Here is a 230,686-nt window from a genome sequence, read left to right on the forward strand (position 1 = left end):
CTGAGGTGGAAGCGTGGTGACACGTGGAGCTGACAGATACTAATAGATCGAGGACTTAACCAAGTTAGAACAGAACAAGCTTTATTCAATGAATGTCTATTATCTAGTTTTGAAGGAATATCAACTTATTCCTATATATTATGTCTGGTGGCGATGGCGAAGAGGTCACACCCGTTCCCATACCGAACACGGAAGTTAAGCTCTTCAGCGCCGATGGTAGTTGGGGGTTTCCCCCTGTGAGAGTAGGACGTTGCCAGGCAATTAAAAAACACAGAGTACTTATACTCTGTGTTTTTTTATGTCTATGCAAACAGCCAAAAGACTTAAATAGTCATTTAGCTGTTTTTGTATAGTATAGTTTTTATCAATGCTTTTCTTTCTTACGCCTCCAAGACCTTTTCTTATTATTCTAAAGGGTGTAATCAGCTCGTTTCTTCTTCTTGTCCAGCTCCACCTCCTTGCCTCTCGAGGTCGTTTCACTATTTCACCCGAAGGCAAAAAGCGCCTTCAAGTGAAGTAGCTCCAACGCTTGTCGAGGCAAAGCAGTCGACTAAGCTTTTCTTCTTGTCCAGCTCCAGCGCCTATCCCCTCGAGTCGTTTCACTACTTCACAAGAAGGGAAAAAGCGCCTTCATGTGAAATAGTTCCAACGCTTGTCGAGGCAAAGCAGTCGGCTCCGCTTTTCTTTCTTGTCCAGCTCGCCTCCTTGCCTCTCGAGGTCGTTTCACTACTTCACAAGAAGGCAAAAAGCGCCTTCAAGTGAAGTAGCTCCAACGCTTGTCGAGGCAAAGCAGTCGGCTAAGCTTTTCTTCTTGTCCAGCTCAAGCACCTATCCCCTCGAGTCGTTTCACTATTTCACCCGAAGGCAAAAAGCGCCTTCATGTGAAATAGTTCCAACGCTTGTCGGGGATGTACAAGGTGCTTGCGCTTTTAATTTAATCTTCTATTTTATGGACTTTTATTTTTTTCTTTACATCTTTTGAGATTAGTTTGTGTAAATGAATAATTAGAAGTCCGTTATGATAGCTTGCGTCAATTCGATCATCTATCACTGGAAACGGTAATTCAATATTTTTTTCTACAGTTCCTTCTTGGATACCTTGCTCTTGTAGATCAAAGCCTTTAAATGCTAAGTTTATGTTGCCTTTTACTTCTAATGTTTGATTATTTTTATTTACATAGAGATCAACATCGCTTTCTTTATCAAGCCCAGGCATACTGACCACGACTAATAGCTCATTATGAGATTGGTAAATATTTACTGGTGCTTGAGATTGAAAGCCATTAAAAATTGAATCAAACCCACTTAAAAAGTCCTTTCCGAAAAAATGCCCCCATTGATCTTTGAGGTTATTAAGGTTTTTAAATTGATCAAAATCTATCATGTAAGACTGGCCTCCTTTACTGCTGTAATATTATATGTTATGGTTCGTTAAACGTGCCTAATATATAGGAACTAGCATAGAAAGGAAATGTTTGATGAATAGTAATAAACCGAAGAAAAAAAAGTTTGTTGTTGATGAAAATGAGACAATAAGTGATTGTCTAAACCGCATGAAAAAGGAAGGATATTCACCAACTAGACGAACGGAAGAACCGGTCTTTAAGGAAGTCGAAAAAGGCGGTAATGTATCAGTTGTCCCTAGTGGGAGTACAATTGTCTTCGAAGGAAAGTTAATTTAGAAAACACGAACAATATAAAATAAATAAACTTAAAACGTTCGATGTTTCTGTTGACAATCTTTATCGTCCATTGTTAAGATGTCACTAGAGAAAATTATTTGCCTCATATAATAATGGGAATAAGGCCCAAAAGTTTCTACCCAATAACCGTAAATTATTGGACTATGAGGAAGAGTATTAAGCTGTAAACTAACAGCTTGGCCTGTAAAGTGGACACAAGGTGTCTTTGCCCAGGTAGAGTGCTTTTCCTTATTAGGGAGCGTTCTATGCTGGGCTTTTATTATAGGAACAAAGTGAATAATAAGGAGAGGAAAACAATGAAGCCGCTCGTTGGAGTAATCATGGGAAGTACTTCTGATTGGGAAACGATGAAACATGCTTGTGACATACTTGAAGAATTATCAATTCCATTCGAAAAGAAAGTTGTGTCAGCACACCGAACTCCAGATCTAATGTTTGACTATGCAGAATCAGCTAGAATGCGAGGCATTAAGGTTATTATTGCAGGTGCTGGAGGTGCTGCTCACTTACCTGGAATGGTTGCTTCAAAAACAACACTACCAGTTATTGGAGTGCCAGTACAATCTAAAGCTCTTAACGGCATGGATTCGTTGCTTTCAATCGTTCAAATGCCTGGGGGAGTACCAGTAGCAACTGTCGCAATTGGCAAGGCAGGTGCAACAAATGCTGGGCTGTTAGCAGGTGAAATATTAAGTACACATCTTCCTGAGGTCGCAGCCTCATTAGAACATAGACGCGAGACTATTCGAAATAATGTATTAGAAAGTAGTGATATGCTTGATTAACGATTGCATATTACCAGGAGAGACGATCGGAATCATTGGTGGTGGACAACTCGGTAGGATGATGGCGATTGCTGCTAAGCAAATGGGGTATAATATTGCTGTATTAGATCCTACGCCGAATTCACCATGTGGTCAAGTCGCTGACATCGAAATCGTTGGTAATTTTGATGATATTGATGCTATTAAGAAGCTAGCACATCATAGTGATGTAGTGACGTATGAATTTGAAAATATAGATTATGATGCTTTAATATGGCTTGAACAGAATGCCCGTTTACCACAAGGTAGTCGTTTATTGGCGACAACTCAAGACCGTTCGACAGAAAAAGCTACCATTGTGGAAGCGGGAGTTGGGGTTGCTCCATATATATTAGTAGATTCTGAAAAGAAATTAATAGATGCATTAAATCAATTAGAATATCCTTGTGTGCTGAAAACATGTCGAGGTGGATATGATGGCAAAGGGCAAGCCGTTATTCGTAAGGATGAAGATATTAGCAAAGCATTACCACTCTTAGACCATGGCCCCTGTGTTTTAGAGGCTTGGATTTCTTTTGAGAAAGAAATATCGGTCATCGTTTCAAGAAGCATGGCGGGGGAAGTAAAGGCATTCCCGGTAGCTGAGAATATTCATGTAGACAATATCTTACATCAATCAGTTGTACCTGCTAGAACTACTGATAAAATAGTTAATGAAGCGCATCAAATAGCAATAAATCTAGCAGAAACATTGCAAATGGTCGGAACATTGGCAGTTGAAATGTTTGTTACAAAAGAAGGCAAAATATTTATAAATGAACTAGCGCCAAGGCCCCATAACTCAGGGCATTATACGATGGAAGCATGTAAAACCTCACAATTTGAGCAGCATATTAGGGCAATATGCAATTTGCCATTAGGAGAAACGGACCTTTTAACACCAGTTGTGATGATGAATATTCTAGGTGAGCATGTAGAAGCTGTGATGAACAATATTACAAAATTCACTACGTGTAAGCTCCATCTATATGGAAAAAAAGAGGCGAAAGTAAAAAGAAAAATGGGTCATATTAACATTTTGGCGGATAATAATGAAGAAGCAATCAAGCAAGCGAATAAGCTAAATATTTGGCCGGAGGAGAATGATAAATGATTGAACGTTATACTCGCCCTGAAATGGGAGCAATTTGGACAGAAGAAAATCGCTTTAAAGCATGGTTAGAGGTCGAAATTTTAGCTTGTGAAGCATGGGCAGAGCTAGGAGATATTCCAAAAGAGGATGTAAAGCTCATTCGACAAAATGCTTCGTTTGATATTAATCGTATTCATGAAATAGAGGAACAAACTAGACATGATGTTGTAGCCTTCACTCGTGCTGTTTCAGAAACATTAGGTGAAGAGCGTAAATGGGTGCATTATGGCTTAACATCTACTGATGTTGTCGACACAGCACTTTCTTATTTATTGAAACAAGCAAATGACCTTCTTCTAAAAGATATTGAAAACTTTGTTGCCATTTTAAAACAAAAAGCTCAGGAGCATAAATATACGGTCATGATGGGACGTACTCACGGTGTACATGCCGAGCCAACAACATTTGGTTTAAAGCTTGCATTATGGTATGAGGAAATGAAACGTAATCTTGACCGTTTTAAAAGGGCTGCAGATGGTGTTAGAGTAGGAAAAATATCAGGAGCAGTAGGAACGTATGCTAATATCGATCCATTTGTAGAAAAGTATGTATGTGAAAAATTAGGCTTAGAGGCAGCTCCTATTTCTACGCAAACATTGCAACGTGATCGCCATGCGGAGTATATGGCAGCTCTTGCTTTAATTGCTACATCAATCGAAAAATTTGCTGTGGAAATTCGTGGTCTTCAAAAAAGTGAAACACGCGAAGTGGAAGAATTCTTTGCCAAAGGTCAAAAGGGATCGTCAGCAATGCCGCATAAACGTAATCCTATTGGGTCAGAAAATATGACTGGTATGGCAAGGGTCATTCGAGGCTATATGATGACAGCATATGAGAATGTCCCATTATGGCATGAGAGAGATATATCTCATTCTTCAGCAGAAAGAATTATTTTACCAGATGCGACAATAGCTCTAAATTATATGCTTAACCGTTTCGGTAACATTGTTAAAAACCTTACTGTTTTTCCAGAGAATATGAAGAAAAATATGGATCGTACACTAGGTTTAATCTATTCCCAACGAGTTTTATTAGCACTTATTGATACAGGGATGACCCGAGAAGAAGCATATGATATTGTTCAACCAAAAGCGATGGAAGCTTGGGAAACACAAGTACCTTTCCGTCAGCTGATTGAGTCAACTGATATGATTACTTCGCGCTTAACTAATGAGCAAATTAATGAATGCTTCGATTATAACTACCATATAAAAAATGTAGATGCAATCTTTAATCGTTTAAATCTTTAAGGCTTAATAAAGGAGGGCGAAAGCAATGGAAAAATTAGCAATGCTATATGAGGGAAAAGCAAAAAAAATATATCGTACAAATGATCCAAACGTTGTGTGGGTAGAGTACAAAGATAGTGCAACCGCTTATAACGGTGAAAAAAAAGCACAGATATTTGGTAAAGGGCGACTTAATAATGAAATTACAAGCTTGCTATTTGAAAAGTTGCATCGCTCAAATATTGAAAATCATTTTATTAAAAAGGTGTCAGAAACTGAGCAGCTTGTAAAGAAAGTTACAATTATTCCTCTTGAAGTTGTTGTGCGTAATTTAGTTGCTGGGAGCCTTGCTAAACGCCTAGGGATTGAAGAAGGTACACCTATAAAACAACCTGTTGTTGAATTTTATTACAAAGATGATGATTTAGGTGACCCACTTATTACTGAAGACCATATTGCAATATTGCAAGTGGCAACAAATGAGCAAGTCTTACACTTGAAAAAAGTAGCATTAGAAATTAATAGAATATTAGCAGAACATTTTCATGGATGTGGTGTTCGTTTAGTAGATTTTAAACTTGAATTTGGAATCACTGAAGAAGGTGCGATCATTTTAGCAGATGAAGTTTCTCCAGATACGTGCCGTTTATGGGATATGGAAACGAATGAGAGATTTGATAAAGATGTTTTTCGTAGAGATTTAGGTCAGCTTACAGATGCTTATGAAGAAATACTAAAACGCTTAGGGGGCTCACAACATGTTTAAAGTGAAAGTGTTTGTTACGTTACGAGAGAGTGTATTGGATCCACAAGGGAGTGCGGTGAAAAACTCACTTCATAGCTTGTCATATAAAGAAGTTGAAGATGTCCGTATCGGTAAATATATGGAGTTACAAATCGACAAAACTGATCGAGATATTGATGAGATCGTTCAAGAAATGTGTGAGAAATTATTAGCAAATACTGTTATAGAAGATTACCGTTATGAAGTTGAGGAGGTCATCTCACAGTGAAATTTGCCGTAATTGTATTTCCAGGATCTAACTGTGATGTAGATATGTATCATGCGATCAAAGATAGTCTAGGCGCAGAGGTAGAATATGTATGGCATGATGCTGTTGATATAGCTCATTTTGATGGAATCCTACTTCCAGGTGGATTCTCTTATGGAGATTATCTACGTAGTGGAGCAATTGCTCGCTTCTCAAAGGTCATGACAGAAATCAAAAAAGCAGCAGATATGGGGAAACCTATTTTAGGAGTTTGTAATGGCTTTCAAATTTTATTAGAGGCAAATCTACTACCTGGAGCAATGAGACATAATAACAGTTTAAAATTTATTTGCCGACCTGTGGAACTTACTGTTGAAAATAACGAAACGATGTTTACATCTAGCTATGAGCAAGGTGAAGTAATTACCATTCCTATAGCTCACGGAGAAGGAAACTATTATTGTGATGAAGAAACATTGAACAGACTGAAAGAAAACAAGCAAATTGTATTTAAATATAGCTCTGAAAATCCTAATGGTAGTTTAGAAGATATAGCTGGCATTGTGAATGAGAAGGGGAATGTACTTGGTATGATGCCACACCCTGAGCGAGCTGTTGAAGATTTATTAGGTAGTGCTGATGGCTTAAAGCTGTTTCAATCGATAGTGAAAAATTGGAGGGAAACTCATGTCGTTACTTCTTGAACCAAGTCCACAACAGATAAAAGATGAAAAAATATACAGAGAAATGGGATTAAGTGATGAAGAGTTTGCTACAATAGAAGGCATTTTAAACCGTCTTCCTAACTATACTGAAACGGGTTTATTTTCAGTTATGTGGTCAGAGCATTGTAGTTATAAAAACTCTAAGCCAGTACTTAGCAAATTTCCGACAAGCGGTGAAAAAGTGCTACAAGGTCCTGGTGAAGGGGCAGGTATTGTTGATATCGGTGACAATCAAGCTGTCGTTTTTAAAATCGAAAGTCATAATCACCCATCCGCTATTGAGCCGTACCAAGGAGCTGCAACAGGTGTAGGTGGAATTATACGGGATGTTTTTTCAATGGGAGCTCGTCCAATAGCTTTATTAAACTCTCTACGTTTTGGTGAATTGGTTACTCCACGTATGAAATATTTATTTGAAGAAGTAGTTGCAGGAATCGCTGGTTACGGAAACTGTGTCGGCATACCGACAGTAGGTGGAGAAATCCAATTTGAACCATCTTATGACGGAAACCCGCTTGTTAACGCGATGTGTGTCGGTTTAATTGATCATGGGGATATTCAAAAAGGGCAAGCAAAAGGGATCGGAAATACAGTCATGTATGTTGGTGCCAAAACAGGGCGCGATGGGATCCACGGAGCGACATTTGCGTCAGAGGAGTTATCAGAACAATCGGAAGAAAAACGTCCTGCCGTGCAAGTTGGTGACCCTTTTATGGAGAAGCTATTGCTTGAAGCATGCCTCGAACTTGTAAAATGTGATGCATTAGTAGGTATTCAGGATATGGGAGCTGCAGGTTTAACAAGCTCTTCAGCAGAGATGGCAAGTAAAGCTGGTTCAGGAATTGAAATGAATTTAGATTTAGTTCCTCAACGCGAAACAGGTATGACTGGTTATGAGATGATGCTTTCAGAGTCACAGGAACGGATGTTAATTGTTGTTGAAAAAGGTAGAGAGCAAGAGATACAGCAAATTGTAGTAAAATATGGCCTTGATGCTGTAGCAGTTGGAAAAGTAACTGATGATAAAATGCTCCGTCTTTATCACAAAGGTGATGTTATCGCAGATGTGCCAGTTGATGCTTTGGCAGAAGATGCGCCAGTTTATCATAAGCCTTCTACAGAACCTTCGTATTATCAACAATTTCAGGAGATGGCTGTAGAAATTCCTAAAGTAAATGACTATAAAGAAACGTTATTGCAATTACTATCACAGCCGACAATTGCAAGTAAAGAATGGGTATATGACCAATATGATTATATGGTACGTACGAATACAGCCGTATCCCCAGGGTCAGATGCAGCGGTCGTACGAGTTCGTGGAACTAACAAAGCGTTAGCAATGACAACAGATTGTAATTCTCGTTACCTATATCTAGATCCAGAGGTTGGCGGCAAAATTGCGGTGAGTGAAGCTGCAAGAAACATCGTCTGTTCTGGTGCGGAGCCACTTGCAATTACAGACTGCTTAAACTTCGGGAATCCAGAGAAACCTGAAATTTTCTGGCAGGTTGAAAAAGCAGTAGACGGTATGAGTGTTGCTTGTGAAACTTTGAAGACACCAGTCATTGGTGGAAATGTATCTTTATACAATGAGACAAACGGAACGGCAATTTATCCGACTCCAGTTGTAGGAATGGTGGGCTTAATCAAAGATTTAGATCATATTACGACACAGCACTTTAAAGCTGAAGGTGATTTAATTTATGTAATTGGTGAATCCAAGGAAGAATTTGGAGGAAGTGAATTACAAAAGTTAACCGAAGGTCGTATTTTTGGTAAGGCACCTGAATTGAATTTAGACGTTGAACAAACTCGTCAAAAACAGCTGCTAACTGCTATTCAAAGTGGTGTTATACAATCTGCACATGACATTGCTGAAGGCGGATTTGCTGTAGCTATTGCAGAATGCTTATTTGGTACTGAAGGTTTAGGGTGTAACGTTAAGATAAGTGGAGATGCAGTCACTTCATTATTTAGTGAAACACAATCTCGATTTATTGTGACAGTGAAAAAAGAAAATCAACAAGCGTTTGAACAGCTTGTTCAAGCCACTTTAATTGGTGAAGTAAGCGCAGAACCAATGTTAATAATCGACAACGAGCAGGGTGAAGATTTGATCCATATTTCGGTAGAAGAAGCTGAAAATGCTTGGAAAGGAGCTATTCCATGCTTGCTGAAATAAAAGGCTTGAATGAAGAGTGTGGGTTATTCGGTATTTGGGGTCATAAGGATGCGTCACAAATTACGTATTACGGCTTACACAGTCTTCAACACCGAGGACAAGAAGGAGCTGGGATCGTAGTAAGTGATGGGAAAAAATTAAAAGGTGTCAGAGGTGAAGGCCTTGTAGCAGAAGTTTTCAGTGGCGGGAAATTAACTGAAATTCAAGGCTCTGCTGCAATAGGTCACGTTCGTTATGCCACAGCAGGTGGGAGTGGGATTGAAAATGTTCAGCCCCTATTATTCCATTCGCAAAAAGGGAGCTTGGCTATGGCTCATAACGGTAACCTTGTTAATGCAATGGCTCTTAAACATCAATTGGAGAGTCAAGGTAGTATTTTTCAAACAACTTCAGATACTGAAGTATTAGCTCACCTTATTAAGAGAAGCGGCTTCTCTACCTTTAAGGAACGAGTGAAAAATGCCTTATCCATGTTAAAGGGTGCGTATGCCTTTTTAATTATGGATGAAACTCAAATGATGGTTGCACTTGATCCGAATGGTTTACGACCATTATCAATTGGGAAATTAGGAGATGCTTACGTTGTAGCTTCAGAAACATGTGCATTCGATGTAGTTGGGGCTACCTATGAACGTGATGTAGAGCCAGGGGAGCTACTCATTATTGATGAAACAGGCATTCATTCCGAAAGGTTTACAGTGACGATGAATCGAGCAATTTGTAGTATGGAATATATTTATTTTTCAAGACCTGATAGTAATATTGATGGAATTAATATTCATACTGCAAGAAAAAGCCTTGGGAAAAAATTAGCATATGAAGCACCTATTGATGCAGATGTTGTTACAGGGGTTCCGGATTCAAGTATTTCGGCAGCAATAGGCTACGCTGAAGCGTCTGGTATACCTTATGAGTTAGGTTTAATTAAAAATCGTTATGTTGGAAGGACGTTTATTCAGCCATCACAAGCTTTACGCGAACAAGGCGTAAAAATGAAGCTCTCTCCGGTACGGGGTGTTGTAGAGGGGAAAAGAGTTGTAATGGTTGATGATTCCATTGTTCGTGGCACAACGAGCCGCCGTATCGTGACAATGTTAAGGGATGCAGGTGCAAAAGAGGTTCACGTTAGAATCAGTTCACCTCCAATTAAAAACCCTTGCTTTTATGGTATTGATACATCGACACATGAGGAATTAATTGCATCCTCACATTCAGTTGAGGAAATACGGAAGATTATAGGGGCAGATTCAATTTCATTTTTAAGTGAAGAAGGACTTGTGTCAGCGATTGGAAGACCGTATGAAGGCGAATATAGAGGCCAATGTATGGCGTGTTTTACTGGAAAATACCCAACAGAAATTTATCCAGATACAGTTCTTCCTCACGAAAAAGTACTAACTTAACAATACCCAACATTTGATTTAGGAGGATAAACATATGGCGAATGCTTACAAACAAGCTGGAGTCGATATTGAAGCTGGCTATGAAGCGGTATCAAGAATGAAGAAGCATATATTAAAAACAGGCAGACCTGAGGTGCTAGGTGCAATTGGTGGCTTTGGTGGCATGTTTGATTTATCAAAAATGAATGTAAAAGAGCCAGTGCTTATTTCGGGAACAGACGGTGTAGGAACAAAGCTTATGCTCGCATTTATGATGGATAAGCACGACACGATTGGTATTGATGCTGTGGCAATGTGTGTAAATGATATCGTTGTACAAGGTGCAGAACCGATGTTTTTCCTAGATTACATCGCTTGCGGTAAATCCTCTCCTGAGAAGATAGAAGCGATTGTGAAGGGTATTGCAGATGGCTGCGAGCAAGCTGGTTGTGCTTTAATCGGTGGCGAAACTGCAGAAATGCCTGGCATGTATGACGAAGAAGAGTATGACCTGGCGGGTTTTACTGTCGGAGTTGCAGAGAAAAGTAAGCTTGTTACAGGTGAAGCTATTAAAGAGGGGGATGTCCTAATAGGTCTATCCTCAAACGGCATTCATAGTAATGGTTATTCACTTGTAAGAAAAATATTATTAGAAGAAGCTCAGCTTGATTTAACGAATACTTATGGTGAATGTACTTCAGCACTTGGAGAAGAATTATTACGTCCTACTAAAATATATGTCAAACCAATTTTATCCTTGTTAAAACAAAGTCAAGTAAATGGCATGGCACATATTACTGGCGGGGGGTTTGACGAAAATATTCCCCGCATGCTACCAAGCGGGTTAGGTGCAGAGGTAGATTTCGGATCATGGCCAATACCTCCTATATTTGATCTTATTCAAGCAAAAGGAAAGTTAGATAAAAGAGAAATGTTTTCGATTTTTAACATGGGGATTGGTATGGTGTTGACGATGAGTGAAGAAAATATGCACGAAGCCATTCAATTGTTAGAAGCAGCTGGCGAAAAAGCATTTCTAATCGGTAGGGTAAAAGCAGGTGAAGGTGTAACGTACGGTGGAGGAGCACTAAAATGAAAAATATAGCTGTATTTGCCTCAGGGAGTGGCACAAATTTTCAAGCGATTGTCGACGCCGTTTATAACGGACATCTTGAGGCTAATGTAAAACTACTTGTGTGTGACAAACCACATGCGAAAGTTATACGACGCGCACAGCAAGCTAATGTTAATGTTTTTTCTTTTTCACCAAAAGATTATGATAATAAAGAATCATTTGAGCAAGAAATCGTTGCAATGCTTAAAGAAAATGATGTGGATTTCATTGTGCTGGCAGGTTATATGCGCTTAGTTGGTAGCACGTTGCTTTCTGCGTACGGTGGGAACATTGTTAACATTCACCCTTCTTTATTACCAGCTTTCCCAGGCAAAGATGCTATTGGTCAAGCATTCAGAGCTGGGGCAGCCAAGACGGGAGTAACGGTTCATTACGTTGATGAAGGAATGGATACAGGCCCTGTTATTGCTCAAGAAGAATTTCACATACATGCAGGCGAGACGATTGAAAGTATTGAGCAACGAATTCATCAAATTGAGCATCAATTTTATCCAAGCACTTTACAAAAAATTTTTGCAGAAACGAATAACATGAGTAAATAGGAGGAAGAAACAGTGAGAAGAGCGCTAGTAAGTGTATCAGATAAGGAAGGAATAGTACCATTTGTACAAGGCTTAATTGATTGTGGTATCGAAGTAATTTCAACAGGTGGTACGAAAAAGGTTCTTGAGGACAATGGAATCCAAGTCATTGGTATTTCTGAAATTACTGGCTTTCCAGAAATACTAGATGGACGTGTGAAAACTCTTCATCCGAATATTCATGGTGGTTTATTAGCAGTAAGGGATAACGATGCTCATGTAAAACAAATAACTGAACATAATATCACACCTATTGATATAGTTGTTGTGAATTTATACCCTTTCCAACAAACAATTGAAAATCCAGATGTAACCTTAAAAGACGCAATCGAAAATATTGATATCGGTGGGCCGTCAATGCTTCGTTCAGCAGCAAAAAACTATCAAGATGTAACTGTTGTAGTAGACCCAGCAGATTATGAAAAAGTACTAGCAGAAATTAGAGAGAATAACTCCGTAACATTTGAAACAAAGCAAAACCTTGCTGCAAAAGTTTTTAGACATACAGCTAGATATGATGCACTTATAGCAGAATATTTGACAGAAGTGACAGGTGAAGAAAGTCCAGAGTCATATACGGTAACGTTTGAAAAGAAACAAGACTTACGATATGGAGAAAATCCTCACCAAAAGGCTACATTTTATAAGAAACCTTTAGGAACAAATTATTCTATCGCAAACGCTGATAAATTACATGGTAAAGAGTTATCTTATAACAATATTAATGATGCAGATGCAGCATTAGAAATCGTTAAAGAATTTAATGAGCCAGCTGCAGTTGCTGTTAAGCATATGAACCCTTGCGGCGTAGGTGTAGGCTCAAACGTACTAGAAGCATATAAAAAAGCATATGAAGCAGATGCTACATCTATCTTCGGTGGAATCGTTGTTGTGAATCGCGAAGTAGATAAGGAAACTGCACAGCTTATGCATGAAATATTTCTAGAAATCGTCATCGCTCCATCATTTAGCGAGGAAGCATTAGATATATTGACGCAGAAGAAAAATATTCGTTTATTAAAAGTTGATTTTACTAGCCAACAGCATGATGGCAAACGTCTTACTTCTGTGCAAGGGGGCTTACTTGTACAGGATGAGGATGCGAAATCGTTGGAAGATGCATCTATAACAATTCCTACAAAACGTGAACCAACTGATCAAGAATGGGCAGATCTTAAGCTAGCCTGGAAAGTTGTGAAGCATGTCAAATCAAATGCAATTGTCATTGCAAAAGATGATATGACGATTGGTGTCGGCGCGGGACAAATGAATCGGGTTGGTGCTGCTAAGATTGCAATCGAACAAGCAGGGGATAAAATTGAAGGATCAGCACTAGGATCAGATGCATTCTTTCCAATGAGTGATACTGTTGAAGCAGCTGCTAAAGCGGGAGTAACTGCAATCATACAACCAGGCGGTTCAATTCGTGATGAAGATTCAATTAAAAAAGCAGATGAATATGGAATTACAATGGTATTCACAGGCATCCGCCACTTCAAGCATTAAGGAAGAAAAGCGAAGTCGACTGCACTGCCTCGACAAGCGTTGGAACTACTTCACTTAAAGGCGCTTTTTGCCTTCGGGTGAAATAGTGAAACGACCTCGAGAGGCAAGGAGGCGGAGCTGGACAGAAATAAAAGCGAAAACGCCATGACCATCCCCGAAAAGCACTGGAGGCATTTTTTGTGAAGGCGCTCTTTGCCTTTATGAAAATAGTGAAACGACTCGAGGGGATAGGCGCTGTAGCTGGACAAAAAGAAAAGTGGAGTCGACTGATCAACCTCGACAAGCGTTGGAACCTTTTCAACTGAAGACGTTTTTTTGTCTTCTGATGAAATGGTGAAACGACTCGAGAGGTTAGGAGACGGAACTGGACAAGAAGAAAAGCAAAAGCCCTTTTAATCCCTGAGAGGATATTGGGAGATAAGACAGAAGAGCTGTAATATAAATAATGATAATTAGTAGCTGAGGTGAAACACGATGAATGTATTGGTAGTTGGTAGGGGCGGTCGTGAACATACAATTGCATGGAAAGTAGCTCAAAGTTCAAAAGTTAATAACGTGTTTGTAGCACCGGGAAATGTAGGTATGGAGGATGTTGCAACGCTTGTAAATATTGATGAGAATGATCATGAAGCACTACTCGAATTTGCAAAAAGCGAGAAGATTGATTTAACGATTGTTGGTCCAGAGGTACCTTTAATAAATGGCATCGTGAATGCATTTCAAAGCAATAATTTACCTATATTTGGTCCAACAAAGGAAGCTGCTTTAATTGAAGGAAGTAAAACCTTCGCAAAAGATATAATGAAAAAGTATGAGATTCCTACAGGTCAATATGGATCCTTTACATCATATGAGGAAGCAAAGAACTATCTTTTTAAAGTAGGAGCTCCAATTGTCATTAAAGCAGATGGTCTTGCTGCTGGAAAAGGTGTAACTGTTGCAATGACGATGGAAGAAGCACTAGAAAGCCTTAATGAAATGATGAATGAGGAGAAGTTTGGCGAAGCTAGTACCCAAGTTGTCATTGAGGAATTCTTAGCAGGTGAAGAATTTTCATTAATGGCATTTGTAAATGGAACAGAAGTTTATCCAATGGTCATTTCCCAAGATCATAAACGTGCATACGATTTTGATAAGGGGCCGAATACTGGTGGAATGGGTGCATACTCTCCTGTACCACAAATTTCTGATGTAGTAGTTGAACAAGCTATTAAAACGATCTTAAAGCCTACTGCAAAGGCAATGGTGGCTGAAGGTCGTTCCTTTACAGGTGTGTTATATGCAGGCTTAATTAATACTACAGATGGACCAAAAGTGATTGAGTTTAACGCCCGATTTGGTGATCCAGAAACACAAGTAGTTTTGCCAAGACTTGAGAGTGATCTTGTAGAGACATTATTTCAAATTTTGGAAGGGAATCAAGTGACGTTAACTTGGAATGATTCAGCAACTATCGGAGTTGTGTTAGCTTCAAAAGGATATCCAAATCAATATGATAAAGGTGCTGAAATTGCAGGTTTAAATAATGTGAGCGATAAAACATTAGTTTTTCATGCTGGCACAGCAAAGCAGCATGATAAGATTGTAACGAATGGCGGCCGTGTCTTAGCTATCGTAACAACAGGGAGCTCATTAAGAGAAGCTCAAAACAAAGTTTATCAAGAAATAAATCACATTCAAAGTGAAGGGTTATTTTACCGCAAGGATATTGGTAATAAAGCTATCGAACCCGTTTCTTACGAACATACACAAAAGTAATTGCGATAATACTTCCTATTAATATGGTGAGAACAAATGTCATGTCTGTGAAATATTCTAGTAGCATAAAATCAACTCCTTAAAGAGTAGCCTCCTGCAAAAATTGCAGGAGGTTGTTAAAGATAAGAATCATTTCGTAAGCTCTGTTTTTTACGGTCTCATTTTATGACTGCAAGGTAGTTTATAAAATTCTAGGAAAATATAGTAGCTTAATTTTTATTGCGACAAGCTAGAGAAAAAAGAACCTAGAATTTTTCTGGATTTTCACCTGGGTAAGCCTCTTTGAGTTAAAAATACTATAGCTGATGTAATTAAGATGGGTTGATTGAATCCATATCATTATTAAGATTAATTCCTTGTTCATTTTTGGATGTATATTTTTCTATACAAGCAGTTAATGGACAAAATCGAGTGATTCCTTCACCAATTTTCATACCTGCAATCATTGCAACAACTAAATATGATTCTCTCCAAGGTCTCTTCACCATCTTTGCAGTAGCCCATGAAAGTAGAGTAAAACCGCAGGTAATGCGCATTAATGCATTGATTATACTGATGTTTGGTTTCATAGATGATTACACACCTTCCTATATCGATATCATTTGTTCAAATTACTTTCGTACGGTAAAATGTAAATAAGCCCATATATTGTTCCTAGCTGATTTTTAATTGGGCAAACAACAATAATTGTGAAAAAACCAAATTAATAAAAGATTGTCAACATGTTAATGAAAACGCATACATAGCCGTATGATTTATATCTTAACAAGTGGTTGACTCCAAAGCATTTCCTAGATGATTACGGAGCCAACTGTTATTTTAATTCTGTTTGAATGGAGGAATTCCATGCCTGACCAACGATATAGGTGGAAGAATAAACACCTACGTGAACATGTAGCTGTTATTGATGGAACCATACCACCAACATTAGTTTTAACTAATGCAATATATTTAAATCAAGTTTTAAATCAGTGGGTTAAAGCAAATATTTGGATTTACTATGAAAGAATTATTTATGTTGGTAAAGAATTACCATCTCATATTGATCAATGTGAAATCGTTGATTGTAATGGGTACTATTTAGTACCAGGATATATTGAGCCGCATGCGCACCCATTTCAGTTATATAATCCCCATTCATTAGCTGAATATGCATCTCAATATGGCACAACAACTTTAATAAATGATAATATGAGCTTGGTATTACAATTGCCAACAAAGCAAGCGTTTTCTTTTATATCTCATTTGAAAAATATACCATCTACTTTATACTGGTGGTGTAGGTTTGATCCGCAAACAGAAATCCAAGATGAAGAGTTAATTTTTTCTCATACTACTGTTAAGTCCTGGCTTGAGCATGATGCAGTTTTGCAAGGTGGCGAACTTACTGGCTGGCCAAAGCTCCTTGCTGGTGATGATATGATGCTTCTTTGGATTCAAGAAGCAAAGCGCTTACGCAAACAAATTGAAGGTCATTTTCCAGGCGCATCTGAAAAGACACTTGCAAAAATGATGTTGTTAGGAGCGACAAGTGATCATGAGGCAATGACTGGTGACGAAGTATATACTCGTTTGATGCAAGGCTATACGACATCACTTAGGTATTCATCAATTCGACCAGACTTACCTAAGTTGATAGATGAAATACATGCTCTTGGAATTAATAAATATGATCATTTGTTTTATACAACAGATGGGTCTACACCATCATTTTATAAACAAGGCTTTATTGACAACATGATTAACATTGCAATAGACAAGGGTGTCCCACCAATTGACGCATACAATATGGCAACAATCAATGTTGCTAGATACTATCAAATAGAGTATTTACATGGCAATATTGCAACGGGAAGGGTAGCGAATATCAATTTCTTAACAGAAAAAGACAACGCGACTCCTGTATCAGTCCTTGCAAAAGGTATGTGGTTAAAAAAAGATGGGCGTAATACAAATAACTTTGGTCATTTTTCTTGGGAAGAGGTAGATTGGCCTCAATTAAATATGAAATGGGATTTAAAATGGGAAGACTTACAGTTCTCTATGCCTTTAGGGCTGAGGATGGAGAATGATGTAATTATGAAGCCGTATTCGGTAAATATTGATGTCTCTGTAGACGAATTATCAACAAGCCATGATGAGAGCTTTTTAATGCTCGTTGACCGAAATGGTAAGTGGCGTCTTAATACCATTATAAAAGGATTTACCTCAAATTTATTAGGTATGGCAAGTTCATTTTCAAATACAGGTGATATGATCTTAATTGGTAAGAAAAAAGCTGACATGCTAGCTGCATACACACGGATGAAAGAAATTGGTGGTGGAATAGTCATAGCTGAAAATAATTCCACCATCTTTGAAATTCCTTTAAAGCTTAATGGAGTCATGTCTTTGAAGCCAATAGCTGAACTCATTCCACAAGAGCAGCAATTTAAATTAGTGTTACGTGAACGAGGATATCAATATGAAGATCCTGTATACTCATTATTATTTTTACAATCGACGCACTTACCATATGTTCGCATCACACAGCAAGGAATTTACGATGTGATGAATAAAACTGTACTCTTTCCAACAATAATACGTTAAAATATAAAAGTATAGATATAGTATGATAATATTGATAAATAAGGTTGTGTTTTAATGAGGGTTGGGAAATTAGGTTTGGCAGTTCTATTAGGTATTGCTATTACTGGATGTAGTAATGAAGACGAACAGGTTGTTAAAGAAGTAGAAGAAAATATAGAGCAAGTAGATGCAGAAGAAGAAGTCGATGAAACTACGACAACTGTAGTTGAAGAAGAACAGTTTGAATACTATTATCCTTTAACAGGGATCGGTACGAATGATGAATCGGTTCATCAACGTGCTGTTGCGGTTATGGTTAATAATCACCCAAATGCTCGACCTCAAACGGGGCTAACTCAAGCAGACTTAGTGTATGAAATGCTAACTGAAGGAGATATTACTAGACTATTGGCTTTTTACCAGAGTGATATTCCAGCAAAGGTAGGTCCAGTAAGAAGTGCAAGGCATGATTTTATTGAACTTAGTGATGGCTATGATGCATTGTATGTTTACCATGGTACTTACACAATACTAGAGCAAAAATTACGAAACGGCCTTATCGACAATATTAGTGGAAGTTACCATGATAATGATGGTACTGTTTTTGAGCGTGCAAATTACCGTAAAGCACCTCATAATTCCTATTTATTATTTGATGGTTTAAATGGAGTAGCTACTGATCGTTATAACTACTCAGTTACAAATGAAGTTGGTATTCCACCTCTACCCTTTACGAGTGATGATGAAGAGACAAGTGGAGATGACGTTCAATCAGTGATGATTACGTACTCAAATAGTTATTATGCAACTGTCGAGTATGTATACGACCAAATGCAGGAAAAATATACACGATTTACTGGCGAAGATCAAACGAAGGATTTCGAATCTGATACACCCGTCTTAATAGATAATATTATGATTGTTGAAATGAATCATCAAATCATTGATGAAGTAGGTCGTCGAGATATAAATTTACAATCTGGCGGTAAAGGCTATCTACTTCAAAAAGGTAAACTTCAAGAAATTGATTGGCAAAACGTAGATGGGAGAATTCTTCCATTTAAAGATGGACAACATGTAAAATTCCTACCAGGGAAAACATGGATTAATATTATTCCAACATCACCAGGACTGGCTGGCGCTGTATCAACTGGAAATGAATAGATAAATAAAGTTTTATTGAGTATCTAAAATCAGATGGAAGTTATTATTTTACCTAATTAACAAATTTCATAACAAAGGATGTTGTTGCACTCCTTTTTGTGTACACAAAAACTATATTAATAAAGAGAAGAAGGATGGGATTGTCATGCAAATAGATAAATTACGTGGCAAGGAGCTAGATCAATTATTTAAAGCTGTTCTCTCTCTAAGGGATCTAGAAGAATGCTATAAATTTTTTGATGACTTATGTACAGTCAATGAAATTCAATCGCTTGCCCAACGATTAGAAGTCGCTAGAATGTTACAGGATGGCTTTACTTATCATAAAATAGAAACTGAAACTGGGGCGAGTACAGCTACTATTTCACGTGTGAAGCGTTGCTTGAACTATGGAAATGATGCATATATAATGGCATTAGATAGAGTAAATGACGAAAATAAATAAAGTACAAAAGCCGTTGCACTTAGCTCCGGCTTTTTTGTAGCAATTTTAAGGCTTGATGTTGAGAATCTAATTTAAGTAATAATCGTCGAAAAGAAAGGCTCTTTTCGTAAACTTTGTTGCTATTTGAGACTAATTTAGGACAGCAACAATTGAATTTATGTAATGAACCTTATTTAAAATGAGCAAAGAAGCTAGTTTATACCCATCTATTACTTAGAATGAAAAACAACAATTAATGTGAAAACAGACAAAAGAAAAAATACTTAATACTTATTTCCAGCGCGTATGAAATTTTCTATCCGCACATTTGAGGTCACTTAACTCATATATCGGAGTGTAGATCACCCTTAAAAAAGGAGTTGTGCTTGGTGGGAATACCTGTGCGCGAGCACTTTTCTGTTATAATAGTTTAATGGATATTTGATTGGAGGAAGCATAGGTAATGTATGATTATAGGGAATGGCGTCATGTCTTTAAGCTTGACCCAAATAAAGAGATTTCAGATGAACATTTAGAAAGAATATGTGAATCAGGTACTGATGCAGTTCTTGTTGGGGGTAGTGATGGTGTCACACTTGAAAATGTACTACATTTAATGTCAAGAATTCGACGTTATACAGTTCCTTGCGTACTTGAGATTTCTACAATTGCTTCTGTAACCCCAGGGTTTGATTTTTATTTTATTCCTACTGTATTAAACAGCCAAAATATTCAATGGACCATTGGTATGCACCATCAAGCTATTAAAGAGTATGGAGATATTATGAATTGGGAAGAAATTTTAGTTGAAGGATACTGCATATTAAATGGTGACAGTAAAGCAGCACAACTAACAGAAGCTAACACTTCCATATCAAATGAAGATGTGATTGCATATGCACGGATCGCCGAAAATTTATATCACCTACCAATTTTTTATCTTGAATATAGCGGAACATACGGTGATGTAAACATTGTTAAAGATGTCAAAAACGAGTTATCTCATACGAGGTTATTTTATGGTGGCGGAATTTCATCAAAGGAACATGCCTTGGAGATGGCTAAGTATGCAGATACGATAGTAGTTGGTAATATTATTTATTCAAATATTGATGCTGCTCTGGAAACTGTTGAAGTAATAAAAGAGTAGTTTGTCAAAATGTTAAATATACGATAAAATAGAACGTACGTTTGTATAGGCGGTGAGGACATGCAGTATATTAGTGAAAGATTGTTAACAGGATTAAATCCACAGCAACAAGAGGCAGTAAAGGCAACAGATGGGCCACTTCTGATCATGGCAGGAGCAGGTAGCGGTAAGACTAGGGTATTAACGCATCGAATCGCATATTTGATGACAGAAAAAGAAATTGCTCCGTGGAATATTTTAGCGATTACTTTTACAAACAAAGCGGCAAGAGAAATGAAGGACCGTATTCAATCACTTCTAGGCCCAGCCGCTGAAGAAATTTGGATATCTACGTTTCATTCTATGTGTGTACGAATTTTACGTAAGGATATTGACAGAATTGGTATAAATCGAAATTTCTCAATTCTAGATTCTTCAGATCAGCAATCAGTCGTAAAAAACATACTTAAAGAAAAGAATATTGACCCTAAAAAGTTTGACCCTCGAACGATTTTATCAACAATTAGTAGTGCCAAAAATGAATTGATTGACGCTGAAGAATATAGTAAGCAAACGGGTAGCTATTATGAAGAAACAGTAAGTAATGTATATAGTGAATATGAAAGCCGTCTTAGAAAGAATCAAGCGCTAGACTTCGATGATCTCATTATGTCTACTATTCACTTATTTAAACGTGTACCAGAAGTGCTTGAATATTACCAGCGCAAGTTTCAGTATATTCATGTTGATGAGTACCAAGATACGAACCGCGCCCAATATATGCTCGTAAAAATGTTAGCAGAACGACTAGAAAATTTATGTGTCGTAGGTGATTCTGACCAGTCTATTTATCGATGGCGTGGAGCGGACATTGCAAATATCTTATCTTTTGAAAAAGACTACCCAGATGCAAATGTTATATTATTAGAACAAAATTATCGATCATCTAAACGCATCTTGCAAGCAGCAAATAAGGTGATTGAACAAAATATGAACAGAAAGCCTAAAAATCTTTGGACAGATAATCCAGAAGGTAATAGGATTTCATATTACCGTGCAAATAATGAATTTAGTGAAGCTCAGTATGCTGCTGGAAAAATCAATGACCTTGTGGGTAGTGGAAGCAAGAAGCTTTCGGATTTTGCAATTTTATACAGAACAAATGCACAATCTAGGGTTGTGGAGGAAGTATTATTAAAATCAAATATCAACTATACAATCGTTGGTGGTATTAAGTTCTATGACCGTAAGGAAATAAAAGATATTCTTGCTTATTTACGTGTGATTGCCAACCCCGACGACGATATTAGTATAACGAGGGTTATTAATGTACCAAAACGTGGGGTAGGAGCTGCCTCTGTAGATAAAATTGCAAACTATGCGATCGCCAATGAGTTATCATTGTTTCAGGCCCTTGGGGAAATAGACATGATTGGTGTAAGTACGAGAGTTAAAAATGCCCTAACAGATTTTCGTAATATGATTCACCATTGGACTAGCATGCAAGAGTATTTATCTATAACGGAGTTAGTTGAAGAAGTCCTCGAAAAAAGTGGCTATCGAGAAATGTTAAAAAATGAAAAGACGCTAGAATCACAGAGCAGATTAGAAAATATAGAAGAATTTTTATCGGTTACAACAAATTTTGAAAAGCAAAATGATGATAAAAGTTTAGTCGCATTTCTAACTGATCTTGCTCTAGTTGCAGATATCGACCGTTTAGATGAAGAGGAAGAGCAGGATAAGGAAGCTGTCGTTCTTATGACTTTACATTCAGCAAAAGGACTTGAGTTCCCTGTTGTATTTCTATTAGGCATGGAAGAAGGAGTTTTTCCACATAGTCGTTCACTTGATGAAGAGGCTGAAATGGAGGAAGAACGTCGACTAGCTTATGTTGGAATTACACGTGCAGAAAAAGAACTACATTTGTCAAATGCTGAAATGAGAACCTTGTTTGGACGAACGACGATGAATAGTGAATCGAGGTTTATAGGAGAAATTCCTGAAGAATTACTCGATGTTATCGTAGATAGTCAAAAGCAAAATACCCCATTCACATCTAGAAGTTCCATGTCAAAAACTAGCTTCAAATCAGTAGCAAAATCAACTGGTGGAGATACGATTGAATGGCAAGTAGGTGACAAAGCTTCACATAAAAAGTGGGGAACTGGGACAGTGGTTAGTGTAAAAGGAGAAGGTGAAGGAAAAGAGCTGGATATAGCTTTTCCAAGTCCAACAGGTATAAAGCGCTTGTTAGCTAAATTTGCTCCTATTACTAAATCTTAAGATCCAAGTATAGAAGTAGGCTTTTTACAATTGAATGAACTAAAGAGATTTACTTTGTGTAATAGTAAGTCAGAAAAATTATTTACATCTCTTTATCCAATAACGATGTTATAAACTCTAAAAGTGTGTATTTATGAAGGAGGGTGAACAGATGGATCGACAAATAGCGATAAAACGTGTACAAGAATTGAGTACATTAATAACTAAATACAACTATGAGTATCATGTACTAGACCAACCGACAGTTTCTGATTACGAATATGATCAATTAATGCAAGAATTACTTGAGATTGAAGAACAGTTTCCAGATCTTAAATCAGCTGACTCTCCTTCACAGCGCGTTGGGGGGAAAGTACTAGATTCATTTTCGAAAGTGGAACATGATGTGCCGATGCTTAGTCTTGGAAACGCATTTAATGAAGTTGATTTATTTGATTTTGATCGACGTGTACGTCAAGAAGTAGGGGACGAAATTAGATATGTTTGTGAACTGAAGATAGATGGTTTAGCTGTATCACTCAAATACGAAGACGGGGTATTTGTTCGCGGTGCGACAAGGGGAGACGGTACCGTTGGAGAAGAGATCACAGCTAATTTAAAGACCATTCGATCAATTCCATTGCGTCTAAATAAGCCAGTTAGTTTGGAAGTTCGTGGAGAAGCTTATATGTCAAAGTCCTCATTTAAGAAATTAAATGAGGGCAGAATACAGCTAGGAGAAGAACCATTTGCAAATCCTCGAAATGCAGCAGCTGGGTCGCTTAGACAACTTGACACAAAAATAGCAGCCTCTAGAAATTTGTCTATATTTATATATAATATCGCGGAAGTGAGTGCTACAAATATCCAGTCTCATAGTGAAGGGTTAGCTTTTTTGGAGAATATAGGTTTTAAAGTGAGTAACGAGAAAAAAATTTGTGGGAATATAGAGGATGTTATCGAGTATGTTTTAAGCTGGCATGAAAAACGTCCGAACCTTGCTTATGATATAGATGGCATAGTTATTAAGGTTGATTCTTTGGAACAACAAGATCAGTTAGGCGCTACTGCTAAAAGTCCTCGTTGGGCAATTGCTTACAAATTTCCAGCTGAAGAAGTTGTTACAAAGCTATTAGAAATTGAGCTTAGTGTTGGACGCACTGGTGTGATTACACCTACAGCTATTTTAGAGCCTGTGCAAGTAGCTGGGACAACTGTACAAAGAGCATCTCTGCACAATGAAGATTTGATTCGAGAAAAAGACATTAAAATTGGCGATTACGTTACGATTAAAAAAGCCGGAGACATTATACCAGAAGTTGTCAATGTTATTGTTGAAAAGCGCTCTGGAGATGAGTTAAGCTTCCATATGCCTACACATTGCCCAGAGTGTAATAGTGAGCTTGTTAGGTTAGAGGAAGAAGTTGCGTTAAGATGTATTAACCCTAAATGTCCTGCTCAAATTCGTGAAGGGCTGATTCACTTTGTATCTCGAAATGCGATGAATATAGATGGTTTAGGTGAAAAAGTCATCACACAACTATTTGCGAATCAGTTGATTGTGGATGTTGCTGATTTATATAAGTTAACTAAGGAAGAGTTGCTAAATCTGGAACGTATGGGTGAGAAATCGGCTACAAATCTCATTCAAGCCATAAACAATTCGAAGCATAATTCATTAGAGCGTTTATTATTTGGTCTAGGGATTCGCCATGTTGGAGCAAAGGCTGCTAAGACATTGGCTATGGAATTTGAGACAATTGAAAAACTTCAAGCAGCAACATTCGAACAGTTAATTAGCATAAATGAAATTGGAGAAAAAATGGCTGAATCGATTGTTACATATTTATCAAGCTCTGAAGTTCAAGCATTGATTGAGGAACTGAACAGCTTAGGGGTAAATACAAGCTTTACTGGAGTAAAAGCCCTTTCATCAGAAAGCGGCGATTCATTTTTTGCAGGAAAAACAGTTGTATTAACTGGGAAGCTTGAACAACTTACTAGAAACGATGCAAAAGAAAAGATTGAAGCTTTAGGCGGAAAAGTAACGGGAAGTGTGAGTAAAAGTACTAATTTAGTCATTGCAGGTGAAGCAGCAGGTTCTAAATTAACTAAGGCTAAACAGCTCTCAATAGAAGTTTGGGACGAACAACGATTAATTACGGAATTTGAAAAATAAGAGGTGTATGATATTGCGGAAAATTATTGCCTTAACTTTATCAACATTATTACTACTCTCTGCGTGTGCACCGAAGTTTGAGAAGCAACAAGAAATTGTTAATGAATCAGAAGATACAACTGAACAAGCAATCATTCCTAAGTATCAAATTTCTGATCAGTTTTATCGAACAGTTTTAACTGAGGATAATCAAATCAAACCAAGTGAATCAAGAGGGCTGGTTGTTTCAGGACTCAATACACGATATGACATAGATGAAGTGGAACGAGGACTTATGCGCATTGCACAAGATACCTTTTCTCCAGATGAATATTTTTTCCAAGAAGGACAGTATTTAGATCGCCAGACGGTCCAAAGCTGGTTAAGTCGAAAATTGACACCAGAACAGCTTCAAGAAAAACTTAACGAGGATCCAAATTATGTAGATTTAGGGTTAAATCCAAGTATTGATACGACTGCTAATGCAACTCTCACAGATTTAAATCAAGAAAGTCCTATCTATCTTGCACATATTTTAGAACATAATTATTTAGTAGAGAAAGATGAACAAACTGTTGAATTAGGCGGGATTGTCATAGGTCTTGCATTAAACTCGGTTCATTATTACAAACAAGAGCAAGGATATGATAGAGAAGTTAACATTGATCGATCTGTGCTTGAGAAAGAGGGTAAGAAGATTGCCGAAGAAGTTGTAAGGCGAGTGAAATTAATAGACGGGCTTGGGAATATTCCAATTGTTGTAGCATTATTTGAGCAACAAAGCAAATCTTCGATTGTACCCGGAAATTTCTTTACACAAGGAAATGTTAAAGCAGATAGTTCATCTATTGATAAATGGTCTGATATTAATGAAAAATATTATTTATTTCCTTCCGACGACGCTGAAAACGAACATCGTGAGGATGTCGTTACATTTAATAGGCTTAAAGATAGCATTGCTCAATTTTTCCCAAACTACACAGGTATTATCGGCAAAGGGTTCTACAAAGATGATACTCTTCAACAAATGACGATAGAAATACCGATGCAATTCTATGGTAAGTCAGAAGTCATTGGCTTTACGCAATACGTAACAAATGAGGCCATGGAAATATTCCCTAACTATATATCCTTGCAGATGTATATATCATCAGTTAGAGGCCAAGAAAGTATTGTTATTCGTGAAGCTGGTGAAGAAGAACCTTTCGTTCATATTTTTCAATAATAAGTCTCAGAAACAAGTTCAAAAATACATCGAGAGTTTCGTAACATCTTATCTTCTAAAAAATGGTTACATGGACAGCTACACTGCTTTGGATTACGTCACTTAGTAACTGAGTCTAAACAAAATGATGATGATGTTACAAACTCTCTTATTTTACGTGTAATTGTACTATGACCTGAATAAAAAGAGCATAGTTAAAGTGTACTATTCTTTTTAAAATTCCGACTATTTACACCATGTTTGATGTAACTGATTTTATCAGTTAGAATGGTAAATGTAATGTGTGTAAACGCTTAAAACAGTGGGGAGGAACGAAAAATGGTATTACCATACAAGCATGAACCATTTGTTGACTTTACTGTAGAGGAAAACAAACAAGCATTTGAAGCAGGGCTTGCAACTGTTGAATCTTATTTAGGTAAAGATTATCCGCTAATTATTGGTGGGGAACGAATTACAACTGAGGATAAAATCACTTCAGTAAATCCTGCACAAAAAGATGAACTAATTGGTACTGTATCAAAAGCTAATCAAAAACTTGCTGAAAAAGCAATGCAAGTTGCTGACGAAACATTTAAAACATGGCGTAAATCAAAGCCGGAAATGCGAGCGGACATTTTATTCCGTGCTGCGGCAATCATTCGACGTCGTAAGCATGAGTTTTCAGCATTACTTGTTAAAGAAGCAGGTAAACCTTGGAGAGAGGCGGATGCTGACACTGCTGAGGCTATTGATTTCTTGGAATATTATGGACGTCAAATGCTATCGTTAAAAGATGGTGTTCCAATTGAAAGTCGCAAAATTGAATATAATCGATACAACTACATACCTCTTGGAGTAGGTGTCATCATATCACCGTGGAATTTCCCGTTTGCAATTATGGCTGGTATGACAACAGCTGCACTTGTATCTGGAAATACCGTTTTATTAAAACCAGCTAGCACAACACCAGTTGTTGCAGCGAAGTTCATGGAAGTACTAGAAGAAGCAGGGCTTCCAGCAGGCGTTGTAAACTACATTCCAGGTAGTGGTGCAGAGGTTGGTGACTACTTGGTGGATCACCCTCGTACACGTTTCATAAGTTTCACGGGTTCTCGTGATGTAGGTGTACGTATTAATGAACGTGCAGCAAAAGTTCACGATGGACAACTTTGGTTAAAACGTGTTATTGCTGAAATGGGTGGAAAAGACACGATAGTAGTAGATAAAGAAGCTGACCTAGAATTAGCAGCACAATCAATTGTTGCTTCAGCATTTGGCTTCTCCGGTCAAAAATGTTCAGCTTGCTCTCGTGCTGTTATTCTTGAAGAAGCATATGACCAAGTATTAGATAGAGTTGTAGAGCTTACGAAAGAATTATCAGTTGGGAACCCAGCTGAATATGGTATGTTTATGGGTCCTGTAAATGACCAAGCTGCTTTTGACAAAGTGATGAGCTATGTTGAAATTGCTAAATCAGAAGGTAAAATCGTTGCCGGTGGTGAAGGTGATGACTCAACTGGCTGGTTTATTAAACCTACTGTAGTAGCAGATGTTGCAGAAGATGCTCGTCTTATGAAGGAAGAAATCTTTGGACCAGTCGTTGCATTCTGTAAGGCAAAAGATTTCGATCATGCGATGGACATTGCTAATAATACAGATTATGGTTTAACTGGTGCAGTTATTACAAATAACAGAGACCATATTGAGCAAGCACGTGAAGATTTCCATGTAGGGAACCTATATTTTAACCGTGGTTGTACGGGTGCAATCGTTGGTTATCAGCCATTTGGTGGGTTTAACATGTCAGGTACAGACTCAAAAGCAGGTGGACCTGATTACTTACTACTTCACATGCAAGCAAAAACAACGTCAGAAACGCTATAATTTTTTCTGATTGACATTTTATATGACAATATACGAAGGTGACTCATTATAAATTCTGAATCTGAAGTTCTAACTGTGAGGTTTTATGAAATCAAACTGTAGAGCTACGATCAGCATTTTTGAGTCACCTTCTGTTGTTTTTTTACAGTGCATATGGTAATATTTTTTAACAACATAAGAAGAATTCAGAATTATGAATTCTTGAAGAAGCAATGAAGAAGAAGAGTAAGTGCGGCGGAAGTTTTAGAGAGCTGACGGTAGGTGCAAGTCAGTAGTGGAAGTTGTACTGAATGGGCTCCTGAGCTCCAAACCGAAAGATTTGTTCAAGTAGGCTTTGGCGACCATGCCTCTGCGTTAAAGAGGCGCATATTCGTACAATACGTTGTACTGATATGTTTGCGAAGTGAGCTTTTTCTTATGTGTGAAAAGCTAATGAAGGTGGTACCGCGGGTTTCTCGTCCTTTTATAGGACAGAGGCCCGCGGTTTTTTAGTTTGCAAGATGGGAGTATCTTCTCACAACAATTGAGAATAAGGTATTTGGCCAGAAAGCCATCGCGTTTGGCCAGAAAGCCGCTGAGTTTGGACAGTAAACGCCCGCTTTTGGATAATAAGACGCCCAAGTTAGAGAGAAAGCCGCTGAGTTTGGCCAGAAAGCCGCTCAAGCTGGGCAGTAATCCACAAATGTTTAGATAAAAAACTAAAGCAATTAGCGTAATTAAGTTCATCACTGAAAGGAGTGATTTTTTATGGAAGATGGTTGGTGGTGTAGGTTAAATGTAATGTCATATAACAACATTCATATTTATCAATGGAGGGATTTTGATGACTAAATTAGTGTCGGGAATAAGACCAACGGGAAATATCCATTTAGGGAATTATTATGGTGCAATGAAAGGGTTAATCGAACTGCAAAATATGTATGATGCCCATTATTTTATAGCTGATCTTCACTCATTAACAACTCATCGTCAAGGTGAAAGATTAAGAGAGAATGTCATAAATGCTGCTCGCGATTACTTATCGGCTGGACTTGATCCAACAAAGTGTACGTTGTATGCACAGTCTTCAATTGCTAAACATATTTGTGAATTGCACACATACTTTAGCATGGTTATGCCAATGGGAGAATTAATGCGCTGCCCCACATTTAAAGAAAAAGCAAAACGGCATCCCAGTAACGTTAATTATGGTTTAGTTGGTTATCCAGTGCTCATGACGGCAGATATAATGATTCACAAAGGTGAGGTAGTGCCAGTTGGAGAAGATCAGCTTGTCCATTTAGAAATTGCTAGAACGATCGTCCGCAAGTTCAATAATTTATATGGTGAGGTTTTTGTTGAGCCACAGTCTATTATTGACAATGCTGTAAGAATTCCATCCTTATCTGGGAAAGGAAAGATGAGTAAATCAGATTCAGATGATTCATATATTAGTATGACAGATCATCCACAAAGCATTCAAAGCAAGGTCAAGAAAGCATATACAGATCCTAATAGAATATACCGTACAGATCCAGGTAATCCAACTAAGGAAGGGTGTAATGTATTTTATTTACATTCATATTTTACAGAAAAACCAATAGTAGAGGACATTCAACAACAGTGTAAAAAAGCTGAAATCGGTTGTCTCGAGTGTAAAAACATGCTCTCTCAATCTATTATTAATATTGTGGCTCCCATTCAAGAACAAAGAGTACAATACTCAGATGATGATGTAATAGATATTTTAAAGATGGGGCAGAAGAAGGCAGAAAAATCGGCTGAAATGGTCATAACTGAAGTTCGTAAAGCAATGGGGTTTATCATGTATTAGTAATAGGGGGTTTTCAAAAGGCCATTTAGGGAAACTTTGTTGCTATTGAGACTAAATTAGGACAGAAACAAATAACTTTAAGCAATGGACATTATTATAGGTTATAAGGACTTACTTGATAATATGAAAAGCAACAATTATTGTACAAACAGGATTCGTAAACTTGTATCTCATTAGAATAGTCTGATGAGAATATGTACATCCATTCACCTTAAAAGATACTACAAACGTTAGCGGTGTGCATGTTCATTTCTTAGTACGGAAAACAAGAATCAATGTGTAAACAGTTTATTATAAAGAGAGGGAGATCAACGTTGATCCCCCTTTTTTATATAGATTGTAGTAGTAATTAAACTATCTTACATCAAACAGCTTATCTAACTTATAGCTCCATGCCTTTTTTAACATAATCATTAATTAAACCTTGATCAACAAAGGCAATAATCGGTAATATCTCTGAAATTCCTTTACTTGAAACAGCATCTAAAGCGAGTTCATTGATCAACTCTTTGTCAATAAAAGGGCATATAGAAGTTAATGAGCTTATGCCATTTTCATTATAGCTGTATTTTGCGATGTCACTTAACGTATCACTACTTAAATAAGGTGCGATTGGTGTTAAAGCTTTAATACCATTGATCTCAAACTCTTTTTTTGCACAATTATTAATAATGTCTTGAGTAATAAAAGAAGCAATAGCTGTAAGACCTTTAATACCATTGACCTCAAACTCTTTTTTTGCATAATCAACAATTACATCTTGAGTAATAAAAGGGGCAATAGCTGCAAGACCTTTAATACCATTGACCTCAAATTCTTTTTTTGCACAATCATCAATAACATTTTGAGTAATAAAAGGGGCAATAGTTGTAAGATTCTTAATACCATTGACCTCAAACTCTTTTTTTGCAAAATCATTAATAACGTCTTGGTTAATAAAAGGAGCAATAACTGCAAGACCTTTAATACCATTGACGTCAAACTCTTTTTTTGCAAAATCATTAATAACATCTTGATTAATAAAAGGCGCAATTGCCGTAAGACCTTTAATACCATTGATTTCAAACTCTTTTTTAGCACAATCATCAATAACGTCTTGACTAACAAAAGGAGCAATAGATGATAATTCTTTATTTGAAAGGTTATCTTTAATGGTATGAAAAACCTCATCAGCTTTATCTGTTTGAATTAAGGGTGCGACATTTGAAAATTCTTCTACAGAAACATCATTTTGTTCTAAATATTCAGATGTATTATCATCTATTATATTTTTTATTAATTGTGTTCCGTCTCCGTTGTTAAGGATCTCATCAATTGTCACATCAAATATTTGAGCAAGTTCAGGGAGTTTAGAAATATCAGGCATCGTTTTACCACATTCCCAATTACTAATTGCTTGAAAGCTAACTCCCAGTTTATCTGCTAACTCCATCTGTGTTATTCTTTTTGACTTTCTAAATTGTGCAATTTTTCTACCAATCTTGTTCATATCAAACAAAACTATCACCTCTTTAATTTTTGATGCTTTAATTGTATCGAGTTAATCATTTAGTGTACATCAACTGATAGTTGAATAACACCATTCTATATTTCAAGTAGTAGTTGAAGGTTGTTTTCGTACTAATGTTTAAATACATGGTTACAACAAGAGATTATGGCATCTTAAATATTGAACAACAATAACAAATAAAACGATTGCTATCTTATTTATGTAAAATAAAAACGAAGTATATGGATAGCGTTTAATTCAAGGGACTGAAATGAATAAAGGTGTTTAATAGAATTACTGAACTACTATCATTTTATTATCAATAAATGGTAAAGTAAAACCATTGAAGGAAAATGGAAGCTTATGATTTATAAAGATTAATAAGGCAACAGTAAGTTAGCTTGAAGTGTTAACGGAATTATTTAATTTGTATCGCGTTTTAGGTAAGCAAAAGTCTGATGTTGGTGGTGCAAGAAAGTTTTTACGAGAAAGGTTGATTAATAAAGAACCAGTCATATTTATTGCACTTAATGGAGGAGACCCTCTTGATTTTGTTCAGTTAATGATTTGGATTGAAAGAAGAGAAAGTGGTTAGTTAGCTCTTTTCTTTTACTTTGGCTGTTTTTACATTAATGGTTGCTTTTCGTAATAAAAGCTAACAAGATTATATTTAAGGACATCTTTTTACATTTAAAGTATATTAAAGTCATTTATTACACATTAGGATTACTAAGTTCAAATTGTTAAAGCCATATTTGAGATTCCGCCACCACCACCATCATAATCACTGGGGAAACGGTGAGCTTTATCATCTTTATTATTATCCCTTAAGGACAAGTTAACAATTACTAGTAATACTAAAATGATAAAAATAATTAATAAAATCCACCACATATTACTTACCCCCTATACAATTTACATATTAAAATGTAACGCTACAAGAATGGATTCTTTGTAGAATATTATATTCGTCGTTCAAAAACATAAGGCTGTTTTAGCAAAAGTTTGTACCCCGCTTAGTGGAAAGCAGATGAGTGTAGTGAATATAGATGGTGGGCAAAGGCTATATGTTGTTATTGAGTAATCATTTATTGGGTTTTTCCTGGTTATTTTAATTAAATTTATCACGTCTAAAGTGGGCTCTTTCAATGAGGTGGAGTAGAGTCTCCACTTCATTCACCGATGCTCAAGCTTAGGAATCGTTCCTATGCTATGGGAGACCTAAGAAGTTCATCAATGTTCAAGAACCACATATAGATGTGATTCCTATAGTTGGAAAATGTATAATTTAGGATATAAGCTTGTACGATATGAAAATAAACGTAAAGAAACAAATTTGCTCGATGCTGCCTCCTGTTTTAAAAGTTAATGGTAAACGAATATAACGTCCAAATGGATAAAAAAGCTTTACCCCAGCTGGTGTAAGCATATCACCTAAGATATGTGAAGCAGTTCCGAATATGATTCCTGTCACGAGGGAAGTAGGTAATAAGCCATATGAAAAAGTTAATATTCCTACAAAAAGTAGACTATGAAAAAATGTTCTATGAGTAAAAAACGTTGAAATAATTGATGGTAAGATCGGAACTTTGTTACTTATTTTGCTTTTTGGATGGTCGATGTCTGGTAGGAGAGCGCCTATGGCTAGCCCTATAAAATATGATGTTGGGTCAGGAACTTGAGCCCATTCCATCATTGATAATCCTATCATTCCTGAAAATGCTAGATGAGTATGATATTGCATTCGATTCCTCCATGTTGATTTATCTATGATGTTTAATGCCTGTGTATTGTTTATACACGAAATAATGTGATATTTCAATGATTCTTTCATAGGATGTCGTTTGTCACGGTAGGAACTGAAGTACTTGTATTTGAGATCTTGAAAAGTTAAAAAATATTTAAACAAACGTTTGATTAAAACTGTTTTATATAGAAATTACCAATATTGTGTTAAATATTGATATTAACTAGGAGGTGTAACGTATGACCAATCCGTGGGATGCTGAACAAGTAGTGTCACCTAAGCTTGCAAAGGATTTAATTGAAACACAGTTTCCGGATCTATATCCTGTTACGGTTTCATTAATGGGGAAAGGTTTTGATAATACTGTTTATCTCGTTAATGAAGAGTATGTCTTTCGATTTCCACGAAGGACGATGTCAGTTGATTTATTAAATACAGAAAATAGCTTACTTCCTATTTTGTCGTCAGTTCTTCCACAAGCGATATCACATCCTATTTTCTTTGGGAAAAGTGTTACTGGAAAGTATCCGTGGCCTTTTACTGGGTATTATCGTGTTGAAGGTACACCGCCAAATACATTGTCAAAGCTTGAAAGAATGAACTCTGCAATTATACTAGCAACTTTTCTCCGCTCTCTCCATGACTTTCCTGAAGAAAAAGCTAGATTGTTAGGTGTACCGTTTGATGAATTAAAACGATTAGATATTAGGAAAAGAAAACCAGTTGTAGAAAAATATATAGATCAAATAAAAACGCTACAATTATATGATCAAGTCTCATCATTAATGTCATACATAGAGCAAGTTGATCATATTGATGTAGAGCAAAAAAGCACACTTGTACATGGTGATATTCATATTCGTAATATACTAGTAAATGAGAACAACACAGTTTCAGGATTCATTGATTGGGGTGACGTTCATATCGGACACCCTGCTGTTGATTTAAGTATTGTATATAGCTTTTTACCTCCTGAAGGCAGGAGCGTATTTTTTAGCCATTATGGAAAAGTTGATGAAGAAACTTTATTGTTAGCAAAATTTAAAGCTGTATTTACGACAATCATACTTCTTATGTACGGTTATGATCATAATGATATGAAGTTAATTGAGGCAAGTAAACAAAGTCTTGATCTAATTTTTTGTGAAGAAAATACTTGAACGGTGTCTAGATCTTAAAAAAATGGAGGTTAAAAAATGAACAACACAGCCTTACTTATCATTGATGTACAAAATGGTATGTTTTCTGAAAAAGACCCAGTTTACAAAGCCTCATGTCTATTAAAAACATTGAAACAACTAATTTTAAAAGCTAGATCGAAATCTGTACCAATCATTTACATCCAACATAATGGACGTGAAGGACATCCGTTGGAATTAGGAACACAAGGTTGGGAAATCCATTCAGCAATAGAGCCGATGGCTAGTGATGAAATCATTCAAAAAACTACACCAGATTCATTCTTTCATACAAACTTAGCTGAAAAACTAGCGGAAAATAAAATAAATCATCTTGTTATTGGAGGAATACAATCCGATATTTGTGTAGACACAACTTGTCGACGAGCTTTTAGTATGGGGTTTGATATTACGTTAGTTTCTGATGGGCATAGTACTTGGGGATCGAATGGTTTAACAGCTCAACAAATTATTGATCATCACAATGGTGTATTACAAGGGTTTACAAAAATAGCAAGTGCAAAAGAGATTCATTTTTCTTAGAACTTAGAAATCATCTAAGTTCTTTTTTAATGCACTTTATAAAATTTGAAGGATTTTACAATTTTGTGTCGAATTGTATATAAATTAGGAAGGGGATAAACATGACAAAAAGAAAATTAACCAGTTTAGTACCTATTTTTATAGTTATCATTATAGTTATAGCAATAGGAGCATTTTTATATGATCGAGAAACAGCAGAGACAACAATGAATAACGATGAACCTATGAATGAAAATAACATAGAAAGCGAGATAGTAGAAGAAGTTGACACCCAAGAAGAGCAAATAGAAGAAGCTGACAATCAAAATGAGCAGGTTGAAGAAGTTGAGGAGCCAACATATAATGTGCTTGCACCTTTGCCGGGTGCTTCAGCTGATTACGACATTTCGTTAACTTTAGATGATCAAGGTGTTTTTCATATATCATCAACAATTGATGTGGAAAATCTTTCAGATGATGTTTGGCACGATGTAGCCTTTTATTTAGTTCCCAATGCCTTTATCGAAGAAAATAAACCAGAATTCATAGAGGGCAAAGCGGAAGTTTCAATCTTGTCAGTGGATCAAAATGGACAAGAGGCTACGTATGACTTACATAATAATAATTTGTTTATTCAGCTAAATGAAGAAATAAACTCGGGACTAACTTCAACTATTTCTATAGACTACACACTAGAAATACCAGAAAAGGGCCTTCGCCTCTCTCAAAAAAACGGCAATTATTATTTAGCACATTGGTATCCAATGATAGCTCACTATCAAGAAGGCTGGAATATTGAGAATTATATGGCGAGAGGAGAATCTTATCATACCCCATACGGGAATTACACGATTTCTTATAAGTTACCAAAGGAATACTTCGTTGTAAGCTCTGCACCAGATGGTGAAGCAATACCTTCTACCTCAGGAACGCTTCATGGAGAAAAAATAAAAGATTTTTATATAGGCATATTAGAGCCTAATGAATGGCTAACAACTTCAATTAAGGTAAATGATACCAATTTACGCTTATTTGTACCTGTTGATGCTGATGACCTCTTACAAGAAGGTATGAAAGAAGCTGAAAAAGGCTTTAATTATTTTGAAAAGAACATTGGTGATTATCCATTTGAAGAATTAGATTTGATTGGTAACGATGGTGGGATGGAATATCCAAATGTAGTGGAAGTGTCTGATGCGCTACGTGAACAATCATTACATACAATTATTCACGAGATTGCACATCAATGGTTTTATTATCTCGTTACAAATGATCCTTATCATGATGCATGGTTAGATGAAGGAATGACGGAATTTGCAACGACTGTATATTTTTATGAGCAAACAAAAGATGAAGACATTAGTTTTGAATTTGCAAAACGGGTATCATCATTAAATGAAACCGAAGATAAAGTTAATATAAGTTTAGATGAATTTACTAATAGTTATACGGGAACACTATATGGGAAAGTGCCCCTTGAGTTATGGGCGTTCTTCCAAACAAACGGAGGGTATGAAGAAGCTGTTAAGTTTTTATCAGCATATTATACGGAGTTCCAATACGAATATGTTACGACTACAAAATTTGTTTCATTTTTTAATGCTTATTTTCAGAAGGATTATAGTGATTTTTTAGCTAACTGGCTAGAGTTTTAAGCTTAACACGGAATCTATATGATGAGATTCCGTGTTTTTTTATGGTTGTTTTGGCATTGATTTGTTGCTTTTACTACTAAAATAAACATATAAACGAAGCGTTCGTGGCTTCTATGCTCATTTAAATGGAGATCAATTGCATAAATTTAGTCGTTGCTGTCCTAAATTAGTCTCAATAGCACAACTTTCTTATTGATTAAGGTAGAGAGAAGTGATTATTTTGACTGGAATTGTATACTTCTATTGCTTTAATGGGCTAAAATTTGATATTATCAGTATATTGTGAACGGTCGAACAACCAATGGAGGTGACTTTATATGTCAAGGATTTCAGTCGATCAAGTGAAGCACGTAGCAAACTTAGCACGATTAGCGATTACAGAAGAGGAAGCAGCGAAGTTTACGAATCAGCTTGATGCAATTATCTCTTTTGCTGAAGAGTTAAATGAACTTGATACAACAAATATTGAACCAACTTCTCACGTGTTAAACATGACGAATGTTTTACGAGAAGATGTTGCAAAAGAAGGCTTACCTATCGATGAGGTGTTAAAAAATGCGCCTGACCACAAAGGTGGACAAATACGTGTGCCATCAATTATAGAATAAGGAGGGGCGAGGCATGTCATTATTTGATCATAAAGTATCAGAATTACATAAACTTTTACACAAAAAAGATATTACTGTAACAGATCTTGTTGATGAGTCGTATAAACGAATTAACGAGGTTGAAGATAAAGTCAATTCCTTTTTAACGTTAAATGAAGAAAATGCACGTGCATATGCGAAACAATTAGATGAGGCGATTGGGAATAAAGATGAATATGGACTTTTATTCGGACTTCCAATAGGACTTAAGGATAACATCGTCACAAAAAATCTTCGTACTACATGCGCGAGTAAAATCCTAGAAAACTTTGATCCGATTTATGATGCTACTGTTGTTAAAAGGTTATATGATGCTGAAACAGTTACAATTGGTAAGTTAAATATGGATGAATTTGCGATGGGATCTTCAAATGAGAATTCTGGTTTTCATGTAACAAGAAACCCGTGGAATACTGACCATGTACCTGGAGGTTCAAGCGGTGGCTCAGCAACTGCAGTTGCAGCAGGTGAAGTACTATTTTCACTTGGTTCTGATACGGGAGGGTCAATACGTCAGCCAGCAGCATTTTGTGGAGTTGTTGGATTTAAACCTACATATGGTAGGGTGTCTCGCTTTGGCTTAGTAGCTTTCGCATCATCATTGGATCAGATCGGACCAATTACACGTAATGTAGAGGATAACGCTTATTTATTACAAGCAATTGCAGGGCATGATCAAATGGATACTACTTCCGCTAACGTTGAAGTGCCAGATTTGATATCTTCCTTAACTGGAGATGTAAAAGGGTTGAAAATTGCTGTACCAACTGAATATATTGGTGAAGGAGTATCTGAAGATGTTCGTAAGTCAGTTCTCGAAGCGCTAAAAGTTCTTGAAGGCTTAGGTGCTACATGGGAAGAAGTCTCACTTCCACATTCAAAATATGCATTAGCCACGTATTACTTACTTTCGTCTTCAGAGGCTTCGGCTAATCTTGCACGCTTTGATGGGGTACGTTATGGTTACAGAACGGATAATGCTGAAAGCTTAATCGACATGTACAAGCAAACCCGAAGCGAAGGTTTTGGCGAAGAAGTAAAGCGACGGATCATGCTCGGTACGTTTGCACTAAGCTCAGGATATTATGACGCATATTATAAAAAAGCGCAGCAAGTTCGGACATTAATTAAAAAAGATTTTGAAGATGTGTTTGAAAAATATGATGTGATTATAGGCCCAACAACGCCAACACCGGCATTTAAAATAGGCGAAAATATTGAGGATCCATTAACGATGTATGCCAATGATATTCTCACAATTCCAGTGAACCTTGCTGGAGTACCAGGTATTTCAGTTCCATGTGGACTCTCAAACGGGCTTCCGCTAGGCTTACAAATAATCGGCAAACACTTTGATGAAGCAACGATTTATCGTGTTGCACATGCATTTGAACAAGCAACTGACCATCATAAAGCAAAACCAGTATTGTAAGGGGTGAGAAGAAGATGAACTTTGAAACGGTAATAGGGCTTGAAGTCCACGTAGAACTAAAAACAAAATCAAAAATCTTTTCAAGTAGTCCGACTGATTTTGGTGCACCCCCAAATACGCAAACGAGTGTAATTGACCTTGGTTACCCGGGTGTGCTACCTGTGTTGAATAAGCAGGCAGTCGAATTTGGAATGAAGGCAGCCATGGCACTAAATTGTGAAGTAGCAACACATACTAAATTTGATCGTAAAAATTATTTTTATCCGGATAATCCAAAGGCTTACCAAATCTCTCAATTTGACAAACCAATAGGAGAAAACGGTTGGATTGAAATAGAAGTAAACGGTCAAAAGAAAAAGATTGGCATTACCCGCTTGCATTTAGAAGAAGATGCAGGAAAATTAACTCACTCTGGGGGTGGCTATTCATTAGTTGATTTTAACCGTCAAGGAACGCCACTTGTAGAGATAGTTTCAGAACCAGATATTCGTACACCTGAGGAAGCATATGCATATTTAGAAAAGCTAAAATCAATTATTCAATTTACTGGAGTGTCAGATTGTAAAATGGAAGAAGGCTCACTCCGCTGTGATGCTAATATTTCTTTGAGACCTATTGGGCAGAAAGAATTTGGTACGAAGACAGAACTGAAAAACTTAAACTCATTTGCTTTTGTTCAAAAGGGTCTTGAATTTGAAGAAAGACGCCAAGAAGCAGTTTTACGTTCCGGTGGAATTATTGAGCAAGAAACACGTAGATATGATGAAGCAAGTAAAAAGACGTTGCTCATGCGCGTCAAAGAGGGTTCTGATGACTATCGTTATTTTCCTGAACCAGATTTAGTTGCTTTACATATTGATGACGAATGGAAGGAACGCGTACGGTCTGAAATTCCAGAGCTCCCAGACCAAAGGCAACAAAGGTATGTAGAAGAACTTGGGTTACCTGCCTATGATGCACAAGTACTTACACTAACTAAGGAAATGTCTGACTTTTTCGAAGCTACCGTTAACCACGGCTCAGACGCTAAGCTTGCTTCAAACTGGGTGATGGGTGAAATCTCCGCCTATTTAAATGCTAATCAGCAAGAAATTTCGGATATAGCCATTTCACCCGAGGGGTTAGCAAGCATGATCAAACTAATAGAAAACGGTACAATTTCATCTAAAATTGCTAAAAAAGTCGTTAAAGAGCTTATCGAAAAGGGTGGAGACGCCGAGAAAATCGTTAAAGAAAAGGGCCTCGTTCAAATCTCTGATCCAGCACAGCTTACTCCTATTGTTGTTGAAGTGCTTGATGCAAATCCACAATCAGTTGAGGACTTCAAAAGCGGGAAAGAAAAAGCCATTGGCTTCTTAGTTGGACAAATTATGAAAAAAACAAAAGGTCAAGCGAATCCACCAATGGTCAACAAATTATTGATGGAAGAAATAAAAAAGAAATAAGATATTACAAACACTCTTCAACTTATGCTTGAAGAGTGTTGTTTTGTTATAGTAGAATTAATTTGGTAAAATATGTATTTTTTATAAAGTATTTTACATGATCAAGGGGGAGGATCAGTTGAAGTTTAATACGATTCCATTTCTAAAAGATGCTAAAAATGAAAATTAATTCATGAAGGCTTTTCTGAAGATGACAAATGGAATGTTGATGAGTGTTATTTATTGAGATTCTATCCTAAGAGCAATATAGAAACTTTGACTTGGCAAGCTAATTTAATCCAGCAATCTTATGAATCTGGGTGCCAAGTTTCAAATGTATATGATGTAGGTGTATGGGAAGAAATACCTTATATGATTGTTGATTATTTAGATGGTGAAAATGCAGAATTGGTGATGGATAAGTTAACAGATGATGAGCAGTATGAACTTGGTAAGGAAGTGGGAAAGTTGCTTACAAATTACATGCTGTACCTATTGCTGAGCCTTCAGTATGTTGGGATGAGCTTTGGACAAAACGTGTTGAACGACTTTCACCACAATATAAAGAGATTTTTCATGATTCATCGAGGCATCTCTACGTGTTAGATTTTATTAATGGTAATCTTGCATTAATGAATAATCGTCCTGTTGCTATTCAACATTACGATCTACACCCTGCAAATATAATCGTTAAGCACAAAAAGCTTGTTGGTATGATTGATTTGCAGAAAATCACTATTGCTGACCCTTATCATGAATTTTATAAAATGGAGTATTTCACAACACCTATTAGTCAAGCATATGCTTGTGGTATCATCGGTGGCTATCATCAGGATGGTGTGCCAACATTATTTTGGCAACTTCATCGCCTATATGCAGCAATACATATTATTTCTGCTGAAGTATGGGGACATATGGTTGCTTTAGATCAAAAGGATAAATTTATGCGCCATACACTTAGAACGCTAGATGAATGGGACGATTTCAAAAGAGAGATTCCTAGTTGGTATAATAGCGTTCGTTAAAGAGATTAATAATGATATATTAGGTAGCTTAGTTATATTTTTTGTATATTTGATAAACATGAAACCTGCTTGAAGATAATAGAATGTATTATCAAATAGTCCTTTAAAGGAGGCTACGATTAAATTGGATCAAAAAGAAGTTTTATTAGAACAAATGATAACTTGTCATGAGCAAAAGAATTGGTTTGTACCACTTACTGTTGCCCTTAAAGGGGTTTCAGCGGATCAGGCTATGTGGAAAGAATGGGACAGCAACTCCATATGGGAAATAGTTAACCATTTAACTTTTTGGAATGAGCGATATTTGAAGTTTTTTAAGGGGGCTCCACTACCTAAAGGTAAAGTCGTTAATGAAGATACATTTGATTTGTCTAAGGTGAATGATTCTAACGAAGAATGGGCAGCTGCAGTATCTCATCTTTGTAACATCATGTCTGAATGGATAGCTGTGGTGAAAGAAAGTGATCAAGATAAACTTTATAGCATTGCGCATATTGAGTCTGGTACATCATGGTCTTCGATGATTGCTAACTTCAATACTCATAATGCATATCATATTGGCCAAATTGTTCAAATACGAAAGATACAAGGGGTATGGGATTCATCAGCTGGAGTCAACTAAATTCTTAAATTTTAAGCTGTTCCCATTTGCTGACAGCATCTTTTGTTAAGGTAGCTGCGTAATAATGGAAAATAAAGAAATTTACAAGGGCGAAAAACAGCTAAGCTTTGTGATAGTAGGTCTAAAATCAGTATCTCCATAAAAATGGTAAGAGTCCCAAAATGTCGAAACTGATACATAACCACTAGCTGCATAAAGAATAGCTGTTTTCATTGGATCTAGGAATGTAAATGATTTGAAAGTTACTAATGCCATCTTCAATATATGTTTTACAAGTCAAACAAAATGCCCATGAGAGAATAGATGATTACAGTTGAAAATAAAATAGTCATATGGAAAAGAGAAAATATAAACATTGACTTTGCCCATTTTTCTGAATCCATTCTTTTATAACCATAAATACTTAAAACAAGCCATGAAATACTTAACAGAAGTGCTACGAGCATTAACCCGGTGCTTAAAGATACGAAAAGAAAACTAATTAAAATTAATACAACTAAGTAGACATTTGTTTGTATATACGTTCTTTTAACTCCTTTGATTACTGGAAGCATTGGAACATTTGCAGCTTTATATTCACTGTGTTTCCGTATAGCAATAGCATAGAAGTGAGGCATTTGCCAAATAACTGTAATGACAAAAAGGCCGAGAATGGCAGGGTGTGTAATGTCTGGATAAATAGCAGCCCAACCTATGAGTGGGGGCATTGCCCCAGAAATACTTCCAATCTCTGTATTGTAAATTGTTCTTCTTTTGCTCCACATCGTATAGGGGACAACATAAAAAAATAAGCCCAAAAACCCGAGAAGTGCTGCTAAAGGAGTCGCTAATGATAATATTATTATTCCAATGATGGACATGAAGCTACCTAGCCATAGAACGTTCTTAGGCTGTATTTCTCCTGTCACAGTGGGTCTGTTTTTTGTTCTTTCCATTATTGAATCAATATCTCTGTCATACAAATTATTAAAAGCTCCAGCCGCACCCATTACTAAAATAGAACCGATGGTAGCATAAATTATTTCTGGTATTTTCTCAATGAGACTCAATTGATACGTATATAAAGCCAATGTCAACCCCGCAAACATAGGGAACAGATTGGATTTAATGATCCCAGTCTTAACAGTTTGCGCTAAAATTTGCGATAATGTACGCTTTGACATTGTTAAGTTTTCTTCCTTATTCATGATGACCCTCTTCTCTTTGAACTAGATGATCTGAACGTTTATTACTATACTCGAGAATAACATGATTGATGTGGATCTACAAAATTAAAAGCTTACATTTTACATTTCATATTGAATTTACAAACTAATTGGTATGTTTGTCAAGAGAAGGGAGTTATAACTTATCTATTTGAAAAAATGGTTATGTTATGCAATGTTGTCATTTTGCAAGAGTGTACTCTGCTGGTGAAAAAATTACGATGATGGTAAGGTCTTTTTTTATGTCATAAAATTGATGTTTCACATTTTTCTCTACAAATACAAAAGATCCGTCCTTAACTGTAAAGTGATTCTCCCCGACGAACATTTGTGATTCACCACTTATGATAAAATAAAGCTCATCCTCTGTATGTGGTTGTTGAGTATCAATCTCACCAGCTTTTAGCTCATATATACCTACACTCATTGAAGAGGTATTAAAAAACTCATTATATGAGTGTTCTGAGCCTTTGAATTTATTAATCAACTCTTGTAGGTTAAATATATTCTTCATTACGAATCAGCTCCTTATTAATCATTTATTATTCTGAATATTCTATAATGTATTAATGTATTTTACAATTACATCTATATTTAAAATGAAAAAACGAATATTTGAAGATAACTTGTTTTTGGGAATAGCTATTATTCGGGTTATAAAATGGGGAATTCTACATTTTGGTAAAGGATGTTTTCTAAATGGTATTAATTTGATAACAATATCAACAAAGAAAAAAAGCCTTAGTAATCCTTGTTTTCGCATAAATTGTTGCTTGTCGTAATAGAGCTAAATACGATTATGATTAACGGTCATGGCATTTTTTCTATTTTTAAAATCTATATCCGCTCTTAAAACTCATCATACTGCTTATTTTTAATAACAATAGAACAAAGTTAAAAAAGCCTTAGTAATAGTTGCTTGTCGTAATAGAGCTAAATACGATTATAACTAACGTTCGTGGCATTTTTTTCATTTTTAAAATCTATGTGCCCTCATAAAAGTCATCATACTCCCCATTTTTAATATCATATCAACAAAGTTAAAATGCCTTAGTAAATGTAATACAATGTTAACGCGATCGATAAGAAATGATAATATAGTTTCTATCGTTCAACTTATAAGAATGAATGGAGGAAAATAAATGAGCGTGCCAAATTGTCCAAAATGTAATTCACCATATACGTACGAAGATGGGATTCTACTAGTGTGTCCAGAATGTGCTCATGAGTGGAGTTCTGAGGGAGACGTCGAAAATAATGAAGATCAGAAGGTAATTAAAGATTCGAATGGAAATGTCTTGAAAAATGGTGATTCTATAACAGTCATTAAAGACCTTAAAGTTAAAGGTAGCTCATTAGTCGTAAAGATGGGGACCAAAGTAAAGAACATTCGTCTAGTTGATGGAGATCATGATATTGATTGTAAAATTGATGGCCTTGGGGCTATGAAATTAAAATCTGAGTTTGTTAAAAAGGTATAGTGTCACACAGCAGCAATATTGAGCATTACATAAACATTCAGGTATATGATATGGTTGTTAAAAATGGAGACAAGTTATTAAAAAAGAGAAGGAAGCTCCAAGTGGAGTTTTCTTCTCTTTAAATGGATATTTCACTTGACGGCTTCCTGTTGTTTTTTACATGTTTAAGCTCAGCAACGATCATGAAGCTGACAATAACGAGAAGGAGCCAAGAGCTAATTTTGCCGATATGCACAATTTCCCATGTCTGCTCTTGATTCGGATACGCCCATGCACCAAAAAAGGTGGCGATATTTTCCGCAATCCAAATAAAAAATCCAATTAGGATAAATGAAAGTGCTAGCGGCATTTGATAAGTTGTTTTGTTAACCGTAAAGGACACGAATGTTTTAAGGAAAACAAAGAGAATTGTAAGCTTTAATACCCAGCGAACATCAAAGATGAAGTGATGTGTGTAAAAATTAAAATAGATTGCAGCTCCTAAAATGATTACAACCCATGAAGGAGGCCAACTGTTCAATTTTAAATCAAATCTTCTCCATGCCTGACACATATAACTAGCTACACTTGCATACATAAACCCGCTGTACAGAGGAACACCATATATTTTTGTAACTGCGTTCTCAGGGTAAGACCATGATCCCATATGAACCTTATATAACTCAAGAGCAAGTCCAATTAAATGGAAAACAAAAATAACTTTAACTTCATCTGCAGTTTCATACTTAAATATTACTAATAAAATTTGAGCTATTACGCAAATGAGCAGTATAAGGTCATATCGAGCAATAAAGGGAACTTCAATAAATTTTGTAAGTGCAAGGGAAAGAAAAATAATAACGGGAAAAACGCAGGACCGTGCCTGTTCAAAACCAAAATAGAAAAAGTTACGTAAATGTTTCATATATAAAGCACCTCATAAAACCCTAGTAATATAGTTGTAAGTATGGGTGGAAATGAAAAAAAAATCTATAGTAATAATTGGTTATATGTACTAATACTGGTTATTAATCGTAATAGTAGCATAGATGACTGCAAAGTACGATACACTAAGTAACAATTTAGTGAAGTTAAGTTAATTTCTAGTTAACTATCTATGCAAAAACGACAAGAAACAGCCCCGATTTTTTTCTTTAAAGGCTGTTTTCTCATTGATTGTTGTTTTTCGTACAACAAGAGTTCGTGACAGCTTTTCCACTGTACAACGAAGACTAACAATAAAGACGACTGTTTATGGTAATGATAACAATAACACCAAAGTTTACGAAAAGAGTCTTATATGGAGCTACGAATCGTTCTATGTAATGGTTATGTCGTAGGTGTGTGATTAATAATAACGTAAATTGATGCGCAGGGAGTAACTTGTATGTTATTTCTCTATCTCAATGAATTCTCTAAGTAACTTCCAATTGTTTTCTTCTCGTCTCCAAATAAACATGCATTTCGCATATGCAGGTGAACCATTTATTATGCTAACCTTTGTGCCTAAAATGATATGTTCATCTCCATTATTACGTTCTGTAATAGAAAGGGGTTCCAATGTCATTTCAGTATTCTCATCATATTGTTGTAAGACTGCATTAATATCATAATGGTAGTCATATTGTTCGGGATGATTAAGGTTTGAATTTCCCCAAAACCCTATAAAACTTTTTGACAAATATTTTCTAATGTCATCTCCATTTTTACTTTTAAATCCCTCATTCCAAGACTTATAATATTGGTCTAATACTTCTTGAATAGTATCCATAGCATTCCCTCCTTATAAGATGATACGTATTAAATTTCAATAAAGACACTACTAATCCTTTAATAAATGTTCGACATGATATGTCAATCTCTACTTCCTTGTGCAACTGATGCTAGCTAACAATCGTGTCCGAGGTTACTATAAAAATGAATGGTCAATAAAAAGGACTATGATCATTTTGTTAATATGCAGGTATTAAAACTTAGTGCATCGAAGCAGTAGGGTGATATGCAATTTATCTGTAGGAAAAATAGGCTTGGAAGTTGATAGACATAAACGATCGTGTAATTTCGATTTAACTATGCTAAGCAGGTGTTAAGGAGGATAAGATGTGTAAAGATTATATTATTGAAAGAAAATTAATGTTAACTGACTGGAGTCAGTCGTTAAATAATATGAGTGATGAATTATGGCTCAAGCCTATTAAAAAGGGGTCTTGGGCAACAGCTGATATTATCTCTCATTTCAAATTATGGGATATGTTTTTAATAGAGAATAGACTGTCTTATTTAGTGAGAGGAGAAGCTTTCCCAAAAATAGAAGTTGATGTTGAAGGTATGAATAAAAAAGCTTCTGACTATGCTAGGTCGGGTATTTCAAAGAATGATTTAATAGATGAATTTATTTCAGTTCGTAAAGAATTGGTTTCTATAATAAATCATTTCCCTGTAGAAAAATTTAATCAACCATGCAAAGGTAAGGAGCATTTAAGTCTATGTGATTATCTTTCAAGCATGGTAGATCATGATATACATCATAAAAAACAAATTGAAGATTTTTTAGCAATGTCGTTGTGAAAATCCTAGCTATTAGGATGGTTATATAAATCAATCAAATATACCCCGATAAAAGAGTATATTTGATTGATTTTGCTAATTTTTTTTACTTAATCGATATTCATCCTCTAACATACTCATTAAAATAGCATCATGGTATTGATGATCGTAATATAGTCTTTCACGTTGTATACCCTCTTTTTTAAACCCCAATTTCTCATAAACATGTAACGCTCGTTTGTTAAAAGAAAATACCTCCAGTTCAATACGATGAAGGTTTAATACTCCGAATCCGTATTCCAACATTAAGGAAATTGCTTCACTTCCATAACCTTTACCTTGATGTTGATCAGCATCTATAGCAATGCGTATGCTAGCACTGCGGTTAATAGTATCAATATCCTGTAAGGCGATGTCACCGATTACGTCATCTGAAGCATTTAGTACAATTAATAAAATAATTGATGAAGAATCTCCGGATTTGCTCTCAATATAGCTATTAATTTCTTTTCGTGTATAACTCCTCTGTGTACCAGTTAGTCTTCTTGTTTCTGAGTTATATAGCATGCTGAAATATATTTCACTATCCTCTACATCCAATGGGCGTAAATAAACTTTATGTCCAGTTAAAAAGCGAATTGGGAGCTGTTGATTTGATGTCATAGCCTATTCCTCCTTGTTCATTTAGCAAGAGTATATCAGTAAATTGTATATATAAAAATGTGCAGTTTATAATAATTGAAAAGGACAGATGTGGAAGAAGGATGATTAGATGATACTGCTCCCAGATGAAAACAGTAACATGCCTCTTTATGTTCAGATATATGAATATATGAAGAAAGAAATTGTCGGTCAAACTATTACAGAAAATACGCGTCTTCCATCTATTAGAAAGATGGCAGATTTACTTGCTATTAGTACGACGCCAGTAGAGCTTGCATATCATCAGCTTATAGATGAAGGTTACATAATTAGTAAACCGAAAAGTGGATATTATGTTAAAAGCCTACCGAATACAATATATGATAATCAAGTTAATCTTTTTGATACTGCAAACGTAAAAGGTTATACACCAAAACAAGTCTATAAATATGATTTTCATTTATCGAAAAATGATTTTAATGCATTTCCTTTTCAAACGTGGCGTAGACTTTTTAACCAGGTTATGCGCCATGAAAACAAGGATTTACTTTTTTATGGAGATCCACAAGGAGAAGAAGGGCTGAGAAATGAAATTGCAAAATATTTGTATCAATACAGAGGGGTTCAATGTTCTTCAGATCAGGTTGTTATAGCAGCAGACCAATATGTACTACTTAATTTTATTAGTCAAATTTTGCAAGAGTACTCTGTGAATGTTGCAGTAGAAAACCCAGGATATATTTTATTTCGATCTACTTTTAAGCAGCAAGGCTTTCAAATTTCACCAATTGAATTAGAGAAAGATGGGATTAACCTTCAGCACTTATATGATAGTAAGTCAAGAATCGTTTGTGTTTCACCTTCACATCAGTATCCACGTGGTATGATCATGCCTGTCTCGAAACGCCTCAAATTGCTAGAATGGGCAAAACAACATGATGGCTATATTATTGAAGATGACTACGATGGTGAGTTTCGTTATCATGGAAGACCGATACCTTCATTACAAGGATTAATACATGACACAAATGTAATTTACTTAGGTGGTTTTTCGCAAGTATTAGCCCCAGCCTTTTGTATTAACTATATGGTGCTGCCAAAAAAACTAGTTTCTACATTTCACTTAATACAGCAGCGGCTATTATTTGAGCAATCATCCTCGCCAATTCACCAAAAAACGCTAGAGGTTTTTATAAAGGAAGGCTATTTAGCTAGACATATTGCCAAAATGAGAAATATTTATAGAAAGAAACACGACAAGGCAATAAATGCCATTCAAACTCATTTTGGAGAAAAAGCAATTATCTTAGGTGAAGATGCAGGCTTTCATCTCTTAATAAAGGTTCATAGCGCAAAAACGGAAAGAGAGCTTATTGATTTAGCAAAACATGCAAGTATAAATATTGCCTCAGCTACATTCACATGGTTTCAATCACCAAAAGAAGAACGAAAGGAATTTATTTTAGGTTTTGCTAGCATGGACATAGATGATATTGAACCAGGTATTAAATTGCTCAGTAAAGTTTGGCTGAAGTAAAAAAATAACACTCTTTCGTAAACTTTATTGCTATTTTTACTAAAACTGGACAGCTAGATGAGGGTTCATAAATTTTAAAAGTAGAAAAGTTACCACGACCACTAGGTATTGACGTGCTTATATCTAAGTACGAAATGCAACAATCAATAAAGAAACAGCCAAAATTAAAATGGAAATGATGTTTATAATATAATTGAATTTTCATAATATATAAAATATAATAAATACATACTCATAAGTTTGTTTTTGTTACATATGTATATAGAGGTGGTCGTGTGAATTTAGTAGATAGAATTAATGAAGCTATAAAGAAAATCTCAGTTGAAAAAGCTTATGACAAGGTTACTTATGCTGACATTGCTAGAGAAGCAGATATACATTGGACTACGGTTAAAAGAAATATTGGAAGTAAAGAAAATATCCGAATAAAAATTTTAGAGTATCAAGCTGTAAGCAATGAATCATTCAAGGATACACGAACAAAAATTATAGATTCTGCTGAAGAAGTATTTACTCAACTTGGGTATGACGGAGCGACTTTGGATCAAGTTGCTGAGCATGCAAACATGACAAAAGGTGCTGTATATTGGCATTTTACAAGCAAGAGTGAACTTTTTTTAGCATTAATTGATAGAAGCCTAAAGCAGCTTTTATATCACTTACCTCAACAGTCAAAAGATGTATTTTATTCACATAATCCTCAGGAAGCATTATCAAATTTACTACAAAGTCAATTTATGTCATGTGAGCATGACCAAGGGCATAGGCCAACATTATTTTTTGAATTTATTTCTAAACGGAGAGATGAGGAAATCCATAAAAAGTTACATCAATCCTTCTCACAGCTGTTTAATGGAACTACTGAAATCATCCAACAAATGCAGCAACAAAAACGGTTGAATGATGATCTGGATCCTCACAAACTTGCTGTTACATTGCACGCAATAATGAATGGCATGATTCTTATGTGGTTAGTTTCTCCAGAGTCTGTACCGCTTAGATCAATAGGAGAGGAAGTAGCAAAAATCGTGTGGAGAGGAATTGAATACACAAAATAAGCTCATTCAATTGATATGAGCAAGTAGTAATATCAACATACTTACAAGTTTGTTGATCAACTTTATCATTAATTAACAAGGGGTGGATAAAATGGCTTTCACTATTTTACTCAGTATAGCTTTGTTATGTGTTGCTTTGTTCGTATTCAATAAATTTCGATTTAACATGGCAGATAAGTTGTTTCCGCACAGGGGGAACTTTATAACAGTTGATGGAGTGAAGTTACATTATATTTGTGAGGGTACTGGTCAGCCAATCGTTTTTTTACATGGTGGCATACTTTCGAGCCAGGATTTTGAAGAGATAGTGAAGCTAGCTGCTGAAGAGGGCTACCAAGCGATTGCCTTTGATAGACCGGGGTATGGACACAGTGATAGACCACAAGGTATTGACATGAATCCAAACGATCAAGCAAGAATGATTCATGCTGCAATTAAAGCCATGGGAATTACGAAACCTATTATACTAGTCGGACATTCATGGAGTGGTACGATGACGTTATCGTATGCATTACAGTTTCCTAAAGGTGTGGCAGCGCTTGTTACACTAGGGGCGGTCATGTACAAAGAAGGTTATCCTGCGGAAAAACCTGATCTATTATCGAGAATAGTAGTGACACCTGTGCTTGGATCAATGCTTTTACATACGTTATTAAAGTCACCAATAGGGAAAGGCTTAGCTCATACTACGGTTACTGAGACGTTTAAACCTGAACGTGTGCCTGAAGGCTATAAAGAAGAGTTTTATGCTTTAGCATTCCGCCCAGTTAATTTTAGGGCCAATCGAGAAGATGTACTTGCGTTTCCAATTACATCAAAGAAGATAAGTGAAAAATATAAAGAGATAAAAACGCCACTCCTCATAATGGTTGGGGGAAATGATCCATTTAGTACTACAAGGGAACAAGGACAGCGGTTAATGAAAGATATTCCACACGCACAATATAAGCTTATTCCAAATGCTGGTCATATGATGCCAGATATACATCCAAAGCTAGTTTTACATCATATTAGCACTTTTTTTACAGAAATAAATATAAAACGCAATAATACAATAGAATAATCCGCGCATAAAATAGCTAACATTTGGTATTTTATGTTAATCTGGTAATGATAAATTCATAAGATTGTCGGTAGTGTAAGAGAATGACGTGAAGGAGGGTGTAAATACAAGTTTACAAACACTATTAAACTTCTAATATTTTCTTTTTACACATATGTTACTATTACCAAGCAGCTCTTTTGCAACTGAGTGGGGGTATGAATTTGTCGTATGGAAAGGTTATACGTATGAAGTACTTGATGAAGTTGTGACGAATGTAGGTAGGAAAATAGGTAAAGTAACTAGTTATTCGGATATGGAATCTTACTCAGGTAATTTTTCGAATGCTTATAAGGAAGGTACGAAATATTACGCTATTCAAGGTATAAGTACAGATGAAGCCATTGCAGTGCAAGTTGAAGATGGGGTTTATAAAAAAGCTGTAAGAAGAGGGGAACATAAGGGTGTTTCATCGCCAGCTTTATTTATTATAGGAGCTTTTGTGCTCCTTATCATTGGTGCATTCTATGTTGAAAAGAAGTTGAAGAAATGAAAAATAGTTATTGAATGATATTAATAAAATGTCACCTGTTTACATTGGGTGCCGTTAATAGTATTTATGGAGGGTGAAGAAATGCCTTATATTAATCTTCAAATAACAAAAGGTGCAAGTCGAGAACAAAAAGAGCAAATCGTTAAAGATTTTACAGAAACTCTCGGTCGTGTATTAGGAAAAAAGCCAGAGCACACTCATATTGTTATACAAGAAATTGAAGATGAAAACTGGGGATTTGCTGGTGTTTTAACGGACGAATATCGCAAAAACACTTCACAGTAATCATTTCAATAGGCTGTTTTCGTATTAATTACTTTTACTTTTCCTAATTAAAAGCTATTCATGAATATTTAGGGAGATCTTTTCACCTCTAAAGTACATCAATTAATCAAATGTATGGGGAAAAGCAACAAAATTTGAAAATAGCCTTTCGATAAAATGTTATAACTTCTTGTCCTTAGATCTAGATCCAGTAATAACGAATAAAATAATTTCATTTGCAAAGCTGATCCTGTTACGTAATAGGAGTCAGCTTTTTTATTTGGTTGTCTTATTACTTGATTATTGCTGTTAGTAGGTTTCTTTGACTCGGTAGGAATCGTGTAAGCATTACTTAACAGTGATATTTTAGTGTAGTTTGTACAAGATAATATTACTATCTACACCAATATTTCCAAAAAAAGTACATTTTTTTATTTTATATACTTGAAAGAAGTATATATATGTGTTAAATTTATTTCATGAATAGAATAAGTTTAATAAAAGGTCATTTAGAAATGTGTGTATTGTCGATTTTGTCAAAGAAAAAAAGCTATGGGTATGAAATTATGAAGGAGTTAGAACAACACAATTTAAAACTGAAAGGAGTAGGCAGTATTTACCCAATATTGACGAAGTTAAAAGATCAAGAATGGGTGGATACTTATCGTGAAATGACAGATAGTGGTAAAGTTCGCGTGTATTATGAAATTAATGATCAAGGAGAATTGTATCTTCAAAAGAAAATTGATGAATGGTTAGAGTTACAGAGTGATATTAAATCTCTACTAAATAGTGGATTAAAGGGAGAGGATCTAGAATGAAAATGGAATTGAGCATTGCAGAACAAGAATATGTAAACAAAGTGCTTGATGAGTTAAAAAGGTACCAAATAAGCTCAAAAGAAAGAAGTCGTATTAAAGAGCAGCTTCTGGAACATATACAAGAAGCTCGTGAGCATGGTGATGATGCGATTAGTGAATTAGGAGATCCTGCTACATTTGTTACTGATTTCTTGGAAATAAATGGTATAGATCAAACTGCTGGGCTTAAACAAATACAGCAAAGTAAATCAAAGAAAGGTAGGGTATTTCCCATTGGAGTGTTTACCCTCATCGTAACCTATCTTTGTACACAGTTCATATTTTCTATGTCTTTAACTAGAGCATTTGATCCAACATACACGAATAATACGTTTAAATATAATATTTTTTATCAAATCTCAGATAATACATGGTGGAATGCTATGCTAATGGTTTTTAGTCTTGCAATTTCATTGTTAGTGTCATTACTAGTAGTGCTTTATTTACGTAAAGTACGATATAAGAGGTGAAGATATGAACGTAAGAAAACGTATAGGTAAAGTTATACTTGTATCCTTATTACTTCATCTATTTTTCTTCAGTCAACAAGAACCTCGAGCTTTTGCAGAAGAAGACTTGAAGAATACGATCGACAAATATGTAGAGTCATACTTAGAAGAGCAACGAATACCAGGTGCTTCAATTGCAATTGTTAAAGATAGTGAACTATTTTATTCGCAAGGTTGGGGGGTGACTGGAGAATCTGAGGAAGCGGTTACGACTCAAACTCCATTTACTGTTGGGTCAATTAGTAAATCCTTAACGGGCTTAGCGATTATGAAATTAATTGAAGAAGGTACCGTTCAACTAGACGATCCTATTCAAATGTACCTTCCATGGTTTTCCCTTAAAGATAAAGAAGCAGCATCTAAAATAACGATCGAGCAATTACTTACTCAAACGAGTGGTATAAGTACATACTCTGGCTTATTATTATCAGACCAAGGTTCTCAAGATTTCAATGCGATTAAGAACAATGTGGAAAGTCTCTCTGACACTAAGTTAACAGCTACACCGGGACAAAAACATCAATATAGTAATGCTAACTACCTAATTCTTGGTGCCCTTATAGAGGAAGTGACGAATCAAGCGTATAGTGAGTATATGGAAGAGCAAGTATTTTCACCGTTAGGTATGAATAATGCTGCAGCGGATCATGATACAGCATATGAAAGAGGGTATTTAGCTGGGTACCAGTCTTGGTTTGGAATTCCACGAAAAAGTTCAGTAACATATGATAATGGTGGAGCACCGTATGGGTACATCACGGCTAGTGCAGATGATATGGTTCAATTCATACATTTTCTTAGTCAACAAGATGGAAATTCATTGCTAAATGAAAAATATATGAACCTATATTTAACTCCTCATGTTCAAACAGGTGATAATCGATTCTATGGTTTAGGTGTTAGAATTTCAAACCCATATTCTGAGGATCAAATGGTATGGCATTCAGGTTCTACGCCTGATTCGCACTCTGAAGTATTTTATCTTCCTGAATCTAAGTGGGGTGGTGTTATTCTCACTAATAAAAATCATGCTTTAGAAGAGATGGCACTTGTAAACCTTAAACAAGGAATGATAAACATCTTACATGGTGATGAACCAGTTGAAATTTCGAAGTTCAATCCTATCGCTCAGTTAATTATATTAGGAATAGCTGTTCTATTAATACTGTTGTTTGTTTACCGATTAATTACCGTTAAATCGGTAAAAGTTCGACGAAGAAAAAGGTGGAGCATCATTGGTATGTTGTTATTAGTATTAGCATTTGCAATCAAGCCGGTATTTAGTTATAGTGTTGGATCACCTTGGCATTCAATTAAAGTATTCGGTCCGGACGTTGCGTTCCTTACTAATTTAATGATGATCCTTCTAGCATTGAACGGCATATTATCAATCTATATTTCTTTAAAATATAAAAGATCGAAGGAACATGTAATAGCAGCATAGTTTTATCATCAGTAGCTACGTCTTCCAGCCTCTCAAGTCATTTCGTAAAGGGATAATTACCTTAAAACGAAATGACTCTAAGGCATATCGGAGAAGGCAGTATCATACAGTCATTTAATTTAAAACAAACTGAATTAATTTTGTACTTAATTCTTCGTCAAGAGGCAAATTAGCGTTTGTATAAGTTGCAAGATTTCCTGCTTTATCAAGAGGGGCTTGTTTTAATATATGATTCATTCCTTCTATAATAAATAGTTCAGCTTGAGGGTTTGCTTCTTTAAGCAGATGTGCTTCTTTTTCAGTTACTTGTATATCGTTTGTCCCATTTATAATTAGTAGGGGTATGTTGAGTGAACTAATAATATCTACTGGATTATATGTAAACCAAGAAATTAAATAAGGTTGCACAGAAGGCCTAAATAAAACATTTAATTCTTGAGAAACATCTGTTACTTGTTTTCCTTGCTTAAGTTGATTCAGAATATTTTTCGTTTCGTCCATCAATTTTGGCGGTAATTGTCCTTCAAGTTGTTCGAGCAAGAGCTTATCAGCTGACTGCCCGACTCCAGCTAAAGAAATAAATTTATCAACCGCCACTTCCTGTACAGCTATCATTCCAATTAATGAACCTTCACTATGTCCAACAATATTTATTGAAGCAAAACGGCTATCTTTTTGTATATAATGAACAATTGCTGCAACATCATTTACGTATGATTCGATTGTTAAGTCTTCTTCTTTGTTAACGAGGCTTATATTATCTCCTACACCTCGCTTGTCGTAGCGAAGAGTTGCAATACCACGTTCATTAAATGCTTCAGAGAGCATTTTTAGACTATTGTTCTTACCGTTTGCTCCAACTGTATTCCCATCTTTGTCTGTTGGACCAGAGCCCGCAATAATAATAGCAATAGGTAGAGAATCTGCTCCCTCGGGTATGTCAAGAATAGCTGTTAAAGTACCTCTTTCAACCGGAATTGAAAGTGTGTTTTCCTCTGTTTTTCTGTGCTGTAGCTGTTCTTCAGATTGATCGGAACAGGCTACAATTATTAAGGATATGATTAACAAAACGCCTCTAGCTAGTATTTTCTTCATTGTAAATCACCTCTTGATGTAAGATTTTTTTGCTAAGAACATATATGTTTACAGTGCTAGCATGTGTGTCATCTATTCTTCTATATAAACAATGACAGTGGCATACAACCCAAACTTGTTGTTCTACTCTACTTTGTTGTTTTTCACTTACAATTGAATAGCTGTTGTGTATGATCGATTTTTGTAGTCTTTAGAGAAGAAGAGATGCTCTATATTCGTATTTAGTTCTTTTTACGAAAAGCAAAAATAGCCTTAAGTAATTACTTGGTTAAAATTTAGGAGAGAACATAAATGAAAATGAAAAAAGGAACGGTGCGAATTTCTAAGTTATTAATAAGCTTGGTGTAAAAGCTATGTTGACAATCATGTTGGTTTTTATTCCTTTGATAAATGTTGTAGCTCTTCTCACAGCAAAGGGTACTAAACAAGCTAGTGTGAAAATAGATTATATTTATTCTCGGTATATTTTATCTTGTGTTATGGATATATAATAGATTATGAAGTATATAACAAATTATTCCATATTAATTGGAGAATAACTAGATTGAGTAAATTGATTATCTTGTAATAGAGAGTGTCGATTATACCGAATATAAAATAACATAAGATGAAAGGAACGTTTTTTATGCAAAATATGCAGAAGGACATCAATATAGTTATATCAGAAGTCGTTAAAGATACAACGTTTTCTGGAGTCATTTTTCTGAAGGATGATAAGAATAATAGTTTTGAAGAAAGTCATGGCTACGCAAATAGGTCAGAAGAGATTGCTAACACTGTAAAAACTCGCTTTGGAATTGCATCCGGCTGTAAGTTATTCACTTCTATTGCTATTTGCCAGTTAGTAGAGAAGGGGTTATTATCATTCAATACAAGGCTCAACGAGTGTCTAGAAATTGAATTACCACACTTCGATGAAGCAGTAACGATTCATCACCTTTTAACCCATAGCTCTGGGATTCCTGATTATTATGATGAGGAAGTTATTGAAGATTATGAAGATCTTTGGAAAGATAGACCAATGTACGCGATGAATACTTTAAAAAGCTTTCTGCCAATGTTCCAAAACGAGAAAATGATGTTCACTCCTGGTGAGAGATTTCATTATAATAATACTGGATTTATTTTATTAGGACTCATTGTAGAGCAACAAACAGGTCTTAGTTTTACTAAGTATGTCGAACAGAATATTTTTCAGCCATGCGGTATGAGAGATTCGGGCTATTTTTCACTTGATAGACTACCTAAAAACACAGCCATTGGCTATATAGATAACGATGAAGAAGGTACATGGAGAACAAACACCTATGCTATTCCTATAAAAGGTGGTGCTGACGGTGGTGCATTTATTACTGCGCCTGATATGATGAGATTTTGGAAAGGGCTATTTAGTTATGAATTATTAAGTGAAAGGTGTACTAACGAGTTGTTAACTCCTCATATCCATAAAGACGGTGATGATTATTATGGGTATGGTATATGGATTAAGAAAACGAATAATAGAATTTGTAAATATCATGTAATGGGGTACGATCCAGGCTTATCATTTCACTCATCTTTTTATCCTGATAGTGGTATGACGATGGTCATCACTTCAAATAATGAAAATGGAGGCCCTTATAAAATTACTAGAACGATAGAAGAGCATGTATTGAATGTTTAATATGTTACGAAAATTGCAGGAACTGCTTTTGTTAATCTCATATGAAGTAGCAGCTAAAGTAAAGCACTGTTCTTTAGCTGCTTTAACTTTGTTAGCAATTTACTAGACATACATTTTATTTACCCCAACGAAGGGCAATACCTCCCCATCCAAGACCCGCACCGTAACCAACTAGGACGATTAAATCTCCATCTTTAATGTTTCCATGTTTTAACTCTTCATGTAGACCGATTGGTATCGTAGGAGCAGAAGAATTGCCATAGTACTGAATCGTTTTTGTGTGTACTTTTTCCATAGGGAAACCTAATGCTTTCATCCCTTGCTCCATAATTCTTAGATTGGATTGATGTGGTACGATATAGTCGACTTCTTCCAAGTTTAGCTTCGATACTTCTAACACTTTATTGATAGCTTTGGGCAGTTTATCAACTGCAAATTCAAAAACAGCCCTACCATCCATTTTGATATTCTTGTTTTCATCAAGATGTAAATATTCCCCACCGCTGCCGTCCATCTGCATGTTAATTCCTAATATACCTTTTTCTTGAGGAACTTTTCCAACAACAACAGCCGAAGCACCATCTGCAAATATGAGTGCAGTTTTTTTATCCATCGGATCAATGAAAGATGAACACTTATCCACTGCAATAACTAGTACTTTCTTATAGAGACCTGTTTGAATATATTGCGCACCTGTAGCTAGAGCTGTAATAAAGCTTGAACATCCAGAATGCAAGTCTAGCCCTGCACACTTTGTCGCTCCAATCCGATCTTGAACGAGTGCTGCCGTAATATGGGTGTCATGTGTATTTGTCCCTATAATAACCATTTCGATTTCATCAGCATCAACTCCAGCATCTTCGAGCGCTCTTCTTCCAGCTATTTCACACATATCAGCTAGCGATGCTTCAGCACATTCATATCTTCTCTCTAATATCCCTGTTTTTCTAATAATATCTTCTTCTGTAATCCCAAATCGTTGTGCAATTGCTTCATTTCCAATGATTTGTTCAGGAATATTCACTCCTATACCTAGAATCCCAGCATTATAATCCATTTACATATTCCCCCCTAATATTTGTTAATTCGACACTATTATTTTATCATGGTAATTAGTTGGAAATATAGTAAAATTTACATTTTTATAGTAGTTTTGAAGGGGAGAATGTATAAGTTAAATAGCTAAATAGTATGACTCTTATGTGCAAAGTTTAGGTAGTGTTCTAATGGCATGACATGCTGGGAAAAAGGAGGGGAAGATCTATTTTCACCGGGATTAAAGAAGGAAAAGAAAGTATTTTTCTTCCCACAATAAACATAATAGATTTGTGATATGTACTTTCTACCAAGATTCGCTATAGCATTAGTGATGAAAACGTCATAGGTGGCATCATTAATTCAGAAGGCACTTCAACTAGGAACTTAATCACGTAAAATACTATATTATAAAATAGGTATAGGTTAGTTCACATGAATTATATAAATAGTATTTTCTCCAACAACCTGATTACAAAAAATGAGTTTGCTATTACCATACAGAATTCTGAGAATACGATCTCAAGGAATATTAGTAAATCCCACAAGCTCCAAGGTGTCGATATTCTATGAGATAACAATAAGTTTATAAATCAAGAAGTAGTAAATAGCAATGTAGGATTAACAATAGCTGGTGATGACAATGAAGTATTAAATAAAGTTTTTTTAGGGAATAAATTAGCTGATATTGTTAGTTTAGGGGCCGACAACATATTAAATAGTATTAAGATTGAAAGAGATATTTAAGAACTGCTAGCATATTGCTGTTGTTCAATAGACAGATTTGTATGAGAATAACAGCAATGAAGCAGATTGAGATTCAGCTCTATTCATTATTTCCATTTATGTATATTCTTCTTTTCTTGGAGCAATAGAGTAACAAATTTTCAAGGTTGTAAATTATTATTAAAGTAATAGGTAGCATGCTATACTTCTACTAGGAGGGTTTCTACTATGAAAAAACTACTATTAACAGGATTTGTTCCGTTTTTAGATAATCCTATTAATCCAACTGAAGACATTGTAACAAAATTAGATAAAACGATTATCGGAAATTATGAAGTGTTTGGTCGCGTGCTACCAGTGGAGTTTGCTAAGTCAGGGAAAGAAATAATAAAGCTATATGAAAAAATTGAACCTGATGCTGTTATCTCGTTAGGATTAGCTGCTGGAAACAACCGTATAACACCAGAAAGAATTGCGATTAATTGTAATGATGGCGCTGTTGACAATACGGGTGCCGCTATGAAAGATCAGCCGATAAATATTGAAGGGCCTGATGGTGTTTTCTCCACATTACCAATTCGCCGTTTTGTAGATGCTTTACAAGAGGAAGGACTCCCTGCAGAAATCTCTAATTCTGCTGGAACTTATTTATGTAACAATGTGATGTATACTATGCTTACATATTTGCAACAGCAAAATAAATCAGTTCCGTCTGGGTTTGTCCATATTCCAGCTTCCCATGAGCTTGCCTTAAAAAATAGGAAGCTACCAAGTTGGTCTAGTGAAGATTTATTAAAGGCAGTTACAACGATGATCGGTGTGTTAGATGAAGCGTAATTAACCCGTGAATGTTCTATAGAGGTAGCGAGTATATAGCTGAAAATGTACTTTTACTCGCTACTATTTTAATTCGTTTTCATCTTTCGATATTACCCTTTCACAATGACAAAAGTATAAGGTGATTGATTTGAAACCATTCACATATTATCCTATTGGTGATTCAGGAATGAAGATTCAATTAAGCGATGATATCTCGTTACATACTAATAAGAAAGTTCATCAAGTATGTAAGGTGTTAGAGGAGAGAAAGATAGATGGAATTTTAGAGGTTGTACCATCCTACCATTGCTTTTACGTATATTATAACCCACTGAAACTGAAAATATCTCATATTGTCGATTCAGTAGAGCTTGTCTTTCACCAGCTTGCAGCTCAAGGTGATGAGCAGAATGAGGTCGTTTTAGTCCCAACTTTATATGGTGGGGAATATGGAATAGATCTCACTCGAGTGGCGCAAGAAAATGGTGTTTCAGAAAGTGATGTTATTCAAATACACGCTAGTATAGATTATTTTATATACATGATGGGTTTTTTACCTGGATTTCCTTATTTAGGTGGAGTTGAGGAAGCGATTGCTACGCCTCGTCTTAAAAATCCTAGAACAAAGGTCGCTGCTGGTTCTGTTGGAATTGCTGACCGTCAAACAGGAATTTATCCAGTTGACTCGCCAGGTGGCTGGAACATCGTTGGAAGGACGCCATTACCACTATTTAATGCTGACTCTGCAAAGCCATTTCTTTTTCGTGCCGGACAGTATATTCGCTTTATACCTATTTTAGAGGATGAGTTTTACCTTATTCAAGAACAGGTGAATAACGATACATACGTAGTGAAGGTAGAAAAAAAGGAAAATTAAAAGCCCCATGAATATAGGAAAAAAGAGGTGATTTCATGCTGAAAAGCATTGACTTAAACTGTGACTTAGGCGAAAGCTTTGGTGCGTATACGATCGGACAAGATGACGCTATTCTTGACTATGTCTCATCAGCGAATATTGCTTGTGGTTTCCATGCTGGTGACCATAACGTTATGGCAAAGACAGTAAAACTTGCAAAGGAAAAAAATGTAGCTATCGGTGCTCACCCAGGGCTTCCAGATTTAATTGGCTTCGGTAGAAGAGAAATGAAAGTGTCTCCTGAAGATGTGTATCATTTTGTTATCTATCAACTAGGAGCGTTACAAGCATTTTGCACAGTTCATAAAGTAGATATGCAGCATGTCAAACCACACGGAGCACTATATAATATGGCTGCAACAGATATACAAATTGCCGCTGCTATAGCTAACGCAGTTAAAGCGGTAGACTCACAACTCGTTCTTTTCGGGTTAGCAAACAGTAAGCTTATCGAGGCAGGTCAAGAGCTTGGCTTATCAACGGCATCTGAAGTATTTGCTGATCGGACATATCAACAAAATGGGACATTAACACCTCGCAGTGAACATAATGCACTTATTCATGATGACAATATAGCAGTCAATCAAATAATTCGTATCGTTCAAGAAAAAATTGTAACGGCTGTAACAGGAGAAAATATACATTTACGTGCTGACACAGTATGTGTTCATGGGGATGGTCCACAAGCGTTGATGTTCGTAAAGAAGCTGTTTAAAGCATTATCAGACAAAGGATTTTCTATTAATAAAGTAGGTGGCTAGAAAATGGGTAAGCCGATATTTTTTGTGAAAAAGAAAGGGTTATTTACAACATATCAAGATTTAGGTCGATACGGCTACCAAAAATATGGCGTACCTGTATCCGGTGCAATGGATCAATTAGCATTAAAGGTCGGGAACTTATTAGTTGGTAATTCTATTCGTGAAGCGGGAATTGAAATTACGATGCTTGGACCATTATTAGTTGCAGAAAATAGATGTCTCATAGCAATCACCGGCGCTCATTTAGGAGCAAAAATAAACGGCAATCCAGCACCATTGTGGAAAGCATTGTTGTTGAACAAAGGTGATGAACTTTCATTCTCTAGTCCGCAGGAAGGTATGCGTGCATATATCACTGTAGCTGGTGGCTTTGATGTGCGTACAGTAATGGGAAGTAAATCAACTTATGAAAAGGCTGATATAGGGCAAGCAATCGATGATGGAGATATTATAAAATGTAATAATTCATATGAAGAGCACACTGAATCAAAGTTACTTCAGAACAGTAATGTAATGCCAAGCCGTTGGCTTGCAACACATACTGTCCCTACATACGGTAAACATATTGTTGCTCGCATCATTAGTAGCCCCCATACTGAACAATTCACGAGCACAAGTTTAAAAACATTCGTTCAAACTACATATACTGTCAAACAAGCTGATCGCATGGGCTATCGCTTAACATCTCCTACACCCATTGCACATAACAACGGTGCGGACATCATTTCTGAACCAATACCAGTAGGGACAATCCAAATACCTGCAAACGGTCAACCTATTATTTTAATGTCCGATCGACAAACGATTGGTGGCTATACAACGATAGGAACGGTCATCACGGCTGACTTACCAAAAATCGCACAGCTCCCACCAGGTGGCACGATTCAATTTCAAGCTGTTACTGTAGGTGAAGCACATATGTTAATAAAAGAAGAACGCGCGATGCTTGCTCAAATCGCTTTAGGCGTAACTGGAAGTGCGGCACAGGCGTTAGCGCTTATAAATGAATGAGCGAGATGTATCGTAAGTGTACTTGGTGTAAGTTCTATTGAACTTGAGGGTATGAAGGAATTGTTGGGTCGGACAGTAAAATACAAAAGTTGGACAGTAAAGCAGCTAGTTTGGACAGTAAAACAGCGAACTCGGACAGTAAAGCAGTGAACTCGGACAGTAAAACACCAAAATTGGATAGTAAAACAGTTAATTCGGACAGTAAAGAACCAAAGTTGGACAGTAAAACAGCAAAATCGGACAGTAAGCCACAAAATGGAATTGAGATTGTCTAAATTTCAGTAAGTTGAAATAAATATTCAAGGTTTGATTGCTGCTTTCCTACTAAAATTCGCCTCCTATCATTTCAATTTTACAGATTTAACAGTTGAAGCTTGTTAAGGTCCCCTGAACAGGGGAGAATTTTACTTTTCTTATGGCGTTTTTCAACTGCTCGTCCCTACCTTCATCTCCCCATTAACATTTCTGCAAGTGGATAAAATAATAATTATCAGTCAACAAATGTATATCTAGATCAACAATTTTACGAGGGTGAATTTTTTTAGGGGTTCTAATCAATTTAGGTGAAAATATAGTAAAAAAGCAAATGTGCCAATATATTCATAAAATCTTTAGTTGCTTTTCTTATCTTAAATGTTTGCAGCGCATAGTTCTTCTTGGTAATAATCCCTGTAACTGGGTGAGAGAAAATTCAATTTAGAAAAAATATTTCAAGTGTCACCGAATGTTCAAATACAGTTGTCGTTATGTTAGGAAGACAATTATCCAATAATTTTTGTATTTGATGTAGAAAGGAATGATCTTTTTGTATGAACTGCTAAAGACAAACATACATATAAAAATATATAGAATTATATAAGATAAAATTGATCATTTTGTACAAAATGTATATAGCATAAAGATTTATAAATTCTTTGCATCAAAACAATCTTTGAGCTATGATGTTAAATGATGGAATGGAAACGCCAAGAGACATAATAACAAATAGGATGATGGGTATGAAAAGAGCGCGAATTATATATAATCCAACATCAGGACGTGAAGCATTTAAGAAGCATTTACCTGAAGTACTTCAGCGGCTTGAACAAGCTGGCTATGAAACCTCATGTCATGCTACAACGGGTGAAGGTGATGCAACGAAGGCCGCACAAATTGCTGTTAAGAGACGTTATAACCTTGTAGTAGCAGCTGGTGGAGATGGAACAATTAACGAGGTTGTGAATGGAATTGCAGAACAGCAATACCGTCCTAAATTAGGGATTATACCGGTAGGAACAACGAATGATTTTGCGAGAGCAATCGGTGTGCCTCGGTCAATTAATGCAGCTTGTGATATTCTCGTCGAAGGTGAACCGGTACCAATTGATTTAGGTAGAGTTAATAAGCAATATTTTATTAATATTGCAGGTGGTGGCCGCCTAACTGAATTAACGTATGAAGTACCTAGTAAGTTAAAAACGATTCTAGGACAGCTAGCATATTATTTAAAAGGGATTGAAATGCTACCTTCAATTCGTCCTACAGAAGTGGAAATTGAGTATGACGGGAAGTTATTTGAAGGAGAAATCATGCTTTTTTTAGTAGCAAACACAAACTCTGTAGGTGGCTTTGAAAAACTAGCTCCAAAATCAACATTGAACGACGGCATGTTTGATTTGCTCATTTTGAAAAAAACAAACCTTGCAGACTTTATTCGTATTGCTACATATGCGCTAAGAGGAGAGCATATTCGTGACCCAAAAGTGATCTATGCAAAAGCTAACCGCATTAAAGTGCAAACACATGATAAAATGCAACTGAACCTTGATGGGGAGTACGGTGGCTTAATGCCAGGTGAATTTGTAAACCTGTATCAGCATATTGAAGTATTTGTACCGAAAGATAAAGCCATGAAAATGAAAAAAAAATCATAGACTGTGTTTCGGTTGAGAAGGACTACACAATTGTTTTCAAGCAGGAACATCCACATTTGTAGCATACAGCATATATATATGTAGAAGTTGTAGTGGAAGATGTAAACAAGGTTCGTTATTGAATACAAAGTTATTGATAGACCGCCATACGCGGTCTATTTTTGATGGTTATGAATATCATTCAGGTGCTTAGCACATACAATTTATGTTACAATCGTTTCAGTATTTTATCGAAAAGGAAGTAGTCATGATGACAAAGGAAATAGCACCTATAGAAAAAAATGAGTTTGTGACTGTAACGTTTGAAGACCTTACTCATGATGGAGCAGGGGTCGCAAAAATTGATGGGTTTCCATTGTTCGTTCCACAAGCGTTACCTGGTGAAACGGCTAAAATAAAAGTAATAAAAATAAAAAAAGGCTATGGTTTTGGTCGCTTAATCGAAATACTTGAACCGAGCAAACACCGAGTAGAACCAACCTGCCCAATATATAAGCAATGTGGTGGTTGCCAATTGCAGCATATGAGCTATGAAGGGCAGCTTTTAGCAAAGCATAAGCAAGTAAAAGACGTCTTAACTCGTATCGGACATATAGAAAATGTGACAGTTCACCCTGTCATGGGTATGAACGATCCATGGCGCTATCGGAATAAAGCACAGGTTCCAGTTGGAGAACGTGAAGGAGGACTTGTCGCAGGATTTTACCAGCAAAGATCCCATGAAATTATTAATATGGAGTCTTGTGACATTCAGCACGAGCAAAATGATTTTGTCGTGCAAACAGTGAAGTCCATCTGTGAAAAATATGGCGTACGTGCGTATGATGAAAAAAAGCATCGTGGTACGCTTCGTCACGTTATGGCTAGGTACGGTCAAGTTACAAAAGAAGCTATGGTCGTACTCATCACGAAAACAGCGGACATCCCGCATAAGAAAAAGATAATAAAAGAAATAGTGGAACGCATTCCTGACGTAAAGTCTATCGTTCAAAACGTCAACACAAAACGAACAAATGTTATTTTTGGTGATGACACATCTGTTCTTTGGGGAAACGAATATATTTATGACTATATCGGCAATATCAAATTTGCCATATCAGCACGATCGTTTTTTCAAGTAAACCCAGAACAAACAAAAGTACTCTATAACAAAGCGCTAGAATATGCAGAGCTTACAGGTGATGAAACAGTCATCGATGCATACTGTGGCATCGGTACGATCTCCTTATTTTTAGCACAAAAAGCAAAACAAGTATATGGTGTAGAAATTGTGCCCGAAGCAATTGAGGATGCAAAAAGAAATGCAAAATTGAACGACATATCAAATGCCGAATTTGCAGTAGGGAAAGCCGAAAAAGTCATTCCAGCATGGTATGAACAAGGCATACACGCAGACGTCATGGTGGTAGACCCACCTCGTAAAGGCTGTGATGAAGAACTACTAAAAACAATTATCGATATGAAGCCTAAACGAGTCGTTTATGTGTCATGTAACCCGGCAACACTAGCACGAGACTTACGAGTGCTAGAAGCAGGAGGATATGAGACGAAGGAAGTACAGCCTGTTGATATGTTTCCGCATACGGGGCACATTGAGTGCGTCTCGCAGATAGTTTTAAAAGAAGCAGCAGGCCCCAAATAGGGATTCCTGCTGCATTTTATTCGATTATTGGAGCCGAAAAGCGATAGTGAATATTAAAACTACTGTCTTCATTTACTTCAATACGATTGACTAGTCGAGACAAAATTTCTGGTGACAGCTCATTAAAGTTAAGGAAGCTGAGTAGTTCTTCTTTTAACTTTTCTATACTATCTATAACTTGTTCATCCTCAATTTTTGATAATAACTCATTTTTCTTTTTAACTAATTGTTCGATTTCAATATTGCTTGCTTCAACGTTTTCACGATAATCTTCATGAGTTATTTGTTCGTCAGCCAACATATTAATATATTTCCCTTTTCGTTTTTTAAATACAAGTATTTGTTTATTGGCTTTGTCTATTCTTTTCATAAGATCATGTTTAGATTTCTTTGTCTTTAGCTCTAGTTGCTTGAGATATTCTTCTTTATTAATTTGTTTCACTAACAATTTAATGTCGGTTAAAATCGTATTTGTAAGATGCTCCTCTTTTACAAAATGACTACTGCAGGCTTTCTTACCATGCCGTGCGTAATTGCCACAAATATACCCTTTTCGATTACTTCGATACCACAATCCTTTACCACAATCAGCGCAGTAAAGAATGTTAGTAAATAGGTGTTTCTTAGGTGCAGTAATATATTTAGTTCTTACTTTCATTTGTTGCTGAACAGTATTAAACATTTCTCTTGGAATAATTGCTTCATGAATATCTTTGTGGATGATTTGATGTTCCTTTTTAACTTTTTTCCGTTTCTTGCTTGTAACACTGACTGTAGTTGTGCGCCCCTGAACTAAGTCACCAACATAATGAGGATTTGATAAAATAAGTCTAATGGTCGAATCATTCCACTTGTCATTAGCATTTTTTTTACCAGCAACTTCGGCAGGTGTAGAAATACCATCGTTATAAAGTCCCCTTGCTATACTTTCTCTTCCAGCTCCACGTAAATATTCACTAAAGATCCTCCTTACGATATCAGGTGAATCGTCATTTCTAATATGCAACTTTCCACCTCTTACTTCATAACCGAACGGAGGGCTAGACCCCTTAAAGAGCCCTTTTTGTGCTCTTGTTCGCAAAGTCTCTTTCACACGGTTACTCGTATTTTCTGATTCTTGTTCATACATCCAAGCGTAAAGTCCAAACATATTAGTATTTCCAGTTGTGGTATTAATGGCATTATCTAAAGTGATGATATGGATGCCTTGATTCTCACATAAGTTTTTTATTTTATATGAAAGTTCTCCGTTCCGTGCTAATCGAGAAAGTTCCTTAGCCAAGATTATATCGAATTTTTTCTCTTCAGCATCTTTAATCATCTTTTGAAGATTTTTTCTCTTCGCCGTAGTTCCAGACTGGACATCCACATAGAATTCGTAGATGTCCCATCCTTGTTCCTTAATATATCTATAAAATAGTTCTTGTTGATACTTCAATGATGCTTTTTGTTCCTCTTTATCGGTTGATACACGAATATAAATTGCACATCTCATAGTACATCCAACCCTTCAGGTTTATTTTGAGATGTAGCAGTGCTTACCTTGTTAGCATTATTAACAATTTCATCAATTTTATTATGAATAATTAAACTAATAAGTTCGTTAAATCCAGTTTTTGGATTGGTATAAATTCGTTTAGCAATAGTCTCTTTTGTGTTCTTCATCTTTTTTCCTCCTTCCCAAAGAAGTAAATAAATGAAGATCTATAACATGAATAGGTAACTTCCTTTTGAATTTTTGATTAGGTTTATAGTTGTGAAATAGTGACCTTGCATAATAATTAATATTTGTATTCATAAAGATGATCCTTTCTTACATTAGTTGTGGAAAATAAAATACCGCAAAGTATTAGCTTTAATGAGCTAATTAAACTTTGCGGTTTTCGCTTTTCTTGTTATTTTGTTTTTTGCTAATTTAATTTTAGGTTTTCATTCAGTATATTTCTAAATTTAATCCGATTTTTCTTACTCACAATATTTGTAAACCTTACAAATACTATATGTCTTTGGGGTTTCTTATTTCGAGAACATCACCTTCCTATTCAAATTAGTAATATGCTTTATGGTTAACATAGTATATTGTATCTTCGTTTCTTTATATTTTAAGGCTATTTTTAAAAAAATATATTTTTCTTCGGTTTTTTGACCAAGAAGAATATTTATGATTCGATTTTACAACCATCGAAGTATACTTCGATGGTTAAATAACCGAAGAATTGCCTCCAAAAACCCTTGATTACAAGGGTTTTTAATGTGTGTATATCTTAGTGTTAAAAATTCAATGGCGAATCTTCGGTTTTTTAACCAGACAAATCCTCGACCTTGTTAATTTTTTCGGTAAAGTAACTAGTTACATTTTCCAAAGACACAAACGGTGAGAGTCTGTAATTAATTTCTAATTCATTGTCTTTTTCAAAGTTGACTTTTACTTCTTTAAAATACATGAGAAAAAATACTCTCAGTTCTGTATCTGTAAATTTAAAGAAGGAGTGTTTTTTTAGTTGTGTAACAAATTCATAGTAATAATCGTCATTTGAAATTCTGCTAATTTCATCCTTTGTGCTATTCAAATACATGATATCATTCTCAAGGTTTTTCTTAGCTGAAACAAAGACATCTCCTAAATCTTTGTCTGAAGCAATTTCGTTGGCCATTATTTTTTCGTTGTATTGTATTCTGTCTAGTTGTTTTCTTAGTATTTTTTTTGATCTGTCCAACTTCACTGACCAATCTTTTAGTTGTTTGTTAGCAGTTTCAGCAAAGCTACTTAGTTGATTAGACCATTTATTCTTCAAGTCATTTAATACAACGTTATGAATTTCAATAATTGGTAGTGAATTCTTACACTGATTACATCTATAAATCATATACATGCCTTTTTTACCTTTTGGAGAGTTATCCTTGGCTATCATTATACTATTACAATTACAACATTTGATTAAATTACGAAGGTAATAAGGTGTTTCCATTTTTCCATGCTTTTCTTTTAATTTGTTCATTTGTTTAACAAGATGTGCTAGTGTTACTGAAATAATTGGCTCATGCACTTGTTTAAATAATTCAATATCTTTATCAGGTTTAGGTTTACTAATATCATATTTTGTTCTTACATACCATGCTAGGTCACCATTATATACTTTATTGTTAAGAATATAACCAATGGTGCTGCTGTTCCAAAATATAATCTGTTTCGTTGTTATAGAACAGCGATTTAAATGGTTAGCGATTTTTTGATGTGAGTAGCCCCAACTTGCAAGGTAGTAAATATATTCAATTACTTCAGCATCTTGATTAGGAAATAGACATGCGTCTATCATATCGTAACCAGCAGGTGATTTTGAGCCAGGACGCTTACCAGCAGAAAGTGAATTTTTCTGTGAATCTTTTGCTCTCGAAGATTTAATCTCTGATTCTTCTGATGCAAAAACTAATTTAGATTGAACTAATGGATTATTAGGATCCCAAATTCCAATAGATTGAGTACTGTAGAATCTTGAATCAGGGTATTGACCTATAATTGGTAAATAAAAGTCGTAATAAAAATCCGTAATACTTCTAGTCATCCGTGATTCCTCATAAAAACAAATCGCTATTACACCTTCATTAAGATATTGAAAGATCTCTTGAATACCTTTTCTTTTTGAAACATTATTGTGAAAAGCGCTTGTAGCCTCGTCTATACACCAAGCTACAATGTCAATACCCTCTTCTTCAGCAGTTAAGAGAATTTGTCTCTTTTGTATATCTAATGAATGATTTCCATGCTGTTTTGTATCCGAGTATCGTAAATATCCTATACCTCTCACTTTTTTCATGAAGTCTCAACTTCTTTCATGTATTTTGCTAGGAATAGTTCAACACTTACATGATCATCATAAATAATAGCCTTTTTGACTAGTAGTTTAATCAACTTAAATAAATCCAGTTTTTCGAGGTCATGAACAAAATCAAATATCATAGCTTTTATGTCTTTTATCTCATACTTTAGTTTTAAAAGACTTGCAAGGTCATTATTTATCAAGTTGTATTGTTTTTTTAATTTATAGATTTCTTTTAAAATTTGTTGGTAATTGAATCCTTTTGACTTTCCTCTAATGCTAATTTCTATAGATAAATCGTCACAACGTTTTGAGATTTTCTTTTGTTCTCGAACTAATTCCTTACTTCTAAGTTTAATCCCTTCTTCCATTAATCTCTTAGAAATGCTTGGGCTAATATTCTCCACATGTTCTAACACTGTTTGTGTAATTACATCATTAAATTCCTTAATGTCCATAAAATTTCTCTTATGCTTAGAACTGCAAACAAAGTAGCCAACATCAAGTACGTTTTTCTTCTTATGTTTCATAACTTGTTTACACATCCCACACTGTGGAATGAATTGGATCTCTGCATTGACATCATGAACTTTATTTTTGTATTGGGTGTAGAAGCTATTAATAATTTCATTAACTTCAGTAAACAATTTTAAACTAATGATAGGTTCCACATAAGAAAGTGGTTGATATCCACCACCATGTGATTTATGATGTCCAGAATAAAAAGGATTTCTAAGTATTTTTAATATCTTATCAACATTGTTTATTCCTTTTCTACGCTTAATGAGGACTTCAAAAAATTGATCTTCATTTTCAACTTGTTTTAAATCATTAAATAATACTTCAATAGATTTTTTTTGCTCATGATTAATAACATACTTTACATTTTCTTTTCCTTGTTCTTTTCCTTTTATGCGTTTATATCCGAATATTCTAGAGGGATACAGCATTCGAGCATCAGCTGTACGAGTCCGAATGTTTTCACCTTCAACTTGACTAAATATCCCATACAATGCTTCAACACTTAGTTTTCCACTAAAGGGTGGTTCATTACTTGCGGTGTAAACTACTTCAACACCATTGTTGAAAAATATTCTATTAATATCCACACACTCATAAAAGTTTCTAAACAAACGATCGCGTTTATAGACAATTAATTTTTTAACCTTTCCATTTTTAATTAAATCAATGACCTTCATTAAATCTGATCTTTTAGTCATAGGGAGTTGTGTAGCTGATACATCTTTATCACGGAAAAAATGAATTAAATCTTCATCACCATTCAATCCGATTGATTTCAAATACCTTATAGCAGCAGTTTCTTGGAGTTCAAGACTTTGTGTTGCAGAACTTACACGTCCATAAACTGCAATAATATTAAGTTCTTCCATAAAATGTTCCTTTCATTATAGGTTTTTACTAATTAAAAGAGTTCGAAGTTTATCATCATCACGAGTTAAGTGGTTTAAAAGTGCCTTTTCAATGAATCGCTCTAGCCATAATTCAGATTCTGAAGACAATTCTTCTGAATAGGTGACTTTTACAACTCTGTACTTTTCACTCATATTTATCCCTCCAGTAAAAATGGTTGATATCCATCTTAGCCTGAAGGGACATTATTTATACCAGTGAGAATTTACTTCCTTTATCACTCTGAATCAATCTCTAGAGATAATTGAGATCCTTCATTTTGTTTGATATTTTTACCCTTTCTAGGTTTAATAACTACCTTAGTTTCATAGCCGGGAATTTTTAGCTTTTCTATTATTTGGTTCATAATCCCAACCTCTTTGCCGGATAAACAATTTGATTATGGCTTTGGATATACCGTCAGATTCACATTGTTCTAAACAACGATAGTGCCATATAAGACTGCGCTTTCCAATATCCATCATCGAGGAAGTCCTCCTTTCTATATTTTTATACACTGAGTAGTGTGTAAATATAATAATTAGTATTAATGAATATTCTTATAGGACTTTTGGCTTATTTTTATCTTTATGTTTTGGAATCTATATTCTAATAAATAGAGGGACTAATTAAATCTGCTATATAAAGAACTCCATAAACGCTTCAATTTAACTGTAATTACCGTTTCAAAAAGTAATAGGATAAGAAAATAGATCAACCTGAAAATGATTGGTTGACCTCCTAATAGGATTTGATGAAAAGATAATGTTCTTAAAAGAATAATTAAGTTGTTAAAAGTGATAGTGATTTTATTACCTAGTAGACTAAATACTACGTAACAAATAATTTTATTTGTGGAATTATGTACTTAAAGAAATGCAATTTTATTAATTTGATTATTTCGCAAACGGGGCCATATTGTTGAATAATAAAATTAATAAATGATGTTAAAATTTAGAAAAGAGTTATTAGGTAAGATTTAAGAAATTGGGAAAAAGGGTGTTTGTATGAAGAAATGGGAAAGGGAATATCTTGTAACAGAGCGTGGTGTATTTGAAATATATAAAAAGAGTAATGGGGAACCTCTTTGTGTTACTCACCATTACTCTGAATTTAATGAGACAGGAGATTATTTTGCAGAAACCTTTACCCAATTTTATAAAGTGATCTTAGTAAATTTAAGAGAGGTAGGTAATTCAGAAAAGGCAAACGAACCCTATCAGTTATGCTTATTGGAAACTGTTTTTGACTTAGAAGCAATCCGTGAATCACTAGGTTTTGAAAGGTGGGGATTTGCAGGCCATTCAAGGGGAGGAATGTTGGGTATTATTTATGGTATTTATTTTTCCAACCATTTAAATTTCAATGTTATAGTTGGGGCAGCAGCAAAGGAATATATGACGTTCTCCATAGATTGCATTTATAATTCAGCACACCCACAATTTCACGAATGCAAGAACTAAGTGAACTATTAAAAAAGCCCAACTTATCAATAGAAGAAAGAAATGAACTAAAAGTTGCGAGAACAAAACTATCTTTATTTGAACCTGCAAGGTATGATGAATATTTTTCATTAAATATTAGTAAATAAATGTAAGAAATTAGGTTGAACTACTTTAGTAGAGAAGTGCAAGTAAATGATGTAACAAAAAAATTGAAATATATAACAACACCCACATTAATAATTTGTGGTAGATATGATGTACAATGTCCGATAAAGTACTCTCTTGAAATGAGTGAGAATATACCTAACTCAGTAACATTGAAAACATTGGCATGTTAAGATATTCTCATTCAATAAAAAAACGGGTTGATTAAGGCAACTGGTTTTTTAATGTCATATTGTTAAACCAGATTGTACTGGTTCGTGGATGAAGGAGAGCTACATACATCTGCTATTCAATATTTGATAGGAACGGAGCCTATTCCGAATATTTGGGGGAATTATTAATAGTAAACAATTTGATAAGTACAAGGCCATACATCCAGATGCAAAACCGTTGAAATATGGACCAGAGATGAAGAGTCAGTGGCGAAGGACATTAGATGAAGTGATTATACCTCTGAATGATGAGTTGAGATAAATACGTTTAAATAATTATGCAGTATGAATTTTGCATCGAATAACTATGAGTTTTACACCTTGAATTTGTGAAGATAAATATTTATAGCATGACATAATTGTCATTTTGAGAATAAAAATAATGTTGAGTCAGAAGACTATAAATTCCTCCTTTGACTTAGTAAAATTTTTTCTTTAATCCATATGTTATGTTTGAAATGAGTTTTTATGTTACAGTAGTTTCCTTTTTATGTGGGTGGAATATTGATTTCATTCTTGAAGAACTAGTGTCATAACTTAATAAAGTTTGATAATTTAAGACTTATAAGAAATTGGATTAATTGACCAATTTCTTTTTTGTCGATTAATACCTACCCAAAGTGAATAAAATAAATAGTAGTATAAAGGGGATTTGAACTCTTTAGTCAGAGGAAGAGGCCTTTCGCTCTAGTAGAAACAAGACATAAGTGCAAATCCTCCGTTTTTAAAAAGAAGCATTTTGGAAGCCTGAGTGCATCTGAATTTGAAAAATAGAAAGAAGAGGTGTACCTTAACTTTTGAAACATCTCCTAAAATTTTCAAAAATGCGTTATCCAAAACCTTATCCATCACCTCTAAAAAACATGTTAATTAATCTGAAATTAAATCTTACTTATTTTTAGCTTTTTCTATATATTGTCTTCTTTTTATCAACTTGCATCGTAAGACATATTTATTAAGCGTTTAGCTTTTTCCATATCTTCATCGTTTGAAATAACAACTTCCAAATCGCCAGTTCCGTAATGCCCTATGTTGCTAACATCACGGGTAAACCCTTGTTCTAAAGTAATTGTGTCGGACTTAACCTTTAAATAAAGTAGTACCTTTGCAGTCTGGGGATGTATTTCTACACAAGCAAAGTTTTTTATGCGTTTAAATGCTATGTAATGTTTAAGGATTTTTATTTGTACGTCATCACCGAGAGCCATCATATAAGCTTTTAATGTTTCAAACCTATCGGTTAATTCCGTATTAGCTTGCTCTAAGTAATCAGATACAGTTTTTACTCGTGTATTACGTTCAGTTGGAGTAGGTGTATCTTCAGTAATATGCACCGTTTGTGCCGTTGTAGAGTTAACTAAATCAAGTAAAACAAAACCATCGTTATAATGTTTATATTGGTAAAGTTCAATATTTCTGTTTATTTGTTGTACAGCGTGTTCATCATATTTAGTAAAACCGCCTGCAACACACAGTAAACGAGGACTATTCCAATCAATAAGATCCGCAACAGCTTCTCCGTACTTACGTAAAGTCATAAGTTCAAATTCTGCTTTATGGTCAAGTAACCAATCCAAGTAAAATAGCCCTTGATTTATTACATTTTCGTTAACTGAACGCTTGTACTCAATAATTACGGGCGAATGGTTTTCGTCTATGCCTAGAGTATCAATACGCCCTGCATGGCGTTTCCCTGTACTATATTCAGAAGCTAAAAATCGAACACCTAAAAATGTTTCTAAATGCTGTTCGAATAAATGTTGTAATGATTTTTCAACAGCAACAGATTGCCCTTCTAATTCATCTACGGTATGCCCGTTTAGCCGAAACAATTTAATATCCCCCACGTTACAATCCTCCTTACGTTTACAATTATACCATTAAAAAATAGTATATTCTTCATGTAAAGTAATACTTCTATGTAGAGAGGAGCTGCTCTTTATTATTGTAGGCATTGGAAAGGTGTGGTCCAATTCTATTTTTTTCTCCTAAATAATATTGGTGATACAAATGGCGTTTGGGTTTTGAAAATGGTTCATAAGTGGTAAAGCAATAATTCACAATGAGTTGGTTTTAAAGTTGGTGATAAATAAATCCTCCGCTTCGTTTAAGATTTTTTAGTTCTCGCATCTGGAATTCTCTATAGGGATAAAATTTGTTTGAATTAGATGAAAGAATAGATAATGGGTAAATATGAGCCAAGTAAAAAAGGAAGGAGTTTTTATTATAATAATGGAAGGTTCGAGTTAGAGTTTGAAGATAAGTTAATATTTTTCATAATTATTTCTTATGAAAATAAGTAGAATAAATATTGGAATCCGAAGATAGGGATCGATGATTTTTAAGAGAAATTGCTTCAAGTATCAAAAGGTTAATTCTATAGCCAAAGATCAAAAGTCAATACTAGAGATTCCTAATGATAGTATCAACATATCTTGATATCATAACTTAGTGTATGGAAAGTACCCGATTGATTACAAAAATAACCACCTAAAGAAAATTGTCTAGTTAGGTGTTGACAGTCCAGAAACCCCAGTAAAGTTTAGGGATTATTAAGTAAATTAATGCCTAAACTAATAATGCGACTACAGATACGATTACTAAGATGCTTATTTATGATGTTTAGAGTTTCGTAATCTGACATAAGAGGCTATTCCCATTTAACTGGGGATAGCCTCTTTAGTTTAACTTAATATGTTTAAGTTTTATAGATAACAGTTGCCTTATAAAATTTATTAAAATAACTGCTTAAATTACATTGCTTTAATTCTTCTTTCAATATGGTTAATTTCTTCATCAGAAAGCCCATACTTTTTATACAATTGGTTATCTACCTCTTGAACAGATGTAGACCAATCAATATCTGAGTTGTTTGTGAAATCTTGAAGAGGAACAAACCTATACGTATTTCTAGTCCCATGTTGACTATTTTTAGCCAAGCTATGCAAAAATCTTACAAATTTAGATTTCAAATATTTAGCTAAAGAGATTGAGCCATTTTCATTTAATTCTAATTCAGCACCAATTACTAAATATGTTTCAGTACATATTGAATTAGGACTAGCAACAATTGTGTTTAGATTATCATCGTTTAACTCAGTTCCTATATTATTAGAGTAGGGTGTTAACACTTTCCATTTATTAATCCACGTCGAATTTTTTTCAATCTCTGTAAACTCAATATATCCAACTTTACCTTTATTAGCATAGCATTTAATCGGTTCATTCAATAAATGACTTTCATTTTTAAATTTACTATTCTTAGTAAAGTTAGTAGAAAATCCAAATGGGTTACGAGCAGATACATACTCCATTAAGCTTTTCTTATCACTGCAATTAATTTTATCCAAAATAGATATAGCACCTGAGTCTCTTATTAAGATATCAGAATCTTTATATTTCAATGACCTAGAAATACCACTAATAATTGTGTTGTTTTTATATGTTACAACTCGCGTAAGATTATGTCTATTATCATAATTCCTATCCCACAAGAAGTAACATACACCACCTCTAATATTTGTATTGGGGAAAATATCTTCTGGTGTAAGCCAATCATGCAATTCTCTAAGATGGATGTCATTTAACATTTGATCTCGGAAATCATCTAACCTTTTTCCACCTACATACCATCGTGTCGGGATAATGAATGATAATATTTCTGGGTTAAGTTCTTTAGCTAAACTTACAAAATTTTGATAGATGGGACTAGCACTTGCCTGTGCTCCTCCATCTTTTTCTTGATATGGTGGATTACCAATAATTACATCAAACTTCAAATCCTCATCTCCATATAATTCTCGTAACTTTTCTTTAACAAGGCCATTCTTTGTGTATTCAGTTAAATCACATTCTATTATATTTTTAATCGAAATGTCATTAAAATCGGCAAATATATAATTTTTCACTATGTTGTAAATGATATTACTTGGTGCACATGCATAAACTTGATTTTCGAGTATCCACTTAATTCTTTCTTTTGAATTTGGGATCTGTTCTTTTAACCCTTCATTCAAGCGTTTAACAATTTCTGTTATATATAGACCACTCTTTGTATCTAAATCAACGAACTTAACATTGTAATTACTAAAGATATTAGGGTTATTTTCCTCGACCAAATCAACCATCAATTTTACAACTTTTCTAGGAGTAAAAATTTGATTGGTTTGTTGTGGTGGAATATAATCAAAAATATCTTCAGTAAGTGTTTCATCAAAGTAGTTTGATAATATTTTCCTCTTATTTAAGAACTCTTTGATACTTGCATCAAAAACAACTTCATTGAATAAACCATGCACTTTACGATTATTCCCATCTTCATCTACATAGTCAAACCCATCACGTAGTTTTTTAAACTCATCAAGGGTTATGCTTGTCAATTCCTCGAAGGTTGGTTCATCAATATTTTCTTCAAAACTAGATAAAGTCGTCTCCCCATCACCATAGGCCATAAGGAATGCAGGAATAGTTCTAGCAAAACCACGCAAGTGATCTCGAACGTCATCTTCAGTGGTTTTTTTCTTCTTCTCTTCTACTTTGACAATTTGTTTTTCAACTGCTGTTTCAACTGATTCGCTTACTTCTGTATTTAGATTTTCAGTAAAAGTTTTATTTACTTCAACTTTCTTCTGTTCGTATTCCTTTTTCAGTTGCTCTACTTTAACTTCATCATGAGCTTTTTGGGCGGTATGAATTTGTTCAGTGAAATCTTGTTCGATTTCTTGAACTTGACTGTGATACGATTCTATATTTTTCTCAACCACATCTTTAATTGTCGAAGTTACTTCATTTTTTGCTTTATTCGTTTGAGTTTTATTCAACTGAAATGTTTCTTTTAACTTGCTAAACCCTCTATCTAGAGTGTCATTAATTTCATTTGTAATAGTTGTAACTTCAGGCATATCCGGAATATCTGGGGATTCCATCACTTTATAGATTGCATCACCGAATATATCTTTTGTATTGTTAATAACAATGTCTGACGGTACATCAATGTTTCCATCATCATCAATCATCGGCTTAGTTACGTTGATTTCTCTATGGTCTGTCAAACGTTTGTTCTTTTCAGGTTTAATCTTATCAAGGATTTCCTTAAATGGTGAATTTCCTCTAAAAATACTTGAGATATTCGCAAATAATAGGTTACTCATGAAACTGCGTTTTACAACCTCTGTTGAGGTGATTTGTGTTGGTATAGTTAAGACTTCAGTTGCATCTAACTCGTGCATATTTCCTTCATTATCTTCACCAATAACTGGGAAGAAATTCAATAGCTTTTTAATCTTTTTCTTGCGTTCCTCACTCGCTTTGGAGCTACCACTTGATAAGTTATTAGCTAATTCGTCAAATAGCAATAGCGTTCGTTCTGGTGCGAAATCGAAAATATAGGCATTTTCTTTTCGATAAAGCTTACCGTCCTGAACAAACTCATAAGGGTTTTGGGCACGGAAAGCGGCTTGGAAGTATAAACTAGGCGACTTAATGTTGCTAAGCATAAGCACTGCAGACCATTCAGGAATTGTTATACCCGTTGTGAGCTGACCAACGGATAAAGTTATTGATTTATTGTTTTCATAAATTGCCTTTTTAACCTTATCAAAACTCTTCTCATTCTTCTTGAGGTCTTGTCCTTCTTCCTCAATGTTCGGTTCCTTGTCAATGCTTATTCCATCACCAGCTGCTAGTATAATCCTATATTCACCAAAAACAGGGTGAGATTTCAACAACTTTTCAAGTGCTTTCGCAGAGTTAACCCGAGGTAAAAGCCAAAAAGTATGGTTTAATTCGCCCCTGTGTTCATCTGACGCAAAAGGAAACTTTCCTGAAGATAAGTTATCAAGAAATTTTTTTACGCTTTCTTCATATTCAAACTTGCCGTCTTCTTTAACCCTGAAGAATTCATTCAAGTCAAAAGCATAATCAACATTACTGTTATCGTCTAACGTTAAGCCTTTAGATACTCGATCCTCGATCATCTTGCTCATCTGATATGTAAATAAGCTAAGCGTGGGCAGATTTTCGTATGGATTACTTCCTGTTGTGTAATCCCAATCCATTTTTGCTTCTTGTTCATCGACATAAGACCAGTTGAAAATCTGATCTTCATTAAATTTGTTGTTTGCCAATGCTTTAAAAGGAGTACCCGACAAGTGTAGAGTAAAATTCCGTTTAATTTTATCGAACGCCGTGTCCGTTTTGGCTGTATCAACTCCCTCATGAGCTTCATCAATGATTAGTAAATCCCAATTTAGTTGGCCTACCCATTCAAGTTTTTCATAGTTACCACCTGCAAACTTTGCACCTTTCAAGTCTTGGAGTGAAATAAAGGTGATTTGTGAGGGGGTATCAAGCTCAGTAGAACTTAGGAAATCGATATAATCCTTGCGAGATAATGCTTTATCTGTTAGCGAATCCGTTTCAGATACAAATTTCAACCCTGTTTCTTGCCAAGAAATGAACTTCTTAAAATCATCAAACCATGAGTTAGCTATAGCGGGTCTATTGGTAACGATCAGTACATTTCTTGAATTGATTTTTCTTACAAAATCATATGAAGTCAGTGTTTTCCCAAAGCGAGGTTTTGCATTCCAAAGAAACTCCTTTGGTTCTTTTCCACTATGGTAATAGTCAAGCGTTTGCTGAACCGCTTTGCTTTGTTCATTCCGAAGTGTGTAATCTGATTGACCACCATCAACCTGAATTTCATCATAATCACGATTGATATACTTGTCAGTTAGAACTTCCGCTTTTTCAAGTGTTCCATTAAAATAAAACCATTCGTCTGCACGGCCATTAAAATCTTTTTTCTGAATCCCATTCTGTTTAAGGAAACGGTGAAGTGACTTATCATGAAACCAAGTGCCATCAGACTTTTTGGCAATCTTTTCAAAAAGAATTTTAGGGTTAAGACCAGCAGTCCCAACCTGCTCAAAAATCCGCTTTTTAACATGTCTATTAGTATCACCGATTTTGACGTAACCTTCATGAGAAGGGACTTCAGGCAAGGTATAAGCATATATTTTCAAGTCTAATTCTTCATAAGGATTAATAATTGTTCTATCCATCGACTTCCTCCATTTCTTCCTTATAGACTTCAGTAATTTTTACAGGAACATATTTCAATCTTTTCTCTTTAGGTTCAGCTTCATCATCATAACTGTCAAATAAATCTAGTTGCTCTATTTTTACTGCATGTTTTGATGACTCTCCGCATTCCTTTTCTTCTTCATTAAGAATTTCTTCAAGAGTAAATTCGGTGCGTTGAACTTTAATTGTTTTAGCGTTCTTCCGAAGGTTTATGGGTTGCCATTCACTAAAAATAATTGGATTACCATTAGAAGATAATTTAGTTAGAAAGTTCCCTTGTGCAATATTGTTAGAGATAATCAATTTAGCACTGTCTAAGACTTTGTTTTTCACTTTTCCATCATGTTCTCTTGCTTGTTGCTGATACGCATCATAATAAACTTGATACATATTCATAACGCACCTTTGAGCATTATCTTCAAGCAACTCAACTCCATACAACGTTGATAATGCAAGAAGCGAATAATTCTCATATCGAGTTAGTTCATCACCGTAATTCTTTTCTATCATCTTCATTTTTCTATTTAAAATTTCTACTAAGAAAGCCCCTTCTCCTGCAGCTGGCTCTAAAAAAGTAGAAGTTAAGTTCTGACATGCATCACGAATATTAGGCATATCAAGCATTTTCTTAACTATCCTTCTTGGTGTAAATACTTCTCCGTGATTTTGGATCCGTTTTTTACTTTTTATTATTTTTTCAATAACCGATTCAGATGTATCTTTCATTTGCTAATCCTCCATTACAAGAAATCTGCATCATTATTTGCAAAAATTTCGTTTGGAAATTATTTAATTTCTATTATACAGGTTGATTTGTTTTAGAGGTAATTTCACAAGAGGAGGTTTTCTAAGAACCACATTATTTTATCGAAATAGATTGTGAAAGCAATGTGGAGGCAGATAAATATACCAAATAGCAAACTGTAATCTAACAATAATATGGTATAATTTAGAAAAAGTAAAGGGGTTTTTCATGGCTTTTCAAACTGCAATCACGATTAAAAAGGTCAATTGAAAACATTAAGCAGCGAGAATATTATTTTGAGCGTGAGTTTGTCTGGAAGCCTGAAAAGATTAAGAGATTATTTTCTTCTATAATGAGAGACTACCCAAGTGGTTCTTATAGGAGAGCATATTCATTACTAAGTTCTTTGACTGAGCTACCAGAACGGTAAAGTTTCAACAATCACCTTCTTGAAATCTTGAGTATATTTTTTGCCTGTATTTTTGTTTCCCATCCGGACACAACCTTTCTATGTACATTTTAAGTACGTAACGTTTTTGTGTCCATAAAACTATACTAACTTCATAGATATTGAACATGGTTCACTTCCTCTTTTTTAATATAATTTGGAATGATTCAATACAAACATTATCATAAAACACACTATTTAAATGAGTGTGTTAAACGTAAAATTTAATACGTTTAGTAAATGCTTGGCTTGTATATTGTTAATCTAGGTTAGTATGTTGAATTAACCCTAATTGAGAGTGTAAGCGTTTTTGCGAGCTTTTATTACAACTTCAGTTATTATTTATTATGAAAAGGAATGGACGACAATTTTTTGTGCATATAAATTCATCACTGAAGCTAAATAGGACATCCCTCTTTCACCGTATGTACATAAGTTACCATCCATTTTACATGGTAATAAAAGAGTCTTGTATAGGTAAAACGGAGACAGGTTTCAGGCAAGGTTTAGAATCACTCTTTAATAGTAGAGACGAGACTATACAAAAAAATTGAGGACTTTCAAAATAGGGATAGAAAGGTAATGTGTATGGATTTTAAAAGCTATTTTAATTTAACGGAATTAGGTAAACTAAAACAAAATGAACTATTATTTTCTTTTATAATATATGTATTTCCTCTGTTTATGGCTATTAATAGTCAAAAAAAATATATGATACTCCCAATTGTTAATCAAACAATATATGTGATGCTAACTTTAATTACACTTCTAATATTAAATGCATGGTTAATATATAAGAAATTGAATAATAAGAGGGAAACTCCTGAATTATATAAAGGATATTTATTAAGTATGATGATTTTTTTAATGGGATTATCCATTGGGTTATTAAATAATCTGTTAATAGGGGGAGTATTTTTACTTATTGCATTTTTTGCTTATTTATTCAGCACAGGAATAGTTCTTTACTACATATATAACTGTATATATATTTATGTCTTAAAAAAGCTGTTTCCGAAGCAGGGTAATGAAACAAAAAGTGAAGAAGTAATTAAGTTACGTTCTTTATCAGAATTTATGGATTTAAACACACAAAAGTTATATCTTTCTCTTCTTATATTAGATTTATTTCTTTATTTTGTGTTTGTTGGATTTATAATGATGATAATTTTTAAACATTTAGATATTCAAGGTACATCTATAATGTCAAATCTATCTGATTGGGCTAAAACACAGGATAATATTTTTATGGTTTTTAATGCAATAGCTTTACTATCATTAATGCTAACAGTTAATTCAAGAACAATTCCCAAAAGAAAAAGAATAATAGCAGATGCTAAAAATGAACTAAACAAAAGGTTTAATAATTATTAATATGTTAATAAATTTAGAAGTTTCTTAGAGAATACCAGGATAAAAGAGTAAGAATTAAAAAAGTAGGAGAAACAGATAAATAGAGAATATCCTTATTAAGGATGTAAAAGTATGGGATTGTGTGCTGGAGTAAAAGAGAAAGAGTGATAAAACAGGCTCAAAATCATGTTCCTATACGAAAACAATCAAGACTCTTTTAACAACCTAGAATATAACTTTATATCCCAGTGTTTGTACTTTGCAAACACTCTTTTTCATATTATTCCTTTGAAAACCATGAGAGAATTGTTTAATTATCACACCGATAAAATTATTATTCGACAAATATCAGGGTGTAACTATACCTTAACTATAAAGTTAGAATTGAAAAGTTTACATCAAGCTACAAAAAACAAAAACCACCTAACAATAGTATGATAAGTGCTATAATGGAATAAATTAGAAATGTTGATAAAGGCTTCTTAAAGATTTTTCACCTCTTATGAAACCTGGAAGTCTTACAGTTGATGAAATTGAAGTTTTAAGTGAATTAATTAATTTTGAAAAATACAAAACAACTGATGATAGAACCCTGACCCTCTTTTTTACCTCTTAACTAATAACGGTGAACCTGAATTTACATCTTGCTCGTCAAGTGAATAATATAAAAGGGATGATATGTGTGATTAAACCAAATTGGAATGTCTTTAAAGCAAAATTTAGTGATAATCCTCAGAATAATTTTGAATGGTTTTGTTACTTGCTATTCTGTAAAGAATTTAATATAAACTATGGGATATTTAGATATAAAAACCAGTCAGCTATAGAAACCAATCCGATTGAGGATAATGATGATGTAGTTGCTTGGCAAGCAAAATTCTATGAAACATCGCTTTCAAGTCATAAAAAAGATTTAGAGGATACATTAAATAAATTAAAGAGAGACTACCCTAACGTGAATAAGCTGTATATCTACTCTAATCAGGAGTGGGGACAAAATAAAGGACAGATGCCTCAAGGACTAAAAGAAGTTGAAAAGCAAGCAAAAGATCTAAATGTTAGTTTAGAGTGGAAATTAGCTAGTTTCTTTGAATCTGAATTTGTTACAGTAAAAAATGATATCATTTCGAAGCACTTTTTTACATTTGAAAAAAGCGTATTTTCTATATTAGAAGAAATGCAGAAGCATAGTGAGAATCTATTAAAACACATAAACACAGATATCTCTTTCAACAAACAGAAAATTGAAATTAAGAGAGAGAATGAATTGAAACAGCTCATTAATGATTCAAATCAAGTATGTATTATCAGTGGTGCGGGTGGTGTTGGGAAAACTGTTCTAATAAAGAATGCTTATGAACGCTTCAAAGAAAATGACCCATTCTATATATTTAAAGCAACAGAATTTGAGTTGAGAAATATCAATGATATATTTGGGGATTATAATCTATATGATTTTCTTAGTATTCATAAAGATTTTGAGAATAAAACAATAGTAGTTGACTCAGCTGAAAAACTACTAGACATACAAAATACAGACCCTTTCAAAGAATTTTTAACAGCAATAATTGAAGATAAATGGAAAGTAATTTTTACAACTAGAGATGCTTACCTTAAAGATCTAAACTATCAATTTTTTGAAATTTACAATATTTATCCATTAAATATTGGGATACGCCTTTTAGAACAAGACGAACTAAACACTATTTCTAATGAGAACGCTTTTGTATTACCTAAAGATGAAAAATTACTAAAATTGATTAGGAATCCTTTCTATCTTAATGAATATTTGAAATTCTATAAGGATATTGATGAAATTGATTATGTTGAATTCAAATCAAAGTTATGGAAGCAAAGAATAAAAAAAAGTAAACCTGAAAGAGAAAAGTGCTTTTTAGAGATTGCACTTCGAAGGGCGAAAACAGGTCAATTTTTTGTTGATGTAAAAAATGAACTAGGTAATTACTGTGATGAATTAATGAGAGATGGAATGCTGGGATATGAAGAGGTAGGTTATTTTATAACTCATGATATTTACGAAGAATGGGCATTAGAAAAAATTGTTAATAGAGAATTCACTAATAGGTCTGATGAACATGGTTTTTTTGTATCAATTGGGGAATCCTTACCCATAAGAAGGTGTTTTAGAAATTGGATATCAGAAAAATTATTACTCGAAGATCGTGAAATTATAGAATTCATTGAAGATATTTTTAAGAATAATCAGATTGAGTCTTATTGGAAAGATGAGTTATTTGTCTCAGTTTTACTTTCGGATTATTCAAGAATTTTCTTTGAAGTTTTTAAAAGTGAGTTATTGTTAAATAAATGTAGACTATTGAAAAGGTTGACATTTATTTTAAGGATTGCTTGTAAGGAAGTTGATGATGAATTTTTCAAGGAATTAGGCGAAAAAGATATCAATCTCTCTACTCTCGATTACATCTTAACAAAGCCAAAAGGAATCGGCTGGCAGGCGTTAATCGAATTTGTTTACAACAACATAGAGACAATTGAGATTGAAGATATTAATTTTGTTTTGCCTATAATACATGATTGGAACAACAAAACAAAAAGAGGAAATACTACTAGATATGCTGGTCTTATAGCTCTGAGGTTTTATCAGGAGACTATTAAAAAGGATATTTACTATTCACTGGAAGATAGACTAGAAACTATTCTTAAAACAATAATAAATGGCTCTTATGAATTGAAAAATGAATTGAAGGATATTGTAACGGAAATATTAAGCAATGAATGGAAGAATCATAGGGATCCTTATTATGATTTAGTTACGTTCATTTTGACTAAACTTGATGGTTTACCTATCTGTAGAGTATTACCGAATGAAATTTTAGAGTTAGCTGATTTCTTTTGGACTTATACACCAAAAGAAAGTCATTTATTTTTAAGCAGGAGAGATGATGTCGAACATGATTTTGGTATAGAAAAAAACCATGGAGATTTTCATCCAGCAAGTTCTTATCAAAGTCCTATTTACTGGTTACTCCAGATTAGACCAAAAGAAACTATGGACTTCGTAGTAAATTTTACAAATAAATCTATAAAGAAGTATGCTTTTTCAAATCTAGCCTCTAGACTTGATACTATAACTGAGGTTGAAGTTAAGTTAAACGACCAAAACCACAAAAAACAGTACACTAGTCAATGCTTATGGCAGATTTACAGAGGGACAAGTTCTTCAGTAACTCCTAATTTGTTGCAATGTATTCATATGGCTTTAGAAAAGTTTCTTCTAGAAATAGCAGAAAAAATGGAAGGCGAAGTGTTAGTAAGTTGGTTAAATCATCTACTTGAATCTTCTGAGAGTGCCTCAATATCATCTGTAGTGACAAGTGTTGTGTTGGCATATCCAGAAAAAACATTTGATACTGCAAAAATCTTATTTCGAACTAGAGAATTCATTATCCATGATACTCATAGACTATCTTCAGAACACAGTGCTAAAACACGATATTCAATAGGACAAAACTTGGGTAGTAGCAATAATAGTTTTTATGATAATGAGAGATTGAAAACTTGTGAAGATAAGCATCGTAAATGGAGTTTAGAAAGCCTCTTTTTAAACTATCAAGTTTTTGCAATGCAAGAAACTGGAGAGGATGTGGGGAAGAAACGTCAGGAGATTCTTTGGGGTATTCTGGATGGTTACTATAAGAAGCTACCACTAGACTCTGAGCAGAATGAAATAGATAAAGTTTGGAGATTATTTTTAGCTAGAATGGATAGACGAAAGATGAGTATTAATGCTGAAGAGACTGGTGGCCGCATATTGATACAGTTTGAACCTGAAATAGAACCAGAAATAGAAAAGTTTAGAAAGGAAAATCAAAAGACATATGACGAAGATATGAGATATGTTCCTTTGAAGTTGTGGGCTAATTTAAAATTTAAAAATGATCATAATAAATCTAAGCAATATGGAAAGTATGATAGCAATCCCCAAAATGCATTAGATGCAACTAAGGAAATAATACACCTAAAAAATGAGGGATTCTATTTATTAAATAATTCTATACCATCATGTGTATGTGCAGTGTTAATTGAGCATTATTTCGATGAGTTGAAAGATGAAGATAAAGAATTTTGCAAGGATGTGATAATTGCAAAAGTAAGGTCTTGTGTACAGTCTAACTACTTCTATCAAGTGGGGGATGGTGTTCAAGAAGCAATAGCTTCATTGTCTAATTTGATAAAGCTGTATCCTGAAGAAAAGGATACTACTAAGTTATTGCTATTGCTTACGTTGTTTAAAGATGAATCTATTGCTTTTCCTATGATGGCAATACATCAATTATGGGAAATAGAATTTGAAGATGTACATTCATTACTATTGGGTTATCTAGTATTCAAGCACAAATATAACAAGTTAATAAGTGAATTTCGAAAAGAGAGCTTTGAAAATGGAAATTATGAACCGGATTTAGGTGAATTGTTGAATAGATTTCTAACTGTAAATGAGATGAGCCTGAATAAAATGGTTAATAACAAATTATCCATCTTGGATTTAGGTAATATTCAAGACCTTGATTTATCCATATTATCGAATGCTTTAAAAATGATGCCTAGTAAGTTAAATAATAAAGAACATATCACTATTACTAATGAAATAATATCTGTGTTTGCAAGAGAGCTAACACAAAGTAGGAATGGTGATAAAGTTGATTACATGGTACGTAACGAATTTCTAAAGAAATATGCTTACCTTGTTTTGTGTTCAGAAAGTAGTGAAGTACCTCAATTGATTCAACCATTTATCGATAATTTCAATTCATCAGAATCAATAGCAGAGATGTTTCAAGAGTTTATTTATGCTGAAGATAGAATGCATAGTTATGATAATTTTTGGTTAGTTTGGAATCTGTTCAAAGATAAAGTGTTTGAAGTAACTAAAAACGGAACAAATAACTGGTACCTAGACAAAATTATTGAAAGTTACTTATTTGCGCAAACAAGATGGAACGATAATACTAAAGAATGGCATTCATTAAAACTAACAAACATGAGATTGATTAAGGAAGTATCTGAACAGATGGGTCAGCATCCTTCAGTCCTATATTCCTTATCTAAACTGTTGAATGATATTGGGAGTTCATTTGTAGCTGATGGGCTAATCTGGATATCTAATATATTATCGAAGCATTCAGAATACGAGACGTTAAAGTTTGAAAGGAATACTTATTATTATCTAGAAAACTTGGCAAGGAAGTACGTCTATGAAGAGCGAGAGAAGATTAAGAAGAATAAAAGGTTAAAGCAGAAAATTCTAGTTGTACTAAATTTTCTTATAGAAAAAGGTTCTACTGTAGGCTATATTCTTAGAGAAAATATTATTTAGATTGACAAAAAAATTAGTAGATTTAAACTCTAATGTATTTAAGGAGCAACTACTAATTGTCATATTATGCTCGGTACATGAAATGTGTGGAAAATATACTTGAATAGAAATAGAGTTTATTACTAATTAAAAAAACTGCACTTTGATGCGGCACGGTGAGCCGTATCTCAAGTGATGGTTAGCTGAGTTTTTGCATATTCTAAGCGGCACAACAATCTGTAGTTTTTTTACTCAATTTTATTCTTGATTTCTTCTGCATTTGCATGATAACAAGTTTATTATTCTATACTTTTTTGTTTTTGTGCAATAATTTCACCTGTTATGTGGTTGGTTTACATATGTTATTTGATTGTTTTTTCGATATCAAAAGTGTTGTTTTCAAATAAATAAAAAAAGTGTAGAGAAAAATACCTCATTCTCTACACTCTGACCACACGTTACCACAGTTGGTTTTAATTAAAATTTCTACTTTAATAGGAGTAATTATATCCCTATTCATTTAGAAATATTTAATAATACAGCCTCCCGTTTTCTCTTTATTTCATTTCCAAATATACGCACAAGTGAAGAAGAGACTTCTTTAGCCTTACTGTTTGACACAGCTTTGTCTACAAATTTTCCATACTTATCTTCATCTGATTCCAGTATACCTATATAGTCACTTAGGTATCTTTGTAGTACCTTTTGAATGAAAACTATACGTTCCTCTTCTTTTGATGGAGCAATGAGTTCATCTATAGCTTTAGCTTGATGAATGTCTTGAATGAGTTGTTCATACTCAGCTGTTTCTTCTTCAGTTAAATAGACATAAGGTAGTTGAAGCCTTTTTTCTAGTGCAACTTGGTTATCATATTGATCAGATGTTATGTCTGTTATCTCAACTATTTCCTCTTTAGAAAGACCATGTTGAATAAGCCTACCCACTGTCCTTTGAAGAGGGAGGATATTTTTATTCCTTTCATTAATTGTACAATTCATTTTTTCTAAGAGCTTGTCATGGCTTTTAATAAGCTGTTGCATTTCTTTTAAGTATTGATTTATTGTATTATCATTAAAATCCACTAAAGTAACCTCCTATGTATTATTTGTTATATTTCACCTTATTTGCTTAATTAAATAACCATTGATTTGATTTTCAGTATTAAGTAGAAAAATTAGGTAAACACCACTACATCATTTTATCTGCGATCACCACTCAAGCCACGTCGAATGCGTAGCATTAATAGAGTTAAAATAGCTTATTATCAATAGATTTAGTGTATTTTTAACTAAAAATCGAAGTGTGTATTATGTTCCCTCGGACAAATGGTTCGGGGGATTTTTGCTATCACTTTAACAATTTATCCTAGCAGGGGGCTGGCACCAAAAAAGAAAAAGTTCTGAGCAGAAAATCTACTCAGAACTCAAGAATTATTTCAATTCACTACCGTCAATATATACTTTAATTTTATCAATCTTACCATCGCGACTGAAAATAGATTGACTTGTTACAAGATCTAAAGCATCCACATCTTCAAAAATGCTTTCTGTACCATCTTTATAACAAACGATGATTTTCTTGTTGCCCTCTAGGTAATAAATTACCGGAACTGCACAGAATGTAAATCCTAAGGAATTCTCATCTAACTGAATTGTTTCTGTTTCCATAGCATTACTATTCCTAGGTAGGGACCAGGTTTTCATTTCTTTTAGAAACTCAGACTTTGTTAATAACTCTGGTTTAAAACGAATACATCCTTCCTCTACCTTCACTCCTAACTCACCTATTCTAGAGATAAAGTCTTCTTTAACCTGTCCGGTCATGCCTGGTTGTTGTACTCCCGCAAAGCTCGGAGTATGGGAATAAGCATCTGTTGGAAATGCGCCGTAATGTTCAGGTGATTTCTCTAATCCTATTCCAGCTTTAATAGCTTCATACTCATTCATAAGCGCCTTAGTTTCTTCATTCATACCCTGTTGACAATATATATCATTGAAGTTTTCTTGTGTCGCCAAAACTAGCTTTGATACCATGTGCCAATAGATAGATCCTAATCCCTCATACTTATAAAATGTACCGGAGCGTCCTGTAAAAGCATGATGGTCAAAAAGGTTTGAGAAGATTTCTTCAACAATCTTAATATCTTCATCTTTATACTCTTTTGTCACTTTTAGTGCTTCTCGAATCTCTTCACCGTTTCTGAACTGACCGTTAAAATGGTACTTCCCATTCACATCTTTTTCAATAAAACGTGTGTGATTTTGATTCAGTTCTGATTTTAAAACAGTTGATGACATAACTTGTTCATCAGGAATCACATTTTTCTCTAAGAACTTTGGCAACTCACGGTTTGGATAGAGCATATAGCTTTCTTGGTCTTCGCGATAAATAGAACTATTTCTAAGTGCCTCTAGTACATTAATGGTTTCTTTTCCATTTAAAGCTTTTGAACTTAGCACGGCAACCTGACCTTCTAACATCTCATAAAGATTTGATATGCTACAGCTTTCCTTATCAAATCGGATGAGATTGTATGAATGATATAGACCGTCTTCTCGTTTATTCTTTTTAATTGAATCTTTTAAATGGACCATTGAAACCTCAATAAATTCTTTAAAGGACTCTATAGAAAGTGCCGCTTTTTCTCCTACAAAACCATTGTCATATATAGAATTTCTATATGTTTCTCCAATCTTACCTAACGCTTTTACAATATTAAAACGAGTGTCGTCGGACATTTTACCGCCAAGATATTGTTTACTATCTTTAAATACCTCCAATGTATCATTGAACATCTGATGCACTTCAACTGAAACCTCAATTGAGTCCTCTTTAACTTCCTTAACTACTTGACTCATATAAGCTTGGAAACGGTGCAAATAATACAGGGTAACCATTGATAAGCCATTCCCAACAAGAGCGTTGTTAGCATCGTTCCACTCTGGACGTTGAGTATTCATCCAAATACCACCCTCAGGTACATAGTTAGAGAACTTAGCAAGCATAGTAACCAAAAGTTTTTCCATTAAATTAACTTTGTAGATACCGTCCCTGTTGCAAACTAACTTACCATCTGATCCAAGGCTTGCAACTTTGTTGTCAATAAGTTGATCACTCTCGTCACTATAAATAATACTGTTTCTTGGATCGTCGACTAATGCATCAAACCCTTTAATCTTATAGGGCACATTCGCATATACAAAAATGTCTTTTTGAAGAAGATCCAGTATCTTTTCAGGATTATAAGCCTTTGATAATTCCATTAGCTTTAATAGATAAATAATTTGATGATCTCCCCAGTATCCAATATTTGACCACGGATCTTCAGGGTCAAGCTTCTCCCAGTCAATTCCATCTTTCGTAATTCGATATGGGTTATACCCGTCTGCTGTTGATGCATTTACGAATTTAGCAATTATACTCTCCGTATATGAAGGATAGGAAATGGATAAGGCTTCCCAATTTTGAAATATATCACGCCAATTCCCTTCAAACTTTAGCTCCTTGCTTCCATCTTCTTTGGTAATCTCTATATTAAATTTATTCCATGGACGACTTGGATCTCCATGGCGCCTACTGAATGTAAGTGGTAAGTACTCTAATACTAAACGTTCAAAATCCTTGCAATTAAGCTGTGCTACCATAGCAATCAGCTCATTATAGTTAATTGTTTCAGGTAATCGGCTCATAAACTCTAGATGCTTCGTATATACTTCTTTATTCCAATTCCCTACAAATCCTTTGAAATCCTCTCTATCAATCTCATAGCCATCTGCATATATACCACCTCGCATAATATTGTAAAGGGTATTTGAAAAGTGTCTATAACCCTCCTTCTCATTTGAAGTACATTGGAATCCATCTGCATTAAACACTAGTTTTTTAAGATTGTACTCACTCTTTGAAACATCAACTTCTATCTCTTCAAGAATCGATTGATTGTTCATAACCTCTTTAATAAGTTTCTCAACTTTTGAAGCGCTTTGATTAAGCTCAGCTACTATATACCAGTTTTGTGATTCACTACCATTAAGGTGGATAGAATCTCCAACATAGTAAGAACCTCTTCTACCCTTAATATCAACTTCTGTTTGAATCTCTTCGTTTTGTAAGAACGCTCTAATCTGTTGTTCTGACAGAAGGTAGCTAGGATTCTCAAGTCCCTTTGACCAAACCGTCGTTGCTTTCAATGATTCACTTGGCTCAGCTTTATCTGTTATGATCGAACTAAGTGTGTAAATACCAAGCCCTGCTTTTTCTACTAATTCACATCGTTTATATCCATCGACAAGCGTACTTTTTGTGGTTTGCAAAAGCGTATTAACCCCATATGGTAGTATGTTACGAATTCCGTCTAGGACTCTAATATCTACTTCCTTTTCAGCCATGTTAACTATTCTAGATTCTTTAATAAATCCAAATAAATCACTACTCTTCCATGTATAGGTATAACTAACCTCTAGGTCATGGTTGATCTCTTCAAACATAACTTTATTGCCTATAGTGTTTTTATATAGGTTTCTTGTAATCTTATATACATTGTCATTATGAAAAGAGAAAGGTTTCCACAGGAAACTCCTTTCATCTTTATTGACGATTAGGACTGTATGTGATCCGGTTGTCTCAATACTGTCATGGATCTTATCATCTGTATAATATGGGAATAAAGCTGTCTCTGCATTTTTACGACCGCAAGTCAGCCCGCCAGTACTTGATATAAACATCCAAAGGTCAACATCACTTACTACTGTCATAAAGAATGGATTCATTTGATTGTAGTTTTTGATCTTAAAATAAGTGTCCTTATTCATAGTTACCGTATCAAGCGAAACCGCTTTCGTTTCAGCGTGCAAAGATGCATTTCCTAAGTATAAATTTGGTGTTTTCTTCATTATATGTTCCTTTCTAAATCAGATTTTAAAATTTATCTCGTCACTAAATATTATAAAGTGATAAGGCTAAAAGTACAATAAACTTCAGAACTGGAGAGGAATTTTAAGAATAGAAAATGGTAGTTTTTAGAGCTGAAGATTAAAAAAGAGGTACTTAAAGAAGATGTATTCATGATAGAACAGTGAATCTAGAAAGAGAGGTTTGGGGTAAAGATGATGAAGAAATGAGGATGAATCAATCATTCGCATACAGATTGAAAAGTGGCTACATACGAAACAATTTCGTAAAAAGATAATGAAAGAAAAAGAAATAAGCGTAAAGTGTAGAAAAGTAAGTAACGATAGCAAAGTAAGTGGAGCTCTTACTAGCTGGGAAAAATCAAATACTTGGTCTTGGGGGGAGAAATGGAGTAAAAACATGACGCTGTTCCTTAGCATTCTTAACTACTTATTCGAAAAAAGAGTACGACTAAAAGGAAAACAAAAGCGACATCGAACAGTCATTTAATCGATTTTGAAAAACATCTTAGATCTAGTATTCTTCATTGTAGTAGAATTAGGCTTTCAAATAATGGCTGTAACTGCTCATGCAGAAGGGAAATTCATTCGAAAGTACTTTCCTGTTATTTACAGCTGTCGTTTAATAGAATCTCCAAGCGGAGAAACACAAATAATGACTAAAAACAAAGAAAGATAACGACCCAGAAGCGATGGTAGGGTTGGAAGAACAGAGCAAATGGTCTTGTTTTAATTGGTATAGAAGGAGGGGGCAGGTGAGGATAAGAAAACTTGCCCCTAAGGAATAGTCAACAAATAAGGAGGAAGAGGGTTCTATTAGTGGCACAGTGCCCGAGTAACTTTACTATTTTTTGTGTTTGACCACATATTGACCACTTTATTGTTTTGCTTTTTGTAGAGCTTCACCAGATTTATTACTGTGGAGTAGGAAATGGTGATTATTTAGCATTTGATATGAAAGACGATACTAATGCGTCGATCATTTATCTAAGTCATGCAGATAGAGAGGACATGGGTATAAGCTAGCGAATAATTTCATTGAATTCATTGAAAATTGGTCTAGGCTAGGTTTTGTAGGGTGCGAGGATAATCAATTGTTACCTTTTACAATAAGCCCTGATAGTGGTTTAAAACGCAGATGGAAATGCAGCAGAAAGATTAGGACTCTAAATGTTAAATGCGCATAAAATGTTAGTGCATACTCACTATGAGTTTATAAGTTTAACTTATTTTTTCAGCTTTGTTAAATAGTTATGAGTGAGTTTGCATGTGAAATAAGAAAAGTCTTAATAAATTTATTTGTTGGTTGTCTTCTAATGTAATCTTTTATAATTTAAAAATATAAACAGTTTAATGAGGAATTGAGAACCTGGTTATGAAACAGTACTAGAATTGTTAATTTGGAGATTACATATCAATATATTCTACATTCATAGAATGCCCAAAAAATTTATAAAAAAACTTAGCTTGCTCAAAATAATAGTTTGTCTGATCTTTGTTTTTATTCAATTGAAAAGAACATAATGCTACTTGAAAGAAGAGGTTTCCTAAAATACACATGTCTTCAATCTTTTTAGAATAATGAATCCCTTTGTTAGCAGTGTCTTGTGCTAAATCGTATTCCTTACTTTCTATATATAATGTAGCCAAGTTATAAAAAACTTTTACTTTTAGTTTTTGATAATCATATAAATCCAGATCATATGCTAGTAATTTTAGATAGATATTCTTTGCTTCTTTCTCTTGTCTGTTTTCCGCTAACACGTTTGCTATGACATTTTTGATACGTAAGTCTTGGAATAAAGGAATTTCTTTTGTTTGATGATTGATTAAGTTGTTTAGTTCCTTCACGCATTCTTCCCATGAAACCTTTCCGAGGTATTGAGCAGAACGCCAATATTGCCAATTAATATATTGAATATATTTTTGAGAAAAGAAATTAAATTTTAAATTTATCCTCTCAGTTGATGCTAGTTCAAATATTTGTTGATAGTCCTTTTCTTTAACCAACTTTTCTAATAAAGTAACGGTGTCACTCGCATATATATTTTGTTCCTCTTCAATTAGTTGAAAAAAGTAATCAACAGTTACTCCTAGCCGTGAAGCAATATAATACATCGTGTCAATTCTTGGAAAGGCCTTGCCTTTTTCTAAATAACTAATTGTTGTTTGACAACAAAGCCCTTTAGCTAGTTCTTTTTGTGTAATATTTCTTTCTTTGCGTATTTTCTTTACGATTGCTCCTAATTCCTCATTGTTAATCAAAATAACACCCCATTAAAAAATATGAAAAGATTCTTATTTTTTATAAAAAAGATATATATTAACAGTATTTATGGATTAATTATGGGTATATAAGCGTATATCATAGGAGGTTAGATTTCATTTATTGGAGAATATTTAATATTATTATAACAAAATATAACAAATTTGGGAGTTCGTGAAGTGCGGAATAATTACTCGTCATTAGTGGTAGAGGATTCTAAAGTTATTGTAGAATCACTCGTAACATGTTGTAACTAGCCCCTTTTTATTAGAGAACTAAGGAACCGTTACATAGTTTTTGCTAGATTATTTATATGTGAATTTTTAAGTGAGGTGTAGAAGTTTTGATGTTAGAAGTAGTTGATATTAAGAAGAAATATGGAAAAAAAGAAGTATTGAAAGGTGTTACCTTTACAGTAGATAAGGGCGATTTTTTAGGTGTAATTGGTAAAAATGGCGCAGGCAAAACTACACTTACAAATATTATTTGTAAACTCGTTAATCAAGATAGTGGAAACATAACTTACGGATTTAACGAGAATGAAATATACAAAAAGATCGGTGTTCAAACACAATCAGGTGACTTTGACGATCGTCTAAAAGTTGATGATATGTGTACACTTTGGAGAAAAATTTATAAGCTAGATCAGTCTGAAGTGGAAGAATTGCTAAAGAGGTTTGACTTAATAGAAGTCAGGAAGCAATACATTAAGACACTATCAGGTGGTCAAAAACAAAAATTAAACATTCTATTATGCCTATTAAATGACCCTGAACTCTTAATATTAGACGAACTAACAACTTCACTTGATGCAATTAGTAGACATGAGATGCGGAAGTATTTGAAGCAACTGAATGAACAAGGGAGAACAATTATTATGGTTAGTCACTATATGGACGAGGTGGAAGAGCTTTGTAACAAAGTAGTTGTGTTAAAAGATGGAGAAGTTGAACAAACAACTACTCCAAAAGCTTTAGTAGGTACTAAATTTAATAGCTTACAAGATTATTTTGTAGAGTCTGTATAACAATAGGAGGAATACATGAATACAGTTAATGCTTTATTTCAATTAGAAGTGAAAAAACTGCTAAGGACATGGATTATTTTAGGGTTTGGGGTAATTGCTCCTATTTTATTTCTTGTCATGCAAACAGGGATTAGTAATAAAACTCTAGAACTATATGGATTAGAAATCGCTCCTATTGATTACACATTTCCAATGTTTGCGTTTCTAAGCGTAGTTGTACTTGCAATTGGTAATGTTGGTATTGGCTTTTCTTATATGAGAAGTATTTACTTCTTTAGAAGGTTAAGGTTGGCGTCAGTTAAAAGTACCCAATTTATTTTTGCGAACTTTCTTGTGCAGTTATTATGTGCTATTTTCACTATAATATTATTAGTAGTAGTTTCGACGACTGGATACTCGTTAAGTTTAGAAGGAAAAAGCTTTGTAACATTTGGCTTCCTTTTGTTACTTTCCTTTGTCATGTGCTATTTTATTGGGGTATTTATTGGAAACTTAACAACAGATCCGAAAACATCCCAGACTTTATCTATGATCGTTTATTTTGTCATTATCTTTTTAGGTGGTGTTACATTCCCATTTGAAGCATTGCCAGATTTTATGCAAAAGATTTCTTACATGCTTCCGACAACACATGCAGTGAGAATACTTCAAATCTCTTGGAATGGTGGAGATATATGGCAGTCTTATCATATGGAATTTGTGTTTGTAACTACTATTATCGCGGGAATTTTATCGATAAGATTTTTTAAATATGATTAATGATGGACTGTTTAAAGTGATTTAGAAATCAATGTACCGCTGCTTTGACCATATTCAATCGATTGGTTTTCAATAACGATGTTCTCCAAAATTCTAATTGGATGGCACACTCTATATGTGGTGTTATCACCCAATAGGAACATTCTGAATTTAAACTTAAAATATAGTCAGTAACTGGCGTCTGTTCAAGCTTCCTATCATTTTCAATAATGTATATTCCTTTGGATAATAAAAATACTGTGCTTCTAACTCCTTCATTGTAATTGTCGACTGGCTATCTGGATCTTTTAATAAGACTCGAAACGCAAACTCATCATAAACAAACCATTGTCCAACTTGGATTGGTTTTTCCATTTCTTCAGATGTCATACGTTTAAAAACAAGGTGAATAAACAATTTTGAGGAAAACCCACCATCTGTACTAACGTAAAGGTGAAGTTGTATTCCCGTCTCGTTCAATAGTTGAGTCATGCAAGATTCCCGCAAAGACAACTCATCTTAAATTGCATTTGATAAAAAATGGACAGCTTGTTTTTTGTTTATATGCAGCATCTAAAGTTTGTTCAAATTCCTTGCGCGCTTTCCGCATCCATTGTAAATAATCCTCTTGTACTGCTTTAGGTAGTGTCGATTGATTTAATGTACCATTCTCTAAATACGGAATGAAACCACCTGGTAAGGTATGTAGTAATTCTCTTTTACTCTATCAAGTTGTTCTTTCAAATAGGTAAATAGAGCGTCCCTTTCTTCTTTTCCATCTCTTTGTGCAATTTTCCAATCGCAGTTATCGATGAAGGAATACTATTGTAAAAAGTTGGTTTTTCTAATAGACTAAAATAAAAATAAACTAGATAGTGTTTGGAAGACAAAACTTAGGATCATACTCTGTTATTACTTTACCTAACGTTCATGGAAAGAGGAGTAGTTAGAGATTTCTATATGATACTTTAATTAAAATTGACGAGGACTTGATGCGAGGGAGTATCCGCAACAAATCTGTATACTTAACTAAAGATGGAATTAATGTGTATCCATTTTGGGGATTAATAATAAAGTTTTCTAGCAGCTAAACTACACAAATAACAAGAATAATAAATGAAAAGGTCAAATAAGATAGATATAAAAATACATACTAGAATCTTGGAGGTATATAGTATGCTAAAAGAAGAATTACGGAAACGAGCATTGTCGATAGTCGAAATTCCAGCTAATTTTCAACCTATCATAGAGGAGTATGCTGAGGGAAAGAATGGGGAAGGTAAGGCAATGTTTTCATGGGCGAATGAAAAAAGAGATAAAGGGGTTATTATAAATCTTGATTTGTCCGGTAATTTGACAAGTTTAACAATTGACATGGGTGATGGTGGAAATTCCAATACTGTTCCTTCAGGTGTAGAGGAAAGAAAAGAACGAGCGGAGCAATTTTTACTTAGTCATTATCCTGACGCTTTAAATGATTTAACTTTCTCTGAAATGAGAAAACTGGATCATGCATATCGCTTTAACTATGAACGGGTTGTCATGGACTTACCACTTAAGCCTTCTGGCTGTATTATTGACGTAGATCAAATGGGTAATGTTGTGAAATTTTCTTATAAAATTGAGAGTCAAATACCCAAAATACCAACAACTTTGATTTCAAAAGAGAAACTAATTGAACACGTAAAAAATAGGCTGAATTTTAAGGAAGCTATTACAAGGCTATATACTATTAATCATAATGTAGCAGATGATGGACTCCGTCTTGTTTATGAACTAGAGCCCTCTTTCATGAAATACAAAGCGGATGTATTGACCCCAACCTTGAGCATTATACATGATGAAGATGTTCCAGAAACCTACGTTCTACTTCCAACTCCTTTGAATACGGCAATACAAAAAGATTTATCTATTAAAGAGGTCATTGGAATATCAGATGAATTTGAAGTTATTAGGGAAGTTGATATGGGGGAAGAAATAGGCATTGTTTGGCGGGACCGGAACTGGAAGATGGAGGAGCAGGACTTATCTTTTGAAGGCTTTTTGAAGAGACATACAGAAGATACAGTTAAAGCCTTCATATTAAAGGAAACAGGAAAAGTTAGAAGTTTTGTCTGGTTCAATGAGCGGAGTGGTGATCTCAGGCTCACTCGTGAAGAATGTTTTCAACATGCGACACAATTCCTTGAAGGGGTCATTCCAAGTTATCATAAATATCTACAATTGGTTGTTCGAGAGAATGGTGAAGAGGTGAACGATACGAGAAAAAAAGAAACATTTTCTTTCCGTATACATAATGGTAATGGCATACCAGTTCAGTTAGAAAAAGTAGTAGTTACAGTTAATTGTGAAACAGGACAAATTGATAATTATAGCGGGCCAAGTTTTGACATCGAACAATTGAGCCAAATCCCAGCAGAGCCAGCAATTTCAAAAGAAGAAGCGAGAGATATATTTTTCAATCATTTGGACTTTGAATTGGCATGGAACAAAAATTATGGTTGTGCCACAGAATCTCATATCCTTGTATACCAAGCTTGTGACCGGTATTCCAGAACTTCAATCCAGTACATTGATGCTATGACTGGGGCCGTTATTTCTGCAAAAGAAAAATAGTATATGATGCTAATACCAATTGTATTCCGTTCCAAATATGCCATTCAGAGTGATTACTAGTCTCCCATTTGCAAGGAGTGTCATGAAAGTAAATGTTGCAAAAAAAGAAATATAAAACCCCTCCTATTATGTTTTGTATTGAAAAAAACAACTAGATAGATGTAACATTAGCCATAACAAGGAGGGGTTATATGATATTGGAAGCGGTTATGTTACAAGTTAGGAAAGGTATGGAGGAGGAGTATGAGGAGGCTTTTCGTCAGGCATCAAAAATTATTTCCTCAATGAAAGGGTACATCACTCACGAATTACAGCGTTGTGTAGAAGTAGAAGGAAAGTATCTATTACTAGTGAAATGGGAAACGTTAGAGGACCATACAGTTGGCTTTAGGCAATCAAAAGAGTACCTAGAGTGGAAAAAGAAATTGCATCATTTCTATGATCCATTTCCAACAGTTGAGCATTTTAACAAAGTTCCTTTACTATAAATCTCTGCTTTAAAACATTTCACTACATATGACAATTACGGTAAGGAAGAATGCTTTGGAACAATTTTTACAGTATCAGTTCTACCTTAGAGGTTTGACGGGTACAGTTTATATACTACATTTGACCAGAAGCAACTGACATTGACATTATTGTAATTTTAAAATAGTACAATTAAGAAAGCAGCTTGTTTACAAGCTGCCTTCAAGCTATCCACACTATTTATATCTATCCTCAGCCAAAAACTCCTCTTTCAATATAGAATACATTTTTGTATCTCGGTGTTTGCCTTTTGCGAGCATTCCTTTTCGGATGATGCCTTCAAAGGTCATGCCTAATTTTTGCATTACTCGTTCTGAACCGATGTTTTCTGTGAAGCATCTAGCTTGAATACGGACTAAATCCATATGGTTAAAACCAAATGTAATAATTTCTTTTGCGGCTTCTGTTACTATGCCCTTTCCCCAATACGTTGGAGAAAGGACATAGCCAATCTCAGCTCGATTATGGTTTGGTTGCCATAAAATAAAATCGGTCGTTCCGATTAATTTACCGTCTTCCTTATATTCGATACCCCAAGGAGCTACATTTTTATTTTCATATTGGCATAGAGCAAAGTCTACAAATGCTTTAGTGTCAGATAATGTTTTATGTGCGTCCCAAGTTACGTATTTAGCTACTTCTTCATTAGAACCGTATGAATAAATGTCTTCAACGTCATCGAGCGTGATTTTTCTCAGAATCAGACGTTCTGTTTCCAATGTTGGTAAATCACCGTATATTTCTTCAATTTCCATAAGCTCACCTCTACATCAAATGAAATATGATCTAATATTTTGTTTGCAGAATCACCAGAAAATTTAATAAATAATAATTATTTTGTAAGATTATATATTATATTAGTTAAAGTGTCTATGGATTCTATAAATAATAATTAGCAGTGCTACAGGTTGTTTACACTGCTAGTTGCTATTTATGAATGGACATGTAGATATGCTAGGATAAATGTTTGGGTAGAAAACTATGAGAGGTTATAAAGATTAATTGACGAGGTACCATCGGTGTTCTTATTACTAAAAAGACATAATAAAAGAAACAGGGAGTCTTAAACAGCCTGTTTCTTTCCTTTGAGGAATAGGATAATTGTTATTATCCCCAGAACTCCAAGTGATAAAATGTCCCACGTGTCGATTATGGGTTCGTTTAAATTTTTTGCGATAATATTATTTATAAGAAAAGATATAGGTATGACTAATAGAACCGAAATTGATGCCATGTGCCATTTGTTTGCTTTTGTAATTGAAAATAACAGAAATATTCCCCACATATAGGATATAGCAACCAATGCTACAGGAACCCCAAGAGGTAACATTAATTTAGTTCCACCGAGGATTTTATCTAAAATAACCAAAAACGGAATGATAAAAATGCTTAATGATAAAAGTGACATAAACACTTTATATCTTTTAAAATGAAAAAGAGGTATGATAATAAGCCACGCATATGGAATAGCTGTAATTGGATATAGCGACCATGTAAAAGTACCTGATATAGCGATATCGCAAATCATAGAAATAAATATACCTAGTAAACAAGCAATAGTAAAACCGTATTTTGCCATTAATGTTAATGATTTTTTGTTAGTAGCAGTTACTTTATCTGCATTTTGCATAGTGGATTCGATAATCGTATTTTCCTCAACAGAAGCTGCGACACTTCTTTTTCCATTCAGCAGTTCATTAGCAGTAACACCCAATATATCGGCCAGAGAGGATATTATTGATACATCTGGATATCCCAATCCTCGTTCCCATTTAGATACTGCCTTATCTGTTATATTCAATTTTTCAGCTAATTGTTTTTGTGTCATATTTTTTGATTTACGTAGCTCATAAATGAAATTAGCCATGTTCCCATTGCTCATGTTTGACACCATCCTTTTTACATAAAATTTTACAGGTAAAAATATAAAAAAACACTCGACGATCGGTAGATTATGACCACATAAACGATTCGTAGAGTAGTAAATGTAACTTAACGTAAAGGAATTACACGAATGTGATTTAATAGGATAATTTCTGCAAAAAAATTTATTTAGTTCTTGAAAGCAATAGGCCCCTATCAAGTGATAGTTTATTATACTATTTCGAATCTTAAAATAATTTTACAATAAAATGAGTGGTTATGGTAAGGATTGTTATATTTTGTTGAAGGACTTTCGTAAATCTTGTTGCCATTGTTACCAAATTAGAACTAGTAAAGTGATTTCATACCTAAGGAAATAAAAACACCGCTATAAAGAAACAGTATTTTTAAGAGGTAAAGGATTAGGAATTCTACAGTTTTTAGTGATGTAGTGACTACTATTAGTACGAAAATGTCGTTATGTTACTATATGGGTATGTGACATGATATATAAATGAAATTGTGGAGGTGATTTTTTGAGGGATGTTAATTTAGGCGACTTAATATTTCAATTATTTACTTTTGGAAGTCTAATACTAGCTATCATTCTAATTGTGCTATTCATTCGTTCTATTTTAAAACGAAGTAATCAACTTGATAGGATAGAGAAGAAGGTAGATGCTATAAATGAACGTTTAAATAAAAATAACGATTAACATGAGTCTACCATTTAATTATATTTCTATATTGTTGTTAACGAATAGGGAGGATGCGATGAAGAAGAACATTCATGTGGTTGGAGCTGTAATCGTCAAAGATGGGAAATTTTTGTGTGCACAAAGAGGTAAAGGTAGAGTTTTACCCTTCAAATGGGAGTTTCCTGGTGGAAAAATAGAAGAAGGGGAATCACCTCAACAAGCATTGCAACGAGAAATTTATGAAGAATTGCAATGTGAGATAGAGGTAGGAGATCAAATTGAACTTACAGTGTATGAATATGATTTTGGCATTGTTCATTTAAGGACTTTTTATTGTAAGTTGGTTGAAGGGGAGCCAATTTTAACTGAGCATGTAATAATAAAATGGTTACAATGTGATGAGTTAGAGAATTTAGACTGGGCTCCAGCCGACCTTCCTACAATTGAAAAGCTAACAAGTACAGCTCTGTTAGAATACTAACAACGGATTAGCACTTTTTTATAATGTTTGTGCTTTAGGGGGTTACATACTTTGTCGGCAATCATTATTATTGCAATTATATTTTTCTATTATTTAAGACCTAAAGAGATCTTTCCTACAAATCACACGATTGATTTTGAACGGGTTGCTGAATTTTTGAAACGCCATAACGAACATACTAATGCTCATTTAATATTATTAAAGGATAAGAGCGTCTTCTGGGCACAAGATGGCAATGCACTCATTTCTTATAAAAAAATTATGAATAAATTAGTCGTTTTAGGTGACCCAATTGGAAAGAAAGAATATATTAAAGATGCTCTTCTAGAATTTGAACAATTTGCTCATCGTTATGGATGTAAGCCTGTTTTTTACCAAATTAGTTGTAAATACTTATCTTTGTACGAATTTGAGAAGTATCAATTTGTAAAATTAGGGGAAGAAGCCGTAGTTGATCTTGTAGGTTATTCATTGGAAGGAAAAAAGGGTGCAAAGCTACGTTCAAGCAGGAATAAATTTCAACGACAAGGCCATAGTTTTACGGTAACTGTCCCGCCTTTCTCAAATGACTTTCTTGCAGAATTAGAAAGTGTCTCAAATTCATGGCTTGGAGATCGTAAGGAAAAAGGCTTTTCTGTAGGGTTTTATAGTAATAAATATGTTTCTCACTTTCCTGTAGCGACCATAAGAGATGAAGATGAGCGAGTAATTGCTTTTGCTACTTTAGCTTCTACTAACAATGAAGAAAAGCATGGTATTATAATCGATTTAATGCGTTATTACCCAACTTGTCCGAACGGGACGATGGATGTATTATTTACATCGATATTTTACTGGGGGCAGGAGCAAGGTTATCAATCTTGTAGTCTAGGAATGTCACCACTTGCTAATGTAGGGAATACAAAGAATGCAAAAACTATTGAAAAAATATCGAAGCTAGTGTTCAAATCTAATAAGTTTTCCTATCGATTTAAAGGTTTAATGGAATTTAAAGCGAAATTCGCACATACGTGGAACGGGAAATATTTAGCTTATAAGAAAACATTCTTACCAATCGTTATCATTCAACTTGTATTGTTAATTCGTACGAAAAAGATAGAAAAAGAATCACGCTATGCAAGTAACAGAATAGGAAGAAGGATTGTAGGGTAAAAGCTTATTTTTCTAAGGCTGTTTTCCCATTGATTGTTGCTTTTCGTTCAAAGAAGTAGGCACGTACACATCTAGCGTTCGTGGCATCGCTCTTATAAAAACTCATCAAATAGTCCATTTTAATAAAGATATTAACAAAGTTTATGAATAAAACCTTTTCTAAAACTGCAAGCCTCTTCAAGTAAGTTTGTTGCTCTTGGCAGAAGACTTATAACAGGGTCACTAATTTTAGTGTGTAATTGCTATGATATTTTAATTTATTAATGGTTTGTAATAATAAAAAGCCTAAATTCTCATTATTAACATGAGAGTTTAGGTCAGGTTTTTTACCTATATATGTAATGGTGAAAATTCATCTGTTTTTCTAGACATTTCTTTTGTTTTAGGGAAATATTCCCATATCGATCTTGCAAAATGTATTCATGTTATAAATAATAGCGGTATGTTTTAATATACTCAAGCTTTAAAATTCATTATTCAACATACAAAACGTTCATGCTAGGTAGTTCTAAGCAATTAAGTCTGCCTCCGTAAGCGCACCCACCATCAATCCCGATAATGTTATTTTTGCCAAAAAAAACATCAGGACGCTTATGTAAATAGTTTGTAGGTGTGTGTCCGAAGATTACGGTTTTGTTCCCTGTATATCCATGATGAAATTCTTCTCGAATCCACACTAATGTGTAAGGGTCTGTATCATGTATAGGTGTTTCGGGATGAACTCCAGCATGAACAAAAATATAGTCTTCAGTTTCATGATAATAGGGAAGTCCCTTTAAAAACTCAATGTGTGGGTGAATTTCATCATTGATTGCTATAGGATCTGGGAATTCATCTGTTGTATACCAATATTTAGCATCATCTCTTTTAATCTCATAACCATAATTTTGAAGCGTCTTAATACCTCCGTTGTAATACCATCTCTTTAGGTTCATCGGATCATCTTGGTTAGTAAATGCATCTATCATCATCTTGTCATGGTTACCAAGTAAAGCAATGGCACCGTCATTCTTCAATTGAATGATTTTATCAATGACTGCTCTTGATTGAGGTCCTCTATCGACATAATCTCCTAATAAAAGTAATTGATCTTGTTCTTTATTATATTTAACTAATGTTAATAGTCTCTCAAACTTTTCTATATCTCCATGAATATCACTTACAGCAAGCATGCGCTTCAATTCAGTCACGTCCTGTCTCTTTCCTTTTGGCTGTTTTTGCATTGATTGTTGTTTTTCGTTATAACAATTGAATTCGTACACAACACAATTACCATTTTTTTCTTGGTAATTAGCTAGTTGTTACTTAACACGATAGTTATCCCTTTTGCATTTAGGAACAATAGCAACAAGTATTCAAAAAAAATGGATTTCCTTTTTCACTACCTTTGTATATTTTACCATATTTTTTTATTAACGTCTGTTGTAAAGAAGGTGTTACATTCTTTAATGCAATAATGTGGTGGGAGTTAGTCGATCAATGCTTTATAGCACTGGGCGACTGACCCCTATATGACATTTATCATAGTTTGTATATGACACCTGCTACTAACATTATTATTTCATTGCTCTATAATATGAATTATCTACAATACGGAAGGGAATTCGACGGATATGACCTTACAAAAGAGCATGAAAAATTTGAGAAAACAAGTTTCTCCTTTTGAGAAGTCGACTACAGCAAAAAGTGTGTGGCAGATAATAAATACAATTGGACCATTTCTTATCTTATGGTATCTCGCATATATAAGCCTTTCAGTATCTTATTTGTTAGCACTCGTTCCTATTGTGCTAGCTGCAGGATTTTTAGTAAGGGTTTTCATTATTTTCCATGATTGTACACACCATTCGTTTTTTAAAAATCGTCGTGTCAATCGCTTGCTCGGGACAATTACAGGAGTTATCACGTTATTTCCGTTTGATAAATGGGGGCATGAGCATTCCGTTCATCATGCTACAAGTGGAAATTTAGACAAACGTGGGACAGGGGATATATGGACTCTTACGGTAGATGAATATGTAGCAGCGCCATTTAGAACTCGTTTAGCTTATCGTCTATTTAGAAATCCGTTCGTTATGTTTATATTAGGTCCAATTTACGTTTTTCTTTTGACAAATAGATTTAACCGCAAAGGCGCGAGAAAGAAAGAGCGCATGAATACTTATTTAACAAATATCCTTATCGCTGCTCTGATAGGATTGTTATGCTGGGCAATAGGATGGCAATCATTTCTAATCATACATGGTTCCATTTTCATGATCTCAGGTTCAGCAGGTATTTGGCTCTTTTATGTACAACATACATTTGAACAATCGTATTTTGAAAAAGATCAAGAATGGGAATATGTACTTGCAGCAGTAGAAGGCAGCTCGTTTTATAAACTTCCAAAAGTTTTACAATTCCTTACTGGTAATATAGGCTACCATCACGTTCATCATTTAAGTCCAAGAGTACCAAACTATGAATTAGAGAAGGCACACAACAATACTAAGCCTTTAGAAAATGTTCCAACTATAACAATGGCGAAAAGTGTACAGTCTTTAAAGTATCGTTTATGGGATGAGCAAGGCAAGGATTTTGTTACTTTCAAGGAAGCAAAACAGTTAATGAAAAAAAGCCTGGCTGTTCAAGTAAAGCCTGAACTTTAAGTCTATTCGATCTAAATATAAGAGCGTGTTATTAAACGAAATTCTTGAAACTATAAAATAGCTTAATCATTACAAATGGGTCTTATCTAAACTTTGTTGCTATAGTTTCTAAAATAAGATAAAACTTCGTTTTACTCGAAGAAAAGCTGCCCAAAAACCTAGTTATATATATGTTTAATTTTGTACGAAAAGTAACTAAATGTAGCATTCAACAAGCGCTCGGAAAAATATCCGAGCGCTTTTCTTTTTAAGGCTCTTTTCGTAACCATTGGTGTACAGAAGATAAGGTGACACAAACGTTAGTTGTGTACTTGTTTACTTCGTAATACGAAAAACAACGATCAATGCGAAAATAGCTTTTTTAAATATATAAGCAGGACTTGGATAGTTCCTTATAGGTTAGGCATCCACCTTTTTGTTGCATAATTTACCTTTTTAATATTTAAAACGGGTGTTTATCCATTTGTAGAGAAGTTTTCAAGTGCACTTATATGGGATTTATTATAAAAAAAATTATATAATAATAAAGGTGAGCATAAGTCGTCGTAGCTGGTGTGTGTTTTTTTACCATTTTTATCAAATTTCACTTTGCTTCATTTCATTGTTTCTTCAATCGTCCAAACCTTCGGTTTGAAAAATTACAAACCACTAACTTTCCCCATTGGTATCATCCTCATTTTCCTTGCAACTTTGCTAGTGCCGAATATGGCATATTTAGTCGTTTTTGATGCATCTACATGGATTTCAATTGCTATAAGCATTTGGATTGTTCATCCCTCTCAGCATTTATGTTGTGCATAAAATAAAAGAAATGAATAAGCGCTATAAAATACTGAACAGGTAGTGGAGACGTTGTATAAAAAGGAATTATCACTAAAACAACGAATTATTACATAAGTTCTTTTAGTGGAGGAGATTTAGGTGTTATTTCAAAAAGGGAAGTTAAAAGTTCGTCAACTAGAATTAAAAGATAATATATTATTAGCTAAATGGCTTTCTAACCCTATCGTTCTCAAATATTATGAAGGCAGAGATAACCCATTTAATGTTGAAAAAGTAAACATGAAGTTTTATAACAGGCTTAACGGTGTAACAGGTTGTATCGTAGAGTTTGAAGGAGTTGAGATTGGCTACATTCAATTTTATGAATTAGATGATGAAACAAGAAAAGCTTACGATTATGTAGAAATTAGTGAACGTATTTATGGTATGGATCAGTTTATTGGAGAAGTAGAATACTGGAATAAAGGTATTGGTACGCTGCTCGTACGGTCTATGGTCAAGTTCTTATGTGAAATAAAGCAAGCACATAGAGTAGTAATGGATCCTCAAACGTGGAATGACAGAGCCATTCGTTGTTATGAAAAATGTGGTTTTAACAAGGTGAAAATGTTACCTAAACATGAATTCCATGAAGGCGAGTATCGAGACTGCTGGCTAATTGAATATAAACATAATTAAGACTAGTAGACTCTTTTTGTTAACTTTGGTGCTATTGTTACTAAAGGCTCTCTTAGTAGACTCTGTTGCTATTATTACCAATTTAGCACCATAAAAAGTGGTTTTATATTAGTCATTGTTGTACAGAAGAAAAGATGCCACCAACGCTAGATGTATAAGTATTTATATCTAAGGCCGAAAAACAACAATCAATGCGAAGACGGCCTATTATCAAAGGTTTTTTCCATGTTTTCAGTGTCGTTATATTGACGGAATTACAACAGCAAATGGTAGTTAAATAAGATTGTCATCTTATAAATGGAAGAGAAGATGTGGCAAAATCATTTTAATCAAGTAGCAGTTTTTATAAGCATCTGGGAGAAAACGAGTATAATATGTTAGACGAATAATATGGCAATAGAATCTAATAAATGTGATCGCAAATGGAGGAAGGACATGTCTATTACTTATCTAGGTATTTTAGCAGGTATATTAACGAGTTGTGCATTTATTCCACAGGCTATTAAAGTATTGTTAACAAATAGAACACAAGATATATCAATTTTAATGTATAGTTCTTTTACCTTGGGAGTGTTTATTTGGGCAATATATGGATTCATCATAGGAGATTTAGCAATTATATTAACAAACATTGTTACGTTCATTCCAGCTGTACTCATTTTAGTACTTACGGTTAAGAATAATCGTAAGAAAACTAATAACTAATTTGTAATCACAGGATAATGATTTATTAGGTATGAAATCGATTTTTTTCATGATAGTTATTTTTAAGCGAATTTCACGACATCTTTACTACTCATATAAAAGCTATTTAACTGATTTATTGATTGCTGTTATTCCACTGCCTGGTTGTATCAATTAAGTATCGTTCTTTATCACGATGACAATCATTCATTTTGCTGAGTAGTAGCAAAGATTACGCAAAGGGCCAAAAAATTTAAAGATGGGAGCATCTGTAATGAGTGAAATGAATCCTTTACTGGAAGCTTATAACGAAACAGCATATCAAATAGGAGGCCATGGCAAAAGAGATATACGAGTTTTAAAGGAATCTTTTAAAGATATTGCCGAAGGGCTTGAGAGTGATATTTATGGAAAAGGTAAAATAATTGAAAATTTTGAAGTGAAAATGGCAAAGTATTTAGGGAAAGAATCAGCTGTGTTTTTTCCAAGTGGAACGATGGCACAACAGATCGCATTAAGACTATGGTGTGATCATAAAGGGCTAAAAAAAGTTGGTTATCATCCATTATGTCATTTAGAAATTCATGAAGAGGATGGGTTGAAAGAATTACACCATATTGAACCTGTGTTATTAGCGGATAAAGATAGACTCATTACTTTGGAGGATATTATAAGCATTGATGAGGAAATTGCTTGCGTATTGTTAGAGCTACCTCAACGTGAGATTGGGGGCCAATTACCAGATTATAAAACACTAGAATCTATTTCTCTATACTGTAGAAATAACGGGATTAAGCTACATTTAGACGGAGCTAGATTATTTGAAATTCTTCCGTACTACGAGAAGACTGCAGCTGAAATTTGTAGTCTTTTTGATAGTGTTTATGTGTCTCTTTATAAGGGGATTGGTGGGATTGCTGGAGCCATCCTTGCAGGTGATAACAAATTTACTGAGGATTCGAAAGTTTGGAAAAGACGTCACGGTGGCGACTTAATTAGCTTATATCCTTATATCATTAGTGCTGATTATTATTTTAATGAGCGTATACATAAAATGGGAGAGTATTTTGAAGCCACAAAGAAGCTTGCAGGAATTATTAATGAATGCGACTTTATCTCAACTAGACCACTCAATCCGGTTTCTAATATGTTCCATGTGCATGTTGATGTGCCAAAAGATGTAATTACACCAATACTAGTCTCAATATATAGTGAGGCGCAAGTTGGTTTAACGAGCTATGTAAAAGAATCACTAAACAATACATGTTATTTCGAGGTAAGCATTGGAGATAGGTTTAACAATATACCATCAGAGGAAGTTGAAAAAGCATTTCGGATGCTTGATGAACAATGTCAGACCGTACAAGGTAAGGATTAGTATTTGTTTAGTTGAGGAAAGACTCACTTGTCATCTACATAGTGCAGGTTATTTTAGTTGTGGATGATGAACTCTTTTGGGGTGTTTACATCTATTGAATACCGGTAAAAAAGTTAGGATGTAAACGCTTCATTCTACAATCGTTTTAAATATCCAATAAATTGTTAAGACTTATGAGCAAATCTATATATATAAATAATAGGTAGGAGGTATATACTAGAAGCATAGATTTCTAGGAGTGAGTGATTAACATGTCTCAGATTATAAATCACCAACGAAAAGCTTCAGAAGTAAATATTATAAAAAGTTTAGCTTTCTTAGCTGTCGTTTTCCAAAGTTCGTTGATCTTTGCGGTAGATCAAGGGAATATTTCACCTGAAGAAACAGTTATGATTGGTATGTTATTTAACTTCGTAAAGTTTTCTGCACCAGTTTTTATTTTCGTAACTGGATTTCACTTAATATATCATCATAAACAGCAGGTGAAGTATGCATCTTACATTACTCAGAAGTGGTCAGAGTTAATAGTACCATATTTATTTTGGTCGGCTATTTATGTGATTTCCTTCACAAACTTTACTAGTACTTCAACACTTACATTAAGTGAAATGATAAAATTGACATTTACAGGGTCAGCTGCTCCGCATTTATGGTATGTGGTGATGGTGTTTCAATTTCACCTAGTATTTCCACTACTCTTTGTGATATTTCAGTGGCTGGATAAGAAATTCTCATCTGCGAAGCTTATTGCTTTTACAGTTGGTTGCGTTGCAGTAAGTTATTTATTGCTTATGTGGTTGTCATCTCGATTTATATTTAATGGTAATTTGTTAACAGACGTGGCGTGGTTAAAGTATACAGACAGAAGTTTGTTATTTTATTCTTTTTATTTCTTCCTAGGTGGATTAGTTGCATTAAAACTTACTGCATGGAGAAAATTTGTTTCAAAATATGTAGCATTAAACACTTTTATTTTTTTAGGTTTATTTATTGTGGTAGGTTATGAATTAGTAGCATTTAATGGTGTTACACAAATTGATTTACAAGCATCAACATATTTAAAGCCATCTATGTTTTTGTATGTCGTTTCAGAAATTATTTTATTATATGGATTGTCCATGATCATTGTTCAAACGAGAACATTTTTATACAAATTGTTAGCATTTATAGGAAAGTTTACGTATGGTTCGTATTTAGCTCATTTGTTTTTCCTAGAACTAGTCGTTACTTTTATTGAGAACAATCATATTACAGGTCATTATATTTCTTTAAGTATAGCAATTTTTATTATAACAACAGTTTTATCTATAGGGTTTTCTTTTATCTTTAGCCACCTGCCATTTGCAATGGCAATTATCGGACCATTTGAAAAGGCGAATTGGAGTTTGCCTGCATTAATTGGTCAGCTATTACCGAAAGAAAAACCTGTTTATAGTAAAAGCCTTAAAGGGCGAGACTAAGTGGAGAATCCTATTCCTTTACATTAATCCTTTAATCGGGTTGTATCTAATCAATAAGAAAAAAGGGGGCTCGTATAGAGCTACCCCTCGCCTTAACAATATATCTTTACTTCCTGATTTTTTTCTTTACTTTTAATACTTACGGAATTTCCCAGTGTTAAACAATTGGCTATTTACCCCTTCCTTTTATTCCAAACTCCAATGCAAACCATTCTGCAAAACGCTCTCTTTGTTCATAGTTCTTATGCTTAATATCATGTGATATATTCTCAATGTGATGTCCAAGCTCATGGAACAATACATCATTTAAATAAAAAGAATGTATAGATTTTTCATCAAATTGCAGTCGCCATTTTGAATCTTCTGCAATCCAAGTAGCACCATGCCTTTCATAGCTTAAACGAATTGATGGTTTTGGCATCGTGTTATACCATAAGCATTTTGTCTTTGGGAAGGGAAAAAGAAAAATCGCTTTATAATGATCATGATAAGTACCAAACCTTAGTTCACTAAACTGCTTCTGTTTATGAGTGCCGCCACATAGAAATATTCCTCGTAAATCACTTAAGAATTTTGAAGGTACAGAGTCAATGACTTTTTTTATATTTTTTTCGTTGATTGGATGGAAAAATTCATTGATTGGATGATACCTTTTAATAAATGTTCCTTTTTGGTTATTAAGTGATTTAGTGTTTTCCTTAACAATTTTGGATATTTCAGTACTGTAGGGTGAATAAGGGGTAAGGTTAGTAAATTTTTGTTCACTCCAAGCACCATTTCTTAACCCGTTAGAAAACGCTCGAATTTTACGCATAAAAAATCCCCCACATTATCATAATCATTTATAAGGGTTGTCTTTCATTTAGGTTGTTTTCGCATTGATTGTTGCTTTGCGTTCAAAGGTATAGTCACGTATACACCCAGCGTTCGTGGCATCTTTTCTATTTATACAATTATTGAACTCTCATAAAACTCATCATACTGTCGAATCTTAGTGAAAATAACAACAAAGTTTACGAAAAGAGCCTTTATTTAAAATGTTATTTTAAGTAACTTAAGGATATATTTTCTTATTGTTAATGGTAACAGAAACAAAAATTTTTAGCTCTAGTTTTGTTGACAAATATTTATCCTAATGTTAGGATAAAAACATCCTAAAGTTAGGATAAATAATTATAGGATAACTAATACATGATTTAACTCGTTATAAAGAGAAAGTAATAAAGGAGTCAAATATTCACACTGTTCTTATGTTGATTCTTATTTATTCCAATGATAAAAGGAGATGGAAATCATGTTTCAAGGAGATGATCAAAGTGAACTTGATCTAAGGTTGTTTCGCGTTTGGATGAAATCCTTTAATACTGTATTCAAAAACATTAGCTTAGATATAGACAGTTACGGAATTAGTCATGAACAATTTATGATTCTTGAGCTTCTGTATAGTAAAGGTCCACATCCTGTTCAAAAGATTAGCGAAACTTTTTCTATTCCAAGTGGGAGTATCACATATGTTGTAGATAAGCTTGAAAAGAAAGACATGGTCAAAAGAGAACCAATTCCTTCAGATAGAAGAGCGTTCAATGTTACGTTAACAGAAAAAGGAAGGGAATTATTTGATACGATATTTCCGAAACACGTTGAAACAATTTCTCAAAATCTATCGTTTGTTACGAACGATGAGAAACAACAGTTAATTGAATTATTAAAGAAAATTGGTTTCGGTGCACAAGAATTATAAAAAACAAAGGGAGAGTGTAAATATATGAAATGGGTTACTCGTATTATTCAAGGATTACTTGCAGTAGCATTTATTTTATCTGGTGTAATGAAATTTGTAGGTGGTGCAGAACAACTTGAACAGATGGCAGGGGGATTCGGATATGCTGTCGGGTTTATGTACTTTATTGCCGCTTGTGAAATTTTAGGAGGGATTGGGCTTATTGTTGGATACTGGAAATCAACAATTGCTTTACTTGCTTCAACTGGATTAGTCATTCTTATGGGAGGGGCTGTATTTTCGCATTTAAATGCAGGCCAAGGTATGGGTGCAGCAATGCCTTCTTTAGTTCTCTTTATTTTAGGATTAGTTGTACTTATTGGTAAGGTGAAAAAATAAATACAATTGAGAACACACGACATTTTTAACATGTCGTGTGTTTGTTTAACTAATTCTACTGTCATTTGAATTTGTGCACTATTTATTTCTCTAATGACTATAAAAAACATATAATACATATCGTTGACTCAAATGTAATTAAAAAATCAACAAAGTTTACGAAAAGAGCTTTAAATAGCAACAAGCGTAGTTTAATTAATACTTACAGATTACAAATATTTATTAAAGAACTCGCATATTGCTCTGTATACTATTACCTCATTTTCTTTTTTGGAAAAACCATGCCCCTCGTCTTCTAAAACGAGGTATTCAACTTCACGACCTTTTTCTTTTAAAACAGCGACAATTTTATCAGATTCCTCCTTGACTACTCGTGGGTCGTTCGCTCCTTGAATGACCAACATCGGCTTAGACATATTTTCTAAATAAGTGATCGGTGAAAACTCGATTAGCTTTTCTTTATCTTTTTCTGGGTGCCCAACCCACTGGGTCAACATTGGTTTCCAATGCTCTGGTACTGACTCAACGAAGGAGAATAGATCACTAGGTCCACAAATATCGACAACCGCTTTAAAGTATTGTGGATGTCTACCGTGAAGTAATAGGGACATGTAACCACCGTAGCTTCCGCCCATAAGAAATACTTTGTCACGGTCAGCGAGCCCATTTTTAAATAAAAATTCTAGACCTTCAATGTTATCGAGTCTTGGTCCAAGTCCCCAATCACCTTCAACCATTTTTGTAAATGTCAAACCGTATCCGGTAGAACCACGGAAATTAGGTGCGAAAATACTATATCCCTCATTTAAAAGGTACTGAAATACGTCGTTAAATTCTTTACGCTCAGCATGCTGAGGACCTCCATGTGGCCATAATATAACGTGACCGTTACTAGTTACAGAGTTTGCTTTAAAGTAAAGCGCTTCTATGTCGAGACCATCAAATGATTGATAAGATATGACAGCTGGATCAATAAGCTCATCTTCATGTACACCCATAACACGGTTATTCGTAAGCTGTTCCCAACGATGTTTGTTAGCATGTTTTCTAAAAATATTTGAAGGTTTTGTAGCTGATGTACCAACTAGGTATAAATTACCTTGGGCAGTCACTTCTAGCTTGTCGATATTTCCAATTGGACATTCAAGTTCTGTCAATTTTGCTGCAATAATATCATAAGAGTATAGCTGATCCTCCACACCTCTCTCACTCACAAAATATAAAAGGTGATGTTTTTCATCAAACTTAATCATTTTAAAGCCCTCACTTGGAAGTGAAACGACCTTACTAAATTCTTTTTCAGCTAAGTCAAATTTCGCAATATATGAAAAATCTGCTCCAAAGTTAGTAATGAAATAGATGTCTGAGTCTGAGGCATAAAGACCATTTGTAACTGTGTGCTGCTCATCTGATTCTGGTGTTAGGGGAATCACTTCATTATCTACTTTTACATAAGCTAGCATATGTGTAGTAGAGAAATATTTTATAAAAAGAAAACTATCTTCACTTGGGCTAATATCATATAAATATGTAGCTCCACCGTCTTCATCAATGATTATTTCTTCTTCCTTTGTGTCTATGTGATAGCAATAGCTTTTCAGAAAGGTTGGATCCTCCTTATTAGAAGTGTAATATAAGCGCTTACCATCATCTGATAAGATAGGCACTGAATGCTGGAACCCTTCAGCAATTCTAATAGGCTGCAGCTGTCCCCCTTCTGGCGGTATCATATATAGCTGTGAATTTTCATCACCATCACGGTCAATAGCTGTAATGATAAATCTCCCTGCCTTGTCGTAGCAAAGGCCTTGGCAACTCTGATCATTAAATGTGAGTGGATACGGATATTGATTTGGTAAATCCATTCCCCATAAATTATAGTTCCCACTAATATTCGTACTGAAAACAAGCTGTCTTTCATCATTACTTACGACAAAATCTTGAATTGTGTAGGCACGTAAAAATTGCTCAACATCCGGTTTTTTTTGCATTTCCACTTAAATTCCCCCTTTGATTTAATTAGAAATCGTTCAAAAAATATGATAAAAGTGCTGTTCTATGAATATAAACAATGGATGTTTTTTTACTTGATTGTTGCTTTATCATAGGCTTGACTATTTAAGCTATAAATACGTATTTAATTAGCTATCGTCGCGCCTAGGCATTTCCATAAACGATACAAGTTATATATGCCTTAACTTGTTGTTTATTTGCATAACAATAAAGCATAAATAGTATCAAATCTATGAAAAGAGTCTAAACAAAATAGCAAGAAATACATGGTTCCCAAGGAATTTGACATTTTTCTTTATTGAACACGCACTAATATTCTATTACCGATAAATGATAAGTATTCTATGCTGTAAGTTGGATTTTCTTTACGTCTCGCGTCGGATTGAGAGTGAAATGTTCCCAAATAAATCAATAAGTTAGAAAAATTTTGTAAAAACCTCTTGAATATCGACATCGATGTCGTTATAATAATAAAAAACGACATCGATGTCTACTATAGGGAAGCAGGGGGAGAAATTTAAATGAAAAGATTAATGAAAAATAAAGGTTATGTAACATTAATGGTCGCTCAGGCTATATCAAGTATTGGGGATTGGTTAAGTATTGTCGCTATCATAACTCTCGTTGGTTTGAAGTGGAATGCTACACCGATGGAAGTATCCCTCATCTTTTTGTGTTTGGCTGTTCCAATGGCGCTGTTAGGTCCAGTAGCAGGAGTTGTGGCAGACAGGCTTAATAGAAAGACGTTAATGATAGTATCCGACGTTGTACGTGCAGGACTCATCCTTATATTGACGATTGCTGATGCTATATGGATGGTATATATTTGTTTGTTAATAATTGGTGTGTTTTCGGCGGTGTTTGTTCCTGCTAAAAACGGTAAGTTAAAAGAACTAGTACCTCAAGATGATATGAAGGGTGCCATGTCAATTACATCTATGATTGATTCAACTACGAAGGTAATCGGGCCATTATTAAGTGGGTTATTAGTTGCAGCAGTTGGTGCAAAACTAGTATTTTATATCGATTCAGCAACTTTCATCGTGTCAGCTCTAATCATTTTGTTTTTACCAAATGCGATAAATTCGTTACAAGATGAAATTAATGAAGAAGAACACGTTAAATCGTCATTTAAAGCTGATTTTGTTTTGGGGATGTCGTTTATTAAATCCAATAGATTCATGCTTGTAGGTATGTTCTTTTTAGGATTTAGTCTATTAATATTACAGTTATCTGATTCTCAAATTATTGTGTTAATTAGAGAGTTAACGACAGCATCTCCTGACTTGTTTGGGTATGTAGTTGCAGCAGCTGGCGTAGGGACGTTTTTTTCCGGATTATTATTAGCGAAAAAAACTGAATATAATGCATTTCCGTTAATGCTAATAGGCGTTTGTGGAATCGGCCTTAGTTTTGGTATGATGTCCGTATTAACTTATGTTGATTTAGACTATTCGATTATATGGGGTATTGTACTTGGATTTTTTGCAGGGTTTGCAGCTGGCGTTGTTTTTGTACCATTTTATGCAACTGCTCAGGTTGAAACACCTGGTCATATGACAGGAAGGGTATTTGGGGTTATTAATAGTGTTACAACAACGGCAACGATTATTGGGCCGCTACTAGGTGGATGGCTTGCAACGTCAATAGGAGTCATTCCAACGTTTATGATTACTGGCTCACTCTTAATTATCGTATCATTCATAGGGTTTCTCGCAAAAAACAGCATAGAGAGGGGAAAGGATAATGTGTCCGAAAGTAAGCCAGGAGCATCTACAGAAGCGACGAACTAAAATAATAAAGGCAGCAGTACAAGTGTTTATAAAACATGGGTACGAAAGAGCTACGATGAAGCATGTGATGGAGGAAGCTGAAGTAAGTAGGGGTGGATTGTATCAATATTTCTCAAATAAAGAAGATTTATATGAAACGATTTTAAAGGAAGCCTTAGTAAAAGAAGTTTCAGAAAACAAAGAATTGTTGGAAGGAAGCGTAGACTCATACTGGGAGTTACTATTAACGAGCATGCATGGTAAAGCAATGGAGCCTAGTGATGAATTGGATAAATTTGTTCCAAGTAATTTAGAGTTCTTTATCACAGGTAGAAATGATGAGCGTCGAATAAAATATGGCAGAGACCGGTATTATAATGTTTTTGAAATATATGACTCTGTCATTAAAGCGGGACAAAATAGTGGAGAATTTAGTAATAAGTATAATAGTGAAATTATCGCAAGATCGATTGTCGCTTTTAATGATGGCATAGCTCTCCATTCTATTTTACCAAAGGAAGATATTAAGATAAAAGAACAGTCTATTATGTTTATTGAATATTTAAAAATGGCATTGGGAGTAGATAAGCCTAAGTAAGGTTTTCTTATCGTGCCTTTCCTTCAATGAACTGTTTATTTCGATGGTAAATGTTCTGAAAGCAAAGAGAACAAAGAGGAGCAATTTGTTACAAATAGTGAATATAAATCGTAGAGTTGTTTTTATTGGTATCTAAGGTCTATGACATGTGAGTCTAATTTTAAAGTTAGGCTCTAGTATTTATTTAAGGCTGCTCTCGCATAGATTGTTGTTTTCGTTCTAAAAAATAAACACGTATACAATTAGGTTACGTGGCAACTTTTCTTCTGTAAAACAGTGCCTGTTGTATAAAGCGACATCTTTATCTCAAAGTTTTCGAACGATAGCAATAAAGTTTCCGAAAAAAGAGCCTTTTTTAAACAAACGTTTGTTTAATGTGTCATTCCAGCTTGCTAATTCTGGTTCGTATACCCTCGTACTAATTAATATTCCTAGCATTCTGTCTTCAGAACATGCTCTTTTTGTAAACTTTATTGTTTTGTAACTAATAATAGATAGTGTGCTATCCGAGCGCCATCTAACGTAGCATAGTTACCATGTACATTAGATGTAAACTCTTTAATATTTCTAGGACGAAGTATAACAATATATGAGCAAACAGCAACAATACGTAATAGGATAAAGCGTGATGTAGCTGACCTATGTTAACAAGTAGAAAAAGAACTATGGTAACTTATATAGATTAATAGAATAGTAGATAAGAGAGGGTTTTTACATGATAACAATAGGGCTTATAAGGCATGGAGTTACTGAATGGAATGATTTAAACAAAGCTCAAGGCGTATCAGATATCCCTTTAAATGAAAAAGGCAGGAAACAAGCTTTAGCTGTCGCGAATCGCTTATTTAAGGAAGAAAATTGGGACGTACTTATTACAAGTGACCTACAAAGAGCAATAGAAACGGGACAAATTATTGGTGAGAAATTAAACTTACCTATTGCTTTTGTCGATGAAAGAATACGTGAAATAAACTGTGGGGAAATTGAAGGTACAACTGAAGAGGAAAGAGTAGAAAGATGGGGTAGAAAATGGTTTGAGATGGACCTTGGCATGGAAACATTTGATGATGTTGCAAAGAGAGGTGCCGAGTTTATAGAAGAAATAGTACATAAGTATCAACATAAAAGAGTGCTATTAATAAGCCATGGCGCTTTAATCGGTCTCACTTTGAAGCACTTGCTTCCTGATAAATTTCAGAAAGTATATTTACATAATACGTCAGTTACCATATTAAATAATATAGAAGGTAAGTGGGCTTGTAACCTTTATAATTGTACGAAACATCTGAGGTAGTAACTCTTTTTTCAACCTTTTGGAGTAGAGCTTCTAAATCTAATTATTGATGAAAAATATATACCTTTCTCCGACGTTAACGACGTCGCTTTTTTTTATGATTAAAGTAACACTAGACAAAGGAGAGAGGGACAGATGAAGAATAAAGTTGTGATGATAACTGGAGCGTCTAAAGGGTTAGGTAAGGCATTAGCGATAGCTTTTGCAAAGGAAGGTGCAAATTTAGCCATTTGTGCAAGGGGTAAGGTAGCCTTACAGGAAGTGGAGCAAGAGTTACTTTCATATGGTGTAAAGGTGTTAGCAATGAAGGCTGATGCATCTGAGCCTAGAGATGTGGAAAGATTTGTGGCAATCACGGAAGATACTTTTGGTCATATTGATGTGCTAATTAATAACGCTTCAATGCTAGGGCCAAGTCCGATGCCATATTTACTTGATTATCCTGAAGAGGATTTTCAGCAAGTCATAAAAGTTAATACAGTTGGTCCGTTTCTTGTAACTCGACGCGTCATTAGTAGTATGCTTCAACGAAATAAAGGGTCAATTATTAATGTTACTTCTGAAGCTGGTCATGTTGGTTATGCTGGATGGGGTGCTTATGGTATTTCAAAATTTGCATTAGAAGGATTAACAGAAACGTGGGCAGATGAGGTTGCTGAAACAGGAGTACGAGTAAATATGGTTGACCCGGGAGAGATGGACACTGAAATGCATGATCTTGCTGTTCCAGATTGCGATTATCCTCTTGCAAACCCAAACGATTTAACAGATGTTTTTCTCTATCTAGCTTCTGATAAAGCTAGTGAGGTTAATGGACAAAGGATAAATGCACAAACATACCTTGAAGACAAGGAGGGTTTATGATGCAGACTGCTTTGAACTTTGAACTACCTAATCAACTCAATGCATCATCACCTCCAGAAAGACGAGGGCTTCGAAGGGATTTTGTGAGAATGATGGTACTGAATCGTACAAATGGAGCAGTAGATCATTCAACATTTTTTAACTTAGACAAATTTTTAGCAGCAGGAGATGTACTCGTTTTAAATAATAGTCGAACAGTCCCTGCCATTTTATATGGTGAGCAACTTCGGGATCATAATGAAGTAAAGAAACGAGTTGAAATACGTTTGGCACATCGACTTACAGATAGTAGTTGGGAAGCATTAGTTGTGAATGATGATGTAATGGTCGGTGATCGCTTGATGATTTCACCTACATTATGCGCTACCGTGAAGGAAGACAGAGAACCTTTCTTTTTACTACAGTTCTCGTTAAAAGGCTCAGAGCTTTATGAACAAATTTATTCGCTAGGTGAGCCCATTCGATATGAATATATAACAGAGCGGTGGGGGTTAGATTATTATCAAACTGTTTATGCAGCACAGCCAGGGTCGGTAGAAATGCCATCTGCAGGGCGTGCATTTAGTTGGGAGCTTTTATTAAAGCTTCAGCGAAAGGGAATTAAACTAGCATTTATTCAGCTTCATACAGGATTAAGTTATTTATTGGATGATAAATATCATCAACAACCATCTGAAAATAATGAATCATATGATGTACCTCCAGAAACAGTTAAGATAATTAGAGAAGCAAAACGAAATGGTAATAGAGTAATAGCTGTCGGTACGACTGTTGTAAGAGCATTGGAAACTGTTGCAAACGAAGGGGAGATATTATCATCACAAACAGGGTGGACGAATTTATATATAACAAAAAATTATCCTTTACAAATTGTCGATGGCTTAATTACTGGGTTTCATGAACCTGAAGCTAGTCACCTACAATTATTATCAGCATTTATTAATGAGGGTTATTTAATGGAGGCATATCGGAAAGCCATTAAGGAAGGCTATTTATGGCATGAATTCGGTGATATGAATATGATCTTATGAGCTTAATCAAAGGCTTTCACCATATTGCGCTTGAGGTTCAGCATGTTAGCAAGTCCATTCAGTTTTATCGAAAACTGGGTTTTGATATTGAAAGGACAATCATTGTTGAAAATGAGCCAATCACTTTTCTAATATTTGATCAGTTCCGCCTTGAATTGTATGAAAATGAACGGGCATCTTCTAGTGACGATATTCATTTTGCGTTTGAAGTTGAAAGCATACACAATATTATTGCTTGGCTAAATGAGAATGAAATCAAGATTGTAGAAGGTCCATTGGAATTGGATAATGGATGGCAAACGGTCTTTGTAAGTGGCTTGGACGGTGAATTAATTGAATTTATACAGTGCGAGTAAAATAATGGGATTGGTAGTCAGCCTATAAATGGCATACTTGCTTTTCTGCTATGTAAGGAGGATACTCATATTCACGAGATAGTGATTTTAAAAAACTAGCTTCTACTTTGTAATTATACGAAGTAGAAGCTTTTTTGCTCGCTTAATAATGCATTTATTTAGCTTTTTCTTCAAATGATTTGGCTATTTCTACAATTACATTTGTTGCTTTAAGCATATTTTCCACCGAGATAAACTCATATTTACCGTGGAAGTTTTCACCACCTGTAAAGATATTAGGTGTAGGCAGTCCCATGTATGAGAGTTGCGAACCATCCGTACCACCACGAATTGGTTCTATAATTGGTTTAATTTCAAGCTTTTCCATTGCTTCATGTGCAATGTCAATGATTTCTTTAACGGGTTCAATTTTTTCTCTCATGTTGTAATATTGATCATTCATTTCTAAAACAATATTGTCATTTCCATATTCCGCTTTGAGTTCATCAGTAATCTTTTGAATCATAGCTTTTCTAGCATTAAATTTTTCTCTATCAAAGTCACGGATAATATAATTTAATACAGTGTGCTCAACGTCTCCTTCAATGGAAATGAGATGGTAAAACCCTTCGTATCCATCTGTGTATTCTGGTGCTTCCTCTTTTGGAAGGCGTCGATTAAACTCCATTGCAATTTTAGCTGAATTGACCATTTTTCCTTTGGCAGAGCCTGGATGTATATTGTTTCCTTTTACTTTAACTTTTGCTCCTGCTGCATTAAAGCTTTCGTATTGAAGTTCTCCTAGTGGCCCTCCGTCAATCGTATAAGCATATGTAGCATTAAATGCATCAACATTAAACTTATGAGGTCCTCTACCAATTTCTTCATCAGGTGTAAATGCTACTCGAATTTTACCATGTTTGATTTCTGGGTGCTTAATTAAATAAGCCATTGCGGTCATAATTTCTGCAATACCAGCCTTGTTATCAGCACCTAGTAAAGTCGTACCATCTGTTGTAATGAGTGTATGTCCTTTGTAGTCAGCTAGATAAGGAAAGTCCTTTGGAGAAAGTGTGATATGTAATTTTTCATTTAAAACAATAGCGTTTCCATCATAGTTTTCAACAATTTGTGGCTTTACACCTGTACCTGTAAAGTCAGTTGCAGTATCCACATGTGCTAAAAAACCAATCGTTGGCACTTCTTTATTAGTATTAGAAGGGAGGGTAGCCATAACATAACCATTTTCATCAATTGAAACTTCCTCCATACCAATTTCCTTTAGTTCATCTACTAACATATTAGCAAGTGTCAGCTGACCAGGAGTTGAAGGACATGTTTGACTCTCTTCATTGGACTGAGTGTCCACTTTTACGTAAGAAGTAAATCGTTCGATCATTTCATTCTTCAACATTAACTATCATCCCCTTTTCATGTATATTTTCATCTTACCATAATGACGATTCCAAGCACTAATAAGGATTCTTTAGCGGATGTTTTCTTTTAAATGAGAAAACAAGCTGGTATTTATTTATGCTTATTTTGTAGGCTTTGTTGAGATTATAATTAATTTGGGGTTTAAAAATTTATGTTTACAATAACTTGCCGACTTTAGAATTGTTGGTTTTCTATAAAAATACAAGTCGCTAAAAGAACAACTAGTCTATATGAAAGTTATCCTCGAAAACAGTCGATGACAACATCTATCATTTCTTCTATATGTAACTATCACACATCACTTGGTAAATGCAATGGAGGTCAGACCGCAAATTTGATTTAATTGTTTATAAGTGTTAGAGTTTTATTATTATTTAGGTGTAAAATGAATATTACGATAAAAAAATTGCTCTCGTTCTTGGGTTTGTTGCGACAACAATCTTGATAAAGGGAGTATCTTTTTTTGGTTATAAATCGTTATAAGTTTTGGGGGAGGGATGAAGTGATGAAAGCTAAAGAGCCTTTATGGACTAAATCGTATATTATGCTTATGTTAGGTAACTTATTTGTTTTCATGTCGTTTCAAATGTTGATTCCAACGTTACCTCCATATATTAAGTCAATAGGTGCGTCAGGATTAGAAATTGGCTTAGTTACAGCGTTGTTTTCAATAGGTGCTGTATTGAGTCGACCGTTTATTGGGTATATGCTTGAATATAAGGAGAGAAAGTCACTTGTGATAATAGGTGTCATCTCTTTATTAATAGTTACGTTACTATATCCAGTATCTCAATTAGTTGTCCTTTTTTTGGTTTTTAGGTTTTTACACGGGCTTGCTTGGGGATGGTCTACAACGGTCAATGGAACGGTAGCTTCAGATATTGTACCTAGTTCTCGTTTAGGGGAAGGTTTAGGATATTTTGGCCTTTCTATTACGCTTGGAATGATTATCGCTCCAAGTCTAGGAATTTATTTATTTCAAGTTACATCATTTTCTAACCTAATATATATTTCTGCAATATTAGGACTTATCTCTATTTGTTTATTATTTCTTATTCGTTACCAAACTCCAGATACAGTTAAAGCAACAAAAAAAGAAGACTTAAAGTTTTCTTATTTGGGCTCATTAGTTGAAAAATCTAGCTGGTATCCAGCTTTTATAACTATCATAGCAACATTTGGCTACGGTTCTGTTGTAACATTTATCGTCATATTTGGGGAAGAACGTGGTATAGATCAAATTTTTCTATTTTATTTGTTTAATGCGATAATGGCGACTATTTCTCGTCCAATTGCTGGAAAATGGTTTGATAAAAATGGTCCAATGGGAATTGTGTTAAGCTGTCTTACGTTAACCTTTATTGGGTTATGGGTACTATCAATGGCTTACTCTAATTTATTTATTATTATTTCAGGTATCTTATTTGGAATTGGTTTTGGATCATTAATTCCAACATTACAATCGTGGACGTTATCTAAAACACCTCCTAATCGTCGAGGTGTAGCGAATGGAATGCTGTTTTCAGCTATTGACCTTGGTATTGGTTTAGGTGGATTAGTATTTGGTATTTTAGCAACGTTTTTTGATATAGCTACATTGTTCCAAATATCCAGTATCTTTCTAGTAATAGCAATAATAGCTACATTATTTGAAGGACGAAAAAATAAAATTACTCAGCAACATTCAGTATCATCTTAAGGTAATAAAGAAACTTCTCAATTATATAGAGAAGTTTCTTTTTTTAGGCTGTTTTGCATTAATTATTTTACGTAATTTGAGCTAAACATGGATATAAATATTCTTCTTGGCTTCTTCTCTAAAGATTATTAAAAGCATAGCACACATTCTGTTACTTAAAATATATGTGAAAAAAGGAACAAAGCTTAAGAAAATAGCCTTAGCCAATGGTCTGCATTTTAAAATAGACAGTGAAGGGTGTATAATTTAAGTTAAGAATAATTGTCTATTTTTAGTGATTTGAGTCGAATTTTTTATGGGTTGAAAGGACTGATTATCATGTTTTTGGATTGGTTTAGTTCATTAAATCCAACGGTACAAGCGTTATTAGGTGGCATGCTTACATGGGGGTTAACTGCGCTAGGAGCAGCGACAGTTTTCTTTTTTAGAAAAATTGATAAGCATATTTTAAATATGATGTTAGGTTTTGCAGCTGGTGTAATGATTGCTGCATCTTTTTGGTCACTATTAGCTCCATCGATTGAATTTAGTGAACAGAATGGTCAAATTCCTTGGTTAGCACCAGCCATTGGTTTTTTACTAGGTGGGTTGTTTATACGGTTATTAGACTTTATCGTGCCACATTTGCATTTAGGTGAGAAAAAAGAAAAAGCAGAAGGCCCTGAAACGAAGTTTCAGAAATCTACACTGTTATTTTTAGCTATAATGTTACATAACATCCCTGAAGGTCTTGCGATAGGTGTAGCTTTTGGTGCTGCTTCGTTGGGGATTGGTGAAGCATCTTTAATTGGTGCTATTGGTCTTGCAATAGGAATTGGTATTCAAAATATGCCGGAAGGAGCTGCTCTTTCAGTTCCATTAAGAGGGGAAGGGATGTCTAGGGCACGAGCATTTCATTACGGACAGCTCTCAGCAATTGTTGAGCCGATTGCAGCTGTCATTGGTGCAGCAGCAGTTTTACTCGTTCAACCTATTCTTCCATATGCGTTAGCTTTTGCAGCAGGTGCGATGATTTTTGTTGTCGTTGAAGAACTTATTCCAGAATCTCAATCATCTGGCAGCACAGATTTGGCTACACTTGGACTAATGGGTGGCTTTGTCGTCATGATGATTTTGGACGTAGCGTTAGGGTAACAGAGATGAGAAGCAGACCCTGATAGGATCTGCTTGTTTTGTTTTTAACAATTAATTTTAGTATGATGTTGATTTTATGTATGTTTTTCATTTAAACTTGAAAAACAAATGATGATACTTACGTGTAAACAGTATTATAAAGTATAAATTTTTAATTAAATTAACGATACAAGATACGATATTTAGTTCGGGCACGTTCCACTCGGGGGGACTTCACCAATTCCAGCGCCTGCAGGTGTAATGCGATTATAGGGCATTACTGGGGAGAGGCAGGATGGCAACATACCACCGTTGTCATCAGAGGACGAGGTCTCGTATTTAGGTGGAATTGAAGGTGCTTACGCTTCTTTTATTGGAGAGAATGGAAATGAATAATCAAATAAATGAGACGTATGACATTATGGAAGTATGTCTACTTGCAGGAAAAATAATGTTACAAAGTGGAGCTGAAACATATCGGGTTGAAGATACAATGACGCGTATCGCAAGAGCTTTTGATGTGAAGGAATCACATAGCTTTGTTACTCCAACTGTCATCATTTTATCAATTGAAGGGGTAGATCCGACTAAGACTAAACTAGTTAGAATTTCTGAAAGAACGACAGATTTGCATAAAGTTACTTTAGTTAATAGTATTTCAAGGCAAATTAGCAGTGGTGAATTAACTATTGAGCAGGCATATCAATCATTAAGAGAAATAGAACAGTCCAATGTAGCTTTTCCATTTTTTGTGCAAATTTTAGCTGCAGCTTTTACCAGCGGTTGCTTTTTAATTATGTTTGACGGAGAGTGGCGAGATTTCATACCAGCATTTATTGCTGGTGGTGTGGGCTTGTTTTTTGTGATTTATTTACATAGGCTAGTCCCCATAAAGTTTTTTGCTGAGTTCACATCTTCAGTCATTATTGGTTTGTTAGCTTTATTGTTTGTGCAAATTGAGCTTGGGTATGAACTCGATAAAATTATAATAGGTTCAGTTATGCCATTAGTTCCTGGTTTGCTCTTAACGAATGCTGTAAGAGATTTAATGGCTGGTCACCTCATGTCAGGCTTAGCAAAAAGTGCAGAAGCCTTATTAACTGCATTTGCAATTGGTTCGGGGATAGCAGTGGTGTTTATGATCTTTTAGAAAGGGGCTGTAAGAATGATTATAGAACAACTTGTAACAAGTTTTGTTGCAGCAGCAGCCTTTGGCATTATGTTTAATGTTCCAAGAAAATCGTTGATTAAGTGTGGCTTTGTTGGGATGTTAGGATGGATCATTTATGTCTTGTTAACGGATAATGATATCGATTCAGTATTTTCAACAGTTGTAGCATCGTTTGTAGTTGCTGTAATGAGTCAGATTTTTTCCAGAATGTATAAAACACCAATTATTGTTTTTATCGTATCTGGAATTATCCCTTTAGTACCAGGTGGGTTAGCCTATGATGCAATGAGGAATTTTGTTCAAAATGATTATAATACTGCAATAAATTTAGCAGCTAAGGCATTTATGATTTCAGGTGCTATTGCCATTGGCCTTGTGTTTTCGGAAGTAATCAATCAAGTAATTAGAAAATCAAAACTTACATTAAATAGATCAGGCTACTCAAAATAGTAGCTATGTAATAAATATATATTGGCTCTCGCATTGGTTGTTGCTTACGTTCTAAGATATAAGTATGTATCCATCTAGTGTTTGTGGCATCTACTTTTACCATTATTGAGGTCTCTCATAAAACCAACATACATTCATTTCTTAGAGAAAATAGCAAAAAACATTCCGAAAAGAACCATAAAAACAGACTCGTTAGTTCTGTTTCTTTTTGTATATGAATATATTTTTAGGAAGCACGTTTCTTATTCATGCAGTGCTAGTATGTTTAATAATTTGCTTAATAGAGAAAACGGCGCAGCATGGCTAGTAAAAGAGCTATCTTAGTAAAACAGCTACATCTAACAAGATTATTTATTAAATTTTTCATAATTGCATATGAGAATGCTGATTGGTAAGGGTTGATAGTATACACGACCATATCTAAATGATATGATAATAAGCAAATATATCCAGTATTGGGGTGGTGAATATAGTGGAAAGTATAATGATTCCGCTTCGTAAATTAGGTAAATCGAATCTGGAGATTTCTGCACTGGGACTTGGTACTTGGCAATTTAGTAAAGGTAATGGCATGGTAGGTCGTTTTTGGCCAGTGTTAGAAAAAGAAGAGATCCAAGAGATCGTAAAAATTAGTTTAGAGGGCGGTATTAATTGGTTTGACACAGCAGAGGTGTATGGGAAAGGGAAGTCAGAGGAAGGACTTGCTGATGCATTGAATGGTCTTGGAGACAAGGCGAAAGATGCATTGATTGCTACAAAATGGTGGCCTGCTATGCGTACTGCAAAATCAATTACGAAAACAATTGATGAGAGGCTGAAGGCGTTAAAAGGGAGAAAGATAGATTTATATATGGTTCATCAACCATTTTCTTTTTCTAGTGTTAAAGCTGAAATGGATGAAATGGCTGAGTTGCTGAAAAGTGGGAAAATCCGTCATGCGGGTGTAAGTAATTTTAATGAAGAGAAAATGAGGGAAGCACATAAAGTATTGGATCAACATGGTTTTCCACTCGTTTCTAATCAAGTCAAATATAGCTTATTAGACAGGAGAATTGAGAAGAACGGTATATTGGATGCTGCTAAGGAACTAGGTATCACACTTATTGCGTATTCTCCGTTAGAGCAAGGGCTACTCACAGGGAAATTTCATAAAAATCCAGATTTAATTAAAAATATGTCGGGGCCACGCAAACACTTTTCTTCTTTCAAAACATCTACACTTGAAAGAACGAAACCACTGATTGATTTGCTTGATAAGTTAGCTGATGAATACAATGTCTCACCAAGTCAAGTTGCTTTAAATTGGCTCATCCACTTTCATGGGGAAACGATCGTTGCCATCCCTGGTGCAACAAAAAAACATCATGCACAAGAAAATATTGGCGCACTAACATTTAAATTGTCACAAAATCATCTTGATGAATTAGATATGGTGTCTAGAGATGTTTCTGTGAAATAATTGAAATACATATATAAAGTAGCCAACACTAGAATTCAACGAGTTGAATTCATGGTTCAACCTCGTTGAATTCTATAAAGCTTTGCCTTAGCTTGTTTGGATTATTAAATAGATTTCTAATGTGCTTAAGTATGAATCGCTTCTAATAGCTAAGTGTTTAGCTACTCCATAAATGAAATACGCTTCCTTATCCCTTCAATCTATTAAACTACCCGTTTATAATAAACTAGTGTTAAGTTATCGTTTATTTTTTTGTGTAAACCTGTCTTTGTATAGCCCATTTTTTCATATAAGTAACAATTTTGCTTTTCCTCTAGGATCGTTGATAATTCCCAGCTCTTTGCTTGAGGGTACATTTGCTCAATTAACTGTAATGTTTTTTGAGCAATCCCATTTCCCTGATAAGTTGGGAGAATAAACATAGGGCTTATCCAAAATCGTGTTTCTTCTTTCCAACCTATACATGTCGCACCAATTAGTGTTTGATTGACGTTGATTTTATAAAATCTACTGTTATGATCGGTAATTCTTGTAATTACTCGATCAATTTTTTCGTTTGCAGGGTTTGTTTCATAATCTTTATACTTCTGTAATAATGGTGTAAATGCAGCTATTTGTATATCAAAAATAGCTTGTGCATCAGCTTTTGTTGCTATGTCTAGTTTGGGTTCCATCATCTTCACTCCAGTATATTGACGATTAGTTTTACAATTCTAAGAGAAGCTAATGTTAGTGTGCTTACTTTTTTGTTCGGATATTTATTTTAACGGCTACATCCACATTTACATTGTAGAAGGTTCATTTCCTTGTGCCTATTAATGACAGGTGACCACTCATTATTTACCAATAGTAACATAAAACAAATGGAACCTTAACAACTCCCTTGTTATCTACATTTTTTCAATAAGCATTCCAATCCAAAATAATTTAAAAATTTAGATAGAAAAGGTATGATAGAACTTAAATCGGATTTGTAATGTATGGAGGATTATTTATGCCAAGAGTGCTATCATTTCTTAAACCGTACCGTCTCCCAGTTATCATTGCACTGTTGCTTATGCTTACTGAGTTAATAGTAGAGCTATGGCAACCGTTGTTGATGGCGAAAATTATTGATGATGGGATTCTACAACAGGATATGACTGTCGTGTTGAAGTGGGGCGGATTAATGATTGGGTTATCGTTTATCGCTTTTATATCAGGAATTATTAATACATTCTATGCTGCGCATGTGGGTCAGAGCTTCGGCTACGATGTGAGGCAGGAATTGTTTAAAAAAGTTCAGTCTTTTTCATTTGCTAACTTTAATAAGTTTCCGACATCATCACTCGTTACCCGTACGACGAATGATGTAACACAAGTGCAAAACACAGTGTTTATGAGCTTGCGAATTATGTTACGTGCACCGTTATTAATTATCGGTGGAACGATTATGGCGCTCATTGTGAATGTGAAGCTAGCTCTTATTTTTTTAGCAAGTGTGCCGGTATTGTTCATCTTTCTTCTTTGGGTTATGAGAAGAGGGTGGCACTTATTTCAGTCTGTGCAGAAAAAGCTAGACACTGTAAATAGAGTAATGAGGGAAAATTTAGCTGGTATGAGATTGATTAAAGCTTATGTAAGAAAAGATTACGAGTCGGATCGATTCTCAAGTGCTAGCGCTGAGTTAAGAGGCGAGACAGCAGCAGTGTTTAGGTTACTAGAAATAACCGTGCCAATCTTACTTTTAGTTATGAATATTAGTGTAATTGCTGTTCTTTGGTATGGGAATACTGGTGTAATTGCAGGAGATGTAGCGGTCGGAGAAGTTGTTGCAATTGTTAACTATGCGACGCGAATTACAGCTGCTCTATCGGTATTCTCGTTTATCATTATGGCTTTCTCACGTGCAAGTGCATCTGCTGAACGTATTACAGAAGTGCTTCAAACAGATATTGATGTCGTGAATTCATCTGATACGAATTCGTCATTGCAAATAAGAGCAGGAAAAGTAGCTTTTAACAATGTTTCATTTCAATATCCAGAAAAGCAAGATTCAGTTATACAGAATATATCCTTTGAAGTAAATCCTGGAGAAACAGTCGCCATTTTAGGGGCAACTGGCTCAGGTAAAACATCTATTATTCAGCTTATTCCCCGTCTTTACGATGTGAGTAAGGGCAGTATTTTTATAGATGATCACGATATAAAAACGATGAGGCTTGAACATCTCCGCAGAAGCATAGGGGTCGTTCCTCAAGATGTATTATTATTTACAGGTTCAATTAAAGAGAATATACGCTGGGGGAAAGAAGATGCTTCTATGGATGAAATCATTGAAGCAGCTAAACACGCTCAAATTCATGAGACGATTTGGGAGCTTCCGAATAAGTATGAAACAGAACTAGGTCAAAAAGGAATAAACTTATCAGGTGGCCAAAAGCAGCGGATTTCCATTGCAAGGGCACTTGTAAGGAGACCTAAAATCTTGTTATTAGACGATAGTACGAGTGCGCTGGATGTACATACTGAGTCAAAATTATTAAGAGCGTTAAAAACATATGCTTGCACTACATTAGTCATTACTCAAAAAATTAGTACTGCTAAGCAAGCAGATAAAATCTTACTAATAGATGAACAGGGTAACATACAAGAGGGGAATCATAAGTATTTATTAGCTTATTCAGAGCTTTATAACAAAATTGTTCATTCACAGCTTGGAAAGGAGGCGCTTTATGATGCTCAAGCAACTAACTAAGCCTTTCCAATATAAAAGAATTGATGAACAAAATGACAAAGCAACTCAAGTTCAATCATCTAAAAAGAAGCCACAACAATGGTTAACAACATTAAAAAGGGTTTGGATGTACTTATCTTATAAAAAGAGCTTACTCTCGTTAGTATTATTTATGGTTGTTGTAAGCTCAAGCCTTGCAATTATAGGACCATTTTTATTAGGGGTAGCGATTGATGATTATATTAATACGTCAAATACTGAAGGTTTTATAAAGTTATTAATCGGCTTAGCAGTTATATATGTATTACGATCTTTAGCGCTATTATTACAAAACTATTGGATGATTGGTATCGCGCAACAAACAGTTTATACGATGAGAAATCAGCTTTTTGAACATCTCCATAAGCTTCCAATCCCATATTTTGATAAACGCCAGCATGGTGAGCTTATGAGTAGGGTAACGAATGACATTGAAAATGTGAGCTCAACGTTAAATAGTTCAGTTATTCAAATTTCATCGAGTATACTTACGCTAATCGGAACTGTTTCAGTTATGATATGGCTAAGTCCATTGCTTACGTTGATCACGATGACAATTATCCCTTTGTTAATTATTGGGATGAGGTGGATTACAAAGAGAACGAGAAGAGTGTTTAAAGAGCAGCAACGAAATCTAGGTGATTTAAATGGATACATTGAAGAAATCATATCTGGACAAAGAATCGTTAAGTCTTTTTCTCAAGAAGAACGAGTCATTTCTGAATTTATGGTTAAAAACGAGAGATTAAAAGGGACAGCGTTTTGGTCCCAAACTTATTCAGGTTTTATTCCTAAAGTAATGAATGTCCTAAACAATCTAAGCTTCGCCTTGATTGCAGGAATCGGTGGTTTATTTGCACTAAATGGTATGATTTCTATCGGTACAATTGTTATTTTTACGGAATATTCAAGACAATTCACTCGTCCCTTAAATGACTTAGCAAACCAATTTAACACACTATTATCAGCTGTTGCGGGTGCAGAGCGAGTGTTTGAGGTATTAGACGAAGATGAAGAAGAAGTCAAAGGGACAAATTTGACCCATCTACAGTCTATTCAAGGTAAAGTGGATTTTTGCAATGTTTCTTTTTCGTATGAAGAAGCTGAAAACACGATAACTGATGTCAGCTTTGCTGTCACTCCTGGTGAAACAGTTGCCCTTGTCGGTCCTACAGGTGCTGGGAAATCAACAATTATTAACTTACTATCGAGATTTTATGATGTGGATAAGGGGAAGGTTTTAATTGACGATCGAGATGTAACGACTGTAAATAGAGCGAGCTTACGACGTAATATGGGCTTTGTATTACAGGATCCATTTTTATTTGAAGGAACAATAAGAGAAAATATTCGTTATGGAAGGCTAACTGCAACTGATGAAGAAGTTGAACAGGCTGCAGTTTTGGCAAATGCTCATTCCTTTATTCAACGATTACCACAACAATATGAGACAATATTAACACAGGACGGTTCTGGAATAAGTCAAGGGCAAAAACAGTTATTATCTATTGCCCGAGCGATTCTAGCAGATCCATCTATCTTAATTTTAGATGAAGCAACAAGTAGCATCGATACGATTACAGAAATTAAAATACAAGAAGCACTACAGCGATTAATGAATGGTAGAACAAGCTTTATTATTGCTCATCGACTGAATACTATTAGTAAGGCTGATCAAATTTTGGTATTAAATAATGGTCGTATCCTAGAAAAAGGGACACATGAATCACTATTAGAGAAAAAAGGATTTTATGAAAAAATGGCAGGAATTTCTGTTAATTTGTCGAATGCAACAATGGGGGATTAGTATATACATTTTCATGCGTTAAACAGGGATAATAATAGAAGGTGGCTCTTGGTTACAAAGACACAAATCCAACTTACAGCAAAAAGGGTTTGGGAAACTGTTACTAGAGTCACCTTTTAATTAAGGAGAATCCTAAATTAAATTAACTTCAACAATCGCCCTACCATGAGATTAATAGTAAACTGCCTCTTAGAGGAAATGGAGTTATTTATAGAGGGTAAGGCTATATTCACATAATAATTATTATTAGTAACAATACGTATAAATTCGTGTTTGTGAAATCTTCATCTAAGTGACAAAACCGCCGTTTTGCTGTTATTTTTGTTTAATTACTAAAGATATTATCGTGTATAAATTTATTTGGAAAATTATATAAGAAAATGAAACTCTTTGACTGTTTGGCACGTATATGAGATGTATTATAAATATACTGTTGGAGGTTGGTTCAATGAATGATTCGATGCTATTCATAATTATTATGGCTACATTATTACTTATAATCAATGTTGTAATGATTCCAATTCAGTATGCTTATTTCAAAAAGATAGAGGAGGAAAAGAAGGAGAAAAAACTTTCTCAAGGAGAATTTTATGATGAAATGGAATTCCAAGAGCAATTACTCCATTTCAATACACATTCTAGCATATTTATTTTCCCAGCAAACTTCATTGCATATTCAATCTATAAGAAAAGAGTTCGTAGACAGCTTGCATAGGTAATTTAAACAAACGTTTGATTAAACTGAAACGATTGGATCACATAACACCAAACACGAATTAATGAGCCTACATTATTATAATCAGTGTTTGGTGTGTGTGGTCTTTCTTAATAGAAATTGCTCAAGCCTTGTTCAATCCTGTATTTATAAATCTCTTAGATCGCTTTTTTATTGAAATATGTTAAACCGCTAACGAAAAATGCAAGAAAGCTACCTAATATAACAAATAACAACGTTACTAAGGAGAAGTTTAATACACCAAATGTAGTATCACCACTCGGTAACATTGCTAAAATGGGTTGGGCCCAAGGGTAATAAGGTCCGTATTTTGATTGAATGATTAAGATATTTGGTATTGTAAAAATTACATTTATTGCCAACGGAGCAGCAAAGCTAGCCCATGCAATAGATACAAATATTTGTAAAGCAGCTAGGGGGAATGTTGCGATCCAACCACCAAGTACCCCACGAAGCAACATGTCCCAAGGAATCGCATGATCAAAACCTCTTATTTGACCGACAGCAAGTAAAGCTATTAAAAATAACAGCTGTGTAACGAGCAGTATAATCATTACTAATAGCAACTTTGACATATATACGTTTGTCCGAGAAACGGGCAAGGCTAAAAGTTGTTTCCAACTATCTCCAACATGCTCATAACGACAAACGAACGCTGCAAATATACCAGTTAATAACGGTAGAAATAACAATGCATGAACAATCGTCATCATACTAAGTGTATAGAACCAGTCTGCGCCTGGAATTTCTATCGGTGTTAATAAGCCTGTAATAAAGGCAAGTGCAGGACTTACAAAAATAAGTAACCAAATCGGTGATTTTCTAAGCTTTAACCATTCAGAGCGTAGAATATTATTAAATGCTTTCACTTAATTCACGTCCCTTCGCCCAAAATCAATAAGGCTAAGCACAAAAATAACCATACCTACTAATATACCTGCTAAAACAGTGTATTCTACCTTACTCCAATCATTGATAAGCATTGGCCATTTCCAAAAAAACCAGTCAGGCAGCACGATAGAATACATCGATAGTACGCCACCTAAAATACCGATAGTTAAAGGTATTGCTTGATTTTTGAATACAATTGATAACCAAATCTGCAAAGTTAAAATCGGCAGTGCTGCGAAAAATGGATAAAAGGATACTTTTAAGAGTTTTATATAAGGTATACTCATTCCAAATTTTAATATAAAACCAAGAATGATTGAGCCTACGGCTAATAGTAAACAAGACATGAATAAGAGCATGGCTGATAAATAAAATTTTGAAGAAAAAACGGTAATTCGTGAAACAGGTAAAGCTAAAAGCTGCTTCCATGAATTCACTTGGTGCTCTATATTAGCTATCATCGACGTAATTATAGCAATTCCTAGCACTAATGTTGGCGTAGCTAATTGCTGAATATTTTCTAGGAACCCTCCCCATAAATCAGCGGCATAATAATTTGTAAGATAGTCATAGCGTACCCCAAAGTTTACCGCTTGTAAGGCTATAACACCAAACGGACCTAAAAAGATGAGAAACCATATCATTTTTTTTCGTACTTTTAACAGGTCTGAAGATAATACTTTTGCGATCATAGGCTACCAGCCTCCCCAACGAGTTCGAGGAAGATATCTTCTAATGATTTTTTTATTTCCTCTACACGATAAATTGATACATTTTCATGTACGAGTGTTTTAATGATATGTGCAATTTGAAAATCCGTTATGTTGTCAAATAATAGTGCTGAATCATTTTGTTCAACTGTATATCCATTTGCTAGCATTGTGCGGTAAGCTATATTAGCGTCACTAACTGCAACATGCATTTTACTCTTTGCCCGTTGCCTTAATGTTTCAATAGGATTTTGAAAAATCATTGAGCCTTTTGAAATGACACCAACTTGTGTTGCCATTTGGTCAATTTCACTAAGTAGGTGGCTAGAAACGAGAACGGTGATTCCATGTTCTTTCGGCATATTTTTGATTAACTCGCGAATTTCTAAAATACCTGAAGGATCAAGACCGTTAGTAGGTTCATCCAAAATAAGTAATTCGGGATTCCCTAATAATGCAGTAGCAATCCCTAATCGTTGCTTCATTCCAAGAGAGTAGCCTTTCACAGCCCTTTTTGCATCCTTTGTTAAACGTACAATTGAAAGGACTTCGTCAATTCTCTTTTTTGGTACGTCAAGAATTCTTCGCACAGCTTCCAAATTTTCATAGCCAGTTAAATGGCCATAGTAAGATGGAGATTCAACAAGAGAGCCAGTCTTTCTAAGGACTGAAAGCTTATCTTGTTTTAGATGTCGTCCGAATAAAAAAATTGACCCTGAAGAAGGCTTCATCAATCCTAAGAGCATTCGGATGGTAGTTGTTTTTCCTGCGCCATTTGGTCCTAAAAATCCATAAATTTCTCCAGGTTTTATTTCTAAATTTACTCGATCAACTGCGATTCTTCCTTTGAAGCGTTTCGTTAAATTTGTCGTTTGAATAATATATTCACTCATTATGATCACCTCGTCTTTCATCCTACACACCGTAGGTTAAAACGAGAGGAACTGTTAGTTTAAATTTTGTTTAAAATGTACCAAATTGAGGGGAAAGCGTCAGTTGTACAACTTATACTGGGTTTTTCAACACCTTGATACTGAAAAAATCAAATTATTATTACTGTATCTTTAAAACAGAAATTAAGATTGAAATTTATTCATGAATCGGCGGTCAATCCAATTCTTTACATACCATGTCCACTTCCCTGAAATAGCAAATGTACTATAAGTTAACATCGCATGATGATTGCCAATAGATATTAATGCTAAATAATTTCTTTGAGGTTGATATTCAAGTAAATCCTTCTTCTGTAGAATACGGTTAAGATTTCTCCATAATAGCGGACCTTGTCTAACAGCGGTTACACCATTTTTAGGTATATTTGGGTCTGATTCGATAGAAATACAGTCACCTGCCCCAAATATATGAGGATATCTTATGTTCTGTAATGTGCTTTTTACGAGCATGTAACCCGAAGAATCTGTCGGTAAGGATGAATTTCTAAATAATGGTGAAGCTTGAGGTCCCCCTAAATATATTAAGTGAGAGTAACTGATTCTATTTCCTTTTTGTGTAATTAAGTTTTCCTTTGTTACTGTGGTTATACTTTCATCACTAACTACATTTAATCCAGATTTATATGCCAATTCTGTTATGATCTTTGATGACCTTTCCCCAGCAGAATGGAGTAGGGGAGATGAATGAACTAACGTGACTTCACTGTCATTAGGGGTATATTTTTTTTTCCATGCTAACAATGATAGAGCTATTTCAATACCAGATGCCCCACCTCCGACAATAACTGGATGCTTACTATCGCGTAAATCATTTATATGTTTAGGGAAAAGATGATTCGGCTTAACTGCAATACTATTGTTAGCTAGATTTGGTATATTGGGATTGATATTTAAGGAGCCGATATCAAAGGAAACGTAATCATAAGAAATCGTTTGCCCACTTGCTGAGTAAAGAGTATTGTTAATAGGGTCAACGGAGCTTATTGTTTCTTCTTTAAATTGAATACCCACCCATTTCGATAATTGTAATAAATCAATTCTTATGTCTGATTCTTCATATAATCCTTCTACAAAACCTGAAAACATACCAGAGTAATACTGATATCTAGAGCTAGAAACTAGAACCCATTCAATATCAAGTTGTTTTGTTGTCTTTAGGTTTTTCACACAGTGGAGATGGCTATGACCTCCACCAACGAGTACAATCCTTTTCATATCTAAGTCAGCCCTTTTAGTAGTTTGTTCTTATCATACTCTTATAGACGAGGAAGGAAAAAGAATATGCTAATGTAAAAAGAGTATCAGTTGACATAAATAGTCGCCGATAAAACTTAAGAAATTCTTTAAGAATTGCTGATTACAATAAGAAATGTGAAAAAGAAATTGCTGATTAATATTTGTTGTAACTCTGCTGTTACAGGATTAAAGAGTAAAAGATATCTGCTTCATAATATACTAAGGGTTTTTTCCTAAACTTTGTTGCTCTTGCTATCAAATTAGTAACATAAAAAGTGGTTTTATATTGTTAGCTATCGTTGTACAGAAGAAAAGATGCCACGAACGCTAGTTGTGTGGGTGTTTACTTCTTAATACGAAAATAACAGACATTGCGAAAATAATATAGATTTATCAATTAGAGTTAAAGCTAGGAATCTTCTGAAAAAAAATAGAAAACCAAATAGAGGATGTTCTCACAATATTTGATAAATACAATGTTGACGAAGAAAGAATACTAATATGGCTTTTATCTTCAATTTTAGATCAGGCGTTATGGATTAAGGATACCATGAAAAATTAATACAATCTCCAAATTCAGAACAGTATTCAAAATTTACAGAGCGAGATAAAAACTAAGTCAAATCTGCTAGAATTAAAAAGGAAAAAATTATAGAATATAATGTAATTGATGAAGACAAGGAAGAATTTGGTCTCTTTTATTAATTATTTATAGCAAAGAGTATTGTATTGGAAAATTAGATCGTCAGATGAATCAGAGTTTGAAGAGTTAGTGGCAGACATACCAAATGAGGTGCAAAGTTTCATTAACTCAGAAGATATCAGGAAGACTATTAAAGATGACCAGTATAAAATAACTATAACAAGTAAAGATGATAAAGACGTAGTAATATTAAAGAATTTGCTTGAAGGATAAATATATTTGTGTAACTAGTTTAGCGCAAAGTTTATAAGGAGGGGTTCTTCTGTTACCTAAAGAGAAAGTTTTAATGGTAGTCCATAATATCGAAGTTGAACGCGGAGGAATGACGTCTGTAATGCTTAATCGCTCTAGAGCATTAGCGGAAAAAGGATATAATGTAAGCCTTGTAACTTTAGATGATAACAATAGATATCAGTCTATCTCCGAAGAACTAAGAAAAATAGGGCGATTGTCAGATAAAGTCGGTATTCTAAATGTTTATGATTATTATAAAGATCTTAATACAAGAGGTGGAGTTTCTGATGAACAACTAAGGTATTATGGTGAAGCTTCAGATATTTACGAAAAGGGATACGACATCCAATCGGATGAGTTACAGGCAAAATTTTACGCTAGATACTTTAAAGATGGAGTATATGTCAAATATAAAAAATGGAACAAAGATTTCACATTAAGCCATATAGATTACTTTGACAATCAAAGAAACAGAACATCACGAGAAATATTTAATAAGAAAGGTTATATCGAAAAAATAATATTCTTTAATGTAAATACCAATAAACAGCATCAAGTTATTTTCAAAACAGAAGACGGATTTACTTATTTAAATAAGTGGTTTAATCCTGAGAAAGGGAATCTTCAACAGCAATTTCTATTTACACGTAATACTAACCGTGCTTCTTTGTTTAAAAATAACATAGAATTGCATTCACGTTGGTTGAATGAGATCTGCGAAAAAGAAGAAAGCAAACCGTTTGTAATATGCGATGGCATAGGGTCTGCAGATAAAATTTTATCGATGGATAAAGCATTAGCTTTTAGAATTTACCCTTTGCACACAAACCATTTTCAAGAGCCTTACACATTCGGAAGTGAGATAAAAGAGAAGCATAGAAAAATATTGACAAATTTGATTGATTTAGACTCATTGGTTGTCTTATCTGAAGATCACAAGATTGATATAACTAATCAATTTGGCAATTTTGGAAATGTTGATGTAATACCGAACTCAATAACTAAAAAAAATCATGACATAGTCAAAGATGACTCTCAAGAAATAGCGATTGTAGCTAGGTACGACAAAATAAAACAAATTGACCATGCCATTAAGGCCTTTGCAAAAGTAGTTAATGAATTCCCTAATGCTAAGTTGAATATATATGGAAATGGCGCTGATGAGGAAAGATTAATAAAATTGATTACACATATGAATCTGCATGCCAATGTATTTATAAAAGGTTACAGCAAGGATGTGTCTTCGGTTTATAATGAATCTCTTGTGACACTTCTAACATCAAAATCCGAAGCATTTGGCCTTGTAATTGCGGAGTCAATGCTTAATCAAACCCCTGTGATTAGTTATGATATTAATTATGGGCCAAGAGATATTATAACTAATAATATTGACGGATTTCTTGTCCCTAAAGACAATATAGAAAAACTTGCGGATAAAATTATATTTTCACTAAAAAATCAGGATGAAATTAAAGAAATGGGCTTAAAAGCTAAACGAAATATTGAACTTAAATTTACAAACGAAATCATCTCAAAAAAATGGATTAATTTATTCGAGACATTGAAATCAAAAGATCTTATTGAGTTATAAATTAATAATAAAAAAACGACCTTTAAGGTCGTTTTTATTTTAAAGGAGGAGGTTTATGTCAAATCTTGTAGCTACATTATCAATAACTAACTGGCCGTCTCTTTTAAGTGCATTTGATATCAAGGCTTGGTTTGAAGTTAAAAAAATCTTATACACGTTCCCTTACTACAAAAAATCTGTTATTAGATTATCCTTCTATTAAAGTAGTAATATTAAATCTCTTATAGATTATCATGCGGAAATAGGAGCATTTGTAGCCTACCTAATATGCCGCAACAAAGGATTATCACGAAAAAAAATGATGACTTTAATATTTTTTGGCTTTTAGCTGGGACTTACTCCTGATTTAAGAGAGGAGTCTTTAATGAGATTATCTTCTAAACCCACCCTCTGAATGGATGATTTGACCTGTGATCCATGCTGCTTCTTCGCTTACGAGAAATTTTATCGTCTTGGCAACATCAGTAGGTTCACCTATTCTACCGAAAGGAAATGATGGTTTTAGGTCATTCCTAATATTTTCTGTCATCCATCCAGTATCCGTAGGGCCTGGATTAACGGCGTTTACTGTTATTCCTAAGGGCGCAAGTTCTGCTGAGAGAGTAATCGTCAGTGCGTCAACTGCACCTTTCGTCGTTGCATAAGCCAATTCACCAGGCATAGGCCCTTGAAATTGCCCTGAAGTCAAGTTGACAATTCTTCCGCCAAATTGTTTTTCAAACTTTTGTGCAAACTGAATACTCAATAAAGTTGTCGCGCGAATATTGACCTTATAATGTTGATCTAGTTCTTTTGTAGTTAAATTAGCAAACGTGTTATTCGTAGAGTATGTAGCATTATTAATTAAAATATTAGGATACCCAAGTCGTTCAACGACCTGATTTAAGAGTAGCTCGGGTGCATCAGGATTTGATAGGTCCAACTCCATACAGGACACGTTGATACCTTTTTGTTGTAGCTCTTCTTTTAATTTCAATGGTTCATCTATTTCGATGCTCCAAGGCATGCTTTTATCGTAATCTGTCCAATAAGTGAAAAATATATGGCATCCTGTTTTGGCTAATTCTCTACAAATTGCAGCTCCAATTCCTTTAAGCCTACTTGCTCCAGTTATAATAGCAATCTTGCCCTTTAAGTCATTCATAGATATGTCCTCCTTACGAAAAATTATGATATTGTTATGCGAGTAGATAGATAACTAAACAATGTTTTGCAGACTGCTTAGATAGATAGTCATAAGATTGTTGGTATAATAATAGACAATTATGTTAGTGTCACAATTTTTTAAGGTTGAACTGTACACCTACGTTAACTACTGTATAAATTTAGCAAATAAAAAAGAATTTCACAATAACATATAGTTAAACAAGACAGTAAGAACTTTATGTGAAAGGAATGGAAGCGATATGAATATTAGACTTGCAGAAACAACAGATGTTGAACAATTAATAAAGATGAGATGGGATTTTACATTAGAAGATGATGTAAGTGGAAAAATACAAGATAGTGAATATAGTAAGTTTCACACAGAGTGTGAGTCCTTTTTAATAGAGTCATTAGCAAGTGACGAGTGGTTTATTTGGGTTGTAGAAATTGAAGGGAAAATCGTTTCACATATATATACAGAACTTGTACAAAAAGTGCCTAGGCCAGGGAGAGTAACTTATCCATTTGTATTTATGACCAATGTATACACTGTTCCAGGCTATAGAGGAACAGGTATAGGAAGTAAACTATTATCAACGATTAATAAGTGGGCAAAAGAACAAAAATATGAGTTTATTATTGTTTGGCCAAGTGACCAAAGTGTAGATTATTATAGCAGAAATGAATTTGAGCATTGTAAGGGAGCAATGATGAATACGATTAACTAAGATATTGTAAATATGGTGCAAAACCATTTTCTAGACAGATAACTTGGTACTGTTTGATATATATACATATACACCTTATCTTGTTTTAAACGCTGGCTATTCATTTTAGCCTTATATAACTTTTCATAAAATTAAGCTGTTTTCGCATAGATTGTTATTTTTCGTACTAAAAAAATACAACTAGATTTCGTGGCACCTTTTCTTCTGTAGAACGATGACTTTTACGTAAAATGACATTTATATCTTCTAGAAAAGAAAGGGTGGAACTATGTGTCCACCCTACAATGTTCTGTCATCCTTAAAATGGTCATTTTTGTGAAAGATAAAATATTGTACCGTGTTCATCGCTTACTTGTGATACAGAGATTTCCATTTTTTGTAGCATTAAGTGGACGATAGACAGTCCAACTTTTGCACCTTTATGCTGAGATTCAGCATTCATACCTGGACCCTTGTCTTTAATGATGAGCATGTCTTTTCCTTGTTTATTTATGATGCTAATCCCTACATACTTACCAGCTTGTGCGTGACGGTATATATTTTGTAGTAAATTATCAAGTATGCGTGTAAACCATTGTTTATCAACAACCCATAGTACTTGCTGCTCACGTAAATTTACTTCGATTTCAAAACCGTCTTTTTCAAAGATCGGATACCACGAAGCGACGGAGGAACGAATGATACGTAATATATCAATCTCCTCTGGATTGTATGGGTATTTGTTAGACGAAATGAGAGTGAACGAGAGGAGATTATCAATTAACTGACTAAGGTAATCTATTTTATCATTAATGATCGTAATAGATTGTTCTCCTTCTGTACTGAGCTCTTCTTTATTCAATGAATGTGTATGACCTCTAATCGTAGTAAGTGGTGTCCGTAAATCGTGAGATAGGTTTGCAATTAATTGTTTTCGTAATTGTTCTTCTTCTATTTCTTTTTCTCGACTTTGTTTCAGTTGGTAAATCATTTGATTGAATGCTTCTTCAAGTTGAGCAATTTCATCCTTTTTTTTAACGAGTATTGGTTCAGGGATACCATCTGCTGTTTGGTGCGTCATCACTTGTTGTAGTGAGATAAGTCGTTTGCGAATACTTCTGAAAAAAAGCCATGATATAACAATAAAACCGATCATTAAAATGATTACTGCAAAATAAATAATATATTCAAGTTTATCTCTGTTCTTTTCCCATTCAGTTAACATGAGGTCTCTTTGAATTTGAAATACGATAAATCCTTCTGTAGTCGATTCACCGATAAATGCAATGATCGTAAACGGGTCTTTATCATAAGTTTGCTTAATAAATGCTATACTATTTGAGGCTGACCATTGAGTTTGAATGTCGACATCAACAGGTATTGTTAGCCTGGTTTTTCCTGTTCCATCAACCCAAAACATCGTAGCATCGGGGTATAGTTTGCTTAACTCGTATAAGCGGGTGTCAATTGTTTGATCGGAGGCACCAGCAAGTTTAGCTGCTTCTTCATACCACATATTTTCAAGATTTATACTGTTTGTATAAATGGTCTCATCATTATCAAGTGTATTTGTAAAAGGTAAATTAATGAGAATGATCGTTAAAGGAAAAGCGAAAGGTACGAGCATGATTGCCAAACAAATAATAATGATGTATTTAGCTTGAAGTGAATGACGAAATTTCATTGCTTTATCCTATATCCAATTCCACGGATTGTTTCTATAACCACTGGTTCACTTGGGTTCTGTTCAATCTTTTCTCGAATATAGCGGATATGTACCATTAATGTCTTATCTCCTTCTATATATTGCTCGCCCCAAACCGCTTCAAAGATTTGTTCCTTTGTTAAAATTTGATTTAGATTGTCCAATAAATAAAAGAATATTTTATGCTGTTTTCCTGTCAAAATGATTTCCTCATTATTGTAAGTATTGAGAATACGTGATTCCTTAATAAATACATCTAGGTGATGAAGCTTAATCATTTGCTGTGAAGCTTTTCCAAATCTACGAAGTAATACTTCGACTCTAGCATGCAACTCATCAATATGAAAAGGCTTTGTCACATAATCATCTGCAAAAGATAGTCCTTGGAGCTTATCTTCTACAGCAGTTCTTGCTGACAACATCATAACTGGCGTATCAGGAAACTTCATTTTTATACGCTGTCCGACAGTAAATCCATCGAGCCCAGGTAGCATAACATCTGAAATAACAAGATCAATTTGTTCTGCGTAATTTATTGCCTCATCACCAGATTTCACCCAAGTGATGTCATATCCACACTCTTTCAAGCATGCTGATACCCAAGTACCGATTTCTAAATCATCTTCTATATATAGAATTTTTTTAGCCATACAAATGCTCTCCTAATTTACCTTAATCTATTTTAGTTTTATACCACTGAGAATCTACGAATCAGATAGAATAGAGTCTCAACCGAGTTCGCAGGTTTTCAAATTCCATTGAACTATTTCACTCTTATTGATAGGCTCTTTTCGTCAATTTTTGTTGTTATTGATAACAATAGTAGTGCAATAAGTCATCTTATACGGTTGCAATCGTATTACAAAAAAAGATGCCACGAATTCTAGACTTGAACTTTGTTTATTCATAGTATGTAAAACAACGATTGATGCGAAACCAGCCTATTAAACTAATTTTATTTTATCATACATATTCTTACAAGAAGTTAGTGTTTATGAGATTCATTGACAAATAACCAACAAAAGTCTATTGTTAAGACAAATGTTGTTATTTTGGAATGTGGGGTGTATTTTCATGAACGAAAAAGAAAAATATATTTTACATTTGATAAGTAAAAACCCTTATATCTCGCAAAATGAGCTAGCAGAAACGATGAAGTTGTCTAGGTCAGCAATAGCAGGCTATATTTCATCATTGACAAAACAAGGAAAAATTCTTGGAAGAGCATATGTTTTACCAGAAGCGGCTCGGATAACATGTATAGGTGGAGCGAATGTAGATCGTAAAGCACAATCACAAGAGAGCATACAGTACGGCTCGTCTAATCCAGTTTCCGTTACACAATCTAGTGGTGGTGTGGCAAGAAACATTGCAGAAAATATCGGAAGAATTGGCAGTGCTGTCTCACTTGTCTCGGTCGTAGGGGATGATCAGGAAGGTGAATGGTTGATTGGGTCAACAAACTTATACGTTGATACAAGTCAAGTTATGAAGCTTCCAAAGATGAACACAGGAACATATACAGCTGTATTAGATCAAGAAGGTGAGATGGTTATCGCCCTTGCTGACATGGCAATATATGATTCAATAAATGATAGTTTTATTGAAAAACGTTGGAGTCACATCACGTCATCATCCATTGTCTTACTAGACACTAATTTACCTAGTTATTTAATACAAAAAATCATTGAACGCTGCCGCCAAGAAAACATTAAACTTTGCGTTGCTCCTGTGTCAGCTCCAAAGATGAAAAAGCTACCTAAGATTCTTGATGGAGTTACTTGGCTTATCTGTAATCAACAAGAGGCGATGACATTAGTTGGAGAGTGTAGAAATGATCATGTTATGTGTGAAAAAATTCAGCAGCTAGGTGTAGAGAATGTCATTATTACACGTGGTGAAAGAGGAATTGTCTACCAAACAAATGATAGCGCTTACGGAGAAATTACTGCACCTACTGTAGATGCGATAGATGTTACTGGAGCAGGAGATTCGTTTGTAGCTGGCTTTCTATATGCAATGAATAAAGGAAAAAATTTTAGGAAGTCATGTAAATACGGTATGACCTGTTCAATGCTTACTTTGCAAACACAAGAAACGGTTAACAGCGAATTGCATGAGCAGTTATTGGTGAAAACATATCAACAATATTTTGAGGAGGATAAGTAAATGAACTTACAAGACGTGCTAGTGTATTCAGAGGAAGTGACAAAGGCAATAGAAGAAAAAAGGCCGGTTGTAGCATTAGAATCAACAATCATTTCGCATGGTATGCCTTACCCACAAAATGTAGAAACAGCAAAAGAAGTAGAAGCACTAATTCGTGATAATGGTGCTGTACCTGCTACTATTGCCATATTAGATGGAAAAATAAAAATTGGATTAAATAATGATGAGCTTGAGCTATTAGCTACTAGTAAAGAAATAGAAAAAGTAAGTAGAAGAGATTTACCGTATATCGTTGCAATGAAAAAGCACGGCGCAACAACGGTGGCAGCTACTATGATTTGTGCGCATCTAGCAGGCATTAAAGTATTTGCCACAGGTGGAATCGGTGGTGTTCACCGTGGAGCAGAGCAGACGATGGATATATCGGCTGACCTTCAAGAACTTGCTCAAACAAATGTAGCAGTCGTATGTGCTGGTGCTAAGTCAATATTAGATTTAGGACTAACGTTAGAATATCTAGAAACAAACGGTGTACCCGTTATAGGTCATGGCACAAAAGTATTGCCAGCATTTTACTCAAGGACGAGCCAATTTGAAGTAGATTATCAAATAGATTCACCGAAGGAAATAGCTAGTTTAATTCAGGCGAAGTGGGAGCTCGGATTACAAGGTGGTCTCGTCATTGCTAACCCAATCCCAACTAAGGATGAATTAGATGAAGCGTATATTACATCAATCATTGACAAAGCGCTCGTTGAAGCAGAAGAGAATGGAATTTCAGGAAAAGATGCAACACCTTTTTTACTAGATAAAGTGAAAGCATTAACAGATGGAAAAAGCTTGATAGCAAACATTGCATTAGTAAAAAATAATGCGATTGTCGCTGCTAAAATAGCATCAAATCTATAGAGAATAGGTACATCTTTAAGTTCAAACAGCACCGGAATATGGTGTTGTTTCACTTTAATTTAGAAGCAACACTTCGTCTCATTTTTGAATACGAAGATTCAGAAGTTGCGTTAGGAAAGGAGTAATCGATAGCACTAATGCTAGCTCTTTGTTATTATTTCTTTCCAGTAATACCAAGCTTTTTTATATTCTTCGAAATCGTTTGGATGATGTTTGATGCATGCTGCTATCCTGAGGTATAAGACAATAAGTACATCTTTATATGAAAAGCAATCTCGATCATCAGTTGTTAAATGCAGCATAGCTGAATCTATCGTCTCTGTTGTTAACTCTGTTGGTGAAGAACAAAAAGCATAAATCAAATCATAGTAGCTTCTTCCTAAAACCGGGGCTGGATCAATCACTCCCTTTAATTCTGTCAAGTCAAAAATAAAGTTGTGCATACCACAATCACCGTGAAGTAAGTATGGTTGAGTCGTTGTAGATAATTCAGGGATCAACTTAAGAACAAAATCATACTCAACTCTACCTAAATAAGCAGCGATGTGAGTGTTAGCACGAGTAATTTCATTCCTAAGAAAACTTCTCCATGATTTAGATGGGTCATCTGCCCATCCCCAATTTTCCTTTGAGGTGACTGTTTTATAATTATTTATAAGCTCTAACACAAGTACGATAAGTAAGTCTTTTTTACTCATAGGTGTATAGTCTGTAGTGCCAGGAATAAAAGAATAGACGATGTATTTGTATGATGGCTCTACAAAAATAAGATTAGGTATTAAATCGATATTCTTATAATAATTAAGATATTCAGCCTCTGACTTCACAATATTTGGCTCATTAATTTTAATAACATAATGAGAGTTATCCACATTTTTTAAAAGGTATAGTTCACTAACAGTACCACCAGTTAATGGTTTATATTCTAGTTTTGATGAGATAATATCATTTTCTATTAATTGGTTAATTATTTTTGATACATCCATATTTCTCAACCCTTCTAATTCTGGTCCAATTATTATGATCCAATATCTATTTATTTGGCTCTTTTCGTAAACTTTGTTGCTATTTTATAACAAAGAACAATTTGACGAGTATTTTGATAGCCCAATAATTGTATAAGTAGAAAAGATGCCACGAACGCTAGATGTATACGTGCTTATATCTTTGAACGAAAAGCAACAATCAATGTGAAACAGCCATTTATTTAAGTAATTTGTAACGGAAGTGGTGGCATGTAAAAACTAATTTATCTTGTTTATCTGTAATTGTCAAAGCACACACTGGTCCTTTAGATGCACTTTTAGTTAGTAAGCCTACAAGAGATGGGCGTAAAATTACCGGCTTACAATAAACTTGAACAGCCTTGCTGAATTTTTTTAAGAGAAAGTCAATTATCTAAATGGGTTTAAGCCTTTGGTAAGCTCTATTAAAAGTTCTTTAATATTTCTATATCAATAAATTGAGTTACACAAATGGAAATTTCTCTGTTGACATCTAGGATAATATACCTAATAATGTACAAGTTGGAAAAATTTAATGACAACAAGGGGGAGACATAATTTGAAAAAGCAACACTTATTTTGGAAAACAGTTGTTATTTCTATGCTGGTCAGTTTAGTAGTACTTATTCAGCCTACTATTGGTCATTCAGCAGATGATAACTCAAGAGCTTCATTTTCTGATATAACACAAGGTTATTGGGCATCCGAAGAAATTACATTTCTAACTTCAAAAGGTATCATTAAAGGCTACAATAATGGGGAATTTGGTCCTAAGGATAATGTTACAAGAGCACAGGCCGCAATAATGGTTGCGCGCGCTTTGGAATTAAATACAGATAATATTACAGACCCAAAATTATCAGACGTAAACGATGAACATAGCGCTTATAAAGAGATTGCTGCTGTAATTGATCAAGGTATTTTTGATAGGGTAGGCAGCTATTACCCGAACGAGCCACTTACAAGAGGAGAAATGGCTAAAATTCTTGTTCGAAGTTATGAGTTAAAAGGTAACTATGGAGAATACTTTACAGATGTTTCACTAGAAAATGAATATTACCCATACATAAATAAGTTATTTGCTAATGGAGTCACTACCGGTTTTTCAAACAAAACTTTCAAACCGGATCAATCAGTTACAAGAGATCAATTTGCTGTATTTTTTGCTAGAGTATTAGATAGCAAGTTTAAACCATCTATAATCAATAATAATTCTCTAGAATTAGCGAAGAGTGGTATATTAAATGGATGTAAGTATTCTTTGAATGATTTTGTAACGGCAAAGGACATTCTTGATGATAATGGTGAACCTCACTGGGAAGGTTATAATGGGGGTGCCAAAGGGAAACTTTTTGGGAATTGCTTGTACTATACAGGAGATTATGTTGATGATTCAGACAAATTAATCACTGCAATTGATTATTATACGGATGAAAACACTAATATATCGATACAAGATATTAAGAAGCTTCTTGGTGAACCTTTAGAAGAAGGTTACGATGAAATGAATGGGTATAGCTACATGACATATAGTGATGATGCATATTTCCTAAACTTTATTTTTAGTGATGGAAGTCCAATACTATCGGCTATGGAGTTAAGATATAAAATGTCTGAAGAAAAAGCAAGCTATCATCTTTTGAAAGAGCTAGGGTTGTTAAATAACCCTAACGCATTTGCAGGGTACGAGGGTACACAAGATGAAACTTCACGTGAATATTATTTTGAAGTCTGTCAAAATGTACAACACTCTGAAGAAGAGGCACAATGTGTACCATTAGGGTTTTATTATGTAGATAAATTTACTGGAGATATACGGCAAAGTACCTACTAGCATTTTGTAATATTAGCTTTGTTATAAACAAATTATTAATACTTTATTGAGTTGTTTCAAATAAGGAAGGACTGTAGTTGAAAATACAGTCCTTTTTTTATATCACAAAATTTATTTGATTTAATGTTAGGTTCTATTTCTTTTCCTGTCTATTGGTGCTCTATTCTCATCGCTGGGACAAATGTTAATGTCAGTTGCTTATATGGATATTTTAAAGATTTATATGCTTTAGTATTCTATTTATTCAAAGGGTATTTTTCATCTAGACGAGGTTCATGTTTTTTAATATACTCGTCTAACTTTCCTTGAGAAGTCTTATTTTTTGTCCAAGCACTTAATGTCTCCCTATCGTCTACGTACTCCATTAAAGGTATAGCAAAGCCACAACTAGTTTGAACAGATTCAATATCGACGACAAAAATCTGTCTAGCTGACTCAGATGGGATATGAGCATAATAATCTTCCATCAATGTAAAGTATTCATCGGTATATTTTTTAATAACTTTGCCGTATCCATATGCTCTTAAAATGAGAGGCTTTTGTTCAAAGCTACACCACATAAATGTAATCCTTGGATTATCAAGTAAATGATTAGCAGTTTCGTTACCACTACCCGCAAAATCCACATAAGAAAGCGTATGGTTATTAACGACCTTTAAAGAATCATAACCTTTTGGTGACAAATTAATTCTTCCATCACCTGATGGAGCAGTGGTAATGAAAAAGATGTGTTGATTTTGAATGAAGTGTATTTGTTCTTCAGTTAACTCTCTAAATTGTTTTCCCATCTACTTTCTCCTCCTGTTTATAAATGTAAAGGCTCTTTTCGTAAACTTTGTTGCTATAGTTCCTAAAATAGAAGAGTCGTTTTATTCACTTATAGAAGAAAAGGTGCCCTGTAACCTATTTGTATACGTGTATATTTTTTTGTACGAAAACTGCCAATGTAAAAGAACTTCCTTAAGTAAATTAAAAACAAGTTCCCTTAAATGAACGGGCATATTTTCAAACAGTTGAAGGCATGTGGACTATTTACGTACGATCACATGTAAAATATCGTAAAAAGTCCTATATTTCACAAATAATTCACTGTAATTGTAAGAATTACAACATAATATGTCAACTTAATACTATGATCATAATTATTGTAGGAATACCTTAATTAGAACCACAAGTAGCCTCATTTTTTTATGGATAAAAAACAGCAATAATTGGTAAAAAATTCAAATTGTTGTTACGAAATGACTAGTTGTAAAATTTTATGAAATAAACTGAAAGTATCATTAAAAATTTGAGAATCATGGCGATAAAGTAAGGATAAAGAGAAATTTTAAATAAATCTGATGAAAGTTGGCGAAGCAATGTATAAAGTTGTAAATTGTACATCACAATTAGAATTGTTTAACAACATTAAGCAGTGCTGTTGGCAAGAAAAAGGATTTGAAATGGAGCGTAATCAACACTCCGATAAATTTTTATTAATAGCGAATAATGGGGAGGTAGGAGGGACAGTTGAGTTTACACCTTCTACATACATGAGTAATTTCACACGGGATATATTTAAAGACGTTATTACTGAAGATATGAAAGTACTAGAAATTGATGGTTATGCCGTATTACCTAAATATCGAGGAGTGTTAGGAATGAGCGGGATTAGGCTAGCTGTTCAATATGCAGAAAAATATAAGTACACACATGCTGTTGCCTTATGTGATCCAAAAGTGTTTCACTATATTCATAAAGTTTACAAGTGTGATATTAAACAAGTAAGCGATATGTTTTTCTATAAAGGAGCCGATGTAATTCCTGCCATAATGGATGCAATAGTTGTTTACGAAAATAAACATACATTTAAATGGTGGAAGGAAATGACCGAAATAAAAGATGTAGTTTCAGTTTAATCAACAAAGAAGGGAAGTAGTTTTTTGCATGGAAAGTAATATGAAATTAATGAATGAAAGAAACAACTTAGTCATGATTATTTTTGCTGCAATGGTTACGTTAACTCAAATGTTTAATATATTTATGGGTGTGCCGCTAAATGTAGTATTACCTTTGTTAGGGTTTATATATTTAATTTTAGGTCCTGTCTACTTTATTTCCAATCGTTCGCAGTTAAAGAAATATGCGAATATATTTAAATACTTTAATATCATTCTAGCAGGCACTTTCATGGTCGTTTTACTTGTCTTAGATCCTCATATTGTAAACATCATGTTCTTATTTGTTTTAATGACTATGGTGGGCATCTATCAAGAAAGAAATATAAACCTCGTTGTTTTTATCATCACTTTCGTAGTTGTGTTATTAAATCTTAATCAATCTATAGCTGAGATTACACAACAAGATACAGCTTATATCTTAATGTCATTCTTTTTTGTTTTCGTTGCAAACGCTGTACAGACGAGATTTAATAATAGATTAATGAAAGAAAATGAAGAGCAGAAAGCTGAAGCGATCAAATCTAAAGATAATCTTGCGCACATTTTAGCTAATATCCATTCCTCAATTGTTTCAGTTAAAGAGTATCAAGAAAATTTAAATACTGAAACAAATGATGCAGGACAACGTTCAGATGAAATGATGTCTTCAATTGAAAGTATGGTAATTGCTTATGGAGAACAAGCAAGCCTTACTGAGGAATTGTATAGTGAAATGGAATCCACAAATGTACAAATTGAAAATATAACTAAATCAGTTGTAGAAATGAATGAATATGTTGAATCTACAAAAGAAGCAACAACAGAGAGTGTGAACAAAGTCATAGACTTAGAAAAAGATCTTGAAGAATTTAATTGTGACATAGAACTAACTGTTGATTTAATGGAAGATGTAAAAGACACAACACAAATCATTGAAGATACTTTAAGTACGATATCAGATATAGCAGAACAAACGAATTTATTAGCATTAAATGCAGCAATTGAAGCTGCTAGAGCGGGGGAACACGGTAAGGGATTTTCTGTTGTTGCGGAAGAGGTAAGAAAGCTCGCTGAGTCTTCAAAAGAATCATCTGAATCAATTGCTGAACACCTTTTAGCATTTCGTGAGAAAATTAATAAAGCATCCCATACGATAACTGGATCACAGGAATCCATTAAGAAGAATCGAGAAGGGATGAACCATGTAAGAATGATATCCTCCAGTGTAAATTCCTACATGGAAAGTTTTCATGATAAGACTACCCATTTGCAAGAATTTATAATGGGTGTTCAAGCGATGATGCAAGAGGTAGGTGCAAAAGTTGAAGTTAACACTAATATCACTCAGAAGAACACAAATAGTATTGGTGATGTTAAAGATTTAGTTATTACCCAGCAACAGAGTATTTCTAGACTGTCAGATGGTTTTTCTAACCTAGGAAAGAAAATTGTTTCATTAGATTCGTGAAACCCTTTCTTTAATAATGATATTCACGTTCTAACAGATAATAGCAAAAGGATATATTGGTAATTTTGGATGTGTGTGTTAATATAAAGCTAAATCTACTTGGAGAAAGGGTTGCGGTTCTGTTTATGCCTACATTTACTTTGTAATGGATCAACAAATTTGATAGTACTTCTTTGAAATATGTAAATATTTCCTTAGGAGAAGTCTGTCTTTTTATCCCATTACAAAGGAACGGAACGAATATGTGTAGTATACAATATTCTAAGTTCTCTCGCTGACGGGAGAACTTTTTTATATCCAATGATTAAGTGAATAGGTGATGCTACAAATAGATCCGAGTAGATGTTTCGTTTCTTTATCTTATTAGAGGTGAAGAAAATGAACGTAAAATACTTTAAGTGGAATTTAATCAATATGGATGATGTAATACAAGAGCAACGCTATTGTTCAAATTGCGGTAAAGTCGTTTGCTTTTTCGATACATTAATTAGACGGCATAATGCAAATGGAAAAAATATTTATCGATACGCAATTTATAAGTGTGAAAAAAATCATACGTGGAATAAAAAGCTTGAAGCTTATAAAAGCTATACAGACCACATTAGGTTGAATGAAGCTATACCAACTGATGACGAAATTAATACCCCTATATGTTTTAAAACGTTAGTAGTTAATGAGATAAATTGTGTTCATATATCAATAAATCAAGTTATTGGTGAGTTTCGAATAGATAAAGTGTTAACTGATCGTTTAAGTAATATTAGTAGAAACGAAATTGTAAAAAGAATGAAAGATGGTTTAATAACAGTTAATAAACAACATGTTAAGCCTAGTACAAGAATTCGTAGTGGAGATAACATCTGTCTATTAATAACTAACACTCACAATAATGTTTAAGCCTTAGTTTTGTTTTATACGTAGTACTAACTGGACTGGCCGAGAAATTCCTCGGTCTTTTTTTAGTATATTTATCCTCGCGTTATTTCTACATCTTAAGCGTAAATTTTTAGTGAGGCTGTTATAAAAGAATTACACTAAAGGAGTTTATTTTGTTGCTAATGAATTTCTATATATTCGTTTAACTCGTTCTATACAAAGTTGTTCGCTTACCTTAAAGTCTTCTACAAGTGTTTTGATGATCGTTGAGCTTTTAAGATTATATGACATTAACATATGGTAAGGAATTGCCGCATACAAAGTAAAATGTTGTGCGTCACGCTCTTGCAATTCTCTAAATGCTGGAGGCATAATTTGTAACTGCCAGCCGTAATGTCGAATAATGTGGCAGAGCTCGTGAAAAAACTGCTCCCTTTGCTGTGAAGCATCTATTCTTGAATCTATCGTAATGGATTTAAATTTGCCGTTCTCATACGAATAGCTCGGTATAGGCCTTCGGAAAAAGTAAATATTATTATTTTGACAAATGGTTTCTTCTAGGATATCTGTTGGTTGATTTATGTTCATTTTTTTATACCAAATAGATACCCATGTTTCTAAAAGGGTTGCTTCATATTCTACTTCCACATATTTCACCTCTTACACAAATTATACAAACATATGTTCTTTTTTGCAATCATATGCTAGTGGAAATAGGTAAAATGAACTGTGCAGAAATGTTCTTTGTTCTCTTAATCTTTTTTATTTACTTTTTGAGCGATTGCTCTTAAATATTTTAAGTGATCATTTAATGCTTGGGCTTCCTCTCTTGTAATATTCTCTTGATCAAAGAAAAATAAGCTTTCTTTATGATCTTCTTGTTTTACTACAGCTAACGAAGCAGGGGTATCCGCTCGTCCCAATAAATAATCTGTTGATACATCGAAAAAATCAGCAAGGTCCTTTATTGTTTCTGCATCAGGCTTGCGATCTCCAGATTCATAACGTGAAAGCTGTACATTCGATACTCCAATCGCCTTAGCGACCGCCTTTTGTGAATATCCCTGACTTAGTCGTAACAATTTGATCCGTTCCCCTAATACCTTCATCGTATATTCTCCTCTACAGTTATTTATGATTATATCTTATCATTTACCAATACGGTAAGTAAGTATAATTACCTATATGGTAAAAAGATGTGGACAATTACCTTTTCGGTAAGTTAATATAATATTATCACAAAATAAGACATATTCATAAGTGAAAGAAAATATGTTTTTGCCAATATGGTAATTTGTTTTGAAAGGTAGGTGAATCCCGTTACACCTTTAGTAGTGGGGATAATAAATGCGAATGAAAGAAATAGATATAACAGATTCAATGTTTGAAACTAATGTAAATGAACAACAGACACCTTATGTTGTTATTGTAAGTAACGGGAAAGCAAAGATCTCTCAATTACCTAGTCACGGTGAAACAAAGATTATTACTCATCAAAACGAGGTGAAAAGAGTTAAATTCGATGAAGGTGAAGAGTTTTAATAGAGAAAATTAATTAACGTTCTACCAGTCGACTGGAGGACACCAAGCTTTGGATATCATATCTGAGGTTTGGTGTCCTTTCTTATTAATTCGATTTAGTAACTAAAAACGATAAATTGAGGTGATTTTATGAAGATTCAACTAATCTATAAAAATCCTTGTAAAAATTGTATATGGATAGCGGAAGAGAATCTTTGTCCGTTTGAATAGTTGGTAAGTAATCAAAAACATTAAAAGAAACATGGACTGCCATTACAGTACCATTGTCACGCATTCTAAGATTACAAAAGTGGTCAAAACAAAACAGTGAACATGGAAAAAATGTTGACTAAAAAATAGCAAACTGGTCTTATTTAGATGGAATAAAAAAGTCTTAGAGCAAGTTGAGGTTGAGATTGAGGTAGAACAATTTGCTGAGAAAGGAGAGTTTGTATGGAATGGATTATGTCATCTCATTTTTATTAGAAGATGTAGATCTAGCAATTGCTATACTTCTAGCAATGATGGTTATTGATTTTGTTACAGGCATACTCGTTGGTCTAATGGATAAAAATTTGAATGGTACAACTGGTTTTAAAGGGCTACTGAAAAAAGTGTACGTCCTATTATTAATTAGTGCAGTTTATTTAATGGAAAAATTAGTGTTTAGCACAGGTTACATTGGCGACGGGGTAACAATCGCTTATAGTATTATTGAGTTTATTAGTATTACAGAAAACGGGGAAAAACTTGGTGTACCAATCCCACGACAAATACGTGAAGTAATCAAAGTACTTAATAGTGATACATCAACGAGAAAATGAAAAAAGAGTAAATCATTAAAGGTGTTGATTGACTAGTAAATAGCCCCCACCAAAGGAGGTGGGGCTGTAATTACCTCATACTTATCGAATAACATTTACACCTATCTCTACAATACCGATAAATTTTACTAATATAACCTTTATTGTTAAGTTATATAGATTATAGTATGATAGATTCCGTAATATGAGAATAAATGACAATTTAAAAATAATAGATGAAAAATGAATTTGGTTTTTACCTTCAAGTAATCTAAAACAACTACGAAGGGACAAAAAATGAAACACATAATCGCAATTGTTAAACCATACTTACCTCTTTTGTTTGTACCGATTTTTATGCTCAATTATATAATTGAAGACTCACCGATTAAGTATTTTTATTTATTACTAGCAATTTGGTTTCTTTATAACTTTGTTAACGAGAAATTAGCAAATACAAATGAAAAAACAGAGAGCCTCGTATTAGGGTTACTAGATATCATAATTTACTCAATCCCTATTATAGCTACACTATGCGTATTCTTTTTTCCTGAGGCGAACTTTTTCTTACTCTTAATATTTTTACTAATGATTTGTTTTGACTTGTTCTTTAAGCTTACGAAAAAGAAGTTAAGTAGAAAACAGGACAATTTAATGGCAAAAAAGGGTGAAGGTGGTTCAAATACTAACTTTCTTTTACCTGCTCTATTAGCAGCTTGCTTAAATCTTGTTGTCGCATTATTTATCATTAACATTTGGCTAACTCCACAAATTTATATCGCTTCTCCTTTTTCGTTAAAAGTTCTTTTATATGGAGTAGCGGGTGCATTCATTCCATTAATATTTATATATCTAGGAGTTAAAATTGATTTGATTACAATCCCATTAAATAAATATACTGAAGGTTTGATTCGACTTACAAAAGTGCGGTGGGGACCTTTGTTTATTGCATTAAGTGCAGGGATTTCGGAGGAGCTTTTATTTCGAGGTGCAATTTTTGAACTATTATTACTTTATTTAGATGCTACAACCTCTATATTGTTGATCAGTATTATTTTTACATTACTTCATATACCACAATACAAAAATAATGTGGTTTATAATATCGTTGTTTTTGCACTAAGTATAGTATTTACAGTCATTTATTTATGGACTGAAAATATATGGGCACCTATTTTAGCTCATGCAATCTACAACTATTTTGTGTCTAAATGGATTCATTCGGGATTTATCAAAATAACAAATGACATGTAGTGAAGAATATGTGGATTTGATTAAGCTACTGTGTGGTTTTCAAGTAAAAGATAAGAACTATCGTGTATATCGTAACAAATAAAGGGTGAAAGGTGAGGAAGAATGAGGTCGATTCCAACGCAAGTACAAGCTGTTTTAGACGCTTACATTTCATTTTTTAATGAACAATTTCCTAGTATGCTCGAAGGCTTATATATCCATGGTTCTATCGCAATGAACGCTTACGTTAACAATTCCAGTGATATTGATTTTATAACTGTCTTAAATCGTTCATTTTCACAAGATGAAATGCTGCTGCTATCTGAACTACATAGTAAAATCGCAAATAAGTATAAATATCCAGAATTGGACGGTGTGTATATAAAGTGGGAGGAACTAGGAAAGCTTGATTCTAATGACAGAGATAATGTTTACTATAATAATGGGAAGTTAAGGTTGGGCCCTTACTTCAACTTTAACCCAATTACTTGGTCTGTTTATAAATCTGATGGTTTAACTGTGATAGGGCCCGAGATACAAACTCTGGAATTTACAGTGTCAAAAGATGATCTTGTCACGTATGTAATGGAAAATATGAATAGTTATTGGGCTCCTCATATACAAAAAATTGAAGGTTCTATTCATGACTTATTGAACCTTTCTACTAAAGAGATTGACACAGAGATTGAGTGGTCCGTTCTCGGTATATTGAGGCAATACTACACATTAAAAGAACATAAGATCATTTCAAAGCATGGAGCTGGTGAATATGCTCTACAGCACATTTCTGAGGAATGGCATAACATTATATGTGAAGCAATTAATATTCGTACAGGTGTTAAGGAGACATTATTTATGTCTGAGGAGCAGAGAATTGAAACTTTTTTAGCTTTTGCAAGATATCCCCTTAATGAATGTAAGCAAAAGCTGTTTGTGCGTTGATATATAACTAAAGTTCATATCATCTTGTCTCATTTAAAGTTATATATGTAAAATAAACAAGGGTGACTAATATTTAGTCACTCTTGTCATTTTACAACTCCTGTTCCATTAGCTTGTTTCCTTTACCTTGATAAAATGCTACTGTTTCTGCACTTACTTCACCAATCATTTTTTTCAGCTCAATTGCAAAATCTACATAAGCATGTCCTTGTGCTGTTAGGATATTATTTTCTCTAACTGTAGGTTGATAACGATAATAGTCTTCATCAAAACAACCTAAAAAATCTCTTTGTACTTTTTATAAAGTGACGGTATAAGGTTTATGATGTAAAACTTGCGCTTTTGGCAAAATAAACACACCACTGCATATAGCAGCTGTCGCCTTACCTTGTGCTACAAAATGATTGACCCATTCAAATAAATCATGTGCATCAGCGATCGATTTTAAATCTCCCCCAGGAATGATGAGTACATCATAATTATTAATATTAATGTCCTTAATAGTGAAGTCTGGAATTGTTGTTAATCCAGCCTCTGATTTACATGGAGTTCTTTCAAGTCCAAATGTATGTTACTCATGAGTGCTTTTTAACATAGAAATGGCAGACGCTATTTCGAATTCACAATATCCTTCAAAAAGTAATAATAGTGCTTTTTTTCTTGCCATAAATTGCATGCCTCCTCTGATAAATATAAATTCGCCAATAATTTCATAAATCCTATATTTTTGATTGTAGATTTTTGTAGAAAGACGGATAAACAGTTGAAATTGCCTCGAAAGTATGAGGGTTTGAACCATAAACAGTAAGAAATGGATAATTCCAAATAAAAAAGCAGCAAAAGAAGCATGCTTCTTTTGTTGCTTAACTTGTGCGTGATTTATTGTTTTTTGTCATCCGGGATTGGATCAATAATCGTTGCATCTTCTGAGTTAAGTGACACTTTTAGAAAATAAATATAAACACCTAGAGTTGAGAATAGAATGATTAAGAAACCAACCGTTTTTAGCCAAAGAGCCACCATGCCCATCCCCCCTTTGTACACTACTATGCTAACGTGTACAAAAACATTCATAGGGCATTGATGTGTACAAAAGCTTCAATGCCCTATGAAATAAAGCTAGAAACGATTATTAGATTGTAAGAGTGGATGGATATATTTTTTATCTGAAGTCGACGATCATAGTTTGTACAATCTTCTCGTCTATAAAAACAATGCTGTGTTATCTATATTGTGGGGGAGTATCCATATTGAGAGCGGTATAGGTATGTAGGAAACAAATAGTAAAGCAGTAATCCTTATTGCTTTACTATTTGTGCAAAACTGGCTGTTATCATTAAGCCTTTCTCAGGTTACCTAATTCTTCAACGATGGCTTGCATTTCATTAGGGCTGAATGAATTTTTTTTCATGACAAGCTCGTAAATCTCCTTAAGCTCCTCATACATTTCTTCGTCAAAATGGGATGACTTAATTGCCCCTAAATTAAGTACATTCAATTTTTCTTTAATTTGTTCAATCATATAGTTCACATTATCTACTGATTTTTGAGATAAATTCATCATGTCATCCTTTCAAAAATTACTATTGATATTATTGTAACATGTTTAACATAGGTAGGTGGCTTTAATTGTTTTTGGCCTACAGCTAATGCATTTTTAAATAAAATCCTGTTCGTACTAAAGAATTTTTGACATCTTCTCTTTTTTAAAAGGGTTCTTTTCATAAACTATGTTTTGCATATTTCACTTACTTTGAGTAACTGACGTGTAAAATAAGAATTTTATATTGGCGAAGAAAAGCTGTCCCGAACGTTAGTTATTTTCATTTTTAGCTCTTATTACGCAAAGCAACAATTACTTCAAAAACAGCCTGTACAAAGGCTCTTTTCGTAAACTTTGTTGCTCTTCACTTACTCGAGGAAAAGATGCCTCGAATGATGGTTATAATCTGTTTAGCTCTTACTACTGAAAGTAACAACTGGTACAATAACAGCTTTTTACAATGATAAAGCAATACAAAATGCCCCTTCTTATTTAGATAAGCATTGAAAAATATACCATTATAAATACTTTGTAAGGAAGAATAATTTTATATGAGCATTATAAATGAAACAAGAGTGACATTTTAAATTCTGTCTTTCATATCAAATCATATTTTGCTTATAATGGAGATGGAAAGATAAAGGAGTTGGAAAACATGATTCGAGTTTTATTTGTATGTTTAGGTAATATTTGTCGCTCGCCAATGGCAGAGGCTGTGTTCCGAGAAATAGTTAGCAAACAAGGTCTTGGTGATAAAATAACAATAGATTCTGCGGGCACTGGAAATTGGCACATAGGTAAGCCACCTCACGAAGGTACACAAGAGATCCTAACAGGTAAGGGGATTCCTTTCGAAGGTCTGAAAGCACGGCAGGTTGTTGAAAATGATTTAGAGAATTTTGATTATATTATCGGTATGGACTCTCAAAATATTGGAAACCTCCATAAGATGGCAGGGTACAATAAAACAGGTTTTATTGGAAGACTTCTTGATCTTGTTCCTGAAAGTGATGTAGATGATGTGCCAGACCCATATTTTACTGGGAATTTTGAAGAAGTATATGATTTAGTTGTCAAAGGCTGTGAGAATTTACTACAGATGATAAAAAATAAACATAATATTTAAATGGTGTAATAAAAGGGAGAGGTGAGCATGTCAGCGAATAATTTGTTCAAAGGAATGATGGCAGGAGCTTTTGTAGGTGGAGCAATTGCAATGCTAAACAAAGAAACAAGGAAAGAAGTTGTTACACAAGGAAGAAAAGCAGTGCATGCAACAGGAGAATTTCTAAAAGATCCTGCTACATTAGCAGTAAAAATTAAAGATCAAATACATACAGTGAGGACAACGATTGAAGAAATAGAAGAAGATGTATCGTTTGTTACGACTAAAGCCCATGAATTAAAACAATCAACTCCTCAAATGATAGAGGTAGTGAAGGATACGAAAGAGAAAGTTTTTAAAGATATGGAAGGATAAGTGGGTGTTCTAGATGGAGACTAAGCGGAGAATGAGTGTCGTCTTCTTTGTTAAGGAGCTTTTTAGGCGGTTTAATGATGATGATGTTATAGGTTTATCTGCTGAGTTGGCCTATTTTTTCTTGCTTTCATTGTTTCCTTTTTTAATTTTTTTAGTGACCTTACTTGCTTATTTACCTGTTTCACAAGAAGATGTTATGGAAGTATTTCAACAATTTGCTCCAGGTGAAACACTTGAAATGATTGAAGCAAATTTAAAGCTTATCGTAGGTTCGCAAAATAGCACACTTCTTTCATTTGGAATTATCGGGACAATATGGACAGCATCGATCGGGATGAATGCGGTCGTGAGAGCTTTTAACCGTGCGTATGAAGTGAATGAAAGTAGATCACCTCTCGTCGCTAGAGGTGTGTCGATTTTATTAACATTTGCTATGATTTTTGTAATTGTTGTTGCGTTATTACTACCTGTGTTTGGACAAAAAATTGGCTTGTTTATTTCAGCATCATTTGGATTTTCTATAGAATTTATGAATGCATGGAATGCGGTAAGGTGGATTCTGAGCTCTATTATCTTATTGGTTGTATTTTCTTTTCTTTATTTCATTGCACCTAATAAACGCTTGAAAATGAAGGAAGTTACAAGCGGGGCTATTTTTGCGACGGTTGGGTGGATTATTGTCTCTGTAGCTTTTTCTTATTACGTAGATAGTTTTGGCAATTACAGTTCCACGTATGGTAGTCTCGGCGGAATAATTGTATTAATGATATGGTTCTACTTAACTGGGATGACTATTATCGTGGGTGGAGAAATTAATGCGATCATTAATTGTCGTAGAATTGATTGTGATGAGTAATGGCTATCTTCTATAATTTACTATTATGGTTAGGGAAAAACAAGCCATATTAATTGATGATAAGTTTCTTATCATCTTGAGTTAGGAGGATTAAGTAATGACGAAAAAAACGAAAAAAGATGGAGATACAAAGCAAAAAAATCAACAAGCTGGATCAAACCCTAAGCATAAAACAAGCAGCAGTGCTAATGGCACAAACGGTTATCATTAACGAGAAAAGCGGAAGTATCTTGTTGCTTCTGGACAAGCAGTAGAGCAAATGCATCTGATGCTTTTATGCCATCGGATGTATTGCTAAGTGGTTCAGCAGTTACAAAAAAAGACAAACAAAAGGGTCTTGAATATACAACATTCAATGCCCTTTTACTTTTGTTACGCCTTTAGCAACCGCAGGCCGTTTAAGATAACTAATATTGTGCTTCCTTCGTGTCCGATTACACCAAGTGGTAAATTAACAACTTGGAGGAAGTTTGACAAAATTAATAGTGAAATAACTACGATTGAAAAAATGATATTGTGCTTTACGATACGATTCATTTTTTGCGATAGCTTGATTGTTTCCGCAATTTTTGACAGGTCGTTTTTCATGAGAACGACGTCTGCTGTTTCTAATGCGACATCTGTGCCTTCTCCCATAGCTACACCAACGTTTGCTGTAGCTAATGCCGGTGCGTCGTTGATTCCATCACCAACCATTGCTACATTGTTATATTTGTTTTTAAGTTGCTTTAAGTGTTCAACTTTCGCTTCTGGTAGACATCCAGCGATATAGTGATTTACCTGACATTCTTCTGCAATGGCCTTTGCCGTTTGTTCTCCATCTCCTGTTAACATTATCGTTTGAATACCAAGTGCTTTAAGACTTTGAATTGCTTTAATCGATTCGGCACGAACGGCGTCCTTTAGTGCAATAATTGCAGCGATTCCGTTAGAATCAGCTATAAAAACGACTGTATTGCCTTCGTCAGCCAATTGATTGGCAATACCACCGTGGAATTGTTCTGCTAATTTGCTGCCAACGAAGTCAGCTTTGCCAATTTTCCACATTTGGTTATTGTACACACCTTGTACGCCCCAACCTGCAACATCCTCTAAGCTATCAGGTTGACTAAGTGTACATTTATAAGTGCTTCTTGCGTAAGATACAATGGCTTGAGCTAGCGGATGGCTTGAATGACTTTCCAATGAAGCAGCTGCTGTAATTACATCCTCATGAAATAGACCATCTCGCACGAGTACTTTTGTTACAGTAGGTTTACCTCTCGTAAGTGTTCCTGTTTTATCAAAAGCAATTGCCTTGACCTCACTAAGTTTTTCTAAGTGAACGCCACCCTTGAATAAAATGCCCTTTTTTGCGCCATTTGAAATGGCAGATAGTGTAGCGGGCATGATCGATGCAACGAGTGCACATGGCGAAGCCACAACTAATAAGATCATTGCTCGATAAAATGTTTCAGTCCAGCTCCAATTAAATAAATAATGGGGTGCAAACATCATGATTAATACAGTGATTAACACAATTTTTACATATGTTCCTTCATACTTTTCAATAAAAAGCTGTGAAGGCGATTTTTCACTTTGTGCTGATTGAACAAGTCGAATGATTTTCTGAAATAAAGTATCTTCACTATGTTTGGTCATTTTTACAAGGATGGCACCACGTAAGTTGACTGTCCCAGCAAATACTTCGTCCCCGATATCCTTCGAAACAGGAATCGATTCACCAGTGATGGTAGCTTGATCAATGGACGTTTGCCCTTTTAGAACCTCTCCGTCAATTGGTATTCTATCACCAGGCTTAATTAAAATCGTATCACCAATTTGTAGTTCTGAGATGTGAACAGTTTTTTCTGAATCACCCACTAGTAATATCGCTTCTTCAGGCTGTAAATCCATTAAGGACGAAATCTCTCGATTACTTCTGTTCATCGTATATGTTTCTAATGCTCCACTAAGTGAGAATATGAAAATTAATACTGCGCCCTCCCACCAATAACCAATTGAAGCTGATCCGATAGCAGCAAAAACCATGAGCATTTCAACGTTCAACTCGCGGTTTTTAATGGTTTCTTCTATACCCTCTTTAGCTTTCGCAAAACCACCAATAAGAAACGCTAATATATATAAGGAAACTGAGAATGTTGGAATACTAAGTTTATCCATTAGCCATGCAACAAAAATGAGAACACCGGAGCTTAAAGCTGCAATTAATTCAATATGTGTTTGCAGTTTGTTAATAAATGTTTCAGTATGATCAGTTTTACACTCGATGTAAGTTGATTGGGTATTATCTTCTATTACTGCCTTTCCACTTGTTTCCATAAAATCTCTCCTCCTAATTATCTAATTGAGAAAAGGAATCAAAATCAATATCCCAATAAAATGACGAAAGCTGCCATCTATAGGGATAGCAGCACTCTTTATAATAATTTTAATTAAATATTTATTATATTTCTTATTTAATACTCTACCATACTATATGCATTAAGGAAAGAATATTGTGCTTAAAAAGCTCAAAATACTTGTATAAAATTTTAGATTAGATTATAACTAGGTAAGTGTACTTTAAAGGATCAAGGAGATGTATTGATTTGACAGCAGAACGTTTTTTTTCTCATAAATTAGGGATGATCGCTGCGGCAGCTGCAGCGACATTTTTGTGGGGGAGTGCTTTCCCATTCATTAAGCTTAGTTATGAAGAATTGAACATTCAACCTAATGAGATTGGTGAACAAATTTTATTCGCTGGTTACCGATTCATTTTGGCTTCATTAATGATTATGGTTTTTTACGTATTTATAAAACGAAATATCTTTTTGAAAAAGAGTACAATTAAGCCACTAGTTCATATTGGTTTGTATCAGACATTTTTCCAATATGTTTTGTTTTATATAGGATTAAGCTATTCAACGGGCATACAAGGGTCAATAATTGCAGGGACTACATCATTATTTCAAATGATATTTGCACATTTTATGTATAATGATGATTCATTAAATAGAAAAAAGGTAGTAGGGGTACTAGTTGGATTTACAGGTGTCATTTTAATAAATATAACTAGAGGTTCCTTTTCTTTTTCATTCGGCTTAGGTGAATTATTATTACTTCTTGCAATGGTTTCAGGTGCTTTTGGGAATTTAAAAGCGAGAAATGGCAGTTTTAGTATGGATGTTGGCTATTTAACAGCTTATCAAATGTTATTTGGATCGTTTGGTTTATTAGCTGTCGGGATGGTAATGGCAGGTATATTTCCATTTGAGTTTACAGTTAAGTCATTGTTCCTCTTGCTGTATTTAGCATTTTTATCTGCAGCTGGTTTTGTGCTTTGGAATAATGTCATGAAATATAATCAAGTCGGCAAGGTATCGATGTTCTTATTTCTTGTCCCTGTATTCGGTGTAATATTATCTAGTATACTATTACAAGAATCGATTCACTTTTTCGTTGTATTTGGATTGTTGTTTGTTACATCAGGAATTATTATCGTGAATCGACCTGATAGGAAGCGGCTAAAAAAGGTGAATGATCAAGTAAGTTAAGCCATGTACTAATTTTTTTGGAGCGTTAGAAGACTGCCAACTATTGCGTGTTTTCAAAAGTACTAATATGCAAAAATACACCTCGATGTTTAGTTATCGAGGTGTATTTTTTATAGTTAGACATGTTAATGGAATTTCGAATATAAATGGAATATTGTTAGTGGTTAAACACTTAATAAAACGAGGTATAGTGTTGATAAGCAGTAAACTATTATTCAGCGATTTCTTCAAATTGGTAGTAAGTAGTATTATAAATATGCTCAATTTCAGCGTCTGTCATGTAGATTAAGTGATCTCTATCCATACCTTTCATTTTTTCAATGAACTCAATCATATTTTTTCTTTCTTGTCTACTCATTTATATCCGCTCCTTTTTTTGATCTGTTTTAATACAGTGTATTATCTTTGTTTGTATTATATAACAGTTTAGCGAAAAAGTGCAAACATTTTTTTGATTTTTTTGAAAATAAATTAGTCTAATGAAAGTCAGTTCAAAACTGTATATAAATTATGCGGTTTCTTTCTATACTTTTCAGCTGGACTAAAGGAGAACAGGAAGGGGAGTTTAGTTGACGATCGTTGTTAAATTTAGTATTTGATGCAACAAAAGCTTTGTTAAACAGCTAAACCTCAACTATATAAGTTGAGGTTTAATTATTCTAGGTGTTGTCCCATGTCAATGCAGCAGAACAGAGACTCGTATCTAAAATAGTTATTTACTCATTCTCACTGGTTCACTTTCATGTATAGTAGGCTGTTTGCCAAAAAAAGTGACGATAAAAAATATGCTTAATAGCATGATGCTTATAATAGTGAAAAAGCTAGTGTTTTCGAAGAATTGTATAAATGTACCTCCAAGGATTGGGCCTGCTAAACTACCTACACTAAATGCTACACCACTTAGTAAATTTCCTGTTGGAAGTAGATTTTTTGGCATTAGATCTGTCATATAACTTATACCCATGGAAAAAGTAGACCCTACAAGCATACCTGCTATGAAAATGAACGTCGTTAGTAAAACGATAGATTGTTCGAAAAAGCTGGCACCAAAAAATGCTATAAAACCTAAAAAAAGAATGCACATTAAGATGTTTCTTCGACCAAATTTATCGCTTAGCATGCCTAGTGGTAGTTGGAACACAATACCCCCTATAGCGAAGGCGGTAAGTAGTACAGAAACACTGGCTACCTCTAATCCGATACGTAAACCGTAAACAGGGAAGCTACCATTTAAAGACGATTCTAGAAATCCGTAGCTTAATGGTGGTAAAAATGCAACCCAACCATATTTCCAAGCTTGACTAAAACGTTGAATCGTTTCTTTAAAAGAATTTGACTCGATATCTTGTTCAGGATAGTCATTATCTAGCATAAAAATGAATATCCATCCAATGAGACATAACAATGATGATACTACAAAAGGGAGTGTTTCATTAATTTTTACTAAAGGTGCTAATAATGGGCCAGTCGCAAATCCAAGGCCGAAAAATAAGCCGTATAAAGAAATATTTCTCCCTCTCTTTTTGGCTGAGGAAAACGAAGTTATCCACGTTTGGGTTGCAAAGTGTAGTGCATGATCACCTATGCCAATAAAAAGACGTAAAATAAACCAAAACCAAAATGATTTCCAGAGAGGAAATAGCGCGAGAGATACGATCACTATGAGTCCGCCAATGATAATAACAGGTTTATAGCCAAACCTTCTTAAGGGCTGCTCCATAAACGGAGATATAAGAAGTATGCCAATATAAAGCGCAGTTGCGTTTAAGCCATTTAAAGACGAACTAACCCCGTCATTTTCAAAAATAATAGCTATAAGTGGTAGTAGCATACCTTGTGAAAAACCAGAAATCATAACAATACTAACTAGTATCCAAAATCGAAATTTATTTTTATCCATTGTATTACCTCTATTTCTAACGATGTTGATAAAATGCACCCGATAAAGATCGTACAAATAAATGAAGAGATATACAAGGGTTTTTCAGAAATAACATCATTTGTTATATTTATTTTTTCTAAGCGGTGATACACCCTTAACTGTTTGTATAAATAAGACGAGGAATTAGTAATAATTTCTCAATGCTTAAGTGAAAAATATATGTAGTATCAATGAGAGTATGGTTAGTAAAATGTTTCCTTATTTTACTAATAATAATTATAGCTATAAACAGAAAGGTTTGAGGAAATGAATAAAATATTTTTTCTCCTAGTAGCTACTGGTATCCCACTATCCGTTGTTGGTAGTCTATTGCATTGGTCACCTGTGATAATGTTCGTTATTTACAATATTACCATTATAGCTTTAGCTAGCTACATGGGGAGAGCAACAGAAAGTATTGCTATCGTTAGTGGACCACGTATAGGTGGACTTTTAAATGCCACATTTGGAAATGCAGTTGAGCTAATCATTTCAATCTTTGCTTTAAAAGCGGGTCTTATTGGTGTTGTATTAGCTTCGTTAACTGGATCCGTTATTGGGAACTTACTACTTGTAGGCGGATTATCTTTTTTTGTTGGAGGCTTAAAATTTAAGCGTCAAGAGTTTAACGCATACGATGCTCGTCACAATGCAGGGCTACTAATGTTTGCTGTTATTGTTGCGTTTGTAATCCCTGAAGTTTTTTCAATGGAAATGACTGAAAGCCAAACGCTAGCTTTAAGTATTGGGATATCAATTATTTTAATGGCATTATACATAGCTGCACTATATTTTAGACTTGTCTCACACCGTGGGGTTTATCAGCATAGCTCGGATGAGGTAGAAGAACACGAGGAACCCGAATGGTCGAAAAAGGTAGCCATCACAGTTTTAGCACTAGCAACTGCTGCAGTTGCTTACGTATCAGAAAACCTTGTTCACACATTTGAAATAGTAGGTGAAACGTTTGGTTGGAGCGAGTTGTTCATCGGGGTTATTATTGTTGCAATCGTAGGGAATGCGGCTGAACACGCCTCTGCAATTATTATGGCGTATAAAAATAAAATGAATATCGCTGTAGAAATTGCAGTCGGGTCGACCTTACAAATTGCCATGTTTGTTGCACCACTACTTGTACTTATATCATTATTCTTCCCGACAAAAATGGCTCTTGTGTTTACTCTACCTGAGCTCATAGCCATGGCTTCTTCAGTATTCTTAACAATTGTTCTGACAAACGATGGAGATACAAACTGGTTTGAAGGTGCAACACTTTTAGCAGCATATATCATTATGGGAATTGGCTTTTACTTATTATAAGGCTTTTTCCGAAAATGTTGTTGCTATTCGTATTAAATTAGTAACGCAAGGAGTGGTTTGTCGTTGTTTTACAGACGAAAAGATGGCACAAGTTTCGAACTATGCGAATAAAAAAACTTGTCCATATTAATAGGAATTTAAATGTTTTGAGTTTAAAGTCATATTAAAAGGGTGCCATCAATGTATCTGATTTACCTATCATTTTTCCTTAAAAATAGGTAATGGTGTCAGACGTTATTGTTGAAGCACCCTTAATTTTTTATGTTCAGGAAATGGTATTGTAAAATAAATATATTTCCAGTCGTTTTTATCTACTTAAATTCAAAGTAATTATCACCTAGCTACATTCACACAAACTCACTTGTCGTATTTCGTACCTTTTTTAAAGTAGTCACTGCGATGATTCTACTCGATACGCATACCTCCTTATGTGTTGTATGATGCTTTCTAGATCCCTCCTTTTTGGTAAGTATAGTTCAATTATATTCAATATTTATTTGAATATTCTGTTTATTATATTCTTTTTTTAGTTCTTTTCGAATCTATATTAGTTTCGTGTAGGTTTATTAGTAAGTAAAACAACAGCCATTGTGAAAATAATCTTCATGTTGAACTTAGTAAATATATTTTTGAAGAAAAATATGCAAATTGATGTAATTAAGTTGGATAATCTATAGTCGGTTCGAAAAAACTAATGAAAAGATTATGTGTTTGAAAGGAGTAATTGCAAATGAAACGTATATCACAGTTTATTGTATTATTATTCTTTATGTCTTTAATAAATCCGAATGTCATTACAGCAGAGGAAAAGAAAAAAGCAGCAAAGAATCAATATGTCATACCTGATTCTGTTGTAAATATTTCAAAAGAAAATACTTACCCAAACCCAACGGAAGATTTACCATACTTGGAGCCAAGTGAACTTGCTAAGAAGCTTATTGAAACATCAAATGTAACAATAGAAAATCCGGATCTCATACGTATTTTAAATGAGTCATCTATAGGGAACGCACCGCATGCAATAGGGTATCGTGCAACGATTTTTTTAGGTGAGTGGCCTTTGAATTATGAATCACAAGAAACGACAACAAACTGGGAATACCAAAAAATTAATACTAATTATTTTGATAATAGAGGAGGAGAAGCACCTCAAAAAATATTTTACACACAGGATACCCAAAAGGTAGTGAAGGGAGGTTTAACTTCAACTGTCCCAAATGAAGAGGATGTAAAAAAGATGATGCTGTTAAAATCAATGGATAAAACTAAATTGCAATTATCGTTTCAAACGATTGTTGGCTTAGGTACAAAAAAAGAGCAAGTTTATAATATACCTCCAAAGAAAGTAGGCTATTTATATTCACACTCACCAGCTGTGAATGAAAAAGGTAAAGTGACCTATGGTGAAGTATATTTAGTGTTAAGGGGTAACAGTAAGAGAATTGAGGTCAAAAATGTAACTTCTCAAGGGATAGGTGCTTGGATTCCTGTCCAAGATCATGTATCATTCTCCTTTGTTACAACAAATCACCCGAAATAAGTAAAGAGCGCTATTACGACTTTAGTGTAATGGCGCTCTTTGTTGTTATTGAAAGAATGTATTGCATTTATTGGTATAAACTAAGCATCCTTGGCTTCTAAAATCCCAAAATTACTCATTGCTGTTCTAAATTAGTTTCAATGGCAACAAAGCTTTAAAAAAGAGTCTATTGAAATTGTCTCGTGCTTGTCTCGTCGTTCATTTCTTGGTTGTTTTGTACAATTAATTGGCCTTCAGCCATTAAAATATCATGGTCATACATAGCTTGGGCAACAATTCGTCTAGTCTCTTTCGCTGCAGTCCAGTAGTGTGCGTCATCCACTAAGCCGATAATTGTATACTCATAGCCGCGAAAGCCAGCATTTAGGGACGTCATGCCATATACCTGAAAAGGTTCAAGGACTTGTTCATTGTTCGTCTTTAAATAAGCTTGTAAAGAATCATTTAATTCAACACAAGTTTGTTCTAGCAGTTTGAATACATCATCCGGATTTTCTCTAAAACTAACGACAACGCGTTCGATGACACGCATATTTTCAATATTATAGTTCTGGATTTGTTGAATTTCGCCATTGCTTATAGTAAGTAGCTTGCCACTCCATTCACGCACCTTCAGGAACCTAAGGCCGATCTCTTCTACCGTACCATTATAAGTGTTATTGACTGTGATAAAATCACCTTTATCTAGTTGTTTCTCATATAAAAGGAACACACCTGACAACACATCCTTTATTAGCCCTTGTGCGCCTAAACCGAGTATGATTCCTGCTACCCCAGCTCCAGCTAGCAGCTTTTCAGCTTCAATGTCAAAAAGCTCATCAAGTGTATATATTATAAAAGCAAATGTAGCTACGTATTTCGTAACTGAACGAACCATACTTTCAATTGTTTGTTCTTTGCGCTCTTCAAAAAAATGTGTTCTCTTAAAAAAGTTGTGAACCATTCTGTTAATAATGAGGATAGCTATCCACACGATAAGCCCAAAACGGATGACTTTAGTTATTTCATGCTGCCATACTGTATTTAATATGTCTAAAGTAGTTTGCATCATTTATCAACACTTTCTGTGATATTAATTTTCAACATTTATATATACAATAACGATTAATCTTAAGTTTTTCAATAGAAACTGCTAAGCTTCGCTTCTTACTAATTTCGTTTCTTTTGCTAGAAAGTCGGTGTCTTTGTAATAACGATCCTTTACTAATAAATTGGGACCAAGACACATTACAGCAGGACAGTGGCAGCTTACCATTTTTGCTAAAGGAGATTGCGTCCAAAGCTGATAAGATTCTAATAAAGAATTCGATTGTATATTCCCTAATGGGGGGGCATCACCGAAATCTGTGACAATGACTTCACCAGTAAATATGTTTACATTTAATCGAGAACGACCGTCAGGATCATTTCTTACGGATACTTTTTTACTCTCATATAGACGTCTTAGCAAGATGAGATCTTCATCTTTATCACTGCAAGGGTAAAAAGGTAGTGTGCCAAAAAGCATCCATGTATTTTCATCACGTACGTCAAGTAAGTGATGAAGGGCTTCTCGGAGTTCATCTAATGAGAGAACTTCTAAGTGACTAGCAAAATCGCTCGGATACATCGGATGAATCTCGTGACGTGCACAGAGCATATCATTGACAACTTGATGGTGGATCTTTTCTATATAAGGGAGAGTCCTTTTGTTTAACATCGTTTCTGCAGAGACCATAACGCCCTCTTTTGACAATGCTCGGCTATTTTCGATAATTTGGTTAAAATACTTTTCCCGTTGTTTAAACGTTGGCTTGCGCTCCATCATCGCAAAACCACCCTCAGCAAATTCTTCAACCGTTCCCCAGTTGTGTGATATGTGAAGTACGTCTAAATATGGAATGATTTGTTCATATTTACTTAAATGAACTGTAAGGTTTGAGTTCAATTGTGTGCGCACACCACGATCATGAGCGTATTTTAATAACGGTTTAACATATCCATCAACTGAGGATGAAGATAGCATTGGCTCACCACCAGTAATACTTATGGAGCGTAAATGTGGAATCTCATCTAGCCTCGTTAATAATAGATCAAGGGCCAATGGATGAGGATCCTTTGATTGTAACGTATAGCCGACTGCACAGTGCTCGCAGCGCATATTACATAAAGTTGTCGTAGTGAATTCAATATTTGTTAATTCTAGTTGACCTAACTCCTCAACATCTGTGTATGCCTCCCACGGATCATTTGAGGGGGAAATTAACTTTTTTTGTTTTGTTGTGCTCATGTTTAACTCCTTAACGGTTGTTTTTGACTAAGGCTCTTTTCGTAATCTTTGTTGCTAATTTTATTAATAATGGACAATATGATGAGTATTATGAGAGCTCAATAATTCTATAAGTAGAAAAGATGCCACGAACCCTAGTTGACTACGTGCTTATATCTTTGAACGAAAAGCAACAATCAATGCGAAAACAGCTTTGATTGAACAATAACCTTCGATAATTATGTAGAATGATGGGGGATGTTGTCAAATGGTTGTGAATTCGTTACGATAATAGAGAGAAAGGGGCGAGTTTGTTGGATAACACATCAAATGGCAATCACTCACAAATAATATATTTGAAGGATCGATTAAATATGTTTTTAGAGACGATCGACTCATTAGATCCAAAAGAAACAAAGCTTGAAGATATTGATCGTTTAATACAGATGATTGATGAAATTGAAGATAAATGTGAACAAATAAAAGATCATAAATAAGGACTCTTTTCGTAAACTTTGTTGTGTTTTGTATCTTACATTGAGTAACTGATGTGTATGATATGTATGAAAAGATACCTTGAACGTTAGTTATATTCATGTTTAGGTCTTATTACGAAAAGCAACAATTAATGGGAAACAGCCTAAATAAATGGTTTGTTAATCAGGTGTGGAATACTCTACACCTGATTTTTACTTATACAGTAAATGGGAGTTAGTTTGGTCTAGTATTTATGGAGGGGAACATAGAATAAGAATATGGAGCTTATGATTCAAATTTCTCGTTTTTTTAAATGGCTTCGATATATAATAATTACGGAGGTGTTGTTGTGATGAAAACTGCATTAGTATTCGGAGGAACACGTTTTTTTGGAGTGAATTTAGTTAATGAATTACTAAAGAAGGGCTTTCAAGTAACTGTTGCAACGAGACAAAATAGTACAATTCCATTCGGTGATGAAGTGAAAAAATTAAAGGTAGATCGCTTTGATAAGCAGTCAGTAATAACTGCGGTACAAAATAGTAAATGGGATATTGTATTTGATCAAATATGCTATAATGCACAGGGTGCAGAAATTACCATTGAAGCTTTAAAAGGTAAGGTAGGTAAATACGTATTTACATCAACGATGTCAGTTTATGACTATGGTGTGGATATGACAGAAGATGTGTTTGATCCATATACATATGAAATTAACCATATTCCTACTGACGAAATATCCTACCAGGAAGGTAAACGACAAGCAGAGGCTGCTTTTTTTCAACATGCTTCTTTTCCAGTTGTAGCAGTTCGTATTCCGATTGTGTTGGGGGAGCATGATTATACAGAACGTTTGAAGCTTCATATTGACAAAGTGAAAAAACAAGAACCAATATACTTCCCTAATCTCGAGGTAGGAATGGGCTTTATTAACCAACAGGAGGCAGGGGACTTTATTGCATGGACGGGTACCCAAGATTTTGCAGGACCTATCAATGCTTGTGCTGATGGAACGATTTCGATGGATGCATTGATGGAGCTTATTGAGAAAGAAATCGGCAAAAATGCTGTGCTTTCTAAAGAATCCACAAAAGACGATCACTCTCCATATGGAATTGATGAAACATGGACAATCTCTACTGATAAAGCAAAAGGGTTAGGATTTACATTCACTAATCTATATCAGTGGTTACCAAATTTAATAAAAACAATTGCTAATGAGAAATAAATATTAACATTGAAGGTCAGAGATCATGGCTATTTATCTTCATCCTTAGGTATGTAGTTGTAAATTTATCTGCCCTTTTTAATTTGTTTTTTTTCTCACTCATATCAGCAAAGCGATGTTATCTGTGAGAAGAAAAGGATATGTTTAAATATGACAATAAATGCGATAAAAAGTCTCTCAAAATGATTGCTATTAGTAAGACAATTACTATATTTAATTGAAGGATCATTTCATATAATTGAAAATTACGTTAAAATGTTGTTTAGAAATAATAGGAGAGATGAAATTGGATAATATAAAGAAAGAAAAAATAAAAACTTGGTTAATCGTTGCTCTGATACTTTCGCTTGTAGGTTCATTCGTTCTTTTTTTCATAGGTTATTATACGATTGGGTTTGTGGTAGGTGGAGTGTTTATGGTTTTGGCTACTCTGTTAGGTCAGTGGTCTTCTCACAAGAATGCAGATTATATACACAGAAATATTTATAATAACAAATAATAATTGCGTTTGGGTTTATTCCAAGCGCTTATTCTAGTCTACTTAATCTTTTGACTATGTAAAGAAAAGGGTTAATTACACATAAAGATTCGAAAAAATTGGAACTTTAAAAAAATCGATTTTGAGCCTGCTGAAATCATATTATATCAACTATCCAAAAATCAACGATCTATACTAGAACAGCCTTTAAACTATTTTATTGTTTGTTGTGTTTTTATTATAGTAACTTATGTTCCCGCCAACCGATTTCCTTTACCTTTTTTGAGGATTTATAGCATTCTTTACATAAATAATTTCCTGGTATGAGAAAAGGTACCCAACAAAAGAATACCGTTTGGGAATATTAATAGCAACATAGCAATTGGTAATTTTATTCTAAATAGTTCTTTTTTTACCCTATCTGTAGCAATGTATACAAAGCTTCAACTTATTGATTCCTCCTCAAACCACTGTAAATCGATTGTTCTTTATTAAAATAATGAAGTTTTTCGTGTCCAACACCTTAGCTTTAATAACAAATTTCACCATAGGATTCAAAAAAAATATAGCATTATCTTCCTATTTGGCAATGTGAAAAAGAAATCGCTTTCGAAAATAATATTGTAGGAGTATAATTTAATTGTGAAAAATAAGACAACTTCATTTTAGCGGAATATAAGGGGGATTTTGTATGGAGAAGCTTCAAGAAAGTATGTATAAGCTTATCGTTGAAACATCTACCAACTTACCAAAGGATGTCCGTATTGCTATTGCGAAAGCGAAAAAACGTGAAAATGCGGGTACACGAGCTGCTATGTCATTAGGAACGATTACAAACAATATTTCTATGGCGGATGAAAATGTATCACCTATTTGTCAAGATACTGGTTTGCCAACATTTAAAATTAAAACGCCTGTAGCGGTAAATCAGTTAAAGGTAAAGGATGCAATTTATAGTGCTATTGCACAAGCTACAAAGGATGGCAAACTACGTCCTAATTCTGTTGATTCCTTAACTGGAGCCAACAGTGGTGATAATTTAGGTATAGGCACTCCGGTAATTAAGTTTGAACAATGGGAGAAAGATTATATTGATGTACGACTAATTTTAAAAGGCGGAGGCTGTGAAAACAAAAATATTCAGTATAGCTTGCCATGTGAACTAGAGGGGCTTGGTCGTGCAGGGCGTGATTTAGACGGAATTAGAAAATGTATCATGCATTCAGTATATCAAGCGCAAGGGCAAGGATGTAGTGCTGGTTTTATCGGTGTTGGAATCGGAGGAGATCGTACGAGTGGTTATGAGCTAGCTAAAGAGCAGCTTTTCCGTACGGTTGATGATGTAAACCCTAACGAAGATTTGAGTAAACTTGAAGAATACGTGATGGAAAATGCAAATAAGCTCGGTATTGGTACAATGGGTTTTGGTGGAGAAACAACGCTTCTCGGCTGTAAAGTGGGTGTCATAAACCGAATTCCAGCAAGCTTTTTTGTATCAGTAGCGTACAACTGCTGGGCATACAGACGCTTAGGTATGACTGTAAATCCAGAAACAGGCGAGATTAATGAATGGTTGTATCAGGACGGAGAAAAAGTAGATTTTGCTAATGACGCAAATAAAGCTGACGAGGAATCGGAAACACGCGAAGTTGTATTACAAGCACCGATAACGGAAGAACAAATCCGTGAATTAAAAGTGGGAGATGTCGTTCATATTAATGGCATGATGTACACTGGGCGCGATGCGATTCATAAATATTTAACTGACCACGATGCGCCAGTAGATTTGGACGGACAAATTATTTATCATTGTGGACCAGTTATGTTGAAAGATGAAGAAGGTAGTTGGCATGTAAAAGCAGCAGGTCCTACTACATCAATTCGCGAAGAGCCGTATCAAGGTGATATTATGAAGAAGTTTGGTGTCCGTGCAGTTATTGGGAAAGGTGGTATGGGACCAAAAACACTTGCAGCTTTAGAAGAGCATGGCGGCGTTTATTTAAATGCTATAGGTGGTGCAGCACAGTATTATGCTGATTGTATTAAATCAGTTGAGGGAGTTGACCTCATGGAGTTTGGCATTCCTGAAGCAATGTGGCACCTGCAAGTTGAAGGGTTTACTGCTGTAGTAACGATGGATTCTCACGGCAACAGTTTACACGAAGATGTTGATAAATCATCTTTAGAAAAGCTAGCGACATTTAAAGATCCTGTTTTTAAATAGGATATATACACGATTTCTCAAAGGATCATTAGTAATTGCTAGTGATCCTTTGTTATTGAAGGTGTACAGCAGATTTATGGACTAACCTTTATTGTTTACGGGTCAACTTTCTATATTTATAGGTCAATTTCTAATTTTATGGGCAAAATTAGTGCATTCGTGAAAAAACAAGACTAGTGTAAATTTTCACTAGCCTTGATTAAGTGTCTGTTAATCAATCCCAAGGTTTTGATATTGATTAACGGAAACGATTTGTTCATTATTATCAGCGTACTTTAGCTTTAGAGTATCCCCTTGTTCAGTAAACATGGCATATGGAAAGTCATTGGAAGATACCATGAATATTTTATCGCTATTATCTAGTAGTATAAAAATAAATGTTACACCATCATCAAGTTCCTTATATACACGCAGAACATCACCTTCTATATTCTTTTCTTCGCTAGTTGTAGATGCGCGGTGTGTGGAGTCGGTTCTAGAAAGTGCGTTTTTATATTTATTGAATGCTTCTTTTTGTGTTGATCCAGTAGCAAAAACTTTTGCATTTGACGCTAAGATCACTGCATATTGACGAACGAGACCACCATCATCTGTAACAGGTACGACCCAACTTGGTTCACCGTACACGTTGTAAATAACTGGCATCGTGCCATGCCACTTTTCCTTTTTAAAAGTATTATCGACAACCTCTTCAGCTGCAGAGCCATCCATAATTCCCTTCACTAATTCACCGTTATAGTAGTTTAATTCACCTGTTCGTGCGTCAATGAGAGAGTAACCAAGTGCTGAATCTACACCTTCTTTCGGAGAGGTAAAGTCTGTAAAGAAATACATTTTTCCGTTCTTTCCAAAAATAGGTGTTACACCTTCGTACGTGCCCCAATCGGTAGGTATTTTAACATCTGTTTGTGAAAATAAGCTGTTCCAATAACCATGCGCCAGATATCCGAAGTATTCATTTTCTAGTGAAGCTGTTTCGAAATTGAGTACGCCATCGATAAACTCAGGTGCTTTTTCTTTAGTATACTTCTTAACATCACCAGTGTTAGGGTCTATTAAAATTACCCCTTTGACATTAAATCCAGAACGTAGAGAAACTTTATCACCATATGTCATTGTATAAAAAGGTTTACCATCATCAGCTATCTCAAATTTAGGCTCACCATAAAATATCCCTTTAGGAAATGCGTTACGAACTTTTCGTTGAAGGTTATCACTGAAATACATGCTAGGTACATATTGCATCTTATAGCCTAAGACGAGATTGGCTTCTGCGTCTGGGTTTGTACCTGACATTGTAATGTACCCAGGAGTGGAACCAGCTTTTCTTGCTTTGAAAAACCCAGAAGCTTCTATAGGTGCTACATATAATGTCTCTCCATTGACGATTTGCGGTGTTAAATCACCGAGTTCAAAATATGAGACATTATCTATGTTACCAAAAACTTTTAACATTTTATTTCGAGCAGTTTCTGGTGGGACAGAAAAAGGTGTATCCTCATTTGTAAAAGGTTCAGATATATCATGAACTTCAAAATTGACTCCTTCATATTTATCTTTAGCAATGATCATTGAATGAATAAAGGTTGTATAAACAAAAGCTGTAATGAGGAGTACACTTAACGTTGCTTTAATCATCAAAACTTTATTATGGCTCTCATAAAGATACAAACTAAGAATAATAAAGCCTGCTGCAACAATTGTGTAGGTTGTTAAAATTGAACTCATTTGATTATCAATTAAAAAGAAATACTCTACTATTCCAATAACTAACCAAAAAAGCACAGGAATCCCCATTATTTTTACTGTAGATTGTTTTTCTTGCTTTGTCCAAGGCATCATAAATAAAGAGATCGTAAGTAAAATAACAAATTTCACTTTGTTCTTCCCCCCTCCGCATATATATATCTTGTACTACGTCTATATGCATCAAAGGTTTCATTTTCTGTATAAAAGGCTCTTGTCGTAAACTTCCATAGTTTCTGCAAAGAAGTCATCGTTTTATAAAAGAAAAGATGCACTAGTTGTAAATGTGTATGTTTTCTCGTGCGAAAAACATTATGTGAGAAAACAGCCTTATATATAAATACACATCGGAAAACTCTACCTAGTATGAATTTCGATTAACGTAAAAAACTAATAAAAATATGTTGAACTTACATTATTAGGAGGGTGTCGATTGAAGATTCGATTCATACTAGCAATTTTTCTATCGCTATTATTAACGTGTACTTTTTCATATAGAACAGAAGCGCGTGAATCTAACGAGCCGATACATTGGGGGTTTAAAAGAAGTACGAATAATGAACCACCTTCAGCTGGTGAGGAACTTGACCAATTACTTGAAAAATACAATAGCTTTTATATAGGGGATACATCAAAAAAAGATATATATTTAACATTTGATAACGGATATGAAAATAACCAATATACTGCCAAAATATTAGACGTTTTAAAAGAGAAAGATGTGAAAGCAACTTTTTTCTTAACAGGCCACTATCTTAAAGATCAACCGAGTTTAGTCAAGCGGATGGTAAAAGAAGGACATATCATTGGTAATCATTCATGGAAGCACCCTGATTTTACAACTGTTAGTGATGAACGTTTAAAACAGGAGTTGGAGTCAGTCAAGAAAAAAACCGAGGAGTTAACAGATCAACAAGGTATGAATTTCTTACGTCCGCCTCGAGGTATCTTTAGTGAACGAACATTAGCAATATCAGAACAGCTAGGTTATCATAATGTTTTTTGGTCATTGGCATTCATTGATTGGCATATTGATCAACAGAAAGGCTGGAAGTATGCGTATGATAATATCATGAAGCAAATTCATCCTGGTGCAGTCATCCTTTTACATGCAGTATCAAAAGATAATACTGAAGCACTTGGAAAGGTGATAGACGATCTTCGTGAACAAGGGTATTCTTTTGAAAGCTTAGATACACTCATTATGGAAAAGGTGTTATTAGATCCAATTATTTTTGAAAGATGACATAGTAAACGTAGGATACTTTCTTTTTTAGACATAATTTCATTTAATACTTTTGTAAGATTTTTGTTATTGTTTGATAAGGTTCATCCGCGATTATAGTAGTGTACAAAAAAAGAAAGGGTGAACGAAATTATGAATAAAAAAAGTCTGTTTTTTACAGGTGTTGGTATCGTAGCAGTATTAATAGGGTGGTGGCTATTGTCACCATTGTTTATAGATAAGCAAGTGAATGAGCCGTTACCTGGGTCTGCAAACGCATCCGGTGAACATGGAGAGATGATGGATGATAAAGAAGACATGGGTTCTGATGAAGAAGCGATGAAAGATGATATGGAAGAAACAATGAAAGATGAAGATAAGGAAGGTATGTCTGACATGGAAGAAACAATGGAGGGTGAAGATAAGGAAGATATGTCTGACATGGAAGAAACAATGGAGGGTGAAGATAAGGAAGGCATGTCTGATATGGAAGAAACAATGGAAGGTGAAGATAAGGAGGGCATGTCTGAAAAAGAAGAAATGAGTGATGATGCATCTGAAGAAGCAATGAACAAAGATAAAGAAATGTCTAACGAATCCTACGCTGGAACATTTGTTGAAGTTGATAATGAGCATAATATTAGCGGTAATGCATTCACTGTCACAGCAGATGGCAAAATGTATATACGCTTTGAACAATTCTCGGTAACGAACGGTCCCGATCTTAAAGTTTATTTAACTAAAGAAGGCCAGCCTACGAGTGAGGGTATTGATTTAGGGAAATTAAAAGGCAATCAAGGTGATCAAAACTATGAAATCCCTGAAGGTGTAGATTTAAGTGAATATAACAAAGTAGTCGTTTGGTGTCGTGCGTTTGATGTCGATTTTGGCTACGCAATGCTTGAAAAGCAATAATATCCACTCTCGTGGTACAATACGAGAAAAGGGGTAAGAGGTGGATAGTGGATGTCACAGAAAATCTTAGTTGTTGATGATGAGTCCAACATAACAGATGTATCAAAACGTTACTTAGAGCGGGAAGGTTATGACGTTTTATTAGCATCAAATGGAGAAGAAGGCATAACGCTTTGGCGAAGCCACAAACCGGATTTGATTGTCCTGGATGTGATGATGCCAAAAAAAGATGGCTGGGAAGTGTGTGAGGAAATTAGAAATGAGGACGATGTACCCATCATTATGCTAACTGCAAGGGGAGAAGAAATGGATCGACTCATGGGACTGACGCTAGGGGCAGACGATTATATGACGAAGCCATTCAGTCCCCGTGAGCTCGTATTGCGGGTGAAAGCTATCTTTCGTAGGATTCATGTTGGTAGTAAGAAGTCAACTGAGAAATCGACAACGACTACGCTTAAATTTGATGGCTTAGAAATTGATTCTGAAATGCGTAAAGTGGTAGCGTCTAATAATAATATTGAATTAACTGTTAAAGAATTTGACATGTTGTTTTTGCTTGCAAGCCACCCAAATCAAGTGTTTTCAAGGAGTCAACTATTAGATAAAATATGGGACATTGATTTCTTTGGCGATACAACTACAGTCACTGTTCATATTAGAAGACTTCGTGAAAAAATAGAACAGAATCCATCAGAACCTGTCTTTCTTCAAACTGTATGGGGTATAGGATATAAGTTTACAGGGCGTGAATTGCCATGAAGATGCGCACGCAACTACTAATTGCTAATGCACTAAGTATTATTATCATATTAATATTCCTTACGATAAGTTATGTTCGAATGCTACTCCCTAATGAGGCGATTGAGCTTTTAACGATTGTAACTGTAGCGGCTGGAATTTTATCATTTTTTATTCACGGCTTGTTAATCAGACCAATTGAAAAAGCAATAACTCTTATTAGATTAGAATCAAAAAAAATTGCAGAGGGTAAATTTGAAGGTAAAGTATCCTCAATAGGACCTAAAGAATTTCAGCAATTGGCAGAGCATTTTAATGAAATGAGCAGCAAGCTTGAGGAAAGCTTTACAAAAATCAAGCAAGCTGAAGCATCGAGAAAAGAACTTGTTGCAAATATTTCACATGACTTACGCACACCATTGGCTTCAATTCAATCATTTGTTGAAGCCCTGCAGGATGATGTTATTGAAGATAAACAGACGTTTGATCAATATTTAAAAACAATACGTCTTGAAACGAAAAGACTCGATCATCTGATTAATGATTTATTTCAACTTTCTCAACTTGAGGCAGGTACTGAGGCATTTGAACCTACCCGATATCACTTAGATAGCTTAATAGTTGAAACACTCCAAAATCAATATTTTCAAATTGAAGAACACGGCTTGAAGATATCGGTTCAAATTCCAGATAAGCTTTCTCCGTTAATGATTATGCCCGAAAAAATAAAGCGAGTGCTTATTAATTTTATACAAAATGCAATACGGTATGCTCCGAGAGGAAGTCAGCTAGGAATTGATGTGAAGGAAAGTGTAGATTGTGTTAAGGTCAGTGTTACTGACGAAGGAGAAGGTATCAACGAATCAGAGCTTCCACATATTTTTGAGCGGTTTTATCGGGTTGAAAAATCACGTAATAAAGCTCATGGCGGTGCTGGGTTAGGATTAGCAATATCAAAATCTATTATAGATTTACATGGCGGAGAAATTGGTGTGCAAAGTAAACAAGGTGAAGGAAGTACATTTTATTTTACACTCCCGAAACAGCATAAGTAGTGGACGACAGGCGATCTTGCACCTGTCGTTTTGTTATAAGAAATCATTTCAAGAAATCTTTCTTTTTCTTCTATATGAATGCAAAAACAGGAAACTGTAGCAGGTTCCTGTTTTTTGTAATGAGATTAGAAAAGTGGCGAATCATCTAGCTGTGAATTATATGATTCCATGAAATGGTTTGTTACATTTACAAAAATGTTTAAAGCTTCCTCAAATGCAGTAATGCTTAAATTGCCATAACTAATTCTTAAATGATGATATTCTGGATCGTTTGGGTAGCACATTGCTGAAGGTAGGAACGATAGCTCTTGCTTCTGTGCATGTAATAATAAATGTTCTGTGTTTACGTGAGTAGGAAAAGAAATCCACATGACGGGCCCACCTTTAGGAACCGTCCATGTAACACCTTCTACGTTTAAGCTTTTTAGTGCTTGAATAAGGAGGTTCCGTCGATATTTTAATAAAGAGTTTTGTTTCTTAAAATGCTTTTCAAAGTTAAATGTTTGCATAAATCGTGCAAGGATTCGTTGATTTAATAATGGGGAGCCGAGATCTGATACACTTTTGGCAGCCTTTAACTTATTTAATATTTTCCCATCTGCTACGATACAGCCTATCCTAAGACCAGGAGATATAGTTTTACTAAATCCCCTCATATAAATCACATGACCGTACTCATCGATGGATTTGATAGGCTTTGCAGAACCTTCTATACTTAGCTCTGTCCAAGGGTCGTCTTCAATAATGATTACATTGAAAGCCTGTGCAATTTCTATTAATCTCCTTCTCTTTTTTGGAGGTAGTATTGCCCCCATTGGGTTTTGGAAAGTGGGATTTGTATATATAAGTTTTGGGGAAAACTGCTCACATAAACGTAATAGCACGTTAACATTTATTCCGTCTTTATTGGTAGGTATCGTCTTAATGGTTACGCCACGGGATTTAAATAAATCAATAATGCCAATATATGTTGGTGCTTCGACCAATACGACATCTCCTTCATTAAGAAAAGTCTTAGCAACTAAATCGAGCCCTTGCTGGACGCCAGTTGAGATGATGATTTGATCAGCGGTTGATGATAAGCCATTATGAGAAAGGTACTCACATATCGTTTCACGTAAAATTTTATCTCCTGGTCCAGGGCCATAAGTAGTTAAAATAGTTGGCTCATCTGTAATGACTTTTTTAGTAACTGCAGTTAATTCTTTTACAGGTAAGAATTCTTCGCTCAAGTTAGCAAGTGATAAGTTATATGTAAGCTGATTAGAAAATGATTTCATCTCCTTCCATGTTTGTGCCCTCGGTAAATAATCAACAATCATATTTTGCCAGTTATGATGAGACATCTCTTCTTTTTGCTCATGTTGTTTTTTTACATAACTGCCCTTACCATGTCTTCTTTCTATTAATTGTTTTTTTTCAAGTAATTCATATGCTTTTTGAACGGTAACTAAACTAACGTGTAGTTGATCAGCAAGCTTTCGAACAGATGGTAATCTATCGCCTTCTGACATTAAGCCTGTTTTAATACGATCTGATAATGATAAGTATATTTGCTCAGGTAATGAGTGATCAGAATCTTTTGAAAGAGATATATTCAATGTCATCATCCTTTCTCTAACTGTTATATTAAGTGTTTTACTGTTATAGAATATTTATTTTAATATTACCTAAACAAACAGCGATTGGGGAGTGGGTAATATGATTTTATTTAATTATTTATTTATATGTATCATATTTGGAACAACTTTTTTTGCAATAAAGATAGGTATTGATGCAGGAGTTGCACCTTTTTTTTCTGCATCACTTAGGTTTTTTATTGCTGGAGTAATTGTTATACTGTTCTATAAAATTCGACAAGCTCCATTTCCGCCTTTACGTATGATATTGCAATTAGCCATCATAGGTTTCTTCTTAACATTTGGCACATTTTCAACCCTTTATTGGGCAGAACAGCATATCCCTTCAGGTTTAGCAGCTGTATTGTCTGCATTCGGACCGATTATGGTCTTATTACTAAAAAAATATGAAGATAAATCAAAATTTTCACCTATACAAGTGCTTGGTTTGATTGCAAGCTTATGTGGTGTAGCGCTAATAGCATGGCCAGGAATGAATGGTGATGTGAATGCGATTTGGATTATTGGTTCCATTGTTGTAATTCTAGGCCAGTTGTTCTACAGCGTTGGGACAATAAGGTCAAAAAAAATAATGTCATCAAGCTCACAGTTTTCCCCGTTTTTATTAAATGGCTTTCAAATGCTTTTCGGGGGTATTATGCTATTGCTGCTCTCATTAATAATTGAACGACCAAGTTTAGCCTCGTTCTCCAATATGACCGCACAGCTATCACTCATATATTTGATTTTCTTTGGTTCAATTTTAGGTCACGGTATTTTTTATTGGCTAGTTGGTAAGACAAATCCAGTTTTTCCTTCTACATGGTTATACGTTTCACCTATTATTGCGATGATATTAGGGATTACCTTTTTAAGTGAAGAAATTTACTTGATTTCTATCTTTGGTTCAATTTTGGTGCTTGTCGGAGTATTTTTTACTAATCAAGAAACATTTAAAGAATATTATAATAAAGGGAGTTTAATTAAAAAAGTAGCTAAAAACATATAGTGGGAAGGGGAGCTAATCTTTATATTAGGTTGTTTTTGTAAATATGACTTTACTACTAAGAACGTATACATCGAGCTTTCGTAGTAGCTTTTCTACTTAAACATGTGGGCTCGGATAATACTTGTTCTTACTATCCATATACAGTAAAGATTGCAATAAAGTTTACGAAAGGCTCTTTTCGTAAACTTTGTTGCTATTGTTATAAAATTATTAACATAAAAAGTGGTTTTATATGTTAGTTTTTGTTGTACCGAAGAAAAGATGCCACGAACGTTAGTTATAATCGTATTTAGCTCTAATTACGAAAAGCAACAATTAATGCGAAAACAGCGTTACGAAAAAAGCCTTAAGTTAACTCCGCTTTCAATTGATTTTTGTTTTTCCTCCAAATAAACAAAGCAAGGACGGCTGAAATACCATATAAGCTCGCTGCTATGAAAAAAGTATACTGTACACCGAATGTATCTGAGATTACACCCATGATACCTATAGAAACTCCTAGTGTAGCAGATGTTAAGAGTCCTTTTGCTGCAAAAACCTTCGGTAAATGCTTGTCTTCGACGTTTTGTTGAAAGAGAGTTTGTTGAGAAATATCACGTAATTGATATGCAGGTCCATTAATAATACTTAACAATATTGGTACAAACGGGTTAGTTGTTAATCCGAAAATTAATGTGAAAATGCTAACTACGAATGATCCAATAATCATACTAGCGATCAGGCGATGACTAACCCACTTTGAAAATGAAACAACGAATAACCCTCCTAGAATTGTACCTATATAGTAGCTACCACTAATGTACCCCCACCAAGCTTCATCTTTATTCAAAAATTCGATTACGTATACTAGGATGTTCGCTCCAATCCATACACCATTGGCGATTCCTTCTAATATATCCATCGTTGTAATGATTCGCAAAGCTGGATTTTTCCATAGTGATAAGTACCCTTCACTAATGGAACTGAATGCTGATTCTTTTGTTGCATGATTGGTGATCATTTCCTTCTCGTCTTTCACGAAATAAAATAAGAAGAATGATAGTAAAGATATGAATAAGGTTAGTTGTAATGAGTGCACAACACCTATCTTTACTACGATAAAGCCCCCAAGAGTATACCCGAGAACAGTTAATGTTTGGTTTGTAATGGATAAAAAGCCATTTGCTTTCACTAACTGGTTTTTCAATACGATACGTGGAAGCATGGCAGAGTTTGCAGGACTGATCAACCCGTCTATAAACGATCTAATAAAAACGAAAATCAATAAGGTCATTATTGAATGAGAAAACATTGTAAAAGTTAAAAGAATTAAAAGTAAGATTATCGCATTTAGCCCTTTGGATACGAAAATTATTGGCTTTAATCTGATTTTGTCCATAACTAAGGGAGCCACAAAACCAGCAAGTAATGTCGAAAATACATCGATTAACGGAAACATGGCGGCCATTGTGGCTGAACCACTTGTTTGAAAAATAAATGTTGTTATCGCCATGACATAAAACACTCTTGAAAATAATCTAGTAGCTTCACTGCTTATATAAAAATAAAAATGTTGGCTGAATCGCATTGTAAACACTCCTGGGACAACTGTTAAGGTGCTATTGTTTTCGATTTGGTTGTCTTTCAATTTGTATAAGAAATCTCTTCGTTTAGCAGCTATATGTTTTTGTGTTTTGTAAATATAGTTAGTGAAAGTATAGCAACAGAGTTACGAAAAGAAGCTTTGATTTCATTTTAATAAATCCTCATAATAATAAATGGGGGGAAGGATGGATTTTTAATTACTACTTTAGAATGAGGAATTAGTGTTTTAATAAATTGTAGATTGGACAATCAAGCTTTTGTTAATCTAGAGCATGGAATAAGAGGAGACTTTCTAATGGAATTTACAGTAAACAATGAACATTTTCAAAAAGCGATGAAAGAAGTAAGTAGAGCTATTTCACACAAAACACCTCTTCCTATACTTACAGGAGTTAAAGTGATTGCAAATCAAGACAGTTTAACTCTTATAGGGAGTAATTCTGATATTGTAATAGAAAAAACTATTCCAGCTGTAGTTGATGGCTTACGCATAGTGGATATTTATCAGACAGGCAGTATTGTAATTTCAGCCAAATACTTATATGAAATAGTTAAGAAGTTACCTAATCAAATTCATGTGAAAGCAAATGATAAACAGACTGTGACTATTCAATCAGCTGACATAATAACTAGCTTAAATGGTATGAATGCAGATGAATATCCTAGCATACCAGAAATGGATGAGAGTCAAGTCGTTACAATATCGGGTAAAGATTTTATTGACATCATTAAACAAACATCATTTGCAGTATCCAAAAATGAATCGAGACCGATATTAACAGGTGTGCTTATGTTATTTCAACAAGGTAGGTTAACTGTTGCATCGACAAATTCTCATAGACTAGCTCTTAGAGAGCACTTAATTGAATCAAACATCAATAAATCATTCATTGTCCCTAGTTCTTGTTTAAATGAATTAACCAAGTTAATAGATCATGAATCTGATCTAATAGAAATTCATGCAACAGAGAATCATATAACATTTAGTATGAACAATATTTCCATTTTTTCTAGATTAATTGAAGGTAATTATCCGAGCATTCAAGAGTTAATACCAAAAGATGCAAAAACAGTTATAACTGTGAACACGAAGCAGCTGCTAAATGGGATAGATAGAGCTAGCTTGTTCGCTAATGAATGGACAAACAATAATATACACCTCGAAATTGTAGATAAGTCAAAATTGAAAATTTCATCAAATTCATCACAAATAGGACAAATAGAAGAAACCCAAAGTGTAAAGACTTTAAGCGGGGAATCGGAGCTAAGCATTTCACTCGATGGCAGCTTTTTAATGGATGCTTTAAGAGTTATAAATGAAGAGGATGTAAGTATCAGCTTTGGGGGTTCGATGAAACCAATTCTTATTGAACCGCTGAGTAATATATTACACCTACATCTTATATCACCAGTGAGAACGTACTAATATATTTCAGAAAATTATAATTACATATAATGCTATATTTGGTTGACAAGATTTATAGGGCAAATTTTGTTATTGAACTATTTAGTGGGGTGATAGCAGATGACTAAGTCTAGCATTTATAGATTCAATAACGTTATTTATCCGAGGTCGCTCTTTGTATTAATTCAAAATTTAGCTATATATTATTTCATTTTTATTTAACTAATGTTTGTCGAACGATTATTTTTAAAACCAAGGAGGAACCTGTTGAAGATTATAGAAACCTTATTTTACTTAACTAGTTTATAAATTTGTGAACAGGAGTGAGTAGGGATGGAAGTAAACCAACTAAAGTGTGGGAAATTAGGACAAACCATTCAAGTACGTTTAGTCTCTAACTTAACAAAGTCGCAGGAATATTACCGTGATGTCCTAGGATGTGAAATTGATGACTGGGGACACGCAAAAAGAGACGGCATGACTATTATTCTCCAACAATCGGAATTTCCTGAGGATGTGAGACCTAACGCTGCATCAAAAAAGCGTTCTGATTATCCAACTGATTGGCAAGGCCCTGAATTCGGATGGGATACGTTTATTCATGTTAGTTGGGATGATTTGGACAGTCTAGTTGAAGAAGTTCGAGAAAATGGTGGAAATATTGCAGTCGAACCGTTTACTGGCACACATGGCGAGTGGGAGTTCAAAAATACTTGTATCCAAGACCCGGATGGATACAATATCGTTTTAGGTTCAATGCGCAAAATTTAGCCATAAGATCATACTTCCTTGCTCATACTCATGAAGAAACTTTATATCTATGTAGTAACTTATCTATAAGTCTTTTTTTGAAATAGATCAATCAGCAATCTTTGGCTGACATTATAATATGAATAGCATCTTGCTATAATTAGTCTGAATGGCTAGTATTCATAATGTTTTTATTTTGTAGCATGTCAAAGTAGGTTAGCTAAAGACGTTTAAAATAGAAAGGAGTGTAAGAATGAAAAATACTTTTACTTTCGTAAAGTTTTCCAGTACCTTATGCAAAGCCTAGTGTCTGAAAGGTGAAACTTTGCATAAGGTGATGTAACAAATCACCTTAATCATAGGAATTCATTTCTGACACATTTGGTTTTGCACCTTATCATATTTACTAAATAAGGGGCTGCAGAAATGAGTAAACAGACAATTACAGAAAAATTACCTAAAGAATTACTTGTAGAACTTCAAAAGTATGTGCCAGGGGAAATCATATATATTCCTAAACCGAAAAAGGATTATCAAAAATGGGGAGTAAACTCTGGCGGCAGAAAGAAAATTGATTATAGGAACACCTTAATTAAAAATGAATTTCACGATGGAAGATCCATTGATCAATTAGCAGACGAGTACTTTCTTTCAACAGAAACAATAAAAAAAATCGTATATTCAAAAAAATAGTAATTAAAGCACTGGTCATCATTAATATATATTTGATCAGTGCTTTTGTTATGGTGAGTTTAGTGTTAGGTTATTTTTTCTATATTTATAACGCTGATTAAGAATTAAAGTAATGATAGCAAAAAGTTTAATTGAGGTAATCTTAACGATTAAGAGGTGAGTAGATGTATAATATCGAACAAGTTGAGCAATTGTTGAATAATCATTTCAAGCTAAATGTACATAAAATATCGAGCTTGGGGTGGAATGATAATATGACATTTTTAATTGAGGCACATGATAATAATAAGTACGTATTTAAACAACATTTAGGAACTAAAACGGCTAACATGATTGAATCAGAGTTGCTATGGCTTAAAGCGATAGCAAAGGATACAAATTTAAATGTCCAAAGAACGATAAAAAATACATTTGATGAATTAACTACTTTAGTGTTTGATAAAGTCACAGGCACAAGTTTTTATTGGACACTTCAAGTTTACATTGTAGGTGAAACATTAAAAGGTCAACCTTCTGAAAGTGAAATAGAAAATCTAGCACAATTGATGGTTACTCTACATGAACATTCGATTAATTGGAACATTCCGGATGGATTTGAAAGACCTATCTATGAAATTGAAGATCTTAAATATTCACTTCAACAATTAAAAAAAATGGTGTCAATCAGGAAAATGACATCTAACGATTTTGAAATAATTGAAAAAGCTACTAAAGAAATATCCTTAATAATCAAAGACCAGGACAAAACTAAAGATACATGGGGTCTAATTCATGCGGATCTTCATGAGAGTAACTATGTGTTTTATCAAGGTCAACCTGCCCCAATTGATTTTTCATCATGTGGTTTTGGTTTTTACTTATATGATATAGCAATAACTTTTCTACATCTCAATCCACAAGGGAGAAAAAAACTTATTTCTTATTATCAAAAAGGAAGAAATCTTCAAGATGACTACATTCAAGTATTGGAGGCATTTTTCTTATGGGCAATAATTAAAAATTTAGCATTTCTTGCTAAAAATCAAAAAGAACACAAAGAGTTTGCCAATATTATCCCATTCTTAGTAAAAAATTGTGTTAAATTCTTACAAGGAGAAAAGTTCTTGTTATAGGTGTAATGCTTTCAAATGTTAATAGAGATAATAGTACGCTAACTTCGTAAACTTTTTTGCTACTGTTCTTAAACTAGAAGATAAAGGTGTCGTATTACATAACACCCATCATTTTATAGAAGAAAAGGTGCCACAAAATCTAGTTGTGTACAAAGAACAACAATCTATGATTAAAACAGCCTAGTAGTATTAGCAAAAAGAAGAGCATAAAATAGTAACTCCCTCCGATAAATTGGTGACAATATTTGAATTAAAGATAATCTTCTTCTTCCGATTTAGGAACATTTTGCTGGAGAACCTTTGTCTATTAGTTAAATATTTACTACTATTAAACCCTTTCGGTATAATTTATCTAGGTTGGTAAATAAATCAATGTAATTCAATTTTCAAGTTAATTATAAAAAGCTCACTACTACCTGATGCACGTGGTAGAAATCGCAATAAATTTAGCTGAAAAGTACTTTAAAGATAAGAAGGTTTAGTTAAATAGAAAACTATAATAAAAACTAATGTGGAGAGAGTAAATGTGATGTGGAAAAGCTTTCTGTAGCGAAAAAATAAGTATTCGATTATACGTGTAAACTCATAAATGAAAGGGTGAGGGTACTGGATATTTTATGCATACCTCCTTCAAAACGCTTGAGAGAATTTATAGATTGTTATTGGATATGGGAATCTAACAATGACAATCAACAAATCAAGTTGCCTAGAGTATTACCTAGTATCAATATTGAGATGGTCTTTCACTATCAGAACTCTACTATATTTATTAACCATAAAAAAATTCCATCTAAGCTTCCTGATGCCCATGTTGTTGGTATACAAAAAAGTTATATAGATTTACATGCAACAGGAAAAATAGGTATGATAGCTGTTCGTTTTCTACCAGGATCATTTCATCATTTTTGTAATGAAACCATGGCGAATTTTACAAATAATTTAAATAGTATTACAGAAATTTGGGGTGAATTAGGAGACGAATTACAGTATCAAATTAAAGATTCTTCGACGTTAAAGCAGAAGGTCGAAATTATAGAGAAGTATTTATTATTGTTATTAAACCATTATCACAAGGATACTGATCAGCAAAAAATCCAAGCATATGTAATCGATAAATTAACTTATTCTAGCAGTATTACAACGATTAAAAACCTATGTAATGAAATAAATGTTAGTCAGAGGCAGCTGCAAAGAATCTTCCATGAATCGATTGGGGTAAGTCCTACATTTTATCGAAAACTCTCTACATTTGCTGAAACTTCTCAAAAGATATGCTTATACGAAGGACAAAAGTATCTAGACATCATACATGAAGGTGGATACTACGATCAATCTCATTTTATTAATGTTTTTAAACAATTTTCAGGTCTAAGCCCTCTCTCAGTCTTAACAAAAGAATTTATGTCGTATTTTTACAATACAAAAAATCCTCCTCCATCTAAAATATACACAAACTAACATTATTGGGGGAATTATAATGAAGCTTTGGAAACTGAGTGGGATATTGCTGATTGGAACAGGAATCTTACACACCATTGTGGGATTAATTATTGGGTGGGGTGTACTAGCAGAAATCGTTAGAGAAGGTATTTTTAATACTGTGGGGACACAATATGATCGTAATGCAGTAGTATGGTTTTTATTAAGTGGGGTATTTTGGATTATGATTGGTCAATTCATTCATTTATATGTGAAGGAAAAACAACAGCCAATACCTCGTTTCATTGGCTGGTATTTTCTTGTTATTGGGATTTTAGGAGTATTCATATCTCCTATGTCTGGTTTTTGGCTATTTATTCCTCAAGCTCTAATTATAATTTATGCAAATACAATATTTATTAACAATTCAAGAAACTAGCAGTTTACCATTCTAACAAACGATCTAGGGGATTAATTGTATAGAGAGAATTAAAAAATTCAAATAGGAACAAAGACGAATTGATAATTCATCATATGTCAATGAAGCTTGCGTAGCTAATTTCTATATATTTATGTTGAAATTGAGCTTTAAAAGGCTGGCGCAACTAGAAAGAAAAGATAAGCGTCCTGGTTTTGGGCCATATTCTAGAATAAAGTTACTATCGAATAATAATCGAAGCTTAGTGATCCTTAATGATGATATAGAAAGGAAGCAGTAGGATGGTCAAAAAAATATATATTGTTAGACATTGTGAAGCACAAGGGCAGCCTTCAGAAGCACAATTAACTAACAAAGGATTTGAACAAGCGAGACTTTTGTCAGATTTTTTTTCTGACAAGAAAATAGATCGAATCATATCAAGCTCATTTATTCGAGCGATTCAATCAATAGAACCGTTAAGTGTGCATAAAAACGTAACAGTTGAAGTAGACCAACGGCTAACAGAAAGAATATTAAGTGAAGAAAATTTAGCTGATTGGCTTGAGAAATTAAAACGAACTTATGATAATTTAGATGCAAAATATAAAGGGGGAGAATCGAGTCGAGAAGCGATGAATCGTATTTCATGTGTTGTAAATGAAATCTTTAATAGTCATTTTGAAAGTACTATCATTGTTACCCACGGAAATATCATGTCATTATTGCTGAAAAAGTATAATCATCATTTTGGTTTTGACGAATGGAAGAGTTTGAGTAACCCTGATGTATATTTATTAACTAGTAAAGATAGGGCAATTAGTGTAAAGAGAGTATGGCAAGAAGGTGAGATTAATGAAATTTGAGCAATGTAATAGGGTTAACGTATTAATGTCATCGTACAATAAACCATGGTTTATTGCTGGTGGCTGGGCAATAGATTTATTTATTGGAAAACAAACAAGACCCCATCATGACTTAGAAATAGCCATCTTTCGAAAGGACCAACTTCACTTAAAAGATTATTTTCAAGACTGGGATTTTAACAAAGTTAGCAACGGTACATTTTACAGATGGGAAAATGAATTGTTGCAGCTACCAGTACACGAAATTCATGCTGAACATAAATACAATGGCCAGCAATTAGAGATTCTTTTGAATGAGTCTGATAATGACAAATGGCTATTTAGAAGAGATGCGATAATTACACATCCAGTCGAGGGTATTTGGAGCTATTCTGCTTCACGTATTCCTTTCCTAAATCCTCAGATTGTGCTCCTATATAAAGTGAAAAATACGAGAGAGAAAGATCATCAAGATTTTTTTGCAGCTTTACCAAACCTTAATGAACATCAAAAAGAATGGCTTCGTCATGCAATTCAAATTCATATTCCGGAACATACATGGCTGCAATTTCTTTAAAACTCGGAAAGGAGTAAGTATGGTTTGATGAAAAGATTTGTTGTGGTAATTATTCTTTCTTATGTTTCTTTAAGTGTACCGCACATATTAGGTTTTGGTTATGTAATTGATTGGATTCCAGAAGCCTCTACAATAACAAAGGTCAGTACATACTTACGAGAAGGCTTAGTATATGGATTCATGTACAAATTACTTATATCGATATTAATAGCCGTGTTGTGCATCTTCTTACTGTTAAGAGGTAGAAAGTAACATTTTGGTATTTATTCACTTTTAGATTTCTTATTCTTAAAGCTGTTCTATTGTTAGTAATAATAGTAATACCACTTTTATGGTGGAATATGCTGTCATCATTACCAAGTGGCTTGTATGTAGAAAAACAAGTGGGTTCCGTGTGACACAGGTGGTTCTGGTAGTGTTGGTCCTTTTGAAGACGGCATAAGTAAAGAAGAAATGTTTATACACCCTCTGCAATATCGATAAAATAACAATTATAATTTTAGATATTTTGCAATAAATATGTAAGGTTTAATTTGAAGCCTAGAGGTAAAGTCATCAGGTGGAAGCTTTTCTCCACCTATTGACTTTGGTTTGTAACTTCTACAACCTTCAAAATTGAGAAGTGATGTGGTGCTAGAGGTAAGATGGCATGGGTTGCTTCAGCTGCAAATTCCTCTGCTGTCCATAAATTAATGAGTTTTTTATTTTTTATATCAATTGGTAGTTCCACGTCAATGTTTTTCTCTGAATTATTAATAACGAAGAATATTTCTTCTTTATGAGACGTTCTTTTGTAAATGATATGGTTCGTTTCATCATTTGTGTCGACAAAATGAAAGGTACTATTTTTACTAAAGATAGCTTCAGTCTTATATATATGAATTAGTTTTTTTAGGAAATCAAATAAATCTGTATTTTGTTTGTCTTTTTCCCAAATCATACAGTTTCTACATCCTGGATCTTGTCCACCTGTCATTCCTATTTCATCTCCATAATAAATACAAGGTGACCCTGGAAATGATAGTTGGAACAAGTATAAGAGCTTTAAACGTTCTATATCATTTTCGCATTCTGTTAATATTCTTGGTGTATCGTGACTTCCTAGTAAATTAAATTGTACCTCTGATACATTTAGTGGATACGAGTGATATACTTGAGAAATTGCATTCGCAAACTGTGTTGCTGTTACAATCTTCTTTGCGAAAAATTGTAAAGCTGTATGTGTGAACGGATAGTTCATAACTGCATCGAATTGATCACCTTCTAGCCAAGGCATTGAATCATGCCATATCTCACCAAGAATATAAACCTCAGGGTTGATTGATTTAACAGCGGAACGAAACTCTTTCCAAAACTGATGATCAATCTCATTAGCCACATCTAAACGCCATCCATCAATACCGAATTCACGTACCCAGTAACGGCCAACATCTAGTAAATAATTTTTCACTTCCTGATTTTGTGTGTTTAGCTTAGGCATTGTTTCGACAAACCCAAATGTATCATAATTTGGTGCAGGAGAAGTTTGGACAGGGAACTCTTTTATATGAAACCAATTTTTATAACGTGATTGTTCTCCATGTTTTATGACGTCTTGAAATTGTTGGAAATAGTAGCCGCTATGATTGAACACAGCGTCAAGCATGATTTTAATCCCATGTTGATGGCATGTGTTCACTAGCTTTTTGAATGTTTCTTTATCACCAAAGTGAGGGTCAATTTCCATGTAATCAATTGTGTCATATTTATGGTTTGAAGATGCCTTAAATATTGGTGTGAAATATAAACCAGTTATACCCAAATCAACTAAATGAGGAATGTGGTTAATAATTCCCTCGAAATCACCTCCGAAGAAATTTTTTGAAGTAGCCTCTTCACTTCCCCAAGGTAATGTGTTTGGAGGATTGATTTCAGCATTTCCATTAGCATATCTTTCTGGAAATATTTGATACCACACTGTTTTCTTCACCCATGCTGGAGCTTTAAATACATCATTGTGATGTAGGAAAGGAAAACAATAATAATATGTAATATCATCCACGGGTATATGATTGAAAAATCCCTTTTCTGTATAAACGATCATTTCATCTCCTGAAATTAGTTCAAAGCCATATCGCAATCGACGAAACTGTGGTTGAATGACAACAAACCAGTAGTCAAATAAGGAATCACTTCCTTCCTTTGTCATGCTAGTTTGACTTGTTTGCCAAACGTTTTTCTTCCAATCATACGGATCTCCATGAATGAGTTTAATGTTATCTATATCATTTTTCTTCGTACGTAAGCGTATATGTATTGTTTTTTCATCGTATGCATAAGCGTAATTGTCTTTTGGTCTATGGTAAATAGCTTCTATGATCATAGTAATACCTCCTTAAAATGAGGAATCGTTTGCACTATTTTATCAATATGGTAGTTGAAGTGTAATTAGAAGTCAATATTGGAAAGTGCGAATCTTTGAAAATATGTAAAAAAAGTATTGAAAAGAAGAATAATAAATATATAATAGAGATGACAAATAGTATGAAACCGTTTTCTTATTGTATGAAGATGGTTTATTTTTATACTTATTTGCGCAAACGTTTGCATAATATAATCATTTATGAGGAGGTACAAGCAATGAAGAAAGTATTCTTTCTTAGTGTGATGGCAATTTTCCTTATTAGTATGTTAGCAGCTTGTGGACCCCAAGAAGCGGTAGACCAATCATCTAGTGAAAATAATAGGGATACCGAAACAAATGGTGAAATGCCAGCAAAACCAGCAAAGCTCATCGTATGGGAGGATAAAGAGAAAGGCCCAGCAATGGAAGAAGCCATTAAAAGCTTCGAAGCAGAATATGGGATTAAAGTAGAGTATAAAGAAGTAGAGATGGCTACGAATCAAAGAGATCAATTACGTTTAGATGGTCCTGCGGGGACTGGTCCAGACGTTATCACAGTGCCACATGATCAAATTGGTCAATTAGTTACTGAAGGTTTAATTCAAGAAATAAAGATAGAACAAAGTATATTAGACACCTTTACAGAATCCTCAGTTACAGCTCAAATGTTTAACGGCAAGCTGTACGGTTTACCAAAAGCAACTGAAACACCTGTTTTTATTTATAACAAAGCACTAATGGAAGAAGCGCCTCAATCATTTGATGAGCTATTTGAAATTGCAAATGACTTTGATAATAAAGATGAATTTGGCTTTTTAGCATTATGGGACAACTTTTATTTTGCCCACGGTGTATTAGGAGGGCACGGTGGTTATGTATTTCATAATAATGAAGGCAGGCTAGACCGAAATGATATTGGCTTAAGTAATGAAGGTTCAGTAGCTGGAGGGCAATATATTCAACAATGGTATAAAGACATTTTTCCTAAAGGAATCATTGGTGAGTCGGGTGGCTCAACGATGGATGGACTATTCAATGAAGGAAAAGTTGCATCTGTTATGAATGGGCCTTGGGCATTTCAAGGTATGACTGATGCAGGAATTGATTTTGGTGTAGCACCATTACCAACTTTACCGAATGGTGAACAAGTTAGAACATTTATGGGTGTTAAGGGGTGGCAAGTAACTTCATTTACAAAGCACCCTGAATGGTCAACGAAATTGGTTGAACATTTAACGAATGAAGAGAATGCAAAAATTCGTTTTGAATTAACACAAGAAATACCTCCTGTTAAGTCCTTAATAGAAGACCCTATTATTGCGGATAATGAAGCTGCAAATGCAGTCGCTATTCAATCTCAATATGCTATTCCAATGCCTAATATTCCAGAAATGGCTGAGGTTTGGGGACCGATGGCAACTGCATTACAGTTGGTTGCAAATCAAAAAGTAGATCCAAAATCAGCACTAGATGAAGCGGTAAATACGATAACAACAAATATTGAAACAAATCATCCAAATGAATAAATAATTGTAAGCAGTCTCCCTTCAAGGGGAGACTGCTCATGTGAATAAGGGGCATCAATTAAGATTTCTTACATAAGGAATTTGGGAAGGAGCTAGAGTATGTGATGGAATCTACTCCATATCAATCGAATCATAGGAAAGTTGCAGTTGTCTTATCATTGATACCTGGTGTTGGCCAATTGTATAATCGGCAATTTTTGAAAGGTGTTTTATTTCTTGTTTTAACTGTATCTTTCTTTATCGTATTTAATGATCTACTGAATATGGGCCTATGGGGAATCGTTACGTTAGGTGAAAAACTACCACGAGATCACTCTATTTTCCTGTTAGTTGAAGGTATTTTAGCAGTAATAATTATTATATTAGGGGCAGGGTTTTTTATATTTAATCTTGTTGATGCTTATAAGACTGGACTTAAAAGGGATATAGGTGAAAAATTAAACACACTTCGTGAGCAATACCATAATCTCATAGATAATGGGTTTCCGTATTTAATGATATCACCGGGGTTTTTATTACTACTATTTGTTGTCATTTTTCCAATAATATTCGTCGTTCTTTTGTCTTTTACGAACTACGATTTATACCATTCTCCTCCTGCGAAGCTAGTAGATTGGGTTGGTATACAAAATTTTATTGATATTTTTAAAGTTCCTATTTGGAGAAATACATTTTTCTCTGTATTAGCTTGGACAATTATTTGGACATTTGGTGCTACAACATTTCAAGTTGCTTTAGGTATTTTTTTGGCCATTATTGTAAATCAAAAAGATATAAAGGGTAAAGCAATCATACGGACGGTTTTTATACTACCGTGGGCAGTACCCGCATTCGTTTCAATTCTAGTCTTTGCTGGGATGTTCAATGAATCGTTTGGAACGATTAATCGTGATATTTTAGCAGCCTTTGGTATAGATCATATTCCTTGGATGACAGAGCCGTTGTGGACGCGAATTGCATTAATCCTTATTCAAACATGGCTAGGATTTCCATTTATCTTTGCGATGACTACTGGCGTATTACAATCTATTTCGAATGAACTGTATGAAGCTGCAACTGTTGATGGTGCTTCCAGTTGGGGGCAATTCAGCAAGATTACATTACCGTTAGTGCTTTATTCAACAGCTCCAATATTAATTACTCAATATACTTTTAACTTTAACAATTTTAACGTCATTTTCTTGTTTAACGGTGGAGGTCCTGCAGTTTCGGGTCAAAATGCGGGTGGTACAGACATATTAATTTCTTGGATTTATAAGTTAACAATGACATCTGCACAATATTCAAAAGCTGCAGCGATAACGATGATATTATCTTTGATTGTTATTACGGTTGCCTTATGGCAATTTAGAAAAACAAAATCTTTCCAAGAAGAGGATATGATGTAATATGAACATAAAACATCAAAAAAAAATAAGACTAACATTATCCTATCTAGTTGTACTAATCATGACCGTCATTATTTTTTACCCAATATTATGGATTATTGGTTCGTCATTAAACCCAGGTATGAGCTTATCTGGCTCATCAATCATTCCAGAAAATGCAACGTTAGATCATTATCGTTACTTGTTTGATTCAGCACAAAGTGATTACTTGAAGTGGTATTGGAATTCAGTAAAGATTTCTACTTTAACAATGGCTTTTTCAGTGTTAATGGTAAGTATAACTGCGTATTCTTTTTCTAGATATCGTTTTGTCGGTCGCAAGAACGGCTTATTAGCATTTTTAATACTACAGATGATACCAAATTTTGCTGCACTTATTGCTATATTTGTTTTAGCGCTTGTCACAAATTTATTAGATACACATTTAGGGCTCATTCTCGTATATGTTGGTGGCCAAATTCCAATGAATACTTGGCTCATGAAGGGATACTTAGATACGATTCCAAAGGATCTTGATGAGTCGGCAAAAATTGATGGGGCGAGCAATTTAAGAATTTTCTTTCAAATTATTCTACCTCTAGCTAAACCAATTATTGCTGTAGTGGCATTGTTTACATTTATTGCTCCATTTGCTGATTTCATAATGGCTAGCGTGCTGCTGCGAAGTGAAGAAAAGTTCACATTGGCAGTAGGGCTATACAATATGGTAGCCAAACAGTTTGGGAATGAATTTACGAAATTTGCCGCTGGTTCAGTATTAATTGCGATACCTATATCAGTTCTATTTCTATCGTTTCAAAAGTATTTTGTTTCTGGCTTAACAGCTGGTGGAACAAAAGGATAAATATCGAATAGTCACTTCTCAAATAGGAGGGTATAACATGTTAGATGATAGCAGCTTTGCGATACACCCTGGACAAAATGGAAAACACGCTAAGGTGAGTTATCGTGATATAAGTTCAATAGTAAGAATGAGTAAAGAAGGCAATGTGTATAGCTATTTTTGTGAAGCAGGTAGCGTTGCACTTCAATTTGTTCGTGAGGATATCGTTCGAATCGTAATGAATGTTGATAACAACTTATCTATGAAGTCTAGTGTAGCCATTGTGAAAAAACCAGAAGAGGTAGAAGTCAAGACGGAAGAGACTGAGGGGTGTTTTATATTAAGTACGAACACCTTGAAAGTAGAAATCTCAAAGTCGCCACTCCGCATCAATATATTTGATACACAAGGTGAGCTTATTGTTGGAGAAGGAGCAAGGGGCCTTGGCTTGAACGAAAAAGGAGATGTCATTTGTCATAAAATGATGAGTGAACATGACCATTTTTACGGCTTCGGTGAAAAAACAGGCTTTTTAGATAAACGTGGTGAAAAAATGACAATGTGGAATAGTGATGTATACGCACCACATAACCCTGAAACGAACGCATTATACCAATCTATTCCTTATTTTATGACTTTACGAGACGGTAAAGCACATGGGCTATTTTTTGATAGTACGTGGGAAACAACCTTTGACTTACAATCTAAAGAAGATAGTTATACATTTTCAGCTGCGGGAGGTCAAATCGATTATTACGTGATGGCTGGGCCAACACCTAAGGATGTTCTTTATCAATACAGTGAGTTAACGGGAAGAATGCCACTTCCTCCTAAGTGGGCGCTCGGTTATCATCAATCTCGTTACAGCTACGAATCTGAACAAGAAGTTCGTCATATTGCAAAGACATTTTCCGATAAAAAAATACCAGTTGATGTGATTTATTTAGATATACACTATATGGATGAATACCGGGTGTTTACTTTTAATAAGTTGCAATTTCCAACTCCAGAAAAAATGATTCAAGACCTTAAAGAGGTAGGAATTCGACTCGTACCAATTGTTGACCCTGGAGTGAAAGAGGATGCTGAATATGAAATTTATCAAGAGGGTATACGTGAGGATTATTTTTGCAAATATATAGAAGGTAACATCTACTTTGGTGAGGTTTGGCCTGGCAATAGTGCATTTCCTGACTTTACTTCTCGCAGCGTTCGGAAATGGTGGGGAGCAAAGCATTCCTACTACAGTGATATTGGTATAGAAGGTATTTGGAATGACATGAATGAACCAGCAGTTTTTAATGAAACAAAGACAATGGATGTAAAAGTCATGCACGATAATGACAATGACCCACGAACTCACCGTGAGCTTCATAATATATATGGATTTATGATGGGTAAAGCAACCTATGAAGGGATGAAGGATCATCTGAATGGAAAACGTCCATTTTTATTGACGAGGGCAGGATATGCTGGTATTCAACGATACGCTGCCGTTTGGACAGGGGATAACCGCAGCTTTTGGGAGCATTTACAAATGTCGTTACCGATGTGTATGAACTTAGGGCTTTCTGGAGTCGCTTTTACAGGCCCAGATGTAGGTGGATTTGCACACGATTCCAATGGGGAGTTATTAACGAGATGGACACAAGTTGGTGCATTTACACCATATTTTAGAAACCATAGTGCAATTGGCACTGTAAGGCAAGAACCGTGGTCCTTCGGTGAAAAGTATGAAAAAATAATTAAAAAGTATATTGAGTTACGTTATCAATGGCTGCCACAAATATATTCATTATTTGAAGAAGCTTCACGTACAGGAATACCAGTGATGAGGCCTTTATTAATGGAGTATCCTGAAGATGAAAATACGTACAATTTATCAGACCAGTTTATGATAGGTGATAATGTCATTGTCGCACCTATTTTACAGCCTACAACGCAACATCGAGTCATTTATTTGCCTAAAGGAAACTGGGTCAATTATTGGACAGATGAGCTTGTTGTTGGTGGTAAGCATCAGCTTATAGAGGCAGATCTGGAGACTTTGCCAATTTTTATTAAGCAGGGAACGATGATAGCGCATGGAGATATTAAGAAATCTACCGACATAGTAGACGTTAACCGAACCTTACATTTGTATGTTGGAGACACAAACACTACTTATACGTACTCACTATATGAAGATGATGGGTCAACATTTGCTTACAAAGAGGGCAAATATTTATATAAAACCTTTACCGTTCATTGTTACTCTAATAAGGTAGAAATCTCTGTGAAGGATGATGGTCAATATATTCCTGATTGGCAAGAATTAATTGTAGTGGTCCATGGAGCAAATAGCCAGCTTCAACTGATGGTAAATGGAGAAATTGCTAAAAATAAATCATATGATAACATTTCGAAAAAAATGCTTTTCTCCATATAGCTGTTAAAAAATACTCACAAACTAATAAGTGGATGTAGTAAAATGATTATGTCTTAAATTAATTTAAAGCAGTGTTTTCTTGTGAAACCAATTGGAAGAGGAGTGGGGAAATGGTAGTTACAATTAAAGATGTAGCAAAGCATGCAAATGTTGCTCCGTCAACAGTTTCAAGGGTAATTGCCAACCACCCTCGAATTAGTGATAAAACGAAAGAACGAGTGCGCGCAGCAATGAAGGAATTAGGCTATCACCCAAATTTTAATGCGCGAAGCTTAGCGAATAACTCTACTAGAGCGATCGGCTTAGTGATGCCTAGTACAGCTGATAAAGCGTTACAAAATCCTTTTTTTCCTGAAGTCATTCGTGGAATTAGCGCTGCTGCCCATGTGAAACAATATGCATTGCACATATCAACAGGCGGAACCGATGAGGAAAAGCTCGAAGGTGTCATGCAAATGGTACAGGGAAGACGTGTTGATGGCATCATCCTCTTATATTCTCGCGTGGATGATGAAGTATTACAATATTTACGTGACAAGAATTTTCCTTTTGTAGTCATAGGCAAGCCATTTACAAATGTTGAGGATATTACTCATATTGATAATAATAATTTTCGAGCTGCAAAAGAAGTAACAGAATATTTAATCCAGCTTGGACATGAGCGAATTGGCTTTGTAGGTGGAGATAACCATCTTATTGTAACGATAGATCGTCTTGGCGGTTATAAAAAAGCGATTCATGAAGCTCAATTAACATATAGACATGAATATGTAATCCATGAAGAATTTTTAAAAGAGGGGGGACAAGAGGCTGTTTTGGAACTGATGTCTCTTTCTCAACCTCCTACCGCATTAGTTGTATCCGATGATGTCATGGCATTAGGTGTACTAAATATGCTAGATAGGATGGGCAAAGTTGTACCTGATGATATATCAGTCGTAAGCTTTAACAACGTTTTATTATCAGAGATTGCAAGACCACCACTAACATCAGTCGATATTAATATATATCAGCTTGGCTATGAAGCCGCAAAGAATCTCATTCTACACGTTGAAAGTCCAGAAGAACCGATCAAAAGGGTAATTATTCCACACAAGCTAATTAAAAGAAGCTCGTGTATCGAGCTCCAAAGTAAATGATGCAATCCTAAAGGGTTGCATCATTTATTTTGGCTAAAGGCAGATTTTTTTTGTAACAATCTGAAATGACTTGTTAACACCATAATAATCAACTACTAATATATACACCTCTGTCAAATGAGATAATTTCACATAAATATATAAAAATTTTACAAATATGTGCGAAAAATTCATTTTTAATCCGTTGTATAAGATGTAAAAGCTTTTACAAGAGGCTCTTTTCGTAACTTAATAATTATATAGATTTGTATGCTAGACGATGATTTTAGCTGATTGGCGCTTTTTATAATAAAGATACAACGAAACGTTGAGATCTGTTATTACACATTCATCAATCAATGCGAAAACAGTCTTACAAAAAGGAGAATAGTTACATGAAGTCTACTAATAAAAATTTTATACGGAGATTACAGCGCCAAAAAGAAGACGCTTTAGAGTTTATTGTTGATAACTATTTGCCATTAATAAAAGGAATCACATATAAAGTTCTTTCTCCACTTAACAATGAAGGCATAATAGAGGAATGTACAAACGATACTTTCCTATCAATTTGGAACAATGCTAAAAAATTCTCTGGTGACGAGACTGATTTCAAAAAATGGATTTCCGCTATTGCTAAATACAAAGCGATAGATTATTACAGAAAAGCAAGTAAGGCTTTTGAATCCACAACTCACGAAATGGATATTACCGAAGGAAAATCAGTTGAAGATGAACTGATTATGGCAGAGGATAGAGCAGAGTTATTACAGCTTATCAACGAATTGGAGCCTGTAGATCGTAATATATTTATTATGAAATTTTTTCTTGGGTTGAACAATGAAGAAATATCACAAAAAGTGGGATTGACTAAATCATCCGTAGATAATCGAATATATAGAGGCAAAAAGAACCTGTCTAAACAAGCTACGAGCCTTCACTTAAGGGGGAATGTCATATGAAAGATATCTATGAATTATTGAATGACTTAGACATGGAAGAAAATGAATTTGAAGAAATGGAAGTTGATGATTTTGAAAAAAATAAAGTGAAAAAGGCTTTAAAGCAGTCTGTTATAAATAAAAACAAAGCGAGAGGTTGGAAAAGGAATGTTGCACTAGCTTCAATTATTGCTTGCCTTGCACTTACTACGCTTGGCTTAACGTTTCCAACTCAAGCTGTCGGCATACCTGTGATAGGCGATATCTTTAAGTTTGTAGGTAAATCAGATATATATGATCAGCACCAAGAATATGCTAGGGAATTGAATATTACCGAGGAGAGTAACGGCATTAAAGTGACAATTAAAGATGCAGTATTTGATGGCTATGCAGTATTTTTTACATATTCTATAGAAAGTGAAGAAGATTTAGGTGAAGAGCCTCTGTTGGTTGATTCACTAGATATAAGTAGTCCGAGTGGTGGCTCAGGAATATCAACTTATGAATATGATACAAGTAAAGACACTTATGAACGTAGGGGGAGTGGTGGAACTAAAAGAATATATGACAATACATATGTCGGGATGCAAAGCATAGCTTTAGGCGATGAAAACAGTAATGATACAGCAACAGTAGAATGGGAGATTAAAGGTATTAACATCCCAAGTAAACAACAAGAAATCAGAGGAGAATGGAAGTTTAATTTTTTTGTAAGTGCACTGAATGGAGAAGTATATGATGCGTATGATAGTGTGAGACAAGATGCGATAACTGTCCATGTTCATAAATTACTTAGGACACCAACATCTACAGTTATTTATATTCAACAACAATCGACGAAGGAAGTAGATAGATCTAAATGGGATATCATATTTACTGAGTTAGAAATTGAAGATAACTTAGGGAATCAATATGCTTCGGGTAATAAAGATAACGGTACTGGTACTGATTCGTACAATATGAGCTGGATAAAAACCTTTGAACAGCTTGATAAAAATGCAACAAAATTATACATTACACCACATGTGTCATTAGTCGATTGGGTACTTAAAGAAGGTGAAGGTTATAAAATTTTAGAGAAAGAAGAAATCGTGTTAGATGAAATTGTGATTGATTTAAAGAAATAACATTAAATTTAATTACTACAAAGAGCTCAAAATTTTTTACTTTGAGCTCTTTGTCATTACTTCATGCTATTTAAGCAAATTTAAAAAATGTGTATGTATGTTAAGGCGTATTCCAAAAAAACGTCGTAACAATGAGAGGTATAATAATTATAAAAAATACAATGAATCCGTTACCCACTAAGCCAATTTTTCTAAATAGCCCTTTTTCTGCAAACATTGCCATAAACAAACCGATAACAATAATGAAAATTCCGAAGTTATATAAATAATCATCTATACCGATTAACATCAATACAAACGTAATAACTCCAATGATGAACGATATGGCTGATAACACACTCAATTTTTTTTTCATTGCTCTCCTCCTTCCTTGAAAAACGACCTTTCTCAATTTTAACTTGATGTAGGTGGCTGAATAAGGCTCTTTTCGTATTGTTTTTTTCGTTTAGTTGCGGATGTGTATTCTATGATTTTTATAACCTTTCACTGTTAATATTAGCATATTTTACCATATGTTTTTAGTATTTTTAAAGGAAACTGCACTCTAGTATAATTAATGAATAAGAAATCACTTTATTCATCACTTCGGGAGTACATTTATTATTAGAATAATGATTTAAAAAAGGTATGAAGATAAATGGGTTTTACCATAGACTCTGCTAATGTACGAATAATGATGTGAAATAACCTAACTTGAATGAAGAGGGTTTTATATGATGACTATCACATATTGAGGGAGTTGGTTTTATGAAAGTTGGAATTATAGGTGGTGGGTTTGGTTTGCGAGTTCAAGCTCCAATCATTCAGGCTCAGGAAGAGATGCATTTAGTCGCTGTTTGTACAATGAAGCGTCACCAAATACCAGATGAATTAAATGATGGTTTGAATAGCTTTGTTCATTATCAAGATTGGAGACAGATGCTAGATAATGAAAGCTTAGATCTTCTATTTGTTAGTTCTATGCCAGTTCACCATTATGAAATGGTAAAATACGCGTTAGAAAGAAGGATTCATGTTGTTTGTGAAAAGCCTTTTACTACGAACAGTCAAGAATCTGCTGAACTTATACAACTATCAAAGCAGTATAATAAAAAGGTTATTATTGACTTTGAATGGAGATATTTACCGAGTCGTCAACGAGTAAAGTCTCTTATTCAGAACAATGAAATTGGTGAACTATTGCATTTTGAATACCATGTTAGTTACTCACAGTATCAAAACCTTGTTACAAACAAAAGAGGTTGGTTAGGACAGAAACAACAATATGGAGGCATGTTAGGTGCACTCGGCTCACATATGATCGATTGTTTACGTTGGCTAATAAATGCAGAAGTCGATATAGTTAACGGTTTAGTACATACTCATGTCCCACATGGGGGTGGAGAGGAAAGAGATGCTGATGATGCTTTCTTCATTCATGGCAAAATGACGAATAACACGACTTTTTCTATTCAGCTTTTAACTGGGGTTAATCACGGCATAGGTTCTAGCTTGAAAATTTACGGTAATTTAGGGACAGTTACTCTAAAAAATGATGACAATTTATTAATAGAAAAAATAAATCAACCTATCCAAGAAGTAGTGGTACATGAACAAAAAAACAAATATATAGAACTTTCGGATGTTGCAAGTCGTTACTATCCTGCATTCTTGCCCTTTTTAGAAAAAGTCTATGAATATCTTACTTTTGAAAAGTTAGATGAGGATTTACCACTTATTGATGATGGGCACAAAAATCAATTAGTCATTGATAGAGTTTTCGCAACTTGAACAATCACGACTATATGTTTAGTAGATTACTATGTAGAAACTACCTTATTGATGATTACGCGATAGAAGTAGCAACATTTTATGAATAAATTCCTTTTATTAAAAAGCAGGGAGTTTTTATTTAACAGCTTTAAATATTAAGTACATCATCATTGCAGTAAAATAAGACAGATGGCACTTTTCTGTAAAATGGAAAGTGCCTTTTTGTTGTTCCAGTTGATGAGAAGAAGGAGTTTATAGTGTACACCTTGGATTGACTGTGAGTATAAATTGGCACTTACCATGCTATTTAAATATTTTGAGGGTGAGGTATCTTGGAAGCTCTTAGGAATAAAGCGAGTATATAGCAAGCAAAAGTAACAGAAGAGAAGATAACTCGCAGTGCATTAGCTTGATTCCATGCATCACGGGTTTGCATCCAATCTTCAGGTACTGCCTTAGGTATCCAGCTTTCTGTTTCATAATTAAGAGGTAGATTCACTTGGGAAGTGAAAATAATAATACCAAAAATGTATATCAGCCCAGCAGTAACGATTAACCAAAACGAAAAAGACTTATAGTGTCTCAAATTAACTAAAATTGCTATAATAGATGCTGCTCCACCACCAAAGAAAAAAATGAAAAACATAAAGTGTCTAACATTTTCGTTAAATAGTGACTGCACAATTGCGTATATTTCACCGTCTACTTCTAACATGGCTAAATTTACATTAAACGTATAGGTATAGAAAAATCCTGCCATAATTCCAGTGATCAATAAAGCGATGGCCAATGTTCCATTTTCTACATAGCTAGCCCTCAATATAACCCCTCCAAAGTTATTCAAATTTGATTAGTTACTTACATTATATTCAAATTTGAATAATTGTCAATGCTTAAATTCTGAAGTGGATAGCTATTAATTACTGTTCTAAACGCATAATAAGATCGATATTGTTAACTGCCTCTTGAATCCATTCTTTTTCGGCTTCATATAACCGTTGATCATGCAGAATGAAAAAAGAATCGTATGTATACTTGTGACTGTTCGGTTCCAAAGAATTTAAATGTGCTTTCATTGCGTCCAATTTTTCATCGATAATTTGTAGTGCCATTTGAGCGTATTCATTAATTTCTTCTTCTGTGCGACGAGTGTTTAATTTTAGTGCTAATTTAAAGCCATAAAAGTCAGGAAATAAGCCTAAAAACGATTCTTTCTGTAGAGTATCAAATTTCTTTTTTCCGTCGTTTGTAACAGTATATATTGTCTTCGTTGGATAGTTTCCCTCTTGCAATTTTTTAACTTCACTAATAAACCCTTCTTTGTGCAGCTGCTTTATAGCATGATAGATCGAGCCTATTTTGATATCTATCCACTGGTAGAATTTATTTTGATCATATATGTGTTTAATATCATAACCGCTACCTTTTCCTAACTGCTCTAAAATACCTAATACAATAAACTGTGCTTTATTCATAAAAATGGCTCCTTTTATTAATAGTTAAATAAAAATATTCAAATTTAAATAACTCTAATATATCTTCTAGATATTTTTAAGTCAACTGCCAAAACATTTTATTACTAGTGTGTATAGTTAATCAATGTTTTTATCGATATTTCTTTTGTAACGCTTAGAAATATAGGGGTTTTGAAACCAAAAAAAGATGATGAAATTTTAAACACTAGTCTTCAAAATGTCTAATTCATATCCTAAGAGATTATATAAATTTCGTGATTCATGAAAAAGAATATCTAAATATTCTTGTCAGAACTGTGAAATACGTAGAAAAATTACAGTCTCGAAATGATGTAAAAAAGAACACAAAAAGTTCGAATTTCGTAAGATTATTAAATGCTATACTGATTTTGAAGGTAATGTATTTGTTTTCCAATAGAGCATTTATGTTCAAATCCACCTGGTCGTTGCTGATCAAATAGAGGGGGAAATAGTATGGAAACTTATAAAATACTAGAGATTAAAGAAAGCGTTTTCAAAGATAATGATCAACAGGCAGTTTTGCTTAGGAGCGATTTAAAAAAAGACAAAACCTTTTTATTAAATTTAATGTCATCACCTGGTTCAGGTAAAACCACTACTGTTGTAAAAACAATTGAAGCTTTGCAGAATGAAATGAGCATTGGGGTGCTAGAAGCAGATATTGACTCAGATGTCGATGCTCATACTGTTGCACAAACAGGTACAAAAGTTATCCAATTGCACACAGGTGGAATGTGTCACCTTGATGCTGATATGACCAAACAAGGTTTATCAGGATTAGGAACAGCTGGCATCGACTTCGTTATTTTAGAAAATGTAGGTAATTTAGTATGTCCTGCTGAATTTGATACTGGTGCTTCAAAAAATGCCATGATTTTAAGTGTACCAGAAGGAGATGACAAACCTCTAAAATACCCTTTAATGTTTGAAGTTGCTGACGTCTTATTAATTAATAAAATGGATGCAATCGATATTTTTGATTTTGATGTAGAAGCAGTCAAAGAGCGTGTACATAAATTAAACCCAAAAATTAAAGTTATTCCGATCTCAGCTAAAACTGGTGAGGGTATAAGTGAGTGGGTAGAATGGATTCGCACTCAAATCAAAAACTGGAATGAATAATACATTGAAGGAAAATACGATGGGGAGTTGAACTTTATGACTAAGGAAAAAGTTCTTGATCTCGCAAATAAGATAAGCCGAACAAAACGTGGCTCAAAACATGAAGTAAAGCCTGAAGATCCTGAATATCGAATCCTTGAGCCAGTTGTTACCGATGAAATGGCCGAGATCGCACTTTGTCTTGAGTTAAGGCAACCAAAGACTAAGGTGGAAGTCGCTGCTTTATGTGGTAAGCCCGTAGAGGAAGTAGAAAAAATCCTCTACCAGTTGGCGGATGATGGCGTTATTAGCTTTTTTTCTGAAGATGGTATAGATTATTTTCAACTCGATCTGTGGGTTCCAGGTGTGATGGAATTCATGGTCGTTAACAAAGAAAATGTCAAAAAATATCCGCAAATAGCTGAATGTTTTGAAGAGTATTCAAGAAGTAAAGGTGAATTTTTAGCTGGAAATGTTCCCCCAGGTTTAGGAGTCATGAGGGTTATTCCTATAGAAAGTGCAATTGATGGTGAAACTAGAAGGGCTTCTTATGAAGAAGTTTCTATGTATCTGAATGATAATGATACTTTTTCAGTTTCTGATTGTGCTTGCCGAGCAGTCAGAGAAGCGATGGGAGAGGGCTGTGGCCACTTGAAGGAGGATATATGTATTCAGTTGGGTGATGCTGCAGAATTCTACATACGCACTGGAAGAGGTAGAGAGATAACTCGTGAAAAAGCTTTTGAAATTATAAAAAAGGCAGAAGATGACGGCCTTATGCATCAGATCGCAAATACAGAAGGTCCGGGAAAAACTCATGCTATTTGTAACTGTTGTGGATGCGCATGCCTAGCATTGCGTCATGCGAACTATTTTAAAAACCCTGATATAGTTAGGTCAAATTATGTATCACAAGTAGATAAAGATAAATGTGTTGCATGTGGAGAATGTGTTGAAAACTGTCCATCAAATGCATTGAAGCTCGGTCAGAAAATTTGTGAACCTAGTATAGTAGAGAAAAGAGAGCTGCCATATAATACAGAGTGGGGTCCAGATAAATGGAACCCTAATTATCGGCTTAATCGAGAAGTTGTTGTTGATTCAGGGTCAAGTCCTTGTAAAGCAGATTGTCCAGCTCATATTGGTATTCAAGGTTATATTAAGCTAGCTTCTCAAGGAAGGTATACTGAAGCTCTTGAGCTAATCAAGCAAGAAAATCCGTTTCCTGCAGTATGTGGGCGTGTCTGTCCTAGGTATTGTGAATCTGCTTGTACACGAGGTGACATTGATGACCCTATAGCGATAGATGATATTAAGAAATTTATCGCGGAACAAGATTTAAATAAAGATCGTCGTTATATACCTGAAATAAAACATCGATATGATAAAAAAATTGCAGTCATAGGTGCAGGACCTTCAGGTCTTTCCTGTGCTTATTATCTAGCAATTGAAGGTTATAAAGTAACAGTGTTTGAAAAACAACAAGCACTTGGTGGCATGCTAACTTTTGGAATCCCTTCTTTCAGGCTTGAAAAGAATGTTGTTCAAGCTGAAATTGATATTTTGAAGGACCTAGGTGTTAAGTTTATGACAGGTGTTGAAGTTGGAAAAGATGTAAGTTTGAAGGAGCTAAGAAGTCAAGGGTTTAATGCATTTTATTTGGGAATCGGCGCTCAAGCTGGTAGAAGGATCGGTATCGAAGGAGAAGATGCTGAAGGAGTGATGACCGGAGTAGATTTCTTACGCCAAGTCAATATAAATAAAGAAATGAAGTTGGCAGGAAGAGTAGCTGTTATTGGTGGCGGTAATGTTGCGATTGATGTTGCTCGTACAGCAGCACGCGTTGGTGCATCGCAAGTAGACATGTATTGTTTAGAAAAATGGGGAGAACTACCAGCAATGACGGAAGAAATTGACGAAGCCTTATTAGAAGGCATTCGTATCAACACATCATGGGGACCTAAACGTATTCTTGTTGATCATGGACGTGTTACAGGTATAGAATTCAAAAAGTGTATTTCTGTTTTTGATAAAAATAACAAGTTTGATCCACAGTTTGATGAAAATCAAACGAAAATCGTTGCTGTAAACAATATTCTAATCTCAGTAGGCCAGGAGATCGACTGGGGTCATTTGATTGCGGACAGCAATATTCAACTACATCCAAACAAAACAATTAAAGCAGACCCTGTAACTTACCAGACAGATGAAGCAGATGTATTTGCTGGTGGTGATGCATTAACAGGACCTAAATTTGCCATCGATGCGATAGCTATGGGGAAAGAAGGTGCAATTTCCATTCACCGCTTTGTTCAACCAGGTCAAAGCTTATTGCTTGGCCGTCCAAAGAGAGATTACCGTGCGTTTGATATAGGCAGCCTGGACCTTAAAGGGTACGATCATATACCGAGACAAACAGTAGATCATGTTGATGTGGCTGAATCTAAAAAAACTTTCAAGGATCTTCGTTCAACATTTACTGAAGACCAGGTGAAGAAGGAAACAGAACGATGTCTAGGATGTGGCGCAACAGTTGTTGATGAGTTTCTATGTGTGGGATGTGGTTCCTGTGTCACCAAATGCAAATTTGACGCAATTTCAATGGTACGAAAATATGATGCTACGAGTGTTGAATTGCATGAAATAAAACCGACAATAAAGAAATATATGGTGAAACGTAAAGTGAAAGTAGTAACAAATAAGGTACCTAAGACCCTAAAAGCTATTTTCTCGAGAGAAAACAGCTAGATTTCTATTAGTAAACTGTGTGTGTCTTTACTAAAGGCTCTTTTCGTAAACGCTACTTTGTTGCTGTTTTTCCTAAACTAGCAGATAAAGGTGCCTTTTTATAGAAAAGATGCCAATGCGAAAACAGCTTGTGATATAGATGGAAGCGAGATATATTCTAGGTTAATAAACCATAAAGTTGAGAGCTACAATAAAAGAACAGCTTTAGCACCATCGGTTTCAATCCCTGCTATTCTACTTGTCTAGTGTCTCTTAATAAATGGGACCATGCGCATTTTCAAAATAGTATTTAATCGGTAGCTTTTGGAACAGGTATGGGTATGCTAGTTTACATTGCGATTGTAGGTGTTTGCTCTTTTCTTACTTGAGGAGTAGGGGGAGTTAAGATGCACGAGTTAAGTGTAATTATTCATGTCATAAAATCTGTAGAAGATTTTGCTAAAACGAATGCATTAACAAAAATAGACACTTTAGTACTTCAAATTGGCGAGCTTTCCTCATTAATTCCTAAATATATTGAGGCATGTTACCCAGCTGCGGTAGATGGTACAATTTTGCAGTCTACAAAATTAAAAATTGAGACCTTACCAGGTAATGCGATTTGCAAAAAGTGCAATAAAGTTTTTAATTTAATTGAGAATAATAGTAAGTGCCCGAAATGCCACATTAAAGACTTTGAGATTTTATGCGGAAAAGAATTTATGATAAAAGAAATTATCGCTTGTTAGGCTAGGTGTTAATCAACGAGCTACTCAAAGCATACAACATCCTTGATATGAAATTTAACATTAAACTTCTACCTCTTTTAGAGGTAGAAAATTTAATTGAACACGTGTTTAATTGGTTCTACAAAAGAAAACGATCAATGCAAAAACAGGCTAATTCTCAGTGATTAGCCTGTTTTTGACTATCAAATTGCAACATTGTTATTGAACATATGTAAATATATGCTAAAGTTGTAAGTGGAAAAAATCATTACATTGAAGGAGAATTGAATGGAGAAACATCTAACATCAAATAATTTCGAAGAGTATGATGATGCCAACTTGTACGATATGGAAAACACATTTTTGAATGATATTCCTTTTCTGACCAAGTGGGCTTCTAAACAACATGGTATGATTATAGATTTAGCTTGTGGGACAGGTAGAGCAACGATCCCCTTAGCGAAAAAAGGGTATAAACTAATTGGTGTGGATATTTATAAAAGTATGTTGGAACAAGCGAGGAATAAAGCAAATAATCAAAATCTACATATAGAATGGGTAGAGCAAGATTGTACCCAGCTAAATTTAAGTGAAGTTGGTTCAATGGTTTATATGGTTGGGAATGGCTTTCAGCATTTTCTTACGAATGAAGCGCAAAATCACTTGTTGACTTCTGTTAATAGACATTTAGAACATGATGGAATTTTTATTTTTGATACAAGGTTCCCTAGCGTTGAAGAACTGCTGCAACCAAGTACAGAAGAGTATTGGAGAACTTACACAAGAAACGACGGAAAAATTGTTGATGTATCAACAATTAGTACATATGACGCACTTAATCAGCTTCAGCATTACACCACAATTAGAAAAGTTAAAAATGAACAAGGAATCAAAATAGATGAAACAAGTACACAAATAACTTTGCGATATGTATTTCCAAAAGAAATGGAACGCTTGCTTAGTGATAGTGGATTTGAGATTTTACATATATTTAAAGATTGGAATGAAGCACCTATCACCAATGATAGCTATAGCATGATCTTTGTATGTAGGAAAGTAAAGTAATTTGCATATTTTGTTCCATATCAATCAGTCTACTAGATAATGAAAAATAACTTTAAAGTTTATAAAGACGCTTATCTGTTTTAAAATGATAAGTAGGTTAGTTTTAAAAAAACCAACTTAATTTTGTGAACAATGGAGGTATGCCAGATGATGTTTAATAATAATTCAAGAAGTCTCAATAATAGATTGACCAAGTGAGGAATTGCGATAAAGAAGAAAAAATATTTAATATATTTTTATAACCAATACATAAGATTAAGATTCATATAATTGTAACTCCTTAAATTTAAGAAACAAATTCAAGGAGTGGATTATAATGAAATATATTAACGCTAATAATGTCTTACCAGAACAACTAATTTTAGAAATACAAAAATATGTTCAAGGACAAGTAGTTTATATACCTAACACTGAAGGAGCTCGGAAAAAATGGGGTGAAAATTCAGGTAATAGGGAATATTTAAACTGTAGAAATAAAAAAATCTGTGAAGAATTTAATACTGGGATAACTATTGACGACCTCGCAGAAAAATATTGTCTTTCTGTACATAGCATCAAAAAAATAGTTTATTCAAAGAAGATAGAACACTGAATGGATTAATCCATTCAGTGTTTTTTTATTTAATGGCTGTTGTCGCATTATTTTTTGCTTTACGCAATAAGAGCTAAACATGGATATCGTTTACGTTCTTGGCATCTTTTCTACTTTTCCAATTATTGAGCTCTCATAAAACCCATCATACTGCTCATTATTAAAAAATAGCAACAAACTTAGAAAAGAGTCTATGTAAAAAACAATTATATTAATATTTTATATATTCTTTAGCAGTTGATAGAAATAAAATGAATTAAAAGAAAGAGAATGTTTCTTATGCTCTTAATAATCTAGTATTTAATTGTTGTTATTAAATCTAAAGCTAAAAAGCATTGTTAAAGTAATTTAATCCATATAAATATAGTAGAAAAAGGGTGGAAATGATATGAAATTCGAAACGTTGATATACAAACGTCCAAACATGGAAGAAATTAAAGTTATATTTCAACCAACTTTAAAAAAATTTAAAAATGCTAAAAGGGTTGAAGAGCAAGAAGAAACGATGCATGAGTTGAACAAGATATGGAATGATATTTTTACTATGATCAATCTTTGTAATATCCTACAAATAGGAACAAGAATATTTAGATGAAATCCAGCCATTGTTAGAAGAACTAAGCTCTGCTTATTACCAAGAGCTAGTAAATTGTAAATTTCGAACGGAACTTGAGACCAAGTTTGGAAAGCAGCTATTCTTGTTAGCCGATGCAGAGTTAAAAACTTTTTCTCCAGAAGTTATTGAAGAGTTACAGTTAGAAAATAAACTAATAACAGAATACACAGAGTTGTTAGCTTCTGCAAAAATCGTTTTTGAAGGAGAAGAGTATACTCTTCCTCAGCTAAGTGTACATGCAGAATCAACTGACAGAAGTATACGCAAAAAAGCGAATGAGGCACGTTATGGTTTCTTTAAAGAACATGCAAACCACCTAGATGATATTTTCGATAAACTTGTAAAAGTCCGTACAGATATTGCTGTTAAATTAGGGTATGAAAATTTTGTAGAGCTCGGATATTGTCAAATGAAAAGAACCGATTTTAACTCTGAAATGGTAAAGAGCTTTCGGGCACAAGTTCTTGAATTAATTGTTCCACTTGCATCTAAAATAAGAGAAAGGCAGAAACAACGCATAGGAGTGGAATCTTTAAAGTATTACGATGAAGAATTTAAATTTAAGACAGGTAATGCAATCCCTAAAGGTGGTCCAGAATGGATTGTAACTAATGGGAAAAGAATGTATGAAGAGTTATCACCAGAAACGAATGAATTTTTTAATTTTATGATTGAGAACAATTTAATGGATCTTGTTTCAAAAAGAGGTAAATCGATTGGTGGATTTTGTGAATATGTAGAGAATTTTAAGGTGCCGTTTATTTTTGCAAATTTTAATGGAACCTCAGGTGATATTGATGTCTTAACCCATGAAGCTGGCCATGCTTTTCAACTATATGAATCGAGGAATTTAAAGATACCCGAATATTATTGGCCTACGTATGAAGCAAGTGAAATCCATTCAATGAGTATGGAGTTTTTTACTTGGCCGTGGATGGATTTGTTTTTTAAAGAAAATACAGCTAAGTATAAGTTTTCGCATTTAAGTGAAGCTTTATTATTTCTTCCGTATGGAGTGGCTGTTGATGAATTTCAACATTTTATTTATGAAAATCCAGAAATTACGCCGAAGGAAAGAAATCAGGCTTGGAGAAAGATTGAAAAGAAATACTTACCCCACCGTGATTACGATGGCAATGAATATTTAGAGCAAGGTGGATTTTGGCAACGTCAAATGCATATCTTTGAGTCACCATTTTACTATATTGATTATGCACTAGCACAAATTTGTGCTTTCCAATTTTGGAAGCGATCAAGAGAGGATTATCAAGCAGCATGGAATAGTTATGTGCAAATCTGTAAGTTAGGAGGAAGTAAGTCATTCATAGAGCTTATAAAAAGTATAAATTTACTTTCTCCATTTGAAGCAGGGTGTGTACAGTCCGTCATTGGTGAGATTGATGAATGGTTAAACAATGTAGACGATAAAAAGCTTTAAATAATGAAGATACTTTAAAATTTATAAAAGCCTCTTGATAAAGGAACAATCCTCCAAGTAAAAGCATATTATCTTCTAGTAATCTGGTCGAAAAAGAGGAATTATCAATTGCATTCTAGTATATATTATCTAGCCGTGTAATTTAAACATGGGCTTAATTCTTATGCCAACAACAAGACACAATTTTTTACATATGAATAAATGTTTGAGAATTAAAAACAGACTTGAGAAGTTAAATAAAAAAGTAACCTAGTTGATACTTGTCTCATGTTGGTTGTTCAATGTAATTTTACGACGATGGCGCGATTGCTCGGCACAAAAGCAGTCGCGCATTTTGTGGACAATTATGATAACTGAATAAAGTTTATCGTGCTCACGTTATGAAAGTTGCTGGTAGATAGAGATGAAAAAAAGAAATAAAAAATGCAATAACCGTTAACTTTAATAATGCTGAATTTTTCGCAAAAAATAAATTACAACATAAAATAACTTTCATATGGGTTATTTATTTTTGAATAACCTTTTTTATTTGTGTGAATTTTTTAATATTCCTGGAATATGTACTTTGTGTGGGGGAGTGAATAACATGATTGATTTATTGGATATTTGGGTTAAGGATCATTATGAATTTTTTATAGGGAGTGTAACATTCGTTGCTTTAACAGCTCTTATGATTATGTCTATTTTTCAAAAAAAGATTGGTGGCGAAGGCGAAAGGGCATATAACACTAAGTTAAAAATAGCTTATTCAATGTACATCACATTATTGTTAGTGCTAACTGCTTTTATTCTTGTTATGCCTAGTAACGCAATGTTTTATCGACAGTATTTGGTTATTTGTATCGTGTTATCTATAATAGTCGGAGCAATTTATACTGTTAAGTTATATTTAAACCATCAAAAAAAGTGATGTGTATTGTAGCTATTCATGATTTTTTGTGAAAAATAATGATCGTGGTATTGTTGTATTTTACTGAAATTGCTGAACTCAATAATCTAAGAAAAAGACAACTTCATGCTATATAAATATTTAAGTGACTTAAAATTCTTATGAAAAGGTCGTTACTAAATTTACTACTAATTAATTATAGTTGGAGGTAAGGAAATCCAATGATTTATGTAATAAGACACGGTCAAACAGACTTAAACAAGGAACGTAAAATGCAAGGAAGAATAGGGTTACCGTTAAATGAAATTGGCATAGAGCAAGCAGAAAAATTAAGAGCGAAACTTCAAAATATACAGTTTGATTTTGTATTTTCTTCTCCACAAGAGCGAGCAATCCAAACAGCAGAAATTGTGAGTGGAAAAGAGGTAATAATTGATAGTAGGATTGACGTTTTTGACTTAGGAGAAGCTGACGGTTTACATGTAAGTGAAGTTAAAATGGCTGGACCTGTGCCAAATTCAACTGTATATAAAGGCGTTGAAGATAAAAATAGATTCATAGAAAGGGTATTTGACTTTATGAGAGAACTAGAAAATAAGTTTGAAAACGAAGAAGTTAATATTCTTTTGTGCGGTCATAGATGTACGACAGGCTGTATTGGAGCATATTTTAACGGTATCCCAAAGAACAGTAATATTTTACAATATTCATCAGACACTGGACACTATAAAATATTCAATTTTAGCAATTAATAGTTTGAAAAAAAAATTTCTCAAATAGAGTTTTTCAAATAATCGATGAGAACCTTACTGGGAAAGATGAAATTTATCGTTCTGCATCATTAAAAGAACGAGCAAAAGAGTTTAATGAGCTATTACAAAATCCTGAAATAAAAGTTTACGAAAAGAGCCTTTCTTTATGAAAATGATATGATTAGTTGTTTCTTATTAAATGTTATATCAAAATTAAATAGTACCTCTCTAAAGTGATAGAATTATTTTAATATTTAATCTTTTTCAAGTAATCTTTCATTTTATTTTTCTTTAAGTATAATTAAAATGGAAAATAATTATACTTAAAGATAATTTTGTAAAAACAGTACTTTAAGTAGGGAAGGGTTTGTTATGAAAAAGTTCTTATCATTTATGCTAGTGTTAATTTTAATCCTGCCTTCAACAGCTGCATCTGCCAGTATAGAGGAATGGGATACACCTATTGGTGGGATAAAAAATACGATTCAAAAAGGCATTGATATAGGCATTGTTCCAGAAAGATTACAATCACAATATACTAATCCTATAACACGGGAAGAGTTTGCAGAGCTCCTAGTAAATGCTATATTTATAGAATTACAAAATACAGACTATACTCTATTTTGGACGAAAGAGATGGTATTAGATAGAGTAACAATAGATACTCCATTTTATGATACAGATTTAGATCACGTTAAGCTTGCCTATATAATTGGAAGTGTAAAAGGAATAACAGAAACATCATTTTTACCTAATAATCTAGTTACACAAGGCCAGGTTGTTGACATGTTAATGAATACATTTAACATGGAAAATATTAAGGAAGATTTAACAGGAGAGATGAAGTACTCTGAAGCTGAAGGTTTAGAGGGTTATGTTAATCAGCTTGTGGACTCATCCTTAAGTTTTGCTTCAGCAAAAACTAAATGGGCCATTGGAGAAGACTATAACTCTAATAACATTTCTAGAGAACAAGCTATTTTAATTGTAATGAGACTGATGGACCGTATGGACTATACAACGTTACAGTTAAGGGGAGCTATTAATGCGAACCCTATTTATGATGACTTAAAATACAGCATTGGTAAGGACTATGTTAATGTAACATATGTTGATAATAATTACAGTGCTTCTGAAAAATTATTGGAGAAATATTGGGCAACATTTAATATAACGAAAGATCTAAAATCAGGATATATTCATGAGAAAGCGCTGATGCTGTATCCATTCAAAGATGATTTGTTAATTGAAGATTATCCTTGGATATCCTCATTAATATTAACAGGAGAAAGCTCTAATATAGACTATGGACATATGTTGGTAGACACTTTCTCTAAAGGTCATTTACTAGAATTTACACTTCTAAGCAATCTAGAGCAAAATAATGAGAATGAGGATGCTAATAACCCTGTACATATAAAGTAGGAAAGATTTAATTTTAACAAAAAAAATGATAGATCTTTATTCATTATAAAGGCAAATAAATCAAGGTAAGTATGTATTACATCATGTAATATATACTTACCTGTTTTTCATTAAAGGCTCTATTCAAAAACTCTGTTACTTTTTTCACTTCTATTTGAGTAATTGGTAATTATGATTATTATAATAGAAGTGAAAAGAGATGCCCTGAACGTTAGTGGTTAGCTCTTATTGCGAAATGGAACAATTAATGTGAAAACAGCCTAATTTAAAGTTTTATTCATCCTAGGTGTAAATGATGGATGTTTTTATATGTCTTTTTGAGTTGATTTTTCAACCAAATGAGTAAAGTTCCCATTTGGTGTACAGAATGCATAGGTTTGTTTGAATATGATACGTTCTCCCCCACATGACAACAGAATTTGTTATGTGACTTGAGGGGGGAGTAAGTAATTAAGGAGGTATGGTTTATGACTGATTTCGGTGAAAACTTATTTAAAGGTACGGCTAGGTATTATTCAAGATTTAGACCTTTATATCCAGCTTCTTTAGTAAGATATATAATCGATAGGTTTTCACTTGACGGTAAAGGTCAGATGCTGGATTTAGGTTGTGGAACTGGGCAATTAACATGCAGATTTAGTGATTGGTTTGAAAACTTAATCGGGATAGACACCGAGTCTGAAATGTTACAAGAAGCAATGCATCTTAGCAGGGAATGTAGGGTCGAGAATGTTGAGTGGTTCCATGGAGACCTTGATTCGTATAAACGAGTTCATAATAATAACAATTTTAGATTTGTAGCAATCGCAAAAGCATTTCATTGGATGGATAGAGAAAAGGTGCTTAATACTTTATATGAAATGGTTTCCTATGGAGGTGGTGTTGCCATCATAGATAATTATTCTCCAAATAAAGAACTATTACCGTGGCAAAGAAAAGTGAACGAAGTAGTTCAACATTGGTATGGAACTGAAAGAAGGGCAGGTAATACAACATATATTCACCCAACAATAAGTCATGAAGAAATTATTGCTAACTCAACATTCGACTTAGAATTATACAGCTTACCAGCCTATGAGCAAATATGGACAATAGAATCAATCATTGGTAACTTATATTCAACTTCCTTTGGGACAAAACGGTTTTTAGGAAACAATGTTCCCTTATTTGAAAAACATTTGGCAGAAGAATTATGTAAATTTAATAATGGTGGTGTTTTTAAAGAACAAATTCAACTTTCAATCAAACTCGCTGTAAAGAATTATAAAAGATAATTGTGCAACGGTATCTTTTAGATAAATAAATAAGATTTTTGAACATTTGGTTGATAAGTAGTTCAAACTATAAGGTTGGCTAAAAAATATAGGAAGACTTTAATGTACTCATTTTGCGACTAAGTGTGAAAAGAAAGCGGGATATACGATTAATAGAGTGGGAATGTAGTTCTCCCACTCAGATTATGTCATTCAAACTATTAAACTTAACGATAGTGATCACTCTTTAATAAGTTCTGCTCCCCAAGCATATACAGAATCTGTTGTTCCGTTATAAGCACCTGGCCAAAGCACTACGGTTACCCCACCATTAGTAGTGAACGGTTTATCAGATGTTACTGAAAAATACTGCCAATCTGTTGTTACTTCAACTTTAATACCAGTAGATTCAGTATTATTATGATTTTGAATTTTGATTTGTGCATCATGAGGTTCATCAGCTTTTAGCCAAACACCAAAAGTATATTTGTTCCCATCTGAATTGATATCTACATATTGTTGAACGCCTTTATTTACACTTGCTGGAGTTAATTTTTGTGCAAGGGTACTATCAGGTGCAGTAACGGAACCGTAGCTAACACTAACATCAGTGTTTGACCAACTAGAATGGGTAAAATCGTTAATAGAATATTGGTCTAGTAGATTTTGTTCTGGAATTCTCAAGCCATTCTGATAGATTTCTATTGCTCTATAGTCGTCCGTTGGATAAGTGAAAGTAGTATTTCCAACTTCCACTTCTCCTAAACTATAGTTTTGTAGCGTCTCTTTAGAAGGGTTGATACCCATGACATATAGTTCTCCAACTAAGTCTTTCACAAGATCTGATGGATAAAAACGATATTCACCTACAAGGTGATATACATTATAAGCGTATGGATCGTCATAGCGTTCTCCAAAAGTGTGTCTTAGTTGTACGTCATGATTTTCTTGAATACTAATTGAGTGCCCAAAGCTTGTAGTCAATGATGAGCTTAATGATGCTGATATTTTGGCAATTTTGTCTAGACCTGCTTCGAAGCTAACAGTAGAACCAATTGTTCTACTTAAATCAAATGATTTAGACTTTGTAATTCCTGAAGACTTCGTATCAACAATCGTTTTTGTTCCACCACTAAAATCAATTTGAGAATCATAAACACGTTCATAATATGCATCTAATATAATAGAAGAGTCATCATTAGCTGGTAGTAAATCTGGATTAAGCATTAAAGTCCCATGTTTACCTTGTTCATTTGGTGGCTCATTTAAAATCCCGTTGTAGTAAGAATGGTATTCTCCATCGTTATCTATATATCCTAAAAATATGTCTCCATCAAAATTAGGGTTGATTTTGTTAAAAAAATTAGAAGTTGGCATGATGAAAGTGCCAAAAATATATGCATAATCACCTAGATAAATATCTAAAGGAATAAAATTTAATACTGATCCAGATAGAGTTGTTACACCACCTTGCAATTCTCTTGTGTCTTTTGGAAGACCATAGGTGATGGCATCATAGCCTTCAAAGATTTCTACTAAATCTGGTACCGGTGCTAAAGGTTGTGCAGGTGATGATGCAGATTTTGAAATGATATTTGATCCGCTTTGAGTAAGTGGAGTCACGAAAATATTTTCTGTTTGATTCGTTGTTGTATCGCCTTCTGCTGCAAATGACGTGGCAGGTAGAAACGAACTTGTTACTAAACTAGCTGCTAAAGCTGTAGTAGATAAGAATTTTCCAAATTTGTTCATTGTGATACCTCCTGTATTAAATTTTACAATGATAACCGGCCTATTAAACTATACCTATCAAACCAACTTGTTTTTCCTTGCTCCTCTCAAGCTCCTCCTTTGTGAAATCCCTTGTATTGTTGAATTCGATGAAGTAAGTCATGTTGTGTTTACATATTACAACCAAATCGTTCAACCAGGAAAAGTCTAAATTTAACGATAATAGCGAAATAATTAATAATTTCTGCTGTTATTCGACTACTTTCGACTTTTTTTATAGTTTGTAATTAATATATTGATAATAAAAAGTTGTTTGATAGGTGTTGAATGATGGTAACTTAATGTTGGATGGCTGTTATTAGTATCCAAAGATTTAATGATCGTATTTATGATTCATTCAATTAAACGATAATACGAACAAGATTAGATTACTTTCTGTGGATCCAATATATTCTTAATCTGTATTTATGCTACAATAAGAATATATGTTCTTGTTGTAGGGAGGGGCTTTGGTTTGTTAAGAAATAGAGGGGATATAATTAACCTAATTCAAAACGATACCGAAATGATGGAAATAATAGAAGCTGCTAGTATATTAGAGCTACCTGAATGGTGGATATGTGCTGGATTTATACGGTCAAAAATCTGGGATACATTGCACGGATTTACTGAAAGGACGAGTACACCAGATATTGATGTAATCTATTTTGATGATACACATATTGACGAAGCCCTTGAAAAGAAGCTAGAAGATAAATTAAGCAGTATGTTACCTAATATCCCATGGTCAGTTAAGAATGAAGCAAGGATGCACATAGTAAATAATCTTCAACCCTACACATCTGCTGAAGATGCTATTTCAAAGTTTCCAGAAACGGCAACTGCTTTGGGAGTAAAGTTAGATAGACAGAACAATTTAATTCTTACTTCTCCTTATGGAGTAGATGATGTTATCAATATGGAACTGAAGCCAACGCCTTATTTTACAGAAACTAAAGAACGGGCTACGATTTATGAGGAACGCATAACTAAAAAGAATTGGAAAGGCATTTGGTATAAAATTAAAGTTCATCATATATAAAGCCAATTAGTAGCCCTACACTAAATAACTCTTTAATCTGTAACCGTTTTGTCTCATACAAAGAAAAAGTTAGTTAGAAAAACTCTTAGTGAATGGCTGTTGTTTAATAGATTGTTTGTTAATGAATTGATAAATTTTTAAATATTTTTAATATTGAATATGCATAAGCAACTTTAGATTGGATGGAGGTTTAATAGAAAAATGAGTGAAATCATCTTACTCTCTATATTTGCTTTTTTATTATTGACATACAAATATGTTATGGAATTTAGGAACAAGGATGTAGCAAAAAATAACAAACTAATTGCATGGTTATTGTATAGCGTTAGCATTGTCGGGTTAGTTGCAGTAAATATACTACTTTAATATGATCTCTTTTTGAGATCTTTTATTTTGCAGCTTTTCGTAGAATTTACAACAGTTAACGTTCTGCAAGGGTAGTTCATTATTTAATTTTAGCAACAAAGTATACCAAAAGAGCTTACTTATAATAATTACTTGCAAAAATATATCCAAGATAAACAAATCCAATAGTATAGTTAGTTGAGTTATAGCAATAACAGCTTCAGAAAGGGTGGTTATATTGATTAAACATGTTATATTCGATTTTGATGGAACACTTGTCAAATCAAGAGATTTAGCAGTATCACTTTTTAATGAACTCTCATCAAAATATGGATATCGGAAAATGAGCAAAGATGAGGTTGAGTACATGAGTACTTTATCAATAAAAGAAAGATGTAAAATGTTAGGGGTATCATGGTATAAATTGCCTTTAGTAGTTTATGATATGAAATCAAACTACAATGCAAGAATAAATGAATTAATAGTGGTAGAAGGTATAAAACATCTTCTAATGAACTTAAAAGAACGGAAATACAAACTGGACATTATCTCTTCCAATAATGAAGAGAACATAAGAACGTTTTTAATAGAAAATAATATTGATGTATTTGATAACGTATTTTGTACAAAATCATTATTTCAAAAAAATTTAACACTAAAAAAATTGTTGAAGCGGCTCGAGTTAAAGAACAGTGAAGTTTTATACATATGTGATGAAATTCGTGATATACCTCCTTGTAAGGAGCTAGGTGTTACATCTGTTGCTGTTACTTGGGGGTACGACGCAAGACAAAGTTTGGAGATGGAAAGACCTGACTTTATTATAAATAAACCTACCGAACTATTAACTATCCTTGATAAGGAAGCGTAGCTTGTTGTTCTTCCTAGAAAGGCTTAAAGAAGTAATTTGGTAATAATTACATTATATAAAATGGTTTTATGCTAAGCTTATTAAAAGGCTCTTTTTGTAAACTTTGCTGCTATTATTACAAATCACAAAAAGTTCAAAGTGGTAGAATACAACATGCTACAAAACAACATGCTACAAAACTTAAGTTGTATCGTTTTTAATTGATAGTATGCAAAACAACAAATAATATGAAAACAGTATATTTATAGGGACATTGAATATGTTGTTTTTTGAAAGGAAAGTATATGAACAACCATATTTTTGTAAATTGGGAAGGACATCACGTAAAACTTTCATGGTTACCAACGGTACATATACAAGACGTTAAACAAATTACAAGTGCACATGGTTATTGTTTTAGCGAAGGTAAAATTCTGTTAGTGGATGTAAAAGGTCGAGGATTTAATATACCAGGTGGGCATGTAGAGGATGGAGAATCACCTGAGGAAGCGTTTCATAGAGAAGCATTTGAGGAAGGTTATGTGAAAGGTAAGGTAGCGTATATTGGAGCAATTGAAGTAAGTCACGAACATAACCCACTCTTTAAGCATGGTGGAAAGTATCCTCTTGTTGGCTATCAAATGTTTTATCGAATGGACATAGAAGAGTGTTTTCCTTTCCAAAGAGAGAATGAAACTTCCTCACGCATTTGGGTAGAACCAGAGGAAATACCATATGTAATGAATGACCATGAACTTTCTTTACAAGTATTAAATGAAGCATTAAATAAAAGGTAAAAAAAGTGAAAGAATTATAATACGATGACAACTGTATAAACTTCTTAAGATTTGGCTATTTTAGCATTGACATAACTAGAGTTCGTGGCATCTTTTCTTCTGTACAATGATGACTAACAATATAAAACCATCTTTATAATACTAATTTGATAACAATAGCAACTAGGTTTTAAAAAAAGCCTCTATATAAAGTTGCAATGAATGGAAAACAATCTACATGAATGAAAATATAGAAAACTATTAGTGGAGATGGTAGAATGCTTGGTTTACCAAAAGGTGAAGTATTTTTAATTCCTTGGACTGAAAAGTGGGAAAGTGAGTTTTTAACTGAAAAAGAATGTATAGAAGGTACAATAGGGAGTTATGTGATAGAGATACATCATATTGGTAGTACAGCAGTTGAACATTTAAGTGCTAAACCAATTATTGATATAGCTATTGAAATTAAGAGCTTTTCAGATGGTGAGTACTGTGTTGAACCATTAGCAGCACTGGGTTATTCATGTAAAGGGACGAATATTTTGCCAGATAGATATTATTATAATAAGGGGGAACCAAGAACACACCAAATTCATATGTATCAAGCTGGAAATAAATATTTGCATGAACAGTTGTTTTTTAGAGATTATTTAAGAAGTAACGAAAAATTGAGAAGCGAGTATGAACAGCTTAAAAAAAGCTTAGCAAACAAAAATAAAGGTAATAAATATAAATATGCACAAGAAAAAACTAATTTTATACATTCTATACTTGAGAATCAATTACATAGTTAATTAAGGTTAAAAAGTGGTGCCTTTAGGAGAGGGAATGTCGAAAGTCATATTATTATTGGTTACAGAAGTAGTTCGATTTTAAAGAAACTTACAACTACTAATGAAACTGAAGAAGAGTGAATCTATGAAGTTTTAGCCTTTTTGTTAGCAATCGGATTAGGGGTCTTGTTTGCTTTTAATCCTACTAAAGATAACTATGCAGGTTGAAATAAAACAAGTGTTGATGAGCATAATCAACACTTGTTTTATTAACGTTTTTTAAAGATTTGTTAATAAGTTGTCTACCATTGAATCATATTGCGCGAAGTTTCCAGAAGTCCTTACTAACAGGGGAGCACCTTGTGCAACCGCCAAGAATAAGCGTGCTTGATCTCGTAAAGCATCAGCTTGTATAGGATTTTCAGTTGCTCTTTTTTCAGCTAACACATTTTCAAGCCATTTTTCATTATCAACAAAAAATCGGTTGATATTAACACGTATTTCCTCTGGAAAGGAAGAAATTTCTGCTGCCATCATCGTACATAAACAAATTTTTGAGTTGTTGTCTAGAGTATTACGGTACAGTTGGAAAAAAGCTTTAAGTTTTTTTACAGGGTCATTGTACTGTTGATCTATTTGGAAAAGATCATTAAGAAAGTCCTTGTGGTATTGCTGTAGAACAGCTTGGACCAATTCTTTTTTTGATGGAAAATAGTAATGAATACTTGCCTTTTTAATACCGACCTGCTCGGCAATATCAGCATAGCTAAAGCCGTTATAACCGTGTTTCTGAATAAGATACTGACCGACTTCTAATATTTTTTGTAATGTAGTTTTATTGTCCATACAAATAATCTACTATCAAGTAGATAAGTAGTCAAATTACAAGCCTACTTATGAATACCTCATGAGCATATCGTAATAATATTTGCTCATACTATGTTATGCTAACATCATAAATACTATTATTGAGGTGCAAACGATGAAAATCGAAGTATATTCAGATTTTGTATGTCCATTTTGTTATATAGGAAAAAGACATTTAGAGGATGCATTAGAACGTACATCCCTAAAAAATAGAGCTGAAGTATCTTTTAAAAGTTTTGAACTTGATCCAAATTCACCGCGAGATACGAACTTATCTATTCATGAAATTATTGCTAACAAATATGGTGTGTCCATTGAACAGGCGAAGCAAAATAATGAAGGGATTCGTAAAAGAGCTGAGGCAGTTGGCTTGGACTTTCGTTTTGAAAACATGGTTCCCACAAACACGTTTGAAGCTCATCGTTTAGCAAAATATGCTTCGGCTTTTGGTAAGGAAGAGGAATTAAATGAAAAATTATTAAAAGCTTATTTTACCGATTCTAAGCATATTGGAGATCATAGCACATTACTTAATATTGCTGAAGATGTTGGGCTTGACCGTGAACAAGCGAAATCAGTATTAGAAAGTGAGCAATACAAAGATGATGTTCGCAGTGATGAATCTGAAGCAAGGAGCATTGGGGTTCAAGGTGTGCCATTTTTTGTCATTAATGATAAGTATGCCATATCTGGTGCGCAACCGACAGAAGTATTTGTTGGTGCATTAGAGAAAGTGCTAGAAGAAGAAAAACAATCAAGCAAACTAACCTCGCTTAATACAGAAAATGCAAAAGGTACGTATTGTGATGATAATGGCTGTGAGTGAACAGCTAAAGATATCTAGCTGAACATTGTATATAGAAACATAAGGAACTTTCGACGTGAATGATACATCCGATGATTAACGACTGACATGAAGGATGCAGTTCATTATAAGAAAGTTCCTTTTGTTATTTTATAAGGCGCTTTTCATAAATTTTGCTAATTCTCACCGAATTTGCTCCATAAGAAACGGCTCTATATGTGTTAGTCATCATGTTATGTGCTAACATTCGTAGCATTTGTACATAGACTAATTTCTACTTGGAAACCTCAACTCATTCAACAGAGTAGTATCAAAGAGAAAAGCTTAATGTTTCCCTTGATTCTTAAATAGGTCAGAAGTGCCGTTTTTACAGCATAAGTGAAAGAATAAGAGAGTGTAACATGCAAAATCATAGTTCTATCCTCTTAATTTACAATAAATTCTGAAAATTATTTTGTTTTCTAACCTCGATTCCTGTACAATTTTATCAAAAAAAGAGATTGGAAAAGAGGAGAATAGTATGAGGAAATTAGTCACCATTATACTAATATTTAGTAGTTTGATATGTTTTAACGTTA

At 34.3% G+C, this 230,686-nt stretch carries 204 protein-coding genes, 1 rRNA gene, 4 pseudogenes, 1 riboswitch and 1 other annotated feature (1 of these 211 cut by a window edge); of the genes and pseudogenes, 146 read left to right on the top strand and 63 right to left on the bottom strand.

Features of this window, described 5'->3' with window-relative positions:
- The first annotated feature begins 143 nt into the window (after positions 1-143).
- Positions 144-259 (top strand): 5S ribosomal RNA (gene rrf, locus SLH52_RS08275).
- A 675-nt stretch (positions 260-934) separates the two neighbouring features.
- Here the strand turns inward: rrf and SLH52_RS08280 are convergent.
- A complete protein-coding gene (locus SLH52_RS08280) occupies positions 935-1,384 on the bottom strand; it encodes an Hsp20/alpha crystallin family protein (protein ID WP_320208802.1) in 450 nt (149 codons plus the stop codon).
- Between the two features lie 94 nt (positions 1,385-1,478).
- Here SLH52_RS08280 and SLH52_RS08285 point away from each other — a divergent pair, with 94 nt between their 5' ends.
- The 13 genes from SLH52_RS08285 to purD all read left to right on the top strand — a co-directional run bounded on the left by SLH52_RS08285 (position 1,479) and on the right by purD (position 15,149).
- Positions 1,479-1,682, top strand: coding sequence for an NETI motif-containing protein (locus SLH52_RS08285; protein WP_320208803.1), 204 nt, complete (start codon positions 1,479-1,481; stop codon positions 1,680-1,682).
- 83 nt (positions 1,683-1,765) lie between these two features.
- A riboswitch (purine riboswitch) is annotated at positions 1,766-1,867 on the top strand.
- 132 nt (positions 1,868-1,999) lie between these two features.
- Positions 2,000-2,488: a 5-(carboxyamino)imidazole ribonucleotide mutase gene (gene purE / locus SLH52_RS08290; RefSeq protein ID WP_320208804.1), complete on the top strand. Its 489-nt coding sequence runs from the start codon at positions 2,000-2,002 to the stop codon at positions 2,486-2,488.
- On the top strand, positions 2,484-3,620 hold the full coding sequence (purK, locus tag SLH52_RS08295) for a 5-(carboxyamino)imidazole ribonucleotide synthase (RefSeq protein WP_320209089.1): 1,137 nt from the start codon (positions 2,484-2,486) through the stop codon (positions 3,618-3,620). Before purE ends, purK begins: the two co-directional genes overlap by 5 nt.
- A complete protein-coding gene (gene purB, locus SLH52_RS08300; protein ID WP_320208805.1) occupies positions 3,617-4,909 on the top strand; it encodes an adenylosuccinate lyase in 1,293 nt (430 codons plus the stop codon). Before purK ends, purB begins: the two co-directional genes overlap by 4 nt.
- Before the next feature lie 25 nt (positions 4,910-4,934).
- Positions 4,935-5,654 (top strand): phosphoribosylaminoimidazolesuccinocarboxamide synthase, encoded by a 720-nt coding sequence (gene purC / locus SLH52_RS08305; RefSeq protein ID WP_320208806.1) that lies wholly within the window; start codon positions 4,935-4,937, stop codon positions 5,652-5,654.
- Positions 5,647-5,901: a phosphoribosylformylglycinamidine synthase subunit PurS gene (gene purS, locus SLH52_RS08310; RefSeq protein ID WP_214484590.1), complete on the top strand. Its 255-nt coding sequence runs from the start codon at positions 5,647-5,649 to the stop codon at positions 5,899-5,901. Before purC ends, purS begins: the two co-directional genes overlap by 8 nt.
- Positions 5,898-6,584 (top strand): phosphoribosylformylglycinamidine synthase subunit PurQ, encoded by a 687-nt coding sequence (gene purQ / locus SLH52_RS08315; RefSeq protein WP_320208807.1) that lies wholly within the window; start codon positions 5,898-5,900, stop codon positions 6,582-6,584. Before purS ends, purQ begins: the two co-directional genes overlap by 4 nt.
- Positions 6,568-8,787 (top strand): phosphoribosylformylglycinamidine synthase subunit PurL, encoded by a 2,220-nt coding sequence (gene purL / locus SLH52_RS08320; RefSeq protein ID WP_320208808.1) that lies wholly within the window; start codon positions 6,568-6,570, stop codon positions 8,785-8,787. The genes purQ and purL overlap by 17 nt, the downstream gene beginning before the upstream one ends.
- Positions 8,772-10,190, top strand: a complete 1,419-nt coding sequence (purF, locus tag SLH52_RS08325) for an amidophosphoribosyltransferase (protein WP_320208809.1) — start codon at positions 8,772-8,774, stop codon at positions 10,188-10,190. The genes purL and purF overlap by 16 nt, the downstream gene beginning before the upstream one ends.
- Before the next feature lie 34 nt (positions 10,191-10,224).
- The gene (gene purM, locus SLH52_RS08330; protein ID WP_320208810.1) at positions 10,225-11,265 is read left to right on the top strand and encodes a phosphoribosylformylglycinamidine cyclo-ligase; all 1,041 of its coding nucleotides are present in this window, start codon (positions 10,225-10,227) and stop codon (positions 11,263-11,265) included.
- Entirely contained in the window at positions 11,262-11,846 is a 585-nt protein-coding gene (gene purN, locus SLH52_RS08335; RefSeq protein WP_320208811.1) for a phosphoribosylglycinamide formyltransferase, read from the top strand. The genes purM and purN overlap by 4 nt, the downstream gene beginning before the upstream one ends.
- Positions 11,847-11,858: 12 nt before the next feature.
- Positions 11,859-13,391 carry a bifunctional phosphoribosylaminoimidazolecarboxamide formyltransferase/IMP cyclohydrolase gene (gene purH / locus SLH52_RS08340; protein ID WP_320208812.1) on the top strand — a complete coding sequence of 511 codons (1,533 nt, stop codon included), beginning with the start codon at positions 11,859-11,861 and terminating at the stop codon, positions 13,389-13,391.
- Between the two features lie 474 nt (positions 13,392-13,865).
- Positions 13,866-15,149 (top strand): phosphoribosylamine--glycine ligase, encoded by a 1,284-nt coding sequence (purD, locus tag SLH52_RS08345; protein WP_320208813.1) that lies wholly within the window; start codon positions 13,866-13,868, stop codon positions 15,147-15,149.
- Here the strand turns inward: purD and SLH52_RS23340 are convergent.
- Both SLH52_RS23340 and SLH52_RS08350 read right to left on the bottom strand, forming a co-directional pair.
- Positions 15,112-15,216 (bottom strand): EYxxD motif small membrane protein, encoded by a 105-nt coding sequence (locus tag SLH52_RS23340; RefSeq protein ID WP_413785503.1) that lies wholly within the window; start codon positions 15,214-15,216, stop codon positions 15,112-15,114. The genes purD and SLH52_RS23340 overlap by 38 nt on opposite strands.
- A gap of 244 nt (positions 15,217-15,460) precedes the next feature.
- Positions 15,461-15,718 carry a DUF2892 domain-containing protein gene (locus SLH52_RS08350; protein ID WP_214484582.1) on the bottom strand — a complete coding sequence of 86 codons (258 nt, stop codon included), beginning with the start codon at positions 15,716-15,718 and terminating at the stop codon, positions 15,461-15,463.
- A 277-nt stretch (positions 15,719-15,995) separates the two neighbouring features.
- Between SLH52_RS08350 and SLH52_RS08355 the strand changes: the two genes are divergently transcribed.
- The 9 genes from SLH52_RS08355 (at position 15,996) to trpS (ending at position 29,761) form a co-directional block, all read left to right on the top strand.
- Positions 15,996-17,738, top strand: coding sequence for an adenine deaminase C-terminal domain-containing protein (locus tag SLH52_RS08355; protein ID WP_320208814.1), 1,743 nt, complete (start codon positions 15,996-15,998; stop codon positions 17,736-17,738).
- Positions 17,739-17,792: 54 nt separating this feature from the next.
- Positions 17,793-18,881 (top strand): DUF3048 domain-containing protein, encoded by a 1,089-nt coding sequence (locus tag SLH52_RS08360; RefSeq protein ID WP_320208815.1) that lies wholly within the window; start codon positions 17,793-17,795, stop codon positions 18,879-18,881.
- A gap of 145 nt (positions 18,882-19,026) precedes the next feature.
- A complete protein-coding gene (locus SLH52_RS08365) occupies positions 19,027-19,326 on the top strand; it encodes a YerC/YecD family TrpR-related protein (RefSeq protein WP_320208816.1) in 300 nt (99 codons plus the stop codon).
- A 442-nt stretch (positions 19,327-19,768) separates the two neighbouring features.
- Positions 19,769-20,455: a heptaprenylglyceryl phosphate synthase gene (locus tag SLH52_RS08370; RefSeq protein ID WP_320208817.1), complete on the top strand. Its 687-nt coding sequence runs from the start codon at positions 19,769-19,771 to the stop codon at positions 20,453-20,455.
- A 60-nt stretch (positions 20,456-20,515) separates the two neighbouring features.
- Positions 20,516-22,720 (top strand): DNA helicase PcrA, encoded by a 2,205-nt coding sequence (gene pcrA, locus SLH52_RS08375; RefSeq protein ID WP_320208818.1) that lies wholly within the window; start codon positions 20,516-20,518, stop codon positions 22,718-22,720.
- 151 nt (positions 22,721-22,871) lie between these two features.
- On the top strand, positions 22,872-24,878 hold the full coding sequence (gene ligA / locus SLH52_RS08380; protein WP_320208819.1) for an NAD-dependent DNA ligase LigA: 2,007 nt from the start codon (positions 22,872-22,874) through the stop codon (positions 24,876-24,878).
- A gap of 13 nt (positions 24,879-24,891) precedes the next feature.
- Positions 24,892-26,082 (top strand): CamS family sex pheromone protein, encoded by a 1,191-nt coding sequence (locus SLH52_RS08385; RefSeq protein ID WP_320208820.1) that lies wholly within the window; start codon positions 24,892-24,894, stop codon positions 26,080-26,082.
- Positions 26,083-26,400: 318 nt separating this feature from the next.
- Positions 26,401-27,948, top strand: coding sequence for an L-glutamate gamma-semialdehyde dehydrogenase (gene pruA / locus SLH52_RS08390; protein ID WP_320208821.1), 1,548 nt, complete (start codon positions 26,401-26,403; stop codon positions 27,946-27,948).
- Positions 27,949-28,151: 203 nt separating this feature from the next.
- Positions 28,152-28,414, top strand: a binding site (T-box leader).
- A gap of 357 nt (positions 28,415-28,771) precedes the next feature.
- A complete protein-coding gene (trpS, locus tag SLH52_RS08395) occupies positions 28,772-29,761 on the top strand; it encodes a tryptophan--tRNA ligase (RefSeq protein WP_320208822.1) in 990 nt (329 codons plus the stop codon).
- 382 nt (positions 29,762-30,143) lie between these two features.
- On the opposite strand, the gene SLH52_RS08400 is transcribed toward trpS, so the two are convergent.
- The gene (locus tag SLH52_RS08400; protein WP_320209090.1) at positions 30,144-31,250 is read right to left on the bottom strand and encodes a helix-turn-helix transcriptional regulator; all 1,107 of its coding nucleotides are present in this window, start codon (positions 31,248-31,250) and stop codon (positions 30,144-30,146) included.
- 427 nt (positions 31,251-31,677) lie between these two features.
- Between SLH52_RS08400 and SLH52_RS08405 the strand changes: the two genes are divergently transcribed.
- Positions 31,678-31,845, top strand: a complete 168-nt coding sequence (locus SLH52_RS08405) for a hypothetical protein (RefSeq protein ID WP_320208823.1) — start codon at positions 31,678-31,680, stop codon at positions 31,843-31,845.
- A 140-nt stretch (positions 31,846-31,985) separates the two neighbouring features.
- On the opposite strand, the gene SLH52_RS08410 is transcribed toward SLH52_RS08405, so the two are convergent.
- Positions 31,986-32,144: a hypothetical protein gene (locus SLH52_RS08410; RefSeq protein WP_320208824.1), complete on the bottom strand. Its 159-nt coding sequence runs from the start codon at positions 32,142-32,144 to the stop codon at positions 31,986-31,988.
- Between the two features lie 394 nt (positions 32,145-32,538).
- Positions 32,539-32,994: a metal-dependent hydrolase gene (locus SLH52_RS08415; RefSeq protein ID WP_320208825.1), complete on the bottom strand. Its 456-nt coding sequence runs from the start codon at positions 32,992-32,994 to the stop codon at positions 32,539-32,541.
- 242 nt (positions 32,995-33,236) lie between these two features.
- On the opposite strand from SLH52_RS08415, the gene SLH52_RS08420 reads away from it, so the two are divergent.
- The 9 genes from SLH52_RS08420 to SLH52_RS08460 all read left to right on the top strand — a co-directional run bounded on the left by SLH52_RS08420 (position 33,237) and on the right by SLH52_RS08460 (position 41,502).
- Positions 33,237-34,157 (top strand): phosphotransferase, encoded by a 921-nt coding sequence (locus SLH52_RS08420; protein WP_320208826.1) that lies wholly within the window; start codon positions 33,237-33,239, stop codon positions 34,155-34,157.
- Between the two features lie 36 nt (positions 34,158-34,193).
- Positions 34,194-34,718 carry a cysteine hydrolase family protein gene (locus tag SLH52_RS08425; protein WP_320208827.1) on the top strand — a complete coding sequence of 175 codons (525 nt, stop codon included), beginning with the start codon at positions 34,194-34,196 and terminating at the stop codon, positions 34,716-34,718.
- A 101-nt stretch (positions 34,719-34,819) separates the two neighbouring features.
- Positions 34,820-36,352 (top strand): M1 family metallopeptidase, encoded by a 1,533-nt coding sequence (locus SLH52_RS08430; RefSeq protein WP_320208828.1) that lies wholly within the window; start codon positions 34,820-34,822, stop codon positions 36,350-36,352.
- Between the two features lie 317 nt (positions 36,353-36,669).
- The gene (gene gatC, locus SLH52_RS08435) at positions 36,670-36,960 is read left to right on the top strand and encodes an Asp-tRNA(Asn)/Glu-tRNA(Gln) amidotransferase subunit GatC (protein ID WP_320208829.1); all 291 of its coding nucleotides are present in this window, start codon (positions 36,670-36,672) and stop codon (positions 36,958-36,960) included.
- Between the two features lie 13 nt (positions 36,961-36,973).
- Positions 36,974-38,431, top strand: coding sequence for an Asp-tRNA(Asn)/Glu-tRNA(Gln) amidotransferase subunit GatA (gatA, locus tag SLH52_RS08440; protein ID WP_320208830.1), 1,458 nt, complete (start codon positions 36,974-36,976; stop codon positions 38,429-38,431).
- Positions 38,432-38,445: 14 nt separating this feature from the next.
- Positions 38,446-39,876 carry an Asp-tRNA(Asn)/Glu-tRNA(Gln) amidotransferase subunit GatB gene (gene gatB, locus SLH52_RS08445; RefSeq protein ID WP_320208831.1) on the top strand — a complete coding sequence of 477 codons (1,431 nt, stop codon included), beginning with the start codon at positions 38,446-38,448 and terminating at the stop codon, positions 39,874-39,876.
- A 222-nt stretch (positions 39,877-40,098) separates the two neighbouring features.
- The gene (locus tag SLH52_RS08450; protein ID WP_320208832.1) at positions 40,099-40,461 is read left to right on the top strand and encodes a hypothetical protein; all 363 of its coding nucleotides are present in this window, start codon (positions 40,099-40,101) and stop codon (positions 40,459-40,461) included.
- Complete coding sequence (locus SLH52_RS08455) at positions 40,350-40,880, top strand: phosphotransferase (protein ID WP_320209091.1); 531 nt, start codon at positions 40,350-40,352, stop codon at positions 40,878-40,880. The genes SLH52_RS08450 and SLH52_RS08455 overlap by 112 nt, the downstream gene beginning before the upstream one ends.
- A 124-nt stretch (positions 40,881-41,004) precedes the next feature.
- A complete protein-coding gene (locus SLH52_RS08460) occupies positions 41,005-41,502 on the top strand; it encodes a DinB family protein (protein WP_320208833.1) in 498 nt (165 codons plus the stop codon).
- Positions 41,503-41,771: 269 nt separating this feature from the next.
- Here the strand turns inward: SLH52_RS08460 and cyoE are convergent, their stop codons facing one another.
- Positions 41,772-42,689 carry a heme o synthase gene (gene cyoE / locus SLH52_RS08465; protein WP_320208834.1) on the bottom strand — a complete coding sequence of 306 codons (918 nt, stop codon included), beginning with the start codon at positions 42,687-42,689 and terminating at the stop codon, positions 41,772-41,774.
- A gap of 199 nt (positions 42,690-42,888) precedes the next feature.
- On the bottom strand, positions 42,889-43,221 hold the full coding sequence (locus tag SLH52_RS08470) for a cupin domain-containing protein (protein WP_320208835.1): 333 nt from the start codon (positions 43,219-43,221) through the stop codon (positions 42,889-42,891).
- A gap of 628 nt (positions 43,222-43,849) precedes the next feature.
- Here SLH52_RS08470 and SLH52_RS08475 point away from each other — a divergent pair.
- Complete coding sequence (locus SLH52_RS08475; RefSeq protein WP_320208836.1) at positions 43,850-44,188, top strand: zinc ribbon domain-containing protein YjdM; 339 nt, start codon at positions 43,850-43,852, stop codon at positions 44,186-44,188.
- A 118-nt stretch (positions 44,189-44,306) separates the two neighbouring features.
- Here the strand turns inward: SLH52_RS08475 and SLH52_RS08480 are convergent, their stop codons facing one another.
- Positions 44,307-45,092: a DUF817 domain-containing protein gene (locus tag SLH52_RS08480; RefSeq protein ID WP_320208837.1), complete on the bottom strand. Its 786-nt coding sequence runs from the start codon at positions 45,090-45,092 to the stop codon at positions 44,307-44,309.
- Between the two features lie 465 nt (positions 45,093-45,557).
- Positions 45,558-45,938, bottom strand: coding sequence for a nuclear transport factor 2 family protein (locus SLH52_RS08485; protein ID WP_320208838.1), 381 nt, complete (start codon positions 45,936-45,938; stop codon positions 45,558-45,560).
- 329 nt (positions 45,939-46,267) lie between these two features.
- Between SLH52_RS08485 and SLH52_RS08490 the strand changes: the two genes are divergently transcribed.
- Positions 46,268-46,735 (top strand): DinB family protein, encoded by a 468-nt coding sequence (locus tag SLH52_RS08490; protein WP_320208839.1) that lies wholly within the window; start codon positions 46,268-46,270, stop codon positions 46,733-46,735.
- Positions 46,736-46,810: 75 nt separating this feature from the next.
- Here SLH52_RS08490 and SLH52_RS08495 read toward each other — a convergent pair whose 3' ends face one another.
- Positions 46,811-47,377, bottom strand: a complete 567-nt coding sequence (locus tag SLH52_RS08495; protein WP_320208840.1) for a GNAT family protein — start codon at positions 47,375-47,377, stop codon at positions 46,811-46,813.
- A gap of 109 nt (positions 47,378-47,486) precedes the next feature.
- Between SLH52_RS08495 and SLH52_RS08500 the strand changes: the two genes are divergently transcribed.
- The 8 genes from SLH52_RS08500 to SLH52_RS08535 all read left to right on the top strand — a co-directional run bounded on the left by SLH52_RS08500 (position 47,487) and on the right by SLH52_RS08535 (position 54,623).
- Positions 47,487-48,893 carry a PLP-dependent aminotransferase family protein gene (locus SLH52_RS08500; protein WP_320208841.1) on the top strand — a complete coding sequence of 469 codons (1,407 nt, stop codon included), beginning with the start codon at positions 47,487-47,489 and terminating at the stop codon, positions 48,891-48,893.
- Positions 48,894-49,168: 275 nt separating this feature from the next.
- Entirely contained in the window at positions 49,169-49,951 is a 783-nt protein-coding gene (locus SLH52_RS08505) for a TetR/AcrR family transcriptional regulator (RefSeq protein ID WP_320208842.1), read from the top strand.
- A 91-nt stretch (positions 49,952-50,042) separates the two neighbouring features.
- A complete protein-coding gene (locus SLH52_RS08510) occupies positions 50,043-51,014 on the top strand; it encodes an alpha/beta hydrolase (RefSeq protein WP_320208843.1) in 972 nt (323 codons plus the stop codon).
- A 154-nt stretch (positions 51,015-51,168) separates the two neighbouring features.
- A complete protein-coding gene (locus SLH52_RS08515; protein ID WP_320208844.1) occupies positions 51,169-51,546 on the top strand; it encodes a hypothetical protein in 378 nt (125 codons plus the stop codon).
- Positions 51,547-51,627: 81 nt separating this feature from the next.
- Positions 51,628-51,831 carry a tautomerase family protein gene (locus tag SLH52_RS08520; protein WP_214483971.1) on the top strand — a complete coding sequence of 68 codons (204 nt, stop codon included), beginning with the start codon at positions 51,628-51,630 and terminating at the stop codon, positions 51,829-51,831.
- A gap of 458 nt (positions 51,832-52,289) precedes the next feature.
- On the top strand, positions 52,290-52,631 hold the full coding sequence (locus SLH52_RS08525; protein WP_320208845.1) for a PadR family transcriptional regulator: 342 nt from the start codon (positions 52,290-52,292) through the stop codon (positions 52,629-52,631).
- On the top strand, positions 52,628-53,140 hold the full coding sequence (locus tag SLH52_RS08530) for a hypothetical protein (RefSeq protein ID WP_320208846.1): 513 nt from the start codon (positions 52,628-52,630) through the stop codon (positions 53,138-53,140). The genes SLH52_RS08525 and SLH52_RS08530 overlap by 4 nt, the downstream gene beginning before the upstream one ends.
- A 4-nt stretch (positions 53,141-53,144) precedes the next feature.
- Positions 53,145-54,623, top strand: a complete 1,479-nt coding sequence (locus tag SLH52_RS08535) for a serine hydrolase domain-containing protein (protein ID WP_320208847.1) — start codon at positions 53,145-53,147, stop codon at positions 54,621-54,623.
- A gap of 114 nt (positions 54,624-54,737) precedes the next feature.
- Here SLH52_RS08535 and SLH52_RS08540 read toward each other — a convergent pair whose 3' ends face one another.
- On the bottom strand, positions 54,738-55,718 hold the full coding sequence (locus SLH52_RS08540) for an alpha/beta hydrolase (protein ID WP_320208848.1): 981 nt from the start codon (positions 55,716-55,718) through the stop codon (positions 54,738-54,740).
- A 625-nt stretch (positions 55,719-56,343) separates the two neighbouring features.
- Here SLH52_RS08540 and SLH52_RS08545 point away from each other — a divergent pair.
- A complete protein-coding gene (locus SLH52_RS08545) occupies positions 56,344-57,381 on the top strand; it encodes a serine hydrolase (protein ID WP_320208849.1) in 1,038 nt (345 codons plus the stop codon).
- A 115-nt stretch (positions 57,382-57,496) separates the two neighbouring features.
- On the opposite strand, the gene SLH52_RS08550 is transcribed toward SLH52_RS08545, so the two are convergent.
- Positions 57,497-58,438: a beta-ketoacyl-ACP synthase 3 gene (locus tag SLH52_RS08550; protein WP_320208850.1), complete on the bottom strand. Its 942-nt coding sequence runs from the start codon at positions 58,436-58,438 to the stop codon at positions 57,497-57,499.
- A 932-nt stretch (positions 58,439-59,370) separates the two neighbouring features.
- On the opposite strand from SLH52_RS08550, the gene SLH52_RS08555 reads away from it, so the two are divergent.
- The 7 genes from SLH52_RS08555 (at position 59,371) to rlmD (ending at position 66,204) form a co-directional block, all read left to right on the top strand.
- Positions 59,371-59,979 (top strand): pyroglutamyl-peptidase I, encoded by a 609-nt coding sequence (locus tag SLH52_RS08555; RefSeq protein ID WP_320208851.1) that lies wholly within the window; start codon positions 59,371-59,373, stop codon positions 59,977-59,979.
- Positions 59,980-60,109: 130 nt separating this feature from the next.
- The gene (gene pxpB / locus SLH52_RS08560) at positions 60,110-60,838 is read left to right on the top strand and encodes a 5-oxoprolinase subunit PxpB (protein ID WP_320208852.1); all 729 of its coding nucleotides are present in this window, start codon (positions 60,110-60,112) and stop codon (positions 60,836-60,838) included.
- 38 nt (positions 60,839-60,876) lie between these two features.
- Positions 60,877-61,638 (top strand): 5-oxoprolinase subunit PxpA, encoded by a 762-nt coding sequence (locus SLH52_RS08565; protein ID WP_320209092.1) that lies wholly within the window; start codon positions 60,877-60,879, stop codon positions 61,636-61,638.
- Positions 61,639-61,641: 3 nt separating this feature from the next.
- Positions 61,642-62,649, top strand: a complete 1,008-nt coding sequence (locus SLH52_RS08570; RefSeq protein WP_320208853.1) for a biotin-dependent carboxyltransferase family protein — start codon at positions 61,642-61,644, stop codon at positions 62,647-62,649.
- A gap of 89 nt (positions 62,650-62,738) precedes the next feature.
- Complete coding sequence (locus SLH52_RS08575; RefSeq protein ID WP_320208854.1) at positions 62,739-62,924, top strand: hypothetical protein; 186 nt, start codon at positions 62,739-62,741, stop codon at positions 62,922-62,924.
- Between the two features lie 723 nt (positions 62,925-63,647).
- Complete coding sequence (locus tag SLH52_RS08580; RefSeq protein ID WP_320208855.1) at positions 63,648-64,562, top strand: diacylglycerol kinase; 915 nt, start codon at positions 63,648-63,650, stop codon at positions 64,560-64,562.
- A gap of 250 nt (positions 64,563-64,812) precedes the next feature.
- Entirely contained in the window at positions 64,813-66,204 is a 1,392-nt protein-coding gene (rlmD, locus tag SLH52_RS08585; RefSeq protein WP_320208856.1) for a 23S rRNA (uracil(1939)-C(5))-methyltransferase RlmD, read from the top strand.
- 16 nt (positions 66,205-66,220) lie between these two features.
- Here the strand turns inward: rlmD and SLH52_RS08590 are convergent, their stop codons facing one another.
- From SLH52_RS08590 to SLH52_RS08615, 6 genes are all read right to left on the bottom strand, one after another.
- A complete protein-coding gene (locus SLH52_RS08590; RefSeq protein ID WP_320208857.1) occupies positions 66,221-67,699 on the bottom strand; it encodes a recombinase family protein in 1,479 nt (492 codons plus the stop codon).
- Positions 67,696-67,869, bottom strand: a complete 174-nt coding sequence (locus SLH52_RS08595) for a hypothetical protein (protein ID WP_320208858.1) — start codon at positions 67,867-67,869, stop codon at positions 67,696-67,698. Before SLH52_RS08595 ends, SLH52_RS08590 begins: the two co-directional genes overlap by 4 nt.
- Positions 67,870-68,504: 635 nt before the next feature.
- A complete protein-coding gene (locus SLH52_RS08600) occupies positions 68,505-70,019 on the bottom strand; it encodes a recombinase family protein (protein ID WP_320208859.1) in 1,515 nt (504 codons plus the stop codon).
- The gene (locus SLH52_RS08605; protein WP_320208860.1) at positions 70,016-71,413 is read right to left on the bottom strand and encodes a recombinase family protein; all 1,398 of its coding nucleotides are present in this window, start codon (positions 71,411-71,413) and stop codon (positions 70,016-70,018) included. Before SLH52_RS08605 ends, SLH52_RS08600 begins: the two co-directional genes overlap by 4 nt.
- Before the next feature lie 15 nt (positions 71,414-71,428).
- Positions 71,429-71,587, bottom strand: a complete 159-nt coding sequence (locus SLH52_RS08610) for a hypothetical protein (protein ID WP_320208861.1) — start codon at positions 71,585-71,587, stop codon at positions 71,429-71,431.
- A gap of 83 nt (positions 71,588-71,670) precedes the next feature.
- Positions 71,671-71,799, bottom strand: a complete 129-nt coding sequence (locus tag SLH52_RS08615) for a hypothetical protein (protein ID WP_320208862.1) — start codon at positions 71,797-71,799, stop codon at positions 71,671-71,673.
- A gap of 640 nt (positions 71,800-72,439) precedes the next feature.
- Here SLH52_RS08615 and SLH52_RS08620 point away from each other — a divergent pair.
- Both SLH52_RS08620 and SLH52_RS08625 read left to right on the top strand, forming a co-directional pair.
- Positions 72,440-72,895: an alpha/beta fold hydrolase gene (locus SLH52_RS08620; protein ID WP_320208863.1), complete on the top strand. Its 456-nt coding sequence runs from the start codon at positions 72,440-72,442 to the stop codon at positions 72,893-72,895.
- Positions 72,896-73,293: 398 nt separating this feature from the next.
- Positions 73,294-73,516: pseudogene (locus SLH52_RS08625) on the top strand (hypothetical protein); the annotation flags it as partial.
- A 667-nt stretch (positions 73,517-74,183) separates the two neighbouring features.
- On the opposite strand, the gene SLH52_RS08630 reads toward SLH52_RS08625, so the two are convergent.
- From SLH52_RS08630 to SLH52_RS08640, 3 genes are all read right to left on the bottom strand, one after another.
- Complete coding sequence (locus SLH52_RS08630) at positions 74,184-75,101, bottom strand: DUF5655 domain-containing protein (protein WP_320208864.1); 918 nt, start codon at positions 75,099-75,101, stop codon at positions 74,184-74,186.
- Positions 75,102-76,007: 906 nt separating this feature from the next.
- Entirely contained in the window at positions 76,008-80,318 is a 4,311-nt protein-coding gene (locus SLH52_RS08635) for an Eco57I restriction-modification methylase domain-containing protein (protein WP_320208865.1), read from the bottom strand.
- Positions 80,311-81,066, bottom strand: a complete 756-nt coding sequence (locus tag SLH52_RS08640) for an N-6 DNA methylase (RefSeq protein WP_320208866.1) — start codon at positions 81,064-81,066, stop codon at positions 80,311-80,313. The genes SLH52_RS08635 and SLH52_RS08640 overlap by 8 nt, the downstream gene beginning before the upstream one ends.
- 1,055 nt (positions 81,067-82,121) lie before the next feature.
- Between SLH52_RS08640 and SLH52_RS08645 the strand changes: the two genes are divergently transcribed.
- The gene (locus tag SLH52_RS08645; RefSeq protein WP_320208867.1) at positions 82,122-82,907 is read left to right on the top strand and encodes a hypothetical protein; all 786 of its coding nucleotides are present in this window, start codon (positions 82,122-82,124) and stop codon (positions 82,905-82,907) included.
- Between the two features lie 661 nt (positions 82,908-83,568).
- Positions 83,569-88,245, top strand: a complete 4,677-nt coding sequence (avs4, locus tag SLH52_RS08650) for an AVAST type 4 anti-phage nuclease Avs4 (RefSeq protein ID WP_320208868.1) — start codon at positions 83,569-83,571, stop codon at positions 88,243-88,245.
- A 495-nt stretch (positions 88,246-88,740) separates the two neighbouring features.
- Here the strand turns inward: avs4 and SLH52_RS08655 are convergent, their stop codons facing one another.
- From SLH52_RS08655 to SLH52_RS08665, 3 genes are all read right to left on the bottom strand, one after another.
- Positions 88,741-89,307 carry a hypothetical protein gene (locus tag SLH52_RS08655; RefSeq protein ID WP_320208869.1) on the bottom strand — a complete coding sequence of 189 codons (567 nt, stop codon included), beginning with the start codon at positions 89,305-89,307 and terminating at the stop codon, positions 88,741-88,743.
- A 348-nt stretch (positions 89,308-89,655) separates the two neighbouring features.
- Positions 89,656-93,117, bottom strand: coding sequence for a hypothetical protein (locus tag SLH52_RS08660; protein ID WP_320208870.1), 3,462 nt, complete (start codon positions 93,115-93,117; stop codon positions 89,656-89,658).
- 1,425 nt (positions 93,118-94,542) lie between these two features.
- Positions 94,543-95,400, bottom strand: coding sequence for a helix-turn-helix domain-containing protein (locus tag SLH52_RS08665; protein WP_320208871.1), 858 nt, complete (start codon positions 95,398-95,400; stop codon positions 94,543-94,545).
- Positions 95,401-95,747: 347 nt separating this feature from the next.
- Between SLH52_RS08665 and SLH52_RS08670 the strand changes: the two genes are divergently transcribed.
- On the top strand, positions 95,748-96,428 hold the full coding sequence (locus SLH52_RS08670) for an ABC transporter ATP-binding protein (protein ID WP_320209093.1): 681 nt from the start codon (positions 95,748-95,750) through the stop codon (positions 96,426-96,428).
- Positions 96,429-96,443: 15 nt separating this feature from the next.
- Positions 96,444-97,187 (top strand): ABC transporter permease, encoded by a 744-nt coding sequence (locus SLH52_RS08675; protein WP_320208872.1) that lies wholly within the window; start codon positions 96,444-96,446, stop codon positions 97,185-97,187.
- Between the two features lie 156 nt (positions 97,188-97,343).
- On the opposite strand, the gene SLH52_RS08680 is transcribed toward SLH52_RS08675, so the two are convergent.
- Together SLH52_RS08680 and SLH52_RS23345 are read right to left on the bottom strand one after the other, a co-directional pair.
- Positions 97,344-97,679 carry a DUF4085 family protein gene (locus tag SLH52_RS08680; protein ID WP_320208873.1) on the bottom strand — a complete coding sequence of 112 codons (336 nt, stop codon included), beginning with the start codon at positions 97,677-97,679 and terminating at the stop codon, positions 97,344-97,346.
- A 1-nt stretch (position 97,680) separates the two neighbouring features.
- Positions 97,681-97,875 (bottom strand): annotated as a pseudogene (locus tag SLH52_RS23345) (DUF4085 family protein); the annotation flags it as partial.
- 467 nt (positions 97,876-98,342) lie between these two features.
- Here SLH52_RS23345 and SLH52_RS08685 point away from each other — a divergent pair.
- Together SLH52_RS08685 and SLH52_RS08690 are read left to right on the top strand one after the other, a co-directional pair.
- Positions 98,343-99,782 carry a YcdB/YcdC domain-containing protein gene (locus SLH52_RS08685; protein WP_320208874.1) on the top strand — a complete coding sequence of 480 codons (1,440 nt, stop codon included), beginning with the start codon at positions 98,343-98,345 and terminating at the stop codon, positions 99,780-99,782.
- A gap of 191 nt (positions 99,783-99,973) precedes the next feature.
- Positions 99,974-100,270 (top strand): antibiotic biosynthesis monooxygenase, encoded by a 297-nt coding sequence (locus SLH52_RS08690; protein ID WP_320208875.1) that lies wholly within the window; start codon positions 99,974-99,976, stop codon positions 100,268-100,270.
- Between the two features lie 216 nt (positions 100,271-100,486).
- Here the strand turns inward: SLH52_RS08690 and SLH52_RS08695 are convergent, their stop codons facing one another.
- Positions 100,487-101,065 carry a GNAT family protein gene (locus tag SLH52_RS08695; RefSeq protein WP_320208876.1) on the bottom strand — a complete coding sequence of 193 codons (579 nt, stop codon included), beginning with the start codon at positions 101,063-101,065 and terminating at the stop codon, positions 100,487-100,489.
- 308 nt (positions 101,066-101,373) lie between these two features.
- Entirely contained in the window at positions 101,374-102,192 is an 819-nt protein-coding gene (locus SLH52_RS08700; RefSeq protein ID WP_320208877.1) for a helix-turn-helix domain-containing protein, read from the bottom strand.
- Between the two features lie 517 nt (positions 102,193-102,709).
- On the opposite strand from SLH52_RS08700, the gene SLH52_RS08705 reads away from it, so the two are divergent.
- The 3 genes from SLH52_RS08705 to SLH52_RS08715 are packed head-to-tail and all read left to right on the top strand — an operon-like array spanning position 102,710 to position 104,504.
- Positions 102,710-102,889, top strand: a complete 180-nt coding sequence (locus tag SLH52_RS08705; RefSeq protein WP_320208878.1) for a DUF4083 family protein — start codon at positions 102,710-102,712, stop codon at positions 102,887-102,889.
- Between the two features lie 58 nt (positions 102,890-102,947).
- On the top strand, positions 102,948-103,352 hold the full coding sequence (locus SLH52_RS08710) for a (deoxy)nucleoside triphosphate pyrophosphohydrolase (protein ID WP_320208879.1): 405 nt from the start codon (positions 102,948-102,950) through the stop codon (positions 103,350-103,352).
- 51 nt (positions 103,353-103,403) lie between these two features.
- Complete coding sequence (locus SLH52_RS08715) at positions 103,404-104,504, top strand: phosphatidylglycerol lysyltransferase domain-containing protein (protein ID WP_320208880.1); 1,101 nt, start codon at positions 103,404-103,406, stop codon at positions 104,502-104,504.
- Positions 104,505-104,977: 473 nt separating this feature from the next.
- On the opposite strand, the gene SLH52_RS08720 is transcribed toward SLH52_RS08715, so the two are convergent.
- Entirely contained in the window at positions 104,978-105,685 is a 708-nt protein-coding gene (locus SLH52_RS08720) for a metallophosphoesterase family protein (protein ID WP_320209094.1), read from the bottom strand.
- Between the two features lie 432 nt (positions 105,686-106,117).
- Here SLH52_RS08720 and SLH52_RS08725 point away from each other — a divergent pair, with 432 nt between their 5' ends.
- Complete coding sequence (locus tag SLH52_RS08725; RefSeq protein ID WP_320208881.1) at positions 106,118-107,152, top strand: fatty acid desaturase; 1,035 nt, start codon at positions 106,118-106,120, stop codon at positions 107,150-107,152.
- A 638-nt stretch (positions 107,153-107,790) separates the two neighbouring features.
- Here SLH52_RS08725 and SLH52_RS08730 read toward each other — a convergent pair.
- Positions 107,791-107,913 (bottom strand): hypothetical protein, encoded by a 123-nt coding sequence (locus SLH52_RS08730; protein ID WP_320208882.1) that lies wholly within the window; start codon positions 107,911-107,913, stop codon positions 107,791-107,793.
- 160 nt (positions 107,914-108,073) lie between these two features.
- Between SLH52_RS08730 and SLH52_RS08735 the strand changes: the two genes are divergently transcribed.
- The 4 genes from SLH52_RS08735 to SLH52_RS08750 all read left to right on the top strand — a co-directional run bounded on the left by SLH52_RS08735 (position 108,074) and on the right by SLH52_RS08750 (position 112,135).
- Positions 108,074-108,613, top strand: a complete 540-nt coding sequence (locus tag SLH52_RS08735) for a GNAT family N-acetyltransferase (protein ID WP_320208883.1) — start codon at positions 108,074-108,076, stop codon at positions 108,611-108,613.
- Positions 108,614-109,048: 435 nt separating this feature from the next.
- Positions 109,049-109,318: a SemiSWEET transporter gene (locus SLH52_RS08740; RefSeq protein WP_320208884.1), complete on the top strand. Its 270-nt coding sequence runs from the start codon at positions 109,049-109,051 to the stop codon at positions 109,316-109,318.
- Between the two features lie 253 nt (positions 109,319-109,571).
- The gene (locus SLH52_RS08745; protein ID WP_320208885.1) at positions 109,572-110,675 is read left to right on the top strand and encodes a threonine aldolase family protein; all 1,104 of its coding nucleotides are present in this window, start codon (positions 109,572-109,574) and stop codon (positions 110,673-110,675) included.
- A gap of 251 nt (positions 110,676-110,926) precedes the next feature.
- On the top strand, positions 110,927-112,135 hold the full coding sequence (locus tag SLH52_RS08750) for an acyltransferase (protein WP_320208886.1): 1,209 nt from the start codon (positions 110,927-110,929) through the stop codon (positions 112,133-112,135).
- Positions 112,136-112,304: 169 nt separating this feature from the next.
- Here SLH52_RS08750 and SLH52_RS08755 read toward each other — a convergent pair whose 3' ends face one another.
- Complete coding sequence (locus SLH52_RS08755; RefSeq protein WP_320208887.1) at positions 112,305-112,949, bottom strand: hypothetical protein; 645 nt, start codon at positions 112,947-112,949, stop codon at positions 112,305-112,307.
- Between the two features lie 480 nt (positions 112,950-113,429).
- Here SLH52_RS08755 and SLH52_RS08760 point away from each other — a divergent pair, with 480 nt between their 5' ends.
- Both SLH52_RS08760 and SLH52_RS08765 read left to right on the top strand, forming a co-directional pair.
- Complete coding sequence (locus tag SLH52_RS08760) at positions 113,430-113,876, top strand: MarR family transcriptional regulator (RefSeq protein WP_320208888.1); 447 nt, start codon at positions 113,430-113,432, stop codon at positions 113,874-113,876.
- A gap of 24 nt (positions 113,877-113,900) precedes the next feature.
- On the top strand, positions 113,901-114,254 hold the full coding sequence (locus SLH52_RS08765) for a DoxX family protein (RefSeq protein ID WP_320208889.1): 354 nt from the start codon (positions 113,901-113,903) through the stop codon (positions 114,252-114,254).
- Between the two features lie 209 nt (positions 114,255-114,463).
- On the opposite strand, the gene SLH52_RS08770 is transcribed toward SLH52_RS08765, so the two are convergent.
- On the bottom strand, positions 114,464-116,245 hold the full coding sequence (locus SLH52_RS08770) for a S9 family peptidase (protein WP_320209095.1): 1,782 nt from the start codon (positions 116,243-116,245) through the stop codon (positions 114,464-114,466).
- 543 nt (positions 116,246-116,788) lie between these two features.
- On the opposite strand from SLH52_RS08770, the gene SLH52_RS08775 reads away from it, so the two are divergent.
- From SLH52_RS08775 to SLH52_RS08800, 6 genes are all read left to right on the top strand, one after another.
- Positions 116,789-118,060 carry an MFS transporter gene (locus tag SLH52_RS08775; protein ID WP_320208890.1) on the top strand — a complete coding sequence of 424 codons (1,272 nt, stop codon included), beginning with the start codon at positions 116,789-116,791 and terminating at the stop codon, positions 118,058-118,060.
- Complete coding sequence (locus SLH52_RS08780) at positions 118,014-118,637, top strand: TetR/AcrR family transcriptional regulator (protein WP_320208891.1); 624 nt, start codon at positions 118,014-118,016, stop codon at positions 118,635-118,637. The genes SLH52_RS08775 and SLH52_RS08780 overlap by 47 nt, the downstream gene beginning before the upstream one ends.
- 715 nt (positions 118,638-119,352) lie before the next feature.
- On the top strand, positions 119,353-119,931 hold the full coding sequence (locus SLH52_RS08785) for a histidine phosphatase family protein (RefSeq protein WP_320208892.1): 579 nt from the start codon (positions 119,353-119,355) through the stop codon (positions 119,929-119,931).
- A 135-nt stretch (positions 119,932-120,066) separates the two neighbouring features.
- On the top strand, positions 120,067-120,795 hold the full coding sequence (locus SLH52_RS08790) for an SDR family oxidoreductase (protein WP_320208893.1): 729 nt from the start codon (positions 120,067-120,069) through the stop codon (positions 120,793-120,795).
- Positions 120,795-121,826 carry an S-adenosylmethionine:tRNA ribosyltransferase-isomerase gene (locus tag SLH52_RS08795; protein ID WP_320208894.1) on the top strand — a complete coding sequence of 344 codons (1,032 nt, stop codon included), beginning with the start codon at positions 120,795-120,797 and terminating at the stop codon, positions 121,824-121,826. Before SLH52_RS08790 ends, SLH52_RS08795 begins: the two co-directional genes overlap by 1 nt.
- On the top strand, positions 121,823-122,182 hold the full coding sequence (locus SLH52_RS08800) for a VOC family protein (protein ID WP_320208895.1): 360 nt from the start codon (positions 121,823-121,825) through the stop codon (positions 122,180-122,182). Before SLH52_RS08795 ends, SLH52_RS08800 begins: the two co-directional genes overlap by 4 nt.
- Before the next feature lie 154 nt (positions 122,183-122,336).
- Here the strand turns inward: SLH52_RS08800 and pepT are convergent, their stop codons facing one another.
- Positions 122,337-123,572 carry a peptidase T gene (gene pepT / locus SLH52_RS08805; protein WP_320209096.1) on the bottom strand — a complete coding sequence of 412 codons (1,236 nt, stop codon included), beginning with the start codon at positions 123,570-123,572 and terminating at the stop codon, positions 122,337-122,339.
- A 531-nt stretch (positions 123,573-124,103) separates the two neighbouring features.
- Between pepT and SLH52_RS08810 the strand changes: the two genes are divergently transcribed.
- From SLH52_RS08810 to SLH52_RS08830, 5 genes are all read left to right on the top strand, one after another.
- Positions 124,104-125,297 (top strand): MFS transporter, encoded by a 1,194-nt coding sequence (locus SLH52_RS08810; protein WP_320209097.1) that lies wholly within the window; start codon positions 124,104-124,106, stop codon positions 125,295-125,297.
- Between the two features lie 318 nt (positions 125,298-125,615).
- Positions 125,616-126,431: a ZIP family metal transporter gene (locus SLH52_RS08815; RefSeq protein WP_320208896.1), complete on the top strand. Its 816-nt coding sequence runs from the start codon at positions 125,616-125,618 to the stop codon at positions 126,429-126,431.
- Between the two features lie 367 nt (positions 126,432-126,798).
- Complete coding sequence (locus SLH52_RS08820) at positions 126,799-127,560, top strand: threonine/serine exporter family protein (RefSeq protein WP_410626036.1); 762 nt, start codon at positions 126,799-126,801, stop codon at positions 127,558-127,560.
- A 15-nt stretch (positions 127,561-127,575) separates the two neighbouring features.
- Positions 127,576-128,031, top strand: coding sequence for a threonine/serine exporter family protein (locus SLH52_RS08825; protein ID WP_320208897.1), 456 nt, complete (start codon positions 127,576-127,578; stop codon positions 128,029-128,031).
- Positions 128,032-128,503: 472 nt separating this feature from the next.
- Positions 128,504-129,490, top strand: coding sequence for an aldo/keto reductase (locus SLH52_RS08830; protein WP_320208898.1), 987 nt, complete (start codon positions 128,504-128,506; stop codon positions 129,488-129,490).
- Positions 129,491-129,693: 203 nt separating this feature from the next.
- On the opposite strand, the gene SLH52_RS08835 is transcribed toward SLH52_RS08830, so the two are convergent.
- Positions 129,694-130,164: a GNAT family N-acetyltransferase gene (locus SLH52_RS08835; RefSeq protein WP_320208899.1), complete on the bottom strand. Its 471-nt coding sequence runs from the start codon at positions 130,162-130,164 to the stop codon at positions 129,694-129,696.
- A gap of 320 nt (positions 130,165-130,484) precedes the next feature.
- Here SLH52_RS08835 and SLH52_RS08840 point away from each other — a divergent pair, with 320 nt between their 5' ends.
- From SLH52_RS08840 to SLH52_RS08850, 3 genes are all read left to right on the top strand, one after another.
- Positions 130,485-132,227 carry an ABC transporter ATP-binding protein gene (locus tag SLH52_RS08840; RefSeq protein ID WP_320208900.1) on the top strand — a complete coding sequence of 581 codons (1,743 nt, stop codon included), beginning with the start codon at positions 130,485-130,487 and terminating at the stop codon, positions 132,225-132,227.
- The gene (locus SLH52_RS08845) at positions 132,208-134,052 is read left to right on the top strand and encodes an ABC transporter ATP-binding protein (protein WP_320209098.1); all 1,845 of its coding nucleotides are present in this window, start codon (positions 132,208-132,210) and stop codon (positions 134,050-134,052) included. Before SLH52_RS08840 ends, SLH52_RS08845 begins: the two co-directional genes overlap by 20 nt.
- A gap of 448 nt (positions 134,053-134,500) precedes the next feature.
- A complete protein-coding gene (locus tag SLH52_RS08850) occupies positions 134,501-134,767 on the top strand; it encodes a DUF3949 domain-containing protein (RefSeq protein WP_320208901.1) in 267 nt (88 codons plus the stop codon).
- Positions 134,768-134,925: 158 nt separating this feature from the next.
- Here SLH52_RS08850 and SLH52_RS08855 read toward each other — a convergent pair whose 3' ends face one another.
- From SLH52_RS08855 to SLH52_RS08870, 4 genes are all read right to left on the bottom strand, one after another.
- Complete coding sequence (locus SLH52_RS08855; protein WP_320208902.1) at positions 134,926-135,657, bottom strand: ABC transporter permease; 732 nt, start codon at positions 135,655-135,657, stop codon at positions 134,926-134,928.
- Positions 135,658-136,371 (bottom strand): ABC transporter permease, encoded by a 714-nt coding sequence (locus SLH52_RS08860; protein WP_320208903.1) that lies wholly within the window; start codon positions 136,369-136,371, stop codon positions 135,658-135,660.
- The gene (locus tag SLH52_RS08865; RefSeq protein ID WP_320208904.1) at positions 136,368-137,282 is read right to left on the bottom strand and encodes an ATP-binding cassette domain-containing protein; all 915 of its coding nucleotides are present in this window, start codon (positions 137,280-137,282) and stop codon (positions 136,368-136,370) included. Before SLH52_RS08865 ends, SLH52_RS08860 begins: the two co-directional genes overlap by 4 nt.
- 183 nt (positions 137,283-137,465) lie before the next feature.
- Positions 137,466-138,557, bottom strand: a complete 1,092-nt coding sequence (locus SLH52_RS08870) for an NAD(P)/FAD-dependent oxidoreductase (protein WP_320208905.1) — start codon at positions 138,555-138,557, stop codon at positions 137,466-137,468.
- Between the two features lie 745 nt (positions 138,558-139,302).
- Between SLH52_RS08870 and SLH52_RS08875 the strand changes: the two genes are divergently transcribed.
- The 3 genes from SLH52_RS08875 to SLH52_RS08885 all read left to right on the top strand — a co-directional run bounded on the left by SLH52_RS08875 (position 139,303) and on the right by SLH52_RS08885 (position 141,308).
- Positions 139,303-139,494, top strand: a complete 192-nt coding sequence (locus tag SLH52_RS08875) for a hypothetical protein (RefSeq protein WP_320208906.1) — start codon at positions 139,303-139,305, stop codon at positions 139,492-139,494.
- 73 nt (positions 139,495-139,567) lie between these two features.
- Positions 139,568-141,106 carry a glycosyltransferase gene (locus SLH52_RS08880; protein ID WP_320208907.1) on the top strand — a complete coding sequence of 513 codons (1,539 nt, stop codon included), beginning with the start codon at positions 139,568-139,570 and terminating at the stop codon, positions 141,104-141,106.
- 55 nt (positions 141,107-141,161) lie between these two features.
- A complete protein-coding gene (locus tag SLH52_RS08885) occupies positions 141,162-141,308 on the top strand; it encodes a hypothetical protein (protein WP_320208908.1) in 147 nt (48 codons plus the stop codon).
- Positions 141,309-141,476: 168 nt separating this feature from the next.
- Here the strand turns inward: SLH52_RS08885 and SLH52_RS08890 are convergent, their stop codons facing one another.
- The gene (locus SLH52_RS08890; RefSeq protein ID WP_320208909.1) at positions 141,477-142,250 is read right to left on the bottom strand and encodes an SDR family oxidoreductase; all 774 of its coding nucleotides are present in this window, start codon (positions 142,248-142,250) and stop codon (positions 141,477-141,479) included.
- A gap of 262 nt (positions 142,251-142,512) precedes the next feature.
- Here SLH52_RS08890 and SLH52_RS08895 point away from each other — a divergent pair, with 262 nt between their 5' ends.
- Complete coding sequence (locus tag SLH52_RS08895) at positions 142,513-142,980, top strand: GNAT family N-acetyltransferase (RefSeq protein WP_320208910.1); 468 nt, start codon at positions 142,513-142,515, stop codon at positions 142,978-142,980.
- A gap of 307 nt (positions 142,981-143,287) precedes the next feature.
- Here the strand turns inward: SLH52_RS08895 and SLH52_RS08900 are convergent, their stop codons facing one another.
- Together SLH52_RS08900 and SLH52_RS08905 are read right to left on the bottom strand one after the other, a co-directional pair.
- Entirely contained in the window at positions 143,288-144,643 is a 1,356-nt protein-coding gene (locus SLH52_RS08900; protein WP_320208911.1) for a HAMP domain-containing sensor histidine kinase, read from the bottom strand.
- On the bottom strand, positions 144,640-145,314 hold the full coding sequence (locus tag SLH52_RS08905; RefSeq protein WP_320208912.1) for a response regulator transcription factor: 675 nt from the start codon (positions 145,312-145,314) through the stop codon (positions 144,640-144,642). The genes SLH52_RS08900 and SLH52_RS08905 overlap by 4 nt, the downstream gene beginning before the upstream one ends.
- Before the next feature lie 424 nt (positions 145,315-145,738).
- On the opposite strand from SLH52_RS08905, the gene SLH52_RS08910 reads away from it, so the two are divergent.
- Both SLH52_RS08910 and SLH52_RS08915 read left to right on the top strand, forming a co-directional pair.
- The gene (locus SLH52_RS08910) at positions 145,739-146,833 is read left to right on the top strand and encodes a carbohydrate kinase (RefSeq protein ID WP_320208913.1); all 1,095 of its coding nucleotides are present in this window, start codon (positions 145,739-145,741) and stop codon (positions 146,831-146,833) included.
- The gene (locus SLH52_RS08915) at positions 146,834-147,742 is read left to right on the top strand and encodes a pseudouridine-5'-phosphate glycosidase (protein WP_320208914.1); all 909 of its coding nucleotides are present in this window, start codon (positions 146,834-146,836) and stop codon (positions 147,740-147,742) included. It abuts the gene before it with no gap.
- A 140-nt stretch (positions 147,743-147,882) separates the two neighbouring features.
- On the opposite strand, the gene SLH52_RS08920 is transcribed toward SLH52_RS08915, so the two are convergent.
- A complete protein-coding gene (locus tag SLH52_RS08920; protein ID WP_320208915.1) occupies positions 147,883-148,728 on the bottom strand; it encodes a phosphotransferase in 846 nt (281 codons plus the stop codon).
- A 577-nt stretch (positions 148,729-149,305) separates the two neighbouring features.
- Between SLH52_RS08920 and SLH52_RS08925 the strand changes: the two genes are divergently transcribed.
- Complete coding sequence (locus tag SLH52_RS08925) at positions 149,306-150,580, top strand: S-layer homology domain-containing protein (RefSeq protein WP_320208916.1); 1,275 nt, start codon at positions 149,306-149,308, stop codon at positions 150,578-150,580.
- 236 nt (positions 150,581-150,816) lie between these two features.
- Here SLH52_RS08925 and SLH52_RS08930 read toward each other — a convergent pair whose 3' ends face one another.
- On the bottom strand, positions 150,817-151,368 hold the full coding sequence (locus SLH52_RS08930; RefSeq protein ID WP_320208917.1) for a pyridoxamine 5'-phosphate oxidase family protein: 552 nt from the start codon (positions 151,366-151,368) through the stop codon (positions 150,817-150,819).
- A 573-nt stretch (positions 151,369-151,941) separates the two neighbouring features.
- Here SLH52_RS08930 and SLH52_RS08935 point away from each other — a divergent pair.
- The 3 genes from SLH52_RS08935 (at position 151,942) to SLH52_RS08945 (ending at position 154,867) form a co-directional block, all read left to right on the top strand.
- The gene (locus SLH52_RS08935) at positions 151,942-152,481 is read left to right on the top strand and encodes a GNAT family N-acetyltransferase (protein ID WP_320208918.1); all 540 of its coding nucleotides are present in this window, start codon (positions 151,942-151,944) and stop codon (positions 152,479-152,481) included.
- A 28-nt stretch (positions 152,482-152,509) separates the two neighbouring features.
- Positions 152,510-153,970 (top strand): methyl-accepting chemotaxis protein, encoded by a 1,461-nt coding sequence (locus SLH52_RS08940; RefSeq protein WP_320208919.1) that lies wholly within the window; start codon positions 152,510-152,512, stop codon positions 153,968-153,970.
- A 378-nt stretch (positions 153,971-154,348) separates the two neighbouring features.
- Entirely contained in the window at positions 154,349-154,867 is a 519-nt protein-coding gene (locus SLH52_RS08945) for a S4 domain-containing protein (RefSeq protein WP_320208920.1), read from the top strand.
- A gap of 147 nt (positions 154,868-155,014) precedes the next feature.
- Here SLH52_RS08945 and SLH52_RS08950 read toward each other — a convergent pair whose 3' ends face one another.
- Together SLH52_RS08950 and SLH52_RS08955 are read right to left on the bottom strand one after the other, a co-directional pair.
- Entirely contained in the window at positions 155,015-155,494 is a 480-nt protein-coding gene (locus SLH52_RS08950) for an ImmA/IrrE family metallo-endopeptidase (RefSeq protein WP_320208921.1), read from the bottom strand.
- A 104-nt stretch (positions 155,495-155,598) separates the two neighbouring features.
- Positions 155,599-155,955, bottom strand: a complete 357-nt coding sequence (locus tag SLH52_RS08955) for a helix-turn-helix transcriptional regulator (protein ID WP_320208922.1) — start codon at positions 155,953-155,955, stop codon at positions 155,599-155,601.
- A gap of 238 nt (positions 155,956-156,193) precedes the next feature.
- On the opposite strand from SLH52_RS08955, the gene SLH52_RS08960 reads away from it, so the two are divergent.
- The 4 genes from SLH52_RS08960 (at position 156,194) to SLH52_RS08975 (ending at position 159,345) form a co-directional block, all read left to right on the top strand.
- Positions 156,194-156,388: an XtrA/YqaO family protein gene (locus SLH52_RS08960; RefSeq protein ID WP_320208923.1), complete on the top strand. Its 195-nt coding sequence runs from the start codon at positions 156,194-156,196 to the stop codon at positions 156,386-156,388.
- 437 nt (positions 156,389-156,825) lie between these two features.
- Positions 156,826-157,191, top strand: coding sequence for a phage holin family protein (locus SLH52_RS08965; RefSeq protein WP_320208924.1), 366 nt, complete (start codon positions 156,826-156,828; stop codon positions 157,189-157,191).
- A 276-nt stretch (positions 157,192-157,467) separates the two neighbouring features.
- Positions 157,468-158,424: a CPBP family intramembrane glutamic endopeptidase gene (locus SLH52_RS08970; RefSeq protein WP_320208925.1), complete on the top strand. Its 957-nt coding sequence runs from the start codon at positions 157,468-157,470 to the stop codon at positions 158,422-158,424.
- Between the two features lie 102 nt (positions 158,425-158,526).
- Positions 158,527-159,345, top strand: a complete 819-nt coding sequence (locus SLH52_RS08975) for an aminoglycoside adenylyltransferase domain-containing protein (RefSeq protein WP_320208926.1) — start codon at positions 158,527-158,529, stop codon at positions 159,343-159,345.
- 298 nt (positions 159,346-159,643) lie between these two features.
- Here the strand turns inward: SLH52_RS08975 and SLH52_RS23350 are convergent.
- From SLH52_RS23350 to SLH52_RS08985, 3 genes and pseudogenes are all read right to left on the bottom strand, one after another.
- Positions 159,644-159,895, bottom strand: a pseudogene (locus tag SLH52_RS23350) (DJ-1/PfpI family protein); the annotation flags it as partial.
- A gap of 329 nt (positions 159,896-160,224) precedes the next feature.
- Positions 160,225-160,368, bottom strand: a complete 144-nt coding sequence (locus SLH52_RS08980; RefSeq protein WP_320208927.1) for a hypothetical protein — start codon at positions 160,366-160,368, stop codon at positions 160,225-160,227.
- 313 nt (positions 160,369-160,681) lie between these two features.
- Positions 160,682-160,906 carry a DUF1128 domain-containing protein gene (locus tag SLH52_RS08985; RefSeq protein WP_320208928.1) on the bottom strand — a complete coding sequence of 75 codons (225 nt, stop codon included), beginning with the start codon at positions 160,904-160,906 and terminating at the stop codon, positions 160,682-160,684.
- Positions 160,907-161,543: 637 nt separating this feature from the next.
- Between SLH52_RS08985 and SLH52_RS08990 the strand changes: the two genes are divergently transcribed.
- The 3 genes from SLH52_RS08990 to SLH52_RS09000 are packed head-to-tail and all read left to right on the top strand — an operon-like array spanning position 161,544 to position 163,224.
- Positions 161,544-162,014, top strand: coding sequence for a low molecular weight protein-tyrosine-phosphatase (locus SLH52_RS08990; protein WP_320208929.1), 471 nt, complete (start codon positions 161,544-161,546; stop codon positions 162,012-162,014).
- A gap of 27 nt (positions 162,015-162,041) precedes the next feature.
- Complete coding sequence (locus SLH52_RS08995) at positions 162,042-162,368, top strand: YtxH domain-containing protein (RefSeq protein ID WP_320208930.1); 327 nt, start codon at positions 162,042-162,044, stop codon at positions 162,366-162,368.
- Positions 162,369-162,381: 13 nt separating this feature from the next.
- Positions 162,382-163,224 carry a YihY/virulence factor BrkB family protein gene (locus SLH52_RS09000; protein WP_320208931.1) on the top strand — a complete coding sequence of 281 codons (843 nt, stop codon included), beginning with the start codon at positions 162,382-162,384 and terminating at the stop codon, positions 163,222-163,224.
- Positions 163,225-163,596: 372 nt separating this feature from the next.
- Here SLH52_RS09000 and SLH52_RS09005 read toward each other — a convergent pair whose 3' ends face one another.
- Positions 163,597-165,546, bottom strand: a complete 1,950-nt coding sequence (locus SLH52_RS09005; RefSeq protein ID WP_320208932.1) for a heavy metal translocating P-type ATPase — start codon at positions 165,544-165,546, stop codon at positions 163,597-163,599.
- Between the two features lie 269 nt (positions 165,547-165,815).
- Between SLH52_RS09005 and SLH52_RS09010 the strand changes: the two genes are divergently transcribed.
- Positions 165,816-166,763 (top strand): DMT family transporter, encoded by a 948-nt coding sequence (locus SLH52_RS09010; RefSeq protein WP_320208933.1) that lies wholly within the window; start codon positions 165,816-165,818, stop codon positions 166,761-166,763.
- Positions 166,764-166,974: 211 nt separating this feature from the next.
- Here SLH52_RS09010 and SLH52_RS09015 read toward each other — a convergent pair whose 3' ends face one another.
- Positions 166,975-167,121: a BH0509 family protein gene (locus tag SLH52_RS09015; RefSeq protein ID WP_214480668.1), complete on the bottom strand. Its 147-nt coding sequence runs from the start codon at positions 167,119-167,121 to the stop codon at positions 166,975-166,977.
- Positions 167,122-167,475: 354 nt separating this feature from the next.
- Positions 167,476-168,663: an MFS transporter gene (locus SLH52_RS09020; protein ID WP_320208934.1), complete on the bottom strand. Its 1,188-nt coding sequence runs from the start codon at positions 168,661-168,663 to the stop codon at positions 167,476-167,478.
- Between the two features lie 288 nt (positions 168,664-168,951).
- Between SLH52_RS09020 and cax the strand changes: the two genes are divergently transcribed.
- Complete coding sequence (gene cax, locus SLH52_RS09025; RefSeq protein WP_320208935.1) at positions 168,952-170,004, top strand: calcium/proton exchanger; 1,053 nt, start codon at positions 168,952-168,954, stop codon at positions 170,002-170,004.
- Positions 170,005-170,734: 730 nt separating this feature from the next.
- Positions 170,735-171,544 (top strand): YfkD family protein, encoded by an 810-nt coding sequence (locus SLH52_RS09030; RefSeq protein WP_320208936.1) that lies wholly within the window; start codon positions 170,735-170,737, stop codon positions 171,542-171,544.
- A gap of 166 nt (positions 171,545-171,710) precedes the next feature.
- Here SLH52_RS09030 and SLH52_RS09035 read toward each other — a convergent pair whose 3' ends face one another.
- Together SLH52_RS09035 and yfkAB are read right to left on the bottom strand one after the other, a co-directional pair.
- Entirely contained in the window at positions 171,711-172,592 is an 882-nt protein-coding gene (locus SLH52_RS09035) for a mechanosensitive ion channel family protein (protein WP_320209099.1), read from the bottom strand.
- 84 nt (positions 172,593-172,676) lie between these two features.
- Positions 172,677-173,813: a radical SAM/CxCxxxxC motif protein YfkAB gene (yfkAB, locus tag SLH52_RS09040; RefSeq protein ID WP_320208937.1), complete on the bottom strand. Its 1,137-nt coding sequence runs from the start codon at positions 173,811-173,813 to the stop codon at positions 172,677-172,679.
- Positions 173,814-174,106: 293 nt separating this feature from the next.
- On the opposite strand from yfkAB, the gene SLH52_RS09045 reads away from it, so the two are divergent.
- The 4 genes from SLH52_RS09045 (at position 174,107) to SLH52_RS09060 (ending at position 178,199) form a co-directional block, all read left to right on the top strand.
- Entirely contained in the window at positions 174,107-174,289 is a 183-nt protein-coding gene (locus SLH52_RS09045) for an SE1561 family protein (RefSeq protein WP_320208938.1), read from the top strand.
- Between the two features lie 332 nt (positions 174,290-174,621).
- Positions 174,622-175,497: an NAD-dependent epimerase/dehydratase family protein gene (locus SLH52_RS09050; RefSeq protein ID WP_320208939.1), complete on the top strand. Its 876-nt coding sequence runs from the start codon at positions 174,622-174,624 to the stop codon at positions 175,495-175,497.
- A 286-nt stretch (positions 175,498-175,783) separates the two neighbouring features.
- On the top strand, positions 175,784-175,996 hold the full coding sequence (locus tag SLH52_RS09055) for a hypothetical protein (RefSeq protein WP_320208940.1): 213 nt from the start codon (positions 175,784-175,786) through the stop codon (positions 175,994-175,996).
- 670 nt (positions 175,997-176,666) lie between these two features.
- Positions 176,667-178,199: a fumarate hydratase gene (locus SLH52_RS09060; protein ID WP_320208941.1), complete on the top strand. Its 1,533-nt coding sequence runs from the start codon at positions 176,667-176,669 to the stop codon at positions 178,197-178,199.
- A gap of 210 nt (positions 178,200-178,409) precedes the next feature.
- Here the strand turns inward: SLH52_RS09060 and SLH52_RS09065 are convergent, their stop codons facing one another.
- On the bottom strand, positions 178,410-180,077 hold the full coding sequence (locus SLH52_RS09065) for a DUF3981 domain-containing protein (RefSeq protein WP_320208942.1): 1,668 nt from the start codon (positions 180,075-180,077) through the stop codon (positions 178,410-178,412).
- A gap of 325 nt (positions 180,078-180,402) precedes the next feature.
- On the opposite strand from SLH52_RS09065, the gene pdaA reads away from it, so the two are divergent.
- The 4 genes from pdaA (at position 180,403) to SLH52_RS09085 (ending at position 183,881) form a co-directional block, all read left to right on the top strand.
- On the top strand, positions 180,403-181,191 hold the full coding sequence (gene pdaA / locus SLH52_RS09070) for a delta-lactam-biosynthetic de-N-acetylase (protein WP_320209100.1): 789 nt from the start codon (positions 180,403-180,405) through the stop codon (positions 181,189-181,191).
- Between the two features lie 132 nt (positions 181,192-181,323).
- Positions 181,324-182,085: a DM13 domain-containing protein gene (locus SLH52_RS09075; RefSeq protein WP_320208943.1), complete on the top strand. Its 762-nt coding sequence runs from the start codon at positions 181,324-181,326 to the stop codon at positions 182,083-182,085.
- A gap of 51 nt (positions 182,086-182,136) precedes the next feature.
- Entirely contained in the window at positions 182,137-182,847 is a 711-nt protein-coding gene (locus tag SLH52_RS09080; protein ID WP_320208944.1) for a response regulator transcription factor, read from the top strand.
- Entirely contained in the window at positions 182,844-183,881 is a 1,038-nt protein-coding gene (locus SLH52_RS09085) for a sensor histidine kinase (protein WP_214480655.1), read from the top strand. The genes SLH52_RS09080 and SLH52_RS09085 overlap by 4 nt, the downstream gene beginning before the upstream one ends.
- Positions 183,882-184,006: 125 nt before the next feature.
- Here SLH52_RS09085 and SLH52_RS09090 read toward each other — a convergent pair whose 3' ends face one another.
- Positions 184,007-185,482 carry a PLP-dependent aminotransferase family protein gene (locus SLH52_RS09090; RefSeq protein WP_320208945.1) on the bottom strand — a complete coding sequence of 492 codons (1,476 nt, stop codon included), beginning with the start codon at positions 185,480-185,482 and terminating at the stop codon, positions 184,007-184,009.
- Positions 185,483-185,582: 100 nt separating this feature from the next.
- Between SLH52_RS09090 and SLH52_RS09095 the strand changes: the two genes are divergently transcribed.
- Positions 185,583-186,509, top strand: a complete 927-nt coding sequence (locus tag SLH52_RS09095) for a DMT family transporter (protein WP_320208946.1) — start codon at positions 185,583-185,585, stop codon at positions 186,507-186,509.
- 346 nt (positions 186,510-186,855) lie between these two features.
- Here the strand turns inward: SLH52_RS09095 and SLH52_RS09100 are convergent, their stop codons facing one another.
- Positions 186,856-188,076 (bottom strand): MFS transporter, encoded by a 1,221-nt coding sequence (locus SLH52_RS09100; RefSeq protein WP_320208947.1) that lies wholly within the window; start codon positions 188,074-188,076, stop codon positions 186,856-186,858.
- A gap of 312 nt (positions 188,077-188,388) precedes the next feature.
- Here SLH52_RS09100 and dnaN point away from each other — a divergent pair, with 312 nt between their 5' ends.
- The 9 genes from dnaN (at position 188,389) to SLH52_RS09145 (ending at position 195,564) form a co-directional block, all read left to right on the top strand.
- Positions 188,389-189,519 carry a DNA polymerase III subunit beta gene (gene dnaN / locus SLH52_RS09105; protein WP_320208948.1) on the top strand — a complete coding sequence of 377 codons (1,131 nt, stop codon included), beginning with the start codon at positions 188,389-188,391 and terminating at the stop codon, positions 189,517-189,519.
- Between the two features lie 312 nt (positions 189,520-189,831).
- Positions 189,832-190,269: a VOC family protein gene (locus tag SLH52_RS09110; RefSeq protein ID WP_320208949.1), complete on the top strand. Its 438-nt coding sequence runs from the start codon at positions 189,832-189,834 to the stop codon at positions 190,267-190,269.
- A gap of 405 nt (positions 190,270-190,674) precedes the next feature.
- Complete coding sequence (locus tag SLH52_RS09115) at positions 190,675-190,941, top strand: CD3324 family protein (RefSeq protein WP_320208950.1); 267 nt, start codon at positions 190,675-190,677, stop codon at positions 190,939-190,941.
- Between the two features lie 164 nt (positions 190,942-191,105).
- A complete protein-coding gene (locus SLH52_RS09120; RefSeq protein WP_320208951.1) occupies positions 191,106-192,053 on the top strand; it encodes a phosphotransferase enzyme family protein in 948 nt (315 codons plus the stop codon).
- Between the two features lie 597 nt (positions 192,054-192,650).
- Positions 192,651-193,511: a helix-turn-helix domain-containing protein gene (locus SLH52_RS09125; protein WP_320208952.1), complete on the top strand. Its 861-nt coding sequence runs from the start codon at positions 192,651-192,653 to the stop codon at positions 193,509-193,511.
- Positions 193,512-193,530: 19 nt separating this feature from the next.
- Positions 193,531-193,911, top strand: coding sequence for a DUF6463 family protein (locus tag SLH52_RS09130; protein ID WP_320208953.1), 381 nt, complete (start codon positions 193,531-193,533; stop codon positions 193,909-193,911).
- Between the two features lie 281 nt (positions 193,912-194,192).
- Positions 194,193-194,756: a histidine phosphatase family protein gene (locus SLH52_RS09135; RefSeq protein ID WP_320208954.1), complete on the top strand. Its 564-nt coding sequence runs from the start codon at positions 194,193-194,195 to the stop codon at positions 194,754-194,756.
- Positions 194,746-195,312, top strand: coding sequence for a nucleotidyltransferase domain-containing protein (locus tag SLH52_RS09140; protein WP_320208955.1), 567 nt, complete (start codon positions 194,746-194,748; stop codon positions 195,310-195,312). The genes SLH52_RS09135 and SLH52_RS09140 overlap by 11 nt, the downstream gene beginning before the upstream one ends.
- A gap of 24 nt (positions 195,313-195,336) precedes the next feature.
- Positions 195,337-195,564 carry a hypothetical protein gene (locus SLH52_RS09145; RefSeq protein WP_320208956.1) on the top strand — a complete coding sequence of 76 codons (228 nt, stop codon included), beginning with the start codon at positions 195,337-195,339 and terminating at the stop codon, positions 195,562-195,564.
- Between the two features lie 325 nt (positions 195,565-195,889).
- On the opposite strand, the gene SLH52_RS09150 is transcribed toward SLH52_RS09145, so the two are convergent.
- Positions 195,890-197,674, bottom strand: coding sequence for an alpha-glycosidase (locus SLH52_RS09150; protein ID WP_320208957.1), 1,785 nt, complete (start codon positions 197,672-197,674; stop codon positions 195,890-195,892).
- A gap of 257 nt (positions 197,675-197,931) precedes the next feature.
- Between SLH52_RS09150 and SLH52_RS09155 the strand changes: the two genes are divergently transcribed.
- From SLH52_RS09155 to SLH52_RS09185, 7 genes are all read left to right on the top strand, one after another.
- The gene (locus SLH52_RS09155) at positions 197,932-199,221 is read left to right on the top strand and encodes an extracellular solute-binding protein (RefSeq protein ID WP_320208958.1); all 1,290 of its coding nucleotides are present in this window, start codon (positions 197,932-197,934) and stop codon (positions 199,219-199,221) included.
- A 104-nt stretch (positions 199,222-199,325) separates the two neighbouring features.
- Positions 199,326-200,609, top strand: coding sequence for a sugar ABC transporter permease (locus SLH52_RS09160; RefSeq protein WP_320209101.1), 1,284 nt, complete (start codon positions 199,326-199,328; stop codon positions 200,607-200,609).
- A gap of 1 nt (position 200,610) precedes the next feature.
- Positions 200,611-201,453: a sugar ABC transporter permease gene (locus tag SLH52_RS09165; protein WP_320208959.1), complete on the top strand. Its 843-nt coding sequence runs from the start codon at positions 200,611-200,613 to the stop codon at positions 201,451-201,453.
- Between the two features lie 37 nt (positions 201,454-201,490).
- Positions 201,491-203,860 (top strand): glycoside hydrolase family 31 protein, encoded by a 2,370-nt coding sequence (locus tag SLH52_RS09170; protein WP_320208960.1) that lies wholly within the window; start codon positions 201,491-201,493, stop codon positions 203,858-203,860.
- Between the two features lie 110 nt (positions 203,861-203,970).
- The gene (locus tag SLH52_RS09175) at positions 203,971-204,999 is read left to right on the top strand and encodes a LacI family DNA-binding transcriptional regulator (protein WP_320208961.1); all 1,029 of its coding nucleotides are present in this window, start codon (positions 203,971-203,973) and stop codon (positions 204,997-204,999) included.
- Positions 205,000-205,373: 374 nt separating this feature from the next.
- Positions 205,374-205,940 carry a sigma-70 family RNA polymerase sigma factor gene (locus tag SLH52_RS09180; protein WP_320208962.1) on the top strand — a complete coding sequence of 189 codons (567 nt, stop codon included), beginning with the start codon at positions 205,374-205,376 and terminating at the stop codon, positions 205,938-205,940.
- Positions 205,937-207,046 (top strand): DUF4179 domain-containing protein, encoded by a 1,110-nt coding sequence (locus SLH52_RS09185; protein ID WP_320208963.1) that lies wholly within the window; start codon positions 205,937-205,939, stop codon positions 207,044-207,046. Before SLH52_RS09180 ends, SLH52_RS09185 begins: the two co-directional genes overlap by 4 nt.
- A gap of 100 nt (positions 207,047-207,146) precedes the next feature.
- Here the strand turns inward: SLH52_RS09185 and SLH52_RS09190 are convergent, their stop codons facing one another.
- Complete coding sequence (locus SLH52_RS09190; RefSeq protein WP_320208964.1) at positions 207,147-207,401, bottom strand: hypothetical protein; 255 nt, start codon at positions 207,399-207,401, stop codon at positions 207,147-207,149.
- A gap of 392 nt (positions 207,402-207,793) precedes the next feature.
- Here SLH52_RS09190 and SLH52_RS09195 point away from each other — a divergent pair, with 392 nt between their 5' ends.
- On the top strand, positions 207,794-208,816 hold the full coding sequence (locus SLH52_RS09195) for a Gfo/Idh/MocA family oxidoreductase (RefSeq protein ID WP_320208965.1): 1,023 nt from the start codon (positions 207,794-207,796) through the stop codon (positions 208,814-208,816).
- Positions 208,817-209,105: 289 nt separating this feature from the next.
- On the opposite strand, the gene SLH52_RS09200 is transcribed toward SLH52_RS09195, so the two are convergent.
- Positions 209,106-209,618 (bottom strand): DUF1772 domain-containing protein, encoded by a 513-nt coding sequence (locus SLH52_RS09200; protein WP_320208966.1) that lies wholly within the window; start codon positions 209,616-209,618, stop codon positions 209,106-209,108.
- Between the two features lie 100 nt (positions 209,619-209,718).
- Positions 209,719-210,273: a PadR family transcriptional regulator gene (locus SLH52_RS09205; RefSeq protein ID WP_320208967.1), complete on the bottom strand. Its 555-nt coding sequence runs from the start codon at positions 210,271-210,273 to the stop codon at positions 209,719-209,721.
- Between the two features lie 474 nt (positions 210,274-210,747).
- Between SLH52_RS09205 and hypB the strand changes: the two genes are divergently transcribed.
- From hypB to SLH52_RS09255, 10 genes and pseudogenes are all read left to right on the top strand, one after another.
- Complete coding sequence (gene hypB, locus SLH52_RS09210; protein ID WP_320208968.1) at positions 210,748-211,416, top strand: hydrogenase nickel incorporation protein HypB; 669 nt, start codon at positions 210,748-210,750, stop codon at positions 211,414-211,416.
- 36 nt (positions 211,417-211,452) lie between these two features.
- A complete protein-coding gene (locus SLH52_RS09215; RefSeq protein WP_320208969.1) occupies positions 211,453-214,143 on the top strand; it encodes an FAD-dependent oxidoreductase in 2,691 nt (896 codons plus the stop codon).
- A 386-nt stretch (positions 214,144-214,529) separates the two neighbouring features.
- Positions 214,530-214,871 (top strand): hydrogenase maturation nickel metallochaperone HypA, encoded by a 342-nt coding sequence (locus tag SLH52_RS09220; RefSeq protein ID WP_320208970.1) that lies wholly within the window; start codon positions 214,530-214,532, stop codon positions 214,869-214,871.
- A gap of 267 nt (positions 214,872-215,138) precedes the next feature.
- Positions 215,139-215,915, top strand: a complete 777-nt coding sequence (locus tag SLH52_RS09225; protein WP_320208971.1) for a class I SAM-dependent methyltransferase — start codon at positions 215,139-215,141, stop codon at positions 215,913-215,915.
- A 316-nt stretch (positions 215,916-216,231) separates the two neighbouring features.
- On the top strand, positions 216,232-216,507 hold the full coding sequence (locus tag SLH52_RS09230; RefSeq protein ID WP_320208972.1) for a CD3324 family protein: 276 nt from the start codon (positions 216,232-216,234) through the stop codon (positions 216,505-216,507).
- Between the two features lie 388 nt (positions 216,508-216,895).
- Positions 216,896-218,561: pseudogene (locus tag SLH52_RS09235) on the top strand (M3 family oligoendopeptidase).
- A 586-nt stretch (positions 218,562-219,147) separates the two neighbouring features.
- Positions 219,148-219,471, top strand: coding sequence for a hypothetical protein (locus tag SLH52_RS09240; RefSeq protein WP_320208973.1), 324 nt, complete (start codon positions 219,148-219,150; stop codon positions 219,469-219,471).
- Between the two features lie 200 nt (positions 219,472-219,671).
- The gene (locus SLH52_RS09245) at positions 219,672-220,202 is read left to right on the top strand and encodes a histidine phosphatase family protein (protein WP_320208974.1); all 531 of its coding nucleotides are present in this window, start codon (positions 219,672-219,674) and stop codon (positions 220,200-220,202) included.
- Between the two features lie 372 nt (positions 220,203-220,574).
- Complete coding sequence (locus SLH52_RS09250) at positions 220,575-221,627, top strand: hypothetical protein (protein ID WP_320208975.1); 1,053 nt, start codon at positions 220,575-220,577, stop codon at positions 221,625-221,627.
- Positions 221,628-222,094: 467 nt separating this feature from the next.
- Positions 222,095-222,901 carry a class I SAM-dependent methyltransferase gene (locus SLH52_RS09255; protein ID WP_320208976.1) on the top strand — a complete coding sequence of 269 codons (807 nt, stop codon included), beginning with the start codon at positions 222,095-222,097 and terminating at the stop codon, positions 222,899-222,901.
- A 219-nt stretch (positions 222,902-223,120) separates the two neighbouring features.
- Here the strand turns inward: SLH52_RS09255 and SLH52_RS09260 are convergent, their stop codons facing one another.
- On the bottom strand, positions 223,121-224,632 hold the full coding sequence (locus SLH52_RS09260; protein WP_320208977.1) for a phage head spike fiber domain-containing protein: 1,512 nt from the start codon (positions 224,630-224,632) through the stop codon (positions 223,121-223,123).
- Positions 224,633-225,176: 544 nt separating this feature from the next.
- Between SLH52_RS09260 and SLH52_RS09265 the strand changes: the two genes are divergently transcribed.
- From SLH52_RS09265 to SLH52_RS09285, 5 genes are all read left to right on the top strand, one after another.
- Positions 225,177-225,692: a nucleotidyltransferase family protein gene (locus tag SLH52_RS09265; protein ID WP_320209102.1), complete on the top strand. Its 516-nt coding sequence runs from the start codon at positions 225,177-225,179 to the stop codon at positions 225,690-225,692.
- A 201-nt stretch (positions 225,693-225,893) separates the two neighbouring features.
- Positions 225,894-226,058, top strand: coding sequence for a hypothetical protein (locus SLH52_RS09270; RefSeq protein ID WP_320208978.1), 165 nt, complete (start codon positions 225,894-225,896; stop codon positions 226,056-226,058).
- A gap of 217 nt (positions 226,059-226,275) precedes the next feature.
- Positions 226,276-226,908 (top strand): HAD hydrolase-like protein, encoded by a 633-nt coding sequence (locus SLH52_RS09275; RefSeq protein WP_320208979.1) that lies wholly within the window; start codon positions 226,276-226,278, stop codon positions 226,906-226,908.
- Positions 226,909-227,192: 284 nt separating this feature from the next.
- Entirely contained in the window at positions 227,193-227,684 is a 492-nt protein-coding gene (locus tag SLH52_RS09280; protein ID WP_320208980.1) for an NUDIX hydrolase, read from the top strand.
- Positions 227,685-227,941: 257 nt separating this feature from the next.
- Positions 227,942-228,457, top strand: coding sequence for a GrpB family protein (locus SLH52_RS09285; protein ID WP_320208981.1), 516 nt, complete (start codon positions 227,942-227,944; stop codon positions 228,455-228,457).
- A 258-nt stretch (positions 228,458-228,715) separates the two neighbouring features.
- Here SLH52_RS09285 and SLH52_RS09290 read toward each other — a convergent pair whose 3' ends face one another.
- Positions 228,716-229,282 (bottom strand): TetR/AcrR family transcriptional regulator, encoded by a 567-nt coding sequence (locus SLH52_RS09290; protein WP_320208982.1) that lies wholly within the window; start codon positions 229,280-229,282, stop codon positions 228,716-228,718.
- A 136-nt stretch (positions 229,283-229,418) separates the two neighbouring features.
- On the opposite strand from SLH52_RS09290, the gene SLH52_RS09295 reads away from it, so the two are divergent.
- Both SLH52_RS09295 and SLH52_RS09300 read left to right on the top strand, forming a co-directional pair.
- Complete coding sequence (locus tag SLH52_RS09295) at positions 229,419-230,129, top strand: DsbA family oxidoreductase (protein ID WP_320208983.1); 711 nt, start codon at positions 229,419-229,421, stop codon at positions 230,127-230,129.
- 499 nt (positions 230,130-230,628) lie between these two features.
- Positions 230,629-230,686: the 5' portion of a hypothetical protein gene (locus SLH52_RS09300; protein WP_320208984.1), read on the top strand. Its footprint extends 1,700 nt past the window's final position; the window shows 58 of its 1,758 coding nt (coding positions 1-58); the start codon lies at positions 230,629-230,631; its stop codon lies beyond the right edge, outside the window.

It is taken from the genome of Cytobacillus sp. IB215665, assembly GCF_033963835.1.
GTDB lineage: Bacteria > Bacillota > Bacilli > Bacillales > SM2101 > Nanhaiella.

Excerpts from the sequence above, each read along its gene's own strand:
- SLH52_RS08850 (WP_320208901.1), top strand. The coding sequence starts at position 134,501 with ATGAATGATTCGATGCTATTCATAATTATTATGGCTACATTATTACTT.
- SLH52_RS08660 (WP_320208870.1), bottom strand. The coding sequence starts at position 93,117 with ATGAAGAAAACACCAAATTTATACTTAGGAAATGCATCTTTGCACGCT.
- SLH52_RS08825 (WP_320208897.1), top strand. The coding sequence starts at position 127,576 with ATGATTATAGAACAACTTGTAACAAGTTTTGTTGCAGCAGCAGCCTTT.
- SLH52_RS08520 (WP_214483971.1), top strand. The coding sequence starts at position 51,628 with ATGCCTTATATTAATCTTCAAATAACAAAAGGTGCAAGTCGAGAACAA.
- SLH52_RS08865 (WP_320208904.1), bottom strand. The coding sequence starts at position 137,282 with ATGAGTGAATATATTATTCAAACGACAAATTTAACGAAACGCTTCAAA.
- SLH52_RS09170 (WP_320208960.1), top strand. The coding sequence starts at position 201,491 with ATGTTAGATGATAGCAGCTTTGCGATACACCCTGGACAAAATGGAAAA.
- gatA (WP_320208830.1), top strand. The coding sequence starts at position 36,974 with ATGTCATTATTTGATCATAAAGTATCAGAATTACATAAACTTTTACAC.
- purM (WP_320208810.1), top strand. The coding sequence starts at position 10,225 with ATGGCGAATGCTTACAAACAAGCTGGAGTCGATATTGAAGCTGGCTAT.
- SLH52_RS08760 (WP_320208888.1), top strand. The coding sequence starts at position 113,430 with ATGTTTCAAGGAGATGATCAAAGTGAACTTGATCTAAGGTTGTTTCGC.
- SLH52_RS08975 (WP_320208926.1), top strand. The coding sequence starts at position 158,527 with ATGAGGTCGATTCCAACGCAAGTACAAGCTGTTTTAGACGCTTACATT.
- SLH52_RS08410 (WP_320208824.1), bottom strand. The coding sequence starts at position 32,144 with ATGTGGTGGATTTTATTAATTATTTTTATCATTTTAGTATTACTAGTA.
- SLH52_RS09020 (WP_320208934.1), bottom strand. The coding sequence starts at position 168,663 with ATGGATAAAAATAAATTTCGATTTTGGATACTAGTTAGTATTGTTATG.
- SLH52_RS08920 (WP_320208915.1), bottom strand. The coding sequence starts at position 148,728 with ATGGATGTATCAAAAATAATTAACCAATTAATAGAAAATGATATTATC.
- purD (WP_320208813.1), top strand. The coding sequence starts at position 13,866 with ATGAATGTATTGGTAGTTGGTAGGGGCGGTCGTGAACATACAATTGCA.
- SLH52_RS08635 (WP_320208865.1), bottom strand. The coding sequence starts at position 80,318 with ATGGATAGAACAATTATTAATCCTTATGAAGAATTAGACTTGAAAATA.
- SLH52_RS09050 (WP_320208939.1), top strand. The coding sequence starts at position 174,622 with ATGAAAACTGCATTAGTATTCGGAGGAACACGTTTTTTTGGAGTGAAT.
- SLH52_RS08515 (WP_320208844.1), top strand. The coding sequence starts at position 51,169 with ATGTTACTATTACCAAGCAGCTCTTTTGCAACTGAGTGGGGGTATGAA.
- SLH52_RS08780 (WP_320208891.1), top strand. The coding sequence starts at position 118,014 with ATGTGTCCGAAAGTAAGCCAGGAGCATCTACAGAAGCGACGAACTAAA.
- SLH52_RS09015 (WP_214480668.1), bottom strand. The coding sequence starts at position 167,121 with ATGAGTAGACAAGAAAGAAAAAATATGATTGAGTTCATTGAAAAAATG.
- SLH52_RS08470 (WP_320208835.1), bottom strand. The coding sequence starts at position 43,221 with ATGAAGAATATATTTAACCTACAAGAGTTGATTAATAAATTCAAAGGC.
- SLH52_RS09095 (WP_320208946.1), top strand. The coding sequence starts at position 185,583 with ATGATTTTATTTAATTATTTATTTATATGTATCATATTTGGAACAACT.
- trpS (WP_320208822.1), top strand. The coding sequence starts at position 28,772 with ATGACTAAATTAGTGTCGGGAATAAGACCAACGGGAAATATCCATTTA.
- SLH52_RS08420 (WP_320208826.1), top strand. The coding sequence starts at position 33,237 with ATGACCAATCCGTGGGATGCTGAACAAGTAGTGTCACCTAAGCTTGCA.
- SLH52_RS08610 (WP_320208861.1), bottom strand. The coding sequence starts at position 71,587 with ATGAGTGAAAAGTACAGAGTTGTAAAAGTCACCTATTCAGAAGAATTG.
- SLH52_RS08605 (WP_320208860.1), bottom strand. The coding sequence starts at position 71,413 with ATGGAAGAACTTAATATTATTGCAGTTTATGGACGTGTAAGTTCTGCA.
- SLH52_RS08885 (WP_320208908.1), top strand. The coding sequence starts at position 141,162 with ATGTCAAATCTTGTAGCTACATTATCAATAACTAACTGGCCGTCTCTT.
- SLH52_RS09135 (WP_320208954.1), top strand. The coding sequence starts at position 194,193 with ATGGTCAAAAAAATATATATTGTTAGACATTGTGAAGCACAAGGGCAG.
- SLH52_RS08710 (WP_320208879.1), top strand. The coding sequence starts at position 102,948 with ATGAAGAAGAACATTCATGTGGTTGGAGCTGTAATCGTCAAAGATGGG.
- SLH52_RS08510 (WP_320208843.1), top strand. The coding sequence starts at position 50,043 with ATGGCTTTCACTATTTTACTCAGTATAGCTTTGTTATGTGTTGCTTTG.
- SLH52_RS08995 (WP_320208930.1), top strand. The coding sequence starts at position 162,042 with ATGTCAGCGAATAATTTGTTCAAAGGAATGATGGCAGGAGCTTTTGTA.
- SLH52_RS08690 (WP_320208875.1), top strand. The coding sequence starts at position 99,974 with ATGATATTGGAAGCGGTTATGTTACAAGTTAGGAAAGGTATGGAGGAG.
- SLH52_RS08500 (WP_320208841.1), top strand. The coding sequence starts at position 47,487 with ATGATACTGCTCCCAGATGAAAACAGTAACATGCCTCTTTATGTTCAG.
- SLH52_RS09265 (WP_320209102.1), top strand. The coding sequence starts at position 225,177 with ATGATGGAAATAATAGAAGCTGCTAGTATATTAGAGCTACCTGAATGG.
- SLH52_RS08725 (WP_320208881.1), top strand. The coding sequence starts at position 106,118 with ATGACCTTACAAAAGAGCATGAAAAATTTGAGAAAACAAGTTTCTCCT.
- SLH52_RS08425 (WP_320208827.1), top strand. The coding sequence starts at position 34,194 with ATGAACAACACAGCCTTACTTATCATTGATGTACAAAATGGTATGTTT.
- cyoE (WP_320208834.1), bottom strand. The coding sequence starts at position 42,689 with ATGAATAAGGAAGAAAACTTAACAATGTCAAAGCGTACATTATCGCAA.
- SLH52_RS08285 (WP_320208803.1), top strand. The coding sequence starts at position 1,479 with ATGAATAGTAATAAACCGAAGAAAAAAAAGTTTGTTGTTGATGAAAAT.
- SLH52_RS09220 (WP_320208970.1), top strand. The coding sequence starts at position 214,530 with ATGCACGAGTTAAGTGTAATTATTCATGTCATAAAATCTGTAGAAGAT.
- SLH52_RS09190 (WP_320208964.1), bottom strand. The coding sequence starts at position 207,401 with ATGAAAAAAAAATTGAGTGTGTTATCAGCCATATCGTTCATCATTGGA.
- SLH52_RS08895 (WP_320208910.1), top strand. The coding sequence starts at position 142,513 with ATGAATATTAGACTTGCAGAAACAACAGATGTTGAACAATTAATAAAG.
- SLH52_RS08695 (WP_320208876.1), bottom strand. The coding sequence starts at position 101,065 with ATGGAAATTGAAGAAATATACGGTGATTTACCAACATTGGAAACAGAA.
- SLH52_RS08600 (WP_320208859.1), bottom strand. The coding sequence starts at position 70,019 with ATGAAAAAAGTGAGAGGTATAGGATATTTACGATACTCGGATACAAAA.
- SLH52_RS08745 (WP_320208885.1), top strand. The coding sequence starts at position 109,572 with ATGAGTGAAATGAATCCTTTACTGGAAGCTTATAACGAAACAGCATAT.
- SLH52_RS08775 (WP_320208890.1), top strand. The coding sequence starts at position 116,789 with ATGAAAAGATTAATGAAAAATAAAGGTTATGTAACATTAATGGTCGCT.
- SLH52_RS08870 (WP_320208905.1), bottom strand. The coding sequence starts at position 138,557 with ATGAAAAGGATTGTACTCGTTGGTGGAGGTCATAGCCATCTCCACTGT.
- SLH52_RS09160 (WP_320209101.1), top strand. The coding sequence starts at position 199,326 with ATGGAATCTACTCCATATCAATCGAATCATAGGAAAGTTGCAGTTGTC.
- rlmD (WP_320208856.1), top strand. The coding sequence starts at position 64,813 with ATGACAAAGGAAATAGCACCTATAGAAAAAAATGAGTTTGTGACTGTA.
- SLH52_RS09250 (WP_320208975.1), top strand. The coding sequence starts at position 220,575 with ATGAAAAAGTTCTTATCATTTATGCTAGTGTTAATTTTAATCCTGCCT.
- SLH52_RS08370 (WP_320208817.1), top strand. The coding sequence starts at position 19,769 with ATGTATGATTATAGGGAATGGCGTCATGTCTTTAAGCTTGACCCAAAT.
- purB (WP_320208805.1), top strand. The coding sequence starts at position 3,617 with ATGATTGAACGTTATACTCGCCCTGAAATGGGAGCAATTTGGACAGAA.
- SLH52_RS08985 (WP_320208928.1), bottom strand. The coding sequence starts at position 160,906 with ATGAATTTATCTCAAAAATCAGTAGATAATGTGAACTATATGATTGAA.
- SLH52_RS09205 (WP_320208967.1), bottom strand. The coding sequence starts at position 210,273 with ATGAATAAAGCACAGTTTATTGTATTAGGTATTTTAGAGCAGTTAGGA.
- SLH52_RS09030 (WP_320208936.1), top strand. The coding sequence starts at position 170,735 with ATGAAACGTATATCACAGTTTATTGTATTATTATTCTTTATGTCTTTA.
- SLH52_RS09285 (WP_320208981.1), top strand. The coding sequence starts at position 227,942 with ATGCTTGGTTTACCAAAAGGTGAAGTATTTTTAATTCCTTGGACTGAA.
- SLH52_RS08675 (WP_320208872.1), top strand. The coding sequence starts at position 96,444 with ATGAATACAGTTAATGCTTTATTTCAATTAGAAGTGAAAAAACTGCTA.
- ligA (WP_320208819.1), top strand. The coding sequence starts at position 22,872 with ATGGATCGACAAATAGCGATAAAACGTGTACAAGAATTGAGTACATTA.
- SLH52_RS08670 (WP_320209093.1), top strand. The coding sequence starts at position 95,748 with ATGTTAGAAGTAGTTGATATTAAGAAGAAATATGGAAAAAAAGAAGTA.
- SLH52_RS08620 (WP_320208863.1), top strand. The coding sequence starts at position 72,440 with ATGAAGAAATGGGAAAGGGAATATCTTGTAACAGAGCGTGGTGTATTT.
- SLH52_RS09080 (WP_320208944.1), top strand. The coding sequence starts at position 182,137 with ATGTCACAGAAAATCTTAGTTGTTGATGATGAGTCCAACATAACAGAT.
- SLH52_RS09035 (WP_320209099.1), bottom strand. The coding sequence starts at position 172,592 with ATGCAAACTACTTTAGACATATTAAATACAGTATGGCAGCATGAAATA.
- SLH52_RS09215 (WP_320208969.1), top strand. The coding sequence starts at position 211,453 with ATGACTAAGGAAAAAGTTCTTGATCTCGCAAATAAGATAAGCCGAACA.
- SLH52_RS08580 (WP_320208855.1), top strand. The coding sequence starts at position 63,648 with ATGAAAAGAGCGCGAATTATATATAATCCAACATCAGGACGTGAAGCA.
- SLH52_RS08495 (WP_320208840.1), bottom strand. The coding sequence starts at position 47,377 with ATGACATCAAATCAACAGCTCCCAATTCGCTTTTTAACTGGACATAAA.
- SLH52_RS08755 (WP_320208887.1), bottom strand. The coding sequence starts at position 112,949 with ATGCGTAAAATTCGAGCGTTTTCTAACGGGTTAAGAAATGGTGCTTGG.
- purL (WP_320208808.1), top strand. The coding sequence starts at position 6,568 with ATGTCGTTACTTCTTGAACCAAGTCCACAACAGATAAAAGATGAAAAA.
- SLH52_RS08700 (WP_320208877.1), bottom strand. The coding sequence starts at position 102,192 with ATGAGCAATGGGAACATGGCTAATTTCATTTATGAGCTACGTAAATCA.
- SLH52_RS09115 (WP_320208950.1), top strand. The coding sequence starts at position 190,675 with ATGAGTAAACAGACAATTACAGAAAAATTACCTAAAGAATTACTTGTA.
- SLH52_RS08430 (WP_320208828.1), top strand. The coding sequence starts at position 34,820 with ATGACAAAAAGAAAATTAACCAGTTTAGTACCTATTTTTATAGTTATC.
- SLH52_RS09245 (WP_320208974.1), top strand. The coding sequence starts at position 219,672 with ATGATTTATGTAATAAGACACGGTCAAACAGACTTAAACAAGGAACGT.
- SLH52_RS09075 (WP_320208943.1), top strand. The coding sequence starts at position 181,324 with ATGAATAAAAAAAGTCTGTTTTTTACAGGTGTTGGTATCGTAGCAGTA.
- SLH52_RS08365 (WP_320208816.1), top strand. The coding sequence starts at position 19,027 with ATGCAAATAGATAAATTACGTGGCAAGGAGCTAGATCAATTATTTAAA.
- SLH52_RS08955 (WP_320208922.1), bottom strand. The coding sequence starts at position 155,955 with ATGAAGGTATTAGGGGAACGGATCAAATTGTTACGACTAAGTCAGGGA.
- yfkAB (WP_320208937.1), bottom strand. The coding sequence starts at position 173,813 with ATGAGCACAACAAAACAAAAAAAGTTAATTTCCCCCTCAAATGATCCG.
- purS (WP_214484590.1), top strand. The coding sequence starts at position 5,647 with ATGTTTAAAGTGAAAGTGTTTGTTACGTTACGAGAGAGTGTATTGGAT.
- gatB (WP_320208831.1), top strand. The coding sequence starts at position 38,446 with ATGAACTTTGAAACGGTAATAGGGCTTGAAGTCCACGTAGAACTAAAA.
- SLH52_RS08570 (WP_320208853.1), top strand. The coding sequence starts at position 61,642 with ATGGGTAAGCCGATATTTTTTGTGAAAAAGAAAGGGTTATTTACAACA.
- SLH52_RS08550 (WP_320208850.1), bottom strand. The coding sequence starts at position 58,438 with ATGGATTATAATGCTGGGATTCTAGGTATAGGAGTGAATATTCCTGAA.
- SLH52_RS08800 (WP_320208895.1), top strand. The coding sequence starts at position 121,823 with ATGAGCTTAATCAAAGGCTTTCACCATATTGCGCTTGAGGTTCAGCAT.
- SLH52_RS09240 (WP_320208973.1), top strand. The coding sequence starts at position 219,148 with ATGATTGATTTATTGGATATTTGGGTTAAGGATCATTATGAATTTTTT.
- pcrA (WP_320208818.1), top strand. The coding sequence starts at position 20,516 with ATGCAGTATATTAGTGAAAGATTGTTAACAGGATTAAATCCACAGCAA.
- SLH52_RS08905 (WP_320208912.1), bottom strand. The coding sequence starts at position 145,314 with ATGGCTAAAAAAATTCTATATATAGAAGATGATTTAGAAATCGGTACT.
- SLH52_RS09060 (WP_320208941.1), top strand. The coding sequence starts at position 176,667 with ATGGAGAAGCTTCAAGAAAGTATGTATAAGCTTATCGTTGAAACATCT.
- SLH52_RS08475 (WP_320208836.1), top strand. The coding sequence starts at position 43,850 with ATGAGCGTGCCAAATTGTCCAAAATGTAATTCACCATATACGTACGAA.
- SLH52_RS08645 (WP_320208867.1), top strand. The coding sequence starts at position 82,122 with ATGGATTTTAAAAGCTATTTTAATTTAACGGAATTAGGTAAACTAAAA.
- SLH52_RS09000 (WP_320208931.1), top strand. The coding sequence starts at position 162,382 with ATGGAGACTAAGCGGAGAATGAGTGTCGTCTTCTTTGTTAAGGAGCTT.
- SLH52_RS08350 (WP_214484582.1), bottom strand. The coding sequence starts at position 15,718 with ATGAAACCAAACATCAGTATAATCAATGCATTAATGCGCATTACCTGC.
- SLH52_RS09005 (WP_320208932.1), bottom strand. The coding sequence starts at position 165,546 with ATGGAAACAAGTGGAAAGGCAGTAATAGAAGATAATACCCAATCAACT.
- SLH52_RS08740 (WP_320208884.1), top strand. The coding sequence starts at position 109,049 with ATGTCTATTACTTATCTAGGTATTTTAGCAGGTATATTAACGAGTTGT.
- SLH52_RS08970 (WP_320208925.1), top strand. The coding sequence starts at position 157,468 with ATGAAACACATAATCGCAATTGTTAAACCATACTTACCTCTTTTGTTT.
- purE (WP_320208804.1), top strand. The coding sequence starts at position 2,000 with ATGAAGCCGCTCGTTGGAGTAATCATGGGAAGTACTTCTGATTGGGAA.
- SLH52_RS08990 (WP_320208929.1), top strand. The coding sequence starts at position 161,544 with ATGATTCGAGTTTTATTTGTATGTTTAGGTAATATTTGTCGCTCGCCA.
- SLH52_RS08910 (WP_320208913.1), top strand. The coding sequence starts at position 145,739 with ATGAACGAAAAAGAAAAATATATTTTACATTTGATAAGTAAAAACCCT.
- SLH52_RS08730 (WP_320208882.1), bottom strand. The coding sequence starts at position 107,913 with ATGCTTATAGCAATTGAAATCCATGTAGATGCATCAAAAACGACTAAA.
- SLH52_RS08860 (WP_320208903.1), bottom strand. The coding sequence starts at position 136,371 with ATGATCGCAAAAGTATTATCTTCAGACCTGTTAAAAGTACGAAAAAAA.
- SLH52_RS09225 (WP_320208971.1), top strand. The coding sequence starts at position 215,139 with ATGGAGAAACATCTAACATCAAATAATTTCGAAGAGTATGATGATGCC.
- SLH52_RS08525 (WP_320208845.1), top strand. The coding sequence starts at position 52,290 with ATGAATAGAATAAGTTTAATAAAAGGTCATTTAGAAATGTGTGTATTG.
- SLH52_RS08820 (WP_410626036.1), top strand. The coding sequence starts at position 126,799 with ATGAATAATCAAATAAATGAGACGTATGACATTATGGAAGTATGTCTA.
- SLH52_RS08810 (WP_320209097.1), top strand. The coding sequence starts at position 124,104 with ATGAAAGCTAAAGAGCCTTTATGGACTAAATCGTATATTATGCTTATG.
- SLH52_RS08595 (WP_320208858.1), bottom strand. The coding sequence starts at position 67,869 with ATGAAGAACACAAAAGAGACTATTGCTAAACGAATTTATACCAATCCA.
- SLH52_RS08900 (WP_320208911.1), bottom strand. The coding sequence starts at position 144,643 with ATGAAATTTCGTCATTCACTTCAAGCTAAATACATCATTATTATTTGT.
- SLH52_RS08770 (WP_320209095.1), bottom strand. The coding sequence starts at position 116,245 with ATGCAAAAAAAACCGGATGTTGAGCAATTTTTACGTGCCTACACAATT.
- SLH52_RS09270 (WP_320208978.1), top strand. The coding sequence starts at position 225,894 with ATGAGTGAAATCATCTTACTCTCTATATTTGCTTTTTTATTATTGACA.
- SLH52_RS08535 (WP_320208847.1), top strand. The coding sequence starts at position 53,145 with ATGAACGTAAGAAAACGTATAGGTAAAGTTATACTTGTATCCTTATTA.
- pruA (WP_320208821.1), top strand. The coding sequence starts at position 26,401 with ATGGTATTACCATACAAGCATGAACCATTTGTTGACTTTACTGTAGAG.
- SLH52_RS09180 (WP_320208962.1), top strand. The coding sequence starts at position 205,374 with ATGAAGTCTACTAATAAAAATTTTATACGGAGATTACAGCGCCAAAAA.
- SLH52_RS08785 (WP_320208892.1), top strand. The coding sequence starts at position 119,353 with ATGATAACAATAGGGCTTATAAGGCATGGAGTTACTGAATGGAATGAT.
- cax (WP_320208935.1), top strand. The coding sequence starts at position 168,952 with ATGAATAAAATATTTTTTCTCCTAGTAGCTACTGGTATCCCACTATCC.
- SLH52_RS09195 (WP_320208965.1), top strand. The coding sequence starts at position 207,794 with ATGAAAGTTGGAATTATAGGTGGTGGGTTTGGTTTGCGAGTTCAAGCT.
- SLH52_RS09260 (WP_320208977.1), bottom strand. The coding sequence starts at position 224,632 with ATGAACAAATTTGGAAAATTCTTATCTACTACAGCTTTAGCAGCTAGT.
- SLH52_RS08480 (WP_320208837.1), bottom strand. The coding sequence starts at position 45,092 with ATGAAACATTTACGTAACTTTTTCTATTTTGGTTTTGAACAGGCACGG.
- SLH52_RS09120 (WP_320208951.1), top strand. The coding sequence starts at position 191,106 with ATGTATAATATCGAACAAGTTGAGCAATTGTTGAATAATCATTTCAAG.
- gatC (WP_320208829.1), top strand. The coding sequence starts at position 36,670 with ATGTCAAGGATTTCAGTCGATCAAGTGAAGCACGTAGCAAACTTAGCA.
- SLH52_RS08960 (WP_320208923.1), top strand. The coding sequence starts at position 156,194 with ATGCGAATGAAAGAAATAGATATAACAGATTCAATGTTTGAAACTAAT.
- SLH52_RS08540 (WP_320208848.1), bottom strand. The coding sequence starts at position 55,718 with ATGAAGAAAATACTAGCTAGAGGCGTTTTGTTAATCATATCCTTAATA.
- SLH52_RS09185 (WP_320208963.1), top strand. The coding sequence starts at position 205,937 with ATGAAAGATATCTATGAATTATTGAATGACTTAGACATGGAAGAAAAT.
- SLH52_RS08765 (WP_320208889.1), top strand. The coding sequence starts at position 113,901 with ATGAAATGGGTTACTCGTATTATTCAAGGATTACTTGCAGTAGCATTT.
- SLH52_RS23340 (WP_413785503.1), bottom strand. The coding sequence starts at position 15,216 with ATGCTACTAGAATATTTCACAGACATGACATTTGTTCTCACCATATTA.
- SLH52_RS08530 (WP_320208846.1), top strand. The coding sequence starts at position 52,628 with ATGAAAATGGAATTGAGCATTGCAGAACAAGAATATGTAAACAAAGTG.
- SLH52_RS08815 (WP_320208896.1), top strand. The coding sequence starts at position 125,616 with ATGTTTTTGGATTGGTTTAGTTCATTAAATCCAACGGTACAAGCGTTA.
- SLH52_RS08790 (WP_320208893.1), top strand. The coding sequence starts at position 120,067 with ATGAAGAATAAAGTTGTGATGATAACTGGAGCGTCTAAAGGGTTAGGT.
- SLH52_RS08840 (WP_320208900.1), top strand. The coding sequence starts at position 130,485 with ATGCCAAGAGTGCTATCATTTCTTAAACCGTACCGTCTCCCAGTTATC.
- SLH52_RS09150 (WP_320208957.1), bottom strand. The coding sequence starts at position 197,674 with ATGATCATAGAAGCTATTTACCATAGACCAAAAGACAATTACGCTTAT.
- SLH52_RS09230 (WP_320208972.1), top strand. The coding sequence starts at position 216,232 with ATGAAATATATTAACGCTAATAATGTCTTACCAGAACAACTAATTTTA.
- SLH52_RS08980 (WP_320208927.1), bottom strand. The coding sequence starts at position 160,368 with ATGGTGGCTCTTTGGCTAAAAACGGTTGGTTTCTTAATCATTCTATTC.
- SLH52_RS08915 (WP_320208914.1), top strand. The coding sequence starts at position 146,834 with ATGAACTTACAAGACGTGCTAGTGTATTCAGAGGAAGTGACAAAGGCA.
- purF (WP_320208809.1), top strand. The coding sequence starts at position 8,772 with ATGCTTGCTGAAATAAAAGGCTTGAATGAAGAGTGTGGGTTATTCGGT.
- SLH52_RS08360 (WP_320208815.1), top strand. The coding sequence starts at position 17,793 with ATGAGGGTTGGGAAATTAGGTTTGGCAGTTCTATTAGGTATTGCTATT.
- SLH52_RS08280 (WP_320208802.1), bottom strand. The coding sequence starts at position 1,384 with ATGATAGATTTTGATCAATTTAAAAACCTTAATAACCTCAAAGATCAA.
- SLH52_RS08795 (WP_320208894.1), top strand. The coding sequence starts at position 120,795 with ATGCAGACTGCTTTGAACTTTGAACTACCTAATCAACTCAATGCATCA.
- SLH52_RS09165 (WP_320208959.1), top strand. The coding sequence starts at position 200,611 with ATGAACATAAAACATCAAAAAAAAATAAGACTAACATTATCCTATCTA.
- SLH52_RS08845 (WP_320209098.1), top strand. The coding sequence starts at position 132,208 with ATGCTCAAGCAACTAACTAAGCCTTTCCAATATAAAAGAATTGATGAA.
- SLH52_RS09155 (WP_320208958.1), top strand. The coding sequence starts at position 197,932 with ATGAAGAAAGTATTCTTTCTTAGTGTGATGGCAATTTTCCTTATTAGT.
- SLH52_RS09290 (WP_320208982.1), bottom strand. The coding sequence starts at position 229,282 with ATGGACAATAAAACTACATTACAAAAAATATTAGAAGTCGGTCAGTAT.
- dnaN (WP_320208948.1), top strand. The coding sequence starts at position 188,389 with ATGGAATTTACAGTAAACAATGAACATTTTCAAAAAGCGATGAAAGAA.
- SLH52_RS08485 (WP_320208838.1), bottom strand. The coding sequence starts at position 45,938 with ATGGATACTATTCAAGAAGTATTAGACCAATATTATAAGTCTTGGAAT.
- SLH52_RS08880 (WP_320208907.1), top strand. The coding sequence starts at position 139,568 with ATGGTAGTCCATAATATCGAAGTTGAACGCGGAGGAATGACGTCTGTA.
- SLH52_RS08400 (WP_320209090.1), bottom strand. The coding sequence starts at position 31,250 with ATGAACAAGATTGGTAGAAAAATTGCACAATTTAGAAAGTCAAAAAGA.
- SLH52_RS09255 (WP_320208976.1), top strand. The coding sequence starts at position 222,095 with ATGACTGATTTCGGTGAAAACTTATTTAAAGGTACGGCTAGGTATTAT.
- SLH52_RS08555 (WP_320208851.1), top strand. The coding sequence starts at position 59,371 with ATGAAAAAACTACTATTAACAGGATTTGTTCCGTTTTTAGATAATCCT.
- SLH52_RS09085 (WP_214480655.1), top strand. The coding sequence starts at position 182,844 with ATGAAGATGCGCACGCAACTACTAATTGCTAATGCACTAAGTATTATT.
- SLH52_RS08490 (WP_320208839.1), top strand. The coding sequence starts at position 46,268 with ATGTGTAAAGATTATATTATTGAAAGAAAATTAATGTTAACTGACTGG.
- SLH52_RS08615 (WP_320208862.1), bottom strand. The coding sequence starts at position 71,799 with ATGAACCAAATAATAGAAAAGCTAAAAATTCCCGGCTATGAAACTAAG.
- SLH52_RS08415 (WP_320208825.1), bottom strand. The coding sequence starts at position 32,994 with ATGCAATATCATACTCATCTAGCATTTTCAGGAATGATAGGATTATCA.
- SLH52_RS09130 (WP_320208953.1), top strand. The coding sequence starts at position 193,531 with ATGAAGCTTTGGAAACTGAGTGGGATATTGCTGATTGGAACAGGAATC.
- SLH52_RS08965 (WP_320208924.1), top strand. The coding sequence starts at position 156,826 with ATGGATTATGTCATCTCATTTTTATTAGAAGATGTAGATCTAGCAATT.
- SLH52_RS09110 (WP_320208949.1), top strand. The coding sequence starts at position 189,832 with ATGGAAGTAAACCAACTAAAGTGTGGGAAATTAGGACAAACCATTCAA.
- SLH52_RS08935 (WP_320208918.1), top strand. The coding sequence starts at position 151,942 with ATGTATAAAGTTGTAAATTGTACATCACAATTAGAATTGTTTAACAAC.
- purC (WP_320208806.1), top strand. The coding sequence starts at position 4,935 with ATGGAAAAATTAGCAATGCTATATGAGGGAAAAGCAAAAAAAATATAT.
- hypB (WP_320208968.1), top strand. The coding sequence starts at position 210,748 with ATGGAAACTTATAAAATACTAGAGATTAAAGAAAGCGTTTTCAAAGAT.
- SLH52_RS09295 (WP_320208983.1), top strand. The coding sequence starts at position 229,419 with ATGAAAATCGAAGTATATTCAGATTTTGTATGTCCATTTTGTTATATA.
- SLH52_RS08640 (WP_320208866.1), bottom strand. The coding sequence starts at position 81,066 with ATGAAAGATACATCTGAATCGGTTATTGAAAAAATAATAAAAAGTAAA.
- SLH52_RS09100 (WP_320208947.1), bottom strand. The coding sequence starts at position 188,076 with ATGCGATTCAGCCAACATTTTTATTTTTATATAAGCAGTGAAGCTACT.
- SLH52_RS08750 (WP_320208886.1), top strand. The coding sequence starts at position 110,927 with ATGTCTCAGATTATAAATCACCAACGAAAAGCTTCAGAAGTAAATATT.
- SLH52_RS08590 (WP_320208857.1), bottom strand. The coding sequence starts at position 67,699 with ATGAGATGTGCAATTTATATTCGTGTATCAACCGATAAAGAGGAACAA.
- SLH52_RS08945 (WP_320208920.1), top strand. The coding sequence starts at position 154,349 with ATGAACGTAAAATACTTTAAGTGGAATTTAATCAATATGGATGATGTA.
- SLH52_RS08930 (WP_320208917.1), bottom strand. The coding sequence starts at position 151,368 with ATGGGAAAACAATTTAGAGAGTTAACTGAAGAACAAATACACTTCATT.
- SLH52_RS09175 (WP_320208961.1), top strand. The coding sequence starts at position 203,971 with ATGGTAGTTACAATTAAAGATGTAGCAAAGCATGCAAATGTTGCTCCG.
- SLH52_RS09280 (WP_320208980.1), top strand. The coding sequence starts at position 227,193 with ATGAACAACCATATTTTTGTAAATTGGGAAGGACATCACGTAAAACTT.
- SLH52_RS08685 (WP_320208874.1), top strand. The coding sequence starts at position 98,343 with ATGCTAAAAGAAGAATTACGGAAACGAGCATTGTCGATAGTCGAAATT.
- purN (WP_320208811.1), top strand. The coding sequence starts at position 11,262 with ATGAAAAATATAGCTGTATTTGCCTCAGGGAGTGGCACAAATTTTCAA.
- SLH52_RS09140 (WP_320208955.1), top strand. The coding sequence starts at position 194,746 with ATGAAATTTGAGCAATGTAATAGGGTTAACGTATTAATGTCATCGTAC.
- SLH52_RS08835 (WP_320208899.1), bottom strand. The coding sequence starts at position 130,164 with ATGGAACCCAAACTAGACATAGCAACAAAAGCTGATGCACAAGCTATT.
- SLH52_RS08890 (WP_320208909.1), bottom strand. The coding sequence starts at position 142,250 with ATGAATGACTTAAAGGGCAAGATTGCTATTATAACTGGAGCAAGTAGG.
- SLH52_RS08940 (WP_320208919.1), top strand. The coding sequence starts at position 152,510 with ATGGAAAGTAATATGAAATTAATGAATGAAAGAAACAACTTAGTCATG.
- SLH52_RS08545 (WP_320208849.1), top strand. The coding sequence starts at position 56,344 with ATGCAAAATATGCAGAAGGACATCAATATAGTTATATCAGAAGTCGTT.
- SLH52_RS08355 (WP_320208814.1), top strand. The coding sequence starts at position 15,996 with ATGCCTGACCAACGATATAGGTGGAAGAATAAACACCTACGTGAACAT.